176 protein-coding genes, 1 tRNA gene and 1 other RNA gene (1 of these 178 only partly in view) are annotated in these 212,537 nt (G+C 34.3%); 118 read left to right on the top strand and 60 right to left on the bottom strand.

Features of this window, described 5'->3' with window-relative positions; translation table 11 throughout:
• Positions 1–332: 332 nt before the first annotated feature.
• From FND99_RS10410 to FND99_RS10400, 3 genes are all read left to right on the top strand, one after another.
• The gene (locus tag FND99_RS10410; protein ID WP_144337928.1) at positions 333–935 is read left to right on the top strand and encodes an NAD(P)H-dependent oxidoreductase; all 603 of its coding nucleotides are present in this window, start codon (positions 333–335) and stop codon (positions 933–935) included.
• A gap of 2 nt (positions 936–937) precedes the next feature.
• A complete protein-coding gene (locus FND99_RS10405) occupies positions 938–1,216 on the top strand; it encodes a putative quinol monooxygenase (RefSeq protein WP_144337927.1) in 279 nt (92 codons plus the stop codon).
• A 143-nt stretch (positions 1,217–1,359) separates the two neighbouring features.
• Positions 1,360–1,821, top strand: coding sequence for a DUF3291 domain-containing protein (locus tag FND99_RS10400; RefSeq protein ID WP_144337926.1), 462 nt, complete (start codon positions 1,360–1,362; stop codon positions 1,819–1,821).
• 110 nt (positions 1,822–1,931) lie between these two features.
• On the opposite strand, the gene FND99_RS10395 is transcribed toward FND99_RS10400, so the two are convergent.
• Positions 1,932–2,639 carry a class I SAM-dependent methyltransferase gene (locus FND99_RS10395; protein WP_144337925.1) on the bottom strand — a complete coding sequence of 236 codons (708 nt, stop codon included), beginning with the start codon at positions 2,637–2,639 and terminating at the stop codon, positions 1,932–1,934.
• 316 nt (positions 2,640–2,955) lie between these two features.
• On the opposite strand from FND99_RS10395, the gene FND99_RS10390 reads away from it, so the two are divergent.
• Together FND99_RS10390 and FND99_RS10385 are read left to right on the top strand one after the other, a co-directional pair.
• Positions 2,956–3,843 carry a LysR family transcriptional regulator gene (locus tag FND99_RS10390; RefSeq protein WP_144337924.1) on the top strand — a complete coding sequence of 296 codons (888 nt, stop codon included), beginning with the start codon at positions 2,956–2,958 and terminating at the stop codon, positions 3,841–3,843.
• 368 nt (positions 3,844–4,211) lie between these two features.
• Positions 4,212–5,498: a DUF2130 domain-containing protein gene (locus tag FND99_RS10385; RefSeq protein ID WP_144337923.1), complete on the top strand. Its 1,287-nt coding sequence runs from the start codon at positions 4,212–4,214 to the stop codon at positions 5,496–5,498.
• 166 nt (positions 5,499–5,664) lie between these two features.
• Here the strand turns inward: FND99_RS10385 and FND99_RS10380 are convergent, their stop codons facing one another.
• The gene (locus tag FND99_RS10380; protein WP_144337922.1) at positions 5,665–6,444 is read right to left on the bottom strand and encodes an META domain-containing protein; all 780 of its coding nucleotides are present in this window, start codon (positions 6,442–6,444) and stop codon (positions 5,665–5,667) included.
• A 264-nt stretch (positions 6,445–6,708) separates the two neighbouring features.
• Here FND99_RS10380 and nirB point away from each other — a divergent pair, with 264 nt between their 5' ends.
• The 11 genes from nirB (at position 6,709) to FND99_RS10325 (ending at position 19,991) form a co-directional block, all read left to right on the top strand.
• Positions 6,709–9,222, top strand: coding sequence for a nitrite reductase large subunit NirB (gene nirB / locus FND99_RS10375; RefSeq protein ID WP_144337921.1), 2,514 nt, complete (start codon positions 6,709–6,711; stop codon positions 9,220–9,222).
• A gap of 374 nt (positions 9,223–9,596) precedes the next feature.
• Positions 9,597–9,974 (top strand): nitrite reductase small subunit NirD, encoded by a 378-nt coding sequence (gene nirD, locus FND99_RS10370; protein WP_144337920.1) that lies wholly within the window; start codon positions 9,597–9,599, stop codon positions 9,972–9,974.
• A 267-nt stretch (positions 9,975–10,241) separates the two neighbouring features.
• Positions 10,242–10,826, top strand: coding sequence for a DUF4202 domain-containing protein (locus tag FND99_RS10365; RefSeq protein ID WP_144337919.1), 585 nt, complete (start codon positions 10,242–10,244; stop codon positions 10,824–10,826).
• A 6-nt stretch (positions 10,827–10,832) separates the two neighbouring features.
• Positions 10,833–12,641 carry a PAS domain-containing sensor histidine kinase gene (locus tag FND99_RS10360; RefSeq protein ID WP_144337918.1) on the top strand — a complete coding sequence of 603 codons (1,809 nt, stop codon included), beginning with the start codon at positions 10,833–10,835 and terminating at the stop codon, positions 12,639–12,641.
• Positions 12,642–13,330: 689 nt separating this feature from the next.
• A complete protein-coding gene (locus tag FND99_RS10355) occupies positions 13,331–13,990 on the top strand; it encodes a response regulator transcription factor (RefSeq protein WP_144337917.1) in 660 nt (219 codons plus the stop codon).
• A 98-nt stretch (positions 13,991–14,088) separates the two neighbouring features.
• Positions 14,089–15,588, top strand: coding sequence for an MFS transporter (locus FND99_RS10350; RefSeq protein WP_144337916.1), 1,500 nt, complete (start codon positions 14,089–14,091; stop codon positions 15,586–15,588).
• An 83-nt stretch (positions 15,589–15,671) separates the two neighbouring features.
• Positions 15,672–16,931: an alginate export family protein gene (locus tag FND99_RS10345; RefSeq protein ID WP_144337915.1), complete on the top strand. Its 1,260-nt coding sequence runs from the start codon at positions 15,672–15,674 to the stop codon at positions 16,929–16,931.
• A gap of 137 nt (positions 16,932–17,068) precedes the next feature.
• Positions 17,069–17,434, top strand: coding sequence for a hypothetical protein (locus FND99_RS10340; protein WP_144337914.1), 366 nt, complete (start codon positions 17,069–17,071; stop codon positions 17,432–17,434).
• A gap of 606 nt (positions 17,435–18,040) precedes the next feature.
• The gene (locus FND99_RS10335) at positions 18,041–18,754 is read left to right on the top strand and encodes an exonuclease/endonuclease/phosphatase family protein (RefSeq protein WP_144337913.1); all 714 of its coding nucleotides are present in this window, start codon (positions 18,041–18,043) and stop codon (positions 18,752–18,754) included.
• A 3-nt stretch (positions 18,755–18,757) separates the two neighbouring features.
• Complete coding sequence (locus FND99_RS10330; protein ID WP_144337912.1) at positions 18,758–19,378, top strand: class I SAM-dependent methyltransferase; 621 nt, start codon at positions 18,758–18,760, stop codon at positions 19,376–19,378.
• A gap of 58 nt (positions 19,379–19,436) precedes the next feature.
• On the top strand, positions 19,437–19,991 hold the full coding sequence (locus FND99_RS10325) for a transglycosylase domain-containing protein (RefSeq protein WP_144337911.1): 555 nt from the start codon (positions 19,437–19,439) through the stop codon (positions 19,989–19,991).
• A 29-nt stretch (positions 19,992–20,020) separates the two neighbouring features.
• On the opposite strand, the gene FND99_RS10320 is transcribed toward FND99_RS10325, so the two are convergent.
• Positions 20,021–20,731, bottom strand: a complete 711-nt coding sequence (locus FND99_RS10320; protein WP_144337910.1) for a Crp/Fnr family transcriptional regulator — start codon at positions 20,729–20,731, stop codon at positions 20,021–20,023.
• Between the two features lie 176 nt (positions 20,732–20,907).
• Here FND99_RS10320 and FND99_RS10315 point away from each other — a divergent pair, with 176 nt between their 5' ends.
• The 3 genes from FND99_RS10315 to FND99_RS10305 all read left to right on the top strand — a co-directional run bounded on the left by FND99_RS10315 (position 20,908) and on the right by FND99_RS10305 (position 27,183).
• The gene (locus tag FND99_RS10315) at positions 20,908–24,423 is read left to right on the top strand and encodes a nitrate reductase (protein WP_144337909.1); all 3,516 of its coding nucleotides are present in this window, start codon (positions 20,908–20,910) and stop codon (positions 24,421–24,423) included.
• A 314-nt stretch (positions 24,424–24,737) separates the two neighbouring features.
• Entirely contained in the window at positions 24,738–26,168 is a 1,431-nt protein-coding gene (locus tag FND99_RS10310; protein ID WP_144337908.1) for a rubredoxin, read from the top strand.
• Positions 26,169–26,532: 364 nt separating this feature from the next.
• Positions 26,533–27,183 carry a hypothetical protein gene (locus tag FND99_RS10305; RefSeq protein ID WP_144337907.1) on the top strand — a complete coding sequence of 217 codons (651 nt, stop codon included), beginning with the start codon at positions 26,533–26,535 and terminating at the stop codon, positions 27,181–27,183.
• A gap of 213 nt (positions 27,184–27,396) precedes the next feature.
• On the opposite strand, the gene moaA is transcribed toward FND99_RS10305, so the two are convergent.
• The 9 genes from moaA to FND99_RS10260 all read right to left on the bottom strand — a co-directional run bounded on the left by moaA (position 27,397) and on the right by FND99_RS10260 (position 34,947).
• Positions 27,397–28,404 (bottom strand): GTP 3',8-cyclase MoaA, encoded by a 1,008-nt coding sequence (moaA, locus tag FND99_RS10300; RefSeq protein ID WP_144337906.1) that lies wholly within the window; start codon positions 28,402–28,404, stop codon positions 27,397–27,399.
• A complete protein-coding gene (gene moaCB / locus FND99_RS10295) occupies positions 28,391–29,305 on the bottom strand; it encodes a bifunctional molybdenum cofactor biosynthesis protein MoaC/MoaB (protein WP_144337905.1) in 915 nt (304 codons plus the stop codon). The genes moaA and moaCB overlap by 14 nt, the downstream gene beginning before the upstream one ends.
• A 9-nt stretch (positions 29,306–29,314) precedes the next feature.
• Positions 29,315–29,746, bottom strand: coding sequence for a molybdenum cofactor biosynthesis protein MoaE (locus tag FND99_RS10290; RefSeq protein ID WP_144337904.1), 432 nt, complete (start codon positions 29,744–29,746; stop codon positions 29,315–29,317).
• Between the two features lie 154 nt (positions 29,747–29,900).
• On the bottom strand, positions 29,901–30,968 hold the full coding sequence (gene moeB, locus FND99_RS10285) for a HesA/MoeB/ThiF family protein (RefSeq protein ID WP_144337903.1): 1,068 nt from the start codon (positions 30,966–30,968) through the stop codon (positions 29,901–29,903).
• A 3-nt stretch (positions 30,969–30,971) separates the two neighbouring features.
• Positions 30,972–31,211: a MoaD/ThiS family protein gene (locus tag FND99_RS10280; protein ID WP_144337902.1), complete on the bottom strand. Its 240-nt coding sequence runs from the start codon at positions 31,209–31,211 to the stop codon at positions 30,972–30,974.
• A 2-nt stretch (positions 31,212–31,213) separates the two neighbouring features.
• A complete protein-coding gene (cobA, locus tag FND99_RS10275) occupies positions 31,214–32,002 on the bottom strand; it encodes a uroporphyrinogen-III C-methyltransferase (protein ID WP_144337901.1) in 789 nt (262 codons plus the stop codon).
• Positions 32,003–32,008: 6 nt separating this feature from the next.
• A complete protein-coding gene (locus FND99_RS10270) occupies positions 32,009–32,581 on the bottom strand; it encodes a molybdenum cofactor guanylyltransferase (RefSeq protein ID WP_144337900.1) in 573 nt (190 codons plus the stop codon).
• Between the two features lie 233 nt (positions 32,582–32,814).
• Positions 32,815–33,561: a sulfite exporter TauE/SafE family protein gene (locus FND99_RS10265; protein WP_144337899.1), complete on the bottom strand. Its 747-nt coding sequence runs from the start codon at positions 33,559–33,561 to the stop codon at positions 32,815–32,817.
• Positions 33,562–33,774: 213 nt separating this feature from the next.
• Positions 33,775–34,947 carry a molybdopterin molybdotransferase MoeA gene (locus tag FND99_RS10260; protein ID WP_144337898.1) on the bottom strand — a complete coding sequence of 391 codons (1,173 nt, stop codon included), beginning with the start codon at positions 34,945–34,947 and terminating at the stop codon, positions 33,775–33,777.
• 907 nt (positions 34,948–35,854) lie between these two features.
• Between FND99_RS10260 and FND99_RS10255 the strand changes: the two genes are divergently transcribed.
• From FND99_RS10255 to FND99_RS10220, 8 genes are all read left to right on the top strand, one after another.
• The gene (locus FND99_RS10255) at positions 35,855–38,986 is read left to right on the top strand and encodes a SusC/RagA family TonB-linked outer membrane protein (RefSeq protein WP_144337897.1); all 3,132 of its coding nucleotides are present in this window, start codon (positions 35,855–35,857) and stop codon (positions 38,984–38,986) included.
• A gap of 15 nt (positions 38,987–39,001) precedes the next feature.
• Positions 39,002–40,474, top strand: a complete 1,473-nt coding sequence (locus tag FND99_RS10250; RefSeq protein ID WP_144337896.1) for a RagB/SusD family nutrient uptake outer membrane protein — start codon at positions 39,002–39,004, stop codon at positions 40,472–40,474.
• Positions 40,475–40,663: 189 nt separating this feature from the next.
• On the top strand, positions 40,664–42,601 hold the full coding sequence (locus FND99_RS10245) for an arylsulfatase (protein ID WP_144337895.1): 1,938 nt from the start codon (positions 40,664–40,666) through the stop codon (positions 42,599–42,601).
• Between the two features lie 318 nt (positions 42,602–42,919).
• Positions 42,920–43,984: a sterol desaturase family protein gene (locus tag FND99_RS10240; protein ID WP_144337894.1), complete on the top strand. Its 1,065-nt coding sequence runs from the start codon at positions 42,920–42,922 to the stop codon at positions 43,982–43,984.
• Between the two features lie 330 nt (positions 43,985–44,314).
• The gene (locus FND99_RS10235; protein WP_144337893.1) at positions 44,315–45,931 is read left to right on the top strand and encodes a sulfatase-like hydrolase/transferase; all 1,617 of its coding nucleotides are present in this window, start codon (positions 44,315–44,317) and stop codon (positions 45,929–45,931) included.
• Between the two features lie 165 nt (positions 45,932–46,096).
• Positions 46,097–47,008: a cysteine synthase A gene (gene cysK / locus FND99_RS10230; RefSeq protein ID WP_144337892.1), complete on the top strand. Its 912-nt coding sequence runs from the start codon at positions 46,097–46,099 to the stop codon at positions 47,006–47,008.
• A 420-nt stretch (positions 47,009–47,428) separates the two neighbouring features.
• Complete coding sequence (locus FND99_RS10225) at positions 47,429–50,431, top strand: SusC/RagA family TonB-linked outer membrane protein (RefSeq protein WP_144337891.1); 3,003 nt, start codon at positions 47,429–47,431, stop codon at positions 50,429–50,431.
• A gap of 10 nt (positions 50,432–50,441) precedes the next feature.
• Entirely contained in the window at positions 50,442–51,836 is a 1,395-nt protein-coding gene (locus FND99_RS10220) for a RagB/SusD family nutrient uptake outer membrane protein (protein WP_144337890.1), read from the top strand.
• A gap of 112 nt (positions 51,837–51,948) precedes the next feature.
• On the opposite strand, the gene FND99_RS10215 is transcribed toward FND99_RS10220, so the two are convergent.
• Positions 51,949–52,404, bottom strand: coding sequence for a DUF1810 domain-containing protein (locus FND99_RS10215; RefSeq protein ID WP_144337889.1), 456 nt, complete (start codon positions 52,402–52,404; stop codon positions 51,949–51,951).
• 183 nt (positions 52,405–52,587) lie between these two features.
• Positions 52,588–53,841 (bottom strand): ornithine--oxo-acid transaminase, encoded by a 1,254-nt coding sequence (rocD, locus tag FND99_RS10210; RefSeq protein WP_144337888.1) that lies wholly within the window; start codon positions 53,839–53,841, stop codon positions 52,588–52,590.
• 210 nt (positions 53,842–54,051) lie between these two features.
• Here rocD and FND99_RS10205 point away from each other — a divergent pair, with 210 nt between their 5' ends.
• From FND99_RS10205 to FND99_RS10180, 6 genes are all read left to right on the top strand, one after another.
• Positions 54,052–54,504: an Lrp/AsnC family transcriptional regulator gene (locus FND99_RS10205; RefSeq protein ID WP_144337887.1), complete on the top strand. Its 453-nt coding sequence runs from the start codon at positions 54,052–54,054 to the stop codon at positions 54,502–54,504.
• 32 nt (positions 54,505–54,536) lie between these two features.
• Positions 54,537–55,391, top strand: coding sequence for a cyanophycinase (locus FND99_RS10200; RefSeq protein ID WP_144337886.1), 855 nt, complete (start codon positions 54,537–54,539; stop codon positions 55,389–55,391).
• Positions 55,392–55,393: 2 nt separating this feature from the next.
• The gene (locus tag FND99_RS10195; RefSeq protein ID WP_144337885.1) at positions 55,394–57,592 is read left to right on the top strand and encodes a penicillin acylase family protein; all 2,199 of its coding nucleotides are present in this window, start codon (positions 55,394–55,396) and stop codon (positions 57,590–57,592) included.
• 101 nt (positions 57,593–57,693) lie between these two features.
• Positions 57,694–58,467, top strand: coding sequence for a dienelactone hydrolase family protein (locus FND99_RS10190; RefSeq protein WP_144337884.1), 774 nt, complete (start codon positions 57,694–57,696; stop codon positions 58,465–58,467).
• Positions 58,468–58,652: 185 nt separating this feature from the next.
• Complete coding sequence (locus FND99_RS10185; protein WP_144337883.1) at positions 58,653–59,654, top strand: DUF3667 domain-containing protein; 1,002 nt, start codon at positions 58,653–58,655, stop codon at positions 59,652–59,654.
• A 7-nt stretch (positions 59,655–59,661) separates the two neighbouring features.
• Positions 59,662–60,678: a M28 family peptidase gene (locus tag FND99_RS10180; protein ID WP_144337882.1), complete on the top strand. Its 1,017-nt coding sequence runs from the start codon at positions 59,662–59,664 to the stop codon at positions 60,676–60,678.
• 185 nt (positions 60,679–60,863) lie between these two features.
• Here the strand turns inward: FND99_RS10180 and rho are convergent, their stop codons facing one another.
• Positions 60,864–62,678 (bottom strand): transcription termination factor Rho, encoded by a 1,815-nt coding sequence (gene rho, locus FND99_RS10175; protein WP_144337881.1) that lies wholly within the window; start codon positions 62,676–62,678, stop codon positions 60,864–60,866.
• Between the two features lie 183 nt (positions 62,679–62,861).
• On the opposite strand from rho, the gene FND99_RS10170 reads away from it, so the two are divergent.
• The 3 genes from FND99_RS10170 to FND99_RS10160 all read left to right on the top strand — a co-directional run bounded on the left by FND99_RS10170 (position 62,862) and on the right by FND99_RS10160 (position 65,026).
• Entirely contained in the window at positions 62,862–63,278 is a 417-nt protein-coding gene (locus FND99_RS10170) for a DUF4293 domain-containing protein (protein WP_144337880.1), read from the top strand.
• Between the two features lie 144 nt (positions 63,279–63,422).
• Positions 63,423–64,085, top strand: a complete 663-nt coding sequence (locus FND99_RS10165; RefSeq protein ID WP_144337879.1) for a response regulator — start codon at positions 63,423–63,425, stop codon at positions 64,083–64,085.
• 29 nt (positions 64,086–64,114) lie between these two features.
• Positions 64,115–65,026 (top strand): sensor histidine kinase, encoded by a 912-nt coding sequence (locus FND99_RS10160; protein WP_144337878.1) that lies wholly within the window; start codon positions 64,115–64,117, stop codon positions 65,024–65,026.
• A 2-nt stretch (positions 65,027–65,028) separates the two neighbouring features.
• Here FND99_RS10160 and FND99_RS10155 read toward each other — a convergent pair whose 3' ends face one another.
• A complete protein-coding gene (locus FND99_RS10155; protein WP_144337877.1) occupies positions 65,029–65,523 on the bottom strand; it encodes a metallophosphoesterase family protein in 495 nt (164 codons plus the stop codon).
• Positions 65,524–65,714: 191 nt separating this feature from the next.
• Complete coding sequence (locus FND99_RS10150; RefSeq protein WP_144337876.1) at positions 65,715–67,625, bottom strand: SPFH domain-containing protein; 1,911 nt, start codon at positions 67,623–67,625, stop codon at positions 65,715–65,717.
• A gap of 433 nt (positions 67,626–68,058) precedes the next feature.
• Between FND99_RS10150 and truA the strand changes: the two genes are divergently transcribed.
• From truA to FND99_RS10095, 11 genes are all read left to right on the top strand, one after another.
• Positions 68,059–68,793, top strand: a complete 735-nt coding sequence (gene truA / locus FND99_RS10145) for a tRNA pseudouridine(38-40) synthase TruA (protein ID WP_144337875.1) — start codon at positions 68,059–68,061, stop codon at positions 68,791–68,793.
• A gap of 176 nt (positions 68,794–68,969) precedes the next feature.
• On the top strand, positions 68,970–70,724 hold the full coding sequence (locus tag FND99_RS10140; protein WP_144337874.1) for an ABC transporter ATP-binding protein: 1,755 nt from the start codon (positions 68,970–68,972) through the stop codon (positions 70,722–70,724).
• 144 nt (positions 70,725–70,868) lie between these two features.
• Complete coding sequence (locus tag FND99_RS10135) at positions 70,869–71,453, top strand: NUMOD4 domain-containing protein (RefSeq protein WP_144337873.1); 585 nt, start codon at positions 70,869–70,871, stop codon at positions 71,451–71,453.
• A gap of 338 nt (positions 71,454–71,791) precedes the next feature.
• Complete coding sequence (gene lpdA / locus FND99_RS10130; RefSeq protein WP_144337872.1) at positions 71,792–73,180, top strand: dihydrolipoyl dehydrogenase; 1,389 nt, start codon at positions 71,792–71,794, stop codon at positions 73,178–73,180.
• A gap of 216 nt (positions 73,181–73,396) precedes the next feature.
• Positions 73,397–74,074: a carbonic anhydrase gene (locus tag FND99_RS10125; protein WP_144337871.1), complete on the top strand. Its 678-nt coding sequence runs from the start codon at positions 73,397–73,399 to the stop codon at positions 74,072–74,074.
• A gap of 94 nt (positions 74,075–74,168) precedes the next feature.
• Positions 74,169–75,074: an arginase family protein gene (locus FND99_RS10120; protein ID WP_144337870.1), complete on the top strand. Its 906-nt coding sequence runs from the start codon at positions 74,169–74,171 to the stop codon at positions 75,072–75,074.
• A gap of 185 nt (positions 75,075–75,259) precedes the next feature.
• Positions 75,260–75,940, top strand: a complete 681-nt coding sequence (locus FND99_RS10115) for a DUF4919 domain-containing protein (RefSeq protein WP_246074205.1) — start codon at positions 75,260–75,262, stop codon at positions 75,938–75,940.
• A gap of 21 nt (positions 75,941–75,961) precedes the next feature.
• Positions 75,962–76,387, top strand: coding sequence for a GNAT family N-acetyltransferase (locus FND99_RS10110; RefSeq protein ID WP_144337869.1), 426 nt, complete (start codon positions 75,962–75,964; stop codon positions 76,385–76,387).
• 191 nt (positions 76,388–76,578) lie between these two features.
• Positions 76,579–77,175 carry a hypothetical protein gene (locus tag FND99_RS10105; RefSeq protein WP_144337868.1) on the top strand — a complete coding sequence of 199 codons (597 nt, stop codon included), beginning with the start codon at positions 76,579–76,581 and terminating at the stop codon, positions 77,173–77,175.
• Between the two features lie 87 nt (positions 77,176–77,262).
• On the top strand, positions 77,263–77,709 hold the full coding sequence (locus FND99_RS10100) for a hypothetical protein (RefSeq protein ID WP_144337867.1): 447 nt from the start codon (positions 77,263–77,265) through the stop codon (positions 77,707–77,709).
• Between the two features lie 17 nt (positions 77,710–77,726).
• On the top strand, positions 77,727–78,143 hold the full coding sequence (locus FND99_RS10095; protein WP_144337866.1) for a lipoprotein: 417 nt from the start codon (positions 77,727–77,729) through the stop codon (positions 78,141–78,143).
• A gap of 219 nt (positions 78,144–78,362) precedes the next feature.
• On the opposite strand, the gene FND99_RS10090 is transcribed toward FND99_RS10095, so the two are convergent.
• Positions 78,363–80,870, bottom strand: coding sequence for a M14 family zinc carboxypeptidase (locus FND99_RS10090; RefSeq protein ID WP_144337865.1), 2,508 nt, complete (start codon positions 80,868–80,870; stop codon positions 78,363–78,365).
• A 105-nt stretch (positions 80,871–80,975) separates the two neighbouring features.
• Between FND99_RS10090 and FND99_RS10085 the strand changes: the two genes are divergently transcribed.
• The 15 genes from FND99_RS10085 to FND99_RS10020 all read left to right on the top strand — a co-directional run bounded on the left by FND99_RS10085 (position 80,976) and on the right by FND99_RS10020 (position 90,998).
• Positions 80,976–81,572: an NAD(P)H-dependent oxidoreductase gene (locus FND99_RS10085; RefSeq protein ID WP_144337864.1), complete on the top strand. Its 597-nt coding sequence runs from the start codon at positions 80,976–80,978 to the stop codon at positions 81,570–81,572.
• A 39-nt stretch (positions 81,573–81,611) separates the two neighbouring features.
• On the top strand, positions 81,612–82,223 hold the full coding sequence (locus FND99_RS10080; protein WP_144337863.1) for a hypothetical protein: 612 nt from the start codon (positions 81,612–81,614) through the stop codon (positions 82,221–82,223).
• Between the two features lie 869 nt (positions 82,224–83,092).
• Positions 83,093–83,578 carry an SRPBCC family protein gene (locus FND99_RS10075; protein WP_144337862.1) on the top strand — a complete coding sequence of 162 codons (486 nt, stop codon included), beginning with the start codon at positions 83,093–83,095 and terminating at the stop codon, positions 83,576–83,578.
• A gap of 35 nt (positions 83,579–83,613) precedes the next feature.
• Entirely contained in the window at positions 83,614–84,039 is a 426-nt protein-coding gene (locus FND99_RS10070; protein ID WP_144337861.1) for a hypothetical protein, read from the top strand.
• Position 84,040: 1 nt separating this feature from the next.
• Positions 84,041–84,256: an ArsR family transcriptional regulator gene (locus FND99_RS10065; RefSeq protein WP_144337860.1), complete on the top strand. Its 216-nt coding sequence runs from the start codon at positions 84,041–84,043 to the stop codon at positions 84,254–84,256.
• A 71-nt stretch (positions 84,257–84,327) separates the two neighbouring features.
• Entirely contained in the window at positions 84,328–84,696 is a 369-nt protein-coding gene (locus FND99_RS10060) for a nuclear transport factor 2 family protein (RefSeq protein WP_144337859.1), read from the top strand.
• Positions 84,697–84,757: 61 nt separating this feature from the next.
• Complete coding sequence (locus FND99_RS10055; RefSeq protein WP_144337858.1) at positions 84,758–85,183, top strand: DUF1801 domain-containing protein; 426 nt, start codon at positions 84,758–84,760, stop codon at positions 85,181–85,183.
• Positions 85,184–85,476: 293 nt separating this feature from the next.
• Entirely contained in the window at positions 85,477–86,574 is a 1,098-nt protein-coding gene (locus FND99_RS10050; protein ID WP_144337857.1) for an MBL fold metallo-hydrolase, read from the top strand.
• Positions 86,575–86,663: 89 nt separating this feature from the next.
• A complete protein-coding gene (locus tag FND99_RS10045) occupies positions 86,664–87,188 on the top strand; it encodes a GNAT family N-acetyltransferase (protein WP_144337856.1) in 525 nt (174 codons plus the stop codon).
• Positions 87,189–87,356: 168 nt separating this feature from the next.
• Positions 87,357–88,481, top strand: coding sequence for a lactonase family protein (locus FND99_RS10040; RefSeq protein WP_144337855.1), 1,125 nt, complete (start codon positions 87,357–87,359; stop codon positions 88,479–88,481).
• A 235-nt stretch (positions 88,482–88,716) separates the two neighbouring features.
• Positions 88,717–88,974 (top strand): GNAT family N-acetyltransferase, encoded by a 258-nt coding sequence (locus tag FND99_RS20305; RefSeq protein WP_246074204.1) that lies wholly within the window; start codon positions 88,717–88,719, stop codon positions 88,972–88,974.
• Complete coding sequence (locus tag FND99_RS20300; protein ID WP_246074203.1) at positions 88,952–89,242, top strand: GNAT family N-acetyltransferase; 291 nt, start codon at positions 88,952–88,954, stop codon at positions 89,240–89,242. The genes FND99_RS20305 and FND99_RS20300 overlap by 23 nt, the downstream gene beginning before the upstream one ends.
• Before the next feature lie 121 nt (positions 89,243–89,363).
• Positions 89,364–89,831, top strand: a complete 468-nt coding sequence (locus FND99_RS10030) for an SRPBCC family protein (RefSeq protein ID WP_144337854.1) — start codon at positions 89,364–89,366, stop codon at positions 89,829–89,831.
• 107 nt (positions 89,832–89,938) lie between these two features.
• On the top strand, positions 89,939–90,307 hold the full coding sequence (locus FND99_RS10025; protein WP_144337853.1) for an iron chaperone: 369 nt from the start codon (positions 89,939–89,941) through the stop codon (positions 90,305–90,307).
• Positions 90,308–90,314: 7 nt separating this feature from the next.
• Positions 90,315–90,998, top strand: a complete 684-nt coding sequence (locus FND99_RS10020) for a 2'-5' RNA ligase family protein (protein ID WP_144337852.1) — start codon at positions 90,315–90,317, stop codon at positions 90,996–90,998.
• Between the two features lie 86 nt (positions 90,999–91,084).
• Here FND99_RS10020 and FND99_RS10015 read toward each other — a convergent pair whose 3' ends face one another.
• Genes FND99_RS10015 through FND99_RS10005 form a run of 3 tightly spaced genes read right to left on the bottom strand, consistent with a single transcriptional unit; the run spans position 91,085 to position 94,061 of the window.
• A complete protein-coding gene (locus FND99_RS10015; protein ID WP_144337851.1) occupies positions 91,085–91,447 on the bottom strand; it encodes a VOC family protein in 363 nt (120 codons plus the stop codon).
• Between the two features lie 22 nt (positions 91,448–91,469).
• Positions 91,470–91,895, bottom strand: a complete 426-nt coding sequence (locus FND99_RS10010; RefSeq protein WP_144337850.1) for an SMI1/KNR4 family protein — start codon at positions 91,893–91,895, stop codon at positions 91,470–91,472.
• Between the two features lie 18 nt (positions 91,896–91,913).
• Positions 91,914–94,061 carry a cation:proton antiporter gene (locus tag FND99_RS10005; RefSeq protein WP_144337849.1) on the bottom strand — a complete coding sequence of 716 codons (2,148 nt, stop codon included), beginning with the start codon at positions 94,059–94,061 and terminating at the stop codon, positions 91,914–91,916.
• A gap of 298 nt (positions 94,062–94,359) precedes the next feature.
• On the opposite strand from FND99_RS10005, the gene FND99_RS10000 reads away from it, so the two are divergent.
• The 7 genes from FND99_RS10000 to ypfJ all read left to right on the top strand — a co-directional run bounded on the left by FND99_RS10000 (position 94,360) and on the right by ypfJ (position 104,601).
• On the top strand, positions 94,360–95,787 hold the full coding sequence (locus tag FND99_RS10000; protein ID WP_144337848.1) for an L-serine ammonia-lyase: 1,428 nt from the start codon (positions 94,360–94,362) through the stop codon (positions 95,785–95,787).
• Between the two features lie 92 nt (positions 95,788–95,879).
• Positions 95,880–96,698, top strand: a complete 819-nt coding sequence (gene panB, locus FND99_RS09995; RefSeq protein WP_144337847.1) for a 3-methyl-2-oxobutanoate hydroxymethyltransferase — start codon at positions 95,880–95,882, stop codon at positions 96,696–96,698.
• 182 nt (positions 96,699–96,880) lie between these two features.
• A complete protein-coding gene (locus FND99_RS09990; RefSeq protein ID WP_144337846.1) occupies positions 96,881–97,570 on the top strand; it encodes an RluA family pseudouridine synthase in 690 nt (229 codons plus the stop codon).
• Between the two features lie 76 nt (positions 97,571–97,646).
• Entirely contained in the window at positions 97,647–98,975 is a 1,329-nt protein-coding gene (locus FND99_RS09985; protein WP_144337845.1) for an aldehyde dehydrogenase, read from the top strand.
• Positions 98,976–99,094: 119 nt separating this feature from the next.
• Positions 99,095–99,886, top strand: a complete 792-nt coding sequence (locus FND99_RS09980; protein ID WP_144337844.1) for a DUF2189 domain-containing protein — start codon at positions 99,095–99,097, stop codon at positions 99,884–99,886.
• A gap of 89 nt (positions 99,887–99,975) precedes the next feature.
• Positions 99,976–103,659 carry a response regulator gene (locus FND99_RS09975; RefSeq protein WP_144337843.1) on the top strand — a complete coding sequence of 1,228 codons (3,684 nt, stop codon included), beginning with the start codon at positions 99,976–99,978 and terminating at the stop codon, positions 103,657–103,659.
• A 93-nt stretch (positions 103,660–103,752) separates the two neighbouring features.
• Positions 103,753–104,601 carry a KPN_02809 family neutral zinc metallopeptidase gene (gene ypfJ / locus FND99_RS09970; RefSeq protein WP_144337842.1) on the top strand — a complete coding sequence of 283 codons (849 nt, stop codon included), beginning with the start codon at positions 103,753–103,755 and terminating at the stop codon, positions 104,599–104,601.
• A 387-nt stretch (positions 104,602–104,988) separates the two neighbouring features.
• Here ypfJ and FND99_RS09965 read toward each other — a convergent pair.
• The 4 genes from FND99_RS09965 to FND99_RS09950 all read right to left on the bottom strand — a co-directional run bounded on the left by FND99_RS09965 (position 104,989) and on the right by FND99_RS09950 (position 107,553).
• Positions 104,989–105,062 (bottom strand) — tRNA-His (locus FND99_RS09965).
• Positions 105,063–105,139: 77 nt separating this feature from the next.
• Positions 105,140–105,856 (bottom strand): bacillithiol biosynthesis deacetylase BshB1, encoded by a 717-nt coding sequence (bshB1, locus tag FND99_RS09960; RefSeq protein WP_144337841.1) that lies wholly within the window; start codon positions 105,854–105,856, stop codon positions 105,140–105,142.
• Positions 105,857–106,053: 197 nt separating this feature from the next.
• Positions 106,054–107,118: a chorismate-binding protein gene (locus FND99_RS09955; protein ID WP_144337840.1), complete on the bottom strand. Its 1,065-nt coding sequence runs from the start codon at positions 107,116–107,118 to the stop codon at positions 106,054–106,056.
• A 3-nt stretch (positions 107,119–107,121) separates the two neighbouring features.
• Positions 107,122–107,553, bottom strand: a complete 432-nt coding sequence (locus FND99_RS09950; RefSeq protein ID WP_144337839.1) for a PaaI family thioesterase — start codon at positions 107,551–107,553, stop codon at positions 107,122–107,124.
• A gap of 274 nt (positions 107,554–107,827) precedes the next feature.
• Between FND99_RS09950 and FND99_RS09945 the strand changes: the two genes are divergently transcribed.
• From FND99_RS09945 to FND99_RS09925, 5 genes are all read left to right on the top strand, one after another.
• Complete coding sequence (locus FND99_RS09945) at positions 107,828–109,339, top strand: hypothetical protein (protein ID WP_144337838.1); 1,512 nt, start codon at positions 107,828–107,830, stop codon at positions 109,337–109,339.
• Between the two features lie 472 nt (positions 109,340–109,811).
• A complete protein-coding gene (gene purL / locus FND99_RS09940) occupies positions 109,812–113,465 on the top strand; it encodes a phosphoribosylformylglycinamidine synthase (RefSeq protein ID WP_144337837.1) in 3,654 nt (1,217 codons plus the stop codon).
• Positions 113,466–113,847: 382 nt separating this feature from the next.
• A complete protein-coding gene (locus FND99_RS09935) occupies positions 113,848–116,253 on the top strand; it encodes a TonB-dependent receptor domain-containing protein (protein ID WP_144337836.1) in 2,406 nt (801 codons plus the stop codon).
• A 275-nt stretch (positions 116,254–116,528) separates the two neighbouring features.
• Positions 116,529–116,978: a hypothetical protein gene (locus FND99_RS09930; protein ID WP_144337835.1), complete on the top strand. Its 450-nt coding sequence runs from the start codon at positions 116,529–116,531 to the stop codon at positions 116,976–116,978.
• 152 nt (positions 116,979–117,130) lie between these two features.
• On the top strand, positions 117,131–118,909 hold the full coding sequence (locus FND99_RS09925; RefSeq protein ID WP_144337834.1) for an AMP-dependent synthetase/ligase: 1,779 nt from the start codon (positions 117,131–117,133) through the stop codon (positions 118,907–118,909).
• A 202-nt stretch (positions 118,910–119,111) separates the two neighbouring features.
• Here the strand turns inward: FND99_RS09925 and FND99_RS09920 are convergent, their stop codons facing one another.
• Positions 119,112–119,597: a hypothetical protein gene (locus FND99_RS09920; RefSeq protein ID WP_144337833.1), complete on the bottom strand. Its 486-nt coding sequence runs from the start codon at positions 119,595–119,597 to the stop codon at positions 119,112–119,114.
• A 1,475-nt stretch (positions 119,598–121,072) separates the two neighbouring features.
• On the opposite strand from FND99_RS09920, the gene FND99_RS09915 reads away from it, so the two are divergent.
• On the top strand, positions 121,073–122,251 hold the full coding sequence (locus FND99_RS09915) for an IS3 family transposase (RefSeq protein ID WP_144337832.1): 1,179 nt from the start codon (positions 121,073–121,075) through the stop codon (positions 122,249–122,251).
• Positions 122,229–122,822, top strand: a complete 594-nt coding sequence (locus tag FND99_RS09910; RefSeq protein ID WP_144337831.1) for an IS3 family transposase — start codon at positions 122,229–122,231, stop codon at positions 122,820–122,822. The genes FND99_RS09915 and FND99_RS09910 overlap by 23 nt, the downstream gene beginning before the upstream one ends.
• A gap of 410 nt (positions 122,823–123,232) precedes the next feature.
• On the opposite strand, the gene FND99_RS09905 is transcribed toward FND99_RS09910, so the two are convergent.
• Complete coding sequence (locus FND99_RS09905) at positions 123,233–124,120, bottom strand: hypothetical protein (protein WP_144337830.1); 888 nt, start codon at positions 124,118–124,120, stop codon at positions 123,233–123,235.
• Positions 124,113–125,132: a hypothetical protein gene (locus FND99_RS09900; protein ID WP_144337829.1), complete on the bottom strand. Its 1,020-nt coding sequence runs from the start codon at positions 125,130–125,132 to the stop codon at positions 124,113–124,115. The genes FND99_RS09905 and FND99_RS09900 overlap by 8 nt, the downstream gene beginning before the upstream one ends.
• Positions 125,133–125,852: 720 nt before the next feature.
• Here FND99_RS09900 and FND99_RS09895 point away from each other — a divergent pair.
• The 6 genes from FND99_RS09895 to FND99_RS09870 all read left to right on the top strand — a co-directional run bounded on the left by FND99_RS09895 (position 125,853) and on the right by FND99_RS09870 (position 136,047).
• The gene (locus tag FND99_RS09895) at positions 125,853–126,311 is read left to right on the top strand and encodes a MarR family winged helix-turn-helix transcriptional regulator (protein ID WP_115888678.1); all 459 of its coding nucleotides are present in this window, start codon (positions 125,853–125,855) and stop codon (positions 126,309–126,311) included.
• A gap of 54 nt (positions 126,312–126,365) precedes the next feature.
• Positions 126,366–128,756, top strand: coding sequence for a 3-hydroxyacyl-CoA dehydrogenase/enoyl-CoA hydratase family protein (locus FND99_RS09890; RefSeq protein ID WP_144337828.1), 2,391 nt, complete (start codon positions 126,366–126,368; stop codon positions 128,754–128,756).
• Between the two features lie 98 nt (positions 128,757–128,854).
• Positions 128,855–130,036, top strand: coding sequence for a thiolase family protein (locus FND99_RS09885; protein WP_144337827.1), 1,182 nt, complete (start codon positions 128,855–128,857; stop codon positions 130,034–130,036).
• Between the two features lie 255 nt (positions 130,037–130,291).
• A complete protein-coding gene (locus FND99_RS09880; RefSeq protein WP_144337826.1) occupies positions 130,292–132,097 on the top strand; it encodes an acyl-CoA dehydrogenase family protein in 1,806 nt (601 codons plus the stop codon).
• Between the two features lie 267 nt (positions 132,098–132,364).
• Positions 132,365–133,456 carry a glycoside hydrolase family 18 protein gene (locus tag FND99_RS09875; protein WP_144337825.1) on the top strand — a complete coding sequence of 364 codons (1,092 nt, stop codon included), beginning with the start codon at positions 132,365–132,367 and terminating at the stop codon, positions 133,454–133,456.
• 86 nt (positions 133,457–133,542) lie between these two features.
• Positions 133,543–136,047, top strand: a complete 2,505-nt coding sequence (locus FND99_RS09870) for a mechanosensitive ion channel family protein (RefSeq protein ID WP_144337824.1) — start codon at positions 133,543–133,545, stop codon at positions 136,045–136,047.
• Positions 136,048–136,099: 52 nt separating this feature from the next.
• On the opposite strand, the gene FND99_RS09865 is transcribed toward FND99_RS09870, so the two are convergent.
• The 4 genes from FND99_RS09865 to FND99_RS09850 all read right to left on the bottom strand — a co-directional run bounded on the left by FND99_RS09865 (position 136,100) and on the right by FND99_RS09850 (position 138,609).
• The gene (locus FND99_RS09865) at positions 136,100–136,585 is read right to left on the bottom strand and encodes a hypothetical protein (protein ID WP_144337823.1); all 486 of its coding nucleotides are present in this window, start codon (positions 136,583–136,585) and stop codon (positions 136,100–136,102) included.
• 80 nt (positions 136,586–136,665) lie between these two features.
• Positions 136,666–137,580: a transporter gene (locus FND99_RS09860; protein WP_144337822.1), complete on the bottom strand. Its 915-nt coding sequence runs from the start codon at positions 137,578–137,580 to the stop codon at positions 136,666–136,668.
• A 42-nt stretch (positions 137,581–137,622) separates the two neighbouring features.
• Entirely contained in the window at positions 137,623–138,147 is a 525-nt protein-coding gene (locus tag FND99_RS09855) for a DUF4251 domain-containing protein (protein WP_144337821.1), read from the bottom strand.
• A 36-nt stretch (positions 138,148–138,183) separates the two neighbouring features.
• Positions 138,184–138,609 (bottom strand): META domain-containing protein, encoded by a 426-nt coding sequence (locus FND99_RS09850; RefSeq protein ID WP_144337820.1) that lies wholly within the window; start codon positions 138,607–138,609, stop codon positions 138,184–138,186.
• Positions 138,610–138,822: 213 nt separating this feature from the next.
• Here FND99_RS09850 and FND99_RS09845 point away from each other — a divergent pair, with 213 nt between their 5' ends.
• From FND99_RS09845 to FND99_RS09810, 8 genes are all read left to right on the top strand, one after another.
• Positions 138,823–139,350, top strand: coding sequence for a superoxide dismutase family protein (locus FND99_RS09845; RefSeq protein ID WP_144337819.1), 528 nt, complete (start codon positions 138,823–138,825; stop codon positions 139,348–139,350).
• A 108-nt stretch (positions 139,351–139,458) separates the two neighbouring features.
• Positions 139,459–140,661, top strand: a complete 1,203-nt coding sequence (locus tag FND99_RS09840) for an LETM1-related biofilm-associated protein (RefSeq protein WP_144337818.1) — start codon at positions 139,459–139,461, stop codon at positions 140,659–140,661.
• Between the two features lie 206 nt (positions 140,662–140,867).
• Positions 140,868–141,935, top strand: coding sequence for a LysM peptidoglycan-binding domain-containing protein (locus FND99_RS09835; RefSeq protein WP_144337817.1), 1,068 nt, complete (start codon positions 140,868–140,870; stop codon positions 141,933–141,935).
• 32 nt (positions 141,936–141,967) lie between these two features.
• Positions 141,968–142,456 (top strand): DUF4280 domain-containing protein, encoded by a 489-nt coding sequence (locus tag FND99_RS09830; RefSeq protein WP_144337816.1) that lies wholly within the window; start codon positions 141,968–141,970, stop codon positions 142,454–142,456.
• Between the two features lie 11 nt (positions 142,457–142,467).
• Complete coding sequence (locus FND99_RS09825) at positions 142,468–144,540, top strand: M23 family metallopeptidase (RefSeq protein ID WP_144337815.1); 2,073 nt, start codon at positions 142,468–142,470, stop codon at positions 144,538–144,540.
• Positions 144,537–145,358, top strand: a complete 822-nt coding sequence (locus FND99_RS09820) for a hypothetical protein (protein WP_144337814.1) — start codon at positions 144,537–144,539, stop codon at positions 145,356–145,358. The genes FND99_RS09825 and FND99_RS09820 overlap by 4 nt, the downstream gene beginning before the upstream one ends.
• Positions 145,359–145,833: 475 nt before the next feature.
• Complete coding sequence (locus tag FND99_RS09815; protein WP_144337813.1) at positions 145,834–146,409, top strand: DUF5991 domain-containing protein; 576 nt, start codon at positions 145,834–145,836, stop codon at positions 146,407–146,409.
• Positions 146,410–146,697: 288 nt separating this feature from the next.
• Positions 146,698–147,654 (top strand): hypothetical protein, encoded by a 957-nt coding sequence (locus FND99_RS09810; RefSeq protein WP_144337812.1) that lies wholly within the window; start codon positions 146,698–146,700, stop codon positions 147,652–147,654.
• Between the two features lie 121 nt (positions 147,655–147,775).
• Here the strand turns inward: FND99_RS09810 and can are convergent, their stop codons facing one another.
• The 4 genes from can to FND99_RS09790 form a co-directional block, all read right to left on the bottom strand.
• Positions 147,776–148,411, bottom strand: a complete 636-nt coding sequence (gene can, locus FND99_RS09805) for a carbonate dehydratase (RefSeq protein WP_144337811.1) — start codon at positions 148,409–148,411, stop codon at positions 147,776–147,778.
• Positions 148,412–148,533: 122 nt separating this feature from the next.
• Entirely contained in the window at positions 148,534–150,183 is a 1,650-nt protein-coding gene (locus FND99_RS09800) for a SulP family inorganic anion transporter (protein ID WP_144337810.1), read from the bottom strand.
• An 80-nt stretch (positions 150,184–150,263) separates the two neighbouring features.
• Entirely contained in the window at positions 150,264–150,548 is a 285-nt protein-coding gene (locus tag FND99_RS09795) for a hypothetical protein (protein WP_144337809.1), read from the bottom strand.
• A gap of 133 nt (positions 150,549–150,681) precedes the next feature.
• The gene (locus FND99_RS09790; protein WP_144337808.1) at positions 150,682–151,161 is read right to left on the bottom strand and encodes a Dps family protein; all 480 of its coding nucleotides are present in this window, start codon (positions 151,159–151,161) and stop codon (positions 150,682–150,684) included.
• Positions 151,162–151,268: 107 nt separating this feature from the next.
• Between FND99_RS09790 and FND99_RS09785 the strand changes: the two genes are divergently transcribed.
• The gene (locus FND99_RS09785; protein WP_144337807.1) at positions 151,269–152,213 is read left to right on the top strand and encodes a LysR substrate-binding domain-containing protein; all 945 of its coding nucleotides are present in this window, start codon (positions 151,269–151,271) and stop codon (positions 152,211–152,213) included.
• A gap of 29 nt (positions 152,214–152,242) precedes the next feature.
• On the opposite strand, the gene FND99_RS20295 is transcribed toward FND99_RS09785, so the two are convergent.
• Together FND99_RS20295 and mnmD are read right to left on the bottom strand one after the other, a co-directional pair.
• Positions 152,243–152,440, bottom strand: coding sequence for a hypothetical protein (locus FND99_RS20295; RefSeq protein WP_144337806.1), 198 nt, complete (start codon positions 152,438–152,440; stop codon positions 152,243–152,245).
• Positions 152,441–152,605: 165 nt separating this feature from the next.
• Positions 152,606–153,271, bottom strand: a complete 666-nt coding sequence (gene mnmD / locus FND99_RS09775) for a tRNA (5-methylaminomethyl-2-thiouridine)(34)-methyltransferase MnmD (RefSeq protein ID WP_144337805.1) — start codon at positions 153,269–153,271, stop codon at positions 152,606–152,608.
• A gap of 312 nt (positions 153,272–153,583) precedes the next feature.
• Here mnmD and FND99_RS09770 point away from each other — a divergent pair, with 312 nt between their 5' ends.
• Entirely contained in the window at positions 153,584–154,654 is a 1,071-nt protein-coding gene (locus tag FND99_RS09770) for a branched-chain amino acid aminotransferase (RefSeq protein WP_144337804.1), read from the top strand.
• A 444-nt stretch (positions 154,655–155,098) separates the two neighbouring features.
• On the opposite strand, the gene FND99_RS09765 is transcribed toward FND99_RS09770, so the two are convergent.
• Positions 155,099–155,479, bottom strand: a complete 381-nt coding sequence (locus FND99_RS09765) for a pyrophosphohydrolase domain-containing protein (protein ID WP_144337803.1) — start codon at positions 155,477–155,479, stop codon at positions 155,099–155,101.
• Positions 155,480–155,559: 80 nt separating this feature from the next.
• Here FND99_RS09765 and FND99_RS20290 point away from each other — a divergent pair, with 80 nt between their 5' ends.
• The 5 genes from FND99_RS20290 (at position 155,560) to FND99_RS09740 (ending at position 158,671) form a co-directional block, all read left to right on the top strand.
• A complete protein-coding gene (locus tag FND99_RS20290) occupies positions 155,560–155,748 on the top strand; it encodes a hypothetical protein (RefSeq protein ID WP_144337802.1) in 189 nt (62 codons plus the stop codon).
• A 173-nt stretch (positions 155,749–155,921) separates the two neighbouring features.
• On the top strand, positions 155,922–157,142 hold the full coding sequence (locus FND99_RS09755; RefSeq protein ID WP_144337801.1) for an SRPBCC family protein: 1,221 nt from the start codon (positions 155,922–155,924) through the stop codon (positions 157,140–157,142).
• A 58-nt stretch (positions 157,143–157,200) separates the two neighbouring features.
• Positions 157,201–157,743: an RNA polymerase sigma factor gene (locus tag FND99_RS09750; RefSeq protein WP_144337800.1), complete on the top strand. Its 543-nt coding sequence runs from the start codon at positions 157,201–157,203 to the stop codon at positions 157,741–157,743.
• Positions 157,744–157,776: 33 nt separating this feature from the next.
• Complete coding sequence (locus tag FND99_RS09745; RefSeq protein WP_144337799.1) at positions 157,777–158,193, top strand: hypothetical protein; 417 nt, start codon at positions 157,777–157,779, stop codon at positions 158,191–158,193.
• A 16-nt stretch (positions 158,194–158,209) separates the two neighbouring features.
• Complete coding sequence (locus FND99_RS09740) at positions 158,210–158,671, top strand: sensor of ECF-type sigma factor (protein ID WP_144337798.1); 462 nt, start codon at positions 158,210–158,212, stop codon at positions 158,669–158,671.
• 87 nt (positions 158,672–158,758) lie between these two features.
• On the opposite strand, the gene FND99_RS09735 is transcribed toward FND99_RS09740, so the two are convergent.
• Entirely contained in the window at positions 158,759–159,820 is a 1,062-nt protein-coding gene (locus FND99_RS09735; protein ID WP_144337797.1) for a WD40/YVTN/BNR-like repeat-containing protein, read from the bottom strand.
• Positions 159,821–160,056: 236 nt separating this feature from the next.
• Here FND99_RS09735 and FND99_RS09730 point away from each other — a divergent pair, with 236 nt between their 5' ends.
• The 3 genes from FND99_RS09730 to FND99_RS09720 all read left to right on the top strand — a co-directional run bounded on the left by FND99_RS09730 (position 160,057) and on the right by FND99_RS09720 (position 164,785).
• Entirely contained in the window at positions 160,057–161,316 is a 1,260-nt protein-coding gene (locus FND99_RS09730) for a hypothetical protein (protein WP_144337796.1), read from the top strand.
• A 133-nt stretch (positions 161,317–161,449) separates the two neighbouring features.
• The gene (locus FND99_RS09725) at positions 161,450–163,423 is read left to right on the top strand and encodes a KUP/HAK/KT family potassium transporter (protein WP_144337795.1); all 1,974 of its coding nucleotides are present in this window, start codon (positions 161,450–161,452) and stop codon (positions 163,421–163,423) included.
• Between the two features lie 147 nt (positions 163,424–163,570).
• Positions 163,571–164,785: an RsmB/NOP family class I SAM-dependent RNA methyltransferase gene (locus FND99_RS09720; protein WP_144337794.1), complete on the top strand. Its 1,215-nt coding sequence runs from the start codon at positions 163,571–163,573 to the stop codon at positions 164,783–164,785.
• 367 nt (positions 164,786–165,152) lie between these two features.
• Here FND99_RS09720 and FND99_RS09715 read toward each other — a convergent pair whose 3' ends face one another.
• The gene (locus FND99_RS09715; protein WP_144337793.1) at positions 165,153–166,193 is read right to left on the bottom strand and encodes an AMP-binding protein; all 1,041 of its coding nucleotides are present in this window, start codon (positions 166,191–166,193) and stop codon (positions 165,153–165,155) included.
• Positions 166,194–166,198: 5 nt separating this feature from the next.
• Complete coding sequence (locus FND99_RS09710) at positions 166,199–167,131, bottom strand: CPBP family intramembrane glutamic endopeptidase (RefSeq protein ID WP_144337792.1); 933 nt, start codon at positions 167,129–167,131, stop codon at positions 166,199–166,201.
• Between the two features lie 112 nt (positions 167,132–167,243).
• On the opposite strand from FND99_RS09710, the gene arsC reads away from it, so the two are divergent.
• The 3 genes from arsC (at position 167,244) to fumC (ending at position 172,263) form a co-directional block, all read left to right on the top strand.
• On the top strand, positions 167,244–167,588 hold the full coding sequence (arsC, locus tag FND99_RS09705; RefSeq protein ID WP_144337791.1) for an arsenate reductase (glutaredoxin): 345 nt from the start codon (positions 167,244–167,246) through the stop codon (positions 167,586–167,588).
• A 94-nt stretch (positions 167,589–167,682) separates the two neighbouring features.
• A complete protein-coding gene (locus FND99_RS09700) occupies positions 167,683–170,142 on the top strand; it encodes an outer membrane beta-barrel family protein (RefSeq protein WP_144337790.1) in 2,460 nt (819 codons plus the stop codon).
• Between the two features lie 735 nt (positions 170,143–170,877).
• A complete protein-coding gene (gene fumC / locus FND99_RS09690) occupies positions 170,878–172,263 on the top strand; it encodes a class II fumarate hydratase (RefSeq protein ID WP_144337789.1) in 1,386 nt (461 codons plus the stop codon).
• Positions 172,264–172,490: 227 nt separating this feature from the next.
• On the opposite strand, the gene FND99_RS09685 is transcribed toward fumC, so the two are convergent.
• Complete coding sequence (locus FND99_RS09685; RefSeq protein WP_144337788.1) at positions 172,491–173,693, bottom strand: NAD(P)-dependent oxidoreductase; 1,203 nt, start codon at positions 173,691–173,693, stop codon at positions 172,491–172,493.
• Between the two features lie 240 nt (positions 173,694–173,933).
• On the opposite strand from FND99_RS09685, the gene FND99_RS09680 reads away from it, so the two are divergent.
• Positions 173,934–175,136: a serine hydrolase domain-containing protein gene (locus tag FND99_RS09680; RefSeq protein ID WP_144337934.1), complete on the top strand. Its 1,203-nt coding sequence runs from the start codon at positions 173,934–173,936 to the stop codon at positions 175,134–175,136.
• A gap of 68 nt (positions 175,137–175,204) precedes the next feature.
• Positions 175,205–175,602: a transfer-messenger RNA gene (ssrA, locus tag FND99_RS09675) on the top strand.
• Between the two features lie 62 nt (positions 175,603–175,664).
• On the opposite strand, the gene FND99_RS09670 is transcribed toward ssrA, so the two are convergent.
• The 4 genes from FND99_RS09670 to FND99_RS09655 form a co-directional block, all read right to left on the bottom strand.
• A complete protein-coding gene (locus FND99_RS09670) occupies positions 175,665–176,597 on the bottom strand; it encodes a carbohydrate kinase family protein (protein ID WP_144337787.1) in 933 nt (310 codons plus the stop codon).
• Positions 176,598–176,692: 95 nt separating this feature from the next.
• Positions 176,693–177,484 carry a hypothetical protein gene (locus FND99_RS09665; RefSeq protein WP_246074202.1) on the bottom strand — a complete coding sequence of 264 codons (792 nt, stop codon included), beginning with the start codon at positions 177,482–177,484 and terminating at the stop codon, positions 176,693–176,695.
• A gap of 25 nt (positions 177,485–177,509) precedes the next feature.
• Positions 177,510–178,862, bottom strand: coding sequence for an MFS transporter (locus FND99_RS09660; RefSeq protein ID WP_144337786.1), 1,353 nt, complete (start codon positions 178,860–178,862; stop codon positions 177,510–177,512).
• Between the two features lie 18 nt (positions 178,863–178,880).
• Positions 178,881–180,317: a mannitol dehydrogenase family protein gene (locus tag FND99_RS09655; RefSeq protein ID WP_144337785.1), complete on the bottom strand. Its 1,437-nt coding sequence runs from the start codon at positions 180,315–180,317 to the stop codon at positions 178,881–178,883.
• A 192-nt stretch (positions 180,318–180,509) separates the two neighbouring features.
• On the opposite strand from FND99_RS09655, the gene FND99_RS09650 reads away from it, so the two are divergent.
• The 3 genes from FND99_RS09650 to FND99_RS09640 all read left to right on the top strand — a co-directional run bounded on the left by FND99_RS09650 (position 180,510) and on the right by FND99_RS09640 (position 182,824).
• Entirely contained in the window at positions 180,510–181,541 is a 1,032-nt protein-coding gene (locus tag FND99_RS09650) for a LacI family DNA-binding transcriptional regulator (RefSeq protein ID WP_144337784.1), read from the top strand.
• 84 nt (positions 181,542–181,625) lie between these two features.
• Positions 181,626–182,156 (top strand): hypothetical protein, encoded by a 531-nt coding sequence (locus FND99_RS09645; protein WP_144337783.1) that lies wholly within the window; start codon positions 181,626–181,628, stop codon positions 182,154–182,156.
• A 173-nt stretch (positions 182,157–182,329) separates the two neighbouring features.
• The gene (locus tag FND99_RS09640; RefSeq protein ID WP_144337782.1) at positions 182,330–182,824 is read left to right on the top strand and encodes a hypothetical protein; all 495 of its coding nucleotides are present in this window, start codon (positions 182,330–182,332) and stop codon (positions 182,822–182,824) included.
• A gap of 546 nt (positions 182,825–183,370) precedes the next feature.
• Here the strand turns inward: FND99_RS09640 and FND99_RS09635 are convergent.
• Positions 183,371–183,685 (bottom strand): EthD family reductase, encoded by a 315-nt coding sequence (locus FND99_RS09635; protein WP_211356624.1) that lies wholly within the window; start codon positions 183,683–183,685, stop codon positions 183,371–183,373.
• Between the two features lie 149 nt (positions 183,686–183,834).
• Here FND99_RS09635 and FND99_RS09630 point away from each other — a divergent pair, with 149 nt between their 5' ends.
• Both FND99_RS09630 and FND99_RS09625 read left to right on the top strand, forming a co-directional pair.
• On the top strand, positions 183,835–184,821 hold the full coding sequence (locus FND99_RS09630; RefSeq protein ID WP_144337781.1) for a GlxA family transcriptional regulator: 987 nt from the start codon (positions 183,835–183,837) through the stop codon (positions 184,819–184,821).
• 291 nt (positions 184,822–185,112) lie between these two features.
• Complete coding sequence (locus tag FND99_RS09625; RefSeq protein ID WP_144337780.1) at positions 185,113–185,931, top strand: helix-turn-helix domain-containing protein; 819 nt, start codon at positions 185,113–185,115, stop codon at positions 185,929–185,931.
• A gap of 2 nt (positions 185,932–185,933) precedes the next feature.
• On the opposite strand, the gene FND99_RS09620 is transcribed toward FND99_RS09625, so the two are convergent.
• Positions 185,934–186,380 carry a YybH family protein gene (locus FND99_RS09620; protein WP_246074201.1) on the bottom strand — a complete coding sequence of 149 codons (447 nt, stop codon included), beginning with the start codon at positions 186,378–186,380 and terminating at the stop codon, positions 185,934–185,936.
• 378 nt (positions 186,381–186,758) lie between these two features.
• Between FND99_RS09620 and gndA the strand changes: the two genes are divergently transcribed.
• Genes gndA through pgl form a run of 3 tightly spaced genes read left to right on the top strand, consistent with a single transcriptional unit; the run spans position 186,759 to position 190,425 of the window.
• Positions 186,759–188,168: an NADP-dependent phosphogluconate dehydrogenase gene (gndA, locus tag FND99_RS09615; RefSeq protein WP_144337779.1), complete on the top strand. Its 1,410-nt coding sequence runs from the start codon at positions 186,759–186,761 to the stop codon at positions 188,166–188,168.
• A gap of 27 nt (positions 188,169–188,195) precedes the next feature.
• Positions 188,196–189,701: a glucose-6-phosphate dehydrogenase gene (gene zwf, locus FND99_RS09610; RefSeq protein WP_144337778.1), complete on the top strand. Its 1,506-nt coding sequence runs from the start codon at positions 188,196–188,198 to the stop codon at positions 189,699–189,701.
• 7 nt (positions 189,702–189,708) lie between these two features.
• Entirely contained in the window at positions 189,709–190,425 is a 717-nt protein-coding gene (gene pgl / locus FND99_RS09605) for a 6-phosphogluconolactonase (RefSeq protein ID WP_144337777.1), read from the top strand.
• Between the two features lie 110 nt (positions 190,426–190,535).
• On the opposite strand, the gene FND99_RS09600 is transcribed toward pgl, so the two are convergent.
• Together FND99_RS09600 and FND99_RS09595 are read right to left on the bottom strand one after the other, a co-directional pair.
• A complete protein-coding gene (locus FND99_RS09600) occupies positions 190,536–191,177 on the bottom strand; it encodes an NAD(P)H-binding protein (RefSeq protein WP_144337776.1) in 642 nt (213 codons plus the stop codon).
• Between the two features lie 220 nt (positions 191,178–191,397).
• Entirely contained in the window at positions 191,398–191,958 is a 561-nt protein-coding gene (locus FND99_RS09595) for an NAD(P)-binding domain-containing protein (RefSeq protein ID WP_144337775.1), read from the bottom strand.
• A 210-nt stretch (positions 191,959–192,168) separates the two neighbouring features.
• Here FND99_RS09595 and FND99_RS09590 point away from each other — a divergent pair, with 210 nt between their 5' ends.
• Entirely contained in the window at positions 192,169–195,180 is a 3,012-nt protein-coding gene (locus tag FND99_RS09590; protein ID WP_144337774.1) for a sensor histidine kinase, read from the top strand.
• Here the strand turns inward: FND99_RS09590 and FND99_RS09585 are convergent.
• The 6 genes from FND99_RS09585 to FND99_RS09560 all read right to left on the bottom strand — a co-directional run bounded on the left by FND99_RS09585 (position 195,177) and on the right by FND99_RS09560 (position 200,837).
• Positions 195,177–195,803: a response regulator gene (locus tag FND99_RS09585; RefSeq protein ID WP_144337773.1), complete on the bottom strand. Its 627-nt coding sequence runs from the start codon at positions 195,801–195,803 to the stop codon at positions 195,177–195,179. The genes FND99_RS09590 and FND99_RS09585 overlap by 4 nt on opposite strands.
• A gap of 419 nt (positions 195,804–196,222) precedes the next feature.
• Entirely contained in the window at positions 196,223–197,470 is a 1,248-nt protein-coding gene (locus FND99_RS09580; protein WP_144337772.1) for an MFS transporter, read from the bottom strand.
• A gap of 19 nt (positions 197,471–197,489) precedes the next feature.
• Positions 197,490–197,717 (bottom strand): hypothetical protein, encoded by a 228-nt coding sequence (locus tag FND99_RS09575; protein ID WP_144337771.1) that lies wholly within the window; start codon positions 197,715–197,717, stop codon positions 197,490–197,492.
• A gap of 6 nt (positions 197,718–197,723) precedes the next feature.
• Positions 197,724–198,320 (bottom strand): TetR/AcrR family transcriptional regulator, encoded by a 597-nt coding sequence (locus FND99_RS09570; protein WP_144337770.1) that lies wholly within the window; start codon positions 198,318–198,320, stop codon positions 197,724–197,726.
• Positions 198,321–198,563: 243 nt separating this feature from the next.
• Positions 198,564–200,165 (bottom strand): family 43 glycosylhydrolase, encoded by a 1,602-nt coding sequence (locus FND99_RS09565; protein ID WP_144337769.1) that lies wholly within the window; start codon positions 200,163–200,165, stop codon positions 198,564–198,566.
• 72 nt (positions 200,166–200,237) lie between these two features.
• Positions 200,238–200,837: a murein L,D-transpeptidase catalytic domain-containing protein gene (locus tag FND99_RS09560; RefSeq protein ID WP_144337768.1), complete on the bottom strand. Its 600-nt coding sequence runs from the start codon at positions 200,835–200,837 to the stop codon at positions 200,238–200,240.
• A 362-nt stretch (positions 200,838–201,199) separates the two neighbouring features.
• Between FND99_RS09560 and FND99_RS09555 the strand changes: the two genes are divergently transcribed.
• Positions 201,200–202,333: a hypothetical protein gene (locus tag FND99_RS09555; protein ID WP_144337767.1), complete on the top strand. Its 1,134-nt coding sequence runs from the start codon at positions 201,200–201,202 to the stop codon at positions 202,331–202,333.
• A gap of 97 nt (positions 202,334–202,430) precedes the next feature.
• Here the strand turns inward: FND99_RS09555 and FND99_RS09550 are convergent, their stop codons facing one another.
• Entirely contained in the window at positions 202,431–202,901 is a 471-nt protein-coding gene (locus tag FND99_RS09550; RefSeq protein WP_144337766.1) for a YybH family protein, read from the bottom strand.
• 406 nt (positions 202,902–203,307) lie between these two features.
• On the opposite strand from FND99_RS09550, the gene FND99_RS09545 reads away from it, so the two are divergent.
• The 3 genes from FND99_RS09545 to FND99_RS09535 all read left to right on the top strand — a co-directional run bounded on the left by FND99_RS09545 (position 203,308) and on the right by FND99_RS09535 (position 208,313).
• Positions 203,308–203,757: a response regulator gene (locus FND99_RS09545; RefSeq protein WP_144337765.1), complete on the top strand. Its 450-nt coding sequence runs from the start codon at positions 203,308–203,310 to the stop codon at positions 203,755–203,757.
• A gap of 13 nt (positions 203,758–203,770) precedes the next feature.
• Positions 203,771–207,784, top strand: a complete 4,014-nt coding sequence (locus tag FND99_RS09540) for a PAS domain S-box protein (RefSeq protein ID WP_144337764.1) — start codon at positions 203,771–203,773, stop codon at positions 207,782–207,784.
• A 139-nt stretch (positions 207,785–207,923) separates the two neighbouring features.
• Positions 207,924–208,313: a hypothetical protein gene (locus FND99_RS09535; protein ID WP_144337763.1), complete on the top strand. Its 390-nt coding sequence runs from the start codon at positions 207,924–207,926 to the stop codon at positions 208,311–208,313.
• Positions 208,314–208,432: 119 nt separating this feature from the next.
• Here the strand turns inward: FND99_RS09535 and FND99_RS09530 are convergent, their stop codons facing one another.
• Complete coding sequence (locus FND99_RS09530; RefSeq protein ID WP_144337762.1) at positions 208,433–210,352, bottom strand: sialate O-acetylesterase; 1,920 nt, start codon at positions 210,350–210,352, stop codon at positions 208,433–208,435.
• A 466-nt stretch (positions 210,353–210,818) separates the two neighbouring features.
• Positions 210,819–212,537, bottom strand: the 3' portion of a protein-coding gene (locus FND99_RS09525) for a RagB/SusD family nutrient uptake outer membrane protein (protein ID WP_144337761.1). 213 nt of this gene lie beyond the right edge of the window; 1,719 of the gene's 1,932 nt are visible here — the last part of the coding sequence; its start codon lies off the right edge, out of view; the stop codon is at positions 210,819–210,821.

Below are 212,537 nucleotides of genomic sequence, written 5' to 3'. Positions count from 1 at the left end.
ATCGTGTTTTTGCAGTAATAAAAAACCAAACCTTTTATGAAAAAGATTTGGTTTTATCATAGAAATCGGAATGACAAGATTGAGAACTATGTGTTAGAAACTAGTTTCTCTTTAAGACTCTTTTTTTAGGTTTCAAAAGCTATGTTTCTATGTGTTTAAAAAACAATCTCAAAACTTAAATAATTAGAATTTGGGCGTGTCCCTCCGGGTCGGGCTTTCGGCTAAATTCCCGATTAACAAAAACTACGGCCAAAAAGCCTTGTTTTTCTAAATCGGGAGATACCGCCTAAATCCCTCACGCATCCATTTTCAAAAGAAACAATCCTATAAAAATGAAAAAAATATTCATCATCAACGGAAGTCAAAATTTCGCACATTCAGGCGGAAAATTCAACGAAACAGTAACCAATTGGACAATCGAGTACTTAAAAAGTAAAAACTACGAAATAAAAACAACCGATATCAAACAAGATTTTGATTTAGACGAAGAAGTAGAAAAATTCGTTTGGGCAGATGTTGTAGTGTATCACACACCGGTTTGGTGGTTTCAATTACCTAATCTTTTCAAAAAATACATCGACGACGTTTTCACAGCCGGACACAACAAAGGAATCTACAAAAGCGACGGAAGAAGCCGAGTAAATCCGGATATAAACTACGGAACCGGTGGACAATTACACGGACGCAAATACATGCTAACCACAAGTTGGAATGCACCTGCAACAGCTTTCACACTTCCTGGTGAGTTTTTTGAAGAAACATCTGTAGATGACGGACCGATGTTTGGTTTCCATAAAATGAATAAATTTGTAGGTATGGAAAAACTAAACGGTTTCCATTTTCACGACGTTGAAAAAGGTGCAACTGCCGAAAACATTGTCATCTTTGAGAAAAACTACAAAAATCATTTAGAAGAAATTTTTAAAACTTTATAAGCATGATATCGATCACCGCAATCATTAAAAGCAAAAAAGAAAATATTGAAGAAATCAAAAACATGATTCAAAATCTGGTTACACAAACCAGAAAAGAAGATGCCTGTATTCGCTACGACCTTCACAATACTGAAAATGTTTTTATAATTTGGGAAGAATGGAAAGACCAACCCGGACTAGATATTCACAATAATCAGCCTTATTTAGTTGATTTTATCTCAAAAAGTGAAGCTTTATTAGCTGCTCCCGTTCAGGTTTATAAAACGATTCAAATTTTATAAAAAGTTATTAGCCACTAATTACACAAATTTGCACTAATTTTTATTCTGCAAGTAAAAAAAATAATTCGTGAAAATTTGTGTGATTTGTAGCTATAAAATTATTCAGAAAAAGATTAAATTGCCATTTCTTTATCCAATAAAATATGAGTCAATATCATCTTGCCGAAATTAATATTGCAAAAATGAAAGGCGTCGACATCAACGATCCTATCATGAAAGAATTTGTAGACAATTTAGATCTTGTAAACACCTTAGCCGAAAATAGCGAAGGATTTGTCTGGCGTTTAAAAGACGACAGTTACAATGCCACAAACTTAAACCCGTATAACGACGAGCAGATTATTGTTAATGTTTCGGTTTGGGAAAACATTGAAACACTGGAACATTATATGTACAAAACTTTTCACAGCGAGTTTTTAAAACGTCGAAAAGAATGGTTTCAAAAATTCGGAAAAGCGCACACCGCCATGTGGTGGATTCCAAAAGGACATATTCCAACGCTTGAAGAAGCTGTTGAAAAATTAGATTACCTGCAACAAAACGGAGCCTCAGAACTTGTTTTTGATTTAAGAACCAAATTTCCGGCTCCTAAACAAACCGCATAGTTTTTTTTTGTTTGCCACGAATTTCACGAATTTTCACGAATAAAATTAGTGCAAATTCGTGTAATTGCTTCGCCTGTTCGCTATCGCTCGGGTCGTGGCAGAAAAAAATTTTATTTAGTTCCGCCAAAAGCGCCGAAACACATATTTTTATGCAAAATTTCGACGCTCTTGAAACCTACTTTTTTCATCAAATCCAATTGGTAATTCATTGATCTTGGCGTATCTTCTTTGGCTATGTAATCAAATACATTTTGACGATATTCCGCCCCTCCTATTCCTTCTAAATATTCTCCGTAACGTTGCCAAGTGTATTCGTTCAATAATTCCGTGTCTTGTGTAATCAAATCCGAAATCATAAAACAACCGCCAGGTTTCAATAATTTGAATATTTTCTCGAAAGTTGTTTCCCAATCTTGGTCATCTCTCAAGTGGTGCAAAACCGCTCCAGCTAAAATAATATCAAACTGATTTTCCGGCAAATCGACTTCGCGAATATCTCCTTGCTTAATTTCCACTTTTCCGTTTGTTTCTGCCGAAACTCTTTCAAAAGCTTTATTCAACATCGGCAAACTCAAATCGACCAAAGTGCAGTTTAAATTTGGCAATTTAGACAACATCATTAAAGTATAATTTCCTGCACCACAGCCAATATCCAAAACATGCGTCGCATTCGGAACAATTCGTTTTGACGCTTCTGTAATTAATTCTAAAGAAATTTTAGCGTCAATAGTAGACAACTGTCCTGTTTCTAAATTCGAAAATCGTTCGACATCCTTGTCAAATCGTTCCTTGATTTCTTCAATAGTTGATTTTTTCATAGTTCTTGTTTTTTATACTCTCGCTCCCGATAGCTATCGGGATAGCAGATTTAGGGGATCTTTTTGCTATTATTGATCGGAATATTGTGATTAAGAATAAAAATAATTTTAATTAATCTGTAATCTGCCCTATCTGCATAATCTGCGAGAGAATTGTTTTTATTTTTAAAAATTAAAAGTTTTTGTTATCAATTATTCGTTACAATTCTCACTTTTAACGTTTCACTTCTAACATTTAACTCAAAATCAAAACTATCGCTTTCATAAATACTTTAAAAATACTATTTTTATCAATTAATAATACTTTAAAAGTATCATGGAATTACGTCACCTAAAATATTTTTTGGCTGTAGCCGAAGAACTCAACTTTACCAAAGCATCAGAAAAACTTTTTATTTCACAGCCGCCTTTAAGTCGGCAAATTGCTGAATTGGAAGAAGAACTACAAGCAAAACTCTTCATCAGAAACAATAAAAAAGTAGCACTAACCGAAGCCGGAAAATATTTTGAAAAAGAAGTCAAAACTCTTTTTCAGGATTTGGAACGCATTTCGCTAAAAACAAAAAAGATCGCAGAGAATGTGTCGGGAGAATTTAGGATTGCTTACATAAGTTCTATACATTCTGCAACAATTTCAGAATTGATAAAACATTTAAAATTACAATTTCCTTATGTCAATTTCAAGCTTTTTGAAGTTTCAACAAGCAAGCAAATCGACGCTTTAGAACAAGGAAAAATCGAAATGGGAATTATTCGTTCCCCTATAAAATCCCCTAAAATAAAATCGGATTTATGGTTTCAGGATGGATTTTCAATTGTTTTCAATAAAAAGAATATTCAGCTAAAATCTGAAAAAGAGATTTTGAATTTAAAAGATGAAACATTCGTTTTCTTTAACAAAGATTATGCACCGCATTATCATGAAGTTTTACTGGAACTTTGTGCTTTTTACGGCTTTGAGCCAAAGATTATCCACGAAGCTAACAATATCAATTCCATTGTGCAATTAGTCAAAAATGGGTTGGGAATTTCGATTGTTCCTTCAAATATTGCAAAAAACAATCACGATCCGGAAATTGGTTTTATCGAATTGAAGAAAGTCAATTTACGTACAGATGTTTCCATTATAACTTCAAAAGAAGATGATTCTGAAATCACTAAAACTGCTGTTGATTTTTTATTGAAGAAGAGTGGTTCACGCTAAGTTTTGTGGTGAAATTAATCTCGCAAAGACGCGAAGTCGCAAAGTTTTTTTAGCCACAGATTAAAAGATTAAGAGGATTTCTCCTCATTTTTGTCATTTCGACGAAGTAGAAATCTTCACGAGAAGCTCTACAAAGATTGGACTTTCGTTACGGAGTTACTTGCGAAGATTTCTCCTCCGTCGAAATGACAAAAATGAGAGAAAACTTTGCGCCTTCGCGTCTTTGCGAGATTAATCCAAAAGCAATTCGTGAATTCATGGCTTTAACTAAAATTCGTTACAATTTAGTACAGAAATCCATATTATAAAAAGAGAACTTTTAAATACCTTAGCACATCATAATTCTACAAAATAAAACTACTATAAAAATGGCTGAACAATCTTCAATTCAGTGTCCAAACTGCGGAACTCCAATCGATGTCAATGATGTTTTAAAACATCAATTGGAAGACAGCATCCGTAAAGAATTTCAACAAAAAGCGACTATTCAAAATAAAGAATTAGAGCTTAGAAACGAACAATTGGACAAAGCCAAAGCAGAATTTGAAGCCAAAAAGAAGCAGGAAAACGAGCTTTTTGCCGAACGTTTGGAACGTGAAAGAAAAATTGCGGAAAAAGAAATTTCTGAAAAACTGAAAACCAAACTTGACGAAGAAAACAAAGACCGTTTGCTTTTGATGGAAAAAGAACTCTCTGAAAAATCGGAAAAAATCAGGGAATTAAATAAAATGGAAGGGGAAATCGCCAAGTTACAGCGTGAAAAACTGGAAATGAAAGAAGCGATTCAAGCCGAAGCAGAAAAACAATTGAATGCACAATTGACCTTGGAACGTGAAAAAATCAGAAAACAGGAAGACGATAAAAACGAGCTAAAATTTAAAGAACTTCAAAAGCAATTAGAAGAACAGAAAAAATTAACCGAAGAAATGAAACGCAAGCAGGAACAAGGTTCTATGCAATTGCAAGGCGAAGTAATGGAATTGGCGATTGAAGAATGGCTTGCCAACAATTTTCCTCTTGACAGTATTGATGAAGTTAAAAAAGGCGCTAATGGCGCAGATTGTCTTCAAATTGTAAATACTCGCGAACATCAAAATTGCGGTTCCATTTATTACGAAAGCAAACGTACAAAAGCTTTTCAGCCATCATGGATTGAGAAATTCAAAAATGATATCAGAATCAAAAGGGCCAACATTGGCGTTTTGGTTACCGAAGTAATGCCAAATGGAATGGACCGAATGGGAATGCGCGACGGAATCTGGATTTGTACTTATGAAGAATTTAAAGGCTTGAGTGCTGTTTTGCGTCAATCTTTGATTCAGATCAATCAAGCCGTTCAAGCACAGGAAAACAAAGGCGATAAAATGTCGATGTTGTATGATTTCCTTACCAGCAATGAATTCCGTTTGCAGATTGAAGGAATTGTAGAAGGTTTTACACAAATGCAAAGCGATTTGGATTCTGAAAAAAGAGCGATGCAACGAATCTGGAAACAACGCGAAAAACAAATCGAAAAAGTAGTTCATAATACTTTAGGAATGTACGGTTCTATTAGAGGTATTGCCGGAAATGCGGTTCAAAGTGTAAAAGCTTTGGAATTGGATTTTATTGAAGGTGATGATGCTGAAGAGGAAGAAACTAAGGAATTGGAATAACTGTGTAATGGCACGCGGATGACGCGGATTCAACACAAACTTGTCATTTCGACGGAGGAGAAATCTTCGCAAGTAACCCCGTGCAGAGATTCCAATCTTTGTGGAGCTTCTCGTGGAGATTTCTCCTCCGTCGAAATGACAAAAATGTACTAAAACGCAAAAAAACTCAATCCACTTTCTTAAAAACCAACAATTTCCCAGAAGGATTCGAAAGCGTCAACCTATTATTTTCAATAGAATACGTAGTTGTACTTTGCAATGCTTTTGTAAATTCACTTTCCTTATTTCCTGTTGCGCAAGCCATAAGAGTTGAAATCACTTTTGTAAATCGCAATACATCTTTTTCATAAAAAATTTGTCCGCTGATTCCGTTACAGCCTCCGTAACCCGAAAATCTGTTTTCTGATGAATTGATTTCGATTCGAGGAAATTCCTTTTGAAAATCGGTTGCAAAAACTTTATAGCCGTTCAGTTCTTCCAAAACCCAAATATCATGCAAGCGATAATCAGTATTATATTTACCGCAGCCTTCGAGTTTTTTCGTCTCTAAATCTACATTATTTTTGATTTCAACTTTCGCACTATATGGCGAAATTACACCAGACATTGAATCCTGACAATCCAATTGTTGAATCGTAATTGTCGCCGACGAAGTTTCATTGCTCACTTTATACATTTTCACATTAGCGTCTATTGCCTTTATAGCTTCGACTGATGGAAAAACAAGTTTTTCTTTTCCGGGAATTAAAGATGTAAAAACAATATTTTCCTTTCCCATTCTTATTGCCCAAAACGGCTCATTTCCAGTTGCTTTAAAATAATATCTCATCTCATCTTCCTGAGCGCCATATTCTGAGGTATTATGTGTATTCGAAGTTTTATCGGCTGCAGATTTACAGCTTGCTAACAAAAAAAGTAAAAGCAAAAATGACAATAAATTTTTCATAACGTTTTATTTTGAAGATCATTTTAACAAAATACAAGTAAAATTCTTATGAATTTACGACTTTTTTCTGAATTACTTATTTAGAATCTTTTCAAATTTATCTTTTTTATAAGATATCAGATCTCACAAAAACCTTTACTACGTAACAGTTTACGACAAAATACGTAACCTAAGTCCGCTAAAAGAATTAAAAAATCAAATATATACGTATTTTTATAAGTATAAATACTTATATTTGCGTAGTAATACTTAATTAAAGAAATCATGATTAAAGTAATAGTAGTTGGAAACGGCATGGTTGGTTATAAATTTTGCGAAAAATTCATTGCAAAATCAGGACAAGAAAAGTATCAAATTACGGTATTTGGCGAAGAGCCAAGACGAGCTTATGATCGCGTACATTTAAGCGAGTACTTTGGAGGAAAAACAGCTGATGATTTATCATTATCGACAACCGAATGGTACGCAGAAAACAATATTATTTTAAATACATCTGAGTTAATTACTGATATTAATCGCGATGCAAAAACGATTCACACACACCTAAACAAAACACATACGTACGACTACTTAGTTTTGGCAACAGGTTCTTCAGCTTTTGTACCGCCAATTGAAGGTGTCGAAAAAGAAGGTGTTTTTGTGTACAGAACCATTGAAGATCTGGACGCTATTATGGCCTACGCCAAAAAAATAAAAATAAAAGGCGCGACCGAAGCAGCCGTTTTAGGAGGCGGATTATTAGGTCTTGAAGCAGCAAAAGCAGTTAGAGATTTAGGTTTGAATCCGCATGTAGTGGAATTTGCGCCACGCTTGATGCCGAGACAGTTGGATCAAGGCGCAAGCGATATGTTGCAAGCTAAAATCGAAGAACTAAATATTGGAATTCATCTAAACAAAGCGACACAATATATTGACGGAAAGGAAAGTATAACGGGAATGATGTTTGCGAATGAAGAATTGTTAAAAGTTGATATGTTGGTTATATCGGCCGGAATCAAACCTCGCGACGAACTGGCAAGAGTTTCAGGACTTGAAGTGGGCGTAAGAGGCGGTATTGTGGTAAACAATCAAATGCAGACATCAGATCCTTCTATTTATGCGATTGGCGAAGCAGCTCTTTACAATCAAAACATTTACGGACTTGTTGCGCCAGGCTACGAAATGGCCGATGTTGCTGCCGAGCAAATTTTAAATGGCGATAAAATAATGAGAGAAACTATCGATATGTCGACACAATTAAAATTAATTGGTGTTGAAGTAGCGAGTTTTGGCGATCCTTTTATCGAAAACGAAAATGTAACGGCTATTATTTATGAGAATAAACTAAGCGGTATTTACAAAAGAATTAATGTTACCAAAGATTCTAAAACCCTTTTAGGCGGAATTTTAGTCGGAGATTCTAGCGATTACAATTCGCTTTTCCAGATTTATAATAACGGAATGGCTTTGCCTAAAAATCCGGAAGATTTAATTTTAGGTTCTCGTGATGGCTCTGAAGGTTCAAGTTTAGGAAGCGTAATGGATTTGCCAGATACAGCCGTAATTTGCTCTTGCGAAAATGTGACCAAAGGCGCCATTTGCTGTAAAATTTTAGACGAAAGCTGTTCTTCATTATCAGATGTTGTCAAAGCTACAAAAGCAACTTCTGGTTGCGGAGGCTGTAAACCAATGGTTTCTGATTTGGTAAAAGCGACTCAAAAATCGCTTGGAAAAGAAGTAAAAGAAGTAATCTGCGAACATTTCAATTATAATCGCCAAGAATTATTTGATTTGGTAAAAATCAATAAATACGAGAATTTCTATGATGTTTTGGATCATCATGGAAAAGGCGATGGCTGCGAAATTTGCAAACCGGTTGTTGCTTCTATTTTCTCTAGTATTTATAACGATACAGCAAATAAACACGTTACGACTCAAGATACAAACGATAGATTTTTGGCTAATATTCAGCGAAACGGAACTTATTCTGTGGTTCCAAGAGTTGCCGGAGGCGAAATTACAGCAGAGAAATTAATCGTAATTGGCGAAGTAGCAAAACAATTTGATTTGTACACAAAAATAACTGGAGCACAGAGAGTTGATTTATTCGGCGCGCATTTAAGTGACTTGCCGAAAATCTGGAAAATATTAATCGATAATGGTTTTGAAAGTGGCCATGCCTACGGAAAATCGCTTCGTGCTGTAAAAAGCTGTGTTGGAAATGCTTGGTGCCGTTACGGAATGGACGATAGCGCCGGATTTGCCATCGAACTGGAAAATAGATATAAAGGAATTCGTTCTCCGCATAAATTAAAAGGTGGTGTTTCGGCTTGCATTCGCGAATGCGCTGAAGCCCGCGGAAAAGATTTCGGATTAATTGCCGTTGAAGGCGGCTGGAATTTATACATCGCAGGAAATGGTGGAGCGAATCCAAAACACGCTGTTTTATTGGCCGAAAAAATCGATAAAGAAACAGTAATAAAATACATGGACAGATTCTTAATGTATTACATCCGAACCGCTGGACCACTGATTCGAACTTCTACTTGGTTAGAGAAATTAGATGGAGGCTTAGAGTATTTAAAAGAAGTAATTATCGAAGACAGTCTAGGAATCTGCGAAACATTAGAAGCCGAAATGCAAACTCTAGTCAACACTTTTGAATGCGAATGGAAACAAGTTCTTGAAAAACCAAGATTATTAAAACGTTTCAATCACTTTATAAACTCAGACGAAAAAGACGATAACGCCGTTTTTGTTCCGCTAAGAGATCAAAAAATGCCGAAAGCTTGGTCGTAACTTGAAACATAAATTTTTAAACACATAGAGACATAGATTTTAAAAACTTAATAAAGGCGTTTCACTTGCATTAACAAACATAGATAGCTATGTTTTAGAAACTAGTTTCTTTTAATTTTCTATTTCTCAAACAAAAAACAAAAAAATCTATGTTCCTATGTGTTTAAAATAACAGCTACAGATTAAAGGATTAAAAAGATTAAAAAAATCAACTAAATCTGCCAAATCTGCGGGAGAAAAAAAAAGCTCCAAAAAAAAAAGAAAAAAAATCATTAAACGTTTGCTGTCCTCTTACCCTCTTTTTTACTGCGCCATCAAATCTCTCTTGATTGTAAAAAGAGGGCTAAGAAACAGGAAATCAAAACTTAATCAAAATGGAAGAAATCTTAAATCAATACGAAACAGTTCATGCGAGCGATGCAACAATTTGGTTCAAAGCAGGTAAAGTAGAAGATTTTCCAACCAACCGAGGCGGATGCATCAAATACAAAAACAAGCAAATCGCAATTTTCAATTTCACACGTCGCAACGAGTGGTACGCTTGTCAAAACGCCTGCCCACATAAAATGGAAATGGTGCTTTCAAGAGGAATGACAGGCTCTGCCGATGATATTCCAAAAATTGCCTGCCCAATGCATAAAAAGACTTTTTCACTTGTTGATGGTTCGAACTTAAACGGCGAAGACTATAGCATCGCAACCTACCCAATTAAGATTGTTGAAGACGAAGTTTTTGTTGGGTTTGTTGATTGATTTCACACAATCTTGTCATTTCGACGAAGGAGAAATCACACTCGAAACTCCGTATAGAATGTCGCCAATCTTTGTCGACTCCCGAGTGTGATTTCTCCTTCGTCGAAATGACAAAGCTGACCTCATACTCTTGACGATGCAGATTAAATCCCAAAAATCCTTTAATCTGTGGCAAAAAACAAAAACATAATTCGTGCTAATTCGTGAAATTCGTGGCGAAAAAAAACTTAATTCCGTATCTTTGAAATTCTATTATCAAACCAAAAAATGACTACACCTTTTCAAAAAGCAAGCGAATGGATTGATGCTGAAAATGCTCAAGACCCAAATATTGAAATCGACCAAAACCAAGAATATCCAAAAGAGTTATTATATTCAAACAGGATGTACGAAAGATTGATGCAATTTGAACCAAACGCATCCGAGGAAATCCAGATCGCATCAAAAGCACAACACATCTGCCGATGGAAAGTTGCCCGCGAATCCTACCCAATGGATCGTGTTGGTTATTTGAGATGGAGAGAAGAATTGAAAAAATTCCACGCAAAAACAACCGCCGAAATTCTGGAAAAAGCAGGTTATGATCAGACTTTTATTGATCGAGTTTCATTTTTAATTGAAAAAAAACTGCTTAAAAAAGATCACGAAACACAATTATTGGAAGATGTAATTTGTTTAGTGTTTTTAGAATATTATTTAGATCCTTTCGTACACAAACATGATGAGGAAAAACTAAAAAATATCATCAAAAAAACCTGGGATAAAATGTCGGATAAAGGGCATCAAGAAGCCTTAAAAATCAATTATTCTCCCGAAAATCTTAATCTTATAAAAGCTTCTCTAGGACTGTAAAATAGTATGAAAAAAAGCAATCAGGAAGAAGACAAAATCACTTTCAAAAATTTACGACGTCTGTATTTTTTTGCACTTCTTACTATTGCGTTGACTATAATTGTCAGTCAGTTTTTAGTACAATACAATCTTAATCAGCAGTTAAGCGATTCAAAAATCATCAATTTTTCGGGAAAACAACGAATGTTGAGCCAGAAAATCGTAAAAGAAGTTCTGATTCTGCATTATGTTTCTGATACCGTTTCTACAAAACAAATTTCACATTTAGAGGAAGTTTTATCACTTTGGAAGAAAAACCAAAACGCACTTGAAAATGGCAGCGACAGTCTGGCTTTTCCAAAAGAAAAATCAGAAACAATTTCTAAATTATATCTTGAGATCAATCCGATATTCAATAAAATTGCCCAAACAACCAACTCATTTTTACTGAATTTAAAGCAGAAAAAAAGAACCGCTGAAAACCAAAAATTCGTAAACATTATTTTAGAAAACGAAGGCATTTTCCTTTCTAAAATGAATCAGATTGTAACGCAATATGATCTCGAAGCACACGAAAAAGTAACCGAACAACGCCGAATCGAATACTGGATTTTCGGATTCACACTTTTGATTCTTGTTTTAGAATTCTTCTTCATTTTCAGACCTACAAACAAAAAAATCGAAAGATTAATTATAAGACTTTTATCTTCAGAAAAGAAAGCTTTAAAGCTCGCATACGACACTGAAATCCTTAGCGAAATCAAAGAAAATTCGGTTAAAGAATTAAAATCGCTCAATTACGCAATGGAAAATACACTACTCTATTGCCGAATTACGCCTGATGGTTCGATTATTCATATTGGTGAAAAATTTGCCAAACTTCTTAATTACACCAAGTTTTCATCCAATAAAAAATTCTCAGAAGTTTTAACTGTTGACGAAAAAGAGCAAACCAATTTCGACAGACTAATATTCGAAAAACAAAGAAGTGGCTGGCAAGGCGAAATTAAAATCCTAACTAAAGAAAATACAGAGATTTGGCTGGATTTATCAATGGTTCCGGTTATGATCAAAAAAGACGAATTGGAACTTTTAATCGTTTGTTTCAACATTACTGAACGCAAAAAAGCACAGCGCGAAGTCGAACGTTTAAACCTTGAAAACACAACCGAAAAAATCAATCAGCAAAAGATTATTTCGAGCAAAATCGTCGAAAATCAGGAAAACGAACAAAACCGAATCGCCAAAGAAATTCACGACGGAATTGGCCAGATGCTTACAGGATTAAAGTTCAGTTTAGAAAGTATCAATCTGGATGACAAAGAAAAATCGGAACAAAAAATTGAGTATTTAAAGAAACTTTCACTAGACATTATAAAAGGTGTCCGCACGGCAACTTTCAACCTAATGCCACCAGAATTAAGCGATCACGGTATCGTTTCTTCTTTAGCAAAACTAACACAAGAACTTTCAAAACTTACTGGAAAAGAAATCCTTTTTTATAACAAAACCGATTTTGATCAACGTCTTGATTCCTTAATCGAAATCAATATTTACCGCTTAACGCAGGAAGCCATCAACAACGCCATAAAATACGCCGAATCGTCGCATATTATTGTGCAACTTTCTCATAGTGAAACTCTTTTAAGCATCATTATAGACGATAACGGAAAAGGTTTTGACATTAATTCGGTCGACAAAAAACGTAACAGCGAATCCGGAATGGGATTATTATTTATGAAAGAAAGAATCCAATACATCAACGGACGCGTTTTTATGAATTCAATTCCGGGCGAGGGAACTAGAGTTACGTTTAATATTCCCATTCTTAAATGAGATAATTTGATAATTACTTAAAGTCGCGTAAAAAATTATTTAATTGCCACATTGACTAATTATCTAATTACTTTGGGCGAGCCAGTATTAGAAAAAGTGGGCAATTTAACTTTGTCTATATACGCCCACTTTCCCTAATACTGTCGGGCTATCCGGGCTACTTCGGTAGCTTCCTCCTATCCCTCTCGCGGGTAATCGTTTTCAGAAGAACATTTCAGTACTGTTTGTCATCTCGACGAAGGAGAGATCACACAAGAAACTCCGCAATCTAAATCACCAATCTTTGTCGAATCCCGCGTGTGATTCTTCGTTCCTCAGAATGACAAACTTTGCGCGTAGAAAACTTTGACAAAGTTGACCGCAATCTTGTCATTTCGACGAAGGAGACTCGAGCGATAGCGAACAGGCGAAGCAAATCTTCGCAAGAAACTCCGCAATCTAAATCACCAATCTTTGTCGAGCTACTTGCGAAGATTTCTCCTTCGTCGAAATGACAAACTAGATGTAAAGACTTCATCAAAAAACCACACAAAAAAAATAACCGATTAACAACCTTATTTTCACATTCCTCCATTATCTAATTGCCACATTTTCTAATTATCTAATTAAAAAACTCAAAAATTACGTATATTAGCGTCTTCTTTATAGATGAATATACGTAAAAACCGAGAATCTAAATTAAGTAAATTATGAGTAATATCATTCGTGTAGTATTGGCAGATGACCATGTTTTTGTTCGAGACGGAATCAAATCTTTGCTGGAAAACGAAGCAAACATTGAGGTTGTGGGCGAAGCGATCGACGGTGCTGATGCGCTTGATGTTGTTGCCGACACTAAACCCGACTTACTTATAGCCGATATTCGTATGCCAAACCTAACCGGCATAGAACTAGTAGAAAAACTTAGAAGCGAAAGCAACGATATAAAAATCATTATGCTTTCAATGCACGAATCAGAAGAATATGTATTGAAATCTATTAAAGCCGGCGCCGATGGTTACTTGCTGAAAGGATCTTCTAAAGAAGAATTCTTAAAAGCGCTTCACACTGTTTCTGGCGGTGGGAAGTATTTCAGCGGAGATATTTCTTCGATCTTGATTAGTCATTTGACAAATCCAGCAAATTCATTAGAACCGAAGCAAAACTTGAGCGAAGAAATGATGATCACCAAAAGAGAAAAAGAAATCCTAACTCTTTTGTTATCCGGAAAAGGAAATAAAGAAATCGCCGAAGCACTTGACATCAGTAAACGAACTGCCGAAGTGCATCGTTTTAACTTGATGAAAAAACTGAAAGTAAAAAACTTAATGGAACTTTCTAACAAAGCTGCTGAGTATTCTTTAATCTAAAATAATTACATATAAATACGTAATTATTTTCATAAAACTGCGTTTTAGCAGGTTTTAACTAAGTTATAGTACTTACTTTTGATAAAAATATAAGTACTATGAAAACTACAAACTCACTATCGCAATCACACAAAATTTTATTTTTGAACACATTGGCTTTTACAGTGTGTTTTGCTTGCTGGACATTAAACGGGGTTCTGGTAACCTTTTTGGTCGATAACGGAATTTTCCATTGGGATGTTATTCAAGTTGGATGGCTTTTAGGAATTCCGATTCTAACTGGATCCATCATGCGTCTGCCAATTGGAATCTTGACAGATAAATTTGGCGGAAAATATGTTTTTTCACTTTTATTACTATTAAGTTCAATTCCGCTCTTCCTCCTTCCCTATGCCGACAGTTTTTTCATGTTTGCGCTACTTAGTTTTTTCTTCGGAATGGTGGGAACAAGCTTTGCAGTCGGAATTGGTTATACTTCAATTTGGTATCCAAAAGAATGGCAAGGACGCGCACTAGGAATCTTCGGAATGGGAAATGCCGGCGCAGCAATTACGACGTTTTTAGCACCGTCCTTATTAAATCATTTCTCAGCAAATGATCCACAAAATGGCTGGAAAGTTCTTCCTGTTATTTATGCTGTTTCTTTGGTTGTAATTGGCATTGCTTTTTTACTTTTCACTCAAAATAAAAAACCACAAAGCAGTACCAAAACGGTTTCACAAATGCTTGTGCCATTAAAATCACAAAGAGTTTGGCGATTTGGAGCATATTATTTCTTAGTATTTGGTTGTTTTGTGGCCTATTCACAATGGCTTTTACCAAATTTCATGAACGTGTATCAAACCAGTTTAGTAATGGGCGGTTTATTTGCAACGATGTTTAGCTTGCCTTCAGGAGTTATTCGCGCATTTGGCGGTTATTTATCTGATAAATTCGGAGCACGAAAAGTAATGTACTGGGTTTTGGGTTCTTCAGTAATTTTAAGCGCATTATTATCAATTCCTAAAATGGAAATTACGACTTCTGGTCCCGGAATATTAGCGGCTAAAAAAGGCGTTGTAAATCAAATCAACGATAAAACCATAAAAGTTGGAGATAAAGAATACCCAATTGCGCAAAAAACAGTAAATACTGCTGAAAATACGATTTTTCCAACCACATCAAGCTGGCAAGATGTAGTAGTGTCACACAATCAAAGCGTGGCCAAAAAAGAGCTTATCGCCAAAGGAGTGACAGTTATTAAATTTGATGCCAATATGTGGGTATTCCTTGTTTTAGTAATCCTAATAGGGATTTCATGGGGAATTGGAAAAGCAGCAGTTTACAAACATATTCCAGAATATTTCCCTAATGAAGTTGGTGTTGTAGGTGGAATGGTTGGAATGATCGGCGGATTAGGTGGCTTCTTTGGTCCAATAATCTTCGGATATCTTTTAACTGCAACCGGAATCTGGTCAAGTTCATGGATTTTTATTTTGCTGTTCTCAACTGGCTGTTTGGTTTGGATGCATTATACCATCACCAAAAAAGTAAATGAGAAAAAAGTAATAGTAGAAAAACCAGCTAAAGAGCAACAACTTACTCCTGCGATGAACTAAGAAACCAAAAAAATAACCAACAATACTAGCAAAGGCTTATTTTTCTTATAAATTTACGCCCGAAGAAAAAAAATACCAAACCCATGAAACAAATCAAAACCATAATCCTACTGCTTCTAGGATCTACTGCCTTACTTCAGGCACAGGAACTAGACGCAAATTTACAAATAAGGCCACGCTTCGAATATCGAAATGGTTACAAAACGCTTTTGCCATACGGACAGGAAGGTACATCTCAAATTTCACAGCGTTCGCGTTTGAATTTCAACTTTAAACAAGACGATTTAATACTAAAACTGACTTTGCAAAATACGCGAACTTGGGGCGATGTTGCGCCAACGGCAGTTGCAGATAAAAACGGTGTTGCGGTTTTTGAAGCCTGGGCACAATATAATTTTACCGAAAAATGGAGCGCGAGAATGGGACGCCAAGTGCTTTCATACGATAATCAGCGTATTTTGGGCGAGCAAGACTGGGGACAACAGGCTCAAAGTCATGACGCGCTAACCGTATCATTTCACAGCGAAAAACAAAAATTAGATTTTGGAGGCGCATATAATTCTACTGCCGAAAATGTTATACAAACGCCATACACAGTTGCTAGCTATAAAACGTTGCAATATGCATGGTATCATAATCAGTTTAATACCGACTTAGGTTTGAGTTTTTTACTTTTAAATACAGGCTATGAATATGCGAATGCCGATGCCAAATTATTAGTTGATTACAAACAGACTTTTGGGCCTTATTTGACATACAAAAACAGTAAAATCGACAGTAATTTTTGGTTTTACGGACAAACCGGAAAAAGCACTGATAAAGAAGTAAGCGCATGGAATGCAGCAGGAAACTTCAATTATGCTATTACAGAATCTTTTAAAGCAGGTTTGGGCTACGAATTTTTATCAGGAAAAGCGACAAACGACGGAAGCACCGTAATTAAATCGTTTAATCCGATTTTTGGAACCAACCATGGTTTTAACGGTTATATGGATTATTTTTATGTTGGAAATCACTTGAACAGCGTTGGTTTGCAAGATGCATTCATCAAATTGAATTACAATGTAAACAAATGGCAATTTGCTTTGATTCCGCATGCTTTTTTAGCTGCAGCTGATGTGGTTACGCCTTTAAATGAAAAATTAGATTCGTATTTAGGAACTGAAATTGATGCTACTTTTGGATATAATTTCAAAAAAGACATAACTGTTTCAGGAGGTTATTCTCAAATGTTTGGTTCTAGTACAATGGAATTCATCAAAAATGGAGATGCCAATCATACCAACAATTGGGCTTGGTTGATGATTTCTGTAAATCCAAGAATTTTTAGCTGGAAAAAATAGTTTTTCCTCAAAATTAACTTCTAAAAAATGCCCTTTTCCTATTTCGGAAAAGGGCATTTTTTTTTATCTGATAAAACTTTGTTATATGATTTAATTATTTATATTTGAAGCGATTATGAACCCCAAATTCTATCCCGATGAAACCATTTTTAAAACTGTCAATGCTGACATTTTTTGTCACGCATACAGGTATCGCCCAAAAGTACAACGATGCCTTAATTTCTAATAATTCCGAAATAAATTTTGCCAAAACGCAAAAAAGAGGAATCAAAAAAAACAGTATTGTCTATTATGTCGAGAATGACATGCAAACAATTTCGGCTTACAAAAGAAGCAAATTGAAATGGCAAACTAATGTGATTTCTGTTTGCGGAAAACCAAAAAAAGGTGAACCTGAAATTAGGTATGTAGGTTACAATTCAGATAAACTGCTTATCGTTATGGGAAAACATAATTTTGCAGAAATTGACGTAAATAGTGGTGAAACAAAACTTGTTGGTTAAGATTAAAAAAAGATCTTTAAAAACCGAAATATATAAACTGCCCTTTTTCTATTACGGAAAAAGGGTATTTTTATTTCTAATTATTTGGTTATATTTGATTGAAAATGCTCGAAATGCAATTTACTATATGAAATATAAAGACATCATAATTTTGTTTATTTTCATAATTTTATTTTTTCTAATTGGATTATTCTATGATATAGAATATCGAACTTTCACTCGGACGCTCATATCTAAAATTGCTAATTATGATTTAAAATTTTACGGAGGAAAAGAGATTAGATTTTTTATTCCCGATTTTGGCTTCATTTTAAGTTTAATTCCTATTGGATTTTACATTATTTCTCGGTTTCAAAAACCAAAAAACATCGACTTCGTCTCAATTCTTATTTACATAGTTTTTTTACTTTTATTTTATCTTATATTTTGTTTTTTAGAATCACAAATTATAAAACACACTACTATAATTGATAGCAAAAACACCTATCATTATCATTATAACAATATCAACTATAGATTAATAGCGTTTTTTAGTATTGTGTTTTCTTTAAGCATAAACTTCGTTGTTTTAAATATTTTGAAGCAACACGAATCAATTTCAAAAAAATGAAACTCATAGCCTGGAATTGCAACATGGCATTCAGAAAAAAAGCAGAATTTATTCTCGCTTATCATCCTGATATTGCAGTAATTTCAGAATGTGAAAGTCCTGAAAAACTAAAATTTCCAGACGGAATCAAAACACCAAGCGATATACTTTGGTACGGAACCAATCCGCATAAAGGAGTTGGCGTTTTTTCTTATGGCGATTATCGGTTTCAATTATTGGATTGCCATAATCCAGATTTTAAAAACATATTGCCAATAGCCGTTACCGGCGGAAAAGTCGATTTTACAATGTTTGCCATTTGGGCAAATAATCCCGCAGATAAAGATGGCGCTTATGTTACGCAGGTTTGGAAAGCGATTAATTATTACGAAGATTTAATCAAGGAAACCAAAACCATTTTAATTGGCGATTTCAACAGCAATACCATTTGGGACAAGCCACGACGAGAAGGAAATCACACAACGGTCGTAAATAAATTAGCAGAAAAAAGCATTTTTAGTACTTATCACAAATATTTCAACCAAATTCAGGGCAAAGAAGCGCATCCAACTTTGTATATGTATCGACATGAAAACAAGCCATATCACATGGATTATTGCTTTGCATCAAATGATTTTATCGAAGTTTTAGAAAGCGTTGAAGTCGGGAATTACAAAGATTGGACGTTGTACAGTGACCACAAACCCTTAATCATTAAATTCAATATATAAACCATGAACAACTGGACTAAAAGATGGGACGACCGCTACAGCATTGAAGAATTTGCATATGGCGAAAATCCAAACAATTATTTAAAAGAAGAATTAGAAAAACTAAATCCCGGAACGATTCTTTTTCCTGCCGAAGGCGAAGGACGAAATGCCGTTTTTGCTGCAAAATTGGGCTGGACTGTTTCGGCTTTTGATATTAGCGAAGAAGGAAGAAACAAAGCTTTAAAACTTGCTGAAGCAAACAATGTTTCCATTGATTATCAAGTTGGCGAATTAGAAATATTGGATTTTGAAGAAGAACAATTTGATGCTATCGCGTTGATTTATGCGCATTTTCCTGCCGAAATTAAATCGGATATTCACAAAGAACTGGAAAAATTATTGCGCAAAAACGGAATCATAATTTTTGAAGCTTTCAGCAAAAAACATTTGGAATATGTAACCAAAAATGAAAAAGTTGGCGGACCAAAAGACATTGAATCTCTATTTTCAATCGAAGAAATTAAAGCCGATTTCCCAAATTATGAAATCATCGAATTGGAGGAAAAAGAAATCGAGCTCAACGAGGGTTTATTCCATAACGGAACGGGTTCTGTAATTCGATTTATTGGAAGAAAAAAATAAATTATACTCGAAGTGGAGACGTACTGAAGTGCGTCTCTACAAAAAACATCTTTTCTTTATGCTCAAAAAATCACTAAAAGCATTCTTTGGATTACTCATCTTATTAATAATTTTGATTACTTTTTTGTTAAGTGATTTCAATCCAATTTATAAAAATGAGGAATTTATTAATCTTACATATAAAATAAAAGATGCTCAGAAAGAAGATTTTAAATCCATTATTGATATTCATAATAAAATATTTAGAAAACTAAAAGAACATAATTGTCCTTGCCAAGATGCAGTTAATAGTATTGGTCCTGCCCCATATAGACACGGATACTCATTAACAAAATCACTTTACGACCAAAAAATAAAAAGGAATTTCTCTCAAAATGAATGTCTTAAATTTGTTTTATTACACTATGATTTTGGATATCGAAAAATTGGAATAAAAGATGCGTCAAAATTCTTCTTTAATAAAAAAATTGAAGAACTTAATGAAAAAGAAAAGCTAACTTTGATTGCCATGCTTAAAAATTCTGGTTTATACAATCCAATTCGAAATAAAGTGGGAGTTCGTAATAGAGTTCTACTTTTGGAACGTATATTACATAGCCAAAACAAAAAGTAAAATCTAATAAATATTATTACGTAATAGGTTTAAACAGAGAAATACTTATGCTCCATAATTTCAGATCTTAAATCTGAAACCTCTAAAATCCCAATTCGTTTACTTTCCGTTTTAATCAAAGCTTCCTTTTTGAGGCTTGATAAAATGCGAATAGCTTGTTCTTCCGTCGTTCCTGCAAAATCGGCGATTTCTTTTCGAGAAAGCTCAATATCAATAAAGCCATTTGGTTGTCCAAATTTTCGATGAATATAAAGCAGTAAATCAATCACACGTTCACGGACATTCATATGCGCAATCTTACGTATATTATTTTCGCTTTTGTTCAATTCTTCGGCATAAAAAAGCATCAATGCATAAGTAAATTCGGGAATATGTTGTAAAATTTCGAGCATTGTTTCGTTGCTGAAATTACACAAAACTGTATCTTCAAGCGCATAAGCACCGATAAGATAACGTTTGCTGGTTCCAAATCCTCGAAAACCAATTATGTCTCCATTTTTAGTCAATCGAACAATTTGTTCACGACCGTTAATTCCGGTTTTCACCGTTTTGGCTTTTCCTTTGCAAATAAAATAAAGTCCCTGCATCGGCGCACCCTCTGTAATAAACTGATCCGATTTTTTACAGACAATGTTTTGTTTTTTAGAAATATAACCTGCCATCTGCTCTAAATGCAAATGTTTTTTTATAAAACAATTTTCATTGACGCAGGAATAACAAACGGTTTGTTCTTCTTTCATGAGTCCTAAATTTTAGCAGATTAAAAACTAATTTGTTGTCCCTCATTTATTTTCATCAAAATTAGAAAAATAAATTTAAAAAATACGTATTAATACGTAAAAATACTTATTTTTGCGTAAGTACTTTTCTAAAGTCAGACCAAACACTAAAAGTAGTATCTCTAAATAGAACTCTAATGCAAACTACGAAGATCAAAACTACCTGTTCCTATTGCGGCGTTGGCTGTGGTATAATCGTGACCAATGATGCTAAAAACGGCGTGATGGTGGAAGGCGACAAAGATCATCCGGTGAATAAAGGAATGTTATGTTCAAAAGGAATGAATTTGCATTACGTAGCCAACGATACTTCTGACCGAATTTTATATCCCGAAATGCGCGGGAGCAAATCCTATCCGCTCGAGCGTGTAAGCTGGGATACTGCTCTTGATCGCGCGGCAGCTGTTTTTTCATCAATTATAAAAAAACATGGACCAGACAGCGTTGGTTTTTATATTTCGGGTCAATGTTTGACGGAGGAATATTACTTGGTAAACAAATTGGTAAAAGGTTTTTTAAAGACTAATAATATCGATACCAATTCTCGCCTTTGTATGAGTTCTGCTGTTGTGGGTTATAAAAAAACTTTCGGAGAAGACTCTGTACCAATCGCTTACGACGATATAGAACTTGCGGATACTTTTTTAATAACAGGTGCAAATCCGGCTTGGTGTCATCCTATTTTATTTCGAAGAATCGAAAAACACAAAGAGAAAAATCCGAAAATAAAAATCATTTGTATTGATCCGAGGCGAACAGATACTGCCGCTTTCGCTGATTTGCATTTGCAGATTATTCCGGGTTCAGATATTATTTTGTATCACGCAATGGCCAAACGAATTATCGAAAAAGGCTACGTCGATCATGATTTTGTAAAATATAATGCCGAAAATTTCAAACAATACAAAGATTTAGTTTTAGGCACTTCTCTAGAAAAAGCTTCAAAATTGTGTGGCATTTCGGTAAACGACATCAAACTCGCCGCTGATATTATTGGAAAAGCAAAAGGTTTTATTTCCCTTTGGGCAATGGGTTTAAACCAAAGTGCCGTTGGTGTTGACAAAAATACGGCTTTGCTGAATTTGTCTTTATTAACGGGGCAAATTGGCAAACCGGGTTCGGGTCCATTTTCTTTAACCGGACAACCAAATGCTATGGGCGGACGCGAAGTGGGCGGAATGGCAACGCTTCTGGCAGCGCATAAAGACATTGCAAATCCGGAACATCGCAAAGAAGTTGCCGACTTTTGGGGAGTCGAAGAAATTTCAGATAAACCGGGCTTGACGGCAACCGAAATGTTTGAAGCATTAGAATCAGGAAAAATGAAAGCCGTTTGGATAATCTGTACTAATCCCCTAGTGAGTTTGCCAGATTCAAGAAGAGCCGAAAAAGCGTTGCAAAATGCCAAATTTGTTGTCGTTCAAGATATTTCGCATAATGCAGACACCGCAAAATTTGCAGATTTGCTTTTGCCTGCAGCAGGATGGCTTGAAAAAGAAGGTACAATGACGAATTCAGAACGTCGAATTTCGTATTTACCAAAAGGAATCAACGCGCCCGGAGAAGCGCTTCCAGACATTGAAATTCTTATTCGCTTTGCGAAAAAAATGAATTTCAACGGCTTCAATTTCAACAGTGCCGAAGAAATCTACAAAGAACATTGTGCACTTACAAAAGGTACCAATATTGATATTTCGTTCTTAAATTATAATCGTTTAAAAACCGAAGGAACGTTTCAATGGCCTGTTCCAGATTATGGACATCCGGGAACTCCTCGCCTATTTACTGATAAAAAATTCTATACGCCATCAGGAAAAGCGATTTTTAATTTGCCAGTTTCCATCGAAAATACATCGGTGCAACCTAATGATGAATTCCCTTTTATTTTGACTACGGGAAGAATTCGCGATCAATGGCATACGATGACCAAAACCGGAAAAGTATCGCGATTATTGACGCATATTCCGAGTCCGGTTTTAGAAATAAATCCGATTGATGCTTTCAAAAACGAAATAAAAAACGGCGATATAGTTACGGTTAAAAGCAAAAATGGTGAAGTTCGTGTAAAGGCAAAAGTTACCGATTCGATCAAAGAAAAAGTACTTTTTCTGCCGATGCATTGGGGAAAACAGCTTGAAAATGATTTGAACAGAACCAACAATTTAACGAACACTTTTGTTGATCCCATTTCAAAAGAACCTGATTTTAAATACACTACCGTTTCGATTTCGAAATATGTAAAACCTTTCCAAAAAATTGCTATTGTTGGTGCCGGCGCAGCTTCTTTCCGATTCATTCAAAATTATCGTGAATTCAATTCTACTGATGAAATTATTGTTTTTTCGAATGAAGTAAATCCGTTTTACAACCGTGTTTTGCTTCCAGAATACATGACAGGAGAATTTAGCTGGGAACAACTTTTAAAAGTGAAAGATGGAGAAGCTTTCAGCAAATTAAAAATCACGATGAAAGTCGGAGTTGCTATTGATAAAATTGACACCAATAAAAAAACAATTATTGACAATCAGGGCGAAATTCACACTTTTGATTCTTTGATTCTTGCGACAGGAAGCCGTCCTTTTATTCCTGAAAACGCACAGCTTCATCTTCCTGGCCGATTTACAGTTCGGAAAAAAGAAGACGCTGACCGTCTGAAAAAACATCTTGACCATACCAATCTTCCGCCTGAAGAACAGCATGTTGTCATTATCGGCGGCGGATTATTAGGTTTAGAATTGGCTGCAGCTCTAAAACATAAAAAAGTAAAAACAACGATTGTGCAACGCGCTTCCCGCTTGATGGAACGTCAGCTCGACCGAATTTCAAGCAAATTATTGGCAGAAGAAGTACAGCTTCGTGATATTCAAATTTATTTTGACAATGAAGTCAGTACGGTTTTCGAAACTGATAATCCAAACGAAATTGAAATTGCTTTAAAAAGTGGTAAAATCATCACCGCAAATGCGATTGTTTATACCATTGGAACAATTCCGAATATTGAAATTGCAAGAGAAAGCGGACTTGCCTGCGGACGTGGTGTCAAAGTAAATCAGTATTTACAAACTTCAAATCCGGATATTTTTGCGATTGGAGAAATAGCCGAATTTCAAAATAAGCTATTCGGAATCACATCCGCTGCAGAAGAACAGGCTGATATTTTGGCGAACTTCTTAGCAGGCGACATTAGCAGTTATTACAAAGGTTCGATTTTAATGAATATTCTGAAATTAGAAGACATCAACCTTTGCAGTATTGGAGACATTACAATTCCGGAAAATGACGATTCATACGAAGAAATTGTTTTTGCCGATTTGAAAAAGCGTTATTACAAAAAATGCATCGTAAAAGATGATCTTTTGGTTGGAGCGATTTTAATGGGCGATAAAAACGAGTTTGCCGAATTCAAAACCATGATCGAAAGCAAAATCGAATTATCAGACAAACGAAATACGCTTTTGAGAGGAAGCTCGAATGCAAAACCCGTATTAGGAAAATTAGTTTGTTCCTGCAGTCAAGTCGGCGCCGGAAACATCGAAGAAACCATCAAAAGCGGCGTAAATGATTTCACAGAATTATGCAAAAATACAGGTGCAGGTTTAGGTTGCGGAAGCTGTAAAACGGAAGTTAAGGAGATATTGGCAAAATGTAAATAGTTTGTTTTGTTTCTCCCGAGGCTTCGGGATCAGGTTTCAAGTTGCTTTACTTTGAACATAAATTTTAACGCAAAGAGCGCAAAGGTTTTTCGCAAAGTTTCGCAAAGTTTATTTTTTTTAAGTAGACAAAGTTCACGAAGCTTTGAACAAAATTTAAAATATTGCTTTGTGACCTTTCTAATATAATAACAATTTTAAGCACAGAATATAAACCTTCAAAACTTTGCGAAAAACCTTTGCGCTCTTTGCGTTTAAATCAACACAATCCAGAAACTTGAAACCTGAAACAAAGAAAACCTGAAACAAAAAGAAAAATGGAACTAACAAGATTAATAGTAAAAGGAGGCGTAATATCGCCGGGAGAACTGCGAGAAGTAGTAAATATTGCTTTAGATGAAGGTCTGGATTCCATTTCTTTTGGTTCGAGACAAGATATTATTTTTCCGAAAGGTTTTAAATCTTTGGACAAAACCACTTTAGGAAAACATCATTTTGTTTATCCGGATCAAAAAAGCGGGAATAATATCGTTTCTTCTTATGTTTCGACAGATATTTTCAGAAATACCAATTGGCTGACAGGAAATCGCTTTTTATATATTTTAGAAGAATTTAAAGAGCAACCTAAACTCAAAGTAAATATAACCGACCCAAAACAACAGTTGGTTCCTTTATTTACAGGCCAGTTGAACTTTATAGCTTCGGAGCATGAAGATTATTGGTATTTATACATTCGTCTTCCAAAATGGGATAAAATGGAAATTTACCCTGTTCTGATTTACAGCTGGGATTTAGCGAAGATTTATTATGAAATCGAAAAAATATCTCAAGAAGAATCAGTTGATATTGAAATGCTTTTTTCATTGGTCAGCGAAGCTTTAGATACCAATAATCGAACAATTGACAAACCGTTGAATATTCCGTTTTATCCTTTTCCATATTACGAAGGAATGAACCGAATGGGAATTGATCAGTATTGGCTCGGATTGTATTGGAGAAATAATTTATACGATTTAGATTTCTTGAAAGAAATGTGCGATTTGTGTTTTGAATGTAAAATCGGGAAAATATGCATAACTCCTTGGAAATCATTTATCATAAAAGGAATTCCGAAAGATAGAAAATTGGAATGGGAAAAATTCCTTGGCAAAAGAGGAATCAACGTTCGTCATTCTTTATTAGAACTAAATTGGCATTTGCCTGTTGCGATGGAATGGGCATTGAACTTGAAAACATTCCTAGTTCGTACGCTCGATCAATTCGACATTAGTACTTATGGATTAAATTTCGGGATATCAGAATACAACCGTGACGGGCATTATTTTACTTCGATTGTCATCGAAAAAAACGAACTTCCGGTTGCTTTGGAATCCATAAAAATCAGAGATACTTATAATGTTTTGTTTGCAAAGAATTTTGACCCAAACACACGCGAATACATTGTGCATTCGCAAGACATCGACAAACTCGAACTTCCAACAATTTTAATTGAATTAAGCCGAAAATACTTCGACGAACTCGGAAACAACGCAACAGAAACACCTGAGAATCCACAAAAAAAAGAAAAACCGCAATTAGATATTTACCAATGTCAAGAATGCCTTACGCTCTATAAACCAGAATATGGAGATCAAAGTCAAGGTATCCCAAAAGGTATTTTATTCACCGATTTAGGCGAGGATTATTGCTGTTCTTTATGCGAAGCCCCAAAAAGCAATTTCAAGATTTTAGAAATTGTTGAGAACTAATTTTGTTTCAAGATTCAAGTTTCAGGTTTCAAGTTTCAGGTTTCACGTTTCAGGTTTCATGTTTCAAGTTTCTCGTGAAGCTTCAGGATCAAGTTTCACTTAATGTCGTTTCACATTTCACCATTCACAATTCACAATTCACAATTCACAATTAAAGCGTTTTTTTTCATGTAGAATTGTTAAGAGATTTTGGCTTTTTATTTTACTTAAAAACACAAATATTTCACTTTCAGCCATTTAATCGTAAATTTTAACAAAAAACTTAACATTGGAAAGCTTGTTTTATCATTATCTTTACTTAACTATAAATTAACAATTTAGTTACATTGTTGATAATCTATTCACTTAAACGCAAATTTATTATATGGAAAACAACACAACAGACCCAAATTCTGAAAAAATTGACGCACCAAAGACCGAGACAACTCCACCAGTTGCTGAAAGTGTAAAAACAGCAAGTACGCCTGTAAAAAAAGCGCCTGTTCGTAAAGCTCCTGTAAAACCTGCAGCGTCAACAACTGCCAAACCAGTAGCAAAAGCACCTGCCGCTACAGTTGCAAAAAGCGCAACAACAACTACAGCAAAAGCGCCGGCTAAAGTTGTGGTAAAAACTGCAGCAGCAACTTCGCCTAAACCAACGATTAGAAGAGCACCAGCAAAAAAAGTCTTGACTCCAGCTGCAAAGCCTGAGGAAAAAACAGCATCTGCTGCAACGGTTACCGAATCAAAAGAAGAGAATACTAACCAGGCAGTTGACGCTGAAAAAGATAAAGCTGCTAAAAAAGCCAAAAAAGTGAAAGACAAGGAAAAAGAAAAAGAGAAAAAGAAAGCAGCAAAACAAAAAGAAAAGGCTAAAAAAGATAAAAAGAAAGAGAAAGCCAAAAAAGCAAAACAAAAAGCAGCCGCTAAGAAAAAAGAAAAAGCTAAAAAAGCTAAGGAAAAAGCGAAAGCTAAAAAAATTGCTAAAAAGAAAGCTAAAGCTCAAAAAAAAGCAAAGGCTAAAAAGAAAAAATAATATTTTGGAAAGGTTTGACTTTGATAAAGTTGAACCTTTTTTTTCGCTCCTATGCGTCATTGCGAGGAACGAAGCAACCGCACTCACATAAGTAACATTGCTCGTAATAGTGAGATTGCTTCGTTCCTCGCAAGGAAAAAACTATGCGGTTAAGACTTCGACTTCGATCAGCCTGACCATTCACCATCCACAATTCACAATTCACAATTAACCTCATCCCCCAATCGCAATCATACTGCGATTATCAAAATGAAGCGTCGGATCATTCATTTCATCAATTGTAACCATTCCGGCTCTCACTTTCTTTTTATTTTGAATGGATTCATAAATTAAATTAGTAATCGATTCACCATTTCTAAAAGCCGTTAATAAATCAGTTTCAGAATTGGAGAAAAGGCAATTTTTAATTTTCCCATCAGCGGTCAAACGGATTCGGTTACAGCTGTCGCAAAACGGATTCGTAATCGAACTTATGATTCCGAAATCACCTTGAAAATCTTTTATTTTATAATTTCTTGAAGTAAAGTTTTTTTCATCTTCCAATTTTCGAATTTCTTCTGAAGAAAAAACACTTGTAACCAAAGACAAAATTTCCTGTTGCGAAACCATTTTACTTCTATCCCACTCGTTTCCGGCAAACGGCATAAATTCAATAAATCGCACAGAAATTGGCAGAAACTGCGTCAGTTTTACAAAATCTACAATTTCGTTATCATTAAAACCTTTTATCAAAACCACATTAACTTTTACTTGAAAATCATGATTCAAAAGCAAATGCAAATTATCAATAACCTTCTCAAACTGATTTCTAAGCGTTATCGAAGCGAATTTTGACGAAACCAACGTATCTAAACTCAAATTGATTTTTTTGACTTTAAACTGTTTTAAAACATCAATATGACGATCAATTAAAATTCCGTTTGTCGTTATAGAAAGTGAAATATTAAGTTCTGATAATTTCGAAACAATTTCTGGAAAATCCTTTCGCAATAAAGGTTCACCGCCGGTTAATCTAATTTTGTCAACACCATTTTGTACGAAAGTCTGAGCGATACTAAAAATCTCGTCGGCCGTCATTAAACTGGCTTTTGGAGAAAGCGCAATTCCGTCCGCCGGCATGCAATACGTGCAACGCAGATTGCATTTTTCCAGCAGCGAAATGCGCAGATAATTGTGTCTGCGCCCAAAACCGTCCGTCAAAATTGTGTTAGAGGCTGTCATGGTTTTTACCTTTTAAAATATGAAAAACATGCATTACATGTGGAAAAACAGCATCCATCGATTCTCGCACTCCGTTTGTTGAACCCGGCAAAGCCAAAACCAAACTTTTGCCTAAAGTTCCTGCAACAGATCTTGAAAGCATTGCATACGGCATTCTTTGCTGTCCATAATTGCGAATCGCCTCTTCAATTCCTGGAATTCTACTTTCTAAAATTGGTTCTAAAGCTTCTGGCGTAACATCTCTTGGAGACAAACCAGTTCCGCCTGTGAAAATAACTAGTTGATTTTCTTTGGCGAAAGCCTTAGTTTTTTCTTGAATAATATCGAATTCGTCTGGAATTACTTCGTAATGAGACGTTTCAACTCCGTATGAATCTAATTTTTCTACAATTGTTTTTCCAGAACGATCTTCTTTATCTCCAGCAAAAACTGAATCAGAACACACAAAAACCGCTGCTTTGATTACATTCGGAAATTTATTTTTGAAAGACGATTTTCCGCCTTCTTTATTAATCAATTTGATGGTCGAAATTTCGATTTCTTTATCAATTGGTTTCAGCATATCGTACATTGTCAATGCCACAATCGATGCGCCGTGCATTGCTTCAACCTCAACTCCAGTTTTGTAAACCGTTTTTACATTGAAGATAATCTGAATTTCCAAACCTTCAATCACATATTCTACTGAAGTATATTCAATTGGAAGCGGATGACAGTCTGGAATAGATAAATGCGTATTTTTTACCGCAAATAATCCTGCCGTTTTTGCCATTTCGAACACATTCCCTTTTGGCACTAAATTATTGACCACAGCATCAATTGTTTCTTGTTTGCTGACTTTTACAATTGCGGTTGCGGTTGCTTTTCTTAAAGTGCTTATTTTATGCGTAATATCTACCATTTTACTTTTCTAAGTGTTTTGTTTCCAAGTGAATGTATCGTTTTCAAACATCTCTTTTCCAAAAATTGGAACATCCGTTTTTATCCAGTTTACGATCGCTTCTGTGGCTTCATAAACTTGTTTACGTCGTGTTGCCGAAACAAAAACAAACAGACAGATTTCGCCTGCTTTTACAACGCCCAAACTGTGGTAAATGTGCATGCAGGTTAAATCGAATTTCGCAAACGCTTTTTCACGAATGGTGTACAAAGCTTCATTCGCCATGTCGGTATAGGCCGAATAATCAATCGCAACGACTGTATTGTCGTGAATTACATCTGCGCGAACTTGTCCGAGAAAAATATTATGCGCCCCAATTGTATGTTTCGATTGATGTTTAGCAATCGATTCCGCAATAAACTCAGGTAAAATTGGTCCTTCTACAAATACATTTTTACTCATTTTTTTATGTTTTTTTTGCCACAGATTATATGGATTAAAATGATTTTTTCTTTTGCTTTTGTCAGGCTGAGCGGAGTCGAAGCCCGCGTCCAATTGGCACGCCCTTCGACTCCGCTCAGGGTGACAAACTAACTAATAATCTTTTGATCTGTAACTATATTTTTATTTCTTCTAATAATTGCTTCATTGCCAAAACACCACCAAAAATACTCTTCACATTTTTAAATTGATGTTTCAAAAGCAGCTCAACTGCAATTTTACTTCTAATTCCCGATTGACAGAAAACATAAATTGTTTGGTTTTTATCCAGTTTTTCGATTTCATTTTCCAATTGCATCAACGGAATCTGGATTTGATTTTTTAAACTAATTTTTGGAGTTTCATCTTCATTTCGAACATCCAAAAATAAAACTTCATCTTTGTTTATTTCATCTAAAACCGATTCAAAACTTATTTCTTCAACTTCAGTTTTATTATATTTTTCTTCGAATAATTCTCTGCTTATTAACTGAAAATCACTTTTCTCAAAATCATATTTTTGTTGTTCGTTATTCAGAATATTGTACACCAATATTTTTCCGCTTAAAACTTCTCCAATTCCGAGAATCATTTTTAGAACTTCATTGGCCTGAAGCATTCCGATAATTCCAACAGAAATTCCAATTACGCCAGCATCTTCACAATTTAAAGCATTCGAATTTTCATCTGGATACAAACATCTGTACGTTGGGCCATTTTGATAATTGAAAACCGAAACTTGTCCTTGGAACCTGAAAATCGATCCGTAAACCATTGGTTTATTGGTTGCCAAACAAGCGTCGTTTATCAAATATTTAATTGAAATATTATCTGTTGCATCGACAATACTATCATATTTTTCGAATAACGAAAGGGCATTTTTTCCTGATAGTTTCTCAGAAAAAGCATCGACTTCAATTTCAGGATTTAATTCTGAAATCATCAATTTTGCTTCTTCAGCTTTTAATTTTCCAACAGCCGAAGTTTTATAAATTACCTGACGATGCAAATTTGAAACCTCAACATCATCATCATCTACAATTCCGATTTTGCCAATTCCTGCCGATGCCAAATAAGGCAAAATAGCAGCGCCCAAACCGCCGGCACCAATCACCAAAACTTTTGCTTTTGACAATTTTTGCTGCCCTTCCACTCCTATTTCTGGAAGAATGATTTGCCTGTTATATCGGTTATCTGAATTCATAATTTATCCTCCCGCAAACGGCGGCAACAGCGCAACAATATCACTTGTCTGCAATTGATACTCTTTTGTTTTTGAAACTATTTTTTGATTTACTGCAACGCTGAAAATCATTGATTCGAATGCATATTTTTCGTCTAAATCTTGCAATAATTTTTGCAATGATAATTCCTCTGAAAAAGATAACTTTTCGAATTCACATTTTGTTTTTTCAGCGACAGCTCCAAAATATTTAACCTCGATCATTTTTATAAATTTAAATTCTGAAAAATGAATTCGTCATCAAAATGTTCTTGAAAATATTCGGTCAATTTTGATGTATTTTTCACTACTTCGCCAATCACGATAATGGCTGGCGATGAAATATTTTTTTCGGATACCAATTTAGTAATTGTACTGATGGTTCCGATTACTTTTTGCTCAGAATTTTTCGTTCCGTTCTGAATTATAGCAATTGGCAGATCGTCATTTCTGTTTTCCTGATAAATTGAAATAATCTCCTCCAATTTATGCATTCCCATTAAAATAACTACGGTCGCCGCCGATTTTGAAGCCAAATGAATATCTTTTGATAATTCGTGATTCGAAGTTGTTCCGGTAATTACCCAGAAACTCTCTGCGATTTTACGCTGTGTCAAACTTATTCCTGCCGTAGCCGGAACACCTAAAGCCGAAGAAATCCCTGGAACAACAGCTGTTTCTAATCCATATTTAACGGCATAATCAATTTCCTCGCTTCCTCTTCCAAAAACAAAAGAATCACCGCCTTTTAAACGGACAACATGTCCGTAACGATTTGCCATCGAGACAATTAATTCGTTGATTTGATCTTGCGTGTAAGCATGACATCCTAAGCGTTTTCCAACAAAAACAATTTCTGCATTTGATGCATATTCTAATAATTCTTCGTTGACTAATGCATCGTACAAAACGACATCAGCGCTTTCTAACGCTTTGATTGCCTTTAATGTAATCAATTCAACATCGCCCGGACCTGCGCCTACAATGGTCAATTTTGGTATTTTTAAAGTTTTCATATTGCTTTAAATTGAATTGATATTTAAATCGTTTAATTCGTCTGCCGAATTAATATTGGTTAAAGGATAGTTTTCACTTTCTTCGATATTGATAATTTGGTGTGGCAACTTGGCCAGCAAATCCATCATTTTCAATTCATTTGAATCGATTGCTTCTTTAATAATCGGAACAATTTTTTTTGAATAAATCCCAATTAAAGGATGTGTTTTACTTTCGGATGCGAAAACTGTAATTCCGGCTTCTTCGGTATGTTTTGAAATTAATTCTTGCAATAATTCGGTTGAAATCAACGGAATATCACAACTAAGAATCAAATTAAATTCGGTTTCAGAATGGGATAATGCCGTGTAAATTCCACCGAGCGGACCTTTATCTGAAATCAAATCTGGTATTTTTTCATATTCCAGATAATGGTATTCTTTTGAAGCCGTAATTAGTTTTATTTTATTAGTAATAGGCAAAATCGCCTGAATGATATGCTCAATAAATGGTTTGTCCTGAAACAAAACCAAACCTTTTTCAGACTGCATTCTGGAGCTTTTTCCTCCGCATAAAATAAATACTGTTAGTGTTTCCATGGTTATTTTGTTTCAGATTTCTGGTTTCAAGTTTCAGGTTTCAAGTTTCAGGTTCTGCCAATCTTTGTCTTTTTCCTAACACATAGAAACATAGTTTTTCTTTGTGTTTAAAGGCGTTTCACTTGTATAAACAAACATAGTATTGCTATGTGTGATAACTAGTTATCTTTTAAATCTTTTTTTTTAATAATATAAAATCTATGTTTCTATGTGTTTAAAAATTATGCTCATTTTTAAGGAAAAATCAATTTAATGCTTGCCATTAAAATCACAATTCCTAAAACCATTTTTAATGTTCTGTTTGAAAATTTTCCGCTGCCGTAAAATCCGCCTAACATTCCTCCTATCACTGCGATTGGAACCAAATAAAAACTTTCCATCGGGATTGTTTTTCCTCCTAAAAAGAATCCTAGCATTCCGGCGAATGAATTCACAAAAATGAATAAACTCGAAACCGCCGCCGATTCTTTTACTGAAGCCCATCCTAAAAACAATAAAATTGGACTTAAAATTATTCCCCCGCCAATTCCCAACATTCCTGATAATAATCCGATTGCGAAACCGATCAGCAAGGCAAACGGAAGATTGATTTTTACTTCTTCTTTCTCTTTAAAATTAAAGACCCCGAACAATCTTAAGGCTGCAAAAACCAATACGATTCCCAAAACAATTTTATAAATCGCATTATCCAACGTTATAAATCCGCCAATGAACGCCGCCGGAATCGATGCAATTGCAAACGGATAAAAGAGCTTTGGCTTAAAATAATTATTTCTGTAATAAAATAAGAACGAGATACTTGAGACAAATAAATTCAACAGCAATGCCGATGGTTTCATCACCGAAATTGGAAAAGCAAAAATGCTCATCAAAGCCAAATATCCAGAAGCTCCGCCGTGCCCTACGCTTGAATATAAAAAAGCAATTATAATTAATGCAAAGCTGAATAGCAGAATGTTTTCAGAACTTAGTAAGGTCATCTTTTTGTTTAATCGTTTATTTGGTTAACTGTTTAGTCGTTTTGTTTGTTTTGTTTCTCCCGAGGCTTCGGGATCAAGTTTCAAGTTTCAAGTTGACTTGCTATATGTTTTTATTTATACACTGCTTTTCGTCTTTAATAACTAAAATCTTTCTTCTTGCTTCTTTCTTCTAATCTCTTAAATCTATAATCTGCAATCTAAAATCTAAAAATTCTAATCAATCGGCAGTAACGAAACCAACTGACCTTTTTTGTATACTTCAACATCTTCAGGAACAATCAGTAAACTATTCGCTATGGCAAAAGTATTCAGCATTGCAGAGCTTTGACCAGTTAAAACAGTTACGTTTGTTTCGTCGTATTTTGCTTTCAAAAACAATGTTTTTCCGGTGTCGTTTTTGATTTCCGAATTTATTTTTCGAACCACTTTTGGTTTATGAATTTCAGAAAAACCCATTTTATTTTTTACTGCCGGAGCAACATAAATATAAAAATTAGTCAGTGATGAAGCCGGATTTCCTGGAAGCGCAAAAACTAAAGTTTCATTTTTAGATCCAAAGAACATTGGTTTTCCAGGCTTCTGATTAATTTTATAAAAAAGCTCTTTTACATCGTTTTGCAATAATGCCTCTTTTACAAAGTCATAATCTCCAACTGAAATGCCGCCAGAAACCAAAACAATATCATATTTTTTTAAAATGCTTGAAAGTGCTTTTTTTGTTGCTTTCAGATTATCTTTTACTCGGTAAACTTTAGTTTTTTCAATTCCAATAGTCTGCAACGCTGCTTCAAGCATCATCGAATTACTCTCGAATATTTTGCCTTTTTTCAATTTCTTTCCCGATTGCATCAATTCGTTTCCGGTCACTAAAATGGCAACTTTTGGCTTTTTATACACTTCAATTTCTGTAATTCCCAAACTTGCCAAAAATCCAATTGCAGCTGGCGTAATTAAAGTGTTGGCTTCAAAAACAACCGCGTCTTTTGCAATTTGCTCTCCTTTTGGGCGAACATTTGAAAATTTTTCAGGCATTTCGGCAATCAAAATAGAATCTTTATTTGCCATTACATGCTCCTGCATTACGACTGTATCTGCGCTGTCAGGAACAAAAGCGCCAGTAAAAATCCTAATCGCTTCGGTCGTATTTAATTTTATGTTCGAATGATCTCCCGCCTGAGATGTTCCTACAATATCATATTGATGACGAATACTGTGTGCAAAAGCATATCCATCCATCGCCGATTGACGAAATGGCGGCATATCGATTGGCGAAATCACTTTTTCAGCCAATACATATCCTAATGCCTTACTTACTTCAATATGCTTTGTTGGCATTTTAGTACTGTTCGCTTCAATTATTTCAATGGCTTTGTTGACTTCTATCATTTTTAGATATAAAAACTAAGTACAAATACTTATTACAAATATAAGTATTTATTCGTACGGTGAATAAAAAATTAAATTTTATTTTAATGTCTATAAAATTACTCTAATTTATTCAAAATCAACTTTAAAAATTGATGTACTTTTTATTAAAATATTCTAAAAGAAGATCACAAAAGCGCTTTTTTATGTCAATTTATTCAAAATTAGAGATTTAAAAAGCTAGAAATTAAGTGTAAAATACTACATTTTTAAGATATTTCTGAAAAAATATTTAACATTTTACTTGAATAAAAAATAGCTATTAATCAATTGACCACCAGTACTTTAATGTTAAATAATTAATTTAAAAACACCTAACTGAATGCCCTCTATTAAAAAAAACTTCATATTTTTTTGGTTTTTATTATATTAAAATTAACTTTGTCTATAGGATTAGTAGAGTTTAAAATTTTATTTCAAACCAAAAAAACTATATTTTGAAAACAACCGAAAGCATATCGTATTTAAATCTTCAAAAAAAATATACTTATAACAACTGTTGTTATATGTGCTTCTGTTGCTAATTCCCAATGCAATTTATTCGTTATGCAGTTCCTTTTAAGAATAATAACGAAATCTATATTCACCACTCGATTACTTTTATTGCAAAAATATCTCGCGGATGCAAAATTTGCTTCTAGACGATTTTTGACTATACGGCTATTTTAAAAAAGAAAATAATTAACAACCAAAAAAAACTAAAATGAAAAAGATGCAAACCTTTTGCTGTAAATAAAAAAAGCCATTTCTGCGGCAACAGAAATGGCGAGGCTTAAAGAACATTTATCACTAAATCAAGGACACAATTAGAGGGTTGAAAATTCAACGCTCAGGGCGCCTTGTTAATTACTTAAACCATTACAAAGAAATGAAAAAAATATTAAAGATATACTCAATATTATTTCTCTTGCTCCTGACGGCAGGAATAAATGCCCAGAACACGACCCCGCTTATCCAGTCTAAACTTGACGGAACTGTTGTGGATGCTGTTACAAATCAACCCATTATTGGTGCTTCAGTTATTATTAAAGGAACAACACACGGCGTTCAGACCGATACGGAAGGAAAATTTTATTTCCAAACCGGACAAAAACTTCCTTACACTTTGATTGTAACCTACATTGGATACAAAAAAGCCGAAGTAGTTGTTGATAAAAATCCAGTAATCATTAACTTAAAAGAAGAACGTCAAGAATTAGACGAACTTGTTGTCGTAGGTTACGGTTCTCAAAAGAGAAAAGACATTACTGGTTCTGTTGCTTCTGTTCCAAAGGCAAATTTATCGCAGGTTACCTCATCGGCAGATAACCTTTTAAGAGGTGCTGTTCCCGGTGTGGTAGTTACACAAAGTTCAGGACGTCCCGGAGCTTCATCAAGTGTTCGTATTAGAGGTGGAAACTCTATCACCGCAGGAAACGAACCGCTTTACGTATTAGACGGAATTCTAATTTACAACGACAACAATAACGGAACTGCGGGCGTGGCTAATGCAGGAGCATCTGTAAATGTGCTCTCTACGATTAACCCAACTGATATTGAATCCATTGAAGTTTTGAAAGATGCTTCGGCAACTGCAATTTATGGTTCTAGAGGAGCAAATGGAGTTGTAATCATTACGACCAAAAAAGGAACAAAAGGGCAAGATAATATTTCGTATCAAGGCTATTTTGGGTTCCAGAATGTTTCTAAAAAATTACATTTGATGGATGCCAGCCAATGGGCTAGTTTGCGCAATGATGTTCAGGCGAGTATTGGTCAAGCGCCATCTTTTACTCAAGCTCAAATTGAAGCTTTCAAAACATCTGGAAGTTATGATTGGCAAGATGCGGTTTTTAGAACTGCTGCTCCAATTCAGAATCATCAATTAACTTTTTCTGGTGGAGATGATCGTTCGAGATATACAATTTCCGCAGGTTATTTTGATCAAGACGGAGTTGTAATTGCAACCGATTTTAAACGAATTTCACTTCGTGCTAATTATGAAAGAAATTATTCTCAGAAATTCAAATTTGGCGTAAATGCAAATTACACTAATTCGGCTTCAAACGGAATTGGAACAAATGGCGGTGCATCTGCCGGAAGACAGCCAAATCCGCTAGTAGTTGCGCTATATCAGCCACCTGTTGTCCCTATCAAAAATGCTGACGGAAGTTATAATTTGACTAATAATCCATACGCAACGGCAACAAATGGTATTATTCCGAACCCGATTAATGATTTGGAAAACACTACAAATGAAACTAAAATCAACAGAATCTTAACCAGTTTATTTGGCGAATATAAATTCAACAAAGAATTAACGGCGAAAGTGGCAGTAAGTGGGGACGTAATCGATACGAAACAAAATTATTATGCGCCTTCTACAACTACAATGGGAGCAGGAACTAAAGGTTTGGCCTCTGTTGGTGATCGTCGAGTAAGTTCTGTTTTAAATGAAAACACACTGAATTACAACACTAATTTCGGTGACAACCATAAATTCTCAGCATTAGCAGGATATACACTTCAATATACTAAGGGAGAAGTTGTTAACGCAGGATCGCAATATTTTGTAAATGATGCCAATACCTATAATGCTTTACAAGACGGTGTTCCTGTAAAACCTTATAGCGAAGCTTTTGAGAGTGTTTTAAAATCATGGTTGGCAAGAGTGAATTACTCCTATAAAGGAAAATACAACTTCACGCTTTCTGGCCGTGCGGATGGTTCTTCAAGATTTGGTTCTGAATCACTTTGGGGCTACTTCCCTTCTGCAGGATTTTCTTGGAATATTACCGATGAAGAATTTGCCAACAACATTAAAGGTGTAACCGAAGCAAAACTTAGACTTACAGCCGGAACAACAGGAAACCAAGAAATTGGAAACTATCTTTCGCTTGCTTCAATGGGCTCTGTAAATTATGCTTTTGGCGGAACATTGGCTACAGGACTTGCCCCTACTCGATTGGCAAATCCGGATTTGAAATGGGAAAAAACAAATCAGTATAACATTGGTTTAGATTTATCATTATTGGACAGAAAAATCAATTTTGTTTTTGATGTTTATTACAAAAAAACAAACGATTTGTTAATCAACGTTCCGGTTCCATTGACTTCTGGATATGCAACAGTATTACAAAATATTGGTGGCGTTGAAAATAGAGGTCTTGAAATTGGTTTGAATACAGAAAACGTGAAAACAGAAAACTTTTCATGGAATTCTAACTTCGTTTTTTCAACAAACAAAAACAAAGTCGTATCAATAGGAAATGGAGTTGATCAGTTTTTTCCAGTTGTGCCAAACGGATCTTTATTACAGCAACAACCTGTTATTGTAAAAGTTGGATTGCCGTTAGGAACTTTTTGGGGATACCGTACAAACGGAATTTTCCAAACCCAGGAAGAAATCAACACACAGCCAAAAATCAACAGTTTGGCAAATACAAAAATTGGAGATAGAAAATATGTTGATACAAACGGAGACGGTGTAATTACAGCACTTGACAAAGGAAATCTTGGAACTTCGCAGCCAAAATTTGTTGGAAGTTTCAGCAATACTATTTCGTACAACGACTTTGACTTGAATTTTTCTTTCCAAGGTGCTTATGGCGGAAAAGTATTCAACGCTTTGAATCAGCAGTTAGAAATTTCGACACTTGGAACCAATGCTGCCGAAACTTTAGTTGACAGATGGACGCCGACAAACCCAAGCAATGAAATTCCGAGAGCATCGAGTTCACCTTTGGGAATCGTTTCTGAGCGTTATGTTGAAGATGCTTCTTTCTTGCGATTAAAATTAATCACTTTGGGATACACTTTGCCAAAAAGCGTTTCTAAAAAATTGGGAACAAAAAGCGTGAAATTCTACATCTCTGCCGAAAACTTAATCACATGGACAAAATACACTGGCTTTGATCCAGAGGTAAGTTCATACGAACAAAACAACTTATATCCGGGAATCGATTTTGGTTCATATCCAAACTCAAAAACATTCATCTCGGGCTTGAACGTAACTTTCTAAGTAAAAAATTATAAAATGAAAAAGATTATTATAACATTCCTATTAAGTGCCGGTTTATTTTCATCGTGCACCGATTTAGAGGTAACACCAACCTCTTTTGTAACCGAAGACAATTATTTTAAAACCCAAGATGATGCGGTAGCAAGCGTAACAGCAGTTTATGCATCGCTGAGTTTAGATCCGGGAGAGCAGAGTTTATTCGGGAGAAATTTATATTTCCTGACAGATATGGCGACCGATTATGCAGCAGCAGGAGTATCAGCAACAAATCCGCAAGTTCGTGCTTTGAGCAGTTTAACGCATGATGCGACTTCAGATCGTGTTCAGGTGGCGTGGAGACAAATTTATGCCGGAATTAACCGTGCTAATGTTTCGATTGACAATATTCCGAAAGTTGCGGGAACAGAAGCCGTTAAAAACAGATTGATTCTGGAATCTAAATTCATTAGAGCTTTGCTCTATTTTCAGGCGGTTCGTTTGTGGGGAGGCGTTCCAATCGTTTTGCATGAGCCGACTTCTATTCAATTAGAAAGCTTAAAATCAAAAAGAGCAACAGTTGAAGAAGTGTACGTACAAATTATTTCCGATTTAAAAGATGCCGAAAGTCTGCCGTCAACTTATCCAGCAACCGACGCCGGACGCGCAACATCTGGCGCTGCAAAAGCGATTTTGGCAAAAGTGTATTTGACAAGAAAAGATTGGGCAAATGCAATTTCGAAATCAAGAGAAGTAATCAATGGCGGTTACGGTTATGCTTTGTTTGAAAATTTTCAAGACATTTTTACGAAAACAAAAAAGAACGGAAAAGAGCATATTTTCTCTGTTCAATTTGAGCCGAATCAAGCCGGAAACGGATCAAGCGGAAGCACATTTCAAGCCACATCATTTACTGGATTCACTGCTACAGAACCTGCAGATATCATTTCAGATGTTGCCTTGTTTTATGACATTTATGAGCCTGGAGATACTCGAAGAGATGTAAGTTATGCCAAACAATTATTGAATCCAGCGACGGGAACACTGTATACTTTTCCAAAGCCTATTTTCAAAAAATATCTGGATTTGACCAATTTGGCAACTCCGGCAAACGTAGCCATCAACTTTCCGGTTATTCGTTATGCCGACATTTTATTGTCTTTGGCGGAAGCCATAAACGAACAAGGAGGACCAACTGCTGAAGCTTACGAACTAATCAATCAAGTGCGAAGAAGAGCTTTTGCAAAACCAATCACAACGCCAGATGCAACAGTAGATTTAAGTGGTTTGACTCAGGCTACTTTTAGAGCTGCGATTCAGGAAGAACGCAAAAAAGAATTTGTTCAGGAAGGACAAAGATGGTACGACTTAGTTCGTTGGGGAACTTTGGTTACAGAAGTTAAAAAAGTAACGGCTAAAAACTCGGTTTCAGAAAGAAATAATCTTTACCCGATTCCGCAAAGCGAAAGAAATATCGATCCAGTTGGCTTGCCACAAAATCCTGGATATTAAATCTTAACACATAGAAACATAGATTTATTTTTTTTGAAAAAGAGTTTAAAGAGAAACCTATTTCCCACACATAGAAACTATATGCATTTAAAAAAAGTGAAACGCTTTTTACCGATTCTAAAAACTATGATTCTATGTGTTTAAAAAATGATTATGAACAAACCTTATAACTAATAAACTATAAAAACAATGAAAAAATTAAAATACAACAGTACAATCAAAAGTCCGAAGAAAGGGCTTTTGATTACCGCTTTACTTGTCGCACAGCTTGGTTTTTCGCAAAATCAGCCAGAAGAATTTAAAGGCGTAATTGGAAAAACGTTAGCCGATTCAAAAGAATATTGGCCAGAACCGGTAAAAGCTCCAAAAGGCGCACCAAATATTGTTTGGATTTTACTAGATGATGTAGGATTTGGAGCTTCAAGCGCTTTTGGAGGTTTAATCAGTACGCCAACTTTTGAACAATTGGCAAATAATGGTTTGCGTTATACCAACTTTCATACAACGGCAATCTGCGCGCCTACTCGTGCGGCTTTATTAACAGGAAGAAATTCTGGAAAAGTTCACGTAAGCGGTTTTTCTCACACCATTTTATCGGCAGGTTTCCCTGGTTGGGACGGAAGAATTCCTTCGGATAAAGGAACAATTGCTGAGATTTTACGTGAAAACGGATACAACACTTTTGCAGTTGGAAAATATGGTGTTACGCCAGACGAAGACGCTACCGATGCTGGTCCGTTTGACAGATGGCCAACCGGGAAAGGTTTTGATCATTTCTACGGATTCTTAGGTTCTCAAACTGATCAATATAATCCTGATTTAGTGGAAGATCAAGTTCACGTAACGCCTGACGGACGTCACTTAAATGAATTAATTACAGACAAAGCAATTAGTTATATTCAGAAACAACAAAAAGCGGCGCCGGGCAAACCTTTCTTCTTGTATTATGCGCCGGGAGCAGCACACGCACCGCATCAAGTGGCTACAAAATGGAGCGATCCTTACAGAGGAAAATTTGACAAAGGTTGGGATGCTTACCGCGAAGAAGTAATTGCAAACCAAAAGAAATTAGGCTTAATTCCGGCAAATGCTGTTTTGCCAGAACGCAATCCGTTGATTACAGATTGGAAAAAACTATCTCCAGATCAGAAAAAAGTCTATGCTAGATTTATGGAAGTTTACGCCGGATTCTTGACTTATACCGATTATGAAGTAGGAAGAGTTGTAAATTATTTGAAAGAAAGCGGACAGCTAGACAACACTTTGATTTTTGTTGCCATTGGAGACAACGGAGCAAGTAAAGAAGGAACAACTGAAGGTACAATCAACCAAAGTTTATTTTCTCAAGGTACATCTGACGAGGAAAATCTGAAGAAAAACTTAGCAAATATTGACGAAATTGGAACACCAAAAGGCTTAAATACTAACTATCCATTAGGCTGGGCGCAGGCGACAAACGTTCCGTTTAAAAACTGGAAACAAGATGCGCAATCTGAAGGAGGAACACACAATCCGTTGATTGTTTTTTATCCAAATAAAATTAAAGATAAAGGCGGTATCAGAAATCAATACAGCCACGTAACCGACTTGCTTCCAACCACATTGGATATTGTAGGCATCAAAGCTCCAGAATATATCAAAGGAATTAAACAGGACAAAATTCAAGGTTCTTCTTTCTATGCTTCTATTGATAATCCAAAAGCGGAATCTTTGCATAAAGTTCAGTACTACTATATTTTTGGAAACAGAGCCATTTATAAAGATGGATGGAAAGCCGGTGCAGCGCATTTGCCAGATTCATTTGCTGTAAAAAAATCTTTGGGAAGCAATCAAAAACCAGTTGAAAGCAATTTTGATGCTGATGTTTGGGAATTGTACAATTTGAACGAAGATTTTAACGAAAGAAATAATTTGGCTGCCAAATATCCAGAAAAATTAGCCGAACTGAAAAAACTGTTTGATGAACAAGCCAAAGAAAACAATGTTTATCCGTTGATCGACTGGCAAGATGTTTACAACAGAAGAATTCACAACACAGGAGCTGACAAAGGAAAAACAGTTCAAGATTTAATCAAACAAGTTACTAAACCAGGAAACGGTACAACCGCGGCCGGAAGCAGTAATTAATAAAATAAGTTATTCAACCTGCAAGGTTTTCAAAACCTTGTAGGTTGAATAATAAAAGTTTAAAATATTTTTTCAAAAAACATAAAAAATCAAATTTAAATACTACTAATTCTATAGAAATAGAAGTTTTATTTTAAATTTACACATTATAACTTTTTGATTTTCAGAAACACACCAACAAAATTAGAAATCATGAGACGAACAGACTATGAAGTAATAGGAAAAAAAATAATCGTAGGAGCGATTGTTTTTTTGGTTCCGCTAGTAATCTTGGCGGGCGGTTTAGCATTAATTAATCAATTTTTAAAATAAGAAATCATGGCAATAGTTCAAAAAGAAAAACTGACAAGAGATTTGCTTATAAGTCTTTTTATTTATTCACTGCCAGTTTTGGCAATTTTCCTTTATTTTAAATTAAGCAACAATTTGGTGAGCGAATCACATATTTCGCTTCCTGCTTTTTTAGAATTTTCAAAACCTGCTTTTGAGCACATCAGAACTTGGGGATTAACCGTTTTTATGCTCGTTTTGGGCGTTATCGAATTTGCCGCAGGTTTATACGATGACGAATGGACTGGCGAAGAACGTAAAATAGACATCATTTGTTTTCTTGCTCCAAAATTGCTTTTGCCTCCAGTAATTGCTTTTTTCAGCTTGAAAGCGTTGCCATTTTTAATTCCAGATTTGGCTAATTCACTTTCTTGGGTTCCTTTTTGGGGAGGCTTTTTCCTAATCGCAATTGCCGACGATTTGACGCAATATTGGTATCATAGATTGCATCATCAAGTTCCGTTTTTATGGCGTTTTCATAGAACACATCACTCTGCTCCTTACATGGGAATGGCGATGGCTTCTAGACAAAACTTTATTTATACGGTTTTGTTTTCGCAAATTTATTTAACTGCGACTTTGACATATTTAGGTTTAGGATTGCCAGCTTTATTTGTTTTGGTTATTAAAAGTTTCATCACTTTAGGCGCACATTCAAGCATTGCTTGGGACAAACCTTTTTACAAATACAAAGTTTTACATCCAATTGCATGGGTTTTAGAACGCTTGATTTCGACTCCGGCAACACATCATGCGCATCACGCAGATACAAGCGGAGACGGCGTTGGACATTTTAAAGGAAACTTCGGAAATATGTTTTTTATCTGGGACGTAATCTTCGGAACTGGATTAATTACACGCAAATTCCCAGAATCGTACGGAACAAAATCATACAAACAAGAAGAATGGTATGCGCAGTTTTTATGGCCGATATTCAAATCTAAAAAAGAAGGAAGTTCACTTGCAGAAGGCGTTTTAGCTTTTCCATTAAAAGCAAAACCAGTCGTTGTGGAAGAAGTTTCTACGCCGATATTAGAGCAAGTTCAGTCTTAAAAAAGATAAAAACGGATCGTTTGAAATAGAGTAACAGCAATTGCATTTTGTATTGTAATTGCTGTTTTTTCGCAAAACAAAAACCTGATTTTGTTATCTTTAGGTAATTTTTAAGTTAAAGTTTGTCATTTCGATCCCGAGACTTCGGGAGAGAAATCACACTCGCTGATCGACAAAGATTGACGATTATCTCTGCGGAGTTTCTCGTGTGATTTCTCCCTCCGGTCGAAATGACAAACTTACACTCAATACTGAGTCAAAAACAACAAACAACAAACCAAAAACAATAAACTAAAAACAATAAACTAAAAACCATAAACCACTCAAAATATGGCAACCTATAAAAAAATAACCAAGATTGTTTTACCCATTTTAATTGTGCTTTTTATAGTGGCAGTATTTTTATTTTGGCCCATAAATACTGATGGAACCTTAATAAAACCAGATGAAAAATTACTTGAAGGAAAAGCAGCATTTTTAGCACAGAAAGACACTTCAACTTTACAAAAAAAGCCAAATATCATTATTCTGCTTGCTGATGATTTAGGCAAATATGATATTTCATTATACGGAGGAAAAACAACTCCAACACCTCAAATTGATTCTTTGGCCGCTTCGGGAGTTACGTTTACAGATGGTTATGTTTCGGCTTCCATTTGTTCGCCTTCACGCGCAGGATTGCTTACGGGACGCTATCAGGAACGCTTCGGACATGAATATCAGCCGGGAGATCGTTATCCAAAAAATAATTTAGAATATTATGGTTTCAAATATTTGATCAATACTGATGGCTGGCGATTAAACCCGAAAATCAATTATCCAAACGAAGCCTCAATAGCCACGCAAGGTTTGCCACAATCTGAAATCACTTTTGCTGATTTAGCTAAAAAAGAAGGCTACAATACGGCGATTATCGGGAAATGGCATTTGGGTCACAACAAGGGATTTTTTCCTTTGGATCGCGGTTTTGATTATCATTACGGATTTTATCAAGCATTTTCGCTTTATACTCCCGAAGACGATAATCCGGACATTATCAACCATCATCATAAAGATTTTACTGATAAGACAATTTGGGGAAATGGCCGTGTTGGAATTGGTCAAATTCGCAGAGATACAACCATAATTCATGACAAAGCGTATTTAACTGAAACATTTGCTGATGAAGCAGAAGCTTTTATCGACAAGAATAAAAACAAGCCGTTTTTGTTGTATGTTCCATTTAATGCGCCACACACGCCGTTTCAAGTCCGAAGAAAATATTACAACCGTTTCCCGAATGTCAAAGACGAGAACAAACGCGTTTATTATGCCATGATCAGCGCTCTTGATGACGCCATTGGAAGAATTGTAGCCAAAGTAAAAAAAGAAGGTCTTGAAGAAAACACTTTGATCATTTTTGCCAGCGACAACGGTGGCGCCGATTATACTTTTGCAACTACAAATGCGCCATTGAAAGGCGGTAAATTTTCACATTTTGAAGGCGGTATTAATGTTCCATTTGCACTTTCGTGGAAGGGAAAAATCAAACCCCATACCGTTTACAAAACGCCTGTAAGTTCGCTTGATATTTTCAGTACGATTGCATCGGTAACACATTCGGGATTGCCAAAAGATCGTATGTACGATGGCGTTGATTTGATTGATGTTGTCAATAATAACAAAGAAGCCCACAAAAATTTATACTGGCGTTCTGGCGATGCAAAAGCAATTCGAAGCGGAAATTGGAAATTGATTATCAGTGGAAAAACGCATGAAACTTGGCTATATGATTTATCAAAAGACAAATCTGAAACTACCGATTTGGCTGCTAAAAATCCGGAGAAAGTAAAAGAACTTCAAACCGCTTTGCAAAATTGGGAAAAAGGATTGATAAAGCCACTTTGGCCGAATTTGACGTATTATGAATTCGATTTTGGAAAACAAAAATACTTTGTGGATTTGTAATAGTTAGAAATCGCCACGAATCACACGAATTAACACAAATTTTAATTCGGGCAATTTGATGGTTTTACACGAATTTCTACATTTTTAATTTGTGTTAATTCGTGTGATTCGTGGCAAAAAAAATCCCTTACCTCATATTTATTCTATTTAAAAATATCAAAATCAATGAAATACCAAAACATTTTAGAAACCATAGGAAACACGCCTCACATTCGATTAAACAAACTTTTTCCATCGCATGAAGTTTGGATCAAATTAGAAAAAGCAAACCCAGGTTCCAGTATTAAAGACCGAATCGCATTAGCAATGATTGAAGATGCGGAGCAAAAAGGACTTATCAACAAAGAAACTACCATTATTGAACCTTCTTCAGGAAATACTGGGATTGGACTTTCATTGGTTGCAGCCGTAAAAGGCTATAAAGTAATTGTGGTTATGCCCGAATCTATGAGCATCGAACGAAGACGAATTTTGAACGCTTATGGAGCCGAATATGTTTTGACACCAAGAGAAAAAGGAACTTCGGGAGCAGTTGAAAGAGCAAACGAACTGGCTTCGACGATAAAAAACTCTTTTCTGCCTTCTCAATTTACCAATAAAGCAAATGTTGAAATTCATGAAAAAACAACCGCTTTAGAAATTCTCGCCGATTTTCCAGACGGAATCGATTATTTTATTACCGGAGTTGGAACCGGAGGTCATATTACAGGAGTTTCCAAAATATTGAAACAACATTTTCCTAAACTGCAGACTTTTGCTGTTGAACCCGCATTATCGCCTGTTTTGAGTGGCGGAATTCCATCGCCACATCCATTTCAAGGAATTGGAGCCGGTTTTATTCCGGAAGTTTTTAATCGGGAATATGTCGATCAAATTTTGACCGTTGATAAAAATGAAGCCTATAATTTCACCAAAAAAATAGCAAAAGAAGAAGGAATATTTGCCGGAATATCTACCGGAGCCGCACTTGCCGTACTTTCAAGAAAACTGAAAGATATTCCGAAAGATGCTGTAATCCTAACTTTTAATTATGATACCGGAGAAAGATATTTATCCGTAGATGAACTCTTTGATTAAAATTTTATGCGAGCTTAAAAACGTGCATTTTAAAAAATACAGAGATAAATTTCTCTCGAAAAAATAATTACTTTTTTTGATATTTTGAGTAATTATATCCAAAAGCGGCTGTTTTCCTGAACAGCCGCTTTTTTAATTCAATAAAATCAAAAAACAAACATATTGTTTAAAAAACATTCAAAAACACAAATTTTTATCTGTTTTTATGTTAATAAATATTCATTTTTAAACATTTTTAGAAATTGAAATTAAATATTAATCAAATTATGACTTATTTTTTTACAAAATTCCACATTTCAAGCTTTAAATGTTACAAATAATACAAAAATAAGTTATAATGTTATATTTAATGTTAAAAAGAGGTTTATGCTTAACATAAATTTAAGATATTTGAGTTAACTAATTTAAACACAATAAAAAATGAAAATTAATTTAAAGCATTTTTTGTGGCTGCTGGTCGTTTTAAGCGTTCAGATGGCTATGGCTCAAGGAGGGTCGATTTCTGGAACAGTTACTGACAAAAAGGGAGTTCCGATTCCGGGAGTAAATATTGTATTAAAAGGAAGCAATTCAAGTACACAAACTGATTTTGATGGAAATTTTAAAATTCAAGCCAATACTGGTGATATTTTAGTAGCAAGTTATGTCAGTTTTGCAACCATCGAAGTAAAAGCTTCACAAGGCATGACAATACATATGGTTGAAACTCAAAATGAGCTTGAAGCCGTTCTTGTTGTGGGTTATGGTACGCAATCAAAAAAGAATTTAACCGATAATATAGCTCGTGTAACAGCAAAAGATATTCAGCAAATTCCGGTTTCAAACGTGCAGAATGCTTTGGTCGGAAAACTAGCCGGAGTACAAATTACGCAGACAAACGGTAAAGTTGAAGGAGGTATAAACATTCGTGTGCGCGGTGCGGCAAGTATCAGTGCGGGAACACAGCCTTTATACGTATTAGACGGAATTCCGCTTATCAATGACGACGAATCAAGCAATGGCGCACCAACCAACCCATTGCTGACATTAAGCACAAACGAAATCGAGTCAATTGATGTTTTAAAAGATGCTTCATCAGCCGCTATCTACGGAGCGCGTGGTGCAAACGGGGTTGTACTGATCACCACAAAAAAAGGAAAAGAAGGAAAAGGAAATTTCTCTCTTAACTTTTCACAAGGTGTCAGCGAGGCAACTCATAAAAAGAAATGGCTGAATGCAAAACAATATGTAGAATTACTGCAAGAAGCGGGACGAAATGTTGGCGATTTGCAATCTGTAGAAGATGAATTGGATTATCTGTCTCAGGGAACTGACTGGAGAAACGGACAAATTGATACTGACTGGCAAGACATTGCTTTTAGAACTGGTTATACAACTGACGCCGATTTTTCTGTTTCTGGCGGTGACGACAAAACAAAATACTTCTTTTCTGGAGCTTATAACAATACAACCGGAATCATCGACAGCAATGATCTTGAAAAAATAACTGCAAGATCAAATGTTTCACACAAAGTTTCTGACCGATTTACGGCCGGAATGAATATTGGTTTTTCAAGAGCTTTGATTCACAGGGTTCAGGATGACAACTCGTTCTCGACTCCTTTACAATCTGTTGCTCAAGCGCCAATTTCGCAAGCGAGATTAGACGATGGAACACCAAACCCAAATACAGAATATGTCAACTATTTATTGGCAAAAGACAATACTTCTTGGAAAACGATCATGAGAAGAGTTACCGGAAAAATATTCGCCGAACTAAAATTAGCAAAAGGCTTAAAATTCAATTCTGATTTTTCATATGATTTAATGACGCAGACTGAGGATTATTGGCAAGGAAAAAATGCTCCATTTATGGCAACTGACGGAGCTGTTTTTGCAAGTTCGGTAAATACCGAAAACTATGTTTTCAGTAATTATTTTACTTACGATCATACGTTTGCCGAAAAACATGTTTTAAATGTTGTTGCCGGTATGGAATTCAATAAATACAACAGACGTTATCAAGACGTAAACAGTATTTATTTCCCAAATGATGATTTCCACACTATCGATGGAGGTGCCGAAGTAAACGAAGGTCACGGAAACGAAACGGATTATGCTTTTGTTTCTCAGTTCGGAAGATTGAATTATTCTTATGAAGGAAAATATCTTTTCAAAGCAAGTGTTCGTCGCGACGGTTCGTCTCGTTTTGGAAAAAATGAAAGATTCGGAATCTTCCCTGCTTTCTCTGCAGGTTGGGTTATTTCTCAAGAAGAATTCTTAAAAGATAATACCGTTTTAAGCTATTTAAAAATTAAAGGAAGCTGGGGTAAATTAGGAAATGCCGAAATCGGAAACTTCGCATCACGCCAGTTATACAGACCTAATCCGTATAACTTGAAATCAGGACTTACTTTTGATCAAGCTGGAAATAATGACTTGACTTGGGAAAAATCTAGTCAGACTGATTTTGGTTTTGAAGCAGGTTTCTTAAACAAAATCACTTTTGAAGCCGATTATTACCAAAAAGATACTGACGGATTGCTGTTTCAAGTACCATTGCCATTGAGTTCTGGAGCAAGTTATGTGAATAAAAATATCGGTAAAATCAGAAGCAGTGGTTTTGAGTTTACGTTGAACACAAAAAATATTGAGACAGAAAACTTTAAATGGAATACAAGTTTCAACCTGACCACAAATGAATCAAAAGTAAAATCGTTGCCAAACAACAATACCGATGTTATTCTTGATTACGGCATTAACAGAGTTGGTGAAAACATTTCGTCTTTTTACTTAGTGGAATACGCAGGTGTTGATCCTGCAAATGGAGATGCTCTTTTTGTAAAAAACACTGTAAAAGCAGATGGAACGCTTGACAAAAGCACAACAAATGATTACAGTGAAGCAAAAAGAACCATTGCAGGAAATCCATTCCCGACTTTAATGTCTGGTTTGACTAATACAATAACTTACAAAGGATTTGATTTTAGTTTTACTTTTCAAGGAGAATGGGGCGCAAGCATTTATAATTCAGCAGGACAATACATGTCTACTGCTGCAGATTATTTTGACAACCAAACTGCCGATCAGTTGAACCGTTGGCAAAAACCAGGCGATATTACAAATGTGCCACAAGCAAGATTTGAAGGTTCGAATGGAACTCAAGCCTCTACTCGCTACTTAGACAAATCAGATTTTATTCGTTTAAGAAACTTGACTTTTGGATATTCACTGCCAAAAGAAGCGGTTACCAAAATGCAGATGAGCAGTTTGAGAGTTTATTTTACTGCTGTGAACTTGTTAACTTTTACAAATTATACGGGATATGATCCAGAGGCAAGAAGAGATGATTCAAGAGCTAGTGGAGCCGCAATAATTGGAGAAGATTTTTACTCGGCACCGCCAGCTAAAACAATTGCTATTGGAGTAAATATTAATTTTTAAAATGATCAAAATGAAAGCAAATAAATTAATCATACTTATAATTTTTGCAGTCTTTTTTACAAGCTGTGAAAACGAATTAGATTTAGATCCGAAGCAAAGAGAAGACGCAACAGTTACACTAAGTACTGAAAGCGGTGTTACAAATGTTTTGACTGGTACTTATGCGCTTGCTGCAAACGGAAATGCTTATGGCGGCCGAATTATGCTTTATGCTGATTTACTTGGTGTAACAGGTTCTTTGAGCACAACCGATTTAAGATGGCGCGGAACCTATGGCGAACTCAGACAAATGTACATCAAAACAATGCTGTCTGATAATGTGATCATCGAAGGCACTTACTCTAGACTTTACTCCATCATTAATGCGGCAAATACCGTAATCGAAAATATTGACAAAGTGAAAGATCCAGACAGGCAAGCTGTTATGATTGGAGAAGCTAACTTTTTAAAATCATTGGCTTATTTTGACTTGGTTCGATTTTTTGCAAAACCATACGTTGCTGGTCAAGCTAATTCGCAATTAGGGGTTGTAATCCGTCCAAATGCGATTTATGATTTTAACGTGGATCTTTCCAAAGAAAGAAGTACTGTTGATGAAGTTTACAAAGTGATCATTGACGGATTAAATTTGGCTTACGCCAATCTTCCAGCTGAAAATAGTTTTTACGCCGATAAATATTCGGCTAAAGCTTTATTAGCAAGAGTTTATCTGCAACAGCAAAATTATGCTGCTGCCAGAGATGCCGCAAATGATGTTATTGAAAACAGCGGACATTCATTATCTCCAAAATACGCAGACGCATTTAATCACGATAGCGACAAAGTTGAAGATGTTTTCGCAATCCAAATCACAAAACAAACTGGCTTGAACGACTTGGTCACTTTTTATGCTTCTGAAGGAAACGGTGGTCGCGGCGGCGATTTTTCTATTCGAGATGCTTATTTGTCTAAATTCAGCGATCCTGATGACCGAGCAATATTCAATTACGTAAATGAGGATAATGGCCGATTATTGACTTCTAAATTTACAGATCAATATGGCGATGTACCGCTTATTCGTTTGGCCGAAATGTACTTGATTAGAGCAGAAGGTAATTTGCGCGCCGGAACAGCCGTAGGAAATACGCCTCTTGACGATATTAATATCATTCGTTCAAGAGCAAACGCTGACGAACTTGCAGCGGTAACTATCGATGATGTTTTATTGGAGCGCGAGTTAGAATTAGGAATGGAAGGATTCTTGATTCACGACATCCGCAGAACAAAACGTTCGATTGACATCAGCTCTGACGGCGATGGCTCAGATTTGATTCCATACGATGCAAATCGATTGGTTTTCCCTATTCCATTGAAAGAAACAGATGCCAACAAAAAAATAACTCAAAATCCCGGCTACGGAAGCTAAAACAGAAATCTTTATAAAACAAAAAACCATTCGTTGATTCGAATGGTTTTTTTGTCCCCAAAAAAAAAAAATATAAAAAAAATAGAAAGGTAAATTCTGTACTAAAATTATATTACGCTTCGACTGGTACTTTTTTCTTTAATTCTTGTGCAATAGTTAACGTAATTGGATCTAAATGACCCGAGTAAAAAGTATCTAACAATTCCTGAAATATTGGATTTGCATTTGCTACCTGAACAAAAAGGCTTAAAGAAGAGCGCAATTTACGAGCGTCTAATTCACCAAGAATCGATTCAATAGATTTGGTTTTGTATTTAAGCAAAAGTTGTGCAATTTCAATTAAATGTTTTGCTAAAACGGGATGATTCAAATACGCTTCCGCTTCTTCTAGATCGGCAATTGCATAATAATTTGCAATATTGCTTTTTCCTAATCCTTTTATCTGCGGAAAAATAAACCACATCCAATGCGTTTCTTTTTTTCCTTTTTTCAATTCCGAATAAGCCGCTAGATAAAGCTTGTTTTGTGCATCTAGAAAACGTGTCAAATCAGTATTATTATAAGCCATAAAAGGTAAATTTTATAAAGGTTCAACAAAAAGCTGCTGTTCATAATAGTATTCCAAAACTACTCATGAAGTTGTTTCTTTTATTTATATAATTTTTTATAATTCGTTATATAATTCCTATTACTTTAAAAAAAAACAGCTGTGAAAATCACAGCTGTTTTTATAATAACGCTTTTTGTATGCTTATAACTTAAATTCGTTAAGTGATTTCTCAATAATTTCAAGACATTCTTGAATTTGCGCTTCTGTCATAACTAATGGCGGCGCCAGTCTGATTTTGTTGCCGTGAGTTGGTTTTGCCAATAATCCGTTGTCTCTAAATTTAAGGCAGATTTCCCAAGCCAAATCAGAATCTTCATCTGTATTGATTACGATCGCGTTTAAAAGTCCTTTTCCGCGAACTAACGTAATCAAATTGTTTTTCTCGGCAATTTTATTTAATCCATCTCTTAAAATAATTCCTAAACGTTCGGCATTTTCCGCTAGTTTTTCATCTTTTATTACTTCCAAAGCCGCAATTGCAACGGCTGCCGCAACAGGATTTCCTCCAAAAGTAGAACCGTGTTGTCCTGGTTTGATCACATTCATAATCTCATTATTTGCCAAAACCGCCGAAACTGGATAAACACCACCAGAAATTGCTTTTCCTAAAATCAGAACATCTGGTTGCACATTTTCATGATGAACTGCTAATAATTTCCCAGTACGTGCAATTCCGGTTTGAACTTCATCGGCAATAAATAAAACATTATGTTTCTCGCACAATGCTTTGGCTTTCGCCAAATAACCTTCTGACGGAACATAAACTCCAGCTTCTCCCTGAATTGGTTCAACTAAAAATCCTGCAATATTTTTTGAAGAATCTAAAGCTTTTTCAAGAGCTTTAAGATTATCGTATTCAATTTTTATAAATCCGTCAGTAAACGGACCAAAGTTTTTGCGCGCCGTTTCATCATTAGAGAATGAAATAATTGTAGTGGTTCTTCCGTGAAAATTATTCTCGCAAACAATCACTTGCGCCTGATTTTCTGGAATGCCTTTTACTTCATACGCCCATTTTCGGCATATTTTTAATGCTGTTTCAACGGCTTCAGCACCCGTATTCATTGGCAAAACTTTATCAAAACCAAAATAATTGGTTACATATTCTTCGTAATTTCCCAATTTATCGTTGTAAAAAGCACGCGAAGTCAACGTCAGTTTTTGTGCCTGATCAACCATTGCTTTTACAATTTTTGGATGACAATGTCCTTGATTTACTGCTGAATAAGCCGATAAAAAATCATAATATTTTTTTCCGTCAACATCCCAAACATATACACCTTCTCCTTTTTCTAAAACCACAGGAAGCGGATGATAATTGTGAGCTCCGTATTTATTCTCTTTTTCAATCAAAATTTCAGATTTTGATGAAAGTATATTTTCTATATGTATCATAGTAAGTTATTTTTTCAAATACAAAAATATCAAAAAACAACAAATACACCATAAATAAATTAAAATTAAACTAACTAATCTTTTAAAAAAGTCAAATTTTATTTTTATAAGCAATAAAAAATAAATAATGCAAAATCCCATTCTTGATTCTGTTCCCTTTTATTGAAAAAAATAATTACTTTTATAAATCAAAAAAGAAGAAAATAAACAATGGACATAATAGACGAATTCGATATTAAAATACTAAAAGAACTGGAAAAAGACGGAAGAATTGCTTTTTCTACTATTGCAGCCAATTTAAAAATTTCAAACACTATGGTGCATCAGCGTATTAATCGAATGATCGAACAAGGTGTTATTGGCGGTATAAAACCCATCATTCAAGAAAAAAATATCGGTTATGACTGGGCATCTTTTACAGGAATTACACTTAATAAAGATTCTGATTCTGACCGAATTATCGAGGAAATGAAAAAAATTCCCGAAATAACCGAATGCTATTATGTTACGGGTTCGTTTACGCTTTACATCAAAATTGTAGCAAAGAATCACGAACACATGCGAAAAATTCTTTACGAAAAAATCGATAATATCCCAGGAATTGCAAAAACCGATTCTATAATCGAATTAGGTTGTGCTTTTAAGAGAAACATTACATTGTAATTCCTTACAATTAGCTGAATCCTTTCTTTTTTATGAAAAAAAAATCCGCTTATTTTCGTCTGCTTTCTTTATTTCTTTTGCTTTTAATTACAGGTTTTTCGCAAGCACAAAACGCTAAGGGAAAATTATTTATAATTGGCGGAGGCAATCGTTCTGATGATTTAATGAAACAGGTTTTGGCTGTAGCCGAATTAGGAAAAAAAGATTACATAGTGGTTTTGCCAATGTCGAGCGAAGAACCAGACAGCTCGTATATTTTCTTTAAAACACAAATGGTAAAATTGACGCAAAACCCCATTGTAATGCTGAATTTCAACAAAGAAACAGCACAAAATAAAAAACTGACAGATTCAGTTCAAAAAGCAAAACTGATTTTCATCAGCGGAGGCGATCAAAGTCGGTTTATGAACGTGGTTCAAAATACACCAATCAAAACAGCGATTCAAAAAGCATATGAAAACGGAAGCACAATTTCTGGAACCAGCGCCGGCGCAGCTGTAATGTCTGAAAAAATGATTACCGGAAATCAGAAATTAGAAAAAGAATATTCGGGAACTTTTGATAATATTAGATACGACAATTTAGAAACTTCAGAAGGTTTGGGTTTATTGAAAACCGCAGTTATCGATCAGCATTTTTTAAAGAGAAATCGCTACAATCGCCTGCTTTCAGCCTTAGTTGAATTTCCAGATTTAACCGGCATTGGAATTGATGAAGCCACCGCAATTATTGTTCGAAATAACGAAATTGAAGTCGCCGGAGAAAGTGAAGTTATTGTGGTACGAAAACCAAAAGGAATCAAAAAATCAAACAAAAACAATCTCATTTCTATCGAAAATCTACAAATGAGCATTTATACTGCCGGTCAAAAATTTAATATAAAATAATAATGTATTCTTATTCTAAAATCATAAAATCAGTTTTTTTCATTTGTCTGAGTTTTCAACTTTCGGCACAAAAAATCAGTCCAAAAAAAATTGAACGCTTAGAAAAATCAGCTAAACAAGTCACTATAATTCGTGATAATTGGGGAATTCCGCATGTTTATGGCAAAACTGATGCCGATGCCGTTTTTGGATTACTATATGCGCAATGTGAAGACGATTTTAAGAGAATCGAAATGAATTATATTGAAAAATTAGGCCGTCTTTCAGAAATAAAAGGACAATCGGTTTTATATAATGATTTAGAAATTAAACTTTTAATTGATACAGATGAAGCAAAAGCTGATTATAAAAAAGCACCTGAATGGCTTAAAAAACTTCTAAACAGTTATGCAGACGCAATTAATTTTTATTTATACAAACATCCTGAAGTAAAACCGGCTCTTTTAACGCATTTTGAACCGTGGTTTCCTTTGCTGTGGACAGACGGAAGTATTGGCGCGATTAGCACTGCAGATCTTTCTACAGCCGAATTAAAAGCTTTTTATTCTGGAAATAATGATAAAGTGGCGTATGTCGAAAGAGAAAAATATGTGCAGACGGGTTCAAACGGATTTGCATTTGCTCCCTCAAAAACCGCCGACGGAAATGCTATTTTATACATCAATCCGCACACGACTTTTTATTTTAGACCCGAAGTTCAAATTACAAGCGAAGAAGGTTTGAACGTTTACGGCGCTGTAACTTGGGGACAATTTTTTATTTACCAAGGTTTTAATGAAAACTGTGGTTGGATGCATACTTCATCAAATGTTGATGTTGCCGATATGTACGCCGAAAAAATCATCGATAAAAAAGGTAAATTGTTTTATGAATTTGATGGCAAATTTCTCCCAATAATCGAAAAAGAAATCACAATCAATTATACCGAAAATGGAAAATTGGTTCCGAAAAAGTTCAAGACCTATTTTACGAACAATGGTCCAATTATGGCAAAACGCGATGGAAAATGGATCAGCTTAAAATCAAACAACAGATCAATGACCAGTTTGATTCAGAGTTGGGTTCGAACAAAATCTAAAAACTTCGACGACTATAAAAAAGCAATGGACTTAAAAGCTAATACGTCAAATAATACCGTTTATGCTGATAGTAAAGGAAATATTGCGTACTGGCACGGAAATTTTATTCCAATTAGAGATAAAAATTTGAATTGGGCAAAAGTAGTTGACGGATCGATTTCAGCAACACGATGGAAAGGCTTGCATAATGTTGACGAAACCGTTCACGTTTACAATCCGGTAAATGGCTGGCTTCAAAACTGCAACTCCACTCCTTTCTCGGTTGCTGGAGAAAACAGTCCGAAAAAAGAAAACTACGTTCCGTATATGGCGCCAGACGGTGAAAATTTTAGAGCAATAAATGCCGTTAGAATTTTTAGCAAAGGCGAAAAATATACTTTAGACAAAGTAATTGCCGATGGTTATGACTCTAAATTATCGATTTTCGAAATCTTGATTCCGACTTTAGTGAATATCTTCGAAAAAAACATAAATCCAGAATCGGCAGAATATGCTTCATTAAAAGAACCTATTTCAATTCTAAAAAATTGGGATTATTATGCAAAGGAAAATTCAGTAGCAACCACATTAGCCGTTGAATGGGCTTATAAATTAGATCCGATTATTTTAAAAGCATATGTTGATGAAGGGGAATTAGATCAAGTTGAAAACACTAAGAAATTTGCAAAAAATGCAACCGTATCGCAAATGATTCCGCAGTTGCAAACGGTTTTAAAAGAATTAGAATCAAAATTTGGAAAATGGCAAATTGCTTGGGGTGAAATCAACCGTTATCAGCGTTCAAGCGGTGCGATCGACTTAAAATACGACGATTCAAAACCAAGTTTGCCAATTGGCTACGGCCCAGGTTCTTGGGGAAGTCTGCCATCTTTTAAAAGCAACTACCAAAATGGCACTAAAAAACGCTACGGTTATAACGGAAACAGTTTTATCTGCGCAGTTGAGTTTGGTCCTAAAATCAAGGCAAAATCATTATTAGCCGGCGGAAACAGCGGTGACGAAAATTCAAAACATTTTACAGATCAAGCCGAAATGTACCAAAAAGGACAATTTAAAGACGTTTTATTCTACAAAGAAGACGTCATGAAAAATGCCGAAAAAACATATCATCCCGGCGAATAATTCTGACACTAAAAATGATTATAAGCAAACCTTGGAAGAACTTTCTTTCGAGGTTTTTTTATAAGAGAATATTTCTGATATTTGTTTAAAATTGTAAATCGATGAAAAAATCAGCCCTTATTATTTTCGCTACTATATTGTTTTCTAACACTATAAGCGCACAATTGAAACCTGTAAAATATGCCGACGGAAATCAGGCATTAAATGGTTTATCTATAAAACCTGCTAAAAAAAGCAGTCAAAATCCTGGTATTTTACTTCTTCCGGCTTGGCTTGGAATTGATAATGCTTCAAAAGGAATTGCAGAAGATTTATCAAAACTTGGTTATCATGTTTTCATAGCTGATATTTATGGAGAAGGTAATTATCCAAAAAACACTTCAGAAGCAGGAAAACAAGCAGGCTTTTACAAAACTAATTACGAAGCGTATCAAAAAAGAATCAACGCTGCATTACAGGAATTAATTAAATCTGGCGCAAATACTGATAATATAGTTGTTATTGGTTATTGTTTTGGCGGAACTGGAGTTCTTGAAGCTGCACGCGGTCACTTAAACGTAAAAGGAGTTGCGTCGTTTCACGGTGGTCTAGGAAAAGATGCTTCAAGACCTGCAACACCAATCACTGCAAAAGTTTTGATTTGCCACGGAGCCGATGATCCATTTGTTTCTAAAGAAGAAGTTGCTGCTTTCCAACAGGAAATGCGTGACTCAAAAGCCGATTGGCAAATGATTTATTATGCAGATTCAGTTCACTCTTTCACCAATCCAGAAGCAGGAAGCGATAACTCTAAAGGAGCAGCTTATAATCCTGTTGCTGCCAAAAGAGCTTTTGCTCATTTACAGCTTTTCTTAAATGAAGTTTTGAAAAAATAATATTCTGTAGATCGCTTACGGATGACGCTGATTTAACCAGATTTACACGAATTCTAAAAAATTAATTCGCGCTAATTCGTGCAACTCGTGGCAAAAAAACCAGTGCAAACCCGTTTAAATCTGTGCCATCCGTGGGCAAAAAAAAATGTAACTAAAAACCAAATCAAACCCAACAAAATCAACCAATGTCACATAGTCCAATTAGAAAAGATAAAACCTGTTTGAACTGCAGACATGTTGTCGAACAGAAGTTTTGTCCAAATTGCGGTCAGGAAAATACAGACACCCGAAAAACATTTCATCATTTGTTTATTCACTTTTTTGAAGACTTGACGCATTATGAAAATGCTTTCTGGAAAACCATTAAAAATCTGCTTCTAAAACCGGCGACTTTAACCAAAGAATATCTTTCGGGAAAAAGATTATCCTATTTAGCACCGGTACGTCTTTATATTTTTATCAGTTTTGTTACTTTTCTTTTAATTGCATTATTCCCAAATAAGGTAACTGAAAATCTTACGAAAAATGATAAGGAAATCACATCCAATTTCGAAAATGCAAATACTAAAGACAAAGAAGGCTGGAAAGAAAAGTCATATCTTAAGTCGAAAACATTAGATAAATCCTATTTTCAGTTGAAAACAATGAAGGAAATCGACTCCATTCAAAAATACGGGAAAGAAGACGAAAAGCTTTCTGATTTTGAATATTGGATTTATGAAAAAGCGACACACGTTACTGAAAACAATACCAAGAAAGAAATTATAGAAAAATTCATTGAATCGTTTATTCATAACATTCCGAAAATTCTATTTATTATAATGCCATTTTTTGCTTTTTTCTTATGGATTTTCCATGGCAAAAAAAGATGGTATTACTTTGATCACGGAATTTTCACTCTGCATTATTTCTCCTTCTTGCTCTTGATTTTTCTCGTTTTATTCATCGTAAATAAAATAGGCGGATTATTTGGAGAAAAGGGCGCTGCAGACGCAATCGTGAATATCATAAATTTTGTCGGAATAGTCTGGATGTGTTACTATTTTTATCCGGCGCATCATCGTTTTTATGGCGAAAGCCGATTTGTTTCATTTGTTAAAAGTGTATTTCTCTTTATTATAAATTCGCTTTTTATTCTATTTTTACTGATATTTTATGTTCTATACATATTCATTAATTTACACTAACACTCAAATGAAAAAAATTGTAATTCTATTACTAATTGCTTCGGCGTTTTCATGTAAAAACACGCAGTCTGCTTCTCCAAAAGACAACTCAGACCCAACGAAATACATGAATTCGATCACGGCAAAAGACTTGAAAAAAATGCTTTATGTTGTTGCTTCCGATGAAATGGAAGGCCGTGAAACTGGTTCGAAAGGGCAGAAAAAAGCCGGACTTTATATGATCGAGCAATACAAACAAAATAAAATCTCGTTCCCAAAAGGAGCAACTGATTACTACCAACATATTCCGGCATCATTTTTAAATGCAAGACGCAACGAAAATCTGCCAGATTCAGAGAATATCTGGGCGTATATTGAAGGTTCTGAAAAACCAGATGAAGTTTTGGTAATTTCTGCGCACTACGACCACGTTGGAATTAAAAATGGCGACATCTACAACGGTGCCGATGATGACGGATCTGGAACTGTAGCAGTTATGGAAATCGCTAAAGCATTTGCTAAAGCCAAAAAAGAAGGACACGGACCAAAACGTTCTATTTTATTCCTTCACGTTACAGGTGAAGAGCATGGTTTGCATGGATCTCGTTATTACTCTGAAAATCCGTTATTTCCTATCGCAAATACAATCACTGATATCAATATTGATATGATTGGTCGTCGTGATGTTGAGCATGCCAATACTAATAATTATGTATATGTAATTGGTGCTGACAGATTATCAAGTGAATTGCATAATACAGTTGTCACTCAAAATAATAAATACATCAAAATGGATTTGGATTTCAAATTCAACGATCCAAAAGATCCAAATCATTTTTACGAGCGTTCTGACCACTATAACTTTGCAAAACATGGTATTCCTGCTGTTTTCTTCTTCAACGGAGTTCACGAAGATTACCACCAAAAAGGCGATGAACCTCAAAAAATCGAATACGATGCTTTAGCAAAAAGAGCACAATTGGCTTTTGTTGTTGCTTGGGATTTAGCAAATAGAGAAAACAGACCGGTAGTGGATAAAAAATAGGTTCCTTTTTAGGTGCAAAGGTTCAAAGTAACAAAGGTTCAAAGGTTTCTTTGAAATCATAAAGATTTTATACCAAGATCAAAACAAAAAAGGATGAGTTTTAATAAACTCATCCTTTTTTTATATTATAGATTCACAGCGAAAAACCCCTGAACCTTTGTTACTTTGAGCCTTTGAACCTTTCCTTAGTCATTCATAGAAATCAAAAACTCTTCGTTGTTTCTTGTTTTCTTGAAACGGTCGTTTACAAAATCCATAGATTCAACTGGATTCATATCTGAAAGATATTTACGCATGATCCACATCCTTTGTAATGTTTTCTCGTCTAACAATAAATCGTCGCGACGAGTACTTGATGACGTAAGATCGATAGCTGGGAAAATACGTTTGTTCGCAATTTTACGATCCAATTGAAGTTCCATGTTTCCAGTTCCTTTGAATTCCTCAAAGATAACCTCATCCATTTTAGAACCAGTTTCGGTCAATGCAGTTGCGATAATACTTAATGAACCACCGTTTTCAACATTTCTAGCCGCTCCGAAGAAACGCTTTGGTTTCTGCAATGCATTTGCATCAACACCACCACTTAATACTTTTCCAGAAGCCGGCTGTACCGTATTGTAAGCTCTCGCTAAACGTGTAATTGAGTCTAACAGAATCACAACATCATGTCCACATTCTACTAAACGTTTTGCTTTTTCAAGAACAATATTTGCAATTTTTACGTGTTCTTGTGGTTCTCTGTCAAAAGTTGAAGCAATAACTTCACCACGAACACTTCTTTGCATATCTGTAACCTCTTCAGGGCGCTCATCAATCAAAAGAACAATCAAATAAACTTCAGGATGATTTGCAGCAATTGCGTTTGCTATATCCTTAAGCAACATCGTTTTACCTGTTTTAGGCTGTGCAACGATCATACCACGCTGACCTTTTCCTATTGGAGAAAACAAATCGATAATACGCGTTGAGATAGAACTGCCTTTTTCTGCTAATTTGAATTTTTCAGATGGGAAAACAGGTGTCAAGTGTTCAAAAGAAACTCTATCGCGAACAACCTGCGGATCGTGTCCATTAATTTTAAGTACACGAACTAAAGGGAAAAATTTCTCGCCTTCTTTTGGAGGACGAACCACTCCTTTTACAGTATCTCCGGTCTTAAGACCAAATAATCTGATTTGTGAAGTTGATAAATAAATATCATCTGGAGAGGCTAAATAATTATAATCTGATGAACGTAAGAATCCGTAACCGTCTGGCATCATCTCAAGAACACCTTCACTTTCAATAATTCCGTCAAATTCAAAATCTGAATCTCTGAAATTATTATTCTTTTTATTTTTATGATTCGGATTTTGATTTCCGTTATTCCCATTTCCATTACCGTTTTGATTTCCATTTTGGTTTGGATTCTGATTCGGATTTTGGTTTGGGTTTTGATTTTTATTCTGATTCGGATTTATCTTTTTTGTCTGAGGAGCTGTTTCCGTTTTTTCTGCTACTGGAGCCTGAATTTCAGTACCTTCTTCAGCAATCACTTCTTTTACTGCTTCTTTTTCCTTTTGAAGTGCAACCTTTTTTTCGTAAGCCGATTTATTAAACTTTACGATTTTTGGTTCTCTTTTTTCTGCAACAGGATTCTCAGCACTTTCCTCAACTTTTGGCGCTTGATTTTTTGGTGCCTGAATTTTTGGTTTTACCGTATTTTCCTTTTTTTCTGGAATTGCTTCCTCGGCTTTATCAAATTCTAAAACTGGAGCATTTTTTGAAGCAGCTGTTTTTTTTGCTGGAACAATTCTAGCTCTTTTGGGTTTGTCTTCTGCTATTTCCTTTTCGGCCACAGCAGGAGCCGGCGGCGCTGCAGTCGCTTCTTGATGTGCTAAAATCTGACCAATTAGAGCGTCTTTTTTAACACCATTAAACTTTATTGTTTTAGCTAACTTAGCTATTTCTTGAAGCTCAGAAAGCTTCATTTCTTTTAATGCAGAAATATCAAACATGAATGTTCTATGAATTTAATTATTTTAAAGGAAAAACAGTAAAAAGAATAGGTAGATAAATAATTTCAATTGACCGCAGTATGAAGTGCTTACGGTATTATGATGCAATAATACGAATAAAATTTAATCATACAATAGTATTTATAAAAAAGAAAATATATTTTTGTAAAACAATTTCAAGTTATGTTACAACGAATTCAAACCGTTTATTTAATTCTTACCTTTGTAATAACAGGGGTATTAATGTTTTTTATACCATTGTGGTCATTAAATAACGGCAAAGCTTTTTACTTTATGCAGGATCAAGTGTACACTGTATTATTAGGATTAAGCACAATGCTGACGATCATCAGCATTATATCATACAAAAAGAGACAAAATCAGTTTGTAATGAACAGACTGAACATAATATTAAATTTAATTTTATTAGGATTATTTGTTTACCGATCACTAAATTTATCTGGAGAGACTGTTAACGCTGTTTCTGAGAAAGGTATTGGGATGTTTCTTCCAATTGTTGCTATCGTGTTATTAGTTTTAGCTAATAAGGCCATCAAAAAGGACGAAGATCTTGTAAAATCTGTAGATCGTTTGAGATAAACCTATAAACTTAATTTTTTGTGCGAAGAGAACCCGAATATTTATTCGGGTTTTTTTGTGTCTTATCTTACCACAAATTAGCCTTATAATGCCTACCTGAAAAATGGTTTTGACCGTAAATTTGTTTTTTACGAAAAAAATACCATGCCTCTAAAAATAAAGATTCACCTTGCAGATGATCATCAAGTACTGATTGACGGCTTAACCAACTTGCTACAGACGGTTATTGATTTTGAAGTTGTCGGCAGTTCTCTGGATGGAAATAGCGTCTATGATGATGTAATTCAAGACAATGCCGAAATTTTAATATTGGATATCAGCATGCCTGAAAAAGACGGAATCAAAGTATTGCAGGAATTTAATACCAAAAAAAGTTCGTGCAAAGTAATTGTCCTTTCTAGTTATGACGATTTAAAAATCATTAAAGAAGTCATGAAACTAAACGCCAAAGGCTATTTGACAAAAAAATGTGCAGGCGAAAATATTATCGATGCAATCCATGCTGTACATCAAGGTCAAGAATATTTTTGCGATGCAGTTCGAGAAAAAATATTCAACAGCTTTACACACAACAATCCAAAATTAAATAAAAACGCTTATAGCGAAAATCATATTTTAAGTTCACGTGAAATTGAAATAATCACCTTAATATCACTTGAATATAGCGGAAAAGAAATCAGCGAGCAGCTTTTCATCAGCACAAACACTGTTGAAACGCATCGCAAAAATATCATGAAAAAACTTCAGACAAAAAACACAATCGGTTTGGTTAAATATGCATTAAAAAACAATTTAATCAACCCGTAATCTTCACTTTGTCTGAATTACTTCCAATTATGCGCATCTTTAGATTTTTATTTTTGCTCCTTTTTATTGTCTCATCAGACGAAAGTCTTCTGTTTAGCCAGCAAAAAGAAAACATAAAAGAAATCATTGAGCAATCCGAAGAAAAAACAAACATTACCGAACTGCATACACTAGAACAGTTTAAAAACAAAAAAGTCCTAAGTTTAATTATTGTTCTTCTAATAATCTTATTTTTTCTATTCTATTTTTTTTATCAGAATAACAAATTAAAACAAAAAATAAGACGAAAAGACGTCAAGCAGAAAATCCTTTTAAATGTAATCAACTCAGGTATTGACAGCCAAGAAATTGAACGAAAAAAAATTGCTTCCTTCCTTCATGACAATGTAAATTCACTATTATCATCTGCAGGTCTTCATTTAAATACTTTTACTTCTCAAAACAAAATACAATCAGACGAAATAAAAAAAACGAAGGCTATTTTAACAGAAGTACATGACCTTTTGCGCGACATCTCACACGATTTGGTTCCGAGTCTTTTGGTTCGGTTTGGTTTGATTTATGCTTTAGAAGATTTATGCGAACGCAACACAAACAGTGTTTTAGATTTTCAATTCTCAAGTTCGATTTCTACAGATAAAAGATATTCAGAAAAATTTGAAATGAAGATTTATTTTATTGTCTCGGAGCTTTTTAACAACATCATAAAACACAGTAAAGCGAAGAGCGCCAAAATTAGCTTGAAAGAAAATGACAACACATTTATCATTAAAATTAATGACGACGGAATCGGGTTTAATGCTAAAAAATCAAGCGAAACAGAAGGTTTTGGGTTAAACCGAATAAGAGCCCGAGTTAAAAAATTCAAAGGATCTTTTGAAATTAATTCAAAGATTAATAAAGGCACGACAATAAAAATAAGAATTCCGTTGCCGCATTAACTTTATTTTTTCCCGATTTCAATGATTTCTAAATCCTTTATTTTGTCATCATCAATCACAAAGCGAAGCATGGTGCGCATTTGATGAAAACCGCTTTTTCCTGCTGCTCCAGGATTCATATGCAATAAATTATTCTTTTTATCAAACATCACTTTCAAAATATGCGAATGTCCGCAAATAAATAATTTAGGCGGATTCTGCGCCATCTCTTCCCTGATACTCGGATTGTATTTCCCAGGATAACCGCCAATATGTGTTATCCAAACAGAAACATTTTCACACATAAAACGATTGTGCAATGGAAATTCTAATCGCGCTTTTGCGTCGTCAATATTGCCATAAACACAACGAAGCGGTTTTAATTTCTTAATAGTATCCGTAACAATCAGATCACCAATATCTCCAGCATGCCAAACCTCATCGGCTTGGTTGACATATTTTAAAATACTATCGTCAATGTGGCTGTGAGTATCGGAAAGAAGGAGGATTTTGGTCATTTATAAGGTTCTGAGATTCTAAGATGCTAAGGTACTAAGTTTTTTTCTGTAGAGGCGCACTGCAGTGCGTCTTTCGCATGTTTTTGTTTCATTTTAAAACATAAAAAAATCCGATTTGCTTCGCAAACCGGATTTCAAAACTTTGTTTTAGACGCACTGCTGTGCGTCTCTAGGATTTATCCTTATGGAGATTATTGTTTCTTATTGTTATTTTTAGAATCTTTTGTATCCATCATTTCCATCAGCTTCATTCCTAACAATCCACTTATAGAGCCGTCAGAACCTGCATTTCCTGAAATTAAAACATCTGGAATTACTTTGATGTTTCCTTTTCCAATCTCTTCAGTTACTTTGTAGCGCGTAAAATTATCGCCTCCCATAGCACTAACTTGAAGTTGATATGCTTCGGCAGTAGATTTACCAATTGCCATGATTTTCTCTGCTTCTGCCAAACCAGTTTTTGAGATTTTTTCAGCTTCTGCACTAGCATTTAATCTTGTTGCTTCTGCCTGTGCTCCTGCTCTTGCTTTTGTAGCTTCAGCTTCGGCGCTGGCACGCATTTTTGTTGCTTCAGCTTCAGCATTTACATTCAGTTTCAAACTAGTTGCATCCCCTTCCGCTTTTTTAACGGTTGCATCGGCAGTTCTTTGTGCGATTTCAACACTTTGTGATGCGCGAACAATTTCTTTTTGCATATCAGCAATTGCGGTTTCTTTCTCCATTCCCTGACGTTGTTCCTGCGCCATTCTTTGCGTTTGATACGTTTTTTGCTCTTCTTCAGCCAATTTTCTGTCCGTCAAAGTTTTCATCAACGAATCTGGCGGAACAATATCTCCAATCAAAGTATCAACAGCATTTACGTTATATTCGTCCAACACCAATTTGATATGATTTTTAGCCGATTCCTGACGTTCTTTTCTCGTTGTCAAAAACGAAATCACATCGCTGTCCTGCGCCGAGTTTCTGAAATAGTTACCAATTGTAGGCTCTAGAACCTGCGAAACCAAGTTGTTCATACTTCCAAAACGAGCGATTACTTTTGGCGCCTCATTCGCTGGAACGTGAATAATTTGTGCCACATCAAGATTAAATGGGAAACCATCTTTTGAACGAACAGTAATCGTAGAAAGGTTTTTATCTAAATCATGCGATTCGCTTCGTGCATTTGCCCAGTTCAAAACCAAGTTTGTTGTTGGAACTGCCTCTAATTTTGTTGTGTATTTATTCAGAGCATATTTTCCTGGTCCAAGTGGTTCCATCCAAACACCTCGTTGTCCTTTTGAAACAATATTTCCATGTTTGAAAGTATCTCCGGTAACATCCTGGCCATCTTCTCCAATATAAGAAATCACAACTCCAACATACCCAATCGGCACATCTGTCATCGGGTTTTGTTCGATTTGGATTCCCCAAGTATTGATGTAATACGAACCTGCCAACATTACTTGAGGTTGTAGTCCACGATTTCCCCCGCTTTCCAAAAACTTGTCAAAATCTTGAAAGTTATTATGGGCTTCAACAAACCTACCCGCGATCTGACCTTGCGGAATTGGCTCACCATCAAGTGCCGTCACAATTCCGATCATGTTTTCATAAATCTTAATTTGTTCTGCAATTACAATTTCAAACAAAAAAGTATTGATACGATAAGATCCTGTTGTAATAAAAGCCGTCTGGCGACCTTTTTGCCCGCCATTGTTTAAGAATGCTGTAGCATCTTGAAAATTATCGCTTTCAACTCTTCTCGCCAAGATTCGTCCTGTTGGGATTTCTTTACCATCTTTACTTAAAACCAATCCAATTTTTCCTTCCGGAATAATCGTAAATCCAGTCATATCTATAGAATATTGCCAGATCCACATTCCCCAGTACAAACCGGGAGCAAGTGTTTGCGCCTGATAACCCGCCTCACCTTTGGTCGCAATGATACGGCCATCTGGCAACGATTTATCGGCTCCAAACAAAACGAATTTTTTGGTTATCAAACCAATTTTATCCTCAGGAACAATCACCATTCCGAAGAAAACACGTAAAATAAATTTGTAAAAAATAATGGCAAATAAGATTAAAATTATCCACCAATAAGAAGTAATTTCATTCATAGTTTTTGATATTTAGTTGTACAAACATAGGAGAAATATGATCTGTTAAAATGAAAAATTTTAAAAATTAACATTTGGAAATTTCTTCCAAAAAATGTTAAAATTTGACTTTAATTATATCGTTGGAATTGTCAATTTTTGACACGATTTTTAACTGAACAAACTATGATTTGCATTTTGGCTTTTGATCGATTTTAACACAATTTTTTGAGGTTCTGAGGAACTAAGGTTCTAAGATTTCTTAGCAGATATTATTGAAATCTGTTTTTTAATCAAAAAACAGATTTTCCCAATCTAGCGGTAGATGCACTGCTGTACGTCTCTACAATACATACGCATAAAAAACCTTAGTAACTTAGCATCTTAGAACCTTAGCACCTTAAAAAAAACCTTTGTACCTTTGAGCCTTTAAATAAACCTTTGAACCTCTAAAGTGAGATATTTTATTCAATTTGCTTACAACGGAACAAATTATCATGGCTGGCAATTTCAGCCTAATGCATCTTCTGTTCAAGAAACTTTAAACAAAGCGCTTTCGGTATTACTAAATTCACCTATAAATGTTATGGGTGCCGGACGCACAGATACTGGCGTTCATGCCGAAGAAATGTTTGGGCATTTTGATGTTGAAACTCCATTAGATGTTCCGAATTTAGTGCACAAACTGAATTCGTATTTGCCAAAAGATATTGCGATTTTTGATATCATATTAGTTCATGATGAAGCACATTGCCGATTTGACGCTACAAAACGAACTTATGAATATCATATCAACACTGTTAAAAATCCCTTTTTAGAGGGACTAAGCTGGTATTTTAATCAAAAATTAGATGTAGCTTTGATGAATGAAGCCGCAAAAATTTTGCTAAATCATACCGATTTCCAATGCTTTTCTAAAGTAAATACAGATGTAAACACATTTGATTGCACGATTTTTGATGCGTATTGGAAACAAGAAAACAACAAACTTGTTTTTACGATTTCGGCAAACCGATTTTTAAGAAATATGGTTCGTTCAATTGTGGGAACTTTGGTGAATATTGGTCTGCATAAAATTACGTTGGAAGATTTTGAAAATATAATTGCCAGCAAAAGCAGAGAAAAAGCAGGATTTTCGGTTCCAGCACACGGTTTATATTTAACCGAAATAAAATACGAATATATATAGCTATAGGCTTTAAGCTTTAGGCAATAAGCTTTCACCGCAAAGTGATTAGCCTAATACCTAAAGCTTATAGCTTAAAGCATCAAAAATTATAGCGATAAGCTATAAGCAAAAGGCTTTAAGCATAAAGTGCTAAGCCTATTGCCTAAAGCTTATAGCCTAAAGCCAATAAAAAATAAATGAAAGCAAAAGCATTCGATACTGGATTATTCAAACGAATTTTAAAATATACCAAACCCTATAAATGGCGCTATTACGGCGTTATTGTTTTTGCTGTTTCGTTGTCGATTTTTGCAGCACTTCGCCCTTATTTATTGAAACAAACGGTCGACGGCTATATCAAGACTCATGACAAATATGGCTTGCTCCTATATATTATGTTAATGGGCGGTGTGCTTTTGATGGAAGTTTTTTCTCAATTCTACTTTGTTTATTGGGCAAATTGGCTCGGGCAGGATATTGTAAAAGATATCCGAAATAAGCTTTTCAAACACATTTTAAGTTTCAGAATGAAATATTTTGATTTGGTTCCGGTTGGACAATTGGTAACCAGATCTGTTTCGGATATTGAATCAATTGCGCGTATTTTCAGTCAAGGACTTTTTATGATCATCAGTGATTTGATGAAAATGCTGGTCGTTTTGCTTTTTATGTTTTATATGAATTGGAAACTGACTTGGATTGTGGTTGTTGCAATGCCGATTCTGGTTTACATTACCCGAATTTTTCAGCGTAAAATGCAGGTTGCTTTTGAAGAAGTACGTACACAGATTGCCAATATGAACTCATTTGTGCAGGAACGTGTTACGGGAATGAAAATCGTACAACTTTTTAACCGTGAAAGTATTGAGGCCGAAAATTTCAAGCAAATCAATGACAAACATAGAGTAGCTTGGATAAAAACTATTCTATACAACTCGATTTTCTTCCCAATTGCCGATATTATTTCATCAATCACTTTAGGATTGGTGGTTGTTTTTGGTGGATTCAAAATTTTGAATGGCGATCATTTTACGACATTCGGAGATTTGTTTTCTTATACGATGTTTATTGGAATGTTATTTAATCCGCTTCGTCAAATTGCAGATAAATTCAACGAGATGCAATTAGGAATGATTGCAGCAAATCGTGTTTTTGACATTATTGATACACAAGATCATATTCAGGACACTGGAACTATTGAAGCACCAGTTTTTAAAGGAAGTATTGAATTCAAAGCTGTCCGTTTTAGTTATATTCCGGAAGAAGAAGTAATTAAAGGCATTGATTTATCTGTAGATTCTGGGCAGACAATTGCAATTGTAGGTTCGACCGGAGCTGGAAAATCGACTATAATCAACTTGCTGAACCGTTTTTATGAAATTAACAGCGGCAGCATTTTTATTGACGGACATAATATTGAAAACTATACTTTGGCTTCGTTAAGAAAACAAATTGCCGTGGTTTTACAAGATGTATTTTTGTTTGCTGACACCATTTACAACAACATTACATTGCACAATCCAGAAATTACCCGTGAACAAGTTCTGGATGCTGCCAAAAAAATTGGCGTTCATGACTTTATCATGAGTTTGCCTGATAGTTATGATTTTGATGTAAAGGAACGCGGCGTAATGCTTTCGTCTGGTCAGCGCCAATTGATCGCCTTTTTACGTTCATATGTGAGCAATCCAAGTATTTTGATTTTGGATGAAGCGACTTCATCAATTGATACTTATTCTGAAGAATTGATTCAGCGCGCGACAGAAACAATTACCAAAGGAAGAACTTCTATAATTATTGCACACCGTTTAGCTACAATTGTAAATGCCGATAAAATTGTGGTAATGGACAAAGGATTGATTGTTGAGCAAGGAACACATCAAGAATTGCTTAATAAAGCTGATGGATACTATAAAAATCTATATGATTCGCAATTTTCGGTTGCTAATTAGGGGCTAAAATGCTAAAAAAACATTTATAAACGTTAAATCAGCGTTATAGAAATCATAAAACTGCTCTTCTGGACTAGTGCTTTAACACTTCATTTTTGGTTTATTATTTATCTTTGAGATTATAGAAATCAAATGTAAAAGAAAATGCCACAAAATAGATTTTATCCAGAAGAACAGTTCAAAGAAATAGAAATAAATGCCTCATTACAACTTAAATATGCGATCTCAAACAGAGGCCGACTTATAAGTTTTACAGACAAAATTGAAGAAGGCCGAATCCTAAAAGGCGGTTTGAGCGACGGTTATCCAACCTTTAGATTTAAGGTTAAAAAAGATGACAAAATCGTCAACAAATATCTTTTTCTCTACAAATTAGTAGCCCAATATTTTATTCCGAAGCAATCTGAGGAACAAACATATGTGCTTCATTTGGATTACAACCGAAGCAATGACGATGTGAGCAATTTGCGTTGGGCGACAAAAGAAGAAATGATGGCGCACAGTCGCAAAAGTCCGCGTGTGATTCAGGCGAAAAAAAATCTGATTGAGCACAATCTAAAAGCTGACGGACGAAAATTGACTACAACAAAAGTTATGCTGATCAAGAAAATTTTAGCAAGACCAGATCAAAAAACACGTTTGAAAATGATAGCCAAACAATTCGGCGTAAGCGAAATGCAAATTAGACGAATTGCCAGCGGAGAAAACTGGGGACACGTCAAAGTATAATTATGAATTATTAATTGTGAATTATTAATGTCACTCTGAGCGAAGTCGAAGAGCTTTTCATCACGAAAGGCCTTCGACTTCGTTTATTTTGTCTGGTGATTTAATTTCAAATTAAAACTTCCAAATCTAAAATTTCATTTCATAATTCATAATTTACAATTAACAATTTGACCATTCTCTGTGAAAAGATCAAAATCAGTGTTTGTAAAAATAAAATTTGAGGCGTTCATTTAAAATAAATCCTTAAATTCGCAATCACAAATAACAAAAAGAAAAATAGGGAATGAGTTTCGGAATTATATTCTCATTTTCGGCGATAAATACTAAAAACCAAAAAAATGAAATACGACGTTATTGTTTTAGGAAGCGGTCCTGGAGGCTATGTAACAGCGATTAGAGCTTCACAATTAGGCTTTAAAGTAGCTGTAGTTGAAAAAGAAAACCTTGGTGGTGTATGTTTGAACTGGGGATGTATCCCAACAAAAGCATTGCTTAAATCGGCTCAGGTTTTTGATTACTTGAAACATGCTTCTGATTATGGATTAAAAGTTTCTGAATTCGATAAAGATTTCCCTGCAGTTGTACAACGCAGCCGTGGTGTAGCAGAAGGAATGAGCAAAGGAGTTCAATTCTTGATGAAAAAAAACAAAATTGACGTTATTGAAGGTTTTGGAAAACTAAAACCAGGTAAAAAACTTGACGTTACTGATAAAGACAATAAAGTTACCGAATATAGCGCTGATCATATTATCATCGCAACTGGAGCTCGCTCTCGTGAGTTGCCAAACTTACCTCAAGATGGTGTAAAAGTAATTGGTTACCGTCAAGCAATGACTTTGCCAACACAACCAAAATCTATGATTATTGTTGGTTCTGGAGCAATTGGAGTGGAGTTCGCTCACTTCTACAACTCAATGGGAACTGAAGTTACAATTGTAGAATTTATGCCAAATGTAGTTCCTGTAGAAGATGAAGATATCTCAAAACAATTTGAGCGTTCTTTGAAAAAAGCTGGAATTAAAATAATGACAAACTCTTCTGTAGAAAAAGTTGACACTACAGGAAACGGAGTTAAAGCAACTGTAAAAACAGCTAAAGGAGAAGAAGTTCTTGAAGCTGATATCGTACTTTCTGCAGTTGGAATCAAAACTAACATTGAAAATATTGGTTTAGAAGAAGTTGGAATCGCTGTTGACAGAGATAAAATCTTAGTAAACGCTTACAACGCAACTAATATTCCTGGATATTATGCAATTGGAGACGTTACTCCAGGTCAGGCTTTAGCTCACGTGGCTTCGGCTGAAGGAATCAACTGTGTTGAAAAAATCGCTGGATTACACGTAGAACCAATCGATTACGGAAACGTTCCTGGTTGTACGTACGCAACTCCAGAAATTGCTTCTGTTGGTTTGACTGAAAAACAAGCTAAAGAAAAAGGTTACGAGTTAAAAATTGGTAAATTCCCATTCTCTGCTTCAGGAAAAGCAAAAGCTGCAGGAACTCCAGATGGATTCGTAAAAGTAATTTTCGATGCTAAATATGGAGAATGGTTAGGATGTCACATGATTGGTGCTGGTGTTACAGATATGATTGCTGAAGCAGTTGTAGCTCGTAAACTTGAAACTACAGGTCATGAAATCCTTAAATCTATCCACCCTCACCCAACTATGAGCGAGGCTGTTATGGAAGCTGTTGCTGATGCTTACGGCGAAGTAATTCACTTGTAAAAAATATACCGTTTTACGGTTACATATAATTTTCAATTTAAAAATCCGATTTGCGAAAGCGAGTCGGATTTTTTTATTTGAGATATAATTGATTCATTTTAAAAAATTTAAACTACTTATTTTCATAACTTTACTAAAACAATTAAAAGTCTAGGAAAAAATTTGGTGCAATTCTAATTTAGAATATTTGATAGCAATAACTTCAAAATACGCAAAATGAAATCAAAACTTAGCATATTAATCGTAATCGTTTTTTTAGTCCTTAGCTGTAAAAAACAAAATGAGGAAAAAGTTACTGCTACTGCAGAAAATCATAGCCTGACAAATGTTGAACAATTATTAGAGGGAAACCAAAGATTTATAGATGAAAAACCTATTCATCCGCACCAAAACAGAGATGCTGTCAAAGCCAATGAAAATGGACAAAAGCCATTTGCTGTTGTTGTAACTTGTTCTGACAGTAGAGTTTCGCCCGAAATTGCTTTTGACCAAGGAGTTGGCGATCTATTTGTGATACGAAATGCTGGAAATTTAATTACCAATATCGATATGGGAAGTATTGAATATGCGGTTGAACACTTAGACTCTAAATTAATTGTTGTGCTTGGACATACCGAATGTGGCGCTATTAAGGCTTATATAGAAGACAAAAATGGTTCGTATAAAAATCATTTTAATCATATTGACGACATTGTGGAAACAATTTCGATGGAAAATGAAGAAATTGAAGCGGCTAAAAAAATCCCAAAAGAAAAAAATTATTTAGGCGCAATTGATGCAAATATCAAGCACTCAATCAAGCTAATTGAAGATAATCCAATTGTAAAAGAACATAAAGTAAAAGTTGTTGCCATGCGATATGATGTGCATACAGGAAAAGTAATTGTGTTGTAATCAAAGAAATAATTTTCTACAAAACCAAAATTCGATTTGCTTTCACAAATCGGATTTTTTTATTTTCATAACTTTACTCTAAACATCATCTGTTATGAAAGAGATTTATATTGTTGAATTTCCATCAAATTTGGGACTAAAAGAACCTCAACCGGGAAAAGAATCAGGCGTAAAAAAATTACCAGAATGGTTCTGGAGACATAATCTGCATAAAGAAATCAATCCAAAAAATATTCTCACGCTCGATGCTCCAAAATACTCGAATGTTAAAGATTCTGAAACACAGATTCTCAATGCAAATTCATTGGTAGAATATGCTCGCGAACAAGCCTATCTAATCAACAATATTCTTTCGCAAAATAAATTTCCTTTTATCATTGGCGGTGATTGCAGCATTTTATTGGGAACCGCAATCGCATTAAAACAAAAAGGAAACTTCGGATTGTTTTATCTTGACGGACATACCGATTTTATGGATATTTCTTTGTCCGAAACTGGCGGTGTCGGCGGTATGGCAGCTTCAATTGTGACAGGAAATGGTCATCAAAAACTAACAAATATTTTGAATTTATGTCCGTACATCAAAGAAGAAAATCTTTGGTGCGTGGGCAATCGCGAATATGATGATCAATATGAAAATGAAATCCGAAATTCTGAAGCCACATATCTTAGTTTAAATGATCTTCGGGAAAAAGGAATTCCGAATTGCGTTGAAACTTTCTTAGCTGAGATAAAAAATAAAAATCTCGATGGCTTTTTTCTACATATAGATGTTGATGTTTTAAACGACGAAATTATGCCTTGCGTTGATAGCAGAACCCCAGACGGACTTTCATATGCCGAATTCAATGAGCTCATCTCCTATTTGTTTCAAAGCGAAAAATTAATCGGACTCGAAATAACCATTCTCGACCCTGACTTAGATTTGACTGGACAATACACCAAAGATTTTGTCGCCAATTTTACACAAACTTTTAATTCATCCAGAAATAAATCTTAGAAGTTCAAAACTTAAAAATAAGATGTTCTTTCATAAAATCGAAGTACTTACATTCAATATTTTATACTATTTTTACTACTGACATTCGGTTTTAAAAATCAATTCATCAAGAATAGAACAAATTTCATCAGCATATTGCATCAAACCAAAATCATAATTTCGCTTTTAACCAAAACCAAAAAATCATGATTAAAAAAATTGTACTATTCGTTTCTTTACTAATTGGAATCACGGCTTCGGCACAACAAAACGAGTTCAAAATTCCAGATTACAAGCAAATTGAAAAAGAGATTCAGGATAAAAAATCACCATTTTATTATCCAAATTTAATGGATCGTCTGGCTAAAAATGATACGCTCATGACGCACGATGAATTCCGTTATTTGTATTTCGGATATGTTTTTCAGCCAAAATACAACGCTTTCTGGAGATCGCCTGACGAAAAAAAATTGAATGATATTTTTGGCAAAGAAAAAATGGAAACCAAAGATTATGACGAAGCCATCAAATTGATCAATCACACTTTAAGCGAATTCCCTTTTGATCTTAGACAATTAAATCTTCTTGCGTACACGTATCACTTGAAAGGCGACGAAGAAAGTGCCAAAACAGCTTCGTTCAAATTTCATAGTATCATGAATGCCATTTTATCTTCGGGCGACGGACGAAAATGCGAAACTGGTTTTCATGTTATTTTGGTCGAACATGAATATATTCTTTTAAATGTTTTTGAACTCGAAAGCAAATCGCAGTCACTTGTTGACAAATGCGATTATCTGAGTTTTGAAAAAGGAAAATACAATGTTGACGGCATTTATTTTAATATTGAAAAAATGTTAGAAAATGAAACTAAATCTCTGAAATAAGTTTTTGGATTAGAAAATCAAATGACAATCACAGAAATTAGAAATAAAGATTACGAGCCATTAAGAAATTTGTTTTTGACCGAAAGACGGCGAACTTTTTCATGGCTTGACCAATCTGAATTTCAATTGGATGATTTTGAAAAACATATTCAGGGAGAAACCGTTTTTGTTGCTCTTATAAATGATATTCCGGTTGGGTTTATTTCGATTTGGATGCCCACTAATTTCATTCATCATTTGTATATTGATCACGAACATCAAGGCAAAAGCATTGGAACTGAATTATTGAAAACAGCGATTAAAAAAACGACTTTTCCGCTTACTTTAAAGTGTTTAGCAAAAAATACCAAAGCCGTAGATTTTTATAAACGAAAAGGTTTTATTGAGACAGAACGAGGCGAATCAGACCACGGAACTCACATTTTATTTTCTTTAGAATTCTATTAAACCCATTATATTCAAACACATAGAAACATAGATTTAAATGCTGATAAAAGGCGTTTCACTTATTTTAAACAAACATAGTTTTGGCTATGTGTTAAGAAACTAGTTTCTTTTTTAGTTCTTTTAGACAAATAAAATCTATGTTTCTATGTGTTGAAAAAAAATACTTAATCAAAAAATACTTTAAACCACAAATGAACACAATAACAAAAAAAGACATTGAAAAGCCAATTGGCGGTTTATTCTTCATGATTATCAACACTTCGATTTGGGCATTTATTGCCGAATATTACTTCGAAAATAAAGACTTTCATTTAGCCGGAATTCTTTTAGGAATGATCATTATGAGTTTTTTATTTTTCTATCTGAAATTTACAAAAGCTCAAAAAAATCTTCCAGAAAGTACAATTGAAAAAACAGAAGACGAAAAGAAAAACGAAAAATGGTTCTTGATTATTTTTGGTTTGGAAGGTCTTGGAATTTTGGTTGCCAAAAACATATTGGTCAATATTAATCATAACGAACTGTTTATTTGCTTTTTTGTTCTAATTGTTGGACTGCACTTTTTTCCATTGGCAAAAATATTCAAACGCACTTTTGATTTTTACATAGGAACTTGGACTTGCTTGTTTGCTTTTCTTGGCATTTATCTAATCACTCAAAAAATCACAACCGTAAATATTGCTAATGTAATTGTAAGTTTGGGCTGTGCATTTGCAACCATTTTCTATGGTTTCAGAATGATTTTGCAAGGCCGAAAATTGCTTCTCATCAAAGATGAAATAGCGTAATATTAAATATTTTAATAAATTACCTACAATTAACGCAACCTTTTAACTAAAACATCATCTTTAAATCAAACCAATTAATTTAAACCGATGAGAAAATATTACTTGTTATTACTTATTGTAATTCTGAATTCCTGTAGCAACAACGAAAGCGAATTAAATGATGCTCAAACTCAAGCGTTGCTAGGAGGACGGTGGAACTGGGTGCAATCTACCACGCAATCAAATAGTACCCCAATCACGCCTGCGATAGTTAATAAAAGTCGTGTTTTAGCGTTTTCGGGTACTTCATATAAAGAATATGAAAATGGCACTTTGATTTCTAACAGAACCTTTTTTGTTGTAAAAAAACCGTCAATTTATGGTGGCGAAAAAAATATGTTTGTATTTAAAAACGCTTACTCTTCTACCAGCAAATCTTCTATATTTCGGGCTACTGGTGAAAGTTCATTTGAAATTATTGGAAAAAAACTGTACATAAGAGAAGAATTTGCAAACGGCATAATAGAGGAGTATGACCGTGTGCTAGAATATTAAAAACTAAATCAATCCTAATGAAAAAAATTTTACCTATTATTTTTATCCTTTTGATTCTTGCAAGCTGTTCCAATGACGATAACAGTCCAAATCCGACGATTGGAACATGGAAATTAGTAAAAACTCGCAATCATGTTTTTGCCACTCCTGATGATCCAAATAAGGAGACCATCACTGATTATTCAGACAAAAATATTTTTTACACATTTGATGCAAAATATAATTTAACAATTAGCATGGATGGAAAAATAGAACAGCATCAATACGAATACAAACTCGACTATTTATCTGGAGGTCCAACTGTTGGGGAATCAAAAATTCCTATAGTCAATATTGACGGTTCTAAATGGACTTATGGAATTTCTGATAAAGGAGAAATGATTTTAGGAAAATCATATACGGACGGTTCTGATTTGTATTTTGTTCGACAATAATTTTCTCTTTCTTAGATCTTATGAAAACTAAATTTTCTGGCTTAGCCCCGATGGAAGCGGCATCTCCCGATTTAGAAAAACAAGGCTTTTTCAGCCGTAGTTTTTGTTAATTGGGAATATAGTGGACAGCGGGACTGAACGTCTTTTTGAAAACAAAAATTACTGCTTCTAAATAAAAAAAAAATGCTCTTCTTGATAATTCTTGAAGAGCATTTTTTATTAATTGACTAAAAAAAGTGAATTACTGAATAAGAGGATTCCGTTTTCCCAAAAACCTCTAAAAAGTGGGTTATCCATCATATAAATTACGCTTCCGTCGCCTCTTTTATCTACTGCGAAGGTCACGGTTTCTGGAAGTTTTTTCTTGATGTCGTGCCCGACAAAACCATAACTCAAAAAGTTTTTTGGAATGTACGCCACGTTGATCGCATTTTTTAGAAGCGAAAATGATCTTTCATTCGTTTTAAGACTGTAATACGAATTTCCTAAACCAAACGCCATCGGGTAAGTTTTGTCTAATTTATTCTCGATAATCGCACCCGGAATTGTACCCGAAATTTCTCTTCGCTCTGAACCTTCGAAGTCTAAAAATCGTTTTTTAAGTTCGTTTTCCTTTTCTTCTTTTTCTGATTTTTCTTTGTCTTCCTTACTTGCAAACATGCTCAACGCATAACCTTCGCGATCTTGAAAAAGCGAAATGGCGCTGCTCATGGCGATAACTTTTCCGCCATTTTTAATCCATTCGTCAATTTGTTTTTTCTGCTCGTCTGAAAAATCATAAGAACCGTCTGAAAGTATCAAAGTGTTGTAATTATACAATTTAACTCGGTTGAAATTGGAAGTCTCGACAATACTTACCGGATATTTTACAACTTCGTCCAGATAATGCCAATTGGCGCCAAATTCTGTCGAAACTATTCCTTTTCCAGAAAGCATCAGAATTTTTGGTGCTTTTAAAAGAACAAAATTTTCACCGCCAATGTCCTTTGAATTCGTAGAAAATCCTGTTGTTATAAAACTGTAATCTGATTTGATTTTGATGATTTCGCTCACTGTTTTTTCAAAATCGGCTGTTTTAGGATTATCGGCACGGCTGATAATTAATCCACCTGGTTCGATTGTAATGGTTCCGAAAACGGCTTTTTTCATTGCCGAACGCACTTTTATTCCTGCTTGATGCAATGCCGAAAGTACTTGGGCTGAAACTCTGCTGTTCCAAGGTACATAAAAGGCATAAACGCTGGCCGGAATTGTTTTTGGAGCAATTTCAATCGCCGATTTTGTTTTTATTCCGATTGTATTTTTTACCGCATAACCTTCAACCCCGTACGCCAATGGCAAAGCCCAAGCAGTAATATCATACGACAAACTATCGTTCAGTTTTTGATTTGGTTCGAATAAAACCTGTGTCAAAACTGATCTTGGCTGGTCTGCTTTTATGATTAAATCGTTTGGCTCAATTTTGAAACTTTCGCTTTTTTTGTTTTGATAGTGAAACCCTGAAGCATTTGCAGATGCGTCGGCATAACTGAATTCGATGTCATTCTTTTTCAGCATTTCGGTCAATTGCTCCAGTTTTGCGTTGCTTTTTAAAACATAGGTATTGTAAACGCCTTTTGCTTTTATGCGCGCGTTGGCGTGAAAATCTCTGAAGCCTTTTAAAAGAACATCTTTTTGTGAAGCGGCACTTTCAACCACCGTCAAAACTGCTGTAGCATGATGCGTTAAACGGTCTTTTATGGTAACGTTGGTTCCGTTTTCCATAGTTACTTCGCGGCCTGCTCCTATTCCGCCCTGCTCTAGCGTTAATCCGACAGCGCCATTGTACGTTGGATACGTGTCGCCATAACTTGGATAAAACAAATCAAAACGTTCTCTGGTGTTGTACATCCAGTTTTGTTTGTCGAATTTCTCCGAAATATTTTTTCCTAAAACATTATAAAAATCTTTTTGATATTGCTCGATAAATTCGTGAAGCGGTTCGGCAGCCGGAGGAAAAAAGTACGGCGAATTGTAACTCATTTCATGCACGTCGGTATGAACTTGTGGCATCCATTGATTGTACACTTTTATGCGCTGTTGTGATTCGGCTTGCGTTTGCCACGCCCAATCTCGGTTCAAATCAAAAAGATAGTGATTGTATCTTCCGCCCGGCCATTCTTCCATATGTTCTCTGTCGTACAATCCCGGATGTGTCTTTTTACCTGAAATTTCTCTAAGCCAGTTTCCGTAACGTGAATAACCATCAGGATTGATGCACGGATCGAGAATTACGATGGTGTTTTTAAGCCATTTTTTTGTCTCTTCATTTGACGGATTCAAAAGTTCGTAAGCAACAGTCATAGCACTTTCGGTTCCAGCAAATTCATTTCCGTGAACGTTGAAGCTCAACCAAACAATTATTTTGTCTTGGGCTGTAGCCGATTTTGAATCGGAAAGACCAATAGAAGCCAAATTATTTAATCGGATTTGCTCCAGATTTTTCAGGTTTTCAGGATCCGAAATAAAGTATAAATTCAAATCGCGTTGTTCGTTTGTTAGACCATATTGCTGTTTTTTAATTAAAGCCGAATTTTCGGTCAGGTATTTAAAATAATCTTCGACTTGATGGTAAAACGAGATTTGTTTGCCATAATTCGGAATAAATTCTGACGGCGATTTTAATTGTGCAAAAGCTGAAATTGAAGCGGTTATAAAAAATAATACAGCGTAAAAGTTTTTTATCATAATTGGAAATGGTTTGCAGTTGGTTAAAAATAAGAATTAACTTTATATAATAAAAAGCGATTCTAATTTTAATTGATTTATTAATTTTTAAGAAGATTTAGACAAATGAATATTCTAATAGTTTACTGCCATCCGAGCAAAAAATCATACACTTTTCAGGTGCTGGAAAGACTTAAAGCTGTTATTGCAAAACAAAACTGGAATCTGGAAATTTCTGATTTATATGATTCTAACTTTCAAAGCGATATGTCTGAAACCGAATATGAAAGAGAAGGTTTTGCAAAACTTGAACTTCCAATTTCTCAAGATGTTTTGGCAGAACAGAAAAAACTCGAAAATGCCGATTGTGTTATTTTTCTATATCCGGTCTGGTGGAGCGATTGCCCAGCTAAATTAAAAGGTTGGTTTGACCGCGTTTATTCTGTTGGATATGCTTACGGACAAACGGATACTTTTCCGAAAATGAAAACTATTCCGCTTGGACTTGCTATTTGCACTGCTGGTCATCCGAATGATTTTTTAAATGAAATAAAAATGGCGCAAAGCATGGAAACCATCATGCTCGAAGACCGACTTGGAAAACGTTTTGAAAATAAAGAAATGCTGATTTTAGGTGGAACATTGGAATTGGAAAAAGTAATGGAAAACCATTTTTTATCAATTGAAAATATTTGTAAGAAAATCGAACAGTATTTTATTTAAATCAATTATTTTAGAACCTAAAATAATATTGATTCAAAAATGGCTGTTAAAAAAAGTGTCTTAGAACAAATGTCTGATCGTGAATTAGAAAATTATATAAAACCAGAAACTACCTTCGTTCCCGAAGCTACAAAAATTGCTTTTGAAATACTTAAAAAAAGAGGTCGTGAATTTTCACCTCAAGAAATTGATTCAATTAATTTCTTGATTAATAAGAAGGAAGAAAAAAAGATACGTCCAATACACGAAAATCATATAAAATCATCCAATTTTATTTTTATTTCAATAGCTCTAGGAATAGTGAACTTTATTTTAGCATTAAAATATTATCCTAATGGAACAGGAATTTTTTCCGCTATTGTCGCTTTCATTTTCGTTGGAATTCTAGCATATTTAATTCGACAAGGACGTGATTTGAAAATTTTATTATTAGTGCTGTTTTTGATTGGATTACCGGTTTCTATTCCAACTTTAATTTCGGACCTAACCTATTTTCCGCTAAACGGAATTCTAAGTCTTAGCCAGCAAATATTGCAACTTTTGGCTATAATTTTTCTATTTATGATTCCAAAGAAATTCGAAAGTATAAAAAACAACGAATTTGAAAACTGGCTATCTGGCGAAAATGTAGAAGACACAAAATATAACTAGTCATAATTTTTGAGAAACCATACAGGTTTTTAAAACCTTTTTGATTTACAATATTTACAAACTTACTCTTAATGAATCTTAAAAAAATAAAAGTTTATCATTTATTCTGGATTGTTTCTCTTCTAATATTACTTATTGGATTTTTACAAAATAATGATCCAAATGCGACTTTAGACATTAATATTCACGATACTTACTTTGTCGCTCGCAATGCCGACGCAACTGTATTTTTCTTTATTTGCTATTTTTTAATGGGAACTGGATATTGGCTTCTTCAAAAAAAAATTAAAGAAACACCTTGTACCATTCTTAACTTTCATTCATTCTTTTATTTTGATTGGAAGTTTTATTTTGTATTGGGTTGTTTTCTTTTATCATCCACAAACTGAAATCGACCCAAATTTTCCACTATTATATGACTTACAAAACTTAAATATAGTTTTAGTGAGCGAGTTACTTTTAATTCTTTTTGTCGCAACTCCAATTTATATCATTAATTTATTGATTGGTCTTTTCAGAAAAAACTAAATAACTACTATGTAGAGATTACGCTCAGAAACCCGACAGGTTTTAAAAATCTGTCGGGTTTACAAACGAACGGATTTATACATAAATCAAACTGGACTGAAGTCCAGCCCTACAATATACATCGAGCCGAAGGCTCTTTTCAAAGTTCCGAAGGAACGAATCATATTGTAGAGCTGGACTTCAGTCCAGTTTAGATAAATGCATAACAAATAACAAACAGAACGAGTTTACAATTCATGTCAAAATTGTCTGATTCTACCCTTAAAATTGTCTTCTAGACACCCTAACTAATTGATTTTTAAAAGATAACTTTGATTATTCAACTTTTTAAAAATTATATGATGAGCACAGAAAATTTTAGCACAACAATACAAGTCGATCAAACACCACAGGAAGTTTTTAATGCCGTTACCAATGTTCGAGGCTGGTGGTCTGAAGAAATTGAAGGAAATACAGCAAAACTGAATGATGAATTTGATTATCATTTTGAAGATATTCACCGCTGCAAAGTAAAATTGATCGAAGTAATTCCGAATCAGAAAATTGTTTGGTTGGTTGAAGAAAACTACTTCAAATTCACCGAAGACAAAACGGAATGGACAAACACGAAACCAACTTTTGAAATTTCAGAAAAAAACGGCAAAACAGAACTTCGTTTTACACATTTTGGTTTAGTTCCAGATTACGAATGCTTTGATATTTGCAGAGATGCTTGGACAAATTACATTCAGAACAGTCTTAAAAAACTCATTACCACAGGAAAAGGCGAACCAAATGCAGCGGGAAAACCACAAACAGAAAACGAAAAAAAGCTTTCTTCAAAATAATTTTATAAATTAGTGATTCTAAAAAATCCTAGTTTATGAACCCTATTTTAAGAAATACTTTGGCCGTAATCATTGGTCTTTTTGTTGGAAGCATTGTAAATATGAGTATAATTTTAATAAGTGGTTCGATTATTCCGCCACCAGATGGCGCTGATAATACAACTATGGAAGGGCTCAAAGCAACCATGCATTTATTTGAGCCTAAACATTTTCTTTTCCCTTTTTTGGCACACGCTACAGGAACATTTGCGGGAGCGGCTGCGACTGCAATAATTGCATATAATCATAAAAAGAAACTAGCGCTGGTTATTGGCGCTTTCTTTTTATTGGGTGGTATCGTAAGCGTTTGCTCTTTGCCATCACCAATTTGGTTTACGGTCGTTGATTTAGTTTTTGCTTATATTCCAATGGCATATTTGGCTTTGAAATTAACTTGCAAAAGAAAACCTTACCTTCATTAAAATGAACAACAAACCGACAAAAGTCAAACCGGCTAAAATATGTTACGAGCACATTGGCGGAAAATTAGGCCAATTGCTCGCCATAACTTTTGCCGAAAAAGGATGGATTGCAAAGGAAAATCCTGCTGATAAACACTTTTATATCACCGAAATCGGGATAATAGAATTCGGGAAACTCGGAATTGATCTTTCTGAAATAAAACTTGAAGATTTCTAAAAAAATGCCCCAAATTCTGTAATACCGCAGCTTCAAATTTCTTAACTTAGTTCGCTTTTATATTTAAAATTATGACTAGGAAAGAAATTGCCCGAGACTTCTTAAAACTTGCTGCAAACGGACATTCACACGAAGCATTCCGACTCCATGTTAGCAAAAAATTTAAACATCACAACGCTTATTTTAAGGGCGATGCCGATACTTTGATGCTTGCAATGGAAGAATCGGCAAGGACAAATCCGAATAAAATTTTTAAAATTCATCATATTTTAGAAGACGACAATCTGGTTGCGGTTCACTCGCATTTAAAACAAAACTCAGAAGATATTGGTTTTGCCGTAGTTCATATTTTGAAATTTAAAGAGGACAAAATTGTAGAACTTTGGGATTTGGGTCAGCCGGTTCCCAAAGAAACAATCAACGAAAACGGAATGTTTTAAATTAATTGTTAATGGTGAATTGTTAATTGTAAATTATTAACGAAAACCGAAAACTAGACAAATGGCTAAAAATAAAACGAACGAAACCCAAAGCAGTGTTGCTGACTTTATAAACACTTTTGTTGATGATGAGGCAAAAAAAAATGACGCTTTTGAGCTTATAAAAATCATGGGGAAAACTAGCGGTTTTGAAGCTAAAATGTGGGGTCCAAGCATTGTTGGTTTCGGAAGTTATCATTACAAATACGCAAGCGGTCATGAAGGTGACGCGCCATTAGCAGCTTTCTCACCTAGAAAAGCGGCGATTTCACTTTATCTGCATTTACCAGCCGAAGAAAGAGAAGAATTACTGGTAAAACTCGGAAAACATAAATCGGCAAAAGGCTGTGTTTATGTCAAAAAACTGGCTGATATTGATGTTGAAATTCTTAAAAAAATGGTTTTGATTTCGGTAAACGAGCTACGAAAACAATATCCTTCAAACTAAATATTAAAATGCTCTCAGAAAATAGTTCTCAACAACAAATCGATGATTTTATATTAGAATGTTTCTTTGCGACAGTTATAATTACGGTTTTTGTTTTATGCTTGTACAAACGTAAAAAAGTCTATAAATATATTACTGAAATTGAAACTTATAATAATCTTCCAAACATCCGATTATATGTTGGTTTAGTGCTCTTGATTGTCGTATGTCTAAAATTTCTTTACGACTTTTTTTGCAAAATTTTCTCTTAAACGTATTAATTCAATAAAACAATATCCTTCAAACTAAAAAATATGACTCTTACCTTATTTCTTCTTTTTATCGCCATTGTGATCTATTTTTTATATCATCCTCGATATGGAAAAAGACCTGCCGGCGAACGACTTGCACTAATACAAAAATCACCTCATTATAAAAACGGAAAATTTGAAAATGAAAGTTTCACGCCCGAACTTGCCGAAGGTTACGGGTATTTTGATGTGTTAAAAGAATTTTTCTTCAAGAAAGTAGATCGCAAAATTCCGACCGATGTTATTCCGTCTGTAAAAAACAATCTGCATGAAATTCCGTTAGACCAGGATATTCTGGTTTGGTTTGGACATTCGTCTTATTACATTCAGCTTGCAGGAAAACGTTTTTTGATTGATCCCGTTTTCAGTGGCAACGCCTCGCCTATTTACGGCACTACAAAAGCTTTTAAAGGAACTGATATTTACACTGCTGACGATATTCCAGAAATTGATTATTTATTGATTACGCATGACCATTACGACCATTTGGATTTTGCAACAATTATGGCGCTGAAACCAAAAATCAAAAAAATAATTACGGCGCTTGGTGTTGGTTCACACTTTGAATTTTGGAAGTTTCCATCTGAAATTATTATCGAAAAAGACTGGCATGAAAAAATAGAATTGGATCAGAATTTAACGATTTATACAGCTCCTACGAGACATTTTTCGGGCAGAAGCATTAAACGTTGTAATACGCTTTGGACATCTTTCATTCTGGAAACCAAAGATTTTAAAATGTATCTAGGTGGTGACAGCGGTTATGATTCTCATTTTGCTAAAATTGGCGAAAAATACGGCCCTTTTGATATTGCGCTTCTTGATAACGGGCAATATAATCCGGCTTGGAAATACATTCACAATCTGCCAGAAGATGTAATAAAAGCGATGAAAGATTTGAACACCAAAAGAGTTTTCCCGGTTCATTCGTCAAAATTCGCACTAGCACTTCATCCTTGGGACGAACCTTTGATCAAAGTAACCGAATTGAATAATTTGTCTGAAAATCCAATTCCGCTAATCACACCAAAAATTGGCGAAATCGTTGAACTGAAAAATGAAAATCAGGAATTTCAACAATGGTGGAAAGGGATTAGATAATGATTAATTGTTAATTGTTAATTGTTAATTGTTAATTGATAATTGAAAAACCTGAAACTTGATCCCGAAGCCTCGGGAGAAACAAAAAAATGAACAACTATAACATTAGAAACGCAAATCCTTCAGAATTTGAAGAAATTGGAAAACTTTTAATCCGTGTTTATTCGGCTTTAGAAGGATTTCCAAAAGAAAATGAACAGCCCAATTATTATAAAATGCTGGCAAATATTGGCGATTTTACAAAACTTCTAGAAACCGAGCTTTTGGTCGCTGTTGATGAGAACAATAAAATTGCCGGAGCTGTTGTTTATTTTAATGATATGCAGTTCTACGGCTCTGGAGGTACTGCTACTCAGGAAAAAGATTCGGCTGGATTTCGTTTACTTGGAGTTGATTTTGAAGCCAGAGGACAAGGAATTGGAAAACTTTTGACTTTGAAATGTGTTCAAAAAGCATCTGAAAATAATCGCAAGCAAATCATTATTCATTCGACATTAGCAATGAAAACAGCTTGGAAAATGTATGAAAATATTGGATTCAAAAGATCTGAAGATTTGGACTTTATGCAGGGAGAACTTCCTGTATTTGGATTCAGATATTTATTAATTCCCTAAAAAAATGAGCTAATTCTTTTGTCACCCTTAGCGAAGTCGAAGCGTACAACACAAAATTTTCGCCACAAATTTCACGAATTTCCGCAAATTCAATTTTAATTGGTGAAAATTCGTGAAATTCGTGGCAAACAACTAAACTTGAAACTTTAAACCTGAAACAAAAAAAACTTGAAACTAAAATTAACCTTTATTGCAGTTGCTTTTTTAGCAACTTTAAACCTTTTTGCTCAAAATACGTATGTCTTTTTGGGTTCGTATAACCGTGATAAATCTGCTGAAGCGATTCAGGTTTATCAATTGGATACTGTGAGCGGAAAATTAATGAAAACAGCATCGGCAAAAAACATTATTAATCCCTCTTTTTTAGCTGTTTCGCCAAATGGAAAATATATTTACGCCTGTACAGACACCAAAACGCCAAATGCGGGAAGCATAAGCAGTTTTGAATTTAATCCAGAAAATAAAACGCTGACTTTTTTAAACAGCCAAAGAAGCGGCGGCGAAAATCCGGTTTATGTAACGGTTCATAAAAGCGGTAAATGGATTGCAAATGCCAATTATACAGAAGGAAGCGTTTCTGTTTTCCCGATTTTAGAAAACGGTAAAATAGATTCCATTGCGCAAAATTTTCAATACATGGACGGAAGTACGCACAAAGAAAGACAAACGCGTTCACATGTTCATTCGGCTATATTTTCACCTCAATTTGATTACCTGTTTTTGCCGGATTTAGGTGCTGATAAAATCCGTTGTTATGCATTTGATGAAAATCAGAAAAAGCCATTGATCGAAACAAAAAATCCTTTTACAAAAACAGATTTAGAAGCCGGACCGAGACATTTTGCTTTTCATCCAAATCAAAAATTTGGGTATTGCATTGAAGAAATGGCTGGGCAAATAAGCGTTTATAAATATGATAACGGCGTTTTGAATAAAATACAGCGAATTGCTACGCACCCTGATAAAATTAAAGAGGGATTTGAAAGTTCGGACATTCATATTTCGCCAGACGGGAAGTTTCTATATGCCACAAATAGAGGAAAAGAAAACAATATTGCCATTTTTACAATTGATGAAAATGGTCTTTTAAAAAACATTGGCTACCAATCAACTTTAGGAAAACATCCGAGAGTTTTTGCCCTTGATGAAAGCGGAAAATTTTTAATTGCTTCGAATGTTAATACTGGAAATGTGGTCGTTTTTAAACGAAATGCTAAAACCGGAATGCTAAAAAAAGTTGGAAAAGAAGTGAAAATGGAAAATGTTTCTTGCGTTCAGATTAAAAGGATTTGATATTGCCCACAGATTTAACGGATATAGCTGATTGGCACAGATTGTTTTTGTCATTTCGATCTTGAGGCTTCGGGAAAGAAATCACACTCGAGAATCGACAAAGATTGGCGATTATCTTTGCGGATTTGCTTGTGTGATTTGCTTCGCCTGTTCGCTATCGCTCGGGTCTCCTTTCAGTCGAAATTGACAAACTTGATATTTAATCTTTCTGAAAAAAAAACTAAAACAAAAAATTATGGCCACAAATAATTTCAACTTACAACCAGAAGTTCTAGAAAACGAAATCTCGAAATTAATTCCGTTAGAGGAAAAACATTTTGAAGCATTATTTGAAGCGGCTTCCGACCCATTGATTTGGGAACAGAATCCCGTAAAAAACCGTCATGAAAGAGAGGGTTTTAAAACTTTTTTTGACCTCATAATTACAAAAAATCCGTTCTTAATTCTTGATAAGCAAACCAATGAAGTAATTGGGAACGACCAGTTTTTATGATTATAATCCAGAAAAATCAAGCGTTGGAATTGGCTACACTTTCATTACACGAAAATATTGGGGCGGACCTTATAATAAATCAAACAAAAAATTATTGATCGATTATGCATTTCAGCACGTTGATTCGGTGCTTTTTCATGTTGGAGCAGAAAATTTCCGTTCTCAAAAAGCGGTTTTAAAACTCGGCGCAGAAAAAATCAATGACATTATGTTTAATATAAATGGCGTTGATGTACCGTATTTTGAATATGAACTTCGTAAATCTTAGAATGTCATTTGTGAAATGTAAAATGGTAATTGTGAAAAAGAAGAAAGATTTTTTTAAGAACTAACTTTTAATATTTACTTATATTTACATTCACTCATAACTTCTAACGTCTTGCATAAAAATGAAAACAGAAAACAACAAATTCGCAAAAGCCGAAATGCTGATTAGAAAACCTGTTTCAGAAGTTTTTCAGGCTTTTACAGATCCAGAAATCACTAGTAAATTTTGGTTTACTAAGGGTTCCGGAAAATTAGAAGAAAACCAAAAAACAGAATGGACTTGGGAAATGTATGGTTTCTCACTTTCGGTTACGACATTGGTTTTACAAGAAAACAAGAAAATTGTTATTGAATGGGGAAATCCCGATGAAATCACTTTAGTAGAATGGATTTTTTCGCCACTAAATGAAAATGAGACTTTTGTGAGCATAACAAATTCTGGCTTAAAAGGCGATGCTGATAAAATAATCGATCAAGTTCGTAATTCAACAGAAGGTTTTACTTTAGTTTTAGCTGGCGCAAAAGCATATTTGGAACATAAATTGCAATTGAATTTGGTTTTAGACCGATTCCCGAAAGGGTTAGCTTAATTTTTGTTTCATGTTTTTTTTAGTTTCTCCCGAGACTTCGGGATCAAGTTCCGCTCGAAACCTGAAACCTGAAACTTGAAACCTGAAACTTGAAACAACTAAAAATCATGGAAACAAAAAAACCAGCAAATATTGACGAATACATTGGTACTTTCCCAGATGAAGTTCAGGAAATTCTGGAGAAAATCAGAATGACGATTCAAAAAGCGGCACCAGATGCCAAGGAGAAAATCAGTTATTCGATGCCGGCTTTTGAGCAAAACGGAATTGTAGTTTATTTTGCAGCTTTTAAAAATCACATTGGACTTTATGCTTTGCCAAGTGGTCATGAAGAATTTAAAGAGGAACTTTCAAAATACAAATCAGGCAAAGGTTCGGTTCAATTTCCGTTAAAAGACAAAATGCCGTATGATTTAATCACCAAAATTGTAAAATTTAGAGTGAAAGAAAATCTGGAAAAGGCGAAAAAGAAATAAATTTTAAATGAATTTAACTGAACACTATAATCAACTTTACAAAACATCTGCTGAGGCTATTTTGGCAGGAAAATATGCTATTGATTCAGAGTTGAAAAACGAATTGGATTCCCGTTTCGGAATAACGTTGTTAATTCGCCCAAGCGATGAAATAAAAGCAAATATGCAGCTTTTTATCAATGAATTAAAAAAGGCAGAACCAGAGCAATATTTTTATCCTGATTCTGATATTCACATTACGGTTATGTCGATTATTTCATGTTCAGAGAAGTTTCAGCTAAATCAGATTTCACCAAATGATTATATTCAGCTAATCTGCAAAAGTATGGTTGATGCCGATAAAATTAAAATTCATTTCAGAGGAATTACGGCCTCATCTTCTGCCCTAATGATTCAAGGTTTTCCAACGGATGAAACTTTGAATAATTTCAGAAACAAATTGCGAGAAAATTTCAAAAACTCCGATTTACAGCAAACTATTGACAGCCGTTACACAATTTCTACGGCGCATTCTACCGTTATGCGTTTTCAGGAACCGCTTCATAATCCGAAGAAATTAATTGAAATTGCGGATAAATTTCGTGATTATGATTTTGGAGAATTTGAAGTGAAAAATCTAGAATTGGTTTATAATGACTGGTACCAACGCAAAAGTACTACTCGTGTTTTGGGAAATTTTGGCTTGAGATAGTTTGTTTTTTTGCCACTAATTCCACTAATTTTCAGATGCTCCAAAATATAATTCGTGAAAATTCGTGAAATTCGTGGCAAACAAAATCACTTTTTAAACGTTCCAAAATGCCATAAAATACCAGCTGGATCGTGAAGAAAACATTCGCTTCCCCAATCTAAATGGCGAGTTGGAGTTAATTTTACATCATATTTTTCCGTTAAATTAAGTGCTAAAAGTTCGTTGTAATATCGAACTGCATCGTCAACTTCAAGAAAAACCATCGTGTTTTCTATCCAGCTTTTATCGTAATAATCCTGAAGATAAAATGCAAATTCTCCGCTTTTAAAAACAGAAAAATTAGATTCTAAAACGCCCTCTTCAAATCCTAAATCGCGATAGAAACTTCTTGATATTTCGAAGTCTTTTGCTCCTATGAAGGGACGTATTGATTTTATATTGTGAGTCATTTTTTTTAAATTTTGTCATTTACTAAAACCATTCAACTCCTTTATCAAGTCGATCCAAAAAGTCAATAAATGAATTTCCTATTTCAACATGATATTTTGTATTTAAATCAATAAAAGGCGAAAGGATAATTTTTATAGAATTATTATCCTCAAATTCAATTCCTATAAATTCTCCGCTTCCATTTGTTCCAATAGCAAGTGTTTGTGGTAATTTTTCAAATATATGATACTCTAAGTTTGCATCAATAATTTCTTCGAAACTCCAAAGTTTTATGAACTCAGCTCCAATAAATTGATCAATTCCTAAATAATTTTCAACAAAGAAAACATAGTCTTCTGGAAGATCAAATTTTAAATGTACTTGAATATCTTCAATCTCGACTGAAGAATTCTCATCACGTTTTGGAAAATCATACTTTATAAAAATCTCTTTTAATTCTTCTGTCATAAAATGATAAATAAATCTTTATCCCTTCTTCAAAATACTTCCCAAACCACGACCAATTTGTTCGATTGCTTCCAAACCTTTTGTCAATGGTGTTGAACTAAAATCTTCATAAGCGTCCATAGAACTTTCTTTTCTATCATCTTGTGGATAAACCAGAATTATGTTATTCTCACTAAACGATTTTTCAAATCTCTGTGGAAGCCTTTCAAAAATAGATTGATACGAAACCGAACCTTTTCGAGACAAATTAAAAACAATCAAATCGGTTGCTTTTATTTCGTCTGAAATCGATTCAAAATTATCCCATTCAATAACGCTTTTAAAACCAAATTTTGCGTTTAATCTTAAATTATTTGCAATTCCTTGAATGGCTTGATGCGTTTTATAATCGGCATAAAGTACAATCGGAATACTTAATTCTTGAGACAATCTACAGATTTTCTGCAATAAAAGATGGAAACCAATTCCTCTTTCAGAAAATGGCGGACAGATAAAAACCAGTCTTTTTTCTTCTACAAAATTCGTCGGGAAACGGCATATGAATAAGCTTTTATCGACATTATTGATAATTGAATCTACGTTTTCTCCAAAAATTTTATCCAAAAATCCCGTCTTTTTCGGCCAACCAATAATCACAATATCTGACATGATTTCTTTGGAAGTTCTGGCAATTCCGCTTGCAGGATTATGGTCAATTCTGGCAATTGTATTTATTTTTACTTCTGAAGCAGAGCCTTGAATAACAAATTTATCAACCGCTTTTCGATACTTCAAAATGTTTTTTTCCGCCTGATCATTATTCGGAACAATCGTCAATAACGTAACAGGGTTTGATGATTTTTTATCTTTAATCAAAAGCGCAAAATCCAACAAACTTGCCGTTGCCGAAGTTTTTGCCAGCGGAATCAAAATATGTTCATCTAAAATTTGATCATGACTAGCATCTTCATGCGAGATTTCTTCTTCGCAGATTGCAATTTTCTTGGCCGCTTTTTCAGTCGCAAAAGAAGCCACGATACAGGTAATCAAAATCAGAATAATAGTTCCGTTTAAGATGTTTTCATCCAGAATTTTAGCTTTAAAACCCACTAAAATCACGGCCAAAGTTGCCGCAGCGTGCGCACTGCTTAATCCAAAAATAAGCTGTCTTTCTGTTTTAGTATATTTAAAAACAATCTGTGTAAAAAAGGCTGCTGTCCATTTTCCAAAAATAGCCACAACGCTCAAAGTTGCCGCAACAATCAATGCCGTCGGTCCGCTTAAAATCACACTTACATCAACCAACATTCCAACAGAAATCAGGAAAAACGGAATAAATAATGAATTTCCGATGAATTCAATTCGGTTCATTAAAGCAGACGAATGGGGAATTAAAGGATTCAATGCCAAACCAGCAACGAACGCACCAATAATAGGCTCTACTCCTGCTACTTCAGCTAAAAAGGCTGCGAAGAAAACCACTGAAAGCACAAAAATATAATGCGCGTGTTTTTCACTTTCAAGCTTCTTAAAGAACCATTTTGCAATTCTTGGAATCACCAAAAACATAATCGCAGAAAATATTGCCAAAGAAACCGTCAATTTTATCCAAAAAGCCTGATTTAGACTTCCTTGACTGCTTCCCATAATAACGGCCAAAATGATCAAAACCGCCGTATCTGTCAATATAGTTCCTCCAACAGTAATGGCAACTGCTTGATTTTTAGCAATTCCTAATTTGCTTACAATTGGGTACGCCACTAAAGTATGCGTTGCAAACATGCTCGCTGTTAAAAAACTCGCATTGAATTCATAATGAAGCAAATAATAACAAACCGGAAAACCTATTGAAAGCGGAATAATAAAGGTGAAAAATCCGAATAGAAGACTTTTGTTTCGATTGGCCTTAAACTCGTTCATGTCCAGCTCAAGACCGGCAATAAACATGATGTATAAAAGCCCAATGGTTGAAAATAAATTTACTGCCGAATTTTTCTCTAAAAGATGCAAACCATGAGGCCCAATAATGACTCCCGAAATAATTAGTCCGATAATCCCAGGAATATTTATCTTTTTTAATAAAATTGGGGACAGCAGAATAATAAAAAGTATTAGAGAGAAAATCAATACTGGATTGGTAAGCGGTAATTCGAATTCGTGTAAAAAATGCCTGAAAAATTCTATCATATTGTAATTTTATGCTTTGTGGTATTTAATTGCAAAAAGACATTTTCAGAATTAAAAAAAATCTTGACGTAATTTTTAATTATACCAAACAATTTAAGCTGTTTTAGTGTTAGGCTCTCTACAAAAATACCGAAAAAACGCTAACTTTCTACGTAAACTGCATATTAAGCAATTAAATTTATTTTGTTGCCAAATTATTAATATTTAATACCTTTTTTAACAAAAATGCAACATTAACAATCAAAAGCGAATCATCATTGCATTATTCAATTATCTTTGTGATAACAAAATTGAAACAATGGAAGAATGTATCTCTGTTTTTGATATGCTTAAAATTGGTGTTGGACCTTCATCCTCACACACTTTGGGTCCTTGGAGAGCCGCAGAACGCTTTTTAGAAGAGTTGAAAAGCGAATCTATTTTAGATCAAATCAAGCGTGTAAAAGTCGATTTGTATGGCTCGCTTTCGTTAACTGGAAAAGGGCACGCTACAGATTTGGCCGTAATGCTGGGTTTGAGCGGACAGGATCCTGAATATATTCCGGTCGAAGATATTGCCGGAATTATCAAAACTATTGAAGACAAACATGAAATTATTTTGGCCAATCAATACACGATCCCATTTTATTTTCTACAGGATATTGTTTTCAATAAAGACTTTCTGCCTTTTCACGCCAACGGTTTAAAATTTACAGCCTATAAAAATGACGATTCCGAATACGAATCGACTTTTTATTCGATTGGTGGTGGTTTTGTTGTGAAAGAAGAACGCGAAAATGCCAAAATAAAAGAAGTTATAAAATGTGCTTTTCCGTTCCCAGTTCAAAATGCTGTTGAACTTTTGAATTATACGATTTCTGAAAACAAATCGATTTCTGAAATTGTTTACGAAAATGAAAAATCGATGCGTTCTGAAGAGGAAATTCATTCAGAATTGATGCGCATTTGGAATACGATGCTTGAATGCATGTACATAGGTTGCCACTCCGAAGGAATTCTTCCCGGCGGACTTCATGTGCGAAGAAGAGCTTTTGATATGCATCAAAATTTAATTGGCTTATCAAATTATACGGATCCGCAATCTTGGTTGGAAGAAATCAGAAAAACTGAAGTTAAATTCCGCCAGATTTTAAAATGGGTAAGCTGTTTTGCTTTGGCTGTAAATGAAGTAAACGCTTCTTTAGGAAGAGTGGTTACAGCGCCTACAAATGGAAGCGCAGGCGTAATTCCTGCTGTTTTAATGTATTATATGGTAATTGAAAACCATAATGCGGGCGAAAAAGAAATCAAACAATTTTTAATGGTTGCCGGAGAAATTGGAAGTATCTTTAAAAAAGGATCAACTATTTCAGCCGCAATGGGAGGTTGTCAGGCCGAAATTGGCGTTTCTTCATCAATGGCCGCAGCGGCGTTATGCGAATTAATGGGCGGTACTCCTGCTCAGGTTTTAATGGCTGCCGAGATTGCTATGGAACATCATTTAGGTTTAACATGCGATCCAATTGGCGGTCTGGTTCAGATTCCGTGCATCGAAAGAAATACAATGGGCGCCATAAAAGCGATAAATGCAGCAGAATTAGCTCTTGAAACCGATTCAAAAAACGCAAAAGTACCTCTTGACAAAGTTATCAACACCATGTGGGAAACGGCTAAAGACATGAATTCCAAATACAAAGAAACCTCTGAAGGCGGATTAGCAATTGCGGTTAATATGGCCGATTGTTAAAATATATTACTTAATTTTGCAAACTAAAAATCACGTTTTAAAGGCATAAAACTGCTTTTAAAATCATTATAAAAAACTAAAACTACTACAGAATGTCAGTTGCTAAAAAAGATTATAAAAGAATCACTACCAAATCATTAATTGAAATGAAAAGCAATGGAGAAAAAATCTCTATGCTTACGGCGTACGATTTTACAATGGCCAAAATTGTTGATACCGCTGGTGTTGATGTGATTTTAGTAGGTGATTCGGCATCAAATGTGATGGCGGGACACGAAACAACTTTACCTATTACTTTAGATCAGATGATTTATCATGCTTCATCGGTTGTTCGTGCTGTGGAAAGGGCTTTAGTTGTAGTAGATTTGCCTTTTGGAAGTTATCAGTCGGACCCAAAAGAAGCTTTGCGTTCTTCTATCAGAATCATGAAAGAAAGCGGCGGACATGCTGTAAAATTAGAAGGCGGAAAAGAAATTAAAGAATCAATCAAAAAAATATTAAATGCTGGAATTCCAGTTATGGGACATTTGGGTTTAACACCTCAGTCTATTTACAAATTTGGAACTTACACGGTAAGAGCAAAAGAAGAACAAGAGGCAGAAAAATTAATGGAAGATGCTAAAATCCTTGAAAAATTAGGCTGTTTTGCAATCGTTCTTGAAAAAATCCCTGCTGATCTTGCTAAAAAAGTAGCCGACAGTATTTCAATTCCTGTTATTGGGATTGGTGCCGGTGGCGGTGTTGACGGACAAGTTTTAGTTATTCACGATATGCTAGGAATGAACAATGAATTCAGTCCGCGTTTCTTGCGTCGTTACTTGAATTTATACGAGCTAATGACCGGAGCAATTGGTCAATATGCTGCCGATGTGAAGTCAAAAGATTTTCCAAACGCTGGTGAACAATATTAATTTTTTAAGCTTCTGAGATGCTAAGGTACTAAGGGACTAAGTTTTTTTAGGTTTTAGTTGCAAAGGTTCATAGGAACAAAGGTTTAAAAATCAAATTGCCTCCAGCTTTAGCTGGAGGTTCTTTTTAAGATAACATCAAAGGCTTTAGCCGAATTTCTTCAAATAATTCGAAATTCTTCATTATGAAAATTATTTCCAATAAAGACAACTTACAGATATTGCATGAAGACAATCACATTATTGTGGTCAACAAACGCGTGGGAGATATTGTACAGGGAGATAAAACGGGCGACAAACCTTTGTCTGATGTTGTGAAAGAATATATTAAAGCTAAATATAATAAACCGGGAGACGTTTTTTTAGGCGTTATTCATCGTTTAGATCGTCCTACAACTGGAATTGTGGTTTTCGCCAGAACTAGTAAAGCTTTGTCACGAATGAACGAGTTGTTCAGCAATCGCGAAACTAAAAAAACATATTGGACGGTTGTTAAAAATAAACCTCTAGAAGCATCAGCAAAACTGGTTCATTATCTTAAAAGAAACGAAAAAAACAATACTTCAAAAGCGCATTTAAAAGAAGTTCCAGACAGCAAACTAGCAAGTTTGGATTACAAAATAATTAAAGAACTTCAAAATTATACAGCTTTAGAAATTAATCTTCATACAGGACGTCATCATCAAATTAGAGCGCAATTGTCGGCAATTGGTTCTCCAATAAAAGGAGATTTAAAATATGGTGCCGATCGCAGCAATCCTGACGGAGGAATCCATCTTCATGCAAGAAAACTGGTTTTTGTGCATCCTGTTTCTAAAGAAAATATTACAATTATTGCGCCTGTTCCAGACGAAACAATTTGGAACGCTGTGTGATTTTTATGATATAATTGTTAATTTTTTAAATTTTATCGATTAACTTGCATAGTCATAGAAACAAGCTAATCATAAAATGGACTACAAAAACGACATCGGATACAGAAAAGAAACGCTTAAAAAACTGTTGTACAACATTCAAAAAAGCGAAGATTTAATTGTAAAAGCGCTGTACGATGATTTTAAAAAACCAGAATTTGAAGCTGTTTTAACGGAAACAAACTATGTTATTTCGGAATTAAAAGATACCATCAAAAACATTAATTCTTGGGCAAAACCTAAAAACATTTTTCCGTCACTTCTCAATTTCCCTTCAACCGATTATATTTTTAAAGAACCCTACGGAAAAGTTCTAGTAATTGCACCTTGGAACTACCCTTTTCAATTAGCACTTTGCCCATTAATTGCTGCTGTCGCTGCCGGAAACAGAGTGGTTTTAAAACCTTCAGAACTCACACCGCACACCTCAGCTATTATTGCTAAAATCATTTCTAAAACATTTCATGTCAAACATGTAGAAGTTGTTGAAGGAGGTGTTGAAGTTTCAGATAAATTGTTGGCAAAACGCTGGGATTATATCTTCTTTACGGGTAGTGTTGCTGTCGGGAAAATTGTTGCCAAAGCTGCTGCCGAAAACTTAACCCCTGTAACTTTAGAATTGGGCGGAAAAAATCCTTGCATAATTGATGAAACCGCCAATTTAAAACTGGCTGCAAAACGAATTGTCTGGGGAAAATTCATCAATGCCGGTCAGACTTGCATTGCACCCGATTATATTCTGATTCAAAAAAACATGAAAGTTAATTTCATTACTTTTTTGATTGATGAAATCTTAAAAGCCTACGGAAAAAAAATAGACAAATCACCTGATTTTGCCCGTATCATCAATACTAAAAACTGGCTTCGTCTGGATAGCATGATCGAACGCGAAAAAGTGATTTTTGGTGGCGAAACTGATGCTGAAAAACTATACATTTCGCCAACTTTGATCGAAGAACCAGATTTAGATAGCCCTGTAATGAAAGAAGAAATTTTTGGTCCTATTTTACCAATTCTTTCCTATGAAAATGAAGCTGATATTGAAAATGTAGTTAGCAAGTACGAAAAACCATTAGCATTTTACGTTTTTAGCGAAAACAATACTTTTGCAAAAAAACTAATCACAAACTACTCTTTTGGAGGTGGTTGCATCAACGATACAGTAGTTCATTTTTCAAACAAAAGACTTCCTTTTGGCGGTGTTGGTCACAGTGGCATCGGGGCTTATCATGGCCAGCTGAGTTTTGATATTTTCTCTCATCATAAAGCCGTCGTAAAAAAAGGGAACTGGCTCGACTTACCTATGCGATACGCTCCGTATAAAGACAAACTGACTTCTCTTAAACGATTATTAGACTGGCTTTAAGCTCTTAAAAAATGTCTTTGTTAATTTTGTAGATTATCATATGTAATTGATTAAAAATACTATATTTACGTTTCAAAAACCAGCGTAAATTCTAAAAGTATAAACAATTCCATAATAAAATGAAATCTACTCTTGCTCAAATCGAAAACATCAAAAACAATGGCTACTCATTAGATTTTTCTACCGTATTTGACCACGCATTCGAAAATTATAAAAAAATCGCACTTTACTCAGCATTAATCATATTTTTGGTTTGCGTTGTCGTTGGAGTTGCTGCAGTGATAACGGTAGCATCTATTTATGGCCTTGAACATGCTCCTAAAATAATCGAAGAAAGCATGAAACCTTCACCACCAACTTTAGAAAATGCTATAATTTCAACCATTGGAATATCTCTAATAACAGCAATATTTGCTCCTTTTGGCGCAGGTTTCTTTAAAATGGCAGATGCTGCAGACAAAGACAATGAGTTTAAAGTTTCGACCATGTTTTATTACTATAAAGCACCTTATTTTGGCCAATTATTTGTCGCTACTTTAATTATCAGCGCTATCAATAATATTATTGCAAATAGTCTTGAAAGTGCTGGTTATGTGTTTATAGGCGCAGGAATTTCAATTTTTATTAATTATTTCATGTATTTCATGGTTCCTTTAATCGTTTTTGGAAATCTAAAAGCTGTTGATGCTATCAAAGGAAGCATTACATTAGTTGGAAAAAATCCGCTGTTAATTTTCGGTTTATTTATTTTAGGAATGATCGGTTCTATAGTTGGAGTTGTTGCCTGCGGTATCGGATTATTTTTTACAGTAATTTTTAATACATCTTTGATTTATGCTACTTATTACGGCATTTTCACAAAGGAACAAGACGAAGATTCAATTGACGCTATTGGTCAGTCGGATTTATAATAAATAGAGTTTCTAATTAAAAAGAGCCTAACCTACTCTTTTGGAAATCCCTAAAATACTATTAACTAAACCGTACATTCCCAAGTCTTATGGCAGAAAACTACAGTTTTTATAGTACCTTGATTTCAGGAATTGCCTGCATGGGCAATAGCCTGAAATCGACTATAACAAATTGGTTTGTTTTCAGTTCAGATGTCATTTTCTATAACAATCCTAAACTCATCATACTAGGACTTTCTTTAGTTGCCTTTTTAGGAATATTGGTTTACCAATTTTTCAGAATAAAAAAGAGAATCGGTTATTTTATTCAGAAGAAAAAAGAAACAGAAACTCTTAGTAAAGAATATCAACTTTACATACTGTTTTTTGGAATTGCTGTGATTGTGATTGAAATTATCAATGAAATTTTCAAAATCCGACCAACAAGCCTCCTTATAAACAATACCATAATTGGCTCGGGCGTTTTGCTCACCTATTTGCTCACTGACAAAATAAAATACCTGAATGACCGGATTCAGAATATTTTTATTGTTTCTTTCTTTTTTTACATCGCTTATGTGGCACGCAATATCATTTACCTGCCAGGTGATGTGTTGCCAATTATCACTTTTCTAATTTCCTTTTTCTTTTCATATAGCATATTAAAACCAATAAAAATATATTGGTTTTTTGCGGCTTTGACGTTTTTATTTTTAAGCGCTACAGTTGTTTTTCAGCTCATTCCGCTAAAATCATCAATACTTTTAATTGATTTTACTATTGTAATATTCATTATAAACCAAGTAAAATATGCGGTCCGGCAAAACAATAAAGACAATTATAGGTTTACAAACGAAATTGTTCACAAAGGAAATTCACTAACCATTGCAACAAATCAAAACGGCGAATTACTATTTTGCAGCGAAACCATTACTTCAATTTTAGGTTATCATCCAGATGACGTTATGGCGCTTGAATTTTGGAAACTTACTGAAGATTCAGAATTCAGCAGTCATAATTACTACAACAACTATATTGACAACAAATTATACATTCGGAAATTAAAAGGCAAAAACGGAGAATTCAAATACATTCAATGGAAAGACAAAAAATTCTCAGAAGACCTGATTATCAGCATTGGACAAGATGTTACTGAACAAATAATCGTTCAAGATCAATACAAAAATCTGATTCAGACCGCGACCGATATTATTTTTGAAATAAGTATTGACGGTCACTTCACTTTTATAAACGAGTTTGGTTTTTCTATTTTAGGATATTGCGAACACGAAGTTATTTTTCAGCACTATTCAAATTTTATTCATGAAGATCACATTAGCAGTGCTGTTGATTTTTATGAAAATTTGGAACAAAACGAACTTAATTATCCAACCATAGAAATCCCGATTTTAAAGAAAAATGGCGAAGAATTATGGATTTCCCAAAAAGTAATTGTCCGCAAAAATGATTTGGGAATCACAACTGGTTTTGCCGGAATTGCAAGGGATATTACCGAGCTAAAAAATATTGAAAACGAGAAAAAAAGACGTTTAGAAAAAATCGAAGCCTATAATAATTCGACCAAAAAACTTTCGACGACAAATTTCAGCGATTACACCAATATGCAAACCGTAATCGATTATATAATTAAAGAAGCTGCCATTGTTTCAAAAGCCAACCGAGTAAGTTTCTGGAAATTTTCGAACGACGTCATTACATGCAAAAATTTATTCAGTCGTGATAATCAGACTTTAAGCGACAAAAATATTCTCGATAAAGAGTCGTATCCAATTTATTTTGAGACTTTAAAAAGTAAAGCCATCATCAATGCGCCTGATGTTTTTCATAAATTAGAAACATCTGAATTTCAAGAAGCGTATTTCACAAAAAACAAAATCAAATCCATGCTGGATGTCCCGATTTTCTTAAACGGACAACTTGCAGGAGTTGCCTGTTTTGAAAGTACCGGCGAAAAAAGAGACTGGGACAACGAGGACATCAATTATGCGAGAACAATTGCCGATGTTATTTCGCTAGCAATTTCTTCGCAAATGAGGCTTAAAGCCGAGAAAAAACTGGAATTAAAAAGTGATTTACTTTCAGCAATGGCACTTTGTACAGAGAAATTCTTGTTGAGCAAAGGACCTCAAAAAATGTTTGAAGAAACGTATAATATCATTGGAAAAGCCTCAAAAGCCGATCATATTTTTTATTACGAAAAAGACTTTGAAACCAACACCATCAGCCAGCAATATAAATGGTCAAGAGATGGCGTTGAACATCAAATAACCGAACTTCAAAAATTTACAGAAGACAATTTAAAAGAAATCATTGTTCATTCGCAAAGCAAAAAAGTACTAAGCACACTGACAAGAAATCTTGAAGATACGTTTTTCAAAAATTTATTGGTTACAAACGACATTAAATCGATCTTGATTCTGCCGTTGTTTTCTAATAATGTTTTCTCAGGATTTATTGGCTTTGATGATTGTACAAAAGAAAGAAAATGGACGGATGATGAGATTTACATCTATCAAACTTTAGCTAATAATATTTCATCGGCTTTAGACCGTCATCGCAATCAGGCCAAAATCAAGGAAAGTGAAGATGCAATTAAAGCCAAAGAACTTGCCGAAGCCGCAAATAAATCGAAATCGGATTTCTTGGCCAATATGTCGCACGAAATCCGTACGCCGCTTAATGGAATTATCGGATTTACGCATTTATTGATGAAAACAAATCTTGAAGAAATTCAGGAAAAATACATGACGACCATAAATCAATCGGCACATTCATTGCTTGAAATCATTAATGACATTCTAGATTTCTCGAAAATTGAAGCCGGAAAATTGGAGCTTTATATTGATTTATACGATCTTCAAAAAATACTCGGACAAATATTTGATTTGATTATTTACGAATCCAATCAAAAAAATCTTTTGCTGGAATTAAATGTGGATCCGAATGTGCCAAAATATATTTGGACAGATATTGTGAGATTAAAACAAATTCTGATCAACCTTTTGTCAAATGCTATCAAATTCACAAATGAAGGTTCCATAAAGTTGAATGTTTCTGTTCTTGAAAAAAAATACGAGGATTATCATGTTCTTCGTTTTTCAGTTATTGATACCGGAATTGGAATATTAGAAAAAAATCAGAAGAAAATTTTCAAAGCTTTTTCGCAGGAAGACAGTTCTACAACGAGAAAATTTGGAGGAACCGGTTTAGGACTTACCATCTCAAATCAGTTATTAGCTTTGATGGAAAGCCGTTTGCAGCTTAAAAGCAAAATTGATGTAGGAAGTACTTTTTATTTTGATTTAAGCCTTAAAACAAGCGAAAATACAATCAATGAAAAACTAAAAGCGCTTTCAAACGGTTTTGAATATGATTACGAGCTCAATGGCGATTCGGATCTAAAAAAAGCCACGATTTTGATTGTAGAAGACAACAAAGTCAACATGCTGCTTTTAAAAACTATTGTAAAAAACATCAACATAAATGCTATTGTTTATGAGTGTGAAAACGGTTATGAAGCCGTAAAACAAATAGAAACCATCAATCCTGATCTTGTTTTTATGGACATTCAAATGCCGATTATGAACGGTTATGAAGCCACAAGAGCAATCAGAGTTTCCGAAATTGGCAAAACCATTCCGATTATTGCCGTAACTGCAGGTGCCGAAAAAGAAGAAAAGAACAAATGCATCGCTGCCGGAATGAATGATTATATTTCAAAACCGATCATCAGAGGCACTGTAGAAGAAGCTTTGCGAAAATGGCTCAAATAGTTGAAAACAAATTGGTTTCCGTTGCCTTATTATTGCCGAAAAATATATAAATTCGTATTAATAAAAACATAATAAGTTTAAATATAATAGATTATGAAATGGCAAGGCAGAAGACAAAGCGATAATGTTGAAGACCGAAGATCGATTTCTGGAGGCAAAGTAGCAATTGGAGGTGGCGTTGTCGGAATTATTATTTTGTTGCTGAATGTTTTTGGCGGAGAAACAGGCAAGCAAATAGCGCCAGTTTTGGAACAAATGCAAGGCGGGCAGACTCAGACAGAAGCTGCAGCTCCTTTAAGCAAAGAAGATGAGGAAATGGGCAATTTTGTCAGAGTGACTTTGGCTGATACCGAAGATATTTGGGGCAAAATTTTTGAGGAGCATGGCATGACTTATGAAAAACCGAAATTAGTTCTTTTTAGAGGTTCTGTTCAAACTGCTTGTGGTGGAGCATCATCAGCATCTGGACCATTTTATTGTCCGGGCGATCGAAAAGTATATATGGATTTGGCATTTTTTGAGGAATTAAAAAACAAATTTGGTGCAAAAGGAGGTGATTTTGCGATTGCTTATGTTATAGCGCACGAAATTGGTCATCACATTCAGACTTTACTTGGAACATCGGCAAAAATGCGTCAGGAACAAGAAGGAAAAAGTGAAGCAGAGGCTAATAAACTTTCTGTTGCCCTAGAACTTCAAGCCGATTTTTATGCGGGAGTTTGGGCACATTACAATCAGCAGAATTTAGATACCGGAGATATTGATGAAGCTTTAAGTGCAGCAAATGCAGTTGGAGACGACGCGATTCAAAGCAAAATGCAAGGACATGTAGTTCCTGATTCCTTCACTCACGGAACATCTGAACAAAGAATGTACTGGTTCAAAAAAGGTTTTAAAACCGGAGACATCAAACAAGGTACAACCTTTGAAGAAATTCAATAATACATAAACCAAATATAATAACCGCAAGAAAGCATGATGTAACCGTCATGCTTTTTTTTGTTTTTTTGAACCATATAAGTGATATAAGTTCATTTTAGACTTTGGTTGTATTTCAATAAAAAATCAAATAGAGGTCATATTAGAAAACATAGCCAGCGGTTTCAATCGCTGGAGCGCAACGCATATCACGATTTATTTCTATATCTATTTTAGCATCCCGGTGGTTGCAACCACGGGCTATATTTGAATATTAGTTTCTTTATTTAAATCTTCTTTTTTAAACCTTATTAATTATTCAGCCTTAATCTAAACTGAACTTATATAACTTATATGGTTTTAAAAAAACGCACAAAAAAAGCCTTGAATTTCTTCAAGGCTTTAAATCTGGGTGGCTGACCGGGTTCGAACCGGCGACCCGCGGCACCACAAACCGCTACTCTAACCAGCTGAGCTACAACCACCATTTTTGCTTAGCGAGTGCAAATATAGAACAAAGGTTCAGTTCTGCAAAGAAAAAAATGAAAAATTTTCATAAAAATTAAATCAAATTTTCTAAGCTATTGACTGCCAAACACCTTTCAACAGTAAAACCTTCGGCAAAATCTTTACCAACTAATCTTCCTAAGTCCTGCGCGCGGTAATTTAAACTTTCAAAAAAGTTTTTGCTTGTTATAGGCGTCGCAGGTTCTTTTGAGTTCGGGTCGTAAAACTGCGTTTTGTATGCTGAAATCGCTTCGACCTTCTTTTTTTCAAAGCCAGTAATGTCTACAACAAAATCTGGAGTAATGTTTTTCCATTGAATATAATGATACACAACTTTAGGTCTCCAAGCTTCTTGTGGCACTCCATCAATAGAAGTTTCAATTTTCATCAAACCCGATAAAAAACAAGCATCAGAAACTAATCTGCTTCCTTTTCCGTGATCAATATGACGATCGTCGATTGCGTTGCACAAAACAATTTCAGGTTTATATTTACGAATCATTTTAATGACTTCTAATTGATGTTTTTCATCGTTCACAAAAAAACCGTCGCGCATTGCAAGATTTTCACGAACTAGAACACCTAAAATCTTTGCAGCGTCTTTTGCTTCTTGATCTCTAATTTCTGCCGTCCCGCGCGTTCCTAATTCGCCACGCGTCAAATCAACAATCCCAACTTTTTTCCCTAGAGAAACTTCTTTTAAAATGGTTCCAGCACAACCTAATTCTACGTCGTCTGGATGTGCGCCAAAGGCTAATATGTCTAATTTCATTGTTTTTTTGTTTTTTGTTTTTTGTTTGTTTTGTTTCAGGTTTCAAGTTTCAAGTTGCTTGACTTTGAACATAATTTTAACCGCAAAGTTCGCAAAGGTTTAGCGCAAGGTTCGCAAAAAAAATTAGCGTTCATAGCGTAAATCTTTGCGAACTTTGCGGTTATACATGCTAAAACTTGAAACTTTAAACTTGAAACTTATTTTCTCAAAACTCTTTTCATCGTCATTGATTTATTGACGCTTTCCTCCCATTCTTTTTCGGGATTACTTTCTTTTGTGATACCGCAGCCCATGTACAAAATCGCTTTATTTTCTTGAATCTGCATGCATCGTAAATTTACAAATAAATCGGAACTTGCGTTGTTTCCTGAAAAAGTGCTATTTAATTCACCTAAAAAACCGGTATAGAAAGTTCTATCATACTTTTCGTTTTCCAAAATAAAAGCTTTTGATTTCTTTTTTGGAAGTCCGCATACGGCTGGAGTTGGGTGTAACGTATCAATCACTTCTTCCAATGTAGAATTTTCTTTTAAAACTCCCGAAATATCGGTTTTAATATGCCAAATCGATCCGGCTTTTAAACTATAAGGTTCAGAAACTACAACCGAAGCTGTAAATTCCCTGAGTCTTTTTACGATAAAGTCAGTTACAAATTGCTGTTCATCTTTTTCTTTTTGCTGCCAGACAATATCGGTTTCCTGATTGTCTTTCTGTGTTCCCGCCAAAGCCATGGTTTCGAAAACATTTCCGTTTGCCTTCAAAAGTTTTTCTGGCGTTGCTCCCATCCAAAGTCCAATTTTTGGATGAAAAAAACAATAACAGAAAGTCGCTGGATATAATTGAACCAAATGCTGAAAAGTTTCAATGAAATCAAATTCAGACAAAGGCACTTCCTCGCTTCTCGACAAAACTACTTTTTTGAATTCTTCATTTTTAATTGCCTGAATTCCCTGCGCAACCAAATATTCATACTGAAATTTAGCTTCTGGATCAAAATTTAAATCGTCAATTTCGATTGGTTCAAATGAAGTAATTTCTTTTTCAGAAGTAATAATTTCAGATTCATTTTCTGGAATCAGAATCAATTGTTTTTCATCAAAAGAAGCAAAAACAAATCCTTTTTCGCTATAATCTGAAACGGTAAATAAAGTATTATTCTGTTGTAAAATCCCAACTAGATCCGAAGTATTGGGTTTTGAATAAAGCACAAAAGGCAAATTCTGCTCTTTATGATTTTTAATTTTTAAGAAAAATGGATTCATAATTTATTCACTTTTCTTTCTGTCCAAAACCATGTTCGTCAATTTGCAAAGCGAAACCAAATTTCCTTCTTCATCAGTAATTCTAATTTCCCACAAGTGAACTGTTCTTCCTTTATGGATAATTCTGGCTGTCCCAAAAACATACCCTTCGCGAATGCTTTTCAAGTGATTTGCCGAAATTTCAATCCCTCTTACTTCCTGCTCTTTCGGATTGATAAAAAAGAAAGAAGCCGCACTTCCAACGCTTTCCGCCAAAGCTACAGAAGCACCGCCATGAAGCAATCCCATTGGCTGGTGAACGCTCGGATTTACATGCATTTTTGCAGTTAAAAAATCTTCTCCTGCATCGATATATTCAATTTTCAGCGTTTCCATTAATGTGTTTTTCGAAAACTCATTACAGCGCGCTAAAATTTGCTCTTTTGTATAATTCATTAAAATAAACTTTAAAATCGTAAAATTAAAGAAAGATAACACATAAATCTAAAATCCGATTCTAAAATTAAAAATCATTTATGAACTTGTCAGTTTTTTGCTATTTTTACAAAAACAATCAAATATTAATCTTTGGTTATTTTTTTTGCCACAGATTACACAGATTAAAAGGATTTAAAAAAATATGTTGCCACGAATTACACAAATTTCCACGAATTAAATTGAAATAAAATTCGTGGAAATTTGTGTAATTCGTGGCTAAAAAATCATTCAAATGCGTCAATACTTTTCAATCTTAGTTCTGGGTTTAATTCTATCTTTTAGTTCTTGCCGAACTGATTTTGATACTGTTGCCAGCACTGGAGATTTGAAGTTTTCAAAAGACACTGTTTATTTGGATACTGTTTTTAAAAATATCGGTTCAAGCACGTATCAATTGAAAGTTTACAACCGTAGCAAAAATGACATTTCGATTCCGATTGTGCAGTTCAAAAAAGGCTTGAACTCAAAATACCGCATGACGGTTGACGGAATGAGTGGCAACAACGGAAAAATCTTCAAAGACGTCACACTCTTAGCAAAAGATAGTTTGTACATCTTTATCGAAACTACGGCAGATATTACAGACGCAAATCCGACTGATTTTCTTTATACGGATGAAATCCAATTTGACAGTGGCGCGAATCTGCAAGAAGTCGCTTTGGTTACTTTGATTCAGGACGCTGTTTTTCTTTATCCAAATCAAAATCCTGACGGAACAAAAGAAAAAATCAAAATTGACGGTAAAGATGTTGACGGATTTTATTTAAGCGAAAATGACCCTGCAAACGGAAACGAACTGATTTTTACCAAACAAAAACCATATGTAATTTACGGTTACGCGGGAGTTCCAGAAAATAAAACAGTAACTTTTGAAGCAGGTTCTAGAATTCATTTTCACACTAATTCTGGATTGTATGTTGGCAAAAATGCTTCTCTACAAATTAATGGCGCAAAATCGACAACCGAAAAACTCGAGAATGAAGTGATTTTTGAAGGCGATCGTTTAGAATCTCTTTATTCTGATATTCCAGGGCAATGGATATCCGTTATTCTGGAAAACGGAAGCAATAACCATTCGATCAAAAATTTAACGCTGAAAAATGCTGTTGCGGGATTAGATATCAGAAATACAGCAAGTACGATTCAAATTAAAAACACCCAAATTTACAATTGTTCCGAATATGGGATTTTGGCTCAAAACACTTTAATAAACGGAGAAAATCTAGTTATTAATTATTGTGGATTATCCAGTTTATCTTGTGTTTATGGTGGAAATTATAGTTTTATACATTGTACTTTCAATAATAATTGGCAAAGCAGTTCGCATTTTGCGGTCAATTTGAGCAATAGTTTGGCCGGAAAAACACCTGAAACGAATCCGCTTACGCAGGCGACTTTCAATAATTGCATCATTTATGGTTCAAACACAAACGAATTCAATTTAAGCAAAAATACAAATGCGCCGTTTGTTTATCAGTTGAACAATTGTCTTTTGAAATTCAGCAGTTCTACAACAAACCCAGATTATCAATTCAAAACGGACACACAACATTATAACAACATTATTCTGAATGAAAATCCGAAGTTTTATAATGTCAATCAGAATAAATTGAATATTGATAAAACTTCTGCCGCTTTCGCGAAAGGGAATCCGGCTTATATAATTCCGCTTGATATTTTAGGAATTACAAGAACTTCTCCTCCGGATTTGGGCGCTTATCAGAGTCAGGACTTCCCAAAATAATTTTTCCACCATATAAGTGATTTAAGAAAATTTAAGTTCTTTGCGAATTTTGCGCGCAAAGGCTCAAAGTCGCCATGTTTTTTAAATAAATTATCCAAAAATTTGTCATTTCGACGGAGGAGAAATGACAAAAAAAGACAAAAAATCTTTGCGCCTTCGCGTCTTTGCGAGATTAAAATTTACCAATTCTGCAAATTTCTCGGATTTACTTTAGAAAAATTTGTAATTATATTTTAAGAATCTAACATTCGCGAAAAAGTGCTTTTTTGATTCAAAGCTGAAAAATGACACGTGTTTACAAGGAAAAATTAGGGATCAAAAAATGTTAAATTTTGGAAGCCAAAATCAGCAAAAAAATTGCATTTTTAGGGCAAAAAAGAGGAAAAATAAATAATTAAAAAGGCTCAGTTTCTTGCTTTTTTTTTCGGTTTAGATTGACTAAATTTGCACCTCAATACAACAAACTACACAAATGATCCATTTCTTTGAAAACCAAAGCAAAACTGTTTTTGCAGTACAAACGCAAAACGAAATTTCAGCTCAAGACATTTCAAAATTAAACTGGCTTTTTGCCGACGCGAATAAGATTGAAAAATCTGCATTGACAGGTTTCTTTGTTGGTCCTCGCGCAACTATGATTACACCTTGGAGTACAAATGCTGTAGAAATTACTCAAAACATGGGAATTTCTGGCATTATCAGAATTGAAGAATTTCACCCTGCAACGGAAGATTTTACTGATTTTGACCCAATGCTTTCTCAAAAATTCAACGAATTAGATCAAGAAATCTTCACTATCAACATTCAGCCAGAACCAATTTTAGAGATTGATGATATTGCAACTTACAACAAAGTAGAAGGTTTAGCTTTAAGCGAAGAAGAAGTTGATTACTTAAATAATCTTTCGACTAAACTTGGAAGAAAATTAACTGATTCTGAAATTTTTGCTTTCTCACAAGCAAATTCAGAACACTGCCGTCACAAAATCTTTAATGGAACATTTGTAATCGACGGTGAAGAAAAAGAAACTTCTCTTTTCAAATTAATCAAAAAAACATCTCAGGAAAATCCTAACGATATTGTATCTGCTTACAAAGACAACGTTGCTTTTGTAAAAGGACCAAAAGTGCAGCAATTTGCACCGAAATCGGCAGATAAACCTGATTTTTACGAAATAAAAGAATTTGATTCGGTTATCTCATTAAAAGCCGAAACACACAATTTCCCAACAACAGTCGAGCCTTTCAACGGAGCTGCAACAGGTTCTGGAGGAGAAATTCGCGACCGTTTAGCTGGAGGTCAAGGTTCATTGCCATTAGCTGGAACTGCGGTTTATATGACTTCTTACTCTCGTTTGAACGATGACAGAAAATGGGAAAATGCGGTTGAAGAAAGAAAATGGTTGTACCAAACTCCAATGGATATTTTGATCAAAGCTTCAAATGGAGCTTCAGATTTCGGAAATAAATTTGGTCAACCACTTATTACAGGTTCTGTTTTAACTTTCGAACACGAAGAAGAAAACCGTAAAATTGGTTACGACAAAGTAATCATGCAAGCTGGTGGAATTGGATACGGAAAATTAGATCAATCAATCAAACACAAACCACAAGAAGGCGATAAAATCGTAATTCTTGGTGGAGAAAATTATAGAATTGGAATGGGTGGTGCTGCGGTTTCTTCTGCAGATACTGGAGCTTTCGGTTCAGGAATCGAATTAAATGCGATTCAGCGTTCTAACCCTGAAATGCAAAAACGTGCTGCAAACGCCATTCGCGGTTTAGTAGAAAGCGACAATAATCCAATTGTTTCTATTCACGATCACGGAGCTGGAGGACACTTAAACTGTCTTTCTGAATTGGTTGAAGAAACTGGAGGTTTGATCGATTTAGACAAATTACCAGTTGGCGACCCAACTCTTTCTGCAAAAGAAATTATCGGTAACGAATCTCAGGAAAGAATGGGATTGGTTATTGGCCAAAAAGATATTGATACATTACAAAGAATTGCCGACAGAGAGCGTTCGCCAATGTACGAGGTTGGAGATGTAACGGGAGATCACCGTTTTACATTCGAATCAAAATCAAATGGTTCAAAACCGATGGATTATGCTTTAGAAGATTTCTTCGGAAGTTCTCCAAAAACGGTTATGACAGATAAAACTATCGATAGAAAATATGCTGATGTTGCTTACAACGCTGCAGATTTCGAAACCTATTTAAAAGACGTTTTACGTTTAGAGGCGGTTGCTTCAAAAGACTGGTTAACAAATAAAGTTGACCGTTGCGTTGGAGGAAAAGTGGCAAAACAACAAAATGCAGGTCCGTTACAATTGCCTTTGAACAACGTTGGAGTTATGGCGCTGGATTATTTAGGAAAAGAAGGAATTGCAACTTCTATTGGGCACGCTCCTATTGCTGCTTTGATCGATCCTGTTGCAGGAAGTAGAAATGCTATTGCAGAATCATTATCAAACATTATCTGGGCTCCAATTAAAGATCAATTAAAAGGAATTTCATTATCTGCAAACTGGATGTGGGCTTGTAAAAATGAGGGTGAAGACGCTCGTTTATATGATGCTGTACAAGGTTGTTCAGATTTTGCAATCGAATTGGGTATCAATATTCCGACAGGAAAAGATTCACTTTCGATGAAACAAAAATATCCAAATGACGAAGTAATTGCGCCTGGAACGGTTATTATTTCTGCTGCTGGAAACTGTACTGATATTAGAAAAGTTGTTGAACCTGTTTTGCAGAAAAACGGAGATTCAATCTATTATATCAATTTATCTCAAGATGATTTCAAATTAGGAGGTTCATCTTTTGCACAAATTAGAAATACAATCGGAAATGAAACTTCTACAATTAAAGATTCGGCTTTCTTCAAAAATGCATTTAATACGATTCAGGATTTAATTGGTGAAACCCAAATTTTAGCGGGTCACGATATCGGAAGCGGTGGTTTAATCACTACTTTATTAGAATTGTGTTTTGCTGATGTGAACCTTGGAGCTAAAATTGATTTCAGCGCTTTCGCGGAAAAAGACTTGTTGAAAATCCTTTTCGCTGAAAACATCGGAATCGTATTCCAAGCTAAATCTGACGCAGCTGTTGAAGCTAAATTAAATGCTAATAATATTGAATTCTTCAAAATTGGTTCTGTAACTTCTACAGCTTCTTTAGAAGTTGGAAATTGGATTTTAGACATTCCAACTTACAGAGATGTTTGGTTCGAAACTTCTTATTTATTAGATCAAAAACAATCTAAAAACGGAAGAGCTCAGGCACGTTTTGAAAACTATAAAAATCAGGTTTTAAATTATACTTTCCCAGCACACTTTACAGGAAAGAAACCAGAAATTGACAATTCTAAACCAAGACCAAAAGCAGCTATTATTCGTGAAAAAGGAAGTAATTCTGAGCGTGAAATGGCAAATGCTATGTACTTGGCTGGATTTGATGTAAAAGACGTTCACATGACCGATTTAATTTCGGGTCGTGAAACGCTTGAAGATATTCAGTTTATTGGAGCAGTTGGAGGATTCTCTAACTCTGATGTTTTAGGTTCTGCTAAAGGTTGGGCTGGAGCTTTCTTATACAACGAAAAAGCAAAAACAGCTTTAGATAATTTCTTCAAAAGAGAAGATACTCTTTCTGTTGGAATTTGTAACGGATGCCAGTTGTTTATGGAATTGGAAGTTATTAATCCAGAACATGAAGTTCACGGAAAAATGCACCACAACGAAAGCCAGAAACACGAAAGTATCTTTACTTCTGTGAAAGTTCAAGAAAACAATTCGGTTATGTTATCTACATTAGCTGGAAGCACTTTAGGAGTTTGGGTTTCTCACGGAGAAGGTAAATTCAAATTGCCTTATTCAGAAGACAAATACAACATTGTTTCGAAATATGCTTACGAAGGTTATCCTGCAAACCCTAATGGATCTGATTACAACACAGCAATGATGTGTGATAAAACAGGAAGACATTTGGTTATGATGCCTCATATTGAGCGCTCGACTTTCCAATGGAACTGGGCGCATTATCCAAAAGACAGAAATGACGAGGTTTCTCCTTGGCATGAAGCTTTTGTCAATGCTAGAAAATGGATTGAGAAAAACTAAGAAATATATTTTTGATATTGAAAAGCGCCCGAATTTATCGGGCGTTTTTTTTAGCCACGAATTACACTAATTTTCACTAATTCTTAGTTTTGAAAAAAACAATACTACAAATCAATTCGTGTAAATTCGTGTAATTCGTGGCTATAAAACTTTTACTCAATCTTGTCATTCCTAGGAACGAGGAATCACACTCGGGATTCTACAAAGATTGTCGATTTAGATTGTGGAGTTTCTTGTGTGATCTCTCCTTCGTCGAGATTACAAACTATGCGGATTTATAGTTAGAATAAAAAACACTATTTAAAACTATTCTAAGATTAATTTAATTGTATCTTAAGACAGCTGAAGCGAGCTTAAGCAATTGGATAAATATCTTTGCCTCATGAAAAATATGATCCGTAAAATATATCTTCCCGTTCTCTTATTTATTATAAGCCAATTTTCCTTTGCACAAAAAACGACTGCAATAAAAGGAAACATCACCGACGGAAAACTTCCTGTGGAATTTGTTGATGTAGTTTTAAAAAATGTTAGCGATTCGACCAAAGTGACCAGTTATGCCGTAACCGATGCTACGGGAAATTTTGCGTTAGAAAATGTGCCTTCTGGTTATTATCAGCTTCAGCTTAAATTAATTGGTTTTAAAACTATTTCTCAAAAGGTAAAAGTTACTGGGAGTCCAATTTATATTGGAACTATCGTTTTACAAAATGACGCCAATTTACTGAATGACGTTGTGGTAAAATCTCAGAAAAAACAAATTCAGAAAACCAATGAAGGTTTTATTTTTAATGCGGTTTCGAATATTTCACAATCGGGCGGAACAGCGACCGATATGCTAAAAAGCATTCCGACAGTTGCTGTAGATGCTGAGGGTGGCATTACGCTTAGGGGAAAAACCCCAATGATTTTGATTAATGGGAAAAATTCGGCGATTACCAATATGGATCAGATTGCGGCAAGCAGTATTGAAAGCATTGAAATTATCAGTAATCCGACAGCGAAATACGATGCTAATGCTGAAAGTGGTATCATCAACGTCAAACTGAAGAAAAATAATCAAAGCGGAATTAATGGCGCAGTAGTTTTAGGAGGCGGATTCGGCGCTAAAGGAAGAGTAAACAGCTCGGTGCTTTTAAATAATAAGACCGAAAAATGGAATTTTGGTTTGGGATACGACAATCGTTTTGCCGGAAGAACGAAAGAAATAAATGCTGACAGAACCAATTATTTTATTGATGACGAACATTATATTAAACAACACAGGGATGACCAACGAACTGAAGGTTTGCAGAATTTGAAATTCAATGTTGATTATACGCCAAATGAAAGAAACTCATTTTCGTTTGAAGCTTTAGGTAATATTGAAACTCAAGACAATGACGAGACTTTGTACACGCAGGTAAACACGAATACGAATGCTTTTTTTTCTAGCAATAAAAGACATTCTCTAGAACTGGAACGTTCAAAAGTTGGTGAACTTGCTTTTACTTATGACCGAAAATTTTCTAATGAACGAAAAAGTTTAAATACGTCTCTTAATTCTTCTTTCGGGAAACACAAAGAAAACACTGATATTGATACTTATAATTATGATGAATATCAACAGCAAATTGGTGAAGCTAAATTACAGCGCACGCATAATTATGAAAACCAAAATATCTCGAATGCAATTGTAAATTACGCTTTTCCGGTTTCAGAAAAATCAATTGTTGAAACAGGTTATAAAGGAACATTTCGTTTTTTTAATTCTGATTTTGAAAGCGCTGATTTGGTTAATGGCGATTACGTTGTAAATCCGTTGGCGAGCAATACTTTTAAATTTAATGAACAAATAAATGCGGTTTATGGAATGTTGAATTCATACGTTGGCGAAAGCGAAAATCCAAAATGGAAATACAATTTAGGTTTGCGTGCTGAAAATGTTTCCAATACAGGAGCGACGCAAAACAACAGCGATCATTTTTCGAATAATTATTTAAAACTCTTTCCATCGGCTTTCTTGCAATGGAATTTACAAGCAGATGAATTTGTGAAAATTGGCTACAGCAAACGTATCAACCGTCCAGATTTAGACGATTTGAATCCGTTTATTGATATTACCGATGCTCTTAATCCGCATGGAGGAAATCCGTATTTGAAACCTGAAATTATTCATATTGCCGAAATGGCGTACAATAGGGATTGGAAAAACTATTCGTTATCAGCCAATGCTTTTTATAGAAATACAACAGACGCAATCAGACAATATGCCGAATTGCTTGACAATGGCGTAATTTTTCTACAGCCAAGAAATATTGGAAGCACCATTACTTATGGTTTAGAAACTATTTTCAGCTTGAAGCCAATTGGTTTTTATGATGCCAATATCAGTTTAACCGCTTTTCAGCAAAATATCAATGCGTCGAATTTGGGGGAAGATGTTGTGAACAATGCTTTTAGCTGGTACGGAAAAATCATCAATAATTTTGTTCCATGGAAAGGCGGGAAACTTCAAATTATTGGAAATTATAATTCGGCAGTCGCAACTGCTCAGGGAAAAAGAATTCCGATTTACAATGTTGACATGGGATTTCAGCAAAAACTCGGAAAAGGAAATGCCCGTTTAGGTTTGGTCGTGACCGATATGTTTAATACGCTTGAAAGTGGTTATAAAAACAACACCGCGTTGTTCAGCAACAACCGAACTAACAAATCAGACACGCGCGCTTTGATGGTGACATTTGCTTACACTTTTAAATCTGATTTTAAAGAAAAACTATTGGAAAATCAGTTTTCTACGGAGTAAACTTCAATACTTTCCTCTAACCGGACTTAAACGAATCAACACTAATTTCACAAATTTGCACAAATTAAATCTTTGAAAACATCTACTAGATTTGTGTTAATTTGTGAAATTTGTGTTTGTTATTTAGCTAAGTATGAGCAACGAATGATCATTAAATAAAAAATATCATTCTTCTATTTAGGATTGCTTTTTTGTACAGAAATTTGAACTATATTCGCCAAAAGTTCAAGCCACTGAATTTTTAAAAGCCCCAAAAACACTTAATCCTACATAGAATGAAAGCAATTCGTTTTTTAATTATTACCTTAATTTTGATTTCTGCAAAATCGTATTCTCAAGTTGAAGTAAACCCAATAAAATATAGAGAACGCGAACGTTTTATTACCACAACAATTGGCTATCCGGCTCCTGGAACTTATGCACCGGCAGGACAAAAAGAACCTATTATTTTACTAAATCCAGACGGAACTGGCGTTTTTCAGTATGACGATTTAAGCAAAAAAAAGATCAACTGGGGAATCGAATGTACTGAAGAAGGCGTTCCTATTTTCAAAGAAGGTTTCAACAGTGCTTCATACACGCTTTGGTACAGAACCAACGATAGCGAAGAATGGAACTACACACAATTTTCGATTCATTTTGCCAAGAAAAAGATGTTTATCATGGGCGAAAGAGTGAAAGATTATGAAGAATATAATGATCTTGGAAAGACCGCAAACAAATAAATAATTTGTAATTTTTTCGAAAATTTACTACAAAAAAGAAAAAGTTTTCGTTGATTTTTAAGAGTCCCTATAAATTTTCCCATAAAATTCCACAAAATTAAAAATTATACCTATTTTTTATTTAATTTGCGATAAAATTCAATATATTAAACATGGTTTCAATCACACGCCTTTTTGATTTTCCCTATTATCAACAAGAAACTTACAACCTTCCGGTTGCCTTAGCAACTAAAAAAAACGGAGTCTGGGAAAAAACATCTAGCCAGGAATATATTGCAAAAGCAAATGCTGTTTCAAGAGCATTATTGCGCATGGGCATTCAAAAAGATGATAAAATTGCCCTGATTACATCAAATAACCGTACAGAGTGGAATATCATGGACATTGGTATTTTGCAGACAGGTGCGCAGACGGTTCCTATTTACCCAACAATTTCTGAAGAAGATTACGAATATATATTAAATCACAGTGGCAGTATGTACTGCTTTGTATCTGATGAAGAAGTGCTTCAAAAAGTACGACTTATTCAAGCAAATGTGCCTACTTTAAAAGAGGTTTACTCATTTAATGAAATTGCAGACTGCAAGCACTGGACTGATTTGATTATTTTAGGCGAAGACGAAAGCAATCAAAATGAAGTTGAAGCAAGAAAAGACAGCATTCATACTGACGATTTAGCGACAATTATCTATACTTCTGGAACAACTGGAAGACCAAAAGGCGTTATGCTTTCGCATAAAAATATCGTTTCGAATGTTATCGACAGTTCGCCAAGAATTCCGTTTGATCCGGGAAAAAGCACAGCGTTGAGCTTCTTGCCTATCTGCCATATTTTTGAAAGAATGATCTTGTACATTTATCAATATTATGGAGTTTCGGTTTATTTTGGAGAATCAATTGATAAAATCAGTGACAACTTAAAAGAAGTGCGTCCAACTGTAATTACTGCTGTACCAAGACTTTTAGAAAAAGTTTACGATAAAATTTACGCAAAAGGAGCTGAATTAACCGGCATCAAGAAAAAACTGTTTTTCTGGGCTATTGATTTAGGTTTACGATACGAACCATACGGAGCAAATGGTGCTTGGTATGAATTTCAATTAAAAATTGCCCGCAAATTGATTTTCAGTAAATGGAAAGAAGGTTTGGGAGGAAATTTAGATTTGATGGTTTCTGGAAGTGCCGCTTTACAGCCACGTTTGACTAGAGTTTTTGCTGCTGCAGAAATTCCAGTTATGGAAGGTTACGGATTATCTGAAACTTCTCCGGTAATTGCGGTTAACGACCAAAGAAACAGAGGTTTCAAAATTGGAACTGTTGGAAAAGTAATTCGCAACGTAGAAGTTAAAATTGCCGAAGACGGCGAAATTCTTTGCAAAGGACCAAACGTAATGTTGGGTTATTTTAAAGATCCTGAAAAAACGGCTGAAGCTTTGCAAGATGGTTATTTCCACACGGGAGATATTGGAGAAATCGACAGCGAAGGTTTCTTGAAAATCACCGATCGTAAAAAAGAAATGTTCAAAACATCAGGAGGAAAATATATTGCACCACAAATCATTGAAAATGCTATGAAGCAATCTCGTTTTATTGAGCAGATTATGGTAATTGGTGATGGCGAAAAAATGCCGGGTGCTTTTATTCAGCCAAATTTTGAATTCGTGAAAGAATGGGCAAAAATCCACAAAACTGCTTTAGGAAAAACGGATAAAGAAATCAGTGAAAATCCAGAAGTAATAAAACGTATTGGCGAAGAAGTGGACTCAATTAACGAAAAATTCGGAAACTGGGAAAAAATCAAACGTTTTGAGCTTACGCCAGATGTTTGGTCAATAGACGGCGGACAGCTTACTCCTACTCTAAAATTAAAACGTAAAATCATTAAAGAAATCTATAAAGATCTTTACGCTAAAATCTACGATCATAATTAATCAAAGTAATATAACCAAAAGAAAAAGGCTGTCTAAATTAGACAGCCTTTTTTAATTGTGCAAACACCTATAAAAAATATTTGCAATGTTTTAGTTTCACGCAGATTTAGCAGATTTGAGCAGATTTTATAAATAATCCTTTTAATCCTAATAATCTGTGGCTAAAAAAACTTTGCGCCTTAGCGCCTTTCTGGCAAAAGGCTTAGAAAAACAAGCTTTTAAAATCTAGAAAGAAACTTCTTTTCTTAGACTTTCTTTCAAACTTTTCCTTTTCAAAAACTGCGATCGTTTTCTCGATCCGTTTGATTGGCTTTGTTTCCATAGTTTTAGAATGTTCGTAAAACTTTTTGAAAGGACGCAATTCAAAATCAACCAAAATCGCCGCCATATTGATAGCGTCAATGTTTGACGGATCTGTTTCGCCTTTAAAGAACGTTTCGATCGGTCTGAACTTATCTTTCTTCTCCTTGAACTTATTCTTTTTAGTATGATCGAAATCCAATCCCAAAAAATTACTGAAGACGTTCAAGTCCTCTTTTGTTGGGTTATTTTCGAAAATCAACCAGCACAAATCACGAAGTTTTCCACGAGAAGGCTGGAACAAATAATCAAAGTGTTTCCCTTCTTTTTCGATTTCGTATTTTTTTCTAATTGCGTTTTTATATTGTTGTAATGTATTGTTTTGCATGGTATTTTGATTTTGTAATTCTTGGGAATCTCAGGAAATCGAAGGCTTTTCTAAGAAATCCAATATCACAAAAGTTCAAAAGCACCAATGCTTTACCAGAGAAATATCTCTAAATGATATATATAATTTTCCTAAAATTCACCTTTCCTTTCCATAGGTTAATAAGCTCCAAATCCATCTTCCTACTCGAGGCAAATGGCGACTCATTAAATTCCACTTTATCTGTTTGACCACTATAGTCTGACCTAAGTCCTATTTTTTGATTCATCCTTAAATTTTTTTTTAGTTTCTGAGGGACTAAGATGCTGAGATACTAAGTTTTTTCTTTTAGTACTCTGAACCTTTGTCACTTTGTTTCTTTGTTCCTTTTTCACTTGCCGTTAAGGCATAAAAAAAGCACCCAATTAAAGGTGCTTCATAACAAATACGATATAACTATCCTATTGCCTATATTGATGCACCGACATGTAAAAGCATTCACGATCCGAAATCGAGGCTGCTAATCCTGGGTTGTGTATGTATAATTTAAAACTCATTTTATTTATTTTTTAATTGTTATTGTTATTGCTATTGTTATTGCAATTGATATTGTTGTTGTTGTTTTATGAAACGCTTTGTTTCAAATTTGTTAGGCAAAGATATGATGAAAAAAATCATATTTCCAAATCTTTTTTAAGATTAATTTTCTGACTATCAATTAGTTATGTATAAAATTTACACAAAGAAATTCCTGTCCGCAAACTGATGCAGATTTCTATTTTATATCAAATGACTGTTGCTCATTAGATTACGTTCCAAGACTATATTTCGCTATTTTGATAAATCATTAAACATTTTGGTCAATTATTTTTTTACTTTTTTTTCAATTAGTATGTCATTTCGACGAAGGAGAAATCTTCGCAAGTAACTCCGCAACGAAAATCCAATCTTTGTCGAGCTTCTCGTGGAGATTTGCTTCGCCTGTTCGTTATCACTCGAGTCTCCTTCGTCGAAATGACAACAAAAACAAAAAAAGCGTCCTAAAATGAGGACGCTTTTCTGTTTTATGATGAGTTTGACTCTAAATTTTACATTACATTTTCATAAATATACATATAGCACCCTGCGCTTTCAGCTGGAATGTCTCCGGCTAAACGTTCAAAATTTTGGTTTACTGAAAGTGTCATATCTATTTTTTCTATTTTTAATTACAGATACAAATGTAGTATATTTTGTGATAATTTAACAAATATTGAATGAAATATATTTTTTATAACAATTATACCAATTGATACTTGAAGTGTTTATTGATATAATTTTTCTCTGATTCTCTATTAAAGCTTGAATTGCTTTTCATTATTTGCAAGGGTGGAACGCTCGCATGAGCGGGGGCAGAGATTGAAAATCTTCGTTATCAAAGTTTTGTCTTTTAATATGTTGTAATTTAGATTGTCATTTTTTTGCGATAAGATTGATTAATATTAGTACTTAATAATATGAATAAAAATTCCAGACATTACGACCCCGTCTTCAAAGAGAATGCAGTTCTATTAAGTTATGTAAGAAATACGGTTTCAGAAACTGCGAATGAATTAGGTGTCAATCCGAAAATGCTTTCTAAATGGCGAAGTACTTATTCTAAATTTGCAAAGGGAAGTTTTCCTGGTCTAGGCCGAAAAAGAGTATATTATGAAAACAAGGAAATCTATGAATTAGAAAAGAATCTTGCAGACTCTAGAATCCGTTTAGAAATACTGGAAAAAGGGCAAAAATATATGCATCAAGGCAAACATGTACTTTGTAATTTTATACACCAAAACAGAGATAAATATCCTTTGTACAAAATGTTCGAGGTCTTAAGGGCTTCTCATTCTACTTACGATTTATGGACAAAACAGCCTTTTTCAAAAACAGAAACCCGTGTTTATCTACTTAAAAAAGAAATAAAATCTATATTTTTTGAATTCGAACAATATAAAGGAGTTGTTTTTATAACGAGAGAACTACACGATCGTGGATTTCAAATTTCTGAAGGACAGGTATCGTTTTGGCTGAAAGAGCTTGGTTTGAGAAGTAAAGTAAAAAAGAAATTCAAAATTACAACCAATTCACAACATAATTTATGTATTGCGCCAAACATCTTAAACAGGCAATTTAAAGTCGATAAACCTTCCAAAGTATGGGTTTCAGACATAACTTATATTCAGATTGATAAAAGATTTTCATATCTCACTGTTGTCATGGACTTGTATGATAGAAAAATAATTGGCTGGCATTTGAGTTCTGGACTTTCTACTAAGGTTACAACTTTACCAGCTTTTGAAAAAGCAATAACTAATCGTGCCGTTACAGAAGGATTAATATTCCATTCTGATAAAGGAATTCAGTATGCAAATAAATTGTTTACTAATAAATTAGTTGAATATAATTGCAAACCAAGCATGAGTCGAACGGGAGATAGTTATGATAATGCTGTTATGGAAAGTTTTTTTAATACTTTAAAAAGAGAAGCCATTTATAAACAGAAGAGATTATTAACGACAAGTGAATTGAAAATCGTTATACTTGAATATATTGAAAATTGGTATAATAAAAAAAGAATACATTCCAGTCTTAATTACAAGTCACCTGAGGAATTTAATAATATTAGTCATGAAAAAGAGGATACATTATAACCGAGATTTCAAATTAAGGGCTATTCAACTAAGTTATGAAAATGGAAGTGTAACTCAGACGGCGAGAGATTTGCAAATAAGTCTAAAATCGCTGTCATTGTGGCGAAATATTTTAAAAAAGAATGGAAGTACAAGCTTTCCAGGTAAAGGAAATTCAATATCAAGTTCTGAAGAAAAAAAGATTAGAATTCTTAAAAAACAGATTAGGAATATAAATCTAAAGTTTGAAATTATCAGAAATGCTAGGGAGTTTATTATGCATGACAAATCTTTAATCTTTCAATTTATTGCCGAAAATGAAAAGAATTACCCTAAAGAATTAATGTGTAAAACATTGGGTACAAACACAGTAACCTATCAAGCATGGAAAAAAGGTTTTCTCACAAAAAAGCAAAAATGTAAAAGTAATTTAAAATATGAGATCAATTCCATCTTTGTTGCATCAAGAGAAACTTATGGATGTTATCGTATCGCAGTAGAACTTGAAAAATGTGGATATTTAGTATCACCCATTACAGTACTTCGATATATGAGAGAATTAGGCATTTACGTATCAATAAAAAAAAAATAGACATGTAATTAATAATTAACGAATTATTACAAATTCTTATTTGTAGGTTTATTTGTCTTATTATATTAGAAATGAAACTTTAAATGACTTCTTTACTTTTTGTTGTTTTTTATTTTTGATAAAAAATGTCAATTATAAGAAGTCATATTGATTTTAAAAATGTAGAGAAATTAGTTCAAATCGAAGCCCAAAGAAAAAAGATGCTTTGGCAACGAAAAGAAAAAAAGCTATTAATAGCTTTAATACTTCTTTTTCTAATAATTATATTTTTAATATCATAACCTCCTGTCTGTGCGAACGTTTCAATAGCGCTCATATATTTTTTGAAGTTGGTTACTTTTAAAAGCGTGACGTTCGCAACAACAGGGGAATCTACTAGCTTTGCATCTTTTTAAATTTTGGAAGTCATACTAACTATCTAAATCAAACTTTAATATTTCAAAAAGAATAATTGCAACCCAATTAATGCCATTATCAATTAATGGTTTAAAGAATTGATCTGGATATAAAACTTCAGTGGTCTTTAAATTTTCTTTCCATGTTCCTTGCAAAAAGTGAAAATATCGATTCCTTACTTCTATCATAAACTCATAATAACCAATAAAAGAAATTTTCACCTCTTCATTTTCTGTGGCATCTTCAATATTCTTTTTATCAATAATTAATGAACTATACGTTTTATAATATTTCTCCTTTAACTCTTCAACATCAATTAAATCAAGATTTATAGATATTGATGTTTTAAAAAAGTCCTCTTCTTTATAAACTTCACAGATAAATTTCTTAAAAAAAGCAAGTTCACTTTCTTTTGATTTACTAAAAAATTTTTGAAGCAGATCATATGATTTATTGTAATCTTTTAATTTTGAAGCAAATATTAAAGGTAGACTATAACTAATCCCTTCAATTACCCTATATAAGTAAAAAAAAGATTCTAAAAAATTTGCAGATTTATTAGCAATCAAACATTTAATTAATTCACATTCGATAGTTTCATAAAATTTCTTATTTCTTCTAGCTACTTTAAAATAACTATTTAAATGAGAAATTTTCACTTCTTCAGGAAATAAATCTGTAAAAATAGATTGTTTTAATACGTCATTATCAATGTAAGGGAATTGAAAATAATTTGTTCGAAACTTATGATTTTTCTCTAAAAATTCATCTGTACAATTTATAGTTCCTGATAATAATCTAAAAATACCTAATAAAGGATTTCTATTTTCGCTAGCATTAAGATATTTATTTTTAGAATTTGCACGAATTAAACTTTCGTTATACTTATATCGCTTATTCATTTGTTATCGAACTAAAATGTTCCAACAATTCAAGTTCGTCATATTCCTTTAACTTAGAAAATCTCTGAAAATATTCGCAAGTCAATTCTCTTCTAAATTTTCCTAATTTAATTTTTGAAGGATTAAAATCTGAAAAAGCTTTATCAAATTTCTGAATAGTTTCTGTAAATTCTTCTTCTGTTAATTCTAAAACTAATTCATATGAACTTCTCATTCCAACAGCAAAACCAACTAAATTATTTGCTTGTTTTAACCATTTTAAAGAAACAGGATTATGTTGAAATTTTGAAATAGCCAAAAGTACATTGTGAAAATCTGAATAATTATTTACAGGGTCAGCGCTAATAATCTTACTGACTAACAATTCATTCATCTTTTCTTCTATAATTTTCTTATTATCAATTAGAGGACTATTAGCCATATAAGCTAAATATGCTTGAATTAAATCAGATTTATTAAAAGACTTCTGATCTATTTTTTCTGCTCTATCCTTTTCTGATTGAACTCTAATACCCATAGCTTCAAAATTATAGTTAGCCATCATTACTTCAACTTGATGTCTTGGAGTCATAGGTTTTTGTCCATTATTAAGAGTAATCATTCTGTACAAAAGTTTATCGACAGAATTACTAAAAATCACATTAACATATAACTTCTTTTTTTTGTCTAGATATTCCGAATCTCTAAGTCTTTCTAAAGTATTTAATCTTTGAATACCATCTAAAACAAATGATTCTTTAAAGTTCGTATTAAAGAAATTTAACACGTCATCTGTTGTTGATTTATCATTAATTGTTTCATCAACATATGCAATTGTTATTGCAGGCATTATACACCCCTTTTCAATATCCTTTTCTAATTTTTCATAAAACTTTTTATCTTGAAGTTTTCTTTGAAAATCAGTTTTATTAATAAGGGGAATTAACTTATCTAGTGCTTCTTCATAAGTAATAGCGCCAGTAGCGACAACTCCATTGATCACATAATCAAAATCTTTATCAAAAATCTCCATATTTATAATTTAAAAATTTGCAAAACTATTTTGTCAAAGATATATTAAATCTTTATCCTACATTTAATGCTTTGAAAAAACAAATCAAACTTTTCAGTTAATTTATTCCTATTTGTCATTTTAATGTATTTTTTTATTAAATTTTATTATTTCTAATAAAAAATCAGTGTTCAAGTTTGTATTGTATATAAAAGGAATATCAATGCAACGGTCTGGAGAAGCAAATCTTTAAAGACGACTTCTTAGTTCTATACCAAAATGTATTTCAATATCTTTTTCTTCTATTTATTTTAATTTTCAACTTTTTCTTTTATGTTCGTTTAATCCACAAACAAAAAACCTACAAACCAAATACAACCCCCTGATTTCAAAACAACAGATTAGAGGCACTACTGTGCGCCTCTACAATTTAAAAATTTCCAAAAACAACCATAGCAAACCTCAAACCAAGTCAATTTCAAGACACTAACCACAAAACAACACTAAACTAAACGCATATTTTTTTGAATAATACCGAATTAAACCTCGTTTTAAAATCAAAAAAGATTTTTTAACGCATGAATTTTGTTAAAATTTCAAAAAAGAATAGTATATTTCAGTTAAAATTTAACCACAAAACACTGAAAACCAAAGACATTTTTTAATTAACCAAAAATTTATTTAAAAATAATATGCATGCATAGTATTTTTTAATTATATTTGAAATCGATATAGTTACCTATGAAAGACAAAACGATAGATTATATTTTGAGAGCGACATGGCAAGCTGTTTCAAGAATGTACAACGAAGAAGCTGCAAAGTACGATGCAACAATGGCAACGGGATTTGCACTTTTAAGCATGGACAAGGAAGAAGGAACACCATCGACCGCTTTAGGCCCTAGAATGGGTATGGAAGCTACAAGCTTAACCAGAACGCTCAAATCTATGGAAGAAAAAGGTTTAATTGTTCGCAAGAAAAACCCAAGTGACGGCCGAGGCGTATTAATTTACTTGACCGAATTTGGAAAAGAAAAAAGAGATTTATCTAAAAATACAGTTCTGAAGTTTAATGAAACCGTTAAAAAACATGTTTCGGAAGAAAAGCTGAAACATTTTATCGAAGTTTCTGAAATCATCAACGAACTGATTCACGATAAAAACATATTTAATCAAACAGAAAATACAGAAAATGAATAGTATTTCTTTTAAGAGATAATTCAGATTCTGGCAAAAAACAAATATTAAGTACCTATGAAACGCACAATTAAAAAAGTTGCTGTAATTGGATCCGGAATTATGGGTTCAGGAATAGCTTGCCATTTTGCCAATATTGGTGTTGAAGTTTTACTTCTTGACATCGTACCGCGCGAATTGACCGAGGCTGAAGCTAAAAAAGGATTAACTCTTGAAAGTAAAGCTGTTCGCAACCGAGTGGTAAATGAGCACTTGGCGAATTCATTAAAATCGAAACCATCTCCTATTTACAGTCAGAAATTCGCAAATAGAATTACGACTGGAAATACGACTGATGATATGGCAAAAATTGCCAATGTTGATTGGATTATTGAGGTTGTAGTGGAACGTTTGGATATCAAAAAATTGGTTTTTGAACAAATCGAGAAATTCCGCAAGCCGGGAACTTTGGTTACTTCAAACACTTCTGGTATTCCAATTCATTTTATGAGTGAAGGAAGAAGCGAAGATTTCCAACAACACTTCTGCGGTACTCACTTTTTTAACCCTGCGCGTTACTTAAAATTATTTGAAATTATTCCTGGTCCAAAAACTTCAACTGAAGTATTGGATTTCTTAAACGAATACGGATCTAAATTCTTAGGAAAAACATCTGTTGTTGCTAAAGATACTCCGGCGTTTATTGGAAACAGAATTGGTATTTACGGAATCCAAAGTTTATTCCACCTTGTAAAAGAAATGGGATTAACGATTGAAGAAGTTGATAAATTGACTGGTCCGGTTATCGGTCGTCCAAAATCAGCTACTTTCCGTACCGTTGACGTTGTTGGTTTGGATACTTTGGTACACGTTGCTAATGGTATTTACGAAAACTGCCCGAACGACGAACAACACGAATTGTTCAAACTTCCTGATTTCATCAACAAAATGATGGAAAATAATTGGTTAGGAAGTAAAACTGGACAAGGTTTCTACAAAAAAGTAGATAAAGATATTCTTTCTTTAGACTTAAATACACTAGAATACCGCGCTGCGAAAAAAGCAAATTTTGCTACGCTTGAACTAACAAAAACTATTGATAAACCAATCAATCGTTTTAAAGTTTTAGTAAAAGGAACAGACAAAGCGGGAGAATTCTACCGTAAGAGTTTCGCTGGGATGTTTGCTTACGTGTCAAACAGAGTTCCTGAAATCTCAGACGAATTATACAAAATTGACGATGCCATGAAAGCTGGTTTTGGATGGGAAAATGGTCCATTCGAAATCTGGGATGCTATTGGTGTTGCAAAAGGAATTGAAATCATGAAAGCTGAAGGTTTAGAGCCTGCTGCATGGGTTACTGAAATGTTGGCTTCTGGAAGCGACAGTTTCTATACTGTAAAAGAAGGAGCTACTTATTTCTATAACATTCCGACAAAATCACAAGTAAAAGTTCCTGGACAAGATTCATTCATTATCCTAAACAACATTCGCGAAAGCAAAAAAGTTTGGAGCAACAGTGGTGCAATCATTCAGGATTTAGGAGACGGAATTTTGAATTTAGAATTCCAATCTAAAATGAATACAATTGGTGGTGACGTATTACAAGCTATCAATAAAGCAATCGACTTATCTGAAAAAGAATATCAAGGTTTAGTTATTGGAAACCAAGCAGCGAATTTCTCTGTTGGAGCTAATATCGGAATGATTTTCATGATGGCAGTTGAGCAGGAATACGACGAATTAAACATGGCTATTAAATTGTTCCAAGATACAATGATGCGTGTTCGTTATTCTTCTATTCCAGTTGTAGTTGCGCCTCACGGAATGACTTTTGGCGGTGGATGCGAAATGAGTTTACACGCTGATAAAGTTGTAGCTGCAGCAGAAACTTATATGGGATTAGTTGAATTTGGTGTTGGTGTACTTCCTGGTGGTGGTGGATCTAAAGAAATGGCTTTAAGAGCTTCAGATTTATTCCGCAAAAATGATGTGGAGTTGAACGTTCTTCAAGAGTATTTCTTAACTATTGCTATGGCTAAAGTTTCGACTTCTGGTTATGAAGCTTTTGATACTGGACTTCTTCAACATGGAAAAGATATTATCGTAGTAAACAAAGATCGTCAGATTGCTGAAGCTAAAAAACATGCATTGTTGATGGCAGAAGCAGGTTATACTCAGCCAATCAGAAGAAACGACATTAAAGTTTTAGGAAAACAAGCCTTAGGTATGTTCTTAGTTGGAACTGACCAAATGCAGGCTGGAAAATACATTTCTGAGCACGATAAGAAAATCGCTAATAAACTGGCTTATGTAATGGCTGGTGGTGATTTATCTGAAGCAACTTTAGTATCTGAACAATATTTATTAGATATCGAACGTGAAGCTTTCTTGAGTTTATGTACTGAGCGTAAGACTTTAGAGAGAATCCAATATATGTTAACTAAAGGAAAACCGCTTCGTAATTAGAGAATAAGATGAAAGAAGCAAGAAACAAGACTTCAAAACAAAGTTTTGTCTTTTCTCTTGCCTCTTTCTTCTAATAAATCTTAAAAAAACAAAAACAAATGAAAACAGCATATATAGTAAAAGCATATAGAACAGCAGTTGGAAAAGCTCCAAAAGGTGTTTTTAGATTTAAAAGACCTGATGAATTAGCTGCAGAAACCATTCAGTTTATGATGGACGAACTGCCTAATTTCGATAAAAAACGCATCGACGACGTTATGGTAGGAAATGCCATGCCAGAGGCGGAACAAGGTCTTAACGTTGGACGTTTGATCTCTTTAATGGGATTAAAAGTTGAAGATGTTCCTGGAGTTACAGTAAACCGTTACTGTGCGTCTGGATTAGAAACTATCGGAATGGCGACTGCTAAAATCCAATCAGGAATGGCAGATTGTATCATTGCTGGTGGTGCAGAAAGTATGAGTTTTATTCCGATGGGAGGTTACAAACCAACTCCGGATTATAAAGTTGCAGCTGCAGGTCACGAAGATTACTACTGGGGAATGGGTTTGACTGCTGAAGCGGTTGCGAACCAATACAAAATCTCAAGAGAAGATCAGGATGAGTTTGCGTACAACTCTCACATGAAAGCTTTGAAAGCGCAAGCAGAAGGGAAATTTGACAAACAAATCGTTCCGATTACTGTTGAGCAGACTTTCATCAATGAAAATGGTAAAAAAGAAACAAAATCATACGTTGTAAATAAAGACGAAGGACCAAGAGCTGGAACTTCTAAAGAAGCTTTAGCAGGTTTAAGACCCGTTTTTGCTGCTGATGGAAGTGTAACGGCTGGTAACTCTTCTCAAATGAGCGACGGTGCAGCATTCGTTTTAATCATGAGTGAGGACATGGTTAAAGAATTAAATCTTGAGCCAATTGCCAGATTAGTAAATTTCGCTTCATCTGGTGTTGAGCCAAGAATTATGGGTATTGGTCCTGTAAAAGCAATTCCGAAAGCGTTGAAACAAGCGGGATTAACATTAAACGATATTGAGTTAATTGAATTAAACGAGGCTTTCGCTTCACAAGCTTTAGCAGTTACTCGCGAATTGAACATTAACCCAGAAATCGTAAACGTAAACGGTGGAGCAATCGCTTTAGGTCACCCTCTAGGATGTACAGGTGCTAAACTTTCTGTTCAGTTATTCGACGAGATGAAACGCAGAGGTAATAAATACGGAATCGTTTCTATGTGTGTGGGAACTGGGCAAGGAAGCGCTGGTATTTACGAGGTATTATAAGAAAGCATCATTAAGTAAAGTATACGTTCAGTTTGTCATTTCGAGGAAGGAGAAATCACACTAGTAATTCGACAAAGTAACCATCTAGTTTGTCATTCCGAGGAACGAGGAATCTCCGCAAGTAACTCGACAACGATTGACAAACTATGCGGATAATCGTCGCGGAGATTCCTCGTTCCTCGGAATGACAAAAAAGCCGGAAATACTAAATCATAAAAGGTTATAAAATAAAAAACATACAAAAAAACATTAGCAATGGCAGATACAATTCAAAAAAACGTGACTCGTGGTGGTCAGTTTTTAGTAAAAGAAACAAAATGCGAGGATATCTTCACACCAGAAGATTTCTCTGAAGAGCAGTTAATGATGCGTGACTCTGTAAAAGAGTTCGTTGACAAAGAATTATGGGCGCATAAAGATCGTTTTGAGAAAAAAGATTACGCTTATACAGAATCATCTATGCGTAAAGCTGGTGAACTAGGACTTCTTGGAGTTGCAGTTCCAGAAGAATACGGCGGATTAGGAATGGGATTTGTATCTACAATGTTAGTTTGTGACTACATTTCTGGAGCAACAGGTTCGTTCTCAACTGCTTTTGGTGCACACACAGGAATTGGAACTATGCCAATTACTCTTTACGGTACTGAAGAACAAAAGAAAAAATACGTTCCATTATTGGCTTCTGGAGAATGGTTTGGAGCTTATTGCTTAACTGAACCAGGCGCAGGATCTGATGCTAACTCAGGAAAAACAAAAGCGGTTTTATCTGAAGATGGAAAATACTACTCTATCACAGGGCAAAAAATGTGGATTTCGAATGCAGGTTTCTGCAGCGTTTTCATTGTTTTTGCTCGTATTGGAGATGATAAAAACATTACAGGTTTCATCGTAGAAAACGATCCTTCAAATGGAATTTCTATGAATGAAGAAGAGCATAAATTAGGAATCCGTGCTTCATCTACGCGTCAGGTTTTCTTCAACGAAACAAAAGTTCCTGTTGAAAACATGTTATCTGAAAGAGGAAACGGTTTCAAAATTGCAATGAATGCTTTGAACGTTGGTCGTATTAAATTGGCTGCAGCATGTCTTGATGCTCAAAGAAGAGTTACTTCTGGAGCTGTAAAATATGCTAACGAAAGAATTCAGTTCAATACTTCTATTTCATCTTTTGGAGCGATCCGCGCTAAATTAGCTGAAATGGCAACTAATGCTTATGCTGGAGAAAGTGCATCTTACCGTGCTGCAAAAGATATCGAAGACAGAATCGCCGCTCGTGAAGCAGAAGGAACTTCTCATCAAGAAGCTGAATTGAAAGGTGTTGAAGAATATGCTATCGAGTGTTCTATCTTAAAAGTAGCTGTTTCTGAAGACGTTCAATCTTGTTCTGACGAAGGAATTCAAATTTTTGGTGGAATGGGATTCTCTGAAGATACTCCAATGGAAAGTGCTTGGAGAGATGCTCGTATCGCTCGTATTTACGAAGGAACAAACGAAATCAACAGAATGCTTTCGGTTGGTATGTTGATCAAAAAAGCAATGAAAGGTCACGTTGATTTACTTGGACCAGCAATGAAAGTTCAAGAAGAATTAATGGGAATTCCATCTTTTGATACTCCAGATTTCTCTGAATTATTCTCTGAAGAAAAAGGAATTATCGCAAACCTTAAGAAAGTTTTCTTGATGGTTGCAGGAAGCGCTGTTCAAAAATATGGTCCAGAATTAGATGCTCACCAACAATTATTAATGGCAGCTTCTGATATCTTGATCGAAATCTACATGGCTGAAAGTACAATTTTGAGAACTGAAAAATTAGCAAAAGCACAAGGCGAAGATAAAGTTCAGGAGCAAATTGCTATGGCAAAATTATACTTATACAAAGCAGTTGATATCGTAAACTTAAGAGGAAAAGAAGGAATCGCTTCTTTCGCTGAAGGTGACGAACAACGTATGATGTTAATGGGATTAAAACGTTTTACAAAATACACAAACTTGCCAAACGTTGTCGCATTAAGAGAAAAAATCGCAGCAAAATTAGTAGCAGAAGATACTTACTGCTTCTAATATCACAATAGTTTTTAGCTTTTAATTTGTTTAAGCCCGCGCAAGTCCGAAACTGCGCGGGCTTATTTTTTTGTTTTTTTTGAACCATATAAGTAATATAAGTTCATTTAAAAGGAATGTGTTTAGCTGCACCTACCAACTTTGTCAAAGTTTTGAACTTTGACAAAGTTTATTTACTAATATAGTCCCAATCTAAAATGAACTTATATTGCTTATATGGTTTAATCATTTTATATTTAACATTCTAAAAACTTCAAAAAATAAAAAATGAAACAAATTAACCTAATTGCATTTTTATTTCTCTGTATTTTATCCACATCAACTTTTGCTCAGAAAAATAAAAAACTGGACATCATCGCCTATTACACGGGAGATTCCAAATTAATTGACGAATATGAAGTCAATAAACTAAACCAGATTATTTTTAGTTTTTGCCATTTAAAAGATGGAAAACTAAGTGTCGATTCTCCTAAAGATTCTCTAACAATAAAACATTTGGTTTCGCTTAAAGCAAATAATCCGCAGCTAAAAATTATTTTGTCACTTGGCGGTTGGGGTGGCTGCGAACCTTGTTCAGCTGCTTTTTCTACGGCTGAAGGAAGATTGAAATTTGCAAAATCAGTAAAGGAAGTCAGCAACTATTTTAAAGTTGACGGACTAGATTTAGATTGGGAATATCCAGCAATTGAAGGACTTCCAGGACATTTATATCAAGCAGTTGATAAACCTAATTTTACCGAATTGCTAAAAATTCTTCGTTCAACTTTAGGAAAAAAATACGAATTGAGTTTTGCTGCCGGAGGATTTCAGAAATATCTGGATGAATCAATCGATTGGAAAGCCGTTTCGCCATTGGTAAATCGAATCAATATCATGAGTTATGATTTGGTTAATGGATATTCTAAAGTTACAGGACATCATACGCCATTATACAGCACAAATCCGAAAGAAGAATCAACAGACAGAGCGGTTACTTTTTTATTGAAACAAGGAGTTCCGTCTGAAAAATTGATTATTGGCGGTGCTTTTTATACCAGAACATGGAAAAATGTTGAAAACATAAACAATGGTCTTTATCAAGCCGGAGAACATATTCAGGGAACCGACTTTAAAAGCTTTTCAAATGTTTATACCGAAGCTAATGGTTGGAAATATTTTTGGGATGATAAAGCAAAAGCCCCATATTGGTACAACGAAAAAGAAAAAACTTTTGCAACTGGAGACGATCTTACTTCTATAAGAGCAAAAACGGAATATGCGAAAGCCAAAAAACTAGGCGGCATTATGTTTTGGGAACTTGTTCTCGATTCACCGCGAGACGGAATGGTAAATGCGATTTACGAAGTCAAAAACAAATAATCAAGCTTAAAGAGTAACCTGAAAAAAGATTTTTCAGGTTATTTTTTTTGTAGTATTTTTGATATACTTCTCAAAAACAAACTGTTATGGCATTTTATAATATTTTACCAAATATTCGTATTTATAAAAGTGCTAAACTTTCAAAAACGTTTATTTTCTTGTTTTTTATTTTTTTTCAGATTTCTGTCATTTATTCGCAAAAAATTTCTTTGGCCGATTCTACTAAAACGGACAAAAAAAATACGCAAAACAATAAAATTGAAAATCTTTTAAAAGAGGACGAAGAAAAAAGCAATACGCTTTTTAAAGAAAATCAGATAAGCCGAGAACGTGCCGAATTGTTTGATGCCATTTCAAAAAACATTCAAAAAGCAGATCTTACCTTAAAAACCGGAATCGATTATAAAGGTTTTACTTCAGAATTAGACTATGTCATCAAACTGAAAAAAACGGCAATTGACGGGATCATCAAAAACAAAAATGATTTTCAAACGCTCCGAAACATTACCGTAACCTCAATAATGCTGAAAGAACTGCAAACCCGAGTAGAAATTCAGCTTGCAAAAATCAACAAGAACCGACTAGAATTGAGTCAAATGCAAGGCATAATTGACTCTTTATCCATTAAAAAAGCGCTTTTTACGCTACCAAAAGATTCGCTTAGAAAAACCTTGTACTACGAAAGATATTCGCAGATGAATTCGGATGTTTCACAACTCAACAAACGATTTAAAGATGCGTTAGACAGCATTAGCAAACTTCAAATTATAGGAAGCCGATTTAAATTTGACCTTCAAAATGATATTATAGAAACCGATAATATCCGAAAAAATGAATTTCAAAACCTTCTTAATTCTGATGGCGAAATTTTTAATACAAGTGACGGCAGAAATTCTTTTATTGGAGCCTTCTTTTATTCGCTGACGAAAGTATTGATCATTCTGCTGTTTTTTATCACTAACCACTTTAATGCCATTATTTTAATGCTTTTGGCAACTTTATGTTTAATAATCTATCTGTTGTTTTTAAAAAATAAATACATCAAAGAAGATTTATACCATTCTATAAATTTATCAAAACAAATTTTCGTTCATCCGGTCAGCTGCGCGATATTAGTTTCCTTTACCGTTTTTAATTTTCTGTTTATTTTTCCTCCATTTGCTTTTACATCGTTAGTCTGGCTAATATCAGCGATTGCATTAACGATTGTAAACAAGGAGCATTTTTGCAAAAAAGAAAAATGGGTGTGGAAAATTTATGTGCTCCTGATTCTTCTTGGTTTAAATGACAACAATATTTTGATTCATTCTGTCACCGAAGTATATTTCATATTATTTATTGCCGCTGCTTCGGCACTATTCAGCATTTACAATTTAAAAAAGAACCAAGAAATTCTGAATCCTTTTTTTAGATACAGCCTTATTGTGATGATTATCTTAGAACTAGGTTCAATATTTTTCATCTTATTTGACAACAATTATAATTTAGGCAAACTATTGATGATCAACGGAATCATCACTATTCTAATGTATTATCTTTTTACAAATACCTATCGTTTGATTCTAGACATTATTCGATATTCGAATTTTTTAAAAGAATCGAATGAAGGAAAACTTTTGGAAGCAAACGAACTAGAAACCATACATTACAGTCCAATAGTCAACACATTATTTATAATGGGCTGGTTCATTTCGATTGTGAAAAATTCCTATTTTTTTCATGCCATAATAGATCCGATAATTGGCTTTTTTAATGAACAAAGAACTATTGGGGCAATAAATTACTCGTACCAAAGTATTATCATTTTCTTTTTCATCATAATAACTTCGGTCCTAATTGCAAAAATTGTTTCTTTTTTAACGAACAGTTCATCCAATTCAACTGATTCCAACCAGAAAAATAAATTTGGCAGCTGGATTCTTCTGGTTCAAATCGCCATTTTCAGTATTGGAATCAGTCTTGCGTTTATATCTGCCGGAATTCCCGTTGATCGTCTGACGATTATTATCAGTGCTTTGGGAGTTGGAATTGGGTTTGGTCTCCAGACTTTAGTAAACAATTTAGTCAGCGGACTTATTATTGCTTTTGAAAAACCGGTCAATATAAATGACACTATCGAGGTAGGCGGACAAACCGTTAAAATGAAATCTATTGGAATTAGAAGCAGTGTTGTAGCGACTTTTGATGGCGCTGATGTTATTATTCCGAATGGAGATTTATTGAGCCAACATCTAACCAACTGGACATTATCCAACTATAAAAAACGAACTGATATCGCAATTGGAGTTGCTTACGGAACCAATTTAGAAAAAGTCAAAGATTTACTTCATGAAATTCTAGATAGTCATCCGCTGGTTTTGCAAACTCCTGAACCTATAATTTGGATTACAGAATTTAAAGCAAGTTCTATAGATGTTGTCGTAAAATATTGGGTCAACAACATTGGCGATGCAAGCGATGTAAAGAGCGATTTAATTATTGCTATTGATAAAATATTTAGAGAAAATAATATTGAAATTCCTTTACCGCAGCAGGATATTCATATAATACAAACGACGAATACGGACTTTGAGAAAAAACAAAAGCCATAAAAAAACGGCAATAGTCTAATAACTATTGCCGTTTTCTTTTTATGGAAAAAGTTTACTGAACTTTCGTCTTATCTAATTCTCCAATAAACGGAATAGCTTCTAAAATTTCACTTCTGATAATCGTTTGAAGATAAACCTCAAGCTGAATAAATTTAGCCGCATTTATAGCTCCAATTGCCTTTTTTGCCTGATTATATGTTTTCTCATATAATTTCTCATAGGCAATGTGATTTTTTAGTGTTCCTTTTGCTAATTCATCTGCTTTGGCCTCTGTTAAAGTCGAATAATTGGCAGCATAATCATTAATAAGCTGAAACTTTGTTTGTCCCAAAGCTTTTCGTTGTGTTTCATAATCATCATACACTTTTGTAAAAGCAACAGCTTGCGCATCAGACAAGTTCATGTATTGTTTTACTAAATCACTTTTCGATTTTCCATAAAGACTTTGAAGAACCTCTACATCTTCCTTATATGATGATTGGGCATTTGCTGAAAACGCGGCAATAAGGACAATAAAAATAAGACTTAACTTTTTCATAGTTTTAGATTTTAAAATTGTTTCTATTTAATTACGTATTCTAAATTTACTGATTTTAAACACATTACACACTTTTTCCCTTAAAAAAACGAATACTGATAAACTGCAGATAAAGCATAATAATTCAAGCCATTATTGGTGTAGGCACCCACATGATACTGAAATCGCAATGATTGTCCTTTCGCAATTGGGGTTGAAAAAGTTGCTCCTACTCGCCAGTTGTCAATCTGGCTATCGTCTGAAACTCCGTTTGTTACGGTTCTTCCTCCAAAAAACCAATTTGTATTGGCTCCAATCCACATTTGATTTTTAAAATAATAACTCGCATGAGCTTGAAGACTATAGGTAGGTTTTTGTTCTAATTTTTTTCCTAAATAATCATTATTGTTGGTGTAAAACCATACGCCTCCGTACGCTTCGGCATATACATGCGCAAAGCGTTTCGACACACCAATTTCAGGTTTAAAAGCCCAACGATTAGTACCGATATTTACTTGTTTATCTGGATAATATCTTCCCGTTGGAACTGAAGTCACCAAACTCACCCCCAAGATAGTTTTCTGCTCAAATTTTCTAAATTCAGATTTGTCAAGTGCCGGAGAACCCAATAAATTGATTCCGAATCTGACTTTCATATCTGCAAAACCAGTTCTGGAACCTGTAACCAACTGATCACTGATCGTCGCAGATCCATCCATAAAGGTAAATGGCAATGCCACTTGAATACGAGCAAGTTTGTTTGACAAGCCAAAGGTCCTAATGTAATTTACAGCCATATTATGACTTTGAAGTGTAAAGTCCTTAATTGGCAAAGCGGGATCCGTCAGAACATTTCCGTTCATAAAAACATAGCCAGCCGCAACAACGTTTAGTTTTGTTGGTACATTGGCATAAACTCTGGGTTCCAAATCTTGACTATAACTTAAAACAGTAACTAAAAAAAGCGCTGCACACAGGTATTTTTGCAGCAAAACCGAAACGTTTTCTTTTGGCATAAATTAAAGATTTGGCGACACAATAATTAAAATTATAAACTTTTATTTTTTAGCTTCATCTGTTTTTGGCGCTTCTACAACACCGTCATAAGAAATGGGAGCTCTATTATTGCTGTTTACTGATAAGCTGGCATCTCCGTTGGAAAATACGGTCAATAAAAGATCAAAAGTGTCTTTTTCGCCTTTTATCGTACTTCTGACCGTGATTTTTTTCTTGGCTTTATCAATTTTTGTGTTTTCCGGAACTCCCTCAAATTTAATTCCACTATCAGTTCCACCATAACCCACATTATAAGCACGTCCAAAAAACGGTAGATCGCAGGTTGTTTTGGTTTCATTAAATTTCAAAAAATAGGTATTGTAATCAAGATGCAAAAGTCTTCCGCCCTGCGGAGTTGCTTTTTGTGCTTCAAAAACAAAATTCTTAGAATCGATCAATGCTTCGATTTCTTTTTGTTTTTTCAATTCCTGTTCTGCTTTTAGTTCTTTTTTAGTTTTTTCCTGCGCAATAGCGGGAAAGCTTAAAAAGCTGAACAACACTAATAAAAAGGATAATTTAACTGACATAAAATAAAAATTTAAGCGTTAAAAAGTAGTATGATTTTATTTTTTGGTAAATCGCATCATTGCAATATCTCCCGAAATAAAGTTTAGCGTTTTGCCGTCATCGGTAATATCATATGAAGTTATTTTTGGAAGCGTACTCATAAATACTAGTTCGCCTTGACCATCCATGCACATCATTTTTGTAACCGCCATTGGTTGGGTAAAATCAATTTTATTTCCGGTAACATTCAGTTTTCCGGTAAAAGAATTACAGCCGTTGTTTCCAGAAACTTGATTTTCTTTTGTATTAAAATTAATAGTTGGTTTTTTATTTGGGTACAAACCATCAAAAGCAATTCGAGGTCCCGTGATATAATTCAGTTCCCAGTTTCCATCTAATTTTGAAACCGAATCTGTTTTTTGGCATTTGCAGGAAATTAATACCGTAACTAAGAAAACAAGCGTAAAAAAATTCTTCATCATAATGTTAAGCATTAAAAATTAATGAATTAAAAAACAAGACTTGGGAAATTTTTTATTAAAAACCTATACGAATTTAAGCAATATTTTTGGGTTCTGCACTTAAAGCGTTATTTAATACGTTTAATAGTTTTAGATTTTTTTAACTTTTTAAGAATATTTATATCGGCTTTTTTATGTTAAATTTACTTAATATTTAATTTAAAAGCCTCACATATGAAAAAAGCACTTGTTTCTTTCGCTATAATTACAGCTTTAATTATTGGTTGTAAGACAAATACAAAATCAAATGATGCCAAAACTCTGACAGTAAATCTGGAGCCAAAAAGCAACAGCACTGTTTCAGGAACTGCGACTTTTACTGAGAAAAACGGTAAAGTAACGTTTGTGGCAAAAGTATCCGGATTACAGCCGGGCGTTCATGCCATACACATTCATGAAAAATCAGATTGTTCTGCAGCCGACGGAAGTTCTGCAGGAGGACACTGGAATCCTACCTTTAAAAAACACGGAAAATGGGGAGTTGGCGAATATCACAAAGGGGATATTGGAAACTTCACTGCTGATGCAAAAGGAAACGGAACCATTACCTTGACAACTGATGAATGGTGTGTAGGTTGTGGAGATGCCAACAAAGACGTTTTAGGAAAAGGACTTATTGTTCACCAAGGAACGGATGACTTCACGACACAGCCAACTGGAAACGCTGGCGGACGAGTTGCTTGCGCTGGAATCATTAAATAATAAAATTGAATAACCACTATTTTTTCACAAAATCTAGTGGTTATTTCATTTAAAAATGAATTCTAAGACAAGAAAAAAAATTAGCTTTGCAGTCTCAAACTAAAGTTAATGATTAACGCATCGGCATCAGGCTGGATTGATAAGTTTTTTATGGAACAAAAGTTTTCAGAAGCAATTCCTTTTGAGACTACAGATTCCTTTTACTATAAAGTCCGTGAAACTGGTTTTATTTACGGCCATATCATTTCTATAGATTCTCAAATTCCTATTCCGATAAAAGGCTGGTTTAAAACCGAAATTTCTAAAGTTGCCTTATTAAATACCTTATATCATGTTTTTTGTTTAGAAAAAAGAAATTCTGAACCTAATAATTTTATTTCAGAAGCTCTCAAATTCTACAACCAAATGAATCCGGAAGGTTTTAATTTATTTAAAATTTTACTTCCAAAGGACACTCCTTCTCTTTCATTAGAAAACATAATTGATCAGCGAGTTCAGACAAACGACAGTATTATCAGTAAAAACTTTTCGCATTTAGTTACAAATGCTTTGCTGTTTATTGATGTGTTGGCTTTTAGACAATATTTGGAACACGGCGCTATTCCTGACAAATATTTAAAACGTATTGAAGAAACGGTTTTAGGTATTGTTGGTCTTGCGCTAAAGACTAAAACAGTCAAATCGCAACATGATGATTTATTGATAAAACTTTTTGAAGCTTCGATTCGCTATTCTAAATTTTCAAAAGTTACGGTTGAAACTTTAGAAACCTTGTCTTTGGACTATTTCAAAAACACATTAGAGCATTATTACTTGATCGATATGGCCGGAATGGCTTTATGGAGCGACGGCGTTGTTGAAAATGAAGAAGCTTACTTTTTGTATTCGCTAGGTTCGATGATGCATGTTTCTGATGATTTTGTAACCAAAAGCATTGCAACAACGAACTTATTTATTACTACACATAAAAAGAAAATTCCGTATTTCAATTACTCAAATCCGGTGAAGCATTTTTATGATCAAATGACGCACACTGTTGTAAAATTGATCATTAGAAACAAAAACCGACTAGTAAAAGAAATAGTTCAGAGCAAAGAACTAATGGTATTGTTGGCTTATTCTACAACAAGAGATTTGGATGCTAAAGAAAAGAAAAAAGTAAAAAAACAGCTTTTAGATATCTGCAAAACGATTCCGTCCTTGACAATATTTCTACTTCCAGGCGGAAGTTTATTATTGCCGATTTTAATAAAATTTATCCCGACAATGCTTCCGTCAGCATTTAATGAAAATCTTGACGAAAACGAATAAAAAAAATCAAAGTACACCTCTATTGCTTTGATCATCAGGAGCATCTGTTCAGAAATTTAAAAAAGAAAGATTTTATTTACATTTTTTAAAAATTAACTAGGTAAAAAGACTACTTTAGTATTATTATTTCGGTAGGAATAAAACTAGATTATTTTTTTTATCTAGTTTTTTTGAATGATACAAAAACGTTTAAAATCTATTAAAATATGAAATATAGAGGAGAATCTGATGAAGAGTACTATGGCAGGTTTAAAACTTATAGAATAGAAAAAGGAGATACACCGCAAAGTGTAGCGAAAAAACTTGGGATATCTCTTCAAGAACTGAGGCGCTATCACAATATGCATTGTAAACTTGCTGATTTAATTGAAGCAGATTTTAAAGGTTATACAAAGCTTATAATTCTGGCGCCAGAAAAAAGTGAATTAGAATTAGAAGCAGATGAAATAAGAGAGAAAAAACCGAAGAAAGTAGCTTTTGGAAAAGACAATAAATTACCGTTTCAGCCAAGAGGAATCTCAAGAGATTATAGCGTAAAATACACTTATAACATTGGTAATTTAACTGATGCATTAGAAATGGGTGTGAGAGTACGATGGTTAGCTACAGATAATAATAATTATCATTTTTTTGAAATTCGAAAGTCAATTAATCTTTTTATAGATGATAAAGCACCGGATAGACTAATGGATGACATTGGAGTAAAACTGGTTCAGGTTTTATATCCATTGAATATTGTTGTGGATAATGAAGGCAAGTGGATTGATATTCATAATTATGAAGAGATTGTTAGTCGTTGGAAAAACAAAAAGGAAAAGATAGTAGAATACTACAACGGCGGAATAACTCCAAAGTATATTGAACATTGCGAACTTTCATTGGCAAGTTCAGAACAATTATTAAAATCGCTTTATTCAGATCATTTTTTGAGATCTTTTTTTAATGGTATGTATATAAAGCACACGGATGATTTTGTTTGTGAAAGTGAAATTTCATTTCCACTTGAAAGAAATAAAGAATCAAAATTTCAAATACAGCAAAAAGTTGACCCCTATCTAAACGACTCCAACCTGATTAAAGTACAACAAAATGGCGATTATATAAATTTGAATATTCACTCAAATTTGGGATTTGAGCTTTTCGATGGAGATTATAATGCAACATATTTTTTAACTCCTGATTTGTACTTTATTAAAAACATGAATGTAGAATGTAAAATTGATTTTAACAAAGCTATAAAACTGCTAATTGAAGTTGAGGATTTAGAGAAATAAACAACAAATTAAAATAAAAATAGGCGAAAATCATGAGCGGAAAACATGTAGTAGTTCAGGGAGCAAAATTAAAATGCAAATTTAATATTGAGCAGAATACCGATATTTTAAAAGTAAAAACGCAGAATAAACATTTTGCAAATGATAAAGATGCTGAAAAAAAACGTATTGCTACCACAAAAGAAATTGGTCAGACAATGGAAAAAAACACTTTTGGCAAATGTGAAAAGAAGCCAGATGGCAAAGGTGATTATCTGCCATGTCAATGCGTAATTACGGAGTGGACTGGTTTTTACAAGAAAGTAACTTTGAGTAATCAAGGCAAAATTTTAATAGAAACAAGTAAAGCTGGCTGTACCATTGGGGGACCAGATTGTATTACTGTTGATAATCATGGGCAACAGGTCGAACTGGGCAAACAAAATGCAATGAGTGCCAAACCAGATCTGAGCAATCAGATAAATCCGTTGGTCGATATGCGAAAATTCCAGAATAATTTAGTTGGCGATGATATACTTTAAAAATAAATAAGATGTCAGATTTTAAAATAATTGGAAATCCAACACCCAGAGTTGGAGAAAAACAGACCTATTCTATTGCAGAAAATTTTACAATGAATGTCCTGCCTTTTGGCGAAATACATAATCATTCAGAAGTATTTTCGAAAGATGTTCATTGGTCGATTTATCAGCTTATAGGAAATAAGTGGGTGCATAAACCTAAGAATGACAAGGTGGGATCAATTGTAAAATTTAGCTTTTTTGAAGCAACTCTTGATTATGAAGGTATAAGACTGATAGCAAAGTTGGGCAATCAGGAAGCAAAAATGGACATCAAGACTCAAAAAAGTGTCGAGAGAAAAATTGCATATGTTGATTTTTTAGATGCCAACTGGAACAAACCGACTAAACCATTTGCTTACACAGATAAAGTAATTGTTAGAATACATTGTGTAAATTTAGACAAGTGCCGCGGCTCGGTAACATTGTGGGAAGACGACACACCAAAATCGGCACAAAATGGCATCAATAAAAATAATAAAGCTACAACTCTACCCATTTTTATTGAGGACGGAAAGGCAGAAGCACATTTTATACTTACTCCCAGTTTTGCCAAAATGTCAAATGCTCAAGCCGACAAGGGCGGTAGTAACGAAGGCGAATTTCACGAATATTATGTAACGGTAGAAATTTTTAATCAAAAACCTTTTGAAAGCCGTGATATAAATGTTTTAAATCCTGACTACAAAAAATCAGAACCCGAAAAACAAACCCCTGCACAAAAAAAAGGACCGTCAAAAAAGGAAGAAAAAGGAATCGCCAAAACCGAAGATAATCTTCATGATTATTATGAAAAAACGGTTGATGTACGGGCCGAAATACAAAAAATAGGCGACAGCGTTAGAGAAACTCTAAACAAGGCAATGATGATTGATGACTCCGAAGGAAGCAATCCTCAGACAGGTACTTGTGTTTGTAAAGACTATGATTTGATTTGGGGAAATAAAGTTTCATGTGATTTTAGGAAAAAAGTTGTAGAGATTTGTAAGGATTTATGGGCTGTTAATTATTTAGAAATGGCAAATAATTTAATGGCAGTAATGGCTTGGGAAACGGGAGAAACTTTCAGTCCTTCCATAAAAAATCCAAAATCGTCTGCAACTGGGCTTGTTCAATTCATGAAGGATACTGCTGAAAATTTAGGGACTACAACTGAAAAACTGGCTAAAATGACCGCTCTAGAACAATTGGATTATGTAAAAAAATATTTTAAAAATTTAAAAAATAAAAAATTAGAGTTTGTTGATTTTTACTTACAAGTTTTATTTCCAGCTTCTATGGGGAAACCTGACGATCATGTTGTGTTTAGTGAAGACGGAAAAGGTCTTGATAAACATGATAAAAACTATGACCTTAGAATTAGAGCCTATAAAGTAAATGAAGGATTTGATACAAATCCTAAATATGGTAATAATGATGGGATGGTTACAAAAGGAGAAATAAAGAAAGGTATTCAAATTTATATCGAAAAAGGAAAAGAGAATAAAGTAGAAATATTTTCTTGTACTTCTAAGGATGTAACTACAAAAAATAATTGGCATAATCCTGTAAATAATCCGCAATTAAGAGGATGGTATTCTATATGGGCACCAGAAAGAAGTATTCATAGTAACAATATAACTGGTCGTAGTAAAGGTAAACACGATGGAATAGATTTATACGCTCCTGCTGGAACAGATCTATATGCTTGTGTTGATGGTGAAGTAAATGAAATCTATTATTCGGAATCCTATGGCAACTGCATTAATATCAAGGGTAATTACGAGGGAAAAACATTTTGGTTCTTTTATGCTCATTTAAGTGAAACTCTTATAACTGCTAAAGATAAGGAAGGAAATTCTACTAAAGTTAAAGCGGGTGATAAAATTGGAAAATCAGGTAAAACAGGTTCATCTGCAACAGCTTTAAATTCGAATCAAGTTCACTTGCATTTTGAAGTAAGAACTACAAACGCAAGAACTGGTGGAAGAGTTAATCCTTTTGACAACATTAAAGAATTAGATCGTGATGTGATTAAAGAACCTAAAAAAGAAGCTCAACCATGATAAAAAAAATAACAAGTATTGTAATTATATTGTTCTTAATTAGTTGTAAGGGGCAAGAAAAAAATAAGATTATTGATTCAAAAAAGGGAACTTTTTCAAAAAAAGAAGCATGTATTAATAATAGCAACGAAATTTATATTGGAAAGGTTTTTTTTGAAGGAGATGAGCTAAATGATTATGAATGGATAAAATCTGACAAAATTAAGAACGTTGATAGTCTCAGTTACTCAATATATCAAAATAAACAAACAAAATATTACATAATTAGTATCGAAAAAAATTTAAAAAATGAGGATGTAGAAAAATTTAAAATTATTGACACCTTAAATATTAAAAATTGTGTTTCTTCTGATTTGAAAATTAAAGAAAACATATTAACAAGTAAGATAGAGGTTAATGTTTTTTGCAAAAGTAAAATAGTAAAAACTTGGGGATTTAAATCTGTAAATGTCAATGAATCTCAAATTCCATCAAATTGGCTCGGTAATTATCATATGAATATTAATGAAGAGAGTAAAGATTGGAGAGAAATTAAAAGTATTTCAGTTTCTATTACTAAAGATTCAATAGTTTATGAAGCAGCTGGTTATCAACTTTTTGAAAGATATTTATTAAAAATAAAAAAAAACAATAATGCTATTAATCTTTCATTTGATAAAATAATTAATGGCTCTCAAAACGCTGTTTTAGAAAAAACAAAAGATTTTGGAGAAATACTTTATGATGGTAAAAATTATAATTGGATTTGCCCGTACATCGATATTAGTTTTATGAACGGGAAGAAGAATAAATATGTTTTGAAAAAAAATAACTTTTAGATAAAACCCTCAACAGAAAGGGCCGTCAAAAAAGGAAGAAAAAGGAATCCCCCTGCTGGCGCGAGCGTCCCAATAGTGATAAGTTGGTATTTGCTTCTAAGCATCTTAAAAGCTTTATTTGGATTGCGTGCACGAGCGAGACGCTCGCGCCAGCTGGTGATTTAAGAGAATTATACAAAACACACGATGATGATTATACTAAAATTCCACGATAAATTAATACTCATGAATAAGTCTAAAATTTTATTTTTTTTAATTGGTTTGATTTCACTGTTTTCTTGCAAACAAAATGAATATTCGCAAAATAAAAAAAACATTGTAAAAGAAAAAACAGAAAAGAAAAAAAAAAATCGATTCTCTGCGTTTAATTAAAGATACTATAGTATTTGGCGAGTCAACTGAGGGAACGGAAATAAAATTACTTAAAAATTTGTATAGTAGCGATTCTATATTAAAAGTTGAAACTTTTGGCGAAATGGGTAATTCAAATCACACTTTTAGATTTAATAAGAGTCTATTAAACATACAGCATATTATTAATCAATATGAAGAACCGATTTCCATAAATTCAACACCAAAAGTAAGAAGTACTAAAACAGAATCATTGAAATCGAATAATAAGGATGAGCTAATGATTCTCTTTTTTAAATATAAGAGTGTTTTTGTTAAAGCAAAACAAGAACAAATTTTATTAAATCCTAAATGGGTTGGTAATTATTCTTTTACAATAAATGAAGAAAATGATGATTGGAGAGACATGTATAAAGGGACAATTCTAATAAAGCGAAATTCGGTTATTTTTCATGTGGAAGGATATCAAATAGATCAAAACTATGAGCTATTATTTAATGAAGATGGAAATAAACTTAATTTAACTTACAAAAAGTCCTTAGATAATTTTGTAAGTGATGTTTTGAAGAATAATAATGATTTTGGAATTATAACATTTGACGGAAAGGAATACAAATGGAAATGTCCTTATCTTGATATTAGTTTTGCTGATGAGGAAAAGAATATTTATATTCTAAAAAAAGAGAGTAAAAAGATTTAAGATAATAAGCTACCCCTATTGGCGCGAGCGTTCCGCTCGTGATAAGTTGGTATTTGCTTCTAAGCATCTTAAAAGCTTTATTTGGATTGCGTGCACGAGCGAGACGCTCGCGCCAGCTGGTGAAGGTTATCAACGTTATGTTGATTTAACAGACAATAATAACAAAACGACTAATTATTATGGTATTGCTGGATATAATCATTTTAAAGATTTAGTCGTAATGTCAAAGAAAGGAAAAAAGAAAGTTAAAGAAAGAGATGCGGCGATTAAACGATTAAATGAGCTAAAATGAAAACATTCAAAATATTTTTTCTAATTGCAATAAATACCCTAACATTTTTTAATATTTATTCTAATACGGAATTGAGTAAAAAAAAATCAAATTTTGCAATTCATAATAAAGTTATAGATCAACGAATAAAAGGATATTTTAACAATGATAATCTTGACGATTATATAGTTAGAGATTCGAAGAATAACAAATTATATTCTATTTATATAAATAATGGTCAAGGATATGCAAAAAAAATAAATTTCGTAATAACGGAAGATGATTTTGATACTGTTGAAAATCCTATGGAAAATTTATTTATTAGCAATCCTAAAAGAGGGGAAATCTTAATTGGAGCAACTTGCTGTGGTAGTTTTAAATCTACCGAGATGAATTATTATAAATTTTTTGATGAGATTAATAATTGGATTTTGTATAAAACTTCTCTTTCAACTATTGAATCCGATTTTATACCAAAAATTGAACTGAGTTTTTTGGATTACTCTTTTTCAATTGATGGAAAAAAACTAAATAATAAAGAAATAAATGATTACGAATCAATCAAAAGAAAAAAAGAAAATGAAGACTTTTTTAATAATGAATTTAATAAATTAAAAAAAGCAACAGAAAATAATATCATTTCACAAATTAACTCTAATCTTAGTTTTGACGACTTGGCTGAATTGCTTAATACACTTCCAATTAATAAAAACAATATAAACAAATATAATGATTTAGCATATTATACTGGATTATCTAAAGACGGTAAGATTTCTTCAATTTTTTTATTAAAAAATATAATAGAGTACGATTCTAATAGAACGGTAGCATACTTAAATTTAGGAGATGCACAATGGGGTTTTGAACAAAATGAAAATGCTAAAAAATCTTATCTAAAATATATTTCATTAATGAAATCTCAAGGCAAAGATTTAAATAAAATACCTAAAAGAGTCTATGACAGGATAAAATAACCATTGTTTTTCCAGATATCCTGACTTTGAAACCCAACAATGCTTCCGTCAGCATTTAATGAAAATCTTGACGAAAACGAATAAAAAAAATCGCCCTTTTGAGGCGATTTTTTATTTTTTATTATAAATCCAACTGATAAACGTCATCAAGTTCATCGTTTGAACTGATCGTCACATTCAAGTCGGTAACAAAACCAGAATTTAGTCCGTAAACCCAGCCATGAAGCATAAGGTCTTGTCCGTTTTTCCAAGCGCCTTGAACGATTGAAGTTTTAGCTAAATTGTAAACTTGCTCTTTAGCATTAATTTCAACAAAAGCATTGAAACGTTCTGTTTCGTCTTCGATCGAATTCAAATATTTATCGTGCAGACGGTATTCATCTTTAATATGACGAATCCAGTTATCGATAATCCCAACTGATTGGTTGCCCATCGCCGCTTTTACACCACCACATCCATAATGTCCGCAAACAATAATATGTTTAATTTTCAAAACATTTACTGCGTAATCCAAAACACTCAGCATGTTCATATCAGAGTGAACAACCATATTTGCAATGTTACGGTGTACAAAAACTTCTCCAGGTTTTGCACCAACAATTTCGTTTGCAGGAACACGGCTGTCAGAACATCCAATCCATAATAATGGCGGCTGTTGCCCTTTTGCCAAATCAGCAAAATAATTTGGGTCTTTTGCTAACGAAGTTTCGACCCACTTTTTATTGTTTTCTAATAACTGCTTATAAAATTCTTTCATTTTTTTTTATTTTTTGAATTGTATTTCGAGTGCCTAACTGCACAAAAAAAGAACTTATGTAAAGTTACCTAAATTTTGACATTTACTGCGTAATAGAAATACTTTAATTTAATTTATTTGTTTTAAAACTCTTCTTTTGATGTTTCTCTTTTGACCAAAGCTCGTTTAGCAACATCATAATAATGCTCAATTGTTACATGATTATTATTTTCTGGCGTATTTTCAAGTTCATACGCTTCTTTAAAACCTTTAAGTTTTACTTTGATATTTTCGTCAATGGCTCGCGTTTCTTTAAACTCGCGTATCAAATCCAGAACATCATGAGCAATATATTCGGTATCATGCGCATTGATCACCACTTTAGAGTTTTCTGGAATCTCATTTAAAGTCTGCTTGATTGCGGCTTTATTCAAGAAAGAAACTTCTTGAGCTAAATCAATATGGATAATATCTCCGTCTTCATATTGTTCTTTTTTGAAAATATACGCTCTTTTTAGGTTTCCTCTCAAAACAAAAATAATACTGATGATAATTCCTAACGCAACACCTTTCAGCAAATCTGTAGCAACAACAAAGACTAAAGTTGCTATAAAAGGCACAAATTGATATTTGCCCTTTTCCCAGAAATGCATGAAAGTTGCTGGTTTTGCCAATTTGTATCCAACCAAAATTAAAACGGTCGCCAAAGTAGCCAATGGAATCTTATTCAGGATTGCCGGAATCGCCAATACACTGATCAATAAAAGTACGCCATGAATGATAGTGGACATTTTAGATTTTGCACCCGCATTATTATTTGCAGATGATCGAACTACCACTGATGTCATTGGCAAACCTCCTAAAAGTGAACTTATTATATTACCAATACCTTGCGCTCTAAGCTCAACATTAGTATCGGTATAACCTTTTTGAACATCCATTCTATCTGAAGCTTCGATACATAATAATGTCTCGATAGAAGCTACAATAGCAATTGTAAGTCCTACAACCCAAACTTGCGGATTTGTAATGGCGCTGAAATTTGGCATAATCAAAATCGATTTAAAATCGTCAAAAGATTTTGGAACCGGCAAAGAAACCAAATGCTCTTTTGCAATTGCCAATGAACTTCCTGAAGAAACGAAAACTTCATTTAGCACAACCCCAGCAATAACCGCGACAAGTGCGCCCGGAACTAATTTCAAGCGCTTTAAAAAAGGCACTTTGTCCCAAGCAAGCAAAATTGCCAGTGAAACCGCCGAAATTACAATAGCTCCTATTTGAATATGATTGATAACATTGAATAAAAACGAAAACGAGTTGCTTCCGTCATTCTGAATAAAAGCTTGATCGCCTTCAAAATCAGCATCATAACCAAAAGCATGTGGTAATTGTTTTAAAATGATGATGATACCAATACCAGCCAACATTCCTTCAATAACATTGGTAGGAAAATAATTTGATATACTTCCGGCTTTTAAAAATCCCAATGCTAATTGAATTATTCCTGCGATGAAAACAGACAGCAAAAACACATCAAAAGCACCAAAATCAGTAATAGCGGTTAAAATAATTGCTGTTAAACCTGCAGCTGGACCCGAAACACTAATATGGGACTGGCTTAAATAACCCACCACGATACCACCTACAACACCTGCAATAATTCCAGAAAATAACGGCGCTCCAGAAGCCATTGCAATACCTAAACACAATGGAAGAGCCACCAAGAAAACCACCAAACCTGAAGCAAAATCAGATTTTAGGTTGGCAAAAAGATTGATTTTTTTTGTCATAACACAATACTAAAAAAATTATTCATTAAAGATTGACCGCATTTATGCAAATGCAGTTCAGTTCAAAATAATCGGAAGTATTATGCCAAGTTGGGTGGTGGAGCAAAAATGCTCGGAGAAATATTCTCTAATTTTACAATGTTTTCAGACGCTATTGTCTTTTTTTCAATATAAACAGGAATTATAACTTCATGCTGAAGTATTGCTGGATAAACAGCAGCTTTAAGTTCTTTGTGTGAATGCTCCTCTTCAGAAAAACTGAAAAACATAGACGTATCGTTACTTTTCTTTAACAGCGTCACCACAGTTGGTGTTGCTAGAAAAGCAATAAATATGAATAATAATATGCGAGCGACTAGTTTCATTACAGCAAAAATAGCGTTAAACAGATAAAATCAAAGCGCGAAGCATTTTTTTTTTATAGAAATTTAACAAAAACAAAAAACAGAATAGTCAAAAGAGGCTATTCTGTTTTTTAATTGATTCAAAAACAATAAATTACAAAGTTTCTTCAAGCCATGCATTCATCATCCAGATTGTTTTTTCTTGCTCTGCGATAAAGTCACTCATCATAGAATTTGTTCCTTCGTCGTTAATTTCAGCAGATTTATTTAGGATTTCTCTTTCAATTTTTAACAGATCAGACAACGAGTGAACAATCAGCTGAACTGCCTTTTCATCGTTTGAAATATTTTTTCCTACTGTCAATTTATTGTTCTTAATATAGTCTTCAAAAGTATGTAAAGGTGTACCGCCAATTGTCAAAACTCTTTCGGCGATCATATCTATTTTAAGCTGTGAATCGGTATAAAGTTCTTCAAATTTTACATGAAGATCAAAGAAACGCTTTCCGCGAATGTTCCAATGAATTCCTCTTAAATTTTGATAATATACCTGAAAATTTGAAAGCAATATATTCAATTCTTTTACTATCAATTCTGATTCTTTAACGGGTAATCCTAAAATATTTGTTTTCATAATCTAATTTTTTACACTAATTTACTACAAAATTAAAGTAAGTTTCATAAAATTTATATAAATAAAAATTATATTTTCTTATTTTTGCATCAAAAATTACTATCAATATGACTATAACTCAATTGCAATATGTGTTAGCAGTTGCCGAACACAAAAATTTTACTCTTGCAGCCGAAAAATGTTTTGTTACGCAGCCAACTTTAAGCATGCAGATTCAAAAAATTGAAGAAGAACTCAATATTTTAATTTTTGACCGAAGCAAAAAACCGATTCAGCTAACCGATATTGGGCAAAAAATTGTCAACCAGGCAAAAAATATTGTAAATGAGGCCGACCGAATTAAAGATATTGTAGAACAACAAAAAGGTTTTATTGGCGGCGAATTTCGTTTAGGGATTATTCCGACGATTATGCCAACACTTTTGCCGATGTTCTTAAATAATTTCATTAAAAAATATCCGAAAGTCAAACTTTTAATCGAAGAGCTAAATACAGATGAAATCATTTTAAAGTTAAAAAATGGTCATCTTGACGCTGCAATTGCCGCAACTCCTCTTGAAGATGAAAAAATCAAAGAAATAGTTTTATATTTTGAGCCTTTTGTAGCTTACATTCCGGAACATCATGCAAGTTTTCAAAAAGAAGAAATTGAAGTTGCCGACTTAAACTTGAACGAGATTTTGCTTTTGCAGGACGGTCACTGTTTTAGAGACGGAATTTTAAACCTTTGCAAAAATGGTACTGACATCGATCAAAATAATTTCCAGATTCAAAGCGGCAGTTTTGAAACCTTGATAAAATTAGCCGATGAAGGCCTTGGCACAACATTACTTCCGTACTTGCATACCTTAGATTTAAAAGATTCCGATAAGTTGAAGCTCCGTAATTTCAAGGAGCCAAAGCCTGCTCGTGAGGTAAGTTTAATTTACCCTAAAAGCGAATTAAAAATGCAAATCATAGACGCTATCAGATCAACAATCGCCGGTGTCGTAAAAGGAGCAATTGTTTTCCAGAATGTTCAAATCATTAGTCCACTGCAAAAAAAGCAATAATAAAAAAGGAGCCAATTTGGCTCCTTTTTTTATACTTTAATCAGTAGTAGACTTTCTTCTAATTCCGGTTTCTCAATTATGAAATTTAATAACCATTCTTTCAATTGTTCCATTTCATAAGGTAATAGTGTTTTGATAGCTTTTTCTAACTCTTTGCAGAAAAGTACCGGGTCGAAACTAACTCTCTCGAGTATTGATTTCGTGTAATCAAACATCATTTTTGACATAATAAAATAAGATTTTTGGGGGTTATCTAATTTTTAAACTCGCACCAAATTTAAACAAATATCACATATAAAGATCATTTTTAACTTATTTTTTTCAAAACTATAACTACGAATACGTTTTCTTAGTACACATAAATCAATATAGAATTATTCTAAATAACTTAATCAGACCTTTTTAAAAGCTCTAAACATCTCGCGTTTCCCCGGCGGACCGGCCAATTTTTCAACAGTAAATCCCACAGAAATCATACTTCTTTTAACAACTCCGCGAGCAGCATATGTTACTAAAACGCCATTCGGTTTTAAACTATTGTACATTTTTTGGAAAATTTCCGTGCTCCATAATTCAGGTTGCACTCTATATCCAAAGGCGTCAAAGTAAATCAAATCAAAAGTTTCAAAATCGTCGATTTCGTCAAAAAATTGTTTTCTTTTGGTTAACGAGAATGCGCTGCTAAGTTCGGCTTTCTGATCCCATTCGCATTTATGCATTTTCTCAAAAATGTTATTAAATTCCAATGCGTCTAATTCGGCAACATAATTCATTGCCAAAACCTCTTCAGCATTTACTGGATACGCTTCTACTCCAACATAATCAATAGTTTGCTGTTTTTTTTCCGATTCTAAAAAAGTTATGAAAGCGTTAAGACCGGTTCCAAAACCGATTTCCAAAATAGCGACGGGTTTGTCTTCAAATAAATCAAGTCCATTTTTTATAAAAACGTGTTTTGCTTCCTGTATTGCACCATGTTTTGAATGATAACTTTCGTTCCATTCTTCTAAATGAATTGTCGTTGAGCCATCTAGCGTTTTAATTATTTCTCTTTTCACGATTTTCGAATTTTTCAATAGCGTTTGACTGATTTCCAGTCGGTTTTAATCATCAAATTTACTCAAAACAAATGCGTAAAGCCTTAAAAAATCGCACTTTTTTCATAAATTCTTTATAAAACTCTGCCAAAATTTTCGGTTTATTATAAGATAAATAAATCTCAGTCAAACACAGCAATTAATGAGGTTTTACCAAGAAAATTACATATTTTTCCGTAATTTTGCATTCAACAAAAACCTATTCTTCATCAGATCATTACGTTATATTTTCGTCTGTTAAGAATTCTATTTAGATAAAAAAATTATATCATTATGAGTACAACTCAAACAAGCAAAATTGAAATCAGAAAGGCAACTTCGTCTAAAATAAGCGGAGTAGACTTCGAAAACTTAAGCTTTGGTGCTGTATTTACAGACCATTTATTTGAATGTGATTACAAAAATGGACAATGGCAGACTCCGGTCATTAAGCCTTATGCTCCTATTTTGATGGATCCTTCTTCAAAAGTCTTTCATTATGGACAAGCTATTTTTGAAGGAATGAAAGCTTATAAAGATGAAAATAATGATGTTTGGTTGTTTAGACCTGATGAAAACTACAAACGTTTCAATAATTCGGCTGTTCGTATGGCTATGCCAGAAGTTCCAGAAGATATTTTCATGGAAGGTTTAAATGAATTATTGAAAATCGATCAAGAATGGATTCAGAGAGGAAACGGTGCAAGTATGTACATTCGTCCTTTTATGATTGCTACAGGACCTGGCGTTATCGCTAATCCATCTGACGAATATAAATTTATGATTTTGCTTTCACCTGCAAAAGCATATTATGGAGGCGAAGTAAAAGTTATTATTGCTGAACATTATAGTAGAGCTGCAAATGGTGGAATTGGTGCTGCAAAAGCGGCTGGAAACTACGCTGCTCAGTTTTACCCAACTAACTTGGCAAACAAAGATGGTTTCCAACAAGTTATTTGGACTGATGATGCAACGCATACAAAATTAGAAGAAGCGGGAACAATGAACGTTTTCTTCAGAATCAACGATACTTTATTGACTGCTCCAACTAGCGAAAGAATTTTAGATGGTATTACTAGAAAAAGTTTGATTGCAATGGCAGAAAAAGAAGGTCTTAAAGTAGAAGTTCGCCCTGTGATTGTTTCAGAATTAGTTGAAGCTGCTAAAAACGGATCTTTAAAAGAAATCTTCGGAGCTGGAACTGCTGCAGTTATCAGTGTTATTAAAGGATTCTCATATAAAGATGAGTATTATGAATTGACTCCAATTGAGAATTCATATGCTTCATTCTTAAAAGAAAAACTCACAAGTCTTCAAAATAAACTTTCTGAAGATACTTACGGATGGACGGTTAAGGTTCAATAATTTCGTAATTAGTCAAATATAAAAACCCGATAGATTTAAAATTCTGTCGGGTTTTTTATTTTACTTTATTATTGACTTTTGCTTCAGAAAACAGTAAGATCAACTCAATCTTGTCATTTCGACTGAAAGGAGAAATCACACAAGTAACTCGCCAAAGATTGACGATTTTGATTGCGGAATTCCTTGTGTGATTTCTCCTTTCAGTCGAAATGACAAACGTAAAACAAACCCGACAGGTTTTAAAAACCTGTCGGGTTTTATATTTTTATGCTTTCTTTTTTTTAACACATAGAAACATAGATTTAAAACATTTGCAAAGAATACAAAAAGAAACATGTTTCTAACACATAGCTATGTGAATTAATACAAGTGAAACGCCTTTTTTTAACACAGTCAAGAACTATGTTCCTATGTGTTTAAATATCTAAGTACAGAACTTCGTTTTTATAGCAATTTCGAGAAATCAGGCTTGAAATAATTTGGGCCTTTCATCACTTTTCCATCTTCACGGTAAATCGGTTGGCCGTCTTCTCCTAATTTACTCATATTACTGCGTTGGATTTCATCAAAAACAGCTTCAATTTTATCTTGAAGTCCATGTTCAATAATTGTTCCGCACAAAATGTACATCATATCACCAAGCGCATCAGCAATTTCAACAATATCATTATTTTGAACAGCTTCTAGGTATTCTTCATTTTCTTCTTTCATCAAATTATAACGAAGCATTTTTTTAGTTGCACCTAAATCGGCTTTTGGAGTCTCGCTGTGACCTATTTTAAAAGCAGTATGAAATTGCGTAACGGCATCTAGTTGTTTCTTCATGTTTTTAGTTGATTAAATGAACTGCAAATTAGCAACAAATCGTGTACAATTCTCTAAATTTGTCAAAAATAATTTTTACTATGTTTAGTCAAGGACAATTAATATTCGCAGTCTGTTTTTTTATTGCTTTTGTAATCGTTATGATTTTTGCTTATCGAAAAGATCTAGCTCTTCATAAAATATTTTACAAAGGAAATTACAAAGTCTTGATTGTCTTTCTGCTTTTTATTGCTATTTTGTTTGCAATTAAATTTTTCTTCAAAAGATAATTTAGAAAAGATAAATAAATACTGAGCGCTTACAATTAAACTGAGTGAAAATCGTTTTATTTGAATATTTTTTGATCAGAATAATTTATAAAACGTATTTTTATCGTGACGCTATTTTTAGCAACACCAGTAATAAAAATTTATAACTTTACGACACCAAACAATCTACCCAAATGAAGATTCTAAAATATTTATTTCTATTATTATTACTAAGCTTAGTTGCTCTTACCGTTTTTGTAGCTACCCAGAAAGGAATTTTTTCTGTAGAAAGAAGCAAGGTGATCAATTCGCCAAAAGCGACGGTATATAATTACGTAAATGATTTTAGAAATTATGAAGATTTTGAATCTTGGGCGCTCGAAGATTCTTCGATAAACTTTACTTTCCCAAATAAAACAGCAGGAAACGGCGCTTCTTTTTACTGGACAGGAACCGAAGGAGCCGGAAACTCTGTTACTCTAAAAACTAAAGACGGAGAGAGCATTCAGCAAAAAATGAAATACGACGGTACTGAAGCCGATGTCAACTGGACTTTCAAAGATACTTTGGCAGGAAAAACAAAAGTTACTTGGAAAGCAAAAGGAACTATGAGCTTTTTGTTTAAAATTTACACCGCACTAAATGGAGGTTCTGACAAGGTTATTGGGACAATCTACGAAAAAAGCCTTGCCAATATTGACAAAAATCTTAATTACGAAACTAAAACGTATAATATAAAAGTAAACGGCGTTGTTCAGAAAACTGAAATGTCGTATATCAAACAGACTTTTACAAGTGAAATTTCGAAAATAAATAAAAACGCTAGAATTGTTATTCCAAAGCTTATCAAGTTCAGCGAAACCAATGCATTAGAAGCGAATGGAAAACCATTTATTATTTATCATACATATGACACCGCAACCGGATTAGCTAAAATTTCAATTTGTTTGCCAATAAACAAAGAGATTTCTATAACCTCTGGAAGCGATATATTGTCCGGCAAAATGAATGCTTTTGAAGCTGTAAAAACAACTTTGACAGGTGATTATTCTCATACTACTGAAGCAATTGCAAAAACAACAGCATATATCAACAATCAAAAAATAATGCCAGACTTAAGCTGGTCACATCTTGAAATTTTAGAAGTGAGCAAATTAGACACAAAAAGTCCGTCTAAATTAGTAACTGAAATCTATTTCCCAACAAAACCTAAAGTAGTTCCAGTTAGCACAACTCCGGCAGTTAATAATGAACCTCAAATTGACCCAGCAGCTACCACAACGGAATCAGATCCTGCGGCTTCGAACCCAGCTACAACGGTGCCTGTTGTAAAAAAACCGGTAAAACCAAAGCCAGTGGCTCCAAAACCTGCGGCGACACCTCCACCAGCAAAACCTGAAGAAGACGAATTCTAAAATAAAGATCCTTAGACCTTTAGCTTAAAATTCATTCTAATAAGATAAATAGACAAGTTTGACAGACGAGAAGGAATTTATACAAGAATTATTAAATCCTAAAACGCAAAATACAGCGTTTCAAAAACTCTTGTCTGATTATCAAAAACCATTGTATTCTCATATCAGAAACATAGTTTTAGATCATGAGGATGCAAACGATGTTTTGCAGAATACTTTTGTAAAAGTCTTTCAGTATTTAAAAAATTTTAAAGGCGAAAGCAAGCTTTTCTCCTGGATGTACCGTATTGCAACAAATGAGGCTTTGACTTTTTTAAATCAGAAGGCAAAATTAAACGGACTCACATCTGAAGCTTTACAAACAAAAACGATAGAAAATTTAAAATCTGATGTTTATTTTGATGGAGATGAAATTCAAATCAAACTCCAGAAAGCCATTGTTACTTTGCCTGAAAAACAGCAATTAGTCTTTAAAATGAAATATTTTGAAGAATTAAAATACGAAGAAATCGCAGAGATTCTAGGAACTTCAGTTGGTGCTTTAAAAGCATCTTACCATCATGCGGTGAAAAAAATCGAAATATATGTTACATCAAATTAAACCTTTTGTAAAAAATACTATCTTATAGACATTATGAAAGCATTTAAATTAGAAAACGAACCGAAAATCAAATCTGGATTTACAACTCCAGAGCATTATTTTGATGATTTTTCGGCAAAAGTTTTACAGCAGATTAACAACGAAAAAGAAGTAAAAGTACTACCTCTTTATAAACGTAAAAATGTAATTTCGATTGCTGCGGCCGCGGTAATTGTTTTTGCCTTGATGATTCCTATCGTAAACAATTATAACGCAACTTCTAAAGAACTTGACGAAGCAACTTTGGAAACGTATTTATCGTATCAGTCAAATTTGAATCAATATGACCTGATTCAGAATTTAGACACAACAGATCTTCAAAAACTTAATAAAAATGTAGCCATTGAAGACGAAACGCTAGAAGATATTTTAGCATCAAACCCAAATATTGAACACTTAATTACTGAATAGAAACAACACTGAGAAGATGAAAATCAAAAACATCCTGCCGATACTTTTATTCCTGGTAAGTTTTTCTTTTTATGCCCAAGGAAAAACAGATGAAAAACGTGAAAAGATCAAAGCTTACAAAGTTTCTTTTTTAACAACTGAATTAGAATTGACTCCAACTGAAGCTGAGAAATTCTGGCCTATTTACAATGCTTACGATGACAAACAATTTGAATTGAGGCATCAAAAAATGAAAGCTTTTTTAGAACGTTTAAATGATGACAACATCAATTCAATTTCTGAAAAAGAAGCAGCTGTGTTGATCGCACAAATGGAAAGCACAGATAAAGAATTATATCTTTTGAGAGAAAAATACAATTCAAACCTAAAAAAGATACTTTCGGCAAAGAAAATATTAAAGCTTAAAAAATGCGAGGACGACTTTAATCGAAAATTGCTAAAACAATATCGAGATAAAGCCGCTGCCGGAAAAGATTAAAACATAAGTACAACAGCGACAAACCCCCTATATAATAATACTTACTTTATTATTTAGGGGGTTTGTTATTTTTAAAAATGTTGTTCGCTATATAAAAGTGATTCGGATCAACTTATTATATCCAGCTGCAATAGCGGTGTTTTTATTAATGAATCGAATTGTAAAAAGCTTATTATCATCAGACAATTGTTTCCAAGTTGCACCGCCATCTTGAGAATACTGGATCCCTGCTGAACCAACACAAACCAACTCTCTCGCATTGCTTCCAGGTACATACTGAATGCATGAAGCATAACCAAAACCTTGATTTTGGCCTATTAATTCCCAAGTTTTTCCACCGTCTTTGGTGTAAATTTTATTATCAGAATTTTTCTCTGGAAATTCATAATCACCTCCAGCGGCAAATCCGCGTTTTTCATCATAAAAATCGGCTGTAAAAATACCGGTCATTTCTTTGCCTTGCATAATTGGCGTATCGACAACTTTCCAAGTTTTTGCTTTATCAGGAGAATAAAAAACCCTAGATTTCTTTCCGCCAGAAACCAACCATGTATCATTTCCTTTAATAATTATATTGGTGTTGCTTGCCGCAAAAGCTGCTTCGCCCTGTGTATTTGTAGGCAGTTTATCAGACAGTAATTTTGTCCAAGTTTCACCCCCGTCGCGTGTAACAATTATAGAAAAAGTATCTTCTGTAGGATCTCCAATAGCAATTCCTTCCTTATCATTCCAAAACTGCATACTGTCGTAAAATACTTTGGCATTTACTTCTTTATAAACCAGTTTTACTTTCTTAGTTTTTTTATCAACCTGATACAAAAGAGCTGGATTTGCAACACTTAATAAGAATATGCTTTTTGCATTTTGAGCAATACTTCTGAATTCTAAATTTAGCGTATCACGATAAATATGATCTTCAAACTTTTCTCTTTTTTCTAAATCAAAGTATCCAAAGCGCGAATTATCAGCGCCATACCATACTTTATTATTATCAATTGCAATCGCCCTAATGCTAATTTTATCTTGAAATAAAACTTCGGTCTGCATTGAAACGAAGCCTCCATTGATTGGTGCTTTATCATTATTTTTCGATGCTTTAAAGGACACCAGTAAAACAAATAAACTAAAAAGTAATATTATTTTTCTCATGTAGGTTAAGATTTAGTTGTCGCTAAAATACAATTATTTATAACATATAAAATAGGTTTTGTTTTTTTTGATAATAAAATTTTTAACAATCTTTTTTACAAAATTAAAACCATAAACAAATCAACAAAACACAACTTACTAACAATCAAACACATATTACAAGAAGACTTTCGGTTTCTTTTTTTGGCACAGTAATTGGATATTCCAAAGTAATTAATTTTTTAATTCTATTTGCCATGAAAGCGAAACTACTTATACTAGCATTATTGACTATCGGACTTAGTTCTTGTACTGCACAAAGCCAAGCCACTGTTTATGCAAAAAACTCAGACATCAGCGACAATTTAGACTTGAGAGCTGTTGCATCAATGTTTGGAGAATCAGCAAATCTTCAAGATTTTGAAAGAAGATTAAATGATCCTAAATATCAAATATCAAATCTTGATTTAAATGGAGATGATCAAGTTGATTATTTACGTGTAATTGAATCTGTTGAAAACAGAACACACGTAGTAATTATCCAAGCTGTTTTAGACCGCGATGTTTATCAAGACGTTGCAACAATTGATGTTGAGAGAGACAATTACAATAAAGTGAGCGTACAAGTTGTAGGTAACACCTATTTATATGGTGCAAATTACATTTATGAGCCTGTTTACAATGTTGTTCCCGTTATTTACAGCTCATTTTGGGTGACAAATTACAGACCATATTGCTCAAGCTGGTACTGGGGATATTATCCAACGTATTACACAGCATGGAGACCTTATCCTGTTTACAGATATAGAAATAACGTGAATATTTGCATCAACGCAAACTATAGTTACAATTATGTAAACTACAGAAGAAGTTATAGCGCCCCAGCCATTTACGAATCAAGACGTACTTATGGCTACGAAAGAATGAGACCTAACTATAGCTTTGCAGACAGACACAACTCTGTTAGCAACAGATATGATTTGGATCAAAGAAGAATGACTACGAGAACTTATAACAATTCTCAAAACAACAATTACAACAATCCAATCAGATCAAGCGCTGGAAGACCACAGCACGGAGAAAATAGAGATTCAAACAGAAGTTACGGCAACATGAATCGTCCTGTAGTAAACAATAGAGATAATAATGCTTCTATGCCTTCAAGACCGGATTTCAGCAGAAACAATCAAGCTGTTTCTGTTCCAAGAGACAATTCAGAAAACAGAAATTATTCAGATAGATCAGCGTCACAAAACAATTATCCTTCAAGAGGCTATTCTGAAAACAGAGGAAATTCAATGAATAGACCAAGTATCGAAAGAACTGCGCCTGCACCACAAGCGCAACCTTCAAGAAATTACGCTGAAAATAGAGGAAATAATGAAAACAGATCTTACAGCTCAAGACCTCAAAACACACAACGTTCTGAAGCTCCGAGAGCAAGCCAAGAATCTAGAGGTGGTGAATCACAAAGAGAAAGCGGTTCTAATTCTAGAGGGGGCGGAAGAAGAGGATAATATCAATAATTAAATTTTTAATAAAAATAAAAGCACAATTTGGGGATTGTGCTTTTTTTTATCTTTTTATTTATAATTGATGCTAATTTATTTTAAAAGAGTAAATTTGCAACCGTCTTTTATAAAATCAAACATGAGCGCAGCGCATAAAAACTTACATAGTAAGTTGTCTATAGGGGGTCTATTGATCACATTAGGAATTATTTATGGAGATATTGGTACCTCTCCATTATATGTAATGAAAGCCATTCTTGGTGAATATGCTATAAATTCGGATATTGTTTTAGGAGGTATTTCATGTGTATTCTGGACCCTGACTCTTCAAACTACAATAAAATACGTACTTATTACCTTAAGTGCTGACAACCATGGTGAAGGTGGGATTTTTGCTCTTTACGCTTTAGTTAAAAAAACAAAAATCCAATGGCTCATTGTGCCCGCCATTATTGGAGGTAGTGCACTTTTAGCGGACGGAATTATTACCCCGCCTATCTCTATTTCATCTGCAGTTGAAGGAATTAGGGCATTTTACCCAACAATGGAAACTAAAACTATTATTTCTATTGTACTTGCTATCCTTTTTGTTTTATTTACAATCCAACAATTTGGAACAAAACTAGTTGGAAAGTTTTTCGCACCAATGATGCTGATTTGGTTTGCGATGCTTGGAACTTTAGGAGCAATTCAGATTTTTCATTACCCAGAAGTTATCAAGGCTATAAATCCATATTACGCCTACCATTTATTATCAATTCATCCAGACGGATTTTTTGTTCTTGGTTTCGTATTCCTTTGTACTACAGGAGCTGAAGCTTTGTATTCTGACATGGGACACTGCGGAAGAAAAAACATTCGTATCAGCTGGATTTTTGTAAAAACAACTTTAGTATTAAACTATTTTGGTCAAGCTGCTTATTTAACGCATCACGAAGGAAGCACTTTACAGCAATTAGGTGGTGAAAATGGGAATCCATTTTACTTGATTATGCCGCACTGGTTTCTTCCATTCGGAATTGTAGTTGCAACTTTAGCAGCTGTAATTGCATCTCAAGCACTTATTAGTGGTTCATTTACCTTGATTAATGAGGCTATGCGTCTGAATTTCTGGCCAAAAGTAAAAATTAAATATCCTACCGAGGTTAAAGGTCAATTATACATTCCGTCAATCAACTGGCTATTGTTTTTTGGTTGTGTTGGAATCGTATTGCACTTCGAAAAATCAGGAAATATGGAGCACGCTTATGGCCTTGCCATCATTCTGTGTATGATCATGACGACCATTTTGCTGAATTACTATTTGATCATGAAGCGTGTAAAACTGTATTTCATGGTACCGCTGATCACTATTTATTTATTGATTGAATTCAGTTTCCTTTTTGCCAATATCACAAAATTTGCCGAAGGAGGTTATGTTACTTTGATTATTGCGATACTCTTGATTTCGATTATGACGATTTGGTATTTGGCTAAGAAAATCAACAAGAGCTATACTAAAATCATCAAAATTGACGATTACAAAAAGGTTTTGGTTGAGCTTAGCAAAGATTTATCAATCCCAAAATATGCAACGCATTTAGTTTATATGACAAATGCTAATCGTGTAGATGAATTGGAAGAAAAAGTAATTTATTCAATTTTACAAAAGCGTCCAAAACGAGCTGATATTTACTGGTTTGTTCACGTAAATATCCTTACTGAGCCTTATAAAACAGAATATAAAGTTACTGAGATTGCGAGAGATGATATTTACAGAATCGATTTTAATTTAGGTTTTAGAGAACCAACCAAAATCAATTTAATGTTTAGAGAAGTAATTCGTGATATGGTAAAACGTGGCGAAGTGGATATTACCAGCCGTTACGAATCATTGAACAAAAACAATATTATTGGAGACTTTAAATTTGTATTGTCGGAGAAATTCTTATCAAATGACAATGATTTAAGATGGCATGAAAATATTATTATGAACTCTTATTTCTTTATTAAAAAACTGAGTTTGTCTGAAGAAAGAGCTTTTGGTTTGGACAGTAGCTCGGTTAAGATCGAAAAATTCCCAATGGTGCTTCACGCTCCAGAAAACATCGGTCTGACTCGAATTTCAAGATAATACATTTACAAAATACCCTAAAAAACACTCTTTTAAAACTTTATCAGAGTGTTTTTTTTCTTTTTAAATGAAAGTCAAATCAACAATCAGAATTAAAAATTTAACTTTCAATCAATTAATAGTACCTTTGCAACTCAAATTAATAAAATGAGATTACACAGAAATTTAGTTTATACTACCATCGATTCTTTAAATGCAATTTTCAACGAAGGAGAATATGCAGATAAAGTGGTAGCCAGAGCCTTAAAAAAAGACAAACGTTGGGGAAGTTCTGACAGGAAGTTTGTTGCTGAAACAATATATGAAATTGTTCGTTGGAAACGACTTTATGCCGAAATTGCAGAAGTAAAAGAACCATACGACAGAGAAAACCTATGGAGAATGTTTGCAGTTTGGGCGGTTCTTCGTGGCTATCCTATTCCAGATTGGAGACAATTAGAAGGAACTCCTGAAAGAAAAATAAAAGGCCGTTTTGACGAACTTTCAAAAACTAGAGCTTTAAAAGAATCTATTCCAGACTGGATGGATGAATTGGGCGTGAAAGAACTTGGCGAAAAAGTTTGGTCAAAAGAAATCGCGGCTCAAAACCAGCCGGCAAAAGTCATTTTAAGAACCAATACGCTTAAAGGAACTAAAGAAGATCTGAGAAACAAGCTGATGGATTTAAATATTGAAACAGAATATTTAAAAGATCAGCCTGAAGCTTTGGTTTTAAAAGAAAGAGCAAACGTATTTTTGACAGACGCTTTTAAAGAAGGTTTATTTGAAGTTCAAGACGCCAATTCACAACTAGTTGCAGGTTTCTTAGATGTTCAGCCAGGAATGCGCGTTGTTGACACGTGTGCTGGAGCAGGTGGAAAAACCTTGCACATGGCTTCTTTAATGAATAATAAAGGTCAATTAATTGCAATGGATTTGTATGAAAGCAAATTGAAGCAATTAAAATTGAGAGCGAAAAGAAATGGTGCTTTCAACATTGAATACCGAATTATTGACAGCACAAAAGTGATCAAAAAATTGCACGAAAAAGCAGATCGTGTTTTAATTGATGCACCATGCAGCGGACTTGGAGTTTTGAAAAGAAACCCAGATTCAAAATGGAAATTGCAACCTGAATTTATCGATAATATTCGTAAAGTTCAGAGCGAGGTTTTAGAAAGCTATTCTAAAATTGTAAAGCCAGGTGGAAAATTAGTGTATGCAACTTGTTCTGTTTTACCTTCTGAAAATCAGGAGCAAGTAGAAAAATTCCTAAAAACAGAAATCGGAAAACAATTTACTTTTATTGAAGACCGAAAAATGCTGGCATCCGAATCTGGTTTTGACGGATTCTATATGGCGCTTTTGGAAAGAAAAAAATAAGTTTAAATTCCATATTTTAAAAATCCCAAATTCCGATTTTGAATTGGAATTTGGGATTTTTCATTTTAGTCTTTAAATATGTAATCCCTACGGGATATTGTATCCTTTCCTATTTATTTTTTCTACCAATATTTTACTCCTAACGGAGTATCTCGTAGAGATTTAATATTGATGGAAGATCTTTGTTTGGTATTTTTTTTACCAATATTTTATTCCTAACGGAGTATCTCGTAGAGATTTAATATTGGTAGAAAAAACAATTGAAAACGAATATTTGTCCCGTAGGGACTAAGCCTTTTAACGTGAAAAAATCCCAAACTCCAATTTTAAGTTGGAATCTGGGATCTCTTATTTTTAAAGTTTCTTCTTAATCTAAACTTGGTTTTCTAAGCAGTTTACCGTTTTCATTTTCTTTAAACTTTGGAACAAAAACAATTTCTTTTGGTTTTTCAAACTTTCCTAAAACATCAAAAAAATCAGGAGGAAAATCTTGTTTTTCACCTTCAATCACCAAAATTAATTTCTCTCCCAAAAGAGAATCTGGAACTCCAGTTACAAAAAATCGGTTTGGGATTTTCCCAATCAATTTTGCTTCAATTTGTTCTGGAATCAGCTTCACTCCTCCACTATTGATCACATTATCAATTCGGCCTAAAAAAACAAACTGCTTATCATTTATCAATTCAACCAAATCATTGGTAACAATAGGTTCTTCTGAAATGGACGAAACATAAATTACAAGACAACCACGATCATCTTTTTCAATTTTCACGTTTGGTAAAATCGTAAACGCACTTTCTCCTACTTTTTTGGCTGCAATATGCGTTATAGTTTCCGTCATGCCATAGGTTTCGTATATCTCGCCACCAAGCTTAAGTAATTCTGCTTCAAGCGCCGAATCAATTTTTGCCCCTCCAATGATCAATTTCTTTACATTTTTAAGCTTGTCAAGTGAATTCTGAACTTGCAAAGGCACCATCGCAACAAAATCATATTCATTTGAATTAAAAGCTAAAGGCTCTGTAGTTGGCGATTTTACATCAATATCTAATCCTAAAATCAAGCTTCTTACCAACATCATTTTTCCAGCGATAAATTGCGTTGGCAAACACAATAAAGCTCTATCGCCCGGCTCTAAACCAAAAAAATCCCCCGTCGCCAAAGCCGACTGGATCATGGCCTGTTTTTCTAATCTGACTAATTTTGGAAGTCCTGTTGTACCAGAAGTCGTCATTTCGATATAATCTTTATTATCAAACCAATCCAAGAAAAACTCACCTATCGAGCGCTCATATGCGTCGCCTTCTTTTATAAAGCTATAACCAACTCGGCATAAATCTTTTGCATTTAAGTGATATCCGTTGATTTTAAAATAATTATGTACATTTTTATGTGTTAACTGCAGCATGATCGTTAATTTGAAGATTCTAAAATATTTATTTCACCCGTCAATTTTTCTTTCCAATTTGTCCATTTGTATTTTTTGCTGAAAATAAAAAGCAAAATAGGATACACAACTACAACTGGCAGGATTACATCAAGTCCAGCCGAAGGTTCAGACATATCTTTGAAAATGGAATGTGTCTGAAATACTGTCCAATCTGAGGTTACCAATAAAGCGCCCGTTAAATTATTGGCAGCATGAAAACCAAGAGCCAATTCTAACCCTTCGTCCATAAGCGTTATGATACCTAAAAACAAGCCAGTTCCTATGTAATAAATCATAATTACATAACCCATTTTTGCAACTTCGGGATTAAAAATATGCATGGACCCAAAAATCAAGGAAGTCATTAGTAAAGGAAACCATCTATTTTTAGCCAAATTTGCAAATCCTTGCATCAAATATCCTCTAAAAACATATTCCTCGGTACTGGTTTGAATAGGAATAAGCAACGACGCAATAACTACTAAAATCAGAAAAGGAACCAACTTGAAATTCCAAATAAATTTTTCTGGATCTTTTAAATAAACCACCCAAAAACTTATACCCGAAAAAATGGTCCAAATCACAAATGAAAATAAAATTCGGTCCCAATCTACTTTCTTTCGTGATGTTGTAACCGATAAAAATGTTTGTTTATGAAGATATTTTATAACCAAATAAACACCGGCAAATGCAAAAACAAAAGAAATCATTACCAGAAACAAGGTCAGATTTGGCTCAAATACTTTCAAAACGCCATCATTATCAGTCGGAATTTCTGTTTTATTTACGAAACTCGAATAAAGTACCGCAACAGAAAGCGGAATCTGGCCAATAAATGAAGCAAGTATGATAATGCCTGACCCAATTAGATACAGAAAAAATTTATTTTTGGGCTTAATTCCTTGTTCTAAAAACATTTACATATAATTTTAAAATGAGAATTCTGTTTACTAACTAAATAGTATTTTTGGTCCTGCGAAAATACCTATTTTTTGCATTATCTTCTTACAACATATTAAATATAACAAAATGATACAAATTTATCATAATCCACGTTGCGGAAAATCAAGAAACTGTCTGGCTTTTGTTGATCAGTCAAAACAAGAATATCAAATAATTCCGTATTTAACTGAAACGCCAAGCTTTAGCGATTTAAAAGAGCTTCTTAAAAAACTAAATCTGAAACCAATTCAGTTAGTCCGAATTAAAGAAAATATTTGGATCGAAAATTATAAAGGAAAAGATTTAAGTGATGATCAAATAATTCAGGCGATGGTCGAGAATCCAATTTTAATAGAACGCCCAATTGTTGTTAAAGATGGAAAAGCAATTATTGGTCGAGACCTTGATTTAGTTTCTGATTTTCTAAAGTAAATAACAAAATTCCTAATTAACATTTTTTTGTGATTTACTCTTTAAACCTAATGCTTGATTTAGTGTCTAAAGAGTAAATGAAACCAAAAATAAAATGAAGAAAATCAAATTTGCTGTACTACTTGTTCTTTTACTTACAAGTTTTTACAACTATGCACAACAGGCGCCTCCTGGTAAAAACAAGGTAAAAGTTACTGGAAAAGTTTTTGAAAAAGTTAGCAAACAACCCCTAGAATATGCTACAATATCGCTTATGCTTCCAAACGACACAAAAGTTGTTGCCGGCGGCATCACCAACCCTAAAGGTGAATTTGAAGTAGCAGTAGCACCGGGAACTTATGACATAAAAGTTGAATTTATTTCGTTTAAATCTACTGATATCAAAGGAAAAACGATTTCTGGCGACACTAATTTAGGCGTTGTAAATTTATCTGAAGATGCTGCGCAATTAAGTGAAGTTGTAGTTCGTGCTGAAAAATCATCAGTCGAAATCAAACTAGACAAAAAAGTATACAACGTTGGTCAGGATATGATGGTAAAAGGAGGAACAGTAAGTGATGTTCTTGACAACGTGCCATCGGTTTCTGTTGATACTGAAGGAAATGTGAGTTTAAGAGGAAGCGACAACATCCGTATTTTGATTGACGGTAGACCTTCTCAAGCGATCAATATTGCTGAAGCATTGCGTCAACTTCCTGCAGATGCAATTGACAAAGTAGAAGTTATCACAAATCCATCAGCTCGTTATGATGCTGAAGGTGGATCTGGGATCATCAATATCATTCTTAAAAAAGGTAAAAACCAAGGTTTCAACGGAACATTAATTGCTTCGACAGGTCTTCCTGAAACTTACGGTTTGACTGGAAACTTGAATTACAAAACAGAAAAATTAAACTATTTTACGACTTTAGGATACAATCACAGAACAAACGAAGGTCATGGTTTAACAAATACTTCTTATTTAAATGCTGATGGAACTCCAAAAGGTTTTTTAGATGAAGATCGTGATACAAAAAGAGAATCTGACGGATTTACTGGAAGAGCTGGTATAGAATGGACTGTTGCAAAAAATACTTTCTGGACAAATGCCATCAATTATCAAAATAATTCTGGAACTACTAGAGATTTAATCAATTACAATAATTTTGATGCAGCTCATGCTTTCACAGGAACTTCTTTCCGTTTAAACAATGGTGATGCTGCAAGTGAAAACGTTGAATATACTTCGAATTTAATCAAAAATTTCAACGATAAAGGTCATAAACTGACTGCAGATTTATCTATTTCAAGAAATACAGACGACAACACTAGTGTTATTACTGCTTCCCCAAACTTTAATAATACTTTAAACGATCAAGTACAAAAACAAGTATTATTTCAAGCAGATTACGTATTGCCTTTAGGAAAAGGAGGTCAATTTGAAGCAGGTTACAAAGGAAGTTTTGGCGACTTGAACAATGAATATTTCGTTACCGATAATAATGGTGTAAAAGATCCTAATTTATCAAACACATTAGAATACAAAGAAAACATCAACGCACTTTACACACAATACGGTTTCAAAGTAAAAAAATTATCTTACTTATTTGGATTGCGTTGGGAAGACACAGATATTCACGTTAACTTATTAGATAACAGCGATTTCAATACTAAAAAATACAACAACTTATTTCCAAGTGCATTTATTAGTTACGAAATCTCAGATCAAAGCAACTTGACAGCAAGCTACAGTAAGCGTTTAACAAGACCAAGAGGACGTTTTATGAACCCAGCTGTAAACTACTCTAGTAACGTTAATATTTTTCAAGGAAATCCGGACTTAGATCCTTCATTGACTGATAAATACGACGTTGGTTATATCAAACGTTGGACGAAATTAACATTCAATACTTCAGCATATTTTGAAAACACTAAAGACGTTTTCAGCTTTGTGAGAACTCCAAATGGAAATGAAGTAAACGGAATTCCAGTTATTTTAAGCCGACCAATCAACTTAGGTCAAGAGCAAAAATTTGGTTTCGAATTTACCTTAAACTATACTCCGTTTAAATGGTGGAGAGTAAACAGTAACTTCAACCTTTACAATGTAAAAACAACTGGAGAAAACACTTATGTTGACGTAAACGGAAACACAGTCGTTCAAAATCTTGATAATCAAGCTAACACATGGTTTGCAAGAATCAACTCTAAAGTAACGCTTCCGTACAAAATTGACTGGCAATTGAACGCTACTTACAATGGCGCACAAAAAACAGCACAAGGTAAGAACTTAGATATGTTTGGTATGAATACTGCACTTAGCAAAGATGTAATGAAAGACAAAGGAACAATTGCCTTCAACATCAGTGATATTTTCAACTCAAGAATCATGAGATCGTACACGTACCTTCAAAATGATGTAACAAAAGAGAGCCAGACTTCATATGGTGAAATGCAGTTCCGTAAACGTCAATTCAATTTATCGTTTACCTACCGTTTCAACAAACCTAAAGGCGAAAGAGATAAAAACCAACAGCCAAGAAATGACGATGGTGGTGGCGACTTCCCAGGATAAATTCATTTAAATTCCTATATAAAAAAATCCAAATTCCAACTTTACAATTGGAATTTGGATTTTTTTTTTCATCACTTCTAAAAATGGAATTTCTTTATTTGAATTTTCTATTTTTTGAACAAAAAAAAGGATCCAAATCTGGATCCTTTTTTATGAAATCAATTCAATTAAATTGATTGTTCTTCTTGTCTCTTTTTAGCTCTCTTTTCTTTGAACATTTCCCAGCTAGCTCCCGTAACCCAATAAGATACGAAACCAACCAAGAAAAACATTAACCAAAACCCTATAGTTAGTATGGTTAAGAAAAGTAAAAAGCCTAAGTACTGTGAAAATTCAAACATGTTTTCCGGAATTTTTGAATGTTACGACAAATGTAGCGTATAAATTCGTCCTTGGCAATAAAATCTAAATCAATTTTCACTAAATAACATTTATCCGTATATTTATACTGATTTTAAATAAGCTTTTTTAGCGCTTTTTATTCAACTATCTAAATAAGAAGAACATGAATATTTTAAGGAGCTAATACCTGTTGTCCGCTGTATCTTTTCATTTTTAAAGAAAAAATAAAAAGGATGCCGCTACCATCAGGGCTATTATCATTTTCAAAACAAATTTCAAGTATCAAAAATAAAATCCGTTTAAACCAGCGTCATCCGTGTTCCATTTACCGCACTGGTTACAACTCACATTTTACAACTCACATTTTACAAATAACATTTTACAGATAAAACAATGAAATACAGAATAGAAAAAGACACCATGGGCGAAGTTCAAGTCCCAGCCGATAAATATTGGGGTGCCCAAACAGAACGTTCGCGAAACAATTTCAAAATAGGAAACGCCGCTTCAATGCCAAAAGAAATCATTGAAGGTTTTGCCTATCTAAAAAAAGCTGCAGCTTTTGCTAATTATGATTTAGGAGTTTTGCCAATCGAAAAAAGAGATGCTATCGCTGCCGTTTGCGATGAAATATTAACAGGACAATTAGACGATCAATTTCCACTGGTAATTTGGCAGACAGGTTCAGGAACGCAAAGCAACATGAACGTAAATGAAGTAATTGCAAACCGCGCTCAGGTTTTAAAAGGTTTTGAAATTGGCGAAGGCGAACAATTTATAAAAGCAAACGACGACGTAAATAAATCACAGTCGTCGAACGACACTTTCCCAACCGGAATGCATATTGCTGCTTACAAAATGGTAGTTGAAACCACCATTCCAGGTGTTGAAAAACTGCATGCCACTTTAGTAAAAAAAGCAACTGAATTTAAAGATGTAGTCAAAATTGGTCGTACACATTTAATGGACGCAACACCTTTAACACTCGGACAAGAAATTTCTGGTTACGCAGCTCAATTGGCTTTCGGACTAAAAGCTTTAAAAAATACTTTATCCCATTTATCTGAAATTGCTCTAGGCGGAACCGCTGTCGGAACCGGATTAAATACACCAAAAGGCTACGACGTAAAAGTCGCAGAATATATTGCCAAATTCACAAATCATCCTTTTGTAACAGCCGAAAATAAATTCGAAGCTTTGGCTGCGCACGATGCCATAGTTGAAACGCATGGAGCGCTAAAACAATTAGCAGTTTCCTTGAATAAAATTGCTAATGATATTAGAATGCTGGCGTCAGGTCCAAGATCTGGAATTGGTGAAATTCATATCCCAGAAAATGAGCCCGGATCTTCAATCATGCCCGGAAAAGTAAACCCAACGCAATGCGAAGCAATGACAATGGTTTGTGCACAAGTTATAGGAAACGATATGGCAATTGCCGTTGGAGGCATGCAAGGACATTATGAACTAAACGTTTTCAAACCTGTTATGGCAGCAAACTTTCTTCAATCGGCGCGTTTGCTTGGAGATGCCTGTGTCTCTTTTGACGAACATTGCGCGCAAGGAATCGAGCCAAACCGCAAACGCATCAAAGAATTGGTAGATAATTCGCTAATGCTGGTAACAGCTTTAAATACTAAAATTGGTTACTATAAAGCTGCAGAAATCGCCCAAACCGCTCACAAAAACGGCACAACTTTAAAAGAAGAAGCCGTTCGCTTGGGTTACGTAACTCCCGAAGATTTTGATAATTGGGTAAAACCAGAAGAAATGGTCTAATTTAATTGTTAATTATTAATTATTAATGGTTAATGGTTAATGGTTAATGGTTAATTATAAATTAAAAGCCTGAAATATCAATTTCAGGCTTTTATTTTTTTATGTCATCCTGAACGAAGTCGAAGGACTTTTGTCGCCGCGATGCCCTTCGACTTCGCTCAGGGTGACAACATATTAATTATATCTGAATTATTGAACATTCACAATTAATAATTTACAATTAATAATTATTTCTCGTCGACATAATCCTGCAAATAACTAAATCTTTCTGTCAATTTACCGTTTTCGGTTATTTTGGCGCGTTTTAAGATTCCGTCTTTATCTCCATTGAAGAACGCCGGAATTACATGTTCCATAAATTGTTCTCCAAAACCTTCGCTCGAATCTTTCGGAATTTCGCATGGCAAATTATCAACCGCCATAACCGCAACCGCAGCAGGATGAAACACATCTACTTCCCTATCTTCTAAAGGAAAATAACCATAAATAGGATCTGCAATTGTCGACGAACGAACTGTACAAGCAATCGGGCCATTTACATCGCACGAAATATCAGCTACAACTTTTAATTTGCAGTCGCTTGCATTCAGCATTTCTTTTGTCAAAATCATTGGCGCTGCACTTGCGTGAAAATGTCCTGCAAAATAAATATCCGAAACCTTTGTGAATTTTTCGAAATCGGAAACATAAGCCTCTGGATGATTTACAAAATCTTTAAAATCCAAAACCTGTCCATCGACACGTTTATTATATTCTAAAACATCTAATTGTACATAAACTGCCTGTGCATATTTTTTGGTCAAATAGTTGTCAATTGTAATTTCTTTCACTTTTATGGCGTCCAGAATTTCTTTGGCACCGCTTCCAACTTTTCCGGTTCCAGTAACCACAAATTTTAAAGCTGGCATTGTGATGCGCTTCAAATGCTTTATCAATTCTTCTTTTCCTGAAAGTGTTTCAGCTTTTGGAAGTTTGAATAATTCGAATTTAATACCAAATGCTCTGATTCCGTTGTAAACACCAACCATTCCGGCATATTTCCCAAAGCCAATTAAACGATGATCATGTTCGTTTACAATCGTTTCATGGTCATATAAATCAATCTTTTTCTCTAAAATCGCCTGAAGCAATTTTCTGTTGTGTGGCTGTTTTTTTATCGTATGAGAAAAAAAGAAATACGCTTTATTTGGAATCAAATTTTCAATAGGAACTTCTTTTACACCAAATAAAACATCACAGTCCGAAACATCATCAGTTACCGTAATTCCCATGCTTTTATATTGAAGATCGGAAAAAATCCTAATATCCGAACTCTCTACTTCTACAATAGCATCGTGATATTGCTGTTTTAGTTTTGCCAATTCATCTGGAGCAAATACTACACGTCGATCCGGTGGGTTTTTTCTTTCTTTTACAATTCCAAATTTCATTTATACTGGTTTAAATCATTTAATAATATAACTTTTTACATCGTATTTGTTTCAAATATAACAAATTTCGTTAAAGTTTTCTTCAAAAATTACAATTTATTATATCCAAAAACCGTTGAAAGCTGACAAACAACCGACTAACTAAAATTTTAGTTAATATTATGTTAAAGCAACCGGTTGGTTTTTTTAAAATATCAAAAACATAAATATTGAATTCTATATATTTGTTTTTAAAGAATGATGAAAATGAGTTTCCTTAAAAAGACAAAGATACCACAAATACTTTTTTTAATTTTAGTTTTAAGTTCATGTGGCAATGATAAGAAAACAAGCGTAGATACTGTAGCAGCGGTAGAAGATACACTGCCTAAAATGAAGCCTTTAGGGCCAGAACCACGACTTACACAAGCTTATATAAATTCTGTTCAAGGCAGAATCAACCACTTTTATAACAAAAACTGGCCAAACAATAGTATGAACGGAAGTTTCTTGGTAGCAAGAAACGGGCAGATTATTTTTGAAAGATACAACGGCTACGCAAACAAAAACGAAGGAACCAAAATTACTGCAGATACTCCTGTGCAAATTGCATCTGTGAGCAAAGTTCTGACAGCGACTGCGGTTTTAAAATTGGTAAATGCGGGCAAACTTGATTTAGATCAAAAAGTAAATACGATCCTAAAAACTTTTCCGTACGAAGATTGTACGATTAGAATGCTTTTGAGCCATCGTACAGGAATGCGCAACTACGCTTATTTTACAGATCACGACAAATCGGTTTGGGACAGACACAATCAGCTGACGAATAAAGATATCTTAGATATTCTGGCAACAAAAAATATTGGTTTGGAAGCTAAAACTGGAACACGTTTTGGCTATTGCAATACTAATTATGCAATGTTGGCACTGATTATAGAAAAAATCACTGGATTAAAATACAAAGAAGCAATGTCTGAAATGATTTTCAAACCATTGGGAATGACGCATACTTATATTTTTGATGATGATAAAGACAGAAAAAAAATTGTTCCATCATACAAAGGAAATGGTGCTGAAATTGGTTTCGACTACCTAGACAATGTTTACGGAGACAAAAATGTATTTTCGACTGCTCGTGATCTTTTAAAATTTGACCGCGCAAGACAATCGCCTGACTTTTTAAAACCTGCATTACTAAAACAAGTTTATACAGGTTATAGCAACGAACGGAAAGGGACTAAAAATTATGGTCTCGGAATCAGAATGATCAATTGGGAAACGGGACAGAATTTCTACTTCCACAATGGCTGGTGGCATGGCAATACCTCATCGTACATTACTTTAATGAAAGAGCACGTAACGATAATCGCATTGTCAAACAAAATGACCAGAAACACATATGCGGTGCGTAAACTAGCTCCAATCTTTGGAGATTATCCTTTTAATTTTAAGGACGAAGAATAATACAATTTTTCTGAAAATTTTAGTAGAAAGTAATTTCAAATAGTATAAATTTGCAGACTTATTTTTTTGGGGTCGACTGGTTTTGACAGCAAGTCGAATTGAACAGTAAGCACGTCGAGCATTGAGACCTTGCTCGTAAATATAAGATCTCGAACTTTTACACGGCGAAAATAATTACGCTTTAGCTGCATAATCCGAATCATAGTACGATTGCGCCACGTCTCTACAAGGTAGAGAAGCTGGATTCTCCTGGAAAGCCTTGGTTTGTGGCGTTCCGTTCAGGGGAACCGTAAAAATAAACCTAGATATCCATGAGCTTCGGGTGGGTTTCGAAAATTAAGAAGATAAGTGTTCGGTGGCTGTTTCTGGCCTAGCTTAACATCGAAAATCTAATCAGGAAATAAGCGTGTAGAAAGCTCTTTAGTTGCTTGTTTGGACCCGGGTTCGATTCCCGGCGACTCCACAAAAAAAGCCTGTAAACTCAATGTTTACAGGCTTTTTGTTTTTTTTAAACGATTCCATTTACTTCTATTCTTCTATAAACGTAGCAGTAATGTTCTGTTTATCTCTAAAATCTTCAAATTCTTTTAAACTATATTCTGGGCAAGCTCCCTCTTTTGAAGTGATAAAAGCACCCAGCGAAACAGCTTGCAACATTATAGAATGAACATCATTTGTTGTAGATAATCGCTTGGATAAAAGTCCGGCGAGGAATGAATCACCACTTCCTACTGTGTCAATAACCGTTATGGGTACCGCAGGATATTGAAAAATTGCATCCGCATTGGCATATATTGCGCCTTTGCTTCCTTTGGAAACGATTATTTCATCGATGTTAAACTTCTCCTGAATAAATTTAATACTATCACTTTCGTTTGTGTAATCCTTTCCAATGGAATCCAGAACGATTTTTAATTCGGCTTTATTAAATTTAGCGAGATGGGTTTTATGCAAAAGTTCACTAATGAGTTTGATATCATCATGCGGCTTTCTAATGTTAATATCAAAAACATTAAAAGAACTGTTTTCAACCAACTCAAATAAAGTCTTGCGCGAAACACTATTTCGAGCAATCAAAGAACCAAACACAAGCGCATTTGCTGATTCCACAAATTGAATATTCTCTGGTTTTGACTGAATAAAATCCCATGCTACATTTTCGGTAATGGTATAATGTGCTTCATTATTTTCGTCAATTTCGGCAATTACCGTGCTTGTCGGATGATCTTTTATTATTTGTATTCCGTCTGAAGAAATATTCCAGTTTTTTATTTTCTGAATAAGTTCCTGTCCCAACACATCACCTCCCACTCCACTGATCATTCTGGTTTGTATTCCCATTTTAGACAAATGATAAGCAACATTAAAAGGAGCTCCGCCGGCTCTTCGATTGTTTCCTGGGAAAATATCCCATAATACTTCTCCAAAACAAACTACCTGAACTTTATTTTCGGTACTCATAATATCGATTTTTAATTATTTAATACAAACAGATTAACAAGACCAAAAAGATCTTGTTAATCATAAATTATTTATTTCAAGCTGATTTATTCCTTTTAAAAAGAGTAGACCTCTGCAGAAAACTGCAAGAACGCATGATTATCAACTGGATTCCACATTGCCCATAAACCCAAAGGCAGCTTATAGTCCAGAATTTTAGTTTTTCTCGAAAATATCAAACTTACTTCATTTACACCAGCTTTGCTTGCAAAAAAGTTGCTTGTTTCATTTTCGCTATTGTTCAGCGCAAAACTATAGCCAGCGCGACCGCTGATACTCCATTTGTCACTTTTCAAAAAAGGATATTCTGCCGATACAAAGGTAGAATATCTGTTTTCTGTGTTGGCAAGATTTCTGTCTCGTCCAAAAATAACTGTATTCCAGCTCAACACTAAAGGAAACTGTTTACTGACAGTATAATAGGTTCTTAAATCAAAAAAACGTCCGGTTTCGCTCGCATTGTAATTGAAGAATTCTTTATTATTATACGTTGCTTTGGGAGAAAAATTATAGATATCCCATAATTCCGCAGAGAATTTCCCGGCTTTGAATCCTGCATAATTATTGAACTCTTTGTATGAACCATCAGCAGTTCCTCCTGCCCAAAATCCTCCGTAAAAGTGGTCATACTCTAAATAAATATTCCCAGTGTATGTCAATCCTGCAGCTACTTCTATTCCTCTCCAAAGATGAGAATTTCGAATCTGTAAAGCAGAATGTAGATTTTGGTTTATAAAATTATCTTCTGTCGATTTATCTTGTGCGTGAACATGTGTACACAAAAAAATCATCATTATCATTATTGTCTGTAAGGCTGGTTTATTTTTCAATTGGCTTATAGTTATCATTATTATTTTTTGTTGATTTTGGCTTTTAATGTGATGCGTGAATTATTTCTTCTTGTTTTCCTGTGACTATTTGCCTGTCTTGGGCTCTAATTTTATAACCAAACAATGCATAAGACAGCATGAACAATTCACAAGCTACGTTTAGCAGCCAAGTGTATCTCCAAGAGTGAAAAAAATCAGCTAAACCTCCTTGAACTAGTGTAAATACCGCTCCACCAAATACCGCAGAAACAAATATTCCGGAAGCTTTTGAGGTGTATTTGCCCAGATCTTTTATGGCAAGTGAGAAGATGCAGCTCCACATTGACGAGTGCAATAATCCTACAGCAACTAAATACCATAAATTTTCCTGAAAAATAGAAGTCAGAATAAGAATCGTTGCAATTGTCGTGGTTACTGCCAGTTGTACTTGAGCAGGAATTTTATTAAAGAAACTTGATATCGCCCTACCTACAAGAAATCCGCCCCAATAAAGTGTTGATAATAATGCGTGAACACCAAAATCAATTCCGCCAATAATCATATCTTCTCTTCCGAAAAAGGTTATCGGATTTCCTGATTTAATCCTTTCTAAAGCATATAAATTGATATTTGCACCAATAGCAACTTCTGTTCCCACATAAAAGAAAATCGCCATTACCCCAAGTGTAAAATGTCTGAATGAAAATACGCTTCTTTCTAGTACTTCTCCTTCTGCAACACGTGTATGAGGCAAGTCGGGAATGTTTAATTTTTTGGTCAAAAATATAACCGCAATAATACAAAGTATCAAAATCGACAACGGTGTTATTAATTGTTTGATTTGGATGCTTTCGATGGAAATGCCGCTAAACATAACTACTGTAACAAAAAATGGAGCCGACGTAGTTCCGATAGAATTAATTCCCGTAGTGATATTCAGTCTTTGAACAGGCTGTGTCCCTGGCAAATCATATGAAGCTATATACGGATTTACAACTACTTGTATCACCGCCGCCGAACAACCCATAATATACGAACCACAAAGGAAAATCAAATAGCCGTAAGGAATTACAACATCGCCTATCTTTAAATTAAAATGCGGAAAATTATGCCCTATTATTGTTGAAGTAAGGTAAACCGAAAGTCCTAGAACGATGAACATCAAACCTCTTATGATGGTTTTCTTGTATCCGTACCTGTTCACCCATCTGCTTCCCAGCGTTCCGTTTACAAGGTAACCAAGAAAGAAAAAGAAAGATATTAAAGTTGTAAGTGTATTTTTTATATCACCTGCTTCCGTTAAAAAAGTTATTTTTAGCGGTGCCTGCAACTGCTCATTGATCGTTGTTAAAAAACCTACAATAAAGTAGATAAACGTAACAATAACAAAAGGCATTAATTTATTAGTTGATTTCATAATTTTATGGTTTGGTTGTTAAATAGTTTCTAATGTTTTTGCTATTCCGTTTGTCTTGATATTCTCTGCAAAAGCGCTGTACTGACTCACAAAACGCTCATATGATTTCAATTTGACATTTTGAAAAGCAGACAACTCTAAAAAGTCCAGGACATCATCGCTATCTATTAATTTTTGATCCTCTGGAGTCAACCAAGGTTCGTTAATTTCATAGGAAATACTTTTGTCATCCACTTTATATTTCAGGTAATGACGATATGAAGCAATCAAGAAAGTTACCCTTGTAAGATCTTTGTCATCCTTCAGCATTTTAGTCAGATTCGGAACAACATAAACCGGAAATTTGGATATTCCGTCAGAGCACAAACGGCTTATTTGATCACTTACGGCTTTGTTTGCAAATCGTTCGATAAGTGTCGTTTTATAAAGCTCAAGATCTGTTTTTTCAGGTGCTGGAACGTACGGAGTAATGTCAATATCCATAAAATCTTTGAGTAATTTCTTGAATATCGGATCGTGCATCGCATCATCTACTTTTCTGTATCCAAACAATAAAGAAGGATAAGAAAGCAATGTGTGAGAAGCATTCAACAAACTAAGTTTCATGTTTTCATACTTCGTAACATCTTGCGTAAATTCGACACCTACATTTTCTAAAGCCGGTCTTCCTGCAGCAAAATTATCTTCGATAACCCATTGAATAAAGTCTTCACAATATACTGGCGCTTGGTCGTTTAAACCGCTTTTTTTGTTTAGTGATTCCACGTCAGCAGGCGTTGTAGCAGGCGTAATTCTGTCAACCATGCTATTTGGGAACGTTACATTTGTTTTTACCCAAGCAGCAAGATCCTTATCTTGTGCTTCGATAAATGTTGTAAACGCTTTTTTGGTTACATTTCCATTATGCTGAAGATTATCACAGGAAAGGATTGTGATTCCTCCATTTCCATTGGCTTTACGCTTTCTCAAACCTTCGGCAACAAAACCAAAAACAGTTTTCGGTTGAGATGGATTAGCAAGATCGTGCTGCACATTTTTATCTTCCAAAATAAATTCGCCACTGGCCTTATCTATATTGTAACCACCTTCGGTAATGGTAAGTGTTACTATTTTTGTAGCAAAAGCAGCAATTTTATCTGAAATAGCATCTGGATTTTCTACTCCCCAAATTAATTCTACAAGAGAACCAATTTTAATAACTTCGTCGATTCCGTTTCTGCCGCAAATTGTAAGCGAATATTCACCGTTTTGCTCTTTCAGTTTTTTTACGATCGTTTCATCCGAAGGCAAAAGTGCTACGCCGCAAATTCCCCATTGCTGTTGCGTGGGATCTGCTAACAGATTATTAATATAAAATTCTTCATGTGCACGGTGAAAATTACCAATTCCAATGTGTACTATTCCAGTCTGCACTTTTTCTCTTTCGTATTCGTAATGAGTGACTTGTGTTTCCATTTTTATATTTTTTATGTATCTTTTCTTTAATTTTAAGCTAAGTTATGAGACATTTCATGAAAACGTTATAGTTGCGTTTCTAAAACAACCTGCAAACGTTACCGCAAACGTTTGCAAAATCTGCAAACGTTTGCATGCAAGGAAAAAAAATAATTATCATATATTTGCTTTTGTAATAAATTACACACAATTATGAAATCGAAACCGGTCACTATCAAGGATTTATCAAAACACTTATATTTATCAATCTCGACAGTATCGAGAGCTTTGGCCAATAATAAAAACATAAGACAAGAAACCAGAGACAAAGTCTTAGAAGCGGCCAAAGAATTGGGATACAAACCAAATCTTACGGCAGTAAACTTAAAGTCGGGACGCACTTATAGTATAGGTGTTATTGTTCCGGAAATGATTACGCCTTTTGCTTCTCAAGTTTTAGAAGGGATTCAGGAAGTATTGTATCCAAAAGGTTATCGCGTAATTGTAGCACAATCTGATGAAAATCCGGAGACGGAATATAAAAACATTCTGCTAATGGAGCAATTTCAGGTTGACGGCATCATTATTTGTCTTTGCGATCAAACTTTAAATCAGGATTTATATTTAGAAATTCAAAATAGCGGTATTCCATTGGTTTTTTATGACCGAATTCCGAAGGATATGGATGTCTCCAAAGTGCTGGTAAACGATTATACCAAATCGCTTTTTATGGTTGAGCACCTTATTGAAACCGGCCGAAAACGAATTGTTCATTTAAAAGCCCCTCCCTCAATATATAATTCGGTAGAAAGATTAAAAGGATATCAGAAAGCATTGGAAAAACATAAAATTCCATATGATCCTTCTTTGGTAATTCAAGCTGGACTAACTTTTGAAGACGGAATGAGGGCTGCAGCACATTTGCTTGAAAATAAAATTGAATTTGACAGTATTTTTGCCTTTACAGATACATTGGCAATTGGCGCAATGAATTATTTACGCGAGCAAAATATCTCAGTCCCGGAACAAGTAGCCATTGCCAGTTTTTCGGGAACCAAACTTTCTACGCTTGTATATCCGCAATTGACAACGGTAGAACAACCTTTGGAAGAAATGGGACGCGCAACTGCAGAAATAATTCTCAAAAAAATAGCTGACAAATCGTTGCCAAATGAAACGATTGTATTAGACGCTGCGATTAAAATAAGGGCTTCGAGCGTAAAAATTACTCCTGAAAAATCTTAATGATTCAAATGATTTGGCAAATCCGAAAATAGGGCTTAATTTAGTCTCAAACCTGCTATAGTAACGGGACGTTACAGCCATATTATGAAAATTCCAACTAAAATAGAGATTCAGACAATTGACCAATCGGGAAATAGCAATACAATGGAAAATATCCTTTTTGGCTTTAAAATTTTTGTCGATAATGATGATTCTTATTACACAACTTCGTTTTTCAAAACCGATAAAAACGGTAAGCTAATTTTGAATCAAAGCGATTTAATAAATAATAGTGAGCTAAAATGGGAGAAAGATATTAATGAATTCAAAATCATAAAAGCGAATATTTATCCTTTAGAGAAAGAACTTACTTCAAGCATAAGGAAAGCGTCAAAAAATTATATTGACATAACTACAAATAAAGAGGTTTTAGAAAGTCAACTTCTACGAGAAGGTTTTACAAAAGACAATATTGAAACTGCGAAAAACGCAATAGAAAAAATGGCGGTACAACAAAAAATAAACAATGAGCTATTTAAGGATTCAAAAAATGACTTGGTTCAAATAGTCACAACTAGCATTGATGACGAATGGATTGATGATTCAGTCAAAATATACAAATTTGTAATTATATAGAAATACGGCTGGTAACAACTACTACAACGGATTTGGAAAATAGGCTTGATTGAAAGATGGCTTTGCATTTAAATGATTTGGCAAATCCGAAAATAGGGCTTGATTTAGTCCTAAACCCGCTGTAGTACCAGAACGTTATATGCTATTATAACCAAAAAAACGAATAAAACTAAATGAACGAAATCATAACAATCAAAAATAAACCGAATTGGATTATAACCATAATACTTCCTTTTGGACTTATAATTTTGATTTTTATAATGCTTGTAATTCTGCCTTTTACTTCGATAAAAAATACTTACTTACTTTCTGCTTTGAGTTATACTTTTTCGTTGATTCCATTTCTAGCAATTTTTATTTTATTTCTTAACATTTGGTTATGGAATACTTTTGGCAAAGTGATTTTGGAAATTTCACCTGAAAAAATAAAAGTCACGAATAAAAACAAACTTTTCAATAAACCAAAAGAATATCTGAAATCTGAAATTGAGAAAATTTTTATTTTTGATTTTGGAATTGAAAATACTCAATATTACACACGCATGAATTATTTATTTTCAAATTCTAACTATTCAATTATTATTCAAAAAGCAGGTAAAAATATTAGAATAGTTGATTGGCTGAATAATGAACGTGCAAAAAGCATTCTTGAAAAGATAAATCGATAAAACAACAGCTACTCCAATAGATTTGGCAATAGGCTTTTCCGAAGTATCGAGAGGAAAAATGATTTTGCATTTGCCCTGATTTGGCAAATCAGAAAATAAGATTAAATTTGGTCACTACCACAATTTATGGATGACTTTGGTAGCAACCAATTCAAAAATTACAATCTCAAAATCAAACAATGACGTTTAACCACGATCCTAGAATTCGATTTTTTTTATTTATCATAGCCGTACTAATTATCGGTCTATCTTACTTAATTAAAATCTTATCAGACCATTTTTTGTATAAATACTTAGATCGCTTTAAATCTAAATTCACGATAAATCTTTTGGTGGGCTTACACTGGACACTATCAGTTGTATTAGCTTGTATCTTGCCCGATTATTTGGCAAAATTTGATTTCTTTAAAAAGAGCTTTGAAGACAGTGAAATATGGGAATCCTTAACCATGTTATGTCTTTTTTTCATTTCTCTAATACTTGTGGGCACTCTATTAAACTTAGTATTTTATCGCAGTACTATAGAAGAAAATCCAAATAAAAAACCTAAACACTAACCGAATCATATAAATAAATCTGCACTTCATCGTCGCTGGCAAAAATTCTTCTGTCAACGGCGCATTGCTGTCCTATTTCAGATTTAAAAGAAGCTGCCATTTCATCTAACGAATTAAAATACAAATTCGCAACACGATAAACATCAGAATGTCCCGTCAGCGAAACTACATTTCCCGTATTTATTTCATATTTCAATAATCCTGGAAGCTGTTTTGCTAGCGGAATATGAACTTCAAAATAATGTTTTTCAAAAAAAGCTTGGTCTTTTGGCGTTTTGTAAATAACGGTCATCTTTGCTGGCATGATCTTAAATTTTAATTGTTTTTAAAAAATCTAGTATTTTGTTTTCGAAATAAAATTAATCGCAAAATCACAAACTAATAAGGTGTAAATCAGACATTGTAACGGGGAACTTTGGACAGAAACATTTCATATCTTTACAATAAAAAACGATGAAACATCTTACCATTTTGGTTCCGAATGGCGATAATAATCTTTCGAGCATTACTGGCGCTTACGAAATTTTTACTAAAGCAAATGCCTTTAATAAAGCAAATGGCAAAAAAGAATTGTTTACGATTCAATTAGCCGGAACTTCTGAAAAAATTGATTTTAATGGCGGACTTTTTTCTGTAAAACCGCATATCAATATTTCGGAAGTTGCCAAAACAGATTTAATCATTATTCCTTCTTTGAATCACAATTATAATATTGCTTTGGAAAATAATGATTTGCTGGTCGCTTGGCTAAAAAAACAATATCATAATGGCGCCGAAATTGCGACCATTTGCACGGGCGCGTTTATGCTAGCAGCTTCTGGACTTCTTGACGGAAAAAGATGCTCGACACATTGGTCGGTTACTGAAAATTTCAGGCTAATGTTTCCGAAAGTGAATATCCAGATCGATGAATTAATTACAGACGAAAACGGAATTTACACCAATGGTGGCGCGTATTCGTTTCTTAATTTGATGATTTATCTTATCGAAAAATATTTCGACCGAAACACTGCTATTTATTGTGCCAAAGTTTTTCAGATCGAAATCAACCGAAATACACAATCACAGTTTGTCATTTTCGCCGGCCAGAAAAAACACGAAGACGAAATCGTACAACAAGCGCAATCGTACATTGAAAAAAATATAGACGAAAAAATCTCAATTGAAGAATTATCCTCAAAATTGAATGTAGGCAGACGAAATTTCGACAGAAGATTTATAAAAGCAACAGGAAATACGCCTATTGAATATTCGCAAAGAGTAAAAGTAGAAGCGGCTAAGAAAGCTTTTGAAACCAACAGAAAAACAATCAACGAAGTAATGTATGAAGTTGGATATGCCGATGTGAAATCCTTTAGAGAAATATTCAAAAAATTCACAGGCATGTCGCCACTGGAATACAAAAGGAAATATCACAAAGAGCTCATTTTTGCAGAATAATTTCTTTTACTTTCTATCGAATTAATTTTTAATTTTATAATCAACTATAAATCAATCAAATCGTTTGGTGTAATTTATTTTTTTAACACATAGAAACATAGAATTTATTTGTAGAACAAGAGTTTAAAAAGAAACTCGTTTCTAACACATAGTCAACTATGTTTGTTTAAAATAAGTGAAATACTTTTTTTTAAAAGGATTCTAAATCTATCCCGAGGCTTCGGGACTATGTGTTTAAATTAATTGCAACCAACAGGCAAATGAGTTAAACATTTTTTCCAAAATAATCTTATGCAGATTTTACCTTCCGCAAGTTTAGCGCCGTTTATCAAAAATTATACGGTTGTTACGATCGATAAAAATCTCGAAAACGAAGTGTTTTATCCAAGCGGTTACGTTGATTTTATTGTCAATATTTCTGAAGGCGATGCAGCAACCATAATCAATGGCAGACGAAAAGATACGCCTGCCATAGAATTATTGGGTCATCTTACGCTCCCTACTCGACTTTCGGTGAAAAAAGACACTTCGGTATTGATTGCCCGAATTTACCCGCATGCTAGCGCATTGTTTTTCTCAGACCCGCTATCTGAATTTACCAATTACGCGACAGATATGTACGACGTAGCAAAAAGCGAAAACCTAGAATTGTACAGCCGAATCATGGAAGCAAACGGAATCGATTCTAAAATCAGGATTTTGGAAAATTACTTTTTACAGCAATTGAAGAAAAATGAAACTCAATTAAAAAAAGTGAATACGTTACAGCTTTTGAGCCAGAAAATTTCTACCGAACATCAGCAATTAGATCTGCCTTCGCTGGCAAAAGATTCGGGATTATCAGAACGATACATTCAAAAACTATATCTGAATAATATCGGAATCTCTCCTTCTGCTTTTACTTCTGTCCTCCGATTTAATAAAAGTCTGCAACTCGTTTTAAATACTTCTGAATCCTTAACTGAAATCGCATACGATTGCGGTTATTACGATCAGGCACATTTTATAAAAGAGTTCCGAAAATTTACCGGAATCACACCTTCGGCATCAAGAGCATCGTTGCTAAAAAACGATCCCGATTTTCAGCAGGCTGTCAACATAGGCTTCTAAAATTACTTCGCAGGATTATTGCTGCTAAACATGTCGCGGTGCATTTTCCAGCCATTTTTTGTGTTTACCCAAATCACAATTACTTTTCCGTTGTCAAGTTTCTTGCCTTGCATGTCGGTCATTTCATAAAAACTTTCTTCGGTTACAGAGGTTTTTCCGTCGCCGTACAAATTCTGAATTGTAAATTTCACCTGAACTTGAGGGCCATTTTTAAAAAACGAAGCAATTTGCTGGCCTCCGCATAAAGGTGCCATGTTTGGCGGAAACAAACAGGCGTCGTCTGTGTATTTCTCCAAAATAGATCCATCATTTTTATTGGCAATAGCTGCGTAATTTGCATTGCTTGCCTCAATTATTTTTCTGACTTCTTTCAATGAAGAATTTGAAGTTTGTGCATTGCCTAAAAAAGCAAGCAGCAGTAATCCGTTTAAAATAAGTACTTTTTTCATTTTTAATAAATTTTTAAACAAAGAAAAAGAGTATCATTTACAGAAAATTGTAAAATTGCGCACGGCATAAATTTTTATTCTTCATTTTTGAAATCCAAAAGTTGGCAAGCGCTTCCTTAATTATAACGATATAGTTCAAAAACAGTTTATAAGTGTGTTTTTAACACCTGTAAAGCTATCACAATATACCCCAAAAGTGAACAATTTTACCCCTAATTTTTCAGCATTTTTCGCTAACTTTGGGGTCAATATTTTAAAATGTAAGATTAAAATAAACTTTGTTTTGCTGCAAAACATTGAATGAAAAAGAATTACCATCCTTTCTCCTACTTTTTGCTGCGAAAACATTACTTCTAATAATTTAGTTAATTGAAAACTATGAGCAAATTTGATTTTGGAATTGTAGGACTCGGTGTAATGGGCCGTAACTTACTTTTAAATATCGCCAGCCATAACTTTGCGGCTGCAGGTTTAGACTTAGACACTGAAAAAGTCAATTCTCTTCAACAAGAAGCTGACGAAAACCACACAATCGAAGCGACAACAGATGTAAAACATTTTGTAGAACTTATTCAGCAACCAAGAGCAATTATGCTTTTAGTTCCTGCTGGAAAACCAGTTGACAGCGCCATTGCAAGCCTTCTTCCTCATTTAGATAAAGGCGACATCATTATTGATGGCGGAAACACTTATTTTACTGATACTGACAGACGATTTTTAGAATTATCTGAAAAAGGAATCCACTTCTTCGGAATGGGAATTTCTGGTGGTGAAAAAGGAGCTCGTTTCGGTCCTGCTATGATGCCGGGAGGTGATCAAAAAGCGTATGAAAGACTTCGCCCAATTTTTGAAGCGATTGCTGCAAAAGTAGACGGAGAACCTTGCGTAGAATATCTAGGAAATGGTTCTGCTGGAAACTATGTAAAAATGGTTCACAATGGAATCGAATACGGAATTATGCAATTGATTTCTGAGATTTATGACTTAATGAAAAGAGGTTATAATCTTGACGATAATACAATTCAGAAGACTTTTGAAGAATGGAATCAAACACATGAGCTGAAGTCGTATTTAGTTGAAATTACAGGAAAAATCCTGAAACAAGAAGATACAGACGGAAGTCTTTTAATCAATAAAATTTCTGATTGGGCAAAATCAAAAGGTACAGGAAAATGGACTTCGCAAAACGCGATGGATTTACAAGTTCCAGTTCCAACTATCGATGCTGCGGTTAATATGCGCGATATGTCGAAAACCAAACCAGAACGAATTGAAGCGGCTAAAAAATTAGTTTGGAATTCAGACAATGCTGATGTAAATACAAGCGAAGCAATCGAGGCGTTAAAGTCGGCTTTATACTTTTCTGTTGTTGTGACGTACGCACAAGGATTAGCACAACTTTATACCGCATCAAAAGAATATAATTACGGATTAAATCTTGAAACTGTCGCCAAAATCTGGCGTGGAGGCTGTATTATTCGTGCGACTATTTTAGAAGATTTCAGAAAAGCATTTGTAGCAAAATCAGATTTGCCAAACTTGCTTTTAGATACTGGAATTGCTTCAGAATTAACTAAAAATCAAGCAGGAATGCGAACTGCAGTTCAATTTGCTGTTCAAAAAGGATTGCCAGTTTCAGGACTTATGAATTCATTGGCTTATTTTGATGCATATCGATCTGAAAATCTTCCAACGAACCTAATTCAGGCGCAACGTGATTTCTTCGGAGCACATACTTACGAACGTATTGACAAAGAAGGAGTTTTCCACACGCAATGGTCTGAATAAAAAATTAAAACAACACAACTACACACAATGACTAAAAATAAAAATATAAATCCAACGATTATTGTAATTTTTGGAGGAACCGGAGATCTGGCAAAGAGAAAGCTCTTTCCCGCATTTCAAAATCTGTATCTTGACGGACGTATGTCTGAAAAGTTCCAGATTATCGCTCTTGGAAGAGCAGAAAAAACAGACGAGGATTTCCGCAATTATGTAGCAGAAAATCTAAGTATCTTTTCGAGAAAAAAAGAGATTTCTGATCCAAAAACTCAAAAGTTTCTTTCGCATATAACCTATCACAGTCTTGATATTGACAAAGAAGAATCGTATCATGGCTTAAATGAAAAGATCAATAATTTTGATTTGGCTTTTGGAGAACGTGCAAATCGTTTATTTTACCTTTCGATAACACCCTCTTTTATTTCAACAATATCAAGCAATATCAAAAAAATCGGACTTGCTGCAAATCCAAAACAAGACCGCATTATTATTGAAAAGCCTTTTGGTTACGACAAAGCATCTGCAATTGAATTGAATGAAATGCTTTCGCAGACTTTTAAAGAAGAGCAGATTTATAGAATCGATCATTATTTAGGAAAAGAAACGGTTCAAAACATTCTGGCTTTCCGATTTGGGAACTCAATGTTTGAGCCATTATGGAGCCGAAATTTTATTGATTTTGTCCAAATTACCGTTGCAGAAGAAGTTGGCGTTGAAGAACGTGGCGGTTTCTACGAAGGTGTTGGAGCTTTAAAAGATATGATTCAGAACCATTTATTTCAGATTCTATGTATGACAGCGATGGAAGCACCAGCTTCATTAGCCGCAGACGATATTAGAAATCGTAAAGCAGATGTTTTAAAATCTATTCGTCGTATCAAACCAGACGAAGTTGATCATTATATTGTAAGAGGCCAATACGCGGCAGGAGAAATAAACGGAAATCCAGTTCCAGGATATCGTCAGGATAAAGGAATTGCACCGGATTCTAATACAGAAACCTATGTTGCAATGAAAATTTATCTGGACAACTGGAGATGGCAAGGAATTCCGTTTTATCTGCGTTCAGGAAAAAGAATGGAAGAAAAACAATCTTCAATCATTATCCAATTCAAACCAGTTCCACATTCATCGTTTTCTTATGGAAAAGAAGGAATGACTCCAAACCGACTGATTATCAATATTCAGCCGTCTATGGACATCAAATTGCAGTTTATGACCAAAAAACCGGGCTTATCGATGTCGTTACGACCTGCTGAAATGGTATTTGATTATTTTGAATGTTCTACTATGTCGCCAGAAGCTTATGAAACATTATTAGCAGATGCATTGGCAGGAGATCCTACTCTATTCATGCGTTGGGATCAGGTGGAAGAAGCTTGGGACGCAATTGATACAATTCAGCAAGTATGGAAAACTACTGCTCCAACCAATTTCCCAAATTATAAAGCAGGAAGCTGGGGACCAGAAGAAGCCGACGAATTATTAGCGCGCCAAGGGCATAAATGGATTCCGAATACACAAACAAAACAATAAGTTTTAAATGATAAAGATTTACAATAATACAGAAGAAATTAATTCTACAGCGGCAAATATTTTTGTAGAAGCAGCACAAAAAGCAATTGCCGAAAAAGGCAAATTTACTGCTGTACTTACCGGAGGTTCTTCACCTGCTGGGATTTACAAATTATTAGCTTCTGAAGATTATAAAAATAAAATTGACTGGAGCAAAGTTTACATATTTTGGGGCGACGAAAGATGGGTGCCTCTAAATGATGATTTAAGCAATGCAAAAATGTCGTACAGCACTTTGTTAAGCCACGTTCCGATTCCGCAGGAAAATATCTTCGAAATGTACAAAGATGGCGTAACACCGGAAGATTACGCTGTTGAATATGAAAAGTCAATTAGAACTGTTCTTGGTGAAGAAGGCAAATTTGACCTTATTTTATTAGGAATGGGAGATGACGGCCACACGGCTTCTCTTTTCCCTGGCGAAGAAGTTCTGAAAGAAGAAAACAAATGGGTTGACGCTTATTATTTAGCACCTCAAAAAATGCACCGCATTACGTTGACTGCGCCATTAATCAATAAAGCCGAGAAAATCGTTGTGGTTGCTTTTGGCGAAAAGAAAATTCATGCTTTGAAAGAAGTTACAACCGGAGCATACAATCCAACATTATATCCAATGCAATTGATTAAGCCTGTTTCTGGCGAATTATTGTTTTTGGTTGATAAAGTTGCTGCTGGAGTTAACTAAGAAATTATTTTATAACGATATGAAATGGTTTATGCTGAAAAGTATAAACCATTTTTTTTATTTTTCTCTCGCAGATTTTGCAGATTAGCTGATTAAATTTTAAATATAAATTAATGCAAATTTAAAATCGATTTAAGTTCTAATACAGTAGTTCCCGATGGAAGCTCTTTAACGCCAATAATTAATTTTTCGGCCAAAAGCGAGGTTGAAATCGGTTCTAAATTTTTAAAAAGTCCTAATACATTGAATGCCTTTATTACTTTAACTGAAATTTTTTCGCCTAAACGATCAGTATTTTCTCTAATAAGCGGTCCGGGTCTAAAAATTAAATATTGTTCAAAATGAAGAGTGCCAATAAAATCCTCTAATTTTCCCTTCATTTGTGAATAAAAAACACTGCTTTTTGCCGATGCTCCGTAAGATGAAACCAATACAAAAGATTGTACTTCATTTTTTCTTGCTGCGGAAGCAAAATCAGCCGGAATATCATAATCAATTTTCCACTGATTTTCTTTTGAACCTGCATCTTTTAATGTTGTTCCGAGACAGGAAAAAAGAACATCTCCAACAATTAACTCTTTAAACTGATTGATTTCTGAAAAATTCACAATATGTTCCGTGAGTTTTGGATGCGATTTTCCTGTTGAACGGCGTACAAAAATAGACACCGAATTATAGTCATTATTTAGAAGAAGCTGTTCAACCAATTCTTTCCCCGTCGCGCCCGACGCTCCAATTACTAATGCTTTCATAACAAAAATGTAAGTTTAAGAATTCGGATTTCTTTCTGCAAAAAACTTAAATAAATGTAAGACAATAAAAGAAGAACTGCAATACCAAATTAAATTACGATCTGGCATAAAAATGAAAAAACTGCTTTTAAAAAAAGCAGTTTTAAATTCAAAATCTAAAAAAACCACCAATAAACTTCAACAGAATTATAAAAAACCCCCTTAATTTCTGACGCTTAATTTAATTTGGAGAATACGCAAACTTTGTTTCTAGGTACATTTCATCAAAGTCAATTCCCATAAAGTTTAAAGTCTTCAAAAAACTTTTCACCTTATTTTTTGCCCATTTGTTCGACCCTGTGTAAAACAATTCATTTCCTGCTTGCGTTTTCTTTTGTGGAACCGGAATTTCAGCATCCACAATATTGTGTATTTTAACTATGTGTGCTTCTGGCAAAAGAGATGCAATAATTTCACCAGATGATTTTAAGTTTAAACTTGGCGTAAGACATTCTAAACTATAAATCGGGTTATTTGCGTGCAATAATATTTTTTCTGACATATCTGGAAGATCAGACAAAAAAAGCTGAATATCTTCCCGTGGAATAAACAGTACCAGCATTTTGGCTTCAGCCGCTTCCCGTCGGCTTACTAATTTTACTTGTCCTTCCATCATACCTACAACATCTCGCATATGATTGTTGCTTCGTGTATGGCTAATTAATACCTGATGGCCTGATTTTGCTGCTCTTGCGGCTAAATCTAAAGTTGTTCCGCAAACTCCAATAAATCCAATTTTCATAATTTTTTCGTTTTTAATCTACTTTGATTTTCTAAAAAAATTCTTAAATCGTTAAAGTAAAATTTGTTAGCATAACAAATATAAATCTATATGTAATCGATTGAAATGTAAAGCCGTACCAATAAACCTACATTTTTGTAGATTTAAAACTACAAACCTTAAATTATAAATTATGTTTGTTAAGTTTGTGCTATAAATCTGATTTCAAAAATGACGTTGCTCCCCTCTTTTCGTTATTATTGGTTATTCTTCCTGCTCACCGCAGTCAAAGGTTTTTGTCAGGAAAACTACGCTTTCAGATGGTATACTGCTGATAATAATGAATTGCCACAAAGCAGTATAAAGGCAATCGTAGCAGACAAATACAATTTTATTTGGATGACAACGGAGAACGGTCTTGTTCGCTATGACGGCAACGCATTTACTGCTTTCAATTCGTCAAACACTTCTTTAGAACAAAGCCGTTTTACCGATATTTTTGGAAGCATTCAAAAAGATAGTCTTTTATGTTATAATGAACGAAAGAGAGAACTCGCACTCATTACTGGCCGTAAAGTACAGATTATAAAAAAAAAGGGGCCTGCATTTATTGTCAAAAGAAATGGGCAGAATTTTTTGTCGCATGACGGCCTTCCATCTTATATTACAATTGATCAGTATAAACCTTATTATATTACGTTGCCCAGCGGCAATATTTTTTTTGTTGGCAGCAAGTCTATTGAGTTATGCGATTCAAAAAAGAAAACCATTTATAAAATTCCATACGAAAACCACAATGTTTTTAACTTTTTTACGATTGGAGAAAGGCTTTATTACCTCCACGAGGATGGAAAATACGACAGTTTTTCGCTAAACGGAAGAACATCTGGAGCGTTGGATCCAATCATATTTAAAAACAAACGCAAACTTTTTTGGAATATAACTTCGGGACAAATTTTCCTTACTGTCAAAAATAAAATCTATCTTCTAAAAGATTTTCAAAAGAAGCTTTATGCCAACTTCATTGTAGAATTCAAGGATTTTGAATACAGCAATATCGTTTCTATCTATTACGATCAAATCAATAAAAAATTGTATTTAGGAAGCAGCACTTATGGTTTGTGTATTGTTAATTTTCCCGTTTTTAAATCACTCAAAAAAGATCCAAAAAAGCCAGAAGTATATTATGCGGCACAAGCTTTTAGCGACAGTACTATAATTACGCCACGTGGTCGCATATTCACCGATAAAAAAATTATTGATAGTATTCCTTTTCCAAAACCTGTTTTCTTGGATGAAAGAATTACAATTGCTGAGGATAACGATAAAAACATTTGGATAGCACGACTTTATTCTGTTCTATGTTATTCAAAAAGCTCAAATTATAAAAATCATGTTCTCTATAAATTCGAGCAAAACCCAAAAACGATATTTAAAGATCAGGATAATGACATCTGGATCAGTCTGGGTGAAGATCAATTTCACAATGGAAAATTATATTGTATTCAAAACGGCAAGCTTTCGCTAGTTGCAATATACAAAACCAATATTACTTTTATAGCCCAGCATGATAAAAACACGCTTTATTTTGGAAGTGAAAAAGGTCTTTTCAGGTTTAATAAAAGCGCCCGAAAACTGTTTTTTATAAAAGGTTCCGAGAAAATAAATATCAGAAGCATTTTTGTTGACAGCCAAAAAAAAATATGGTTGACTACGTATGAAAAAGGTTTCTTTTTGTATGACAACAACCGTTTTCAATCTTTTCCAAAAGATGAAGACAATTACCTAAATTCGGCACATTGCATCGTCGAAGACAAAAACGGATTCTTTTGGATTCCAACAAACAAAGGCCTTTTTCAGGTGTTGCGAAAAACTTTGATCAAGTACACTAAAAATAAATCAAGTGCGATATATTATCATCAATACAACAAATCTGATGGCTTTTTAACGAATGAATTTAATGGTGGCTGCCAGCCTAACAGCAATTTTCTTAAAAATGGGAATATTGTTTTTCCATCGATGAACGGTTTGGTGTTTTTTAATCCTTATAAAGTAAAACCGCTGCTTCCTGGCAAAGAGCTTTATATAGACAAGATCATTGTGGATCAAAAAGCAGTTCACTCTAATGATACCATCGTTTTACCAAATAATTTTCAGAGAGTCAGTATTTTAATTGCTTATCCGTATTACGGTAATCCTGAGAATTTGCATATTGAGGCAAAATTAGAAAAAACTGCAAAAAGCCGCTGGGAACCTATTAAAAACGAAAGATCAATATCTTTTACAACTTTGCCTCCTGGAGAATACAAACTGACAATCAGAAGTTTATCTGACTTTGACTCTGAATTTGTCTATAAAAGAATTTTGCTCAAAGTACCTGCAAAATTTTATCAAACGATGTGGTTTTCAATCTTGATTTATGTTTTGCTGATTGCTTTTGTAATTTCACTCTGGTACATCAGATTATATTATATCAAAAGAAAAAATATAAAACTGAAAGAGGTTATTGACGTAAAAACCAAAAAATTAGCAACAACAGTCAAAAAATTGAAGAAAACAAAAAGCAACCTGAAACAAGAAATAAAACAGCAGGAAACTTTAGTAAAAAGCATAAGTCACGATATCAAGAGTCCGTTAAAATTCTTGACAAACACGATCAATCATTTATTTGAAAATGAAATGATTCAGGATGATCCGCAGCTAAAAAAACATGTTGGAACCATCAGAATGTCAACGACGCAATTGTATGAATATGTAGAAAATTTGATAAAATACTCCTCAATATTTATTGAAGGAAAAAAACTTGAAGACGAAAGCTATTCTTTATACGATCTGATTGAAGAAAAATTCGACATTTTTGAAAAAATTGCTGAAGCCGAAAATATTCAAATGATCAATAGCGTAGATCCAGATCTGCAGATCAGAACGAATAAAAAAGCACTTTCAATCATCGTTCATAATTTAGTAGATAACGCTCTAAAAAATACCTCAAATGGCCGTGTTGAACTATTTTCGGGAACAAAGGACAACACGCTGTTGCTTACCATTATTGACAATGGAAAAGGCATGAGCCCAGAATTGATCGACTATTATCTTGATTTTTACAACAATCCAATTGTGAAAAACTATCACTTAGGATTGCACATGATTATTGAACTTCTTTTAATTATTGAAGGAAATATCAATATAACGAGCACAGTTAATGAAGGAACTGCAATTGAAATTATAGTAGAATATAATTAATATTCGAAAGTCTTAAAAAGATTAATCAGTTCGACTAAATTGGTAATTTTAAGTTTTTCGAATAGCCTTGCTTTATAAGTACTCACGGTTGACATGTGAATATTCAGCATGTTTGATATTTCAAGATTTCCGTTACCATTTATTAGCATTTCGGCGATTTGAAGTTCTCTTTTAGACAAGCTTTCTAGTGGATTTCTTGTTTTTTTTGCTGTTCGTACTTCTAATAATTTGCTTACCAGTTCTGGAGAAATATAAGACGAAGTTTCAAAAACAGAATTGATGGCAAATATCATTTTTTCTTCACTGCAGAGTTTATTTAGATATCCGTTTGCACCTGCAGAAATGTATTGCAAAGCATACTGATCTTCTTCATGAGCCGAAAAAACAAGAATTTTTATATTAGGCTGAATCGCTCTGATGGCGCCAATCATTTCGGTGCTTTTTCCGCCCGGAATATTAATATCTAAAATAACTAGACAGATTGGCTTTTCTCTTAAAAGCGCAATAGCTTCGAAGAAATTTTCAGCATTTGAGATTTCTACATTTTCGATTTGTTTCTCCAAAACCATGGTTACTCCATTTCGAACCACTAAATGATCATCGACAATTAATATTTGTTTCACAGTAAAAAAATATATTGCGTCAAAATAACATACTATTTTTTAAACAATTAAATATTTAGAACGATATTTTTCAAAAAAATAATCGTTGTTATTCTTTTTCCGCAAAAACACTATTTATTTCTGGTTTTGATGCTTCAATTTTATCGTTATTAGCTTTTATAAATATATTCTCGGTTTATTTTTAATAGGAAGAAAAAAAATATTAAGGCATTATTTAAACGCAAAAAGCTTGTTCCACAGAACAAGCTTTTGTTTTTTATTAAAATGTGGTTTTAAACACATAGAAACATAGATTTATTGTCTAATTTAAAGAATTCAAAAGAGAAATATATTCCTCTCACATAGCAACTATGTGCGTTTATAATAAGTGAAACGCCTTTTTTCAAGCCAACAATTCTATGTTTCTATGTGTTAAAATATCAGGCAATTAAATCTTTAACCTTCTTTTTTGCCAGTTGATCCACTCTCCAAATTAAAAACACAGTCAATAAAGTAACTGCCGCAATTACATATCCTAAAACATCGTAGTTTTCAAGTGGTGAAGTTTTCGTTTTTTGGTGCACAATAAAACCTGCGCAAACCGCCGCGATCCCGCCCGCAATTTGTTGTAATGAAGAGGTAATTGACATGTAAGCTCCTCTATCCTGCATTTCTGGAATAGCAGTGTTTAAAGTTGTTGCCGGAATCATACGGCTCATGATTCCCATAAACAAAATCATATTGATGACTACGATTTCCCAAAGCGGAATTGGATTAAGATTCGTATAAATCAAAATCATAATAATTGAAATTGCTGATCCAGCAGCAAATAATTTTAACTTGCTTACTTTATCACTCAGCTTTCCAATAAGTGGCATAATGAAAAGCACTGAAAGTCCAGTGAAGAAAAATACCATCGGCAATTCAAGCTGGCTGATGTGAATATTATTCACTAAAAATGCACTCCCGAAAGGCTGCAACATAAAACCTCCAACAGACAAAAACGCAATTGCTGTAAAACCAACTTGGTATTGTTTGTTGCTCAAAGTATGCCAAAGATGCAAAAACGGACTTTTATCTGACTGAAGCGCCAAGTGTTTTGTAATAGGTTTCATTTGCGTAATTACGGCAAGAAGAATCAATACTGCTAAAACGGCAATCATAATAAAAGCTGAATGCCAGCCCCAGTTATTCGCAAAGTAAAGCCCAACCGGAATTCCTAAAATCTGGCTTGTTGCAAATGCCATTTGTATAACGCCCATAACGCGTCCGCGCTGTTGGATCACAAATAAATCGGTTACGATGGCCAATGAGACCGAACCAATTACACCTCCAAAAAGTCCTGTCACGATTCTTGCCATAAGCAACATCATGTAACTTGTTGAAAGTGCACAAAAAACAGTTCCAATAATGAAACCTGTATAAAAGAAAATCAAAAGTTTTTTTCGGTCGAATTTATCGGCAAAACCTGCTGCCAATAATCCTGAAATTCCTGCACTGAAAGCATAGGCTGAAACTGCAAAACCAAAGTTTGAAGTAGTCATGTCTAATGTTTTCATCAAGATGTCTCCAAGTGGAGAAATCACCATAAAATCAAGAATAACAGTAAATTGTAAAAGTGCTAATATGGCAATAATAATTTTTTGATGGGTTGTGAAAGCTGGGCTTTCTATGGTAGTTTTTTCCATTTTTAATTTTAAGTTGTTTTTACGATAATTCTTGGCATTCAAAGCCTAAATCGCTGATTATTTTAATAATTTCTTCTGGTTTTAATATTTCTGATACTACGCGGAGAACGCAGTCAACATCTTCACAATCCACACTCCATTGTTCGATTTCGGAATGATTGTTAAGCGCATAATGTGCTGGACAATCTGGATTTATTGCACTGATGTTTGTTTTAAAAATGTGTATGGTGTTTAAATCTGTTTCCATATTTTTTTAAGGTTTTAAGCCTTTTACGGTCGCTTGAAAGGCTTCTTTCATAATCTCTTTTGTAAGCACAAATGGTTTTCCTCCCATACTTTTACGTTCCGCGTGCATGTTAAGCAGCGTATAAAGAGGTCCATATGCTACGCACCAAAATGCCTCAAAATTCATTGGGAGAAGTTCTTTGTTTTGAAGGGCATTGTCTATAAAATCTTTCATAATGGTTCTGAAATCGGCAAACTCAGCAATTGCATCCAAAATGATTTCTCCATGAGGAGAATGTCTGATGATCTCAAAAAATGCAACTTCTTTGGGGTATTTCATTGCAAAGTCGGCGCGGTTTTCCCATTGTCTCCACAAGCCTTCTTCAAATGGCATTTCGGGCGAAAAATCTTTTATGGTGCTTTTAAAAAATTTCAACGCCATTTCGCCTCCAATTTTCTGAATCAAATCATCTTTATCAGCATAATAAATATAGAGCGTACCAACAGAAATCGAACAGGCTTTCGCCAATTTATTCATGCTGAAACCTTGAAATCCTTCCTGTACAATCTGGTCGATCGCCATTTCGACAACCAATTTTTCTTTATCGGTATCTCTAACTCTCATAGCTTTTTTTTGCAAAGATAAAACAATAAATGAATGAACGCTTTTTTATTTAATGTTTTTTTATTGTGATTTGTTAGTAGTAAAATGTGAAACGCACCAAGCTTATTAAAAAGATTTCATGAGGCGTTTTTTCAAAACAAAAAAAAAGTCTGTAAACAAACGCTTACAGACTTTAAAAAAACACTAACAAATTAAATTACTTTTCTTTTTACATTTCACAAATTACATTTCACAGATTACCCCTCACTTCCCACTTCTCACGAGCGACACATCATCTACAAGACAAAATGACTTTGCTTTTCCGTTTGCTATAAAACCAATTTCAGCCTTTCCACCTTTTATGGCGATATTATTTACCGTGATTGTTTTCCATTCTTCATTTTCCTCTTTTATGGCAAACTGAAACTTTTTATTATTGCTCAAAGCATACATTTCAAGAGCATTAAATCCGGCGCTGTTTTTTATTTTGGCGGTCAAAGTGTACAATCCATCTTCAAGTTTTACATATGGAGAAGATGAGATTATCTGAGATACTTTCCTTTTAAAATCAACTTTGTCGCTAATATTCAAACTCTTTTCTCCAATTACCGTTTTTCTTTCCGTTTCTGTATTAAAATGATTTAAAACCGGCGAAGTAACGGTGTCTAAACTAATTTTATTTCCTTCAATAACCTCACTTGCCCAGCCCGTCAGCTGAATTTGCAATGGTTTTACAGGACTCGGAATATGTCGGCGATCTGCCTCAAAACTTCCATTTTTTATATAATTATTCTCTTTATTTACTTTCCAATTTCCAGTTTTAGCATCCAATTCCCAAGCACTCAACGAATTGAAATACGGCGCTTTCCCATCAAAAGACATCGGACACCATTGATTGTAACCCAAACCATTTCCAGCAAAATCAGCCCAACGATCGCCACAAAACACAATTGTTTCCTGTTTGCTTCCTTTTACCAAAAAGAAAAAACCAGTTTGCGAAACATGCGCAAAATCTTCAGCTGCTCCGTTTGTAACCAGCATTTCATTGGTTGGAAGATACGGCCCGCGAATATCATCAGCAACTAAATAATAAGCAAACGATCCGTCCCAACCATAAATATTTGAGGCATACATATAATACCTATTTTTGTATTTGAACATGCAGTTCCCTTCTCGGCTCTCACCTTTAAAAATCTCCGTGCAATCCAGCAGATTTACTTTTCCGTCTTTCATTCCAATTTCAGAAACATAGATTTTGTTTCGTCCTTTTCCGTACGAATAAATCAAATACGATTTTCCGGTATCTTCATCAGTAAAAACAGTTTGATCGCCAGTATTGCTGGTTCCAATCATTTTCTCCATATTAATTTTCTGATGCCAGACAAACTCACCCGTTGGCGAATCAGAAAGCGTAATCAGCACTTCGCTTCCGTGCTGTACGAACATGGCGTATTTATTGATTTCTTTGATAAAAGCAACGCCCAAACGCCCAACCCAAGTTTTTCCGTTTTGATTGACTTTATCTTTGGTCAAAACATTTGCTTCGAAAGTCCAATTCACAAAATCATCTGAACTGTAACAGGTTACGGCTTCAAAAGTTGCGTTAGGCAAAGTTTTAGAAGGATCGGCACGATATTGATCGGCTTCGGCATAGTGAACGCCATACCAATAATATTTTTGTTTTCCTGTATGAGGATCAGGAAATTTGAAAATACCGCCGCCCTGGCTGTTTATAGGCTGTCCGTCTTTGGTATTCCAAAATATATCGTTTTTAATTACTCGATTTTGTGCAGCAGTTTTATTTAGTATTCCAAAACAAAACATCATAAGAATAATGTGAAAGGAATACCATTTTTGAATTTTCATATTTATTACGGTTAGTTAGTTCGTAATAAAATTATCCAATAACAAAAAACTTTGCGTCATGCACTATCCTGTTTAATAATAGATATTTAAGATTATATTGAATTTTGAACCATCGATTATTTTTTGAAGTCTTTTAAAAAAAACCTCGTTCACCATTGGACAACCATGGCTTCTGGAAATATAATAATCTTGTTCTTGTTCTGGAACAGCAGAATACGAATGAAGCACCACGGCTCTTTTTAAAGCATTGCTGTTTGTGTTATCTAAACCTGCTAATTTATAAGCTTTGCCAAATATTCCTGTGTATGATTTTCCAATCAAATACTGCCCTAAAGAGGTCGCATTAGAATTAGGTTCATTGCTGAATTGAAGATTTCCTGCTATTCCGGTTTCTGATCCACAGCCGTTTGCGACAAGACCTTCGTCTAGAATTTTATCGTTTATCAAATCATAAACAAAAAAGCGGTATTTGCCTGATTTGATTTTCATATCAACAAAAAAAGCAATTTTATTATTATACGAAGGATTGGATTTAATTTTTTGCTTTACTTCTTCAAGCTGTTTATTAAATCGCTCAATATCTGAGTCTGACCAATTTTCCTTTCCGTTTATTGGTTTCAAATTTGCAGAAAAAGACAAAAGCAAGAAGACAAATAAATTGAAAATATTCATAAAAAAGATAATTAAAATTTGCAAAAAACAGCTCCTTAGAAAAACTGCTTTATTTTTTTTGCAAATTTACCTTCTGATATTTCAAAAAATTAATCGATAAACGACTGAAAAACTGCAAAATAAGACCAAATATCAATTTATTTAAATAACAATATTTTGAAGAAACTGAGTAAAACAAGGGCTTAAGCAGGATTTTACAAGTTTCATCAAATTTTATTCAGAATTTCGTTTTTGATCAAATTCGGACCAGAAACTAAAACACTGATTCAAAGATAATTATAATAAGAAAATTAAGATTAATGCTTTTTTATATGCGTAATATTATCTAACTTGCATATAGCAAATTAAAAAATCCACACATTATGAAAAAAAATCTATTACTGTTTTTAGTAGTTATGACAAGTGTAATGTATCAGCCGATTTTTTCCCAAACCGAAGATACCGAACCTCCTTTAGGACTTCCTGGCGACAACTTAGATCTTTACGCCGTTTTGAGTCTTTTTCAAAAATCAAAAACAATTGAAGAATTTGAAAAAAAATTAAATCTCAAGGAAACAGGAATCAATAACTTGGATCTTAATCTAGACAAGAAAGCAGATTTTATAAAAGTAGTCACCAAAAAAGATGGCAACTCTTTTACTTTTATACTTCAAGTGAATGTGAGTAAAAGCGAAACTCAGGACGTTGCGATAATCCTCGTATCTAAAGATAAAAACGGAAAAGTTTCACTTCAAATGGTTGGAGATGAAGACCTGTACGGCAAAAATTATGTAATTGAGCCCAAAAAAGATGTACCAGCAGTAACTGCGAATCCGGCCTATAAAGGCGAAAATCCCGTTACAACAAGTACTCCGGCAACCACTGTAATTGTAGAACAGGCACCAATAGTTCAATATGTATATTCTCCGGCATATGTGCCTTATTATCCTCCTTATTATTATGGATATTATCCACCTTATTTTGCTGCCTTTACGGTATTAGCAGTTGGGATTTATCGTCACAATCATTGGTATCATGGCGGTCATTACGGCTATCATGGAGGTCATTATGGCGGACATAACAATATCGTTATAAACAACAACAATAGAAACAGCATCAATCATTACAACAGCAATAGGTCGAGATCGAACACAGTTGCGAGGAACAATCAAGGCGGACGTTATGGAAACAGCGTCTCAAATCGTGCGACAAACACAGGAGTTTCGAACCGAGCTTCAAATAACGGCGTATCCAACCGAGCTTCAAATGGAGCTGGAAATCGTGGCTCAGGAGTATCAGACAGATCATCTGTAAACCGTCCTTCTACAGGAACATCAAATCGTCCTTCGGCTGGAACATCAGACAGAAGTTCATCATTTGATCGACCTTCAGCAGGAACATCAAACCGCAGTTCTTCCAACTTTAATTCAGGAGGAGGACGCACCAGATCAGGCGGCGGTGGCGGTTTTAGCGGCGGTGGCGGTGGTTTTAGTGGCGGAGGCGGACGCAGACGCTAATTGCAAACTACAAAACAAATAAGAATTTCATAGACATAAAAAAACAGACTGGATAAAAAATTATCCAGTCTGTTTTTTTTATTTGAATGTAATTTATTTATTGATCAGATACGCTCATGTCTCTTACACAGACATATTTTCCGTCTCTTTTTACAAATAAACTCATGTAATTTCCTGTATTAATAATCGCTTTTGTCGAATCAGTAACTTCAAAAGCTCCTGTTTCAACTACTTGATTCCCATCATCTGACACAAAAATTTCGCCTGTTTTAAATGCGATCTGATTAGATGTAGAACCGATATTAGCTTTCAAAAACTCAACAATACTTGGTTTCCCTATTAAAGGAATGTGATTTTGATAATAACTTATGGCATCATCTGCATAATAACCCACGCTTGTAAGCTCTCCCGAATTATAAACTCTGGCAAAGTCATTTTCTTTGGCCTGAATTTCTTTTTTTATCGCTTCTTTGTCAACCATGACAGGTTCATCTTTCTTTGTATTGCAGGCAAAGACTGAAGTTAAAATACCCAACAATAAAATTCCTTTTAAGAGATTGTTTTTCATATATTTAAGGATTTAAAACTATACATTAAAAGTACTTATAAAAATTAAAATATCAAGTTATTTCTCCTAAAAATATTATTAAAACAATTCTGAGATTTTAAAAACAATTTATTATATTTAAATGACTTAGAACAACTTAGATCAAATTATAAGGCTTTGCTTATATTTTTATGTCATTTGTACAAGTTCTTGGCGTAATTAGTATTCTTAGTCAAAAAAATAGCCATATATTAGCAGTAAGAAAGCTTATTATTGACAACAATTTAACCAAAGCCTTGTTTATATGACAAAAATATTGGTTAATAGGCCATCAAAACGACTGAAACACATCGTATTGTATTGATTTTCGATGTCTTGTTTTTATCATAAAAATGTGCTTTAAATTTAATTTTACCCCAATTACAAAATGAATAAACAGCATTACAATATTTTACTTGCAGATGATGACGATGACGACTGCTCTTTTTTTAAAGAAGCACTTGACGAATTAAATCTTCCGGTAACTCTTGTAGCCGTGCACGATGGTGTTCAGTTGATGGATTATTTAAAAGCCAATTCTCCTTCAAATTTGCCAGATATTCTTTTTCTTGATCTTAATATGCCACGCAAAAATGGTCATGAATGCCTTAAAGAAATCAAAGAAATCAGGGATTTTGACACACTTCCTGTTATTATATTTTCTACTTCTTTAGATATTGAAATTGTTGATTTGATGTACCAAAAAGGAGCAACACATTATATACGAAAACCTGGGGAATTTGCTAAATTAAAAACGGTAATCAGCAATGCCTTGAGTACAACTGCCGAAAACAATCTAAAACAGCCTGCGCGAGAACAATTTGTTCTCCAGCCGTAAATCTTTTTCAGGAATGAGCCATACAAATGCGGAACTTTATTTTATAGCCGATGGCGGTGAAATGGGCGAATTAATACGATCCAAAGACTGGAGCAAAACCTCTTTAAATACTCCAGATACATGGCCTGAAAGTCTGCGAACAATGGTTTCGATGATGCTCAACAATCCATTCGGGATGTACATTGCTTGGGGAGATGATTTTACTCAGATTTATAACGATACTTTTCGTCCTATTTTAGGCGCAACAAAACATCCTGATGCTTTAGGAATAAGCTCACGAGAAACATTTTCGGAAATTTGGGATACAATCGGTCCTATGTTCACAGATGTTATGGAAGGAAAACCAGTCAGTTTTCCGGATTTGATGGTTGTTTTAAATAGAAATGGATTTGACGAAGAATGTTATTTTGATTTCTCTTACAGCCCAATTAGAAAAGAAGATGGTGAAGTTGGCGGTATCCTCGTAACTGTAATTGAAACCACAGAAAAGAAAAAAGTATCTGAAGCCCTGAAGCAAAGCAATGCAAGATTTATAAATAACATCATGCAGGCACCTGTTGCTATGTGCGTTTTTAGAGGCGAAAACCATACTGTAGAAATTGCAAATGATCAAATGATTCAGTTGTGGGGAACAACACTTGAAAAAGTAATCAATAAACCTATTTTTGAAGCATTGCCGGAAGCGCAAAACCAAAATTTGGAAATTTTGCTGGATAATGTTTATAGAACTGGTGAAAAATTTATTGCCAATGAACATTTGGTTAAATTACCTCGAAATGGGAAAACCGAAACGACTTACCTTAATTTTGTTTATGAAGCGCTTAGAGAGGCTGATGGTACAATCTCTGGTGTTGCAGGAGTTGCAATTGAAGTTACTCCACAAGTTTTAGCTCGTACAAAAATTGTAGAAAGTGAGCAAAAAATAAGACAATTGGTAGAGAATGCACCTTTTCCTATTGGTGTATATGTTGGAAAAGAAAAACGAATTGAACTCGCCAACCAATCCATTATGGATGTTTGGGGAAAAGGAAACGATGTAGTTGGAAAGTTATATACCGAAATTTTACCGGAACTGGATAACCAATTGGTTTTTGATCAAATTAGTCATGTTTATGAAACTGGCGAATCTTTTCATAGTAAGAATACCCGTATTGATATTACGATCAATGGGATATTAGAGACTTTTTATTTTGATTATAGCTTTACGCCATTGTATGATATAAATGGAAACATTTACGGCGTAATGAACACTGCCGCAGAAACAACAAATCTAAACCTCGCAAAGAAAAGAATAGAAGAAAACGAACAGAACTTGCGAAGCCTGGTTTTGGAATCTCCAATTGGTGTTTGCGTACTGGATGCAGAAACTTTAGTGAGTGAAATTGTAAATGATAGTTTTATTGAAGTTGCCGGAAAATCATATGAAGAAATTGCAGGAAAACATTATTGGGATGCCTTTGCAGAAGTAAAACCTTATTACGAGGATGCGCTTCAAAAAGTAATCGACGAAGGCCATCCTTATTATGCTAATGAAGTAGAAATGATGCTCATCAGACATGGTAAAGAAGAAATTATATACGTAACTTTTGTATATGCTCCACTTAAAAATACTGAAGGAAAAGTAACCAAAGTAACAGTTTGGGTACTTGACAATACAGCACAAGTAAAAGCAAGAAAAGAAATTGAAGAAGCTGATAAACGTTTTCGAAATACAGTAAAACAAGCTCCTATTGGAATTACAATTTTACGTGGTCCTAATTATATGGTTGAAATGGCTAACGAGGCCTATTTGAAATTGGTGGACAGAGAAGAAAACACTTTTGTAGGCAGACCATTATTTGATTCTCTACCAGAAGTTGAGGAATCAGTAACCTCTCTTTTAAATGGTGTATTCACTACTGGTATTCCTTTTCATGGATACGAAGTGCCAATTCCGTTAAAGCGTCATGGAAAATTAGAGATTTCTTACTTTGATTTTTTATACTCTCCATTAAAAGAAGAAGATGGAACTATTTCAGGAATAATTGTAACCGTAACAGAAGTCAGCGAAAAAGTTGAGGTTCGAAAAAAAATAGAACAAAATGAAGAACGCTTAAAAATTATAGTAGAAGCCAGTGAATTAGGCACATGGGAATTAAATGTAAAAACCAAAGAACCTCTTTATTCTCCTCGCTATCTGGAAATTGTTGGTGGTTATAAAGAGAATGAGAAATTAACCCATGACCAATTGCTAAAACATCTTCATCCGGATGATATGCACATTCGAAATAAGGCTTTTAAAGAGGCTCTTACATCTGGCTACTTAAATTATGAAGCCAGAACGATCTGGATTGATGGTTCAATTCATTGGATGGAAGGCAAAGGAAAACTTTTTTACGATGAAGACAATAAACCTGAAAAGTTAATTGGAACAATAAGAGACATTACAGATGAAAAAAACCATCAGCAAGAACTGGAAGAAAGCGAAAAGCGATTCCGTTCTTTAACCGAAAGTATTCCTCAGCTAATTTGGGAAACAGATGAAAAAGGTAATTCATTATTCGCTTCAGGAAAATGGTTTGAATACACAGGAATTCATCCTGATGGAGAAGCAGAATGGAAAGCTATGATTCATCCTGATGATTTTGATGAAAATGCTCGAATATGGAGCCATAGCCTGACAACCGGTGAAACCTATCGCTGTGATGTTCGTGTCAGAAGAAAAGATGGAAATTACAGGTGGCATGCTGTAATTGGTGAACCTGTTTTAGATATAGATGGCAAGATTTTAAAATGGGTTGGAGCCTTTACTGACATTCATACTGAAAAAGCTTTTACGCATGAGCTTGAACAACAAGTAGCTGCCCGAACCAAAGAATTGAATTTAATGAATGACTCTCTTCAAAAAAGTGAGGAACGTTATCATTTGATGGTTGAAGAAGTTCAGGATTATGCTATTTTATACCTTAATCACGAAGGAACGGTTGAAAATTGGAATTTAGGTGCCGAAAAAATTAAAGGATATAAGGCGGAAGAAATCATAGGGAAGAATTTCTCTACATTTTATACGGAATCTGATAAAAAAACCAATCTTCCTCAGAAACTTTTAAAAATTGCTATCGAAAAGGGAAAAGCAACACAAGAAGGCTGGCGCGTTCGTAAAGACGGAACTCATATTTGGGCAAGTGTTGTTATTACGGCAGTTCATAACAAAAAAGGTCAAGTTATTGGTTTCTCAAAAGTGACGCATGATTTAACAGAGAAAAAGAAAGCGGATGACAAATTAAAATTAAACGCTTTAGAACTAGAGCAAAAAAATGAAGAACTAGAAAAAATGAATCAGGAACTTCAATCATTTGCTTATATCTCAAGCCATGATTTACAAGAACCTCTTAGAAAAATTCAAACTTTTGCTTCGCTGATCCTAGAAAAAGAGTTTGAAAACTTATCGAACAGCGGAAAAGATAAATTTCAGCGCATGCAAAGTGCGGCACAGCGTATGCAAACCTTAATCAATGATTTACTGGCGTATTCGCGAACGAATGTTCAAGAACGTGTTTTTGAAAATACAGATATTTCTAAAATTGTTAACGAAGTAAAAGAAGATTTAAAAGAAGAAATCGAACAAAAAAATGCTAAAATTGAAATTTTGGAAAATTGCGAAGCTAATATTATTCCGTTTCAATTTAGGCAGCTTTTATACAATTTGGTGAGCAATTCGCTTAAATTTTCATTTGCAGAAAATCCGATTGTCATAAAAATTAAAAGTGAAATTGCGAAAGGCGCTGCTTTGGAAAATAAAACTTTACAACCCGAAAAAACATATTGCCATATTAGAATTGAAGACAACGGAATTGGTTTTGAACAACAATACAGCGCAAAAATATTCGAAGTTTTTCAGCGTCTGCATGGAAAACTCGAATATACGGGAACCGGAATTGGATTGGCGATTGTAAAAAAGATTGTCGATAATCATAACGGAATTATCACTGCGACTGGCGAACTGAACAAAGGTGCCTTTTTTGATATTTATATTCCGGGAGAATAACCAATCCTATCTTTTTTACAACATAGAATTTAGAAATTTCATTTAACAGAAAATTATAAGCATGCCTATTTTCTGAATCAAGCAAAATTGTACTTTTATAAGAAAATAATAACTCAACTATTTTATAATTAGAAAATCTATGAAAAAGCTGTTTTTTATTCTGCCATTGCTCCTTTTTGCCTCTGCGATTTTTGCACAAAGCCAAGATCCTTCGTCAAAACGTATTTTAGGAAATTGGTTTTCTGATACGCACCGAACTACAAAGTGGGTTTTTACTCAGGACGGAAGAGTTTACAACTACGATAAAGACATCATGAAAGTGATGTATAAATACACAATATCGCACAGCTGCCAGAACAATTCTGATGATACCACCGAATATATAACGTTGATGGACAGAGATGGAGATCAATATTGCTTTAAAATAAACGGAATAAACGAAAATAAAAACGGGATTTTATCTCTTATCAATATGAGCACGATGCAACCGCTGATTTTTGTAAATGATGTGAATTTGAGAACGCAGTAGAAAAAAAATATCAGAGAAAAGATGAAAGAAATTTCAGCTGGTTCTTTCTTATTTTGAATCGATGATTATAAAAACAAAGCAGGATTTCAAATGATGAAATCCTGCTTTGCTTTTAATTTTTATTTATCTAAACTTCCCTCAAAAGGCGAAGCCGGTAAATTTTCTTTATTATACAAATTCGCTTCAGTTGGATTATCAGCCCAAGCGTATCGGACTTTTACTGGTTTTGCAATCGTTTCGTTCCAAACTTTAATTTTGTTTCCTTCGATAATTGCACTTGCCCAAACAAATTTTCCGTCGCTTCCTGCAACTTCAAATCCTTTTAAGCTTGAATTATTTTGGGCAATTAATCCGCTTCCTGTGTCAGTAAAAGACAAAACAAGTTGATTCCCTTTTTGCTCCATTGATTTAAAAAGCGGTCCTGACGATACAATGTTTTTTTCACCATAAGCCAATTTTTCAGCCTGCAAAGCCAATCTTTTGCCGACATCGTATTTGTTTAACGGATGAATATCATTCCATTCGCCCAAATCAATTGTAACAGCCATTCCGGTATTTGGAACTGCTAAAGTGTTTTTTTGCTGTTGTCTTAAAGCTGCCCAGTTGCTTTCTGCGGGTTCTGTCTTTGGTTCCATAAAATTGGTCAACTGCACGTATAAAAACGGAAAATCACCTTGCTTCCACTCTGTTCTCCAGCTTGTAATCAATGTTTGCATGAGTGCCGCGTATTCCTGTGGCTTTTTAGTGCTCGATTCGCCTTGGTACCAAAGCACGCCTTTTATAGCGTAATTTTTCAAAGGCGCAATCATTGAATTGTACAATCCGACAGGCTTCCATCTAATGAAAGTCGGAGCTGGCAAAGGAGCCATTTTTACTCCTAATTTGTATTTCCACTCGCCTTTCAAATCAATAGAATCGTTATCCAAAACCAATTGATATGGCTTATCTTCAACAAAACCGCCTCTTCCTGAATTATTAATTACTCTTATGGCGATTTCGTTTTTTCCTTCTTTTAAAAACTTCGGATCAAAAGAATATTTTCTTGGCGGATACAAATAAGAAGTTGTTCCAACAAAATTTCCGTTAACATAAACCGAATCAGCATCGACAATTCTTCCTAAGATCAATTTTGCCGAAGAAGCTTTTAGATTTGACAAATTAACTTCTTTTCTAAACCACACCGCACCATTTGTATTTCCTAAAGTGTGATCTGCCCAATAACCCGGAATATTCATAACCGGCCAATCGATATCATCTAAATCAGCTTTTGACCATTGTTTCTTTAAACCTTCATCTTGACGATTGACATCAGAATACCAGTCGGTGCTGATTTTCCTGTCATTTGCTTCGATTTGCGCGCCCAAGGTTCCGTCTTTGAACTTCTGATATTCAGCATCATAATCTGGAAACTTTTTAATGGCATCGGCGCTAAGCCAAGATTCGGCCGGAGAACCTCCTAAAGCGCTGTTGATTAACCCAATCGGAATTTTATACTTCTCGTATATTTCACTTGCAAAAAAATAAGCAACTGCCGAAAAATTCAAAATATTTGCTTGATTTGCTTCTTTCCATTCGCCGCTTGAAAAATCAGTATTTTCTTTGGCAAACTCATATTGATCTGGCACTAAAAACTGTCTGATTTGCGAGTTGTTTATTTTTGCAATTACCTCCTTGTATTTGTCTTTTACACGATCCATAGGAAGTTCCATATTCGACTGTCCCGAGCAAAGCCAAACATCTCCAAATAAAATATTCTTAAGAACGATGGTATTGCTTGCCGTCAAAGTCATTTCATATGGCCCGCCTGCTTTTTGAGAAGGCAAAGTAATTACCCAGTTTCCATCTTGAGAAGTGGTAGTCTGAAACTTCTTTTTATTGAAATTAATTTCGACTTTTTCATTTGGCTGCGCCCATCCCCAAATTTTTACGGGCATATCGCGCTGTAAAACCATTCCGTCGCTTATCAATCTCGGAAGTTTTATTTGAGAATAAATGGTGCTGTACAAAAGCACCGTTATAAGAATTAGTATTTTTCTCATTTTATAATTTATTTTTCTGCAAATCCCGAAACTTCGGGACTGAAATCTTTTTTAAATATAGTTAACCTGTTGGTGTAATTCGAAAAAAATATAACACATAGAAACATAGATTTTTCTTTTTGGAAGAAGGCAATTGAAAGAAACTACTTTCTAACACATAGTCTATGTTTGTTAATGTAAGTGAAACGCCTTTTTAAGGATGCTAAATCTATGTTTCTATGTGTTTAAAAATAACACAAATCAGATTCTTACATCTAACATCTAACATTTCACATCTAACATTTCACATCTTAAGCCTGACAGCAAAAAGCCGAGAGGGCTCAACTCTCGGCTTTTTTATAAAACAAATTTGTTTGCAGTTCTAACTAATTCTGTAAAATAAACACTTACTTACAACTTTATCTAACTTAATTGCTGCTTTGATTTGTTTTATCATTTGATTTCGGGCAAATCAGGATTTCATTTCCTAGTAGCCTGGATTCTGATACGCCGCTTTTTCAGAGGCTGTCATAATCATTGCATCAAATTGAACTTGAGGAATTGGACGTAAATAATGATACGGCTTAATTTCTCTAGCTACTGTAAGCGGTGTATGGTTTCCGTAAGCTGGTCCGCAAATTTGGTATGAACTTGAAAGCTCTGTCCATTTTTGAGTTCTTAGCAAATCGTACCAGCGGTATCCTTCACCATAATATTCACGAGAACGTTCTGCCAAAATATAATTAATATCAATAACCGCAGGAGTTGCTGCTGTCATTGCTGCACTGTTATCAGCTGATTTTGCAACATTTCCGTTATTGTCAAATCTCCATTTTCCGGCACGAGCTCTTAAAACATTTACTAATTCTCTAGCGCTTTTTCCACCTTGAGGCGCCGCTCCCATAACCGCAGCTTCTGCAGCAATTAAATAAAGCTCTGATAATTTTGCGATATTATACGGACGTGTACTAGCTCCGTTTGGAGAACCAAGTCCAGTTCCGTTGTCCGTTCTATACGTTCCAAGTTTCCATAAACCTGGATAAATAATTCTGCTGATGCCGCTTGGAGCAATAACAAAATCAGATCTTCCTGGCAATACTCCTGCTCCAACAGCGCCACCTTCTGGTCCGTTTCCTGCAGCATAAACAATAGCTGGATTTTCAGCATTCAAGAACGAAAGAACTGCACCACCTGGAGCAACTGGCAATCCGTTTGCATTATTTAAAGTAGGAGTTGTGATACCCGCTTTGTTCCAGTTTCCGCGATATACGGTTGTAAAAGTACCATCGTAACGAGAATCGTTTGTTTTGTCGGCAAATGTATTCGCAATTGCGCCAATAGTCGGGCACATACGAATAAATGGACGACCTAAATGCTGTTCTGCTTCACGCTGAACAGAGCTTACTCCTGAACTTCTAAGTACTGTATAGTTTGGCGTCATCATCCAAACTGCAAAGTTTTCTGGCGCATTACCATTTGAAAACGTAAGACTGCTGGCATTAAAAAATTCACTTTTCTCTGTATGATCAGCATACAATAAAATTTCACTGTTGCGGTCGTTGCTTCCTAAATTTACATCGTAGTAAGTTGGTTGCAATGCAAATGAACCGTGGCTGTCAATTCCTGCTGCCGCAACATCATACGCTTTTTGGAAATACCAAGCAGCATCGTGTCCGTCAGGATCTACACGGGTAGTTTCAGGATACGTTGGAATATTGTTCGGGTTTTTCAACCACCATGCATACGTCAAATACGCTTTTGCCAAATAAAGTCTAGCCGCAGTTTTTGTTACGCCTCCTTTCACTCGACCCACATCTGGCAAATCGTTTACTGCAGTCACTAAATCAGGAAAAACAGCTTTTGTGTACACTTGAGGTACGGTATTTCTAACCGAAGATCTTGACGGACTTGTATTAAATTTAAGGTCGCCGGCTCCTAAATCTAATGGCACTCCGCCAAAAGTTTGAACTAACAAGAAATAGTCAAACGCACGGAAGAATCTCGCTTCGGCAATCATTGCATTTGAAACCGTTCCAATTGCAGTAGCATTTTCAATAATACCGCTTGCCGTGTTGATATTGATAAATGCCGGCTGCCATAAAGCATCTGTACGGCTTGAAGATGGCGTAATTGACCCAACGCCAGAAAGATCCATATCCTTAAAGTTGGCATCGGCACTTTGTGCGTATGTCGCTTCATCGGTTCC

It is taken from the genome of Flavobacterium daemonense (assembly GCF_007341385.1).
GTDB lineage: Bacteria > Bacteroidota > Bacteroidia > Flavobacteriales > Flavobacteriaceae > Flavobacterium > Flavobacterium daemonense.
The sequence above is the reverse complement of the archived record's forward strand: the minus strand, read 5'-3'. Positions and strand labels throughout refer to the sequence as shown.

Coding starts and splice junctions, on each gene's coding strand:
- FND99_RS10410 (WP_144337928.1), top strand. CDS start 333: ATGAAAAAAATATTCATCATCAACGGAAGTCAAAATTTCGCACATTCA.
- FND99_RS10405 (WP_144337927.1), top strand. CDS start 938: ATGATATCGATCACCGCAATCATTAAAAGCAAAAAAGAAAATATTGAA.
- FND99_RS10400 (WP_144337926.1), top strand. CDS start 1,360: ATGAGTCAATATCATCTTGCCGAAATTAATATTGCAAAAATGAAAGGC.
- FND99_RS10395 (WP_144337925.1), bottom strand. CDS start 2,639: ATGAAAAAATCAACTATTGAAGAAATCAAGGAACGATTTGACAAGGAT.
- FND99_RS10390 (WP_144337924.1), top strand. CDS start 2,956: ATGGAATTACGTCACCTAAAATATTTTTTGGCTGTAGCCGAAGAACTC.
- FND99_RS10385 (WP_144337923.1), top strand. CDS start 4,212: ATGGCTGAACAATCTTCAATTCAGTGTCCAAACTGCGGAACTCCAATC.
- FND99_RS10380 (WP_144337922.1), bottom strand. CDS start 6,444: ATGAAAAATTTATTGTCATTTTTGCTTTTACTTTTTTTGTTAGCAAGC.
- nirB (WP_144337921.1), top strand. CDS start 6,709: ATGATTAAAGTAATAGTAGTTGGAAACGGCATGGTTGGTTATAAATTT.
- nirD (WP_144337920.1), top strand. CDS start 9,597: ATGGAAGAAATCTTAAATCAATACGAAACAGTTCATGCGAGCGATGCA.
- FND99_RS10365 (WP_144337919.1), top strand. CDS start 10,242: ATGACTACACCTTTTCAAAAAGCAAGCGAATGGATTGATGCTGAAAAT.
- FND99_RS10360 (WP_144337918.1), top strand. CDS start 10,833: ATGAAAAAAAGCAATCAGGAAGAAGACAAAATCACTTTCAAAAATTTA.
- FND99_RS10355 (WP_144337917.1), top strand. CDS start 13,331: ATGAGTAATATCATTCGTGTAGTATTGGCAGATGACCATGTTTTTGTT.
- FND99_RS10350 (WP_144337916.1), top strand. CDS start 14,089: ATGAAAACTACAAACTCACTATCGCAATCACACAAAATTTTATTTTTG.
- FND99_RS10345 (WP_144337915.1), top strand. CDS start 15,672: ATGAAACAAATCAAAACCATAATCCTACTGCTTCTAGGATCTACTGCC.
- FND99_RS10340 (WP_144337914.1), top strand. CDS start 17,069: ATGAAACCATTTTTAAAACTGTCAATGCTGACATTTTTTGTCACGCAT.
- FND99_RS10335 (WP_144337913.1), top strand. CDS start 18,041: ATGAAACTCATAGCCTGGAATTGCAACATGGCATTCAGAAAAAAAGCA.
- FND99_RS10330 (WP_144337912.1), top strand. CDS start 18,758: ATGAACAACTGGACTAAAAGATGGGACGACCGCTACAGCATTGAAGAA.
- FND99_RS10325 (WP_144337911.1), top strand. CDS start 19,437: ATGCTCAAAAAATCACTAAAAGCATTCTTTGGATTACTCATCTTATTA.
- FND99_RS10320 (WP_144337910.1), bottom strand. CDS start 20,731: ATGAAAGAAGAACAAACCGTTTGTTATTCCTGCGTCAATGAAAATTGT.
- FND99_RS10315 (WP_144337909.1), top strand. CDS start 20,908: ATGCAAACTACGAAGATCAAAACTACCTGTTCCTATTGCGGCGTTGGC.
- FND99_RS10310 (WP_144337908.1), top strand. CDS start 24,738: ATGGAACTAACAAGATTAATAGTAAAAGGAGGCGTAATATCGCCGGGA.
- FND99_RS10305 (WP_144337907.1), top strand. CDS start 26,533: ATGGAAAACAACACAACAGACCCAAATTCTGAAAAAATTGACGCACCA.
- moaA (WP_144337906.1), bottom strand. CDS start 28,404: ATGACAGCCTCTAACACAATTTTGACGGACGGTTTTGGGCGCAGACAC.
- moaCB (WP_144337905.1), bottom strand. CDS start 29,305: ATGGTAGATATTACGCATAAAATAAGCACTTTAAGAAAAGCAACCGCA.
- FND99_RS10290 (WP_144337904.1), bottom strand. CDS start 29,746: ATGAGTAAAAATGTATTTGTAGAAGGACCAATTTTACCTGAGTTTATT.
- moeB (WP_144337903.1), bottom strand. CDS start 30,968: ATGAATTCAGATAACCGATATAACAGGCAAATCATTCTTCCAGAAATA.
- FND99_RS10280 (WP_144337902.1), bottom strand. CDS start 31,211: ATGATCGAGGTTAAATATTTTGGAGCTGTCGCTGAAAAAACAAAATGT.
- cobA (WP_144337901.1), bottom strand. CDS start 32,002: ATGAAAACTTTAAAAATACCAAAATTGACCATTGTAGGCGCAGGTCCG.
- FND99_RS10270 (WP_144337900.1), bottom strand. CDS start 32,581: ATGGAAACACTAACAGTATTTATTTTATGCGGAGGAAAAAGCTCCAGA.
- FND99_RS10265 (WP_144337899.1), bottom strand. CDS start 33,561: ATGACCTTACTAAGTTCTGAAAACATTCTGCTATTCAGCTTTGCATTA.
- FND99_RS10260 (WP_144337898.1), bottom strand. CDS start 34,947: ATGATAGAAGTCAACAAAGCCATTGAAATAATTGAAGCGAACAGTACT.
- FND99_RS10255 (WP_144337897.1), top strand. CDS start 35,855: ATGAAAAAAATATTAAAGATATACTCAATATTATTTCTCTTGCTCCTG.
- FND99_RS10250 (WP_144337896.1), top strand. CDS start 39,002: ATGAAAAAGATTATTATAACATTCCTATTAAGTGCCGGTTTATTTTCA.
- FND99_RS10245 (WP_144337895.1), top strand. CDS start 40,664: ATGAAAAAATTAAAATACAACAGTACAATCAAAAGTCCGAAGAAAGGG.
- FND99_RS10240 (WP_144337894.1), top strand. CDS start 42,920: ATGGCAATAGTTCAAAAAGAAAAACTGACAAGAGATTTGCTTATAAGT.
- FND99_RS10235 (WP_144337893.1), top strand. CDS start 44,315: ATGGCAACCTATAAAAAAATAACCAAGATTGTTTTACCCATTTTAATT.
- cysK (WP_144337892.1), top strand. CDS start 46,097: ATGAAATACCAAAACATTTTAGAAACCATAGGAAACACGCCTCACATT.
- FND99_RS10225 (WP_144337891.1), top strand. CDS start 47,429: ATGAAAATTAATTTAAAGCATTTTTTGTGGCTGCTGGTCGTTTTAAGC.
- FND99_RS10220 (WP_144337890.1), top strand. CDS start 50,442: ATGAAAGCAAATAAATTAATCATACTTATAATTTTTGCAGTCTTTTTT.
- FND99_RS10215 (WP_144337889.1), bottom strand. CDS start 52,404: ATGGCTTATAATAATACTGATTTGACACGTTTTCTAGATGCACAAAAC.
- rocD (WP_144337888.1), bottom strand. CDS start 53,841: ATGATACATATAGAAAATATACTTTCATCAAAATCTGAAATTTTGATT.
- FND99_RS10205 (WP_144337887.1), top strand. CDS start 54,052: ATGGACATAATAGACGAATTCGATATTAAAATACTAAAAGAACTGGAA.
- FND99_RS10200 (WP_144337886.1), top strand. CDS start 54,537: ATGAAAAAAAAATCCGCTTATTTTCGTCTGCTTTCTTTATTTCTTTTG.
- FND99_RS10195 (WP_144337885.1), top strand. CDS start 55,394: ATGTATTCTTATTCTAAAATCATAAAATCAGTTTTTTTCATTTGTCTG.
- FND99_RS10190 (WP_144337884.1), top strand. CDS start 57,694: ATGAAAAAATCAGCCCTTATTATTTTCGCTACTATATTGTTTTCTAAC.
- FND99_RS10185 (WP_144337883.1), top strand. CDS start 58,653: ATGTCACATAGTCCAATTAGAAAAGATAAAACCTGTTTGAACTGCAGA.
- FND99_RS10180 (WP_144337882.1), top strand. CDS start 59,662: ATGAAAAAAATTGTAATTCTATTACTAATTGCTTCGGCGTTTTCATGT.
- rho (WP_144337881.1), bottom strand. CDS start 62,678: ATGTTTGATATTTCTGCATTAAAAGAAATGAAGCTTTCTGAGCTTCAA.
- FND99_RS10170 (WP_144337880.1), top strand. CDS start 62,862: ATGTTACAACGAATTCAAACCGTTTATTTAATTCTTACCTTTGTAATA.
- FND99_RS10165 (WP_144337879.1), top strand. CDS start 63,423: ATGCCTCTAAAAATAAAGATTCACCTTGCAGATGATCATCAAGTACTG.
- FND99_RS10160 (WP_144337878.1), top strand. CDS start 64,115: ATGCGCATCTTTAGATTTTTATTTTTGCTCCTTTTTATTGTCTCATCA.
- FND99_RS10155 (WP_144337877.1), bottom strand. CDS start 65,523: ATGACCAAAATCCTCCTTCTTTCCGATACTCACAGCCACATTGACGAT.
- FND99_RS10150 (WP_144337876.1), bottom strand. CDS start 67,625: ATGAATGAAATTACTTCTTATTGGTGGATAATTTTAATCTTATTTGCC.
- FND99_RS10140 (WP_144337874.1), top strand. CDS start 68,970: ATGAAAGCAAAAGCATTCGATACTGGATTATTCAAACGAATTTTAAAA.
- FND99_RS10135 (WP_144337873.1), top strand. CDS start 70,869: ATGCCACAAAATAGATTTTATCCAGAAGAACAGTTCAAAGAAATAGAA.
- lpdA (WP_144337872.1), top strand. CDS start 71,792: ATGAAATACGACGTTATTGTTTTAGGAAGCGGTCCTGGAGGCTATGTA.
- FND99_RS10125 (WP_144337871.1), top strand. CDS start 73,397: ATGAAATCAAAACTTAGCATATTAATCGTAATCGTTTTTTTAGTCCTT.
- FND99_RS10120 (WP_144337870.1), top strand. CDS start 74,169: ATGAAAGAGATTTATATTGTTGAATTTCCATCAAATTTGGGACTAAAA.
- FND99_RS10115 (WP_246074205.1), top strand. CDS start 75,260: ATGATTAAAAAAATTGTACTATTCGTTTCTTTACTAATTGGAATCACG.
- FND99_RS10110 (WP_144337869.1), top strand. CDS start 75,962: ATGACAATCACAGAAATTAGAAATAAAGATTACGAGCCATTAAGAAAT.
- FND99_RS10105 (WP_144337868.1), top strand. CDS start 76,579: ATGAACACAATAACAAAAAAAGACATTGAAAAGCCAATTGGCGGTTTA.
- FND99_RS10100 (WP_144337867.1), top strand. CDS start 77,263: ATGAGAAAATATTACTTGTTATTACTTATTGTAATTCTGAATTCCTGT.
- FND99_RS10095 (WP_144337866.1), top strand. CDS start 77,727: ATGAAAAAAATTTTACCTATTATTTTTATCCTTTTGATTCTTGCAAGC.
- FND99_RS10090 (WP_144337865.1), bottom strand. CDS start 80,870: ATGATAAAAAACTTTTACGCTGTATTATTTTTTATAACCGCTTCAATT.
- FND99_RS10085 (WP_144337864.1), top strand. CDS start 80,976: ATGAATATTCTAATAGTTTACTGCCATCCGAGCAAAAAATCATACACT.
- FND99_RS10080 (WP_144337863.1), top strand. CDS start 81,612: ATGGCTGTTAAAAAAAGTGTCTTAGAACAAATGTCTGATCGTGAATTA.
- FND99_RS10075 (WP_144337862.1), top strand. CDS start 83,093: ATGAGCACAGAAAATTTTAGCACAACAATACAAGTCGATCAAACACCA.
- FND99_RS10070 (WP_144337861.1), top strand. CDS start 83,614: ATGAACCCTATTTTAAGAAATACTTTGGCCGTAATCATTGGTCTTTTT.
- FND99_RS10065 (WP_144337860.1), top strand. CDS start 84,041: ATGAACAACAAACCGACAAAAGTCAAACCGGCTAAAATATGTTACGAG.
- FND99_RS10060 (WP_144337859.1), top strand. CDS start 84,328: ATGACTAGGAAAGAAATTGCCCGAGACTTCTTAAAACTTGCTGCAAAC.
- FND99_RS10055 (WP_144337858.1), top strand. CDS start 84,758: ATGGCTAAAAATAAAACGAACGAAACCCAAAGCAGTGTTGCTGACTTT.
- FND99_RS10050 (WP_144337857.1), top strand. CDS start 85,477: ATGACTCTTACCTTATTTCTTCTTTTTATCGCCATTGTGATCTATTTT.
- FND99_RS10045 (WP_144337856.1), top strand. CDS start 86,664: ATGAACAACTATAACATTAGAAACGCAAATCCTTCAGAATTTGAAGAA.
- FND99_RS20305 (WP_246074204.1), top strand. CDS start 88,717: ATGGCCACAAATAATTTCAACTTACAACCAGAAGTTCTAGAAAACGAA.
- FND99_RS10030 (WP_144337854.1), top strand. CDS start 89,364: ATGAAAACAGAAAACAACAAATTCGCAAAAGCCGAAATGCTGATTAGA.
- FND99_RS10025 (WP_144337853.1), top strand. CDS start 89,939: ATGGAAACAAAAAAACCAGCAAATATTGACGAATACATTGGTACTTTC.
- FND99_RS10020 (WP_144337852.1), top strand. CDS start 90,315: ATGAATTTAACTGAACACTATAATCAACTTTACAAAACATCTGCTGAG.
- FND99_RS10015 (WP_144337851.1), bottom strand. CDS start 91,447: ATGACTCACAATATAAAATCAATACGTCCCTTCATAGGAGCAAAAGAC.
- FND99_RS10010 (WP_144337850.1), bottom strand. CDS start 91,895: ATGACAGAAGAATTAAAAGAGATTTTTATAAAGTATGATTTTCCAAAA.
- FND99_RS10005 (WP_144337849.1), bottom strand. CDS start 94,061: ATGATAGAATTTTTCAGGCATTTTTTACACGAATTCGAATTACCGCTT.
- FND99_RS10000 (WP_144337848.1), top strand. CDS start 94,360: ATGGAAGAATGTATCTCTGTTTTTGATATGCTTAAAATTGGTGTTGGA.
- panB (WP_144337847.1), top strand. CDS start 95,880: ATGTCAGTTGCTAAAAAAGATTATAAAAGAATCACTACCAAATCATTA.
- FND99_RS09990 (WP_144337846.1), top strand. CDS start 96,881: ATGAAAATTATTTCCAATAAAGACAACTTACAGATATTGCATGAAGAC.
- FND99_RS09985 (WP_144337845.1), top strand. CDS start 97,647: ATGGACTACAAAAACGACATCGGATACAGAAAAGAAACGCTTAAAAAA.
- FND99_RS09980 (WP_144337844.1), top strand. CDS start 99,095: ATGAAATCTACTCTTGCTCAAATCGAAAACATCAAAAACAATGGCTAC.
- FND99_RS09975 (WP_144337843.1), top strand. CDS start 99,976: ATGGCAGAAAACTACAGTTTTTATAGTACCTTGATTTCAGGAATTGCC.
- ypfJ (WP_144337842.1), top strand. CDS start 103,753: ATGAAATGGCAAGGCAGAAGACAAAGCGATAATGTTGAAGACCGAAGA.
- bshB1 (WP_144337841.1), bottom strand. CDS start 105,856: ATGAAATTAGACATATTAGCCTTTGGCGCACATCCAGACGACGTAGAA.
- FND99_RS09955 (WP_144337840.1), bottom strand. CDS start 107,118: ATGAATCCATTTTTCTTAAAAATTAAAAATCATAAAGAGCAGAATTTG.
- FND99_RS09950 (WP_144337839.1), bottom strand. CDS start 107,553: ATGAATTATACAAAAGAGCAAATTTTAGCGCGCTGTAATGAGTTTTCG.
- FND99_RS09945 (WP_144337838.1), top strand. CDS start 107,828: ATGCGTCAATACTTTTCAATCTTAGTTCTGGGTTTAATTCTATCTTTT.
- purL (WP_144337837.1), top strand. CDS start 109,812: ATGATCCATTTCTTTGAAAACCAAAGCAAAACTGTTTTTGCAGTACAA.
- FND99_RS09935 (WP_144337836.1), top strand. CDS start 113,848: ATGAAAAATATGATCCGTAAAATATATCTTCCCGTTCTCTTATTTATT.
- FND99_RS09930 (WP_144337835.1), top strand. CDS start 116,529: ATGAAAGCAATTCGTTTTTTAATTATTACCTTAATTTTGATTTCTGCA.
- FND99_RS09925 (WP_144337834.1), top strand. CDS start 117,131: ATGGTTTCAATCACACGCCTTTTTGATTTTCCCTATTATCAACAAGAA.
- FND99_RS09920 (WP_144337833.1), bottom strand. CDS start 119,597: ATGCAAAACAATACATTACAACAATATAAAAACGCAATTAGAAAAAAA.
- FND99_RS09915 (WP_144337832.1), top strand. CDS start 121,073: ATGAATAAAAATTCCAGACATTACGACCCCGTCTTCAAAGAGAATGCA.
- FND99_RS09910 (WP_144337831.1), top strand. CDS start 122,229: ATGAAAAAGAGGATACATTATAACCGAGATTTCAAATTAAGGGCTATT.
- FND99_RS09905 (WP_144337830.1), bottom strand. CDS start 124,120: ATGAATAAGCGATATAAGTATAACGAAAGTTTAATTCGTGCAAATTCT.
- FND99_RS09900 (WP_144337829.1), bottom strand. CDS start 125,132: ATGGAGATTTTTGATAAAGATTTTGATTATGTGATCAATGGAGTTGTC.
- FND99_RS09895 (WP_115888678.1), top strand. CDS start 125,853: ATGAAAGACAAAACGATAGATTATATTTTGAGAGCGACATGGCAAGCT.
- FND99_RS09890 (WP_144337828.1), top strand. CDS start 126,366: ATGAAACGCACAATTAAAAAAGTTGCTGTAATTGGATCCGGAATTATG.
- FND99_RS09885 (WP_144337827.1), top strand. CDS start 128,855: ATGAAAACAGCATATATAGTAAAAGCATATAGAACAGCAGTTGGAAAA.
- FND99_RS09880 (WP_144337826.1), top strand. CDS start 130,292: ATGGCAGATACAATTCAAAAAAACGTGACTCGTGGTGGTCAGTTTTTA.
- FND99_RS09875 (WP_144337825.1), top strand. CDS start 132,365: ATGAAACAAATTAACCTAATTGCATTTTTATTTCTCTGTATTTTATCC.
- FND99_RS09870 (WP_144337824.1), top strand. CDS start 133,543: ATGGCATTTTATAATATTTTACCAAATATTCGTATTTATAAAAGTGCT.
- FND99_RS09865 (WP_144337823.1), bottom strand. CDS start 136,585: ATGAAAAAGTTAAGTCTTATTTTTATTGTCCTTATTGCCGCGTTTTCA.
- FND99_RS09860 (WP_144337822.1), bottom strand. CDS start 137,580: ATGCCAAAAGAAAACGTTTCGGTTTTGCTGCAAAAATACCTGTGTGCA.
- FND99_RS09855 (WP_144337821.1), bottom strand. CDS start 138,147: ATGTCAGTTAAATTATCCTTTTTATTAGTGTTGTTCAGCTTTTTAAGC.
- FND99_RS09850 (WP_144337820.1), bottom strand. CDS start 138,609: ATGATGAAGAATTTTTTTACGCTTGTTTTCTTAGTTACGGTATTAATT.
- FND99_RS09845 (WP_144337819.1), top strand. CDS start 138,823: ATGAAAAAAGCACTTGTTTCTTTCGCTATAATTACAGCTTTAATTATT.
- FND99_RS09840 (WP_144337818.1), top strand. CDS start 139,459: ATGATTAACGCATCGGCATCAGGCTGGATTGATAAGTTTTTTATGGAA.
- FND99_RS09835 (WP_144337817.1), top strand. CDS start 140,868: ATGAAATATAGAGGAGAATCTGATGAAGAGTACTATGGCAGGTTTAAA.
- FND99_RS09830 (WP_144337816.1), top strand. CDS start 141,968: ATGAGCGGAAAACATGTAGTAGTTCAGGGAGCAAAATTAAAATGCAAA.
- FND99_RS09825 (WP_144337815.1), top strand. CDS start 142,468: ATGTCAGATTTTAAAATAATTGGAAATCCAACACCCAGAGTTGGAGAA.
- FND99_RS09820 (WP_144337814.1), top strand. CDS start 144,537: ATGATAAAAAAAATAACAAGTATTGTAATTATATTGTTCTTAATTAGT.
- FND99_RS09815 (WP_144337813.1), top strand. CDS start 145,834: ATGGGTAATTCAAATCACACTTTTAGATTTAATAAGAGTCTATTAAAC.
- FND99_RS09810 (WP_144337812.1), top strand. CDS start 146,698: ATGAAAACATTCAAAATATTTTTTCTAATTGCAATAAATACCCTAACA.
- can (WP_144337811.1), bottom strand. CDS start 148,411: ATGAAAGAATTTTATAAGCAGTTATTAGAAAACAATAAAAAGTGGGTC.
- FND99_RS09800 (WP_144337810.1), bottom strand. CDS start 150,183: ATGACAAAAAAAATCAATCTTTTTGCCAACCTAAAATCTGATTTTGCT.
- FND99_RS09795 (WP_144337809.1), bottom strand. CDS start 150,548: ATGAAACTAGTCGCTCGCATATTATTATTCATATTTATTGCTTTTCTA.
- FND99_RS09790 (WP_144337808.1), bottom strand. CDS start 151,161: ATGAAAACAAATATTTTAGGATTACCCGTTAAAGAATCAGAATTGATA.
- FND99_RS09785 (WP_144337807.1), top strand. CDS start 151,269: ATGACTATAACTCAATTGCAATATGTGTTAGCAGTTGCCGAACACAAA.
- FND99_RS20295 (WP_144337806.1), bottom strand. CDS start 152,440: ATGTCAAAAATGATGTTTGATTACACGAAATCAATACTCGAGAGAGTT.
- FND99_RS09770 (WP_144337804.1), top strand. CDS start 153,584: ATGAGTACAACTCAAACAAGCAAAATTGAAATCAGAAAGGCAACTTCG.
- FND99_RS09765 (WP_144337803.1), bottom strand. CDS start 155,479: ATGAAGAAACAACTAGATGCCGTTACGCAATTTCATACTGCTTTTAAA.
- FND99_RS20290 (WP_144337802.1), top strand. CDS start 155,560: ATGTTTAGTCAAGGACAATTAATATTCGCAGTCTGTTTTTTTATTGCT.
- FND99_RS09755 (WP_144337801.1), top strand. CDS start 155,922: ATGAAGATTCTAAAATATTTATTTCTATTATTATTACTAAGCTTAGTT.
- FND99_RS09745 (WP_144337799.1), top strand. CDS start 157,777: ATGAAAGCATTTAAATTAGAAAACGAACCGAAAATCAAATCTGGATTT.
- FND99_RS09740 (WP_144337798.1), top strand. CDS start 158,210: ATGAAAATCAAAAACATCCTGCCGATACTTTTATTCCTGGTAAGTTTT.
- FND99_RS09735 (WP_144337797.1), bottom strand. CDS start 159,820: ATGAGAAAAATAATATTACTTTTTAGTTTATTTGTTTTACTGGTGTCC.
- FND99_RS09730 (WP_144337796.1), top strand. CDS start 160,057: ATGAAAGCGAAACTACTTATACTAGCATTATTGACTATCGGACTTAGT.
- FND99_RS09725 (WP_144337795.1), top strand. CDS start 161,450: ATGAGCGCAGCGCATAAAAACTTACATAGTAAGTTGTCTATAGGGGGT.
- FND99_RS09720 (WP_144337794.1), top strand. CDS start 163,571: ATGAGATTACACAGAAATTTAGTTTATACTACCATCGATTCTTTAAAT.
- FND99_RS09715 (WP_144337793.1), bottom strand. CDS start 166,193: ATGCTGCAGTTAACACATAAAAATGTACATAATTATTTTAAAATCAAC.
- FND99_RS09710 (WP_144337792.1), bottom strand. CDS start 167,131: ATGTTTTTAGAACAAGGAATTAAGCCCAAAAATAAATTTTTTCTGTAT.
- arsC (WP_144337791.1), top strand. CDS start 167,244: ATGATACAAATTTATCATAATCCACGTTGCGGAAAATCAAGAAACTGT.
- FND99_RS09700 (WP_144337790.1), top strand. CDS start 167,683: ATGAAGAAAATCAAATTTGCTGTACTACTTGTTCTTTTACTTACAAGT.
- fumC (WP_144337789.1), top strand. CDS start 170,878: ATGAAATACAGAATAGAAAAAGACACCATGGGCGAAGTTCAAGTCCCA.
- FND99_RS09685 (WP_144337788.1), bottom strand. CDS start 173,693: ATGAAATTTGGAATTGTAAAAGAAAGAAAAAACCCACCGGATCGACGT.
- FND99_RS09680 (WP_144337934.1), top strand. CDS start 173,934: ATGAAAATGAGTTTCCTTAAAAAGACAAAGATACCACAAATACTTTTT.
- FND99_RS09670 (WP_144337787.1), bottom strand. CDS start 176,597: ATGAGTACCGAAAATAAAGTTCAGGTAGTTTGTTTTGGAGAAGTATTA.
- FND99_RS09665 (WP_246074202.1), bottom strand. CDS start 177,484: ATGATAACTATAAGCCAATTGAAAAATAAACCAGCCTTACAGACAATA.
- FND99_RS09660 (WP_144337786.1), bottom strand. CDS start 178,862: ATGAAATCAACTAATAAATTAATGCCTTTTGTTATTGTTACGTTTATC.
- FND99_RS09655 (WP_144337785.1), bottom strand. CDS start 180,317: ATGGAAACACAAGTCACTCATTACGAATACGAAAGAGAAAAAGTGCAG.
- FND99_RS09650 (WP_144337784.1), top strand. CDS start 180,510: ATGAAATCGAAACCGGTCACTATCAAGGATTTATCAAAACACTTATAT.
- FND99_RS09645 (WP_144337783.1), top strand. CDS start 181,626: ATGAAAATTCCAACTAAAATAGAGATTCAGACAATTGACCAATCGGGA.
- FND99_RS09640 (WP_144337782.1), top strand. CDS start 182,330: ATGAACGAAATCATAACAATCAAAAATAAACCGAATTGGATTATAACC.
- FND99_RS09635 (WP_211356624.1), bottom strand. CDS start 183,685: ATGCCAGCAAAGATGACCGTTATTTACAAAACGCCAAAAGACCAAGCT.
- FND99_RS09630 (WP_144337781.1), top strand. CDS start 183,835: ATGAAACATCTTACCATTTTGGTTCCGAATGGCGATAATAATCTTTCG.
- FND99_RS09625 (WP_144337780.1), top strand. CDS start 185,113: ATGCAGATTTTACCTTCCGCAAGTTTAGCGCCGTTTATCAAAAATTAT.
- FND99_RS09620 (WP_246074201.1), bottom strand. CDS start 186,380: ATGAAAAAAGTACTTATTTTAAACGGATTACTGCTGCTTGCTTTTTTA.
- gndA (WP_144337779.1), top strand. CDS start 186,759: ATGAGCAAATTTGATTTTGGAATTGTAGGACTCGGTGTAATGGGCCGT.
- zwf (WP_144337778.1), top strand. CDS start 188,196: ATGACTAAAAATAAAAATATAAATCCAACGATTATTGTAATTTTTGGA.
- pgl (WP_144337777.1), top strand. CDS start 189,709: ATGATAAAGATTTACAATAATACAGAAGAAATTAATTCTACAGCGGCA.
- FND99_RS09600 (WP_144337776.1), bottom strand. CDS start 191,177: ATGAAAGCATTAGTAATTGGAGCGTCGGGCGCGACGGGGAAAGAATTG.
- FND99_RS09595 (WP_144337775.1), bottom strand. CDS start 191,958: ATGAAAATTGGATTTATTGGAGTTTGCGGAACAACTTTAGATTTAGCC.
- FND99_RS09590 (WP_144337774.1), top strand. CDS start 192,169: ATGACGTTGCTCCCCTCTTTTCGTTATTATTGGTTATTCTTCCTGCTC.
- FND99_RS09580 (WP_144337772.1), bottom strand. CDS start 197,470: ATGGAAAAAACTACCATAGAAAGCCCAGCTTTCACAACCCATCAAAAA.
- FND99_RS09575 (WP_144337771.1), bottom strand. CDS start 197,717: ATGGAAACAGATTTAAACACCATACACATTTTTAAAACAAACATCAGT.
- FND99_RS09570 (WP_144337770.1), bottom strand. CDS start 198,320: ATGAGAGTTAGAGATACCGATAAAGAAAAATTGGTTGTCGAAATGGCG.
- FND99_RS09565 (WP_144337769.1), bottom strand. CDS start 200,165: ATGAAAATTCAAAAATGGTATTCCTTTCACATTATTCTTATGATGTTT.
- FND99_RS09560 (WP_144337768.1), bottom strand. CDS start 200,837: ATGAATATTTTCAATTTATTTGTCTTCTTGCTTTTGTCTTTTTCTGCA.
- FND99_RS09555 (WP_144337767.1), top strand. CDS start 201,200: ATGAAAAAAAATCTATTACTGTTTTTAGTAGTTATGACAAGTGTAATG.
- FND99_RS09550 (WP_144337766.1), bottom strand. CDS start 202,901: ATGAAAAACAATCTCTTAAAAGGAATTTTATTGTTGGGTATTTTAACT.
- FND99_RS09545 (WP_144337765.1), top strand. CDS start 203,308: ATGAATAAACAGCATTACAATATTTTACTTGCAGATGATGACGATGAC.
- FND99_RS09540 (WP_144337764.1), top strand. CDS start 203,771: ATGAGCCATACAAATGCGGAACTTTATTTTATAGCCGATGGCGGTGAA.
- FND99_RS09535 (WP_144337763.1), top strand. CDS start 207,924: ATGAAAAAGCTGTTTTTTATTCTGCCATTGCTCCTTTTTGCCTCTGCG.
- FND99_RS09530 (WP_144337762.1), bottom strand. CDS start 210,352: ATGAGAAAAATACTAATTCTTATAACGGTGCTTTTGTACAGCACCATT.